Source organism: Paludibacterium paludis (assembly GCF_018802605.1).
Taxonomy (GTDB): Bacteria; Pseudomonadota; Gammaproteobacteria; order Burkholderiales; family Chromobacteriaceae; genus Paludibacterium; species Paludibacterium paludis.
The window spans coordinates 510,743-741,428 of record NZ_CP069161.1; the positions used below are offsets into that span (position 1 = coordinate 510,743).

174 protein-coding genes, 2 tRNA genes and 1 pseudogene (2 of these 177 cut by a window edge) are annotated in these 230,686 nt (G+C 62.4%); 110 read left to right on the top strand and 67 right to left on the bottom strand.

The window, feature by feature from the left end:
• Positions 1-1,447 carry the 3' portion of a penicillin-binding protein 1A gene (locus JNO50_RS02400; RefSeq protein WP_189533821.1) on the top strand. The gene continues 917 nt to the left of window position 1, outside the view, so the window shows 1,447 of its 2,364 coding nt (coding positions 918-2,364); the start codon falls outside the window, past its left edge; the stop codon is at positions 1,445-1,447.
• 156 nt (positions 1,448-1,603) lie between these two features.
• Entirely contained in the window at positions 1,604-2,221 is a 618-nt protein-coding gene (locus tag JNO50_RS02405) for a response regulator transcription factor (RefSeq protein ID WP_189533819.1), read from the top strand.
• Between the two features lie 12 nt (positions 2,222-2,233).
• Here the strand turns inward: JNO50_RS02405 and JNO50_RS02410 are convergent, their stop codons facing one another.
• The 4 genes from JNO50_RS02410 to JNO50_RS02425 form a co-directional block, all read right to left on the bottom strand.
• Entirely contained in the window at positions 2,234-3,850 is a 1,617-nt protein-coding gene (locus JNO50_RS02410) for a phosphoethanolamine transferase (RefSeq protein ID WP_229804667.1), read from the bottom strand.
• 208 nt (positions 3,851-4,058) lie between these two features.
• Positions 4,059-5,450 (bottom strand): MFS transporter, encoded by a 1,392-nt coding sequence (locus tag JNO50_RS02415; protein ID WP_229804666.1) that lies wholly within the window; start codon positions 5,448-5,450, stop codon positions 4,059-4,061.
• 288 nt (positions 5,451-5,738) lie between these two features.
• Positions 5,739-6,488: a PEP-CTERM sorting domain-containing protein gene (locus JNO50_RS02420; protein WP_189533817.1), complete on the bottom strand. Its 750-nt coding sequence runs from the start codon at positions 6,486-6,488 to the stop codon at positions 5,739-5,741.
• A gap of 223 nt (positions 6,489-6,711) precedes the next feature.
• Positions 6,712-7,308 (bottom strand): PEP-CTERM sorting domain-containing protein, encoded by a 597-nt coding sequence (locus JNO50_RS02425; RefSeq protein ID WP_189533815.1) that lies wholly within the window; start codon positions 7,306-7,308, stop codon positions 6,712-6,714.
• Between the two features lie 290 nt (positions 7,309-7,598).
• Between JNO50_RS02425 and JNO50_RS02430 the strand changes: the two genes are divergently transcribed.
• From JNO50_RS02430 to JNO50_RS02455, 7 genes are all read left to right on the top strand, one after another.
• On the top strand, positions 7,599-7,913 hold the full coding sequence (locus JNO50_RS02430; protein ID WP_189533813.1) for a hypothetical protein: 315 nt from the start codon (positions 7,599-7,601) through the stop codon (positions 7,911-7,913).
• A gap of 79 nt (positions 7,914-7,992) precedes the next feature.
• Positions 7,993-9,153 (top strand): enolase C-terminal domain-like protein, encoded by a 1,161-nt coding sequence (locus tag JNO50_RS02435; RefSeq protein WP_189533811.1) that lies wholly within the window; start codon positions 7,993-7,995, stop codon positions 9,151-9,153.
• A gap of 157 nt (positions 9,154-9,310) precedes the next feature.
• Positions 9,311-10,057 (top strand): substrate-binding periplasmic protein, encoded by a 747-nt coding sequence (locus JNO50_RS02440; protein ID WP_189533808.1) that lies wholly within the window; start codon positions 9,311-9,313, stop codon positions 10,055-10,057.
• Between the two features lie 579 nt (positions 10,058-10,636).
• Positions 10,637-10,684: a hypothetical protein gene (locus tag JNO50_RS19335; protein ID WP_483406969.1), complete on the top strand. Its 48-nt coding sequence runs from the start codon at positions 10,637-10,639 to the stop codon at positions 10,682-10,684.
• 301 nt (positions 10,685-10,985) lie between these two features.
• Positions 10,986-11,834 carry a multinuclear nonheme iron-dependent oxidase gene (locus JNO50_RS02445; protein WP_425325365.1) on the top strand — a complete coding sequence of 283 codons (849 nt, stop codon included), beginning with the start codon at positions 10,986-10,988 and terminating at the stop codon, positions 11,832-11,834.
• The gene (locus JNO50_RS02450) at positions 11,818-12,609 is read left to right on the top strand and encodes a multinuclear nonheme iron-dependent oxidase (RefSeq protein WP_189533804.1); all 792 of its coding nucleotides are present in this window, start codon (positions 11,818-11,820) and stop codon (positions 12,607-12,609) included. Before JNO50_RS02445 ends, JNO50_RS02450 begins: the two co-directional genes overlap by 17 nt.
• A complete protein-coding gene (locus tag JNO50_RS02455) occupies positions 12,572-13,138 on the top strand; it encodes a hypothetical protein (protein ID WP_189533802.1) in 567 nt (188 codons plus the stop codon). The genes JNO50_RS02450 and JNO50_RS02455 overlap by 38 nt, the downstream gene beginning before the upstream one ends.
• A 965-nt stretch (positions 13,139-14,103) precedes the next feature.
• On the opposite strand, the gene JNO50_RS02460 is transcribed toward JNO50_RS02455, so the two are convergent.
• Positions 14,104-15,480: an MFS transporter gene (locus JNO50_RS02460; RefSeq protein WP_189533800.1), complete on the bottom strand. Its 1,377-nt coding sequence runs from the start codon at positions 15,478-15,480 to the stop codon at positions 14,104-14,106.
• A gap of 155 nt (positions 15,481-15,635) precedes the next feature.
• Here JNO50_RS02460 and JNO50_RS02465 point away from each other — a divergent pair, with 155 nt between their 5' ends.
• Positions 15,636-16,520: a LysR family transcriptional regulator gene (locus tag JNO50_RS02465; RefSeq protein WP_189533798.1), complete on the top strand. Its 885-nt coding sequence runs from the start codon at positions 15,636-15,638 to the stop codon at positions 16,518-16,520.
• 412 nt (positions 16,521-16,932) lie between these two features.
• Here the strand turns inward: JNO50_RS02465 and JNO50_RS02470 are convergent.
• A tRNA-Arg gene (locus JNO50_RS02470) sits at positions 16,933-17,007 on the bottom strand.
• A gap of 6 nt (positions 17,008-17,013) precedes the next feature.
• Positions 17,014-17,943, bottom strand: coding sequence for a polyprenyl synthetase family protein (locus tag JNO50_RS02475; RefSeq protein ID WP_189533979.1), 930 nt, complete (start codon positions 17,941-17,943; stop codon positions 17,014-17,016).
• A 233-nt stretch (positions 17,944-18,176) separates the two neighbouring features.
• Between JNO50_RS02475 and rplU the strand changes: the two genes are divergently transcribed.
• The 6 genes from rplU (at position 18,177) to JNO50_RS02505 (ending at position 24,880) form a co-directional block, all read left to right on the top strand.
• Positions 18,177-18,488, top strand: coding sequence for a 50S ribosomal protein L21 (gene rplU, locus JNO50_RS02480; protein ID WP_189533796.1), 312 nt, complete (start codon positions 18,177-18,179; stop codon positions 18,486-18,488).
• A gap of 12 nt (positions 18,489-18,500) precedes the next feature.
• On the top strand, positions 18,501-18,776 hold the full coding sequence (rpmA, locus tag JNO50_RS02485; protein ID WP_189533794.1) for a 50S ribosomal protein L27: 276 nt from the start codon (positions 18,501-18,503) through the stop codon (positions 18,774-18,776).
• Between the two features lie 128 nt (positions 18,777-18,904).
• Positions 18,905-20,080: a GTPase ObgE gene (gene obgE / locus JNO50_RS02490; RefSeq protein WP_189533792.1), complete on the top strand. Its 1,176-nt coding sequence runs from the start codon at positions 18,905-18,907 to the stop codon at positions 20,078-20,080.
• 45 nt (positions 20,081-20,125) lie between these two features.
• A complete protein-coding gene (locus JNO50_RS02495) occupies positions 20,126-21,385 on the top strand; it encodes a hypothetical protein (RefSeq protein ID WP_229804661.1) in 1,260 nt (419 codons plus the stop codon).
• 7 nt (positions 21,386-21,392) lie between these two features.
• On the top strand, positions 21,393-22,073 hold the full coding sequence (locus JNO50_RS02500; protein ID WP_189533790.1) for a hypothetical protein: 681 nt from the start codon (positions 21,393-21,395) through the stop codon (positions 22,071-22,073).
• Positions 22,073-24,880, top strand: a complete 2,808-nt coding sequence (locus JNO50_RS02505) for an ATP-binding protein (protein ID WP_189533788.1) — start codon at positions 22,073-22,075, stop codon at positions 24,878-24,880. Before JNO50_RS02500 ends, JNO50_RS02505 begins: the two co-directional genes overlap by 1 nt.
• Positions 24,881-24,929: 49 nt before the next feature.
• On the opposite strand, the gene JNO50_RS02510 is transcribed toward JNO50_RS02505, so the two are convergent.
• The gene (locus JNO50_RS02510) at positions 24,930-26,531 is read right to left on the bottom strand and encodes an APC family permease (RefSeq protein WP_215796464.1); all 1,602 of its coding nucleotides are present in this window, start codon (positions 26,529-26,531) and stop codon (positions 24,930-24,932) included.
• A gap of 227 nt (positions 26,532-26,758) precedes the next feature.
• On the opposite strand from JNO50_RS02510, the gene JNO50_RS02515 reads away from it, so the two are divergent.
• The 3 genes from JNO50_RS02515 (at position 26,759) to JNO50_RS02525 (ending at position 28,901) form a co-directional block, all read left to right on the top strand.
• Positions 26,759-28,060, top strand: a complete 1,302-nt coding sequence (locus tag JNO50_RS02515) for a chloride channel protein (RefSeq protein WP_244976380.1) — start codon at positions 26,759-26,761, stop codon at positions 28,058-28,060.
• A gap of 83 nt (positions 28,061-28,143) precedes the next feature.
• The gene (gene tpx / locus JNO50_RS02520; RefSeq protein ID WP_189533784.1) at positions 28,144-28,644 is read left to right on the top strand and encodes a thiol peroxidase; all 501 of its coding nucleotides are present in this window, start codon (positions 28,144-28,146) and stop codon (positions 28,642-28,644) included.
• 80 nt (positions 28,645-28,724) lie between these two features.
• Positions 28,725-28,901, top strand: coding sequence for a hypothetical protein (locus tag JNO50_RS02525; protein ID WP_189533782.1), 177 nt, complete (start codon positions 28,725-28,727; stop codon positions 28,899-28,901).
• Here JNO50_RS02525 and JNO50_RS19340 read toward each other — a convergent pair.
• The 4 genes and pseudogenes from JNO50_RS19340 to JNO50_RS02540 all read right to left on the bottom strand — a co-directional run bounded on the left by JNO50_RS19340 (position 28,898) and on the right by JNO50_RS02540 (position 31,458).
• Positions 28,898-29,512: a methyl-accepting chemotaxis protein gene (locus JNO50_RS19340; RefSeq protein WP_483406970.1), complete on the bottom strand. Its 615-nt coding sequence runs from the start codon at positions 29,510-29,512 to the stop codon at positions 28,898-28,900. The two genes, JNO50_RS02525 and JNO50_RS19340, sit on opposite strands and share 4 nt — an antisense overlap.
• A pseudogene (locus tag JNO50_RS19345) lies at positions 29,504-30,226 on the bottom strand (PAS domain-containing protein); the annotation flags it as partial. The pseudogene JNO50_RS19345 and the gene JNO50_RS19340, both read right to left, overlap by 9 nt.
• A gap of 99 nt (positions 30,227-30,325) precedes the next feature.
• Positions 30,326-30,829, bottom strand: a complete 504-nt coding sequence (locus JNO50_RS02535) for an RDD family protein (RefSeq protein WP_189533778.1) — start codon at positions 30,827-30,829, stop codon at positions 30,326-30,328.
• A 74-nt stretch (positions 30,830-30,903) separates the two neighbouring features.
• Positions 30,904-31,458, bottom strand: a complete 555-nt coding sequence (locus JNO50_RS02540) for a gamma carbonic anhydrase family protein (RefSeq protein WP_189533776.1) — start codon at positions 31,456-31,458, stop codon at positions 30,904-30,906.
• Between the two features lie 88 nt (positions 31,459-31,546).
• Between JNO50_RS02540 and JNO50_RS02545 the strand changes: the two genes are divergently transcribed.
• The 7 genes from JNO50_RS02545 to JNO50_RS02575 all read left to right on the top strand — a co-directional run bounded on the left by JNO50_RS02545 (position 31,547) and on the right by JNO50_RS02575 (position 39,494).
• On the top strand, positions 31,547-33,586 hold the full coding sequence (locus JNO50_RS02545; RefSeq protein WP_189533774.1) for a M3 family metallopeptidase: 2,040 nt from the start codon (positions 31,547-31,549) through the stop codon (positions 33,584-33,586).
• A 579-nt stretch (positions 33,587-34,165) separates the two neighbouring features.
• Entirely contained in the window at positions 34,166-34,942 is a 777-nt protein-coding gene (gene xth / locus JNO50_RS02550; protein WP_189533773.1) for an exodeoxyribonuclease III, read from the top strand.
• 92 nt (positions 34,943-35,034) lie between these two features.
• The gene (gene rquA / locus JNO50_RS02555) at positions 35,035-35,745 is read left to right on the top strand and encodes a rhodoquinone biosynthesis methyltransferase RquA (protein WP_189533771.1); all 711 of its coding nucleotides are present in this window, start codon (positions 35,035-35,037) and stop codon (positions 35,743-35,745) included.
• A 146-nt stretch (positions 35,746-35,891) separates the two neighbouring features.
• Positions 35,892-36,299: a hypothetical protein gene (locus JNO50_RS02560; RefSeq protein ID WP_189533769.1), complete on the top strand. Its 408-nt coding sequence runs from the start codon at positions 35,892-35,894 to the stop codon at positions 36,297-36,299.
• Positions 36,300-36,575: 276 nt separating this feature from the next.
• Positions 36,576-37,277 (top strand): winged helix-turn-helix domain-containing protein, encoded by a 702-nt coding sequence (locus JNO50_RS02565; protein WP_189533767.1) that lies wholly within the window; start codon positions 36,576-36,578, stop codon positions 37,275-37,277.
• Positions 37,271-38,581, top strand: coding sequence for an ATP-binding protein (locus tag JNO50_RS02570; RefSeq protein WP_189533765.1), 1,311 nt, complete (start codon positions 37,271-37,273; stop codon positions 38,579-38,581). Before JNO50_RS02565 ends, JNO50_RS02570 begins: the two co-directional genes overlap by 7 nt.
• A 94-nt stretch (positions 38,582-38,675) precedes the next feature.
• Complete coding sequence (locus JNO50_RS02575; RefSeq protein WP_189533763.1) at positions 38,676-39,494, top strand: MipA/OmpV family protein; 819 nt, start codon at positions 38,676-38,678, stop codon at positions 39,492-39,494.
• 58 nt (positions 39,495-39,552) lie between these two features.
• On the opposite strand, the gene JNO50_RS02580 is transcribed toward JNO50_RS02575, so the two are convergent.
• From JNO50_RS02580 to JNO50_RS02600, 5 genes are all read right to left on the bottom strand, one after another.
• Positions 39,553-40,329 carry a ferredoxin--NADP reductase gene (locus JNO50_RS02580; protein WP_189533761.1) on the bottom strand — a complete coding sequence of 259 codons (777 nt, stop codon included), beginning with the start codon at positions 40,327-40,329 and terminating at the stop codon, positions 39,553-39,555.
• Positions 40,330-40,938: 609 nt separating this feature from the next.
• The gene (locus JNO50_RS02585) at positions 40,939-41,994 is read right to left on the bottom strand and encodes a glycosyltransferase family 4 protein (RefSeq protein ID WP_189533759.1); all 1,056 of its coding nucleotides are present in this window, start codon (positions 41,992-41,994) and stop codon (positions 40,939-40,941) included.
• A complete protein-coding gene (locus JNO50_RS02590; RefSeq protein ID WP_189533757.1) occupies positions 41,982-42,830 on the bottom strand; it encodes a UDP-2,3-diacylglucosamine diphosphatase in 849 nt (282 codons plus the stop codon). Before JNO50_RS02590 ends, JNO50_RS02585 begins: the two co-directional genes overlap by 13 nt.
• A gap of 106 nt (positions 42,831-42,936) precedes the next feature.
• On the bottom strand, positions 42,937-44,211 hold the full coding sequence (locus JNO50_RS02595; RefSeq protein WP_189533755.1) for an Hsp70 family protein: 1,275 nt from the start codon (positions 44,209-44,211) through the stop codon (positions 42,937-42,939).
• 64 nt (positions 44,212-44,275) lie between these two features.
• A complete protein-coding gene (locus JNO50_RS02600) occupies positions 44,276-46,195 on the bottom strand; it encodes a TonB-dependent copper receptor (protein WP_189533753.1) in 1,920 nt (639 codons plus the stop codon).
• A gap of 125 nt (positions 46,196-46,320) precedes the next feature.
• Here JNO50_RS02600 and JNO50_RS02605 point away from each other — a divergent pair, with 125 nt between their 5' ends.
• From JNO50_RS02605 to JNO50_RS02630, 6 genes are all read left to right on the top strand, one after another.
• Positions 46,321-47,562: a HAMP domain-containing histidine kinase gene (locus tag JNO50_RS02605; protein WP_189533974.1), complete on the top strand. Its 1,242-nt coding sequence runs from the start codon at positions 46,321-46,323 to the stop codon at positions 47,560-47,562.
• On the top strand, positions 47,559-48,086 hold the full coding sequence (locus tag JNO50_RS02610) for a response regulator transcription factor (RefSeq protein WP_189533751.1): 528 nt from the start codon (positions 47,559-47,561) through the stop codon (positions 48,084-48,086). The genes JNO50_RS02605 and JNO50_RS02610 overlap by 4 nt, the downstream gene beginning before the upstream one ends.
• 121 nt (positions 48,087-48,207) lie before the next feature.
• A complete protein-coding gene (locus JNO50_RS02615) occupies positions 48,208-49,836 on the top strand; it encodes a 3-(methylthio)propionyl-CoA ligase (RefSeq protein WP_229804657.1) in 1,629 nt (542 codons plus the stop codon).
• A gap of 315 nt (positions 49,837-50,151) precedes the next feature.
• A complete protein-coding gene (locus JNO50_RS02620; RefSeq protein WP_189533749.1) occupies positions 50,152-50,610 on the top strand; it encodes a hypothetical protein in 459 nt (152 codons plus the stop codon).
• 331 nt (positions 50,611-50,941) lie between these two features.
• A complete protein-coding gene (locus JNO50_RS02625; RefSeq protein WP_189533747.1) occupies positions 50,942-52,819 on the top strand; it encodes a methyl-accepting chemotaxis protein in 1,878 nt (625 codons plus the stop codon).
• A gap of 134 nt (positions 52,820-52,953) precedes the next feature.
• Positions 52,954-53,955 (top strand): IS110 family RNA-guided transposase, encoded by a 1,002-nt coding sequence (locus tag JNO50_RS02630; protein WP_215796465.1) that lies wholly within the window; start codon positions 52,954-52,956, stop codon positions 53,953-53,955.
• Positions 53,956-54,201: 246 nt separating this feature from the next.
• On the opposite strand, the gene JNO50_RS02635 is transcribed toward JNO50_RS02630, so the two are convergent.
• The 6 genes from JNO50_RS02635 to JNO50_RS02660 form a co-directional block, all read right to left on the bottom strand.
• Positions 54,202-54,957, bottom strand: coding sequence for a hypothetical protein (locus tag JNO50_RS02635; protein WP_189536521.1), 756 nt, complete (start codon positions 54,955-54,957; stop codon positions 54,202-54,204).
• Positions 54,958-55,252: 295 nt separating this feature from the next.
• Positions 55,253-56,650, bottom strand: a complete 1,398-nt coding sequence (locus tag JNO50_RS02640) for an FAD-binding oxidoreductase (protein WP_189536523.1) — start codon at positions 56,648-56,650, stop codon at positions 55,253-55,255.
• Positions 56,647-58,134 (bottom strand): solute symporter family protein, encoded by a 1,488-nt coding sequence (locus JNO50_RS02645; RefSeq protein WP_189536525.1) that lies wholly within the window; start codon positions 58,132-58,134, stop codon positions 56,647-56,649. The genes JNO50_RS02640 and JNO50_RS02645 overlap by 4 nt, the downstream gene beginning before the upstream one ends.
• Positions 58,131-58,346 (bottom strand): DUF485 domain-containing protein, encoded by a 216-nt coding sequence (locus JNO50_RS02650; RefSeq protein WP_189536526.1) that lies wholly within the window; start codon positions 58,344-58,346, stop codon positions 58,131-58,133. Before JNO50_RS02650 ends, JNO50_RS02645 begins: the two co-directional genes overlap by 4 nt.
• Complete coding sequence (locus tag JNO50_RS02655) at positions 58,343-59,698, bottom strand: aldehyde dehydrogenase family protein (RefSeq protein ID WP_189536528.1); 1,356 nt, start codon at positions 59,696-59,698, stop codon at positions 58,343-58,345. The genes JNO50_RS02650 and JNO50_RS02655 overlap by 4 nt, the downstream gene beginning before the upstream one ends.
• Positions 59,699-59,836: 138 nt before the next feature.
• On the bottom strand, positions 59,837-61,012 hold the full coding sequence (locus tag JNO50_RS02660; RefSeq protein ID WP_189536530.1) for an NAD(P)H-dependent flavin oxidoreductase: 1,176 nt from the start codon (positions 61,010-61,012) through the stop codon (positions 59,837-59,839).
• A 356-nt stretch (positions 61,013-61,368) separates the two neighbouring features.
• On the opposite strand from JNO50_RS02660, the gene JNO50_RS02665 reads away from it, so the two are divergent.
• The gene (locus JNO50_RS02665) at positions 61,369-62,019 is read left to right on the top strand and encodes an acyl-homoserine-lactone synthase (protein WP_189536532.1); all 651 of its coding nucleotides are present in this window, start codon (positions 61,369-61,371) and stop codon (positions 62,017-62,019) included.
• On the opposite strand, the gene JNO50_RS02670 is transcribed toward JNO50_RS02665, so the two are convergent.
• On the bottom strand, positions 61,940-62,737 hold the full coding sequence (locus JNO50_RS02670; protein ID WP_189536534.1) for a helix-turn-helix transcriptional regulator: 798 nt from the start codon (positions 62,735-62,737) through the stop codon (positions 61,940-61,942). The two genes, JNO50_RS02665 and JNO50_RS02670, sit on opposite strands and share 80 nt — an antisense overlap.
• Before the next feature lie 891 nt (positions 62,738-63,628).
• Between JNO50_RS02670 and JNO50_RS02675 the strand changes: the two genes are divergently transcribed.
• Complete coding sequence (locus tag JNO50_RS02675) at positions 63,629-64,606, top strand: LysR family transcriptional regulator (protein ID WP_189536536.1); 978 nt, start codon at positions 63,629-63,631, stop codon at positions 64,604-64,606.
• A 52-nt stretch (positions 64,607-64,658) separates the two neighbouring features.
• Here the strand turns inward: JNO50_RS02675 and ubiT are convergent, their stop codons facing one another.
• The 4 genes from ubiT to JNO50_RS02695 all read right to left on the bottom strand — a co-directional run bounded on the left by ubiT (position 64,659) and on the right by JNO50_RS02695 (position 67,480).
• Positions 64,659-65,093, bottom strand: a complete 435-nt coding sequence (ubiT, locus tag JNO50_RS02680; protein ID WP_189536538.1) for a ubiquinone anaerobic biosynthesis accessory factor UbiT — start codon at positions 65,091-65,093, stop codon at positions 64,659-64,661.
• Positions 65,080-65,982, bottom strand: coding sequence for a U32 family peptidase (locus JNO50_RS02685; RefSeq protein WP_189536540.1), 903 nt, complete (start codon positions 65,980-65,982; stop codon positions 65,080-65,082). The genes ubiT and JNO50_RS02685 overlap by 14 nt, the downstream gene beginning before the upstream one ends.
• A gap of 2 nt (positions 65,983-65,984) precedes the next feature.
• The gene (gene ubiU, locus JNO50_RS02690; protein ID WP_189536542.1) at positions 65,985-67,001 is read right to left on the bottom strand and encodes a ubiquinone anaerobic biosynthesis protein UbiU; all 1,017 of its coding nucleotides are present in this window, start codon (positions 66,999-67,001) and stop codon (positions 65,985-65,987) included.
• Positions 67,002-67,099: 98 nt separating this feature from the next.
• Complete coding sequence (locus JNO50_RS02695; RefSeq protein ID WP_189536544.1) at positions 67,100-67,480, bottom strand: SirB2 family protein; 381 nt, start codon at positions 67,478-67,480, stop codon at positions 67,100-67,102.
• A gap of 70 nt (positions 67,481-67,550) precedes the next feature.
• Here JNO50_RS02695 and recC point away from each other — a divergent pair, with 70 nt between their 5' ends.
• From recC to JNO50_RS02725, 6 genes are all read left to right on the top strand, one after another.
• Positions 67,551-70,772 carry an exodeoxyribonuclease V subunit gamma gene (gene recC / locus JNO50_RS02700; RefSeq protein WP_189536546.1) on the top strand — a complete coding sequence of 1,074 codons (3,222 nt, stop codon included), beginning with the start codon at positions 67,551-67,553 and terminating at the stop codon, positions 70,770-70,772.
• Positions 70,769-74,344, top strand: a complete 3,576-nt coding sequence (gene recB, locus JNO50_RS02705) for an exodeoxyribonuclease V subunit beta (protein WP_189536548.1) — start codon at positions 70,769-70,771, stop codon at positions 74,342-74,344. Before recC ends, recB begins: the two co-directional genes overlap by 4 nt.
• A gap of 9 nt (positions 74,345-74,353) precedes the next feature.
• The gene (gene pap, locus JNO50_RS02710) at positions 74,354-75,838 is read left to right on the top strand and encodes a polyphosphate:AMP phosphotransferase (protein WP_189536550.1); all 1,485 of its coding nucleotides are present in this window, start codon (positions 74,354-74,356) and stop codon (positions 75,836-75,838) included.
• A gap of 3 nt (positions 75,839-75,841) precedes the next feature.
• Positions 75,842-77,545, top strand: a complete 1,704-nt coding sequence (gene recD / locus JNO50_RS02715; protein WP_189536552.1) for an exodeoxyribonuclease V subunit alpha — start codon at positions 75,842-75,844, stop codon at positions 77,543-77,545.
• A 111-nt stretch (positions 77,546-77,656) separates the two neighbouring features.
• Positions 77,657-78,535, top strand: coding sequence for an NUDIX hydrolase (locus JNO50_RS02720; RefSeq protein WP_189536554.1), 879 nt, complete (start codon positions 77,657-77,659; stop codon positions 78,533-78,535).
• 280 nt (positions 78,536-78,815) lie between these two features.
• Positions 78,816-79,013 (top strand): hypothetical protein, encoded by a 198-nt coding sequence (locus tag JNO50_RS02725; protein ID WP_189536556.1) that lies wholly within the window; start codon positions 78,816-78,818, stop codon positions 79,011-79,013.
• Between the two features lie 3 nt (positions 79,014-79,016).
• Here the strand turns inward: JNO50_RS02725 and JNO50_RS02730 are convergent, their stop codons facing one another.
• The gene (locus JNO50_RS02730; RefSeq protein ID WP_189536558.1) at positions 79,017-79,952 is read right to left on the bottom strand and encodes a 3'-5' exonuclease; all 936 of its coding nucleotides are present in this window, start codon (positions 79,950-79,952) and stop codon (positions 79,017-79,019) included.
• Positions 79,953-80,019: 67 nt separating this feature from the next.
• Positions 80,020-80,880: a helix-turn-helix domain-containing protein gene (locus JNO50_RS02735; protein ID WP_189536560.1), complete on the bottom strand. Its 861-nt coding sequence runs from the start codon at positions 80,878-80,880 to the stop codon at positions 80,020-80,022.
• Between the two features lie 460 nt (positions 80,881-81,340).
• On the opposite strand from JNO50_RS02735, the gene JNO50_RS02740 reads away from it, so the two are divergent.
• Together JNO50_RS02740 and JNO50_RS02745 are read left to right on the top strand one after the other, a co-directional pair.
• A complete protein-coding gene (locus tag JNO50_RS02740) occupies positions 81,341-81,661 on the top strand; it encodes a hypothetical protein (RefSeq protein ID WP_189536562.1) in 321 nt (106 codons plus the stop codon).
• Between the two features lie 2 nt (positions 81,662-81,663).
• Positions 81,664-82,521, top strand: a complete 858-nt coding sequence (locus tag JNO50_RS02745) for an HDOD domain-containing protein (protein WP_189536564.1) — start codon at positions 81,664-81,666, stop codon at positions 82,519-82,521.
• Positions 82,522-83,046: 525 nt separating this feature from the next.
• Here JNO50_RS02745 and JNO50_RS02750 read toward each other — a convergent pair.
• A tRNA-Arg gene (locus JNO50_RS02750) sits at positions 83,047-83,123 on the bottom strand.
• Between JNO50_RS02750 and JNO50_RS02755 the strand changes: the two genes are divergently transcribed.
• Positions 83,120-83,992: a c-type cytochrome gene (locus JNO50_RS02755; protein ID WP_189536567.1), complete on the top strand. Its 873-nt coding sequence runs from the start codon at positions 83,120-83,122 to the stop codon at positions 83,990-83,992. The genes JNO50_RS02750 and JNO50_RS02755 overlap by 4 nt on opposite strands.
• A 132-nt stretch (positions 83,993-84,124) precedes the next feature.
• Here JNO50_RS02755 and JNO50_RS02760 read toward each other — a convergent pair whose 3' ends face one another.
• From JNO50_RS02760 to JNO50_RS02775, 4 genes are read right to left on the bottom strand one after another with little or no spacing between them, the layout of a single operon-like run.
• Positions 84,125-84,697, bottom strand: a complete 573-nt coding sequence (locus tag JNO50_RS02760) for a YceI family protein (RefSeq protein WP_189536569.1) — start codon at positions 84,695-84,697, stop codon at positions 84,125-84,127.
• 33 nt (positions 84,698-84,730) lie between these two features.
• On the bottom strand, positions 84,731-85,273 hold the full coding sequence (locus JNO50_RS02765) for a YceI family protein (protein ID WP_189536571.1): 543 nt from the start codon (positions 85,271-85,273) through the stop codon (positions 84,731-84,733).
• A 28-nt stretch (positions 85,274-85,301) separates the two neighbouring features.
• Positions 85,302-85,847 carry a cytochrome b gene (locus tag JNO50_RS02770; protein ID WP_229804920.1) on the bottom strand — a complete coding sequence of 182 codons (546 nt, stop codon included), beginning with the start codon at positions 85,845-85,847 and terminating at the stop codon, positions 85,302-85,304.
• Positions 85,834-86,289, bottom strand: a complete 456-nt coding sequence (locus JNO50_RS02775; RefSeq protein WP_189536573.1) for a MarR family winged helix-turn-helix transcriptional regulator — start codon at positions 86,287-86,289, stop codon at positions 85,834-85,836. The genes JNO50_RS02770 and JNO50_RS02775 overlap by 14 nt, the downstream gene beginning before the upstream one ends.
• A gap of 205 nt (positions 86,290-86,494) precedes the next feature.
• Between JNO50_RS02775 and JNO50_RS02780 the strand changes: the two genes are divergently transcribed.
• From JNO50_RS02780 to JNO50_RS02830, 11 genes are all read left to right on the top strand, one after another.
• Positions 86,495-87,652 (top strand): cell division protein ZipA C-terminal FtsZ-binding domain-containing protein, encoded by a 1,158-nt coding sequence (locus JNO50_RS02780; protein WP_189536575.1) that lies wholly within the window; start codon positions 86,495-86,497, stop codon positions 87,650-87,652.
• 73 nt (positions 87,653-87,725) lie between these two features.
• Entirely contained in the window at positions 87,726-89,867 is a 2,142-nt protein-coding gene (ligA, locus tag JNO50_RS02785; RefSeq protein WP_189536577.1) for an NAD-dependent DNA ligase LigA, read from the top strand.
• Between the two features lie 153 nt (positions 89,868-90,020).
• Entirely contained in the window at positions 90,021-90,899 is an 879-nt protein-coding gene (gene galU, locus JNO50_RS02790) for a UTP--glucose-1-phosphate uridylyltransferase GalU (RefSeq protein ID WP_189536578.1), read from the top strand.
• 84 nt (positions 90,900-90,983) lie between these two features.
• Complete coding sequence (locus tag JNO50_RS02795; protein ID WP_189536580.1) at positions 90,984-91,526, top strand: hypoxanthine-guanine phosphoribosyltransferase; 543 nt, start codon at positions 90,984-90,986, stop codon at positions 91,524-91,526.
• 71 nt (positions 91,527-91,597) lie between these two features.
• Positions 91,598-92,311, top strand: a complete 714-nt coding sequence (locus tag JNO50_RS02800; RefSeq protein ID WP_189536582.1) for a GntR family transcriptional regulator — start codon at positions 91,598-91,600, stop codon at positions 92,309-92,311.
• A complete protein-coding gene (locus tag JNO50_RS02805) occupies positions 92,308-93,228 on the top strand; it encodes a bestrophin family protein (protein ID WP_189536583.1) in 921 nt (306 codons plus the stop codon). Before JNO50_RS02800 ends, JNO50_RS02805 begins: the two co-directional genes overlap by 4 nt.
• 257 nt (positions 93,229-93,485) lie before the next feature.
• The gene (locus tag JNO50_RS02810; protein ID WP_189536585.1) at positions 93,486-93,932 is read left to right on the top strand and encodes a sugar 3,4-ketoisomerase; all 447 of its coding nucleotides are present in this window, start codon (positions 93,486-93,488) and stop codon (positions 93,930-93,932) included.
• A 9-nt stretch (positions 93,933-93,941) separates the two neighbouring features.
• Positions 93,942-94,892 (top strand): GNAT family N-acetyltransferase, encoded by a 951-nt coding sequence (locus JNO50_RS02815; protein ID WP_189536586.1) that lies wholly within the window; start codon positions 93,942-93,944, stop codon positions 94,890-94,892.
• Positions 94,889-95,995: a DegT/DnrJ/EryC1/StrS family aminotransferase gene (locus tag JNO50_RS02820; protein WP_229804922.1), complete on the top strand. Its 1,107-nt coding sequence runs from the start codon at positions 94,889-94,891 to the stop codon at positions 95,993-95,995. Before JNO50_RS02815 ends, JNO50_RS02820 begins: the two co-directional genes overlap by 4 nt.
• A gap of 40 nt (positions 95,996-96,035) precedes the next feature.
• Complete coding sequence (locus JNO50_RS02825) at positions 96,036-97,175, top strand: glycosyltransferase family protein (protein WP_189536591.1); 1,140 nt, start codon at positions 96,036-96,038, stop codon at positions 97,173-97,175.
• Positions 97,176-97,194: 19 nt separating this feature from the next.
• Positions 97,195-97,884, top strand: a complete 690-nt coding sequence (locus JNO50_RS02830) for a class I SAM-dependent methyltransferase (protein WP_189536594.1) — start codon at positions 97,195-97,197, stop codon at positions 97,882-97,884.
• A gap of 4 nt (positions 97,885-97,888) precedes the next feature.
• Here the strand turns inward: JNO50_RS02830 and JNO50_RS02835 are convergent, their stop codons facing one another.
• On the bottom strand, positions 97,889-98,812 hold the full coding sequence (locus JNO50_RS02835) for a glycoside hydrolase family protein (RefSeq protein ID WP_189536595.1): 924 nt from the start codon (positions 98,810-98,812) through the stop codon (positions 97,889-97,891).
• 84 nt (positions 98,813-98,896) lie between these two features.
• Positions 98,897-99,577, bottom strand: a complete 681-nt coding sequence (locus JNO50_RS02840) for an acetyltransferase (RefSeq protein ID WP_189536597.1) — start codon at positions 99,575-99,577, stop codon at positions 98,897-98,899.
• A 278-nt stretch (positions 99,578-99,855) separates the two neighbouring features.
• On the opposite strand from JNO50_RS02840, the gene JNO50_RS02845 reads away from it, so the two are divergent.
• The 24 genes from JNO50_RS02845 (at position 99,856) to JNO50_RS02960 (ending at position 126,392) form a co-directional block, all read left to right on the top strand.
• Positions 99,856-100,599 carry an S-methyl-5'-thioinosine phosphorylase gene (locus JNO50_RS02845; protein WP_189536598.1) on the top strand — a complete coding sequence of 248 codons (744 nt, stop codon included), beginning with the start codon at positions 99,856-99,858 and terminating at the stop codon, positions 100,597-100,599.
• An 80-nt stretch (positions 100,600-100,679) separates the two neighbouring features.
• Positions 100,680-101,672, top strand: a complete 993-nt coding sequence (locus JNO50_RS02850) for an SDR family oxidoreductase (RefSeq protein ID WP_189536601.1) — start codon at positions 100,680-100,682, stop codon at positions 101,670-101,672.
• Positions 101,669-102,241 (top strand): SIS domain-containing protein, encoded by a 573-nt coding sequence (locus JNO50_RS02855; RefSeq protein ID WP_189536603.1) that lies wholly within the window; start codon positions 101,669-101,671, stop codon positions 102,239-102,241. Before JNO50_RS02850 ends, JNO50_RS02855 begins: the two co-directional genes overlap by 4 nt.
• On the top strand, positions 102,238-103,755 hold the full coding sequence (locus JNO50_RS02860; RefSeq protein ID WP_189536605.1) for a PfkB family carbohydrate kinase: 1,518 nt from the start codon (positions 102,238-102,240) through the stop codon (positions 103,753-103,755). Before JNO50_RS02855 ends, JNO50_RS02860 begins: the two co-directional genes overlap by 4 nt.
• 22 nt (positions 103,756-103,777) lie before the next feature.
• Positions 103,778-104,878: a radical SAM protein gene (locus tag JNO50_RS02865; protein WP_189536607.1), complete on the top strand. Its 1,101-nt coding sequence runs from the start codon at positions 103,778-103,780 to the stop codon at positions 104,876-104,878.
• A 12-nt stretch (positions 104,879-104,890) separates the two neighbouring features.
• Entirely contained in the window at positions 104,891-105,850 is a 960-nt protein-coding gene (locus JNO50_RS02870; RefSeq protein ID WP_189536609.1) for a thiamine pyrophosphate-dependent dehydrogenase E1 component subunit alpha, read from the top strand.
• The gene (locus JNO50_RS02875; RefSeq protein WP_189536611.1) at positions 105,847-106,902 is read left to right on the top strand and encodes an alpha-ketoacid dehydrogenase subunit beta; all 1,056 of its coding nucleotides are present in this window, start codon (positions 105,847-105,849) and stop codon (positions 106,900-106,902) included. The genes JNO50_RS02870 and JNO50_RS02875 overlap by 4 nt, the downstream gene beginning before the upstream one ends.
• Positions 106,903-106,930: 28 nt before the next feature.
• A complete protein-coding gene (locus tag JNO50_RS02880) occupies positions 106,931-108,331 on the top strand; it encodes a radical SAM/SPASM domain-containing protein (protein WP_189536614.1) in 1,401 nt (466 codons plus the stop codon).
• Between the two features lie 66 nt (positions 108,332-108,397).
• On the top strand, positions 108,398-112,897 hold the full coding sequence (locus JNO50_RS02885) for a glycosyltransferase (protein WP_189536615.1): 4,500 nt from the start codon (positions 108,398-108,400) through the stop codon (positions 112,895-112,897).
• 235 nt (positions 112,898-113,132) lie between these two features.
• The gene (locus tag JNO50_RS02890) at positions 113,133-113,975 is read left to right on the top strand and encodes a flagellin N-terminal helical domain-containing protein (RefSeq protein WP_189536617.1); all 843 of its coding nucleotides are present in this window, start codon (positions 113,133-113,135) and stop codon (positions 113,973-113,975) included.
• Positions 113,976-114,324: 349 nt separating this feature from the next.
• On the top strand, positions 114,325-115,167 hold the full coding sequence (locus tag JNO50_RS02895) for a flagellin N-terminal helical domain-containing protein (RefSeq protein ID WP_189536619.1): 843 nt from the start codon (positions 114,325-114,327) through the stop codon (positions 115,165-115,167).
• Between the two features lie 183 nt (positions 115,168-115,350).
• Positions 115,351-116,193 carry a flagellin N-terminal helical domain-containing protein gene (locus JNO50_RS02900; protein WP_215796466.1) on the top strand — a complete coding sequence of 281 codons (843 nt, stop codon included), beginning with the start codon at positions 115,351-115,353 and terminating at the stop codon, positions 116,191-116,193.
• Between the two features lie 183 nt (positions 116,194-116,376).
• Positions 116,377-117,219 (top strand): flagellin N-terminal helical domain-containing protein, encoded by an 843-nt coding sequence (locus JNO50_RS02905; RefSeq protein ID WP_215796467.1) that lies wholly within the window; start codon positions 116,377-116,379, stop codon positions 117,217-117,219.
• Between the two features lie 185 nt (positions 117,220-117,404).
• Positions 117,405-118,247, top strand: coding sequence for a flagellin N-terminal helical domain-containing protein (locus JNO50_RS02910; RefSeq protein WP_189536875.1), 843 nt, complete (start codon positions 117,405-117,407; stop codon positions 118,245-118,247).
• Between the two features lie 68 nt (positions 118,248-118,315).
• Entirely contained in the window at positions 118,316-118,813 is a 498-nt protein-coding gene (locus JNO50_RS02915; RefSeq protein ID WP_189536877.1) for a flagellar protein FlaG, read from the top strand.
• A gap of 158 nt (positions 118,814-118,971) precedes the next feature.
• On the top strand, positions 118,972-119,415 hold the full coding sequence (fliS, locus tag JNO50_RS02920; RefSeq protein WP_189536879.1) for a flagellar export chaperone FliS: 444 nt from the start codon (positions 118,972-118,974) through the stop codon (positions 119,413-119,415).
• Complete coding sequence (locus tag JNO50_RS02925; RefSeq protein ID WP_189536881.1) at positions 119,412-119,729, top strand: flagellar protein FliT; 318 nt, start codon at positions 119,412-119,414, stop codon at positions 119,727-119,729. The genes fliS and JNO50_RS02925 overlap by 4 nt, the downstream gene beginning before the upstream one ends.
• Positions 119,730-119,803: 74 nt before the next feature.
• Positions 119,804-120,175 (top strand): DUF2802 domain-containing protein, encoded by a 372-nt coding sequence (locus JNO50_RS02930; RefSeq protein ID WP_189536883.1) that lies wholly within the window; start codon positions 119,804-119,806, stop codon positions 120,173-120,175.
• Positions 120,172-121,179: a flagellar hook-length control protein FliK gene (fliK, locus tag JNO50_RS02935; RefSeq protein WP_189536885.1), complete on the top strand. Its 1,008-nt coding sequence runs from the start codon at positions 120,172-120,174 to the stop codon at positions 121,177-121,179. Before JNO50_RS02930 ends, fliK begins: the two co-directional genes overlap by 4 nt.
• A complete protein-coding gene (locus tag JNO50_RS02940) occupies positions 121,160-121,504 on the top strand; it encodes an EscU/YscU/HrcU family type III secretion system export apparatus switch protein (protein WP_189536887.1) in 345 nt (114 codons plus the stop codon). The genes fliK and JNO50_RS02940 overlap by 20 nt, the downstream gene beginning before the upstream one ends.
• Positions 121,505-121,716: 212 nt before the next feature.
• Positions 121,717-122,964, top strand: a complete 1,248-nt coding sequence (locus tag JNO50_RS02945) for a glycosyltransferase family protein (protein ID WP_189536889.1) — start codon at positions 121,717-121,719, stop codon at positions 122,962-122,964.
• Positions 122,965-122,977: 13 nt separating this feature from the next.
• The gene (locus JNO50_RS02950) at positions 122,978-124,177 is read left to right on the top strand and encodes a hypothetical protein (RefSeq protein WP_189536891.1); all 1,200 of its coding nucleotides are present in this window, start codon (positions 122,978-122,980) and stop codon (positions 124,175-124,177) included.
• 186 nt (positions 124,178-124,363) lie between these two features.
• On the top strand, positions 124,364-125,245 hold the full coding sequence (locus JNO50_RS02955; RefSeq protein WP_189536893.1) for an NAD(P)-dependent oxidoreductase: 882 nt from the start codon (positions 124,364-124,366) through the stop codon (positions 125,243-125,245).
• Positions 125,238-126,392, top strand: a complete 1,155-nt coding sequence (locus JNO50_RS02960; RefSeq protein WP_189536895.1) for a glycosyltransferase family 2 protein — start codon at positions 125,238-125,240, stop codon at positions 126,390-126,392. The genes JNO50_RS02955 and JNO50_RS02960 overlap by 8 nt, the downstream gene beginning before the upstream one ends.
• A 59-nt stretch (positions 126,393-126,451) precedes the next feature.
• On the opposite strand, the gene JNO50_RS02965 is transcribed toward JNO50_RS02960, so the two are convergent.
• The gene (locus JNO50_RS02965) at positions 126,452-127,543 is read right to left on the bottom strand and encodes a hypothetical protein (protein WP_189536897.1); all 1,092 of its coding nucleotides are present in this window, start codon (positions 127,541-127,543) and stop codon (positions 126,452-126,454) included.
• A 496-nt stretch (positions 127,544-128,039) separates the two neighbouring features.
• Between JNO50_RS02965 and JNO50_RS02970 the strand changes: the two genes are divergently transcribed.
• Positions 128,040-128,330 (top strand): hypothetical protein, encoded by a 291-nt coding sequence (locus JNO50_RS02970; protein ID WP_189536899.1) that lies wholly within the window; start codon positions 128,040-128,042, stop codon positions 128,328-128,330.
• A gap of 213 nt (positions 128,331-128,543) precedes the next feature.
• Here the strand turns inward: JNO50_RS02970 and JNO50_RS02975 are convergent, their stop codons facing one another.
• The gene (locus JNO50_RS02975; protein ID WP_189536901.1) at positions 128,544-129,410 is read right to left on the bottom strand and encodes a YicC/YloC family endoribonuclease; all 867 of its coding nucleotides are present in this window, start codon (positions 129,408-129,410) and stop codon (positions 128,544-128,546) included.
• Positions 129,411-129,578: 168 nt separating this feature from the next.
• Between JNO50_RS02975 and rph the strand changes: the two genes are divergently transcribed.
• Entirely contained in the window at positions 129,579-130,292 is a 714-nt protein-coding gene (rph, locus tag JNO50_RS02980; protein WP_189536903.1) for a ribonuclease PH, read from the top strand.
• Positions 130,293-130,313: 21 nt separating this feature from the next.
• On the opposite strand, the gene JNO50_RS02985 is transcribed toward rph, so the two are convergent.
• From JNO50_RS02985 to rstA, 4 genes are all read right to left on the bottom strand, one after another.
• Positions 130,314-131,126, bottom strand: coding sequence for a trypsin-like serine peptidase (locus JNO50_RS02985; protein ID WP_189536905.1), 813 nt, complete (start codon positions 131,124-131,126; stop codon positions 130,314-130,316).
• A 74-nt stretch (positions 131,127-131,200) separates the two neighbouring features.
• Positions 131,201-132,169 carry a hypothetical protein gene (locus JNO50_RS02990; RefSeq protein ID WP_215796468.1) on the bottom strand — a complete coding sequence of 323 codons (969 nt, stop codon included), beginning with the start codon at positions 132,167-132,169 and terminating at the stop codon, positions 131,201-131,203.
• 79 nt (positions 132,170-132,248) lie between these two features.
• Positions 132,249-133,580, bottom strand: coding sequence for a two-component system sensor histidine kinase RstB (gene rstB, locus JNO50_RS02995; protein WP_189533452.1), 1,332 nt, complete (start codon positions 133,578-133,580; stop codon positions 132,249-132,251).
• A gap of 3 nt (positions 133,581-133,583) precedes the next feature.
• Positions 133,584-134,312 (bottom strand): two-component system response regulator RstA, encoded by a 729-nt coding sequence (rstA, locus tag JNO50_RS03000; protein ID WP_194588384.1) that lies wholly within the window; start codon positions 134,310-134,312, stop codon positions 133,584-133,586.
• Positions 134,313-134,682: 370 nt separating this feature from the next.
• Here rstA and JNO50_RS03005 point away from each other — a divergent pair, with 370 nt between their 5' ends.
• Complete coding sequence (locus JNO50_RS03005; RefSeq protein WP_189533449.1) at positions 134,683-137,505, top strand: collagenase; 2,823 nt, start codon at positions 134,683-134,685, stop codon at positions 137,503-137,505.
• A 188-nt stretch (positions 137,506-137,693) separates the two neighbouring features.
• Here the strand turns inward: JNO50_RS03005 and JNO50_RS03010 are convergent, their stop codons facing one another.
• Entirely contained in the window at positions 137,694-138,632 is a 939-nt protein-coding gene (locus JNO50_RS03010) for a LysR substrate-binding domain-containing protein (protein WP_189533447.1), read from the bottom strand.
• A 315-nt stretch (positions 138,633-138,947) separates the two neighbouring features.
• On the opposite strand from JNO50_RS03010, the gene aepX reads away from it, so the two are divergent.
• The 23 genes from aepX to JNO50_RS03125 all read left to right on the top strand — a co-directional run bounded on the left by aepX (position 138,948) and on the right by JNO50_RS03125 (position 195,902).
• Complete coding sequence (aepX, locus tag JNO50_RS03015; protein ID WP_215796469.1) at positions 138,948-139,916, top strand: phosphoenolpyruvate mutase; 969 nt, start codon at positions 138,948-138,950, stop codon at positions 139,914-139,916.
• A 31-nt stretch (positions 139,917-139,947) separates the two neighbouring features.
• A complete protein-coding gene (locus tag JNO50_RS03020) occupies positions 139,948-141,144 on the top strand; it encodes a pyridoxal phosphate-dependent aminotransferase (RefSeq protein ID WP_215796470.1) in 1,197 nt (398 codons plus the stop codon).
• 19 nt (positions 141,145-141,163) lie between these two features.
• Entirely contained in the window at positions 141,164-141,964 is an 801-nt protein-coding gene (locus tag JNO50_RS03025) for a phosphocholine cytidylyltransferase family protein (protein ID WP_189533445.1), read from the top strand.
• 1 nt (position 141,965) lies between these two features.
• A complete protein-coding gene (locus JNO50_RS03030; protein ID WP_189533443.1) occupies positions 141,966-142,658 on the top strand; it encodes a YidC/Oxa1 family membrane protein insertase in 693 nt (230 codons plus the stop codon).
• Complete coding sequence (locus JNO50_RS03035; RefSeq protein WP_189533441.1) at positions 142,649-144,493, top strand: alkaline phosphatase family protein; 1,845 nt, start codon at positions 142,649-142,651, stop codon at positions 144,491-144,493. The genes JNO50_RS03030 and JNO50_RS03035 overlap by 10 nt, the downstream gene beginning before the upstream one ends.
• A 46-nt stretch (positions 144,494-144,539) precedes the next feature.
• Positions 144,540-145,838 carry a CDP-glycerol glycerophosphotransferase family protein gene (locus tag JNO50_RS03040; protein WP_189533439.1) on the top strand — a complete coding sequence of 433 codons (1,299 nt, stop codon included), beginning with the start codon at positions 144,540-144,542 and terminating at the stop codon, positions 145,836-145,838.
• Between the two features lie 27 nt (positions 145,839-145,865).
• Positions 145,866-146,486, top strand: coding sequence for a LysE family translocator (locus JNO50_RS03045; protein ID WP_189533438.1), 621 nt, complete (start codon positions 145,866-145,868; stop codon positions 146,484-146,486).
• A 25-nt stretch (positions 146,487-146,511) separates the two neighbouring features.
• Positions 146,512-147,705, top strand: a complete 1,194-nt coding sequence (locus JNO50_RS03050) for an MFS transporter (RefSeq protein WP_189533436.1) — start codon at positions 146,512-146,514, stop codon at positions 147,703-147,705.
• Positions 147,706-148,566: 861 nt separating this feature from the next.
• Complete coding sequence (locus tag JNO50_RS03055; protein WP_189533434.1) at positions 148,567-155,298, top strand: type I polyketide synthase; 6,732 nt, start codon at positions 148,567-148,569, stop codon at positions 155,296-155,298.
• 147 nt (positions 155,299-155,445) lie between these two features.
• A complete protein-coding gene (locus tag JNO50_RS03060) occupies positions 155,446-159,684 on the top strand; it encodes a hotdog fold thioesterase (protein WP_189533432.1) in 4,239 nt (1,412 codons plus the stop codon).
• A 2-nt stretch (positions 159,685-159,686) separates the two neighbouring features.
• The gene (locus JNO50_RS03065) at positions 159,687-162,716 is read left to right on the top strand and encodes a PfaD family polyunsaturated fatty acid/polyketide biosynthesis protein (protein ID WP_215796471.1); all 3,030 of its coding nucleotides are present in this window, start codon (positions 159,687-159,689) and stop codon (positions 162,714-162,716) included.
• A complete protein-coding gene (locus tag JNO50_RS03070) occupies positions 162,713-163,480 on the top strand; it encodes an SDR family NAD(P)-dependent oxidoreductase (RefSeq protein WP_189533430.1) in 768 nt (255 codons plus the stop codon). The genes JNO50_RS03065 and JNO50_RS03070 overlap by 4 nt, the downstream gene beginning before the upstream one ends.
• A gap of 84 nt (positions 163,481-163,564) precedes the next feature.
• Entirely contained in the window at positions 163,565-164,824 is a 1,260-nt protein-coding gene (locus tag JNO50_RS03075) for an SDR family oxidoreductase (protein ID WP_189533428.1), read from the top strand.
• Between the two features lie 13 nt (positions 164,825-164,837).
• On the top strand, positions 164,838-165,509 hold the full coding sequence (locus JNO50_RS03080) for a hypothetical protein (protein WP_189533426.1): 672 nt from the start codon (positions 164,838-164,840) through the stop codon (positions 165,507-165,509).
• On the top strand, positions 165,506-166,291 hold the full coding sequence (locus JNO50_RS03085) for an amidohydrolase (protein ID WP_189533424.1): 786 nt from the start codon (positions 165,506-165,508) through the stop codon (positions 166,289-166,291). Before JNO50_RS03080 ends, JNO50_RS03085 begins: the two co-directional genes overlap by 4 nt.
• A 53-nt stretch (positions 166,292-166,344) precedes the next feature.
• Positions 166,345-178,935 (top strand): non-ribosomal peptide synthetase, encoded by a 12,591-nt coding sequence (locus JNO50_RS03090; protein WP_189533422.1) that lies wholly within the window; start codon positions 166,345-166,347, stop codon positions 178,933-178,935.
• Between the two features lie 71 nt (positions 178,936-179,006).
• Positions 179,007-185,498: a non-ribosomal peptide synthetase gene (locus JNO50_RS03095; protein ID WP_189533420.1), complete on the top strand. Its 6,492-nt coding sequence runs from the start codon at positions 179,007-179,009 to the stop codon at positions 185,496-185,498.
• 36 nt (positions 185,499-185,534) lie between these two features.
• Positions 185,535-190,070 (top strand): type I polyketide synthase, encoded by a 4,536-nt coding sequence (locus JNO50_RS03100; protein ID WP_215796472.1) that lies wholly within the window; start codon positions 185,535-185,537, stop codon positions 190,068-190,070.
• A complete protein-coding gene (locus JNO50_RS03105; protein WP_189533416.1) occupies positions 190,067-191,623 on the top strand; it encodes a condensation domain-containing protein in 1,557 nt (518 codons plus the stop codon). Before JNO50_RS03100 ends, JNO50_RS03105 begins: the two co-directional genes overlap by 4 nt.
• An 11-nt stretch (positions 191,624-191,634) precedes the next feature.
• Positions 191,635-192,573, top strand: coding sequence for an ABC transporter ATP-binding protein (locus JNO50_RS03110; protein WP_215796473.1), 939 nt, complete (start codon positions 191,635-191,637; stop codon positions 192,571-192,573).
• A complete protein-coding gene (locus tag JNO50_RS03115; protein WP_189533413.1) occupies positions 192,566-193,678 on the top strand; it encodes an ABC transporter permease in 1,113 nt (370 codons plus the stop codon). Before JNO50_RS03110 ends, JNO50_RS03115 begins: the two co-directional genes overlap by 8 nt.
• Before the next feature lie 155 nt (positions 193,679-193,833).
• Positions 193,834-194,481, top strand: a complete 648-nt coding sequence (locus JNO50_RS03120; protein WP_189533411.1) for a response regulator — start codon at positions 193,834-193,836, stop codon at positions 194,479-194,481.
• A gap of 8 nt (positions 194,482-194,489) precedes the next feature.
• Entirely contained in the window at positions 194,490-195,902 is a 1,413-nt protein-coding gene (locus JNO50_RS03125) for an ATP-binding protein (RefSeq protein ID WP_189533409.1), read from the top strand.
• Here JNO50_RS03125 and JNO50_RS03130 read toward each other — a convergent pair.
• The 6 genes from JNO50_RS03130 to JNO50_RS03155 all read right to left on the bottom strand — a co-directional run bounded on the left by JNO50_RS03130 (position 195,862) and on the right by JNO50_RS03155 (position 201,319).
• Positions 195,862-196,596, bottom strand: coding sequence for a 4'-phosphopantetheinyl transferase family protein (locus tag JNO50_RS03130; protein ID WP_189533407.1), 735 nt, complete (start codon positions 196,594-196,596; stop codon positions 195,862-195,864). The genes JNO50_RS03125 and JNO50_RS03130 overlap by 41 nt on opposite strands.
• The gene (locus JNO50_RS03135) at positions 196,593-197,999 is read right to left on the bottom strand and encodes an efflux transporter outer membrane subunit (RefSeq protein WP_189533405.1); all 1,407 of its coding nucleotides are present in this window, start codon (positions 197,997-197,999) and stop codon (positions 196,593-196,595) included. Before JNO50_RS03135 ends, JNO50_RS03130 begins: the two co-directional genes overlap by 4 nt.
• On the bottom strand, positions 197,996-198,907 hold the full coding sequence (locus JNO50_RS03140; protein ID WP_189533403.1) for an HlyD family secretion protein: 912 nt from the start codon (positions 198,905-198,907) through the stop codon (positions 197,996-197,998). The genes JNO50_RS03135 and JNO50_RS03140 overlap by 4 nt, the downstream gene beginning before the upstream one ends.
• Complete coding sequence (locus JNO50_RS03145; protein ID WP_189533401.1) at positions 198,904-199,623, bottom strand: ABC transporter ATP-binding protein; 720 nt, start codon at positions 199,621-199,623, stop codon at positions 198,904-198,906. Before JNO50_RS03145 ends, JNO50_RS03140 begins: the two co-directional genes overlap by 4 nt.
• Before the next feature lie 11 nt (positions 199,624-199,634).
• Positions 199,635-200,762 (bottom strand): ABC transporter permease, encoded by a 1,128-nt coding sequence (locus tag JNO50_RS03150; RefSeq protein ID WP_189533398.1) that lies wholly within the window; start codon positions 200,760-200,762, stop codon positions 199,635-199,637.
• A gap of 332 nt (positions 200,763-201,094) precedes the next feature.
• The gene (locus JNO50_RS03155; RefSeq protein ID WP_189533396.1) at positions 201,095-201,319 is read right to left on the bottom strand and encodes a hypothetical protein; all 225 of its coding nucleotides are present in this window, start codon (positions 201,317-201,319) and stop codon (positions 201,095-201,097) included.
• A 50-nt stretch (positions 201,320-201,369) separates the two neighbouring features.
• Between JNO50_RS03155 and JNO50_RS03160 the strand changes: the two genes are divergently transcribed.
• From JNO50_RS03160 to JNO50_RS03175, 4 genes are all read left to right on the top strand, one after another.
• A complete protein-coding gene (locus tag JNO50_RS03160) occupies positions 201,370-203,040 on the top strand; it encodes an AMP-binding protein (RefSeq protein ID WP_189533394.1) in 1,671 nt (556 codons plus the stop codon).
• A gap of 11 nt (positions 203,041-203,051) precedes the next feature.
• A complete protein-coding gene (locus tag JNO50_RS03165) occupies positions 203,052-203,510 on the top strand; it encodes an HIT family protein (protein WP_189533393.1) in 459 nt (152 codons plus the stop codon).
• A gap of 608 nt (positions 203,511-204,118) precedes the next feature.
• Complete coding sequence (locus tag JNO50_RS03170) at positions 204,119-210,379, top strand: DUF4347 domain-containing protein (RefSeq protein WP_189533391.1); 6,261 nt, start codon at positions 204,119-204,121, stop codon at positions 210,377-210,379.
• A gap of 61 nt (positions 210,380-210,440) precedes the next feature.
• Positions 210,441-211,958 (top strand): TolC family protein, encoded by a 1,518-nt coding sequence (locus JNO50_RS03175; RefSeq protein WP_189533389.1) that lies wholly within the window; start codon positions 210,441-210,443, stop codon positions 211,956-211,958.
• Between the two features lie 71 nt (positions 211,959-212,029).
• On the opposite strand, the gene JNO50_RS03180 is transcribed toward JNO50_RS03175, so the two are convergent.
• Both JNO50_RS03180 and JNO50_RS03185 read right to left on the bottom strand, forming a co-directional pair.
• Positions 212,030-213,451, bottom strand: a complete 1,422-nt coding sequence (locus JNO50_RS03180) for an anthranilate synthase component I family protein (protein ID WP_215796474.1) — start codon at positions 213,449-213,451, stop codon at positions 212,030-212,032.
• Positions 213,451-214,020 (bottom strand): anthranilate synthase component II, encoded by a 570-nt coding sequence (locus tag JNO50_RS03185; protein ID WP_215796475.1) that lies wholly within the window; start codon positions 214,018-214,020, stop codon positions 213,451-213,453. The genes JNO50_RS03180 and JNO50_RS03185 overlap by 1 nt, the downstream gene beginning before the upstream one ends.
• A 383-nt stretch (positions 214,021-214,403) precedes the next feature.
• On the opposite strand from JNO50_RS03185, the gene JNO50_RS03190 reads away from it, so the two are divergent.
• Positions 214,404-217,424: an ankyrin repeat domain-containing protein gene (locus JNO50_RS03190; protein WP_189533387.1), complete on the top strand. Its 3,021-nt coding sequence runs from the start codon at positions 214,404-214,406 to the stop codon at positions 217,422-217,424.
• A 264-nt stretch (positions 217,425-217,688) separates the two neighbouring features.
• Here JNO50_RS03190 and groL read toward each other — a convergent pair whose 3' ends face one another.
• The 15 genes from groL to JNO50_RS03265 all read right to left on the bottom strand — a co-directional run bounded on the left by groL (position 217,689) and on the right by JNO50_RS03265 (position 230,454).
• Positions 217,689-219,305 (bottom strand): chaperonin GroEL, encoded by a 1,617-nt coding sequence (gene groL / locus JNO50_RS03195; RefSeq protein WP_189533384.1) that lies wholly within the window; start codon positions 219,303-219,305, stop codon positions 217,689-217,691.
• A gap of 29 nt (positions 219,306-219,334) precedes the next feature.
• A complete protein-coding gene (locus JNO50_RS03200) occupies positions 219,335-219,652 on the bottom strand; it encodes a co-chaperone GroES (protein WP_189533383.1) in 318 nt (105 codons plus the stop codon).
• Between the two features lie 166 nt (positions 219,653-219,818).
• On the bottom strand, positions 219,819-220,445 hold the full coding sequence (locus tag JNO50_RS03205) for a diguanylate cyclase (protein WP_189533381.1): 627 nt from the start codon (positions 220,443-220,445) through the stop codon (positions 219,819-219,821).
• Positions 220,446-220,516: 71 nt separating this feature from the next.
• Positions 220,517-222,049, bottom strand: coding sequence for a cryptochrome/deoxyribodipyrimidine photo-lyase family protein (locus JNO50_RS03210; protein WP_189533379.1), 1,533 nt, complete (start codon positions 222,047-222,049; stop codon positions 220,517-220,519).
• On the bottom strand, positions 222,046-222,273 hold the full coding sequence (locus tag JNO50_RS03215; RefSeq protein WP_189533377.1) for a TIGR02450 family Trp-rich protein: 228 nt from the start codon (positions 222,271-222,273) through the stop codon (positions 222,046-222,048). The genes JNO50_RS03210 and JNO50_RS03215 overlap by 4 nt, the downstream gene beginning before the upstream one ends.
• A complete protein-coding gene (locus JNO50_RS03220) occupies positions 222,260-222,796 on the bottom strand; it encodes a lipocalin family protein (protein ID WP_189533375.1) in 537 nt (178 codons plus the stop codon). The genes JNO50_RS03215 and JNO50_RS03220 overlap by 14 nt, the downstream gene beginning before the upstream one ends.
• Positions 222,797-222,803: 7 nt before the next feature.
• Positions 222,804-224,333 carry a cryptochrome/photolyase family protein gene (locus JNO50_RS03225; protein WP_189533373.1) on the bottom strand — a complete coding sequence of 510 codons (1,530 nt, stop codon included), beginning with the start codon at positions 224,331-224,333 and terminating at the stop codon, positions 222,804-222,806.
• On the bottom strand, positions 224,330-225,601 hold the full coding sequence (locus JNO50_RS03230; RefSeq protein ID WP_189533371.1) for a DASH family cryptochrome: 1,272 nt from the start codon (positions 225,599-225,601) through the stop codon (positions 224,330-224,332). Before JNO50_RS03230 ends, JNO50_RS03225 begins: the two co-directional genes overlap by 4 nt.
• Entirely contained in the window at positions 225,598-225,759 is a 162-nt protein-coding gene (locus JNO50_RS19105; RefSeq protein WP_189533369.1) for a DUF2256 domain-containing protein, read from the bottom strand. The genes JNO50_RS03230 and JNO50_RS19105 overlap by 4 nt, the downstream gene beginning before the upstream one ends.
• On the bottom strand, positions 225,759-226,193 hold the full coding sequence (locus JNO50_RS03240; protein ID WP_189533367.1) for a nuclear transport factor 2 family protein: 435 nt from the start codon (positions 226,191-226,193) through the stop codon (positions 225,759-225,761). Before JNO50_RS03240 ends, JNO50_RS19105 begins: the two co-directional genes overlap by 1 nt.
• Positions 226,190-226,969: an SDR family NAD(P)-dependent oxidoreductase gene (locus JNO50_RS03245; RefSeq protein WP_189533364.1), complete on the bottom strand. Its 780-nt coding sequence runs from the start codon at positions 226,967-226,969 to the stop codon at positions 226,190-226,192. The genes JNO50_RS03240 and JNO50_RS03245 overlap by 4 nt, the downstream gene beginning before the upstream one ends.
• A complete protein-coding gene (locus tag JNO50_RS03250; protein ID WP_189533362.1) occupies positions 226,966-227,193 on the bottom strand; it encodes a DUF3833 family protein in 228 nt (75 codons plus the stop codon). The genes JNO50_RS03245 and JNO50_RS03250 overlap by 4 nt, the downstream gene beginning before the upstream one ends.
• Positions 227,163-228,398, bottom strand: a complete 1,236-nt coding sequence (locus JNO50_RS03255) for an SAM-dependent methyltransferase (RefSeq protein ID WP_189533360.1) — start codon at positions 228,396-228,398, stop codon at positions 227,163-227,165. Before JNO50_RS03255 ends, JNO50_RS03250 begins: the two co-directional genes overlap by 31 nt.
• Positions 228,395-229,189: a DUF1365 domain-containing protein gene (locus tag JNO50_RS03260; RefSeq protein ID WP_229804616.1), complete on the bottom strand. Its 795-nt coding sequence runs from the start codon at positions 229,187-229,189 to the stop codon at positions 228,395-228,397. Before JNO50_RS03260 ends, JNO50_RS03255 begins: the two co-directional genes overlap by 4 nt.
• Positions 229,174-230,454 (bottom strand): NAD(P)/FAD-dependent oxidoreductase, encoded by a 1,281-nt coding sequence (locus JNO50_RS03265; RefSeq protein WP_189533358.1) that lies wholly within the window; start codon positions 230,452-230,454, stop codon positions 229,174-229,176. Before JNO50_RS03265 ends, JNO50_RS03260 begins: the two co-directional genes overlap by 16 nt.
• Before the next feature lie 122 nt (positions 230,455-230,576).
• On the opposite strand from JNO50_RS03265, the gene JNO50_RS03270 reads away from it, so the two are divergent.
• Positions 230,577-230,686, top strand: partial view of a TetR/AcrR family transcriptional regulator gene (locus JNO50_RS03270; protein WP_189533356.1) — the beginning only. The gene runs 514 nt beyond the window's last position; only the first 110 of its 624 coding nucleotides appear in the window; the start codon lies at positions 230,577-230,579; its stop codon lies off the right edge, out of view.

Genomic DNA, 230,686 nt, shown 5'->3' on the forward strand with positions numbered 1-230,686 from the left:
CGCGGGGCTCATCGATTTCGACCGCAAGCACGGCTACCGGGGCCCGGAGAGTTTCATCGACACCCGGGAGTCACAGGGCGAGGATCCGTCCGAAGTGCTGGATGACGCGCTCTCCGAGATCCGCGACAGCGGCGACATGCTCGCCGCGATCGTGCAAAGCGCGTCGCCGGTCGAAGTGCGGGCCTATCTGCGCGGCGGCAAGATCGCCTCGGTCAAGGGGCCTGGTCTCGATTTCGCCCGACGCGCGCTCAATCCACGCCTTCCTGCCGCCCAGCAGATCCGTCCCGGAGCGGTGATCCGCGTCAGGGCCAACGAGAAGGGGTACTGGGAAATCGTGCAGATGCCGGAGGTCGAGGGCGGCTTCGTCTCGCTCGACACCCGTACCGGGGCGATCCGTTCCCTGGTCGGCGGGTTCGATTTCAACCGCCGCAGCTTCAATCACGTGACGCAGGCATGGCGCCAGCCCGGTTCCACGTTCAAGCCGTTCATCTATTCGGCCGCGATCGACAAGGGGCTGCCTCCTTCAACCATCATCAACGACGCGCCATTGACCGTCGACCTTCAGGATGGAACCGGCCAGCGCTGGATTCCGAAAAACGATGACGGCAAATTCCTTGGCATGATGTCCATGCGTCGCGCCCTGACCCTGTCGCGCAACCTGGTCTCGGTGCGTCTGATCAAGGCCATCAGTCCTGACTACGCCCAACAGTACATCCAGCGCTTCGGGTTTTCCGCGAAGCAGCACCCGGCTTATTTGACCATGGCGCTGGGCGCAGGATCGGTCACCGCGCTGCAGATGGCCGAAGGCTATTCGGTGTTCGCCAATGGTGGTTATCGCACCAAGGCCTATTTCATTGACCGCATCGAGGACGCGACAGGCAAGGTGCTGGCCAAGACCGTGCCTGCCGTGGCCGGGCAGGGCGCGCAGCAGGCGATCGATCCGCGCAACGCCTTTATCATGACGAGCATGATGGGCGATGTGGTGCGGTACGGTACCGCTGCACGGGCGATGGCGATCGGACGTCAGGATCTGGCCGGCAAGACCGGCACCACGAGCGATTTCAAGGATGCGTGGTTCGTCGGCTTCAATCCCGGTCTGGTCGCCGCCACCTGGGTAGGCTACGACCAGCCGCGCAGCCTGGGACGCTATGGATATGGTGGAACCGCGGCTTTGCCGATCTGGATCAATTACATGACCAATGCGCTCAAGGGCGTGCCAGAGGTCGACATGCCGGTGCCCGCCGGCATCACGGTGAAGCCGGGGGCCGGCCTGAGGGGGGGCGACGAATATTACTACGACGAATTCCCGAAACCGAATCCGGAAATCCATCTGGATAACCAGGGGACCGTGCCGAGCGACGGGCCGTCCGATGAGGATGCGTCAGCCGCTCAAAGCGATGCTCCGGTGCGGGATGCCGTTGAGAACGTGAAGGAGCAGCTGTTCTGATCTGCTGATCATCCCATCCGCAGGAAACGAACCCGTCACGCGTGCGAGCCGTGACGGGTTTTTGCATTTCGGAGTTGTCCTAATCCACTCTGATGAGGTTTCCGCCAGAATCCGGCTGTCAGATGCAATGCCATAGAGGCAAGGAGCCGGAGTGTTATGAAATCCATCATCGTCGTCGACGACCACCCTGTGGTAAGGCTGGCCGTCAGGAACACCTTCGGGGGGCAGGATGATTGCCTCTTTGTGGGAGAAGCATCCGGACCGGAAGAAATGATGGCGCTGATCCGGCAATTGCCGCCCGATCTGGTGATACTGGACATGATGCTCGGCCGGAACGATGGGTTGACGCTGATTCGCAAGATACGGACGATCGACCCGGAGATCCGCGTGCTGGTGTTCAGCACGCGGGACGATGCCGTGCACGTTGCGCGGGCGCGGCGCGAAGGCGCCAGTGGCTACGTGTCCAAGAATGCGGAGCCCGGCGTCCTGTTGCAGGCCGCCCGTTCAGTGCTGGCCGGTTTTCTGGTTTTTCCCGAAACCGACGGAGCCCGGGGTCATGAACAGATCGCCGTCGCGCCCGATATCTGCCTGAGCCGGCGTGAACTGTCGGTGCTGACCCTGATGGCCGGAGGAATGCGCAACAAGGCGATCGCCGAGCGCTTGTATCTGAGTCCTAAAACGATCAGTACCTACAAGGCGCGCATGCAGGAAAAACTCGGCCTCGCATCAACGCTCGAACTGATCGACTACGCGCGCTTTCACGGTCTGGGCTGACGCCCGCGGGGCTTATCCGGTGCGGCAAGGCGCGAACAGATCAAGGGCCGGCCGGTAAACCGAGGTCTGGATATCCAGCAAACCCAATACGGAATGGAACAGATAGTCGTGCGTATACCGCCGGTCGCTGCGCGCTTTGAGGCAGCGCCCGTCAACCTTGAAATCGTTCTGGAAGTTGGCCGACAGCCACAGCGCCGCGGCGATGTGCTTTTGCTGGTCCGGCGCGACGAAATACGGGGCGCCGTGCAGGTACATGCCGTGTTCGCCAAGCGATTCGCCATGGTCGGACAGATAGATCATCGCCGTGTCGAGATCGGCATTTTTCTTGAGCAACTCGATGGTGCGCGACAGTACGTAATCTGTATATAAGATTGTATTATCGTAAGCGTTTACAATTCCCTGACGATCGCAGCGGTCGAGCTGGCTGGTTTTGCAGACCGGCTTGAAGGTTTCGAAGCGGGCCGGATAGCGCTGAAAGTAGGCAGGTCCGTGACTGCCCATCATGTGCAGAACCACGACCATGTCCTTGCCGGCTTTGTTCGAGGCCTCCCTCAGTCCTTGCAGCATGATTTCGTCATGGCACTCGGTGTCGCAGAACTCCGGTATGGCAAGATCCGTCGTGCTGATCGTCGGAACCCTGTCGCAGACGCCCTTGCATCCTGACTGATTGTCACGCCACTGCACCGCGAAACCGGCTCGCTGAATCACGTCCAGCAGCCCTTCCTGTCCCTTGGCCTTGCTGTCGCTGTACCCTTCGCGGGTCAAATTAGAAAACATGCAGGGCAGCGAGACGGCCGTTTCGGTCCCGCATGACCAGACATTCGGCAGATTGATCACGCCGGGTTCGCGGGCCAGTTGCGGAGTCGTATTGCGGGCATAGCCATTCAGACCGAAGTTTTCCGCGCGGGCGGTTTCCCCCACTACGATCACTGTCAGGCTGCGCCGCTTGCGCTGCGCCCATTGCGGGCCTTTTTTGGCATCCGTGCCCAGGGGCGCGACGACGGTCGGGCGGGTCAGGTAAGTGTCGTTCACGTACCCCCAGGTCGCTTGCAAGGCGTTGGACGGAATCAGCAGCAGGCGGATTTCGCGATGGTTTCGGAACAGCGAGGCGAACTCCTGATAAAACAGCATGGCGATGGCCAGTATCACCGCGAAGCTGGCTATCGCGGACAGTACGCGCACGCCAAGCTCGCGCCAGAAAGGTCTCCACGCGACGGGAAGGCGCCATACGGCTATGGAAGGAATGACTCCGAGGACGATAAAGTACCCCGCCATTTTGAAGGTCAGCAGGTCGAGCGACTCGGCGCGGTTGGTCTCCATGACGTTCTGTATCATGCGCGCATCAATCATCACGCCGTACTGGTTCATGAAATACGTGACGAACGAGGAAAGTACGAGAAGCCCGATCGCCAGCGGTTTGAAGACATAGGGCGATGCGACAAGACTGAGCACCAGATTGTAGTAAGCCAGGACCAGCAGGCCAGCCACGCCGATAAATCCCCAATCCTTCGGACTCACCGGATCGACAAAGGCGATCAGCCGGGTCCAGAAGGGATAGTTGTAGCAGAGCAGCAAAAGGGCCGATACGGCCAGGGTAACGACTTCACTGCGCAGCGGGCGTTTTACCACAATACTCGACTCCGGATTCTTCGACCAGGCGGCCACGAAGGCAAGAGTATGCCTACATGACGGAGGGGCTTCAACCTTGACCCCGATGGCGCGGGGGAGTGTGGCCGCATGGGGACGCCGGATACCGGTCTGTCCTGACTCAGGAATTCGGCCCGTTGCGGATGGAACCCGAAACACCGGTCATGGCCGCGGTCCGTGCGCGCGGCCGTCAGCGGCCCTGTGCCAGTTGCGCGCCGGCATGCCGGTCAAGGCGCCGGAACAGTTGGCACGAGAGGGCGGTCAGCCCGCCCATGGCAACGAACGCGAGGCCATAATCCGCCGTGTGCGGTATGGCGTGACCGTTGGCGAATGCTATGCCTTGCAAGGCGAAGGCGCCAGCCGTGACGCCGAAGCCCGCCGCCAGTTGCTGCGCCACGCTGGAGAGACTTGTGGCGTGGCTCATCCGCTCCGGGGTGACATCGGCAAAGGCGATAGCGTTCAGACTGGTGAACTGCAAGGAGCGCAGGCAGCCTCCGAGCAGAAACACCGCGAGCATCAGCGCATGAGGGGTGCGCGGGTCGAAAAGACCGAAAATCGCGATGGAGAATCCCGCCAGAATGCTGTTGGCGACCAGCACCCGCTTGAAACCGTAGCGTCCCAGGATACGTGAGACGATGGTTTTCATGAACAATGCCCCGATGGCGGTAGAGCAGGTGAGCAGTCCCGATTCGAACGGACTGAAGCCGAAGCCGAGCTGCAGCATCAGGGGCAGCAGGAAAGGCGTGGCGCCGATGCCCACTCGGAACAGAAATCCTCCCACCACACTGGCGTGAAAGGTTGGCGTGCCCAGCAAAGACAGATCCAGCAGCGGATGGCTGCTGCGTCTGAAATGCCGGACATAGAGCAACAGCAATCCCGCGCCGCCCATCGTCAACGCGCCCGACATCGCCGATGAGAGCATGTGCTTGCCTTCGGTTGCCAGCCCCATCATCAGAGCCGACAACCCGACTCCCGACAGCAGAAAGCCCTTCAGATCCAGTGGAGGAACGTTGTCCTCCCGGTGATTCTCGATGAAACGCGCGGCCAGCGCGAAACCGAGCACGCCGATGGGCACGTTGATGAAAAAAATCCATCGCCAGTGAAAATAGGTGCTGATGAAGCCGCCAAGCGGAGGGCCGATCACCGGGCCGAGCAGCGCGGGTACCGTCAGATAACTGAGCGCTTTGACCAGTTCGGATTTGCGGGTTGTGCGGACGATGACGAGCCTCCCGACCGGTACCATCATCGCGCCGCCCATGCCCTGAACGAAACGGGCCAGGACGAAGCCTTCCAGCGTACTGGAAAAGGCGCACATCAGTGAACCGAAGATGAAAACGGCGATCGCCCACCGGAAAATCCGTCTTGCCCCGTGCCGGTCGGCCATCCAGCCGCTGACCGGAATGAACACGGCAAGGCTGACAAGATAGGACGTCAGTGCCAGTTTCAGGGAAATGGGGTCCACCGACAGGTCGCGCGCTATCGCGGGCAAGGAGGTGGAAATCACCGTCGCATCCATGTTTTCCATGAACAGCGCGGTAGCCACGATCAGGGGGGTGAGCATGGCTCGGTCGAACTTCAGCATGGCAGTCGCTAACGGGGTCAGTGGCACTCAGTCTAGCACCGTGTCGGACAGGATATCAGAGGTGTATTGCAAATAAATACTATGCCCTGGACGCGTTGCTTCGCGCGGCGACGGAACCCGCCGGGTGTGCTTCCGGCATTGATCCCGGACGTGGGGCCGGAATGATGGCATGACAGTCTGGGCCGGAGGGAGAAGAGGAGCGCGAGGATGGTCCATGGCGGGACAACCGGCTCCTCTTCTTTGTCGTCAAGGCGGCTCTGTCGCCTCAAGCGATCGCGTAGGCGATGTTCAGCGCGGCGTGGTTTTGCGGCGCCGCATGCGCAAGGTCAGCGCAACCAGCCCGAAGCCCATCAGCGCATAGGTTTCCGGCTCGGGAATCGTGTTGACCTGGGCGACATACCTCAATTCGTTCACGCGCAGCTGGAAAGGATCCGAGTCATTGAGCGAATAATGGAAATCGGTGTTGGTTTGGGTGCCGATCAGCACATAGCCTTTGCCCTTGCGCGCACCACTGAGGATCGCATTTCCGCTCTGGCCGGTGATGAATGTGGTGAAGCCCGCGGCCTGCACCTCGCTATGGGAGAAATTGTCGCCACCCCAACTCGCGCCCGCGCCATTGAAAATCGGGTTGGTGATGTCCTCCGCGTAGCCCCGGCTGGAGTAAGGTTCGCCTTCATTGCCGATCGATGCGCCGAAAACCAGCGAAGTTCCATCGCCCCATACCGCCGCGTTCAGGAACAGGCGTCCTCCCGCGAGCACGTAATTCTCCAGTGCCGAGCGGTTGGCCCTGACGAAGGCGCCGAAATCTGTGCTGGTGTTGCCGCCTCCATCGATATAGAGCGTTGAATACTTGCTGAAGGAGTCGCTGAACGAAATGCGGTTCCACTTGCCGCTGCCAAATGCAATGTTCATGGCGGAGATGTTGCTGTTACTGCCCCACGGCTCACTGCTTCCCGACATATAGGCGATGGTGCTGGACCATGCCGTCCCCGACAACAAAAACATTGCCAGGACCAGACTGCTCACTGATTTTTTCATGAACGCATCCTTAACAATTCTTTTTATCGAAACGGAACTCCCGGCTTCGCATGATGGGGCGGGGCAGGGATAAGGCTTACTTTATGGATCTTGTTAAGTCTGAATGCAATATTTACTGTCAATGCGTTTGGCATTTTCCGGATGGGGTATGGGGGAGGACTGGGTGTGCCATCACACAGGAAAACCCGTTAAATCGGGCCTTCCCGCGCAGGTGATGATCAGGTCAGCGGTGTGTTTTTCTGTTGCGAAGCCGCAACGTCAAGGCAACCAGCCCCATGCCCACCAAGGCATAGGTTTCCGGTTCGGGCACGGCCGAGGTGATGCCCCAGGCCTGGAATTCGGAGACGGAGAAATGGTTGTCGCCTCCCGCCGCCAAGATGGAGAAAGCCGTGGCGTGAATGGCTCGGTTCAATGTGTACGAGCGGGTGTTCAGTCCCCACCTTGTCGGTAAGTCTAACGTGGTCAGATTATGCCAAGTGTTCGATGTGTCCCGGTAGCGAATAGTGTAAAGGTCATTGCTGTCGGCCTGCAGCAGGATCGATTGCACCAGCGATGAACCACGCAACGCGATGGTGATGCTGTCCTGACGTGGTGGGCCGGCCCAGAATACCGTGCCGGTATTCCATTGCCGCCCGTTAGGCAGCAGGATGCCGTCAGTGATGCTCGCTGCCGGAGCGAGGACGGAGCCGCCCCATCCGCCGGCGTTGCCGAAATGGTTGCCCTGCAGCGTGACGCTGCTATTGAGCGCGACATTGGTCAGCGCCGCTTGTGCCGTGCCGATACTCAGGGCGGTCATGCCCAGAAACAGAAGTGTTTTCATGGTGTCGGATCTCGGTAATGATGATGGATGAATCGTCGGACTCTCCTGCTGCCTCGAGCGGCTTTCTGTGAAAACAGATATGCGAGTTCATTTAAAGATGGTAGAACAAAAATATATTTTTCCAGCTGGCATTATGGACGGGGCGGATGAAGACAAACCGTATGTCAAGTCTTTTTGGATTGTTTATCATTTTTTTATGAAAATTATTGCCAGGGGATTGATGGGTAAAGTGATGGTAGATTGCACGGGTATCCATTATGAATCTGTGCCGATTGCGCAGCTGAAGGCCCATGCTTTTCTTGCTCCGACTCTTTTGCCGCATGTCCGCGGTGCTGGCGCTGGCCGCCGCCGGAGCGTCCGCGCACGCGGACCTGATCTCCGTGCCGGACCGCATCGTGGCCAAACCGCGCTGTGCGCAGGCTGGAGCATTGCTCTCCAGGGACTTTGTCGCGTGCCCCTCATTTGACGAGCAGAGCAAACCCCCCCTGCGCGTTCCCGGCGCAATGCCGGCGCTGGCGCTGCTGGCCGGGCAGGACATTCTGATTCTGGCTGGGCTGGGGATGCTGGTTCTTGTCGCGCGTCGGGCCAAACGCAAGGGGATGTGAACGCCACTAGCGCGATTGGCCGCAGGCACGGGGTGCGGCATCCCCGTCTTTTCCTGATCCTGTCGGGAGTGGGTAACCGATGCGTATCACCGATATCCGCGAGCTGACCATTCCTCTTTCCCGCTATGCTGATCCGGCCCTGCCCGGGAGCGGACTGACAACGAGCATGGTGGCTGTCGCTACCGATCTGAGGCATGGCGACCGACCTGTTGTCGGCTATGGATTTGCGTCGATCGGCCGTTATGGCCAGGGCGGTCTCATTCGCGAGCGCTTCGCTCCGCGTCTTATCGGTGCGGCTCCCGATACCTTGCTTGACGCGGCAGGGCAACGCCTCGATCCTGCCCGAGCCTGGGCGGTGATGATGGCAGGAGAAAAACCCGGTGGCCACGGTGAGCGGTGCGTGGCGGTCGGGGCGCTCGACATGGCTCTTTGGGACGCGGCGGCAAAAGCCGCCGATTTGCCGTTGAGCGTGTTGTTGGCCGACTACCTGGAGCGAGATCCCGAACCGGAAGTGAGGGTGTACGCGGGAGGCGGCTATCCGTATCCCCTGAACGATCTTGAACGGCTGGCAGATGAAATGCGCATCTTCGCCGATCAGGGGTTCACCCATGCCAAAATCAAGACGGGAGCCGGCCTGGAAACGGACTTGCGGCGGATCGAAACCGCCGCCGCGCAGCTTGGCGGTTCGGAGCGGTTGGCCGTGGATGCGATGAACCGCTATACCCCGCAGCAGGCCCTGGCCGCAGCCGGGGCGCTGGCCGGTCATGGCCTGTGGTGGTTCGAAGATGTGTGCGATCCACTGGATTTCGATACCCAGTCGCTGATCGCGGCAACTTATCCAGGGCCGATCGCCGCCGGCGAGGCGCTGTTTTCCGTTGCGGAGGCGAAATTGCTGGATCGCCATGGCGGATTGCGGCGCGAGCACGACATCCTGGTGTTCGATCCCGTTCATTGTTATGGCCTGACCGGATATCTTGATATTGTCGGGTATCTGCTCGACCACGGTTGGCCGCGTCGGGCATTCTGGCCCCATGGCGGACATTTGTTTTCCCTGCACCTTGTCGCCGCCCTGGGGCTCGGTGGCGCCGAGATCAACCCGCTGGCTTTTGACCCATTCCGGGGCGTGTTCCCCGGTATTCCCGTCGAGAACGGCATTACCAGACTTCCTGACGCACCCGGCATCGGTTTTGAGCTGCACGGGCCTGTCTGGTCGGTGTTCCGCGCGTTGGGCCTTGATTGATCGGGCGGGCGTGTCGGTCTGACACGATAGTTCTCCGGTCAAAACGCTATTGTTGTTCCTTACTCTTAGCATAAACTTCAAGCATGAAACATTCGCAAGTGCAGGTGGGCGCTTCCGCTGCTCTCGTGCCATTGCCCGATCACTTAGGAGGGGAAACATGGCTAAGCGATGCGCTGGATCAATTGTCGCCATCTGCCTTGCTCACGCATGTTTTGCCGAGGAAGTGGTTATTTCCATTCAGTATCGTGATAAGCCGCCCTATAGCTACAGTAAGGAAGGACGGCCTGCCGGTTTTCTGCTTGAGCGCACCGTGGAGATTTTACGCCGCGCAGCCGTGCCAGCCAAATATGAGCAAATCCCGGTAAAACGCATTGTTCAGGATATTAAAGACAACAAGAAAACAGTTTGTTCTCCGGGATGGTATAAAATTCCCGATCGCGAGGTCTTCGCCCAATTTACGCTGGCAATTCATCAGGATAAACCACAGATTGTATTGGCCAATGTGCAAGTGGCGAAACAGATTCAATCTATGAGTACGTTTAAATCTTTATTAAACAATAAAGATTACCGTCTTGGTATTGTGTCCGGCGTATCCTATGGTCCTGATCTGGATGGCATGATTAATAATGCGACAACCACTGCGATGGATTCCAATGTGACGCCGGATGGGCTTGCGCGCATGATTGCCATGCATCGTGCCGATTATATGATTATCGATGTGGAAGATTACAATTTTTTGCTGCAAAAAAAGGAGATAGATACCGATAGATTGGTCGTATTGAAATTCAAGGATATTCCTGAAGGGCTTAGGCGTTACATTATGTGTAGCAAAAATGTCAGTGCAGATATCATGCAGCGGATCAATCGATCCATACAAACGGTAGTTCCCGGTTTGTCTCCGTAGCTGAATTTAAAAAAACACGATTTTTCCATCCGTTAGCCAGCGAGATGGAAATGAGTTAGGCTTGAATCACACGATTTCCTGTTGTTTTTCAATATTCTTCCTGTTTTTTTCCTCTCTATTCAATCCCCATGGTCGGCAGTTTCATACGTTTCCGTTGTTCCGAGCGATATTTCCTTTGTCGTTACCGTTGAGTTGCTGCAGTACGCGTTTTGCTTGTGCTCTCCATGGATACATCATTCCCGTAATGGGGGGTATGTCAACATGGCGTGGGTAGCCATGGGTTTTTAGGTTAAATAACTTGCGTTTGATAAAAATATAGCTCAAATGTTTTAATTATATAAATGGTATAAAAGTCGCGATATTGATCTGTCCACAATGACAGTTTTGATAGATAAGTCGTGTTTTTATATTGACGGTGATTTTTTCTGTTGATTAGTATCAACCGGCAGCCTGGGTTTGCAGTCATTTTTCTGAGTGATACTGTTTGCCGTATATCGGTTATATTTTCTGCTGCCACGTTGCTATTTTTCGTTTTTAATCAGTTAAAGGAGGTGTTTTGTGAAAGTCAGGAAGATTGTCGTGAAAATCAACGATAAAGAATTCACCTGCGGAAACTATAACAAGTAATCGAGGTGCATGACGGGCAGCCAAGGCCTGGCGGACCATCGCACAATACATGAACATGAAAATAGCGTGCAGCTACCATGCCGGATTTATGGATAACAGGACGATCCGCGTTCCCGATGTCAGTCTCATGGAAGTGGGCCTGGCTGCCTATAAACATGTATTTTCAGAAGCTAAACATCTTGATATCGAGTATCGCGGCGATATCTCCTTGCATGTCGCTCGTTCACCGATCACAGAGGCGGCCGTTTTTCAGAATGCCTTCATTCAGGAGAAGCTTGCCGGTATCGGGAAGGACGCCCGAGTGGTCAGCATCGGATTTCATCTGTGCGGCGACCGGCGCGACAATATCGGGGCTTACGGGTTTTCCTCGCATTACCGCTGCTCGGCCGGCGCGGAAAATCGCGCGACCGCCTTTATCGCCAGGGTGACCGCCGCCACGGGAAAACCCGTCTGGATCGAGAACGCCAATTTCTATTCGGCATCGCCGGCCGAAATCGTCGCCAACTGGAAAAGCATTGTCCGTATCGCGGAGCATTCCGGCGCGAGCCTGATCATCGACCTCTCCCATTTGATCATCGACTGTCTGAACAATGGTGTATCGCCCGATATTTGCCTCGGGATGATCCCGTGGGACAGCGTGGCCGAGTTGCACCTGTCGGGCATCGTCGAAGGCCGGGATGGCGCCTTGCACGATGGGCACGGTAGTCCGGTCGATCACCGAGTGTGGGCGATGCTCGACACGCTGATGCGCTACGGACTGGTCGGCGGCGACATCTACCTCAACATCGAGCACAGCGACTCGGCGTGGCTTGCCGATCCCGTGGCTTATCGCGCCGATTTTGCCCGGCTCGCTTCACGGCTTGCCGCTCCCTCACGCACGAACGGTGGCAAGAATGCGCTTGGTTATGCGCGCGCCTACCTGAAAACCCTGCTGAAAAACGCCATCGTCAACTTCGACGAGGTCGTGGAGTTGTCCGGTATTTCGGAGCGGGAGTTGCTCGATGGTTGGCTGAGCCACGTCGACGCCACGAAAAAACGTCTCGCGCTGTCGACCGAGGAGATGGATTCGCTGATCCGCCGCGAATCGATCGTGTTCACTGATACTTTCATCGACTATATCGAGAGCCGCTTCAATGAAAACAGGGATTAATTGGTCCGGCCAGCGTGACCTGCCCACCGTCGCATCCTTGCTTGGCAGCGGCGAAGTGGATTTCGTCGAGATCGTGATCGACAACTTCCTGCCATGCGACCCAGGCTCGCTCCTGTCCATCCTCGATGGCACGCCCTGCGCTTTTCACATCATGAACTCCCGCTTTCTGCATGCCCGTCCGGGGGCGTTGCGCGATATGGCCAAGCGTGTGCGCGAGCTCGACGCCGCGCTGTCGCCCTTGTATGTCTCGGATCATCTGGGCAAGTTTTATTTCCGGGGACAGGCTTTGCCACAGATGCTCGAGGTCGACTACGTCCGGGACGGGGCATGGTGCCGGGACAAGCTGGCGCTCTGGCAGGATTTGCTTGGCCGGCAGATCTTCATCGAGAATTATCCGTCGATCATTCGGCAGCCGGCCGCCCAAGCGGCGTTTTTTGCGCGATTGATCGAGGCGACGCAATGCGGATTACTGTTCGACATATCCAATGCCGTGATCGCCGAGATCAACACGGGAGAATCCGCCGGCGACTGGTCGGCTCTGTGGCGAAATACCCGGCATTTTCATATCGGCGGATTTGCTCCGGCGGCATTTTCCGTGCGATGCGCGGTCGATACCCATGATCGGGGCATCGATGAGCGCGCCTTGCTTCTGGCGGAAGTGGTGCTTGGCCGCGTGAAGAACGTGACGGTCAGCGTTGAACGGGATGACCGCTTCGATGCGGAGGAATGGCTTGCCGATGTGCGCAGAATCGGAGCACTCCGCGGTGATCTCTGAGGTGTGCCGCGCGCTTGCCGATCCCGCCGCTCCCGTGCCGGTGTGTGGCCGGGCGAGGGGGTATCTGGCCCTTCTTGCCTGCGCCTGGCGCGATCCTGTTGTCGCCGCTGTACCCGGTATCTCGGACCTGATGGATCTTGCCGACGAGAAGGCATGGGCCGGATTTCTCGGCTGGTGCCGCCTGCGCCGCGCAATGCTCGACTGGCGCTTTGGCGTATCGTTGCTCGCGTATCTTCTCTCGGAATACCGGGCGGTGCCCGCTTCGCTCGCCGAGCATCTGTTGCTGTTTGCCTGTTCGCAGTGGACCTACTCCGACAAGGGGCCGCATCACGGCATTCTGATCGCGTCCTCGCTGGATTCGCGCCGGCTGTGCGCCGCGGAAAAGAGTACCGATGCCAGGTTGGAGCGCGAGGTTTTCGTGTTGAGCCTCGACTCGGATGTGGAGGTGACGGGCGGATTCGCTTACGCCACTTACCGGCGGGATGACGATCTGCCGAGCGTATTGCAGCGAGACTGGACTGCATTATGAATCACCCGGCCATACTCCGTCAGGCATTGACGATCTCTGCCTCAAGGCTGATCTCGCTGAGCATGGCCAGCACGGATCTGATGGTGCTTGGCCGGATGGCCTGGCGCGATGCCTCCGATTTTGCCCTGGCCAGTCAATGGGCGCAGGTGTTCGTTGTTCTGGCTGTGACCCTCAACGTCGGAGTGGTGTTGGTCTACCGCGCCGGGCGGGTCGTGGATTCGCGGCTTGCCGGCCGGATCGCGGCCTATGCGCTGGCGGTTGGCGGGGCGCTGTGCCTGGCGAGCCTTGCGCTGCCCTCCATGGCGGGTTTTTCCAGTTCGGCGCGCGCCATCTATCTTGTGCTGGCGGCGGGCCTTGTTCCCATGACCCTGCACATCGCCTGCTGCCATCTGCTGGAGGCGGAGGGCTTCGCTCCGCTGGTACTTTGCGCGACAGCCGCCCTGGCGTGCCTGAATGGGGTGCTGGATGTTGTGTTCGTGGCATGCGACGCCGTTCCGTCCGGTATCGCTGTCGCGTTGTCCACGACCGTGGTTCGGGTTGCCGGTATGGTGCTCGGCTGCGCCCTGGTCGCGTCCAGGCTGGGAATCCGGTGCAAGCCTGACTGGTCGGCCGACACCTCGAAAGCCCTGTTCGGCTACGGCCGAAGCGAGGCCGCCACCGGACTGGCATTCACCGGTGGCCTGGCGCTGTTGTGCACCGCGCTGGCCGCGCAATCCGGCCAGGCATCGTTCGCCCGTTTTGGCATCGCGCTCAACTTCATGAATACCGTGTCCATCCTATTCACGGGATTTTCGTTGTCGCTGACCCAGTACTTCGCCAAGCGGATGCCGCCCTGGCAAGACCGCGTTGCCGGTGTGCTGGCTCTGTCGCTGGTCTACATCGTTGCCTGGATCGCGGTTCTGCTGCCGTCGTGCGGGCTCGTCGCTCGCTGGTATCTGGGCCGTGCCGACGGCGCGCTGGCCGGTTTATTCGCGGCAGGACTGGTGGTCGTTATGCTCGACGGTATGGCGCAGATCCTGATCGGCCTGCTGCGTCTTGCCGGTCAGGTCGCCGTGCCGCCGATGTTCCGGTTGTCGATGGTGGTGTTTGGTATCCCGCTGTCTTTGCTCGGTTTCGATGGTGAGAATTTCGGCTGGGTCATGGCCGGGCTGGCGTTCGGCAATGCTGTCGCCACGTGTCTGGCTTTCTCCGCCTTGTATGTCACCTGTCGGCGTACCGGCGCAGACGAGCAGGGCCAGTGATGCGATGGCGGCGCCAAGCAGGCTCAGATGGTCCAGACCGAACCCCCAGTCCAGCGCCAGCCCGCCGGCCCAGGCTCCCAGGGCATTGCCAAGATTGAACGCCCCGATATTCAGGGAGGAGGCCAAAGGCGCGGCCGCGCCGGCCTGACGGATCACCCGGCCTTGCAGCAGCATGCACACCGAGAAGGCGGCGGCGCCCCAAAGCGCGACCAGCGCCAGGGCGGACGGCAAGTGATGGCTCTGTACATGAAAGCCCAGCAGGCAGAGGGCCGCCGCGCCGAGACTGCCCAGAAGGCTGGCGGTGAGCCGCCAGTCGCACAGGCTGCCGCCGATCCAGCCGCCCGCGGCGATGCCGAGGCCGCACAGCAGCAACGCCGCGCCGCCAGAGCGGACTGGTAGGGCGCTGACCTGCAGCAGGATCGGCAGCAGATAGGTGAAGAAGCTGAACATGCTGGCCGACGCCAGGACACTGCACACGAGAACCGGCCATACCTTGCCCGGTAAGCGGGGAAAATCTGGGGAGGCGCCGGAACGGGGCGGCTGTGCGGGTACTCTGGCGCGCATCAGCAGCAAGGCGGCGACTCCCAGGAGCGCGACGGCGGCGAAGGTGGCTCGCCAGCCTGCCCATTGGCCGAGCAGGGTACCTCCCGGCACGCCGAGGATGTTGGCGAGCGTCATGCCGGAGAAGGTTAGCGCCATCGCCCGGCCTGCCATGCCCGGTGGCGCCAGCCGCGCGGCCAGGACTGCCGATGCGCCCATGAAACTGGCATGGCTGAGTGCGGTCAGGAGGCGCGCCGCCAGCAGGCTGTAAAAACCGGGAGCCAGCAGTGCGGCGAGGTTGCCGGCGATGAATATCACCATCAACCCTGTCAATGCCCGCTTTTCTTCGCAGCGCGCGATGGCGCGGGCCAAAAGCGGACCACCCGCCACGACACCAAGAGCATAGGCGGAAACCAGATAACCGGCGCGCGGCAAGTCGATGGCAAGGTCGGCGGCGATGTCCGGCAGAAGGCCCATGATCACAAATTCGGCGGTGCCGATCGCGAAGGTGGCGACGGCCAGTGCGAGCAGGGCGGGTGAGACGAGACGTGGTGGAGTCATGTCGGTGATTTCAGGAATGGCGGGACTGACAGATTAGCGGCCCTCCCCCGCGGCAAACAGCGGCCTGGCGCTCCGCATTGTGCGGAGCAGGACATCGGGAATGCGCTGCCGGCCGCGGAAAATGACGTTAAACTGGCGGACGGGAGGTTGTGACCGTGTTTGAATCGCTAAGCGAGTTGTCGGTGTTCGTCACCGTGGCGGAGCAGGGAAGCTTTGTCGGTGCCGGTCGGGTCTTGGGCGTATCGGCCTCCGCGGTAGGCAAGCGCGTCAGCCGGCTGGAGGCGGAACTGGGGGTGCGGCTCATGCAGCGCAGCACGCGTTCTCTTGCGCTGACGGAGGAGGGCGAGCGGGTATTGCAGGGCAGCCGCGAGATTCTGGCGCGGGCCGCGGCGCTAAGAGGCGACGTGCGCCAAGCCAGGGAGGCGCCTTCCGGCACTTTGCGATTGAGCCTGCCGCCGATCGGCGGCGTGCTTATCGCGCCTCTTGTCGAGTTTCAGCGTCGTTATCCGCATGTGGCGCTGGAGCTGGATTATAGCGAACGCAATGTCGACATCATCGAAGAGGGGTTCGATGCGGCGATCCGGGTGGGGGACCGCTCGGACAGCAAACTGCGTGGCCTGGTCTTGCCCGGATTCCGTCGTCTTCTGGTGGCGGCGCCATCCTATCTTGCCGCTCATGGAGAACCGGAGACGGTGGATGATTTGGCGCGGCACCGACTGATTCATTACCGTTCGCCCAACAGCGGCAAGCTGGAAACCTGGCCTGTGGGCGGTGAGTTGCCGCAATCGCTGGTGTGCAATAGCGTGCATGCGCGGCTGGAATTCGCGCTGCAAGGTTTGGGCATCGCCTGCCTGCCTGACACGTCGGTTCGCCGCGAGCTGGACAATGGCAGTCTGACCGCGCTGCTGCAAAGTGAGCGCGGCGAACCGGTGCCCTTGCAATTGCTCTGGCCGTCGTCGCGCGGCGCGGCCGCTCGCCTGCGGGCGTTGATTGCCTTTCTGGGCGACTGGTCGGCGCATGCCCAGGCGCTCTGTGGATAGTTTTCCATGCGCGGCCAGCCTGTGGGTAACCATGGAACATGGATAATCAGCGTGCTGACTCTTCGCTCTGGGCGGGTTTTTCGCCGGGAAGTTAACGTCTCCGTTCGCCGGATGGCCGGGGCTCCGATTTGTGCGTGAGTCCTATGGCGCTTCTTCCAACGTGACCGTATTTCTTCACTGAGTTTGTCACTTTCAGGGGCGTTTCTAAACCGCCGCCGCGCCAGGGGGTGATCGGCTCCGCTAGCTCTGATAACTGCCGAACTCCGCGAAGAGCCTGAATCTCCCCCTGCTACTCCCCGAGTTCCTCAAAATCCAATTGGCACTCTTCGGAGCGTACTGACAACAAAAAACCCGCAGCGCCTTGGCGGGTGCGGGTTTTGTGGTACTTCCCGGATTGTGTCGGCGCTTGTTTTGGCGCCCCCGACAGGAATCGAACCTGTAATTGCCCCTTAGGAGGGGGCCGTTATATCCATTTAACTACGGAGACTCTTGATCAGGCGCTGCGACCAACCGACAGGGCGGCCAGTTCGATCATCGCTTTCTTGGCGTCGCTGTCGGGCAGACCGGCGATCGCGGCGATGGCCGCGTCGGCCGCCTTGACCGCTTCGCTGCGCGCGTAATCCAGCGCGCCGCAGGATTGTACCGCACAGAGCACCTCCTGGAAAAGATCGCGAGAGGCTTCTTCGATGGCGCGCCGCACCAGCGCGGCGGCGGCGGGTGCGCCATTGCGCATCGTGTAGATCAGCGGCAGGGTTGGCTTGCCTTCCGCCAAGTCGTCCCCCAGGCTCTTGCCGATGGTTTCCGCGTCGCCGCTGTAGTCCAGAACGTCGTCGATGATCTGGAAAGCGGTGCCAAGGTGCGTGCCGTACTCGGACATGGCGCGCACGCCAGCTTCATCCGCTCCGGCAATCAGGGCGCCGACGCGACAGGCCGCTTCGAAGAGCTTGGCGGTTTTGTAGCGGATCACCTGAAGGTAGCCTTCCTCGGTCACCTCGGTATTGCCGATGTTGAGAAGCTGCAGCACCTCGCCCTCGGCGATGATGTTGGTGGCTTCCGACATGACTTCCAGAATCGCCATATTGTGCGTGGTGACCATCATCTGGAAGGCGCGCGTATAGAGGAAGTCGCCGACCAGCACGCTCGCGGCGTTGCCGAACAGGGCGTTGGCCGTTTCGCGCCCGCGCCGCATGTCCGATTCGTCGACCACGTCGTCGTGCAGCAAGGTGGCGGTGTGGATGCACTCGATCATCGCCGCCAGTTCGAAGAGGTGGGCGTCGCCGTATCCGAACGCCCGGCCCGACAGCAGGGTCAGGATGGGACGCAGGCGTTTGCCGCCGGCCGAGATGATGTACTCGGCGACCTGGCGAATGAGAATGACATCGGAGTGAAGTCGTGCCCGGATCACCCGGTCGACGGTTTGCATGTCTTCGGCAACGAAGGTTCGGAAAAACGGGGTTGTGGACACGTTGTTAGCCAGTTGGAAAGAGACGCCTCAAACCCTCGGATAGTACCAGAAAATGCTCTCGAGATTGAACCTGTGACCGCCATTTCCGCTAAGTTCATGAAAAAATTGACATGTTTTGTTCTTCGGGCGTAGAATGCTCGGCTTCCTGCTCAATTGGGCGGGATTATCCAGATTCCATTAGGAGCTTCCGAATGTATGCGGTCGTAAAAACTGGCGGCAAGCAGTACAAAATTGCCGTTGGCCAAAAACTTAAAGTAGAACAGATACCTGCAGACATCGACAGCCAGATCGTACTTGAAGAAGTGCTGATGATTGCTGACGGTGAACAGGTTCACGTGGGTACCCCGCGCGTTGCTGGTGCAACCGTTACCGCCACCGTCGTGGCGCACGGTCGCGGCGAGAAGGTCCGCATCTTCAAGATGCGTCGTCGCAAGCACTACCAGAAGCACCAGGGTCACCGTCAGAACTACACCGAAATCCGCATCGACGCGATTTCCAAGTAAGGATAGCAAGACATGGCACACAAGAAAGCAGGCGGTAGCTCCCGCAACGGCCGCGATTCCGAATCCAAACGCCTGGGCGTCAAGGTTTACGGCAGCGAACTGATTCCGGCCGGTTCGATCATCGTGCGTCAGCGCGGCACCCGCTTCCACGCTGGTGAAAACGTCGGCATGGGCAAGGATCACACCCTGTTCGCCAAGGTTGACGGCTACGTTCAGTTCACCGTGAAGGGCGCGCTGAACCGCAAGACCGTGACCGTGGTTCCGTACACGGGCGTTGACGGCGAGTAATCGTCACCCCTTGTCAAAAAGCCCTATCCTTGGTGGTAGGGCTTTTTTGTTGTCATGAGGCGCCAGGCGTGAGGGCTGTGCGGCACAACCCTCACGCCTGACTCCTCGTCAGCGTCCCGGAGGATGAGATGAAATTTATTGATGAAGCCCGGATCGAAGTGATCGCGGGCAAGGGCGGAAATGGCGCGGCCAGCTTCCGCCGGGAAAAGTTCGTGCCGTTCGGCGGGCCTGACGGCGGAGATGGCGGCAAGGGCGGCAGCGTGTATGCCGTGGCCGACGAGAATATCAATACCCTGGTCGAATACCGTTTCGTGAAGAAATATCAAGCGGAAAACGGTGAAAAGGGGCACGGTTCGGACCGTTATGGCAAAGGATCCGACGATATCGATCTGCGCATGCCGGTCGGTACGGTGATTTACGACATGGATACCGAGGAAGTGATCGCCGATTTGACCCACCACGGCCAGCGTCTGCTTCTGGCCCGCGGGGGCAAGGGCGGTCTTGGCAACCTGCACTTCAAGTCGTCGGTCAACCGCGCGCCGCGCCAGTTCACCAACGGCGAAGAGGGAGAGCGCCGTTCGCTGCGCCTGGAATTGCGCGTGCTCGCCGACGTCGGCCTGCTGGGCATGCCCAATGCCGGCAAATCCACCTTCATCCGCTCGGTCTCCGCGGCCAAACCCAAGGTCGCCGACTATCCCTTCACCACGCTGCATCCCAATCTGGGCGTGGTGCGCATGCAGGATACCCGCAGCTTCGTGATCGCCGACATTCCCGGACTGATCGAGGGCGCGGCCGAGGGCGCGGGTCTGGGGCACCGCTTCCTCAAGCACCTTGGCCGTACCGGTCTGCTGCTGCATCTGGTGGACATCGCGCCGTTCGATCCGGATGTCGACCCGGTGCGCGAAGCCCGCGCCATCGTCAACGAGCTGAAAAAGTACGACGAAGAGTTGTACAACAAGCCGCGCTGGCTGGTGCTCAACAAGGTGGACATGCTGCCGGAAGAGGAGCGCGAAGGCGCCGTGCGTGCCTTCCTCGACGCTTTTGGCTGGGACTATCCGCAACCGGACGACGCCTACGGTTTTGATGTGGATACCCCCCGGGTGTTCACCATCTCCGCGCTGACCGGCGAGGGCACGCGCGATGTGACGCAGGCCATCATGGCGTATCTCGAGGTGATGCGCGAGCGTCTGCGCGCCGCCGAAGAAGCCGCCGCGGCGGCCGCCGAAGCCGAGAAGGCCGCGCGCAAGACGGCCCGCCAGCAACAAACCCTGATCATCAAATCCCAGCCGGAGATTGACGAATAAGGGGTGTCTGGGGACAATCCGGTTTTAACCCGAGCCGGATTGTCCTTGGAATCGCTATCCTCCTTCTTTCAGCCCGACATCGATCCCGCTTCGCTCCATTCCGTGCAGCGGCTGAACGATGCCTGGCCTTACCTGTCGGCTTTCATCACCCTGTTCCGCGGCGGCGACGAGGAAGTCCTGATGCGACTTCTGGTGCTGCGTGAGCTGGGCGCGCGCGCCGAGGCGCCGTTCTGGACCCCTCAGGAGCTGGCCCAGCGTTTCGCCTATCTCAATCCGGTCAAGCTCGACACCATCCTCAAGCGACTGCGCGAGGGCGGATTGCTGGTCTGGGAAACCGACACCGGCCTCTATCAGCTCTCCGAAGGCGCGCGCATCGCCATGGCGGCACTTGCCACGTTGATGGATGTGACCGGCGATGATGCCGAGCTCGGCTATCTGACCAGCCAGGTGGCGGCGGGGCAGGCGGTCGGCCAGGTCTCCGAAGAGGCGCTGCGCCACCTGCTGGGACGACTGAACGAACTTTACGCCGAATTCGAGGACGCCCTCGAGTCGCAATCGGAGTTCCGCATCCGCGCCGCCCAGCCCCGGCTGGAGGCCGTATGGCGCTGGGTCGCCAAGTCCACCGACGTGGTGCGGCAGCTGACGGCCGACGACACCCTGACGCTGACGACCCTGTCGCGCGCCCAGGCCATCGCCCTGGCGCAAAGCCGCATGCTGGCGCTGGCTGGCACGTTCGAACGGCGCCTCGCGCAATTGGCCGCGCAACGCGTGCACCTTGGCGCATCGGGCCTCACGTCGACCGATATCGCCGCCTGGCTGCGCAATGCCGGCGCCGCCGACCTTGCCCGCCTCGTCGCTCCGGCCATCGCCGCGTGCCCGGAACCGGCCTTCCTGTCGACGCCGGAGCTGGCCGACGTGGCCGAGTACGAACTTCTGGCGCGAGAGCGGGCCAGGGCCGACGACACGGTCTTGCCAGGCGCCGAAGCGGCCCCAGAGGCCGATGCGCCGGAAGTCGAGCGCCTGATTCACGCCGAAACACTCTACGATGCCCTGGCGTCGCTCGAAGCGGAAAGCCACATCGGCGACGCGGTGCTGGCCGACAGCTACAACGAAACCGCCTACCGCCTGTCCCTGTTGTCGTTATTGGGCGACCCCGAGACCCGCGACGAGGCGAGCGTTGTCGCCGCGCTGGCGCGCCTGCCGCTGAGACTTGAAGGCGGTGGCGGCATCATCGAACCCGATCACCCCGAAGTGGCCAGCCTGTCCGATGCCCGGCTGGTTCCGCCGGCACAACCGTTATCTTGAATCGCTTATGGATACTGAACTCACCACCCTGACGGCCAGGCTGCTGGCGCACCGCGTGATCGAACGCGGCGACCCGCTGGCGCGCCGCGCGCTGATGGACGATGGCTTTCGCGCCGAACTGGACCAGCGGCTGGCCGATGTCGGACTGCGACTTGTGGAAAACCCTTACGCCGAGCACCTGGCGGTGGCGATGCTGCCGGAGCTGACCGAATCCGTGTTCGGTTCCGGCGACGCCTGGATGAACAACAACATGGGTCTGCCGCGCGACGGTGTGGCGCTGCTGGTGATCCTGTGGGCGCTTATCGTTTTGCCCAAGCGCGAGCGCCAGATCGCCCGCGTGGAGGCCGGCAAGGAAAACCAGTCGGACATGTTCGGCGCGCAAAAACCCCTGGAGACCGGCGAGGCGGTGTCCACCGGGGTGTCCGAGGATGCCGTGTACGCCGATTTCGGCAAGGCGCTGGGCGGGCGCACGCGCTTTAACGCCAACCTCGGCCGTCTGGCCAACCTCGGTTTTGTTGTGCGCCGCAACCGCATGATCGCGGAAGGGCCGATGCTCGATCTGTTGATCGACTATGGCCACTTGGCGCCCCGCATCATCGAGGGCGCGCTGTCGGAAGTGCTCGGAGCGCGCCGCGAGGCGGCGCAGGAAGCCGCGCAGCGGAATGGCGAAGAAGGGGAGGGCGCCTGATGTTTCAGATCAAATCGTTGGAAATGGTTCACTGGGATTTCTGGCAGCGTCTGAGCGTGCCGCTCGACGCTCAGATCGTCACCATCATCGGACCCAACGGCTCAGGCAAGACCACCTTGCTGGACGCCATGCGCACCCTTCTGGCCATCAAGTGCTCGGGCAAGCGCGACTACAAGCGCTACGTGCGCAACAACCGCGAACCGTTCGCCTATCTGCGCGGTGTGGTGGACAACCCTCGCCGTGCGTCGGACGGCCTGTACCCGACACCGTTTTTTCCGATCGTCACGCCGGATGTGACCTTGCTGTGCCGGGTGCGCAAGCAGGGCGGCGACTGGGTGCGTCATTACGCCATTCTCGACGGCGATGTGCCGCTCGAGCTTGCCGAAGGCCAGGCGCAATGGCTCGGTGTGCAGGAATACCGCCGACGGCTGGAGGCCGCGGGCCTGACGGCCGCGGTGGCCGAAGTGCTGGCGCTCGAGCAGGGCGACACGGACAAGCTGACCGAATACAGTCCGCGCCAGCTGCTCGATCTGGTGTTCCAGGTTTTCGGCGACAAGGACGTGCTCGACAACTACCAGCACGCCCGCGAAGAGCAGAAGGCCACCGAACAGGAGCTCGAGTCGCTGTCGCGCCAGAAGGAAATGCTGGAAGGCCGGGTCGAAATCATGAAAACCCGCGCCAACCGCTATCTTGAATGGCGCCAGTTGAACGCCGCCATCGCCCGGCTCAACGACACCGCGCTTCCGGTGCTGGGCTGGCTCGACAACAAGTCGTCAATCGGCTCGTCCTGGAACGAATACCGCCAGCGCCTGTCGCAGCGACGCGATGCGCGGCGCGACCACGGCGACACCCTGACCCTGGTGGCGCGGCTGCGCGATGCTGAGCACGGCGCGCAGGCCGCGCGGGATGCCGCCGAGACGGTGCGCCGCTCCGCTCAGGATGCGTTCATGGCCGCCAAGGCGGATCATGCCGAGGTGGCGGGCCAGCTCAAGGAGCGCGATCGGCTGCTTGCCCTGACCGGTAAGAACTACGGCAGCGACAGCACCGCCCTGACCGGCAAGCTCGCCGCGCTGCGCCAGGAAACCGACGCGCTGCGCGATACGCTGCGCGAGGCCAAGCGCCGCCGCCAGGATCTGATGCAGCATGTGGCCTCCCTGGAGGCCGGGCGCACCCGGCTTCCCGAGGATGTGCGCCACCTGCGCGCGGCCTTCGACGAGGCCGGTATTCCTCATACCTTGCTGTCGGATATCGTGGAAGTGACCGATTCTGATTGGCAGGGCGCCGTCGAGGCCGTGTTGCGGCCCTATCGTCACGTGGTGTTGCTGGACAATGGCCAGGATCGCTCGCGTGCCTGGGAAATCGCCGAGCGCCTGCGTTACCGTCATTTCATCGTCCCTGACCGGACTACGCCGCCGGCGGCGCGCAAGGGTTCTCTCCTGGATGTGGTGCGTCTGTCCGCCGACATCCCGGACTGGCTGTCGCGCCAGTTGAACGCCATCACCCGTGTCGAAAACGCCCGTGAAGGGGCCGGCGTCGACGGGGACTGGATCACCCGCGAGGGCTACTTCCGCGAGCGGCGCGGGGCGCGCCATATCGGTGTGGCGGCGCACGAGTATGCCTTCGGCGAGGCCGCTCGGGTGTCTCGCCTTGCCGGCTTGCGGCGCGAGTTGACGAAGCTTAACGAAACCCTGCTTGCCGACGATGAGAAACTGCTGGCGCTGACGCGCGAGGCGAGCGGTTTGGCCGAGTATCTGGGGGGAATGGACGCATTCCTGCAACTGGAGTCGCGCGCCGACGAGTTCGCCGCCCTGGAGGCGCGCAAGATCGAGCTTGAAGAGCGGATCGCGCGGCTTGGCGAGGCGCTTGCCGCCGCACAGGGAGAACGCGAGGCGGCCGAAGCGCGCTATTCGGATGCGCGCCTCGCGCATGATCGCGTTTGCCTGCGGGAAAAAGAGGGTCTGGAGAAGCTTGCCGCGCTCGACGCGGGGGTCGAGGCCTCTCGCCGCCAGTTGCGCAGGCTGATCGGCGAAGTGCGCGAAGCGGCGCGTCGTCTGCCGCCCGATGCGCTGGCGCCCGAGGCGGTCAAGGCCCTCGAGGACGAGTTCGAAAGCGCCGCGGACGCGCGTCATCAATTGGGTTATCTCGAAGAGCGGCTGGGGTCGGGCGAGTGGGAAACCGACGAAAACGTGCTGGAACTCAAGGGCAAGCTCAACGACGACCTGGAGCAGCTGGAGCGCGAGCGCGCGAGGCGCCAGAGCGAAGTCGACCGGGCCGGTTCGCTGACCGGCGAGGCGCGCGCCGCCTACATCAACAAGCTGCGCGCCACGGTGCGGGCCTATGCGCGCAACGTCAAGCGTCTTGGCGAGTTGGCCGGCATCGGCGTCGAGGTGGATCTGCCGCAGCTGGAGAACGACGACGCGGTGCTGGCTCAGGCCGGATTGACCCTGCGTTTCAACTTCGACCAGAAGGGCATGATGGGATTGAACGACGGTGAGGCATCGGGCGGCCAGCAGGTGATGAAATCGCTGATCCTGCTGATCGGCCTGATGATGGACGAAGCCAATCCGTCGGGTTTCGTGTTCATCGACGAGCCATTCGCTCACCTGGACATTTTCAATATCGACCGGGTGGCGGGTTTCCTCAAGGCCACCGAGGCTCAATACCTGATCACGTCGCCCAACACGCACAACATCAACATCTTCGCGCCGTCGGAATTGACCCTGGCCACGCGCAAGAAGCGCCCCGGCGAAACCTGGGCGCCGCCGATCCTGCAGACGCGCCGCCGCGTCGAGGAGAAACCGGCTTGAAAAAAACGCCGCTCCGGCTCCGGGCGGCGTTTTGTTTGTCCCGGCGCGGTCAGCCCGCGTCGTGCAGGGCGGCGACCGCCGCCGCGTCGTGCTCCTCGTCAAGGTATCGGGTGTGCCAGCCGCTGCGCGTGCCCCACAGGAAAAACGCGTAGCCGAGCACCCCTACGAGTACCATGTCCGGTCCGTAGGGAATCAGGCCGATTCCGCCGAACTCTTCGCTGCCAAGCCAGGAGACAAGGGCCATGGCGGGCAGGTAGGCGATCATCCACAGCGCTCCTCTGAATTCCCGGGCGAAATCGCGCCAGCCGCTTTTGGCTTGATAGTAGAGATAGACAGGCAGGGCCACGACCATCAGCACGATGATCTGGCCGGTCAGCGGCCAGCGGGCCCAGTACAGCACCAGCGAGGCGCATACGAAGGCCAGGGGCGCGATCAGCCCGAGGCCGGCCACTTTCAGCGGGCGCGGCAGGTCAGGCGCGACGCGGCGCAGCGCGGCGACGCTGACAGGACCGGTCAGGTAGGAAATCACCGTGGCGACGGAAATCACAGCGGCCAGCGTGCCCCAGCCGCGGAAGAAGAACAGGAACACGAAGGATACCGCCAGATTGAACCACATGGCGGGGCGCGGAATGCCGTAAAGCGGATGCACGCGGCCGAGCATCTCCGGCAGGGTGCCGTTGCGCTGCATGCCGTAGATCATCCGCGCCGTGGTCGCCGTATAAGTGGCGCCGGTGCCGCTGGGGCTGATGAACGCGTCGAAATAGAGCAGCATGGTCAGCCAGTTGAGCCCCAGCGCCATGGACAGCTGGGCGAACGGCGAACTAAAGTCGATGCCGGACCAGCCGCGGGCGAGGTGGCCGGGAGTGAGCGCCCCGATAAAGGCGATTTGCAGCATCACGTAGATCACGGCGGCGATCAGGATCGATCCGACCACGCCGAATGGCACGCTCCGTCCCGGGCGCCTGGCCTCGCCGGCGAGGTTGATCGGACTTTGAAAACCGTTGAAACTGAACACGATGCCGCTGGTGGCGACGGCGGTCATGACCGCCGACCAGCCATGCGGCGCGAAGCCTCCCGGCGTGGAGGCTCCGAAATTGCCGCTGTGAAAGCCGGTGGAGACGAGCGCTCCGATGGTCAGTCCGGGAACCAGGACCTTGAAGACGGTGATGGCGCTGTTGGCCTTGGCGAAAAGCCGTACTCCCCAGTAGTTGAGGAGGAAATAGACGATCACCAGCATCGCGGCGATAGCCAGACCGATCGGGCTCAACTCGCCCTGGTGGTACAGTTCTCCGGCCCATGACCAGGGCCAGGTGCTCATGTACTGGACGGAAGCTTCCGCTTCGATGGGGATCACGGATACGATGGCGATCCAGTTGGCCCACGCGGCGATGAAGCCGACCAGCGAACCGTGAGAGTAACGCGCGTAGCGGACCATGCCGCCGGATTCGGGAAACATGGCGCCCAGTTCAGCGTAACTGATCGCGATGGTCAGGATGATCAGCATGCCGATCACCCAGGCCACCGTGGCGGCCGGTCCGGCGATGGCCGCGGCATGCGAGGCGCCGAACAGCCACCCGGAGCCAATGATGGAACCCAGGCCGGTCAGCATCAGCGCGATCGGCCCGATATGTCGGTGGTGAGGATGGTTCAAGAAATGATCTCCTGTTTGATGAGCCGGTTTCGGATCCGGTCTTCTTGCCCGCAGGGATGTATCGCAGTATGAAAAGTCTGTCGACTGACAGGAAGGACAATGCGCGGGCAATGGGAATTTCCCATACGCGAATTGTAAGCAATCATTGCTTTACTGTCAATTTATTGATTAACAATCAGAGAGTTATGATTTAATGATGGGTGCGTGGACAGAGCGGGAGGATGAGAGTGGCACGTAGGCACTGGCGCGAGCGCGATCATGCAAGGTTGCTTCCGGTTCTCGGCGTCTGGCTGATCCTGTCGGTGTGCGTGGCGCTGCTTGCCGCGGCCGCATCGGCGGCCTTCATGGCGATGCTGACGTGGGCGACCGATCTGCGCGAACACTCCCCCTGGTGGTTGCTGGGCTTGCCGCCGGCGGGGTTCGCGATGGTCTGGATTTACCAACGCTATGGACTGGGCGCGGAGAAAGGCAACAATCTGCTGCTCGACGAAATCCACGATCCGCGTCATCCCGTTCCCCTGCGCATGGTTCCTCTCGTTCTCGTGTCGACCCTATTGACACATCTGGTCGGCGGCTCGGCGGGGCGGGAGGGCACGGCGGTGCAGATGGGCGGTGCGCTGGCCGACTGGCTGGCGCGGACTGGGCGTGTGTCGCGCGAAACCCGTCGTCAGCTTCTCGTGGCCGGCATGGCGGCGGGCTTCGCCGCGCTGTTCGGCACGCCGCTCGCCGCGGCGGTGTTCGCGCTGGAGGTGCTCGCCATCGGGCGCATCCAGTACGACACCCTGTTGCCGGTGTTTCTGTCGGCGGTGCTGGCCGCCCGGTTCGCCACGCTGATGGGAATCGCGCACAGTCACTACAGCGTGGGTATCGTGCCCGATCCCGAGCTGGCCGGACTCCTTACCGCCCTCGCGCTGGGCGCGGCGGCGGGAATCGCCGCATGGGGGTTTTCCCGGGCGATGCACGGTACGGCGCGGGCCGCCCGGCGCTGGATTCCCCATGCCCCGTCGCGCGCGGCGGCCGGCGGGCTGCTGATCGCCGTCCTGATTCCCCTGACCGGAGCCTGGCGTTATGCGGGACTGGGCCTGCCGGTCATCGCGGATGCCTTCCGTGTGCCGTTGCCCTGGTACGACCCACTGGCCAAACTCGGTCTGACGGCGCTGACGCTCGGCAGCGGCTTCAAGGGGGGGGAGGTCACTCCGCTATTTTTCATCGGAGCGTCGCTGGGCAATGTGCTGGCGCCGCTGGGCGCATTGCCGATGCCGCTGATGGCGGGAGTCGGCATGGTCGCGGTGTTCGCGGGCGCCGCCAATACGCCGCTCGCCGGCGCGCTGATGGCCATGGAGCTGTTCGGAGCACCTGCCGGGGGGTACGCGGCGGTGGCCTGTGTGATGAGTTACTGCTTTGCCGGGCACAGTGGCATCTATCTTGCCCAGCGCATCGCCCAGGGCAAGTTCATGGCGGTCTTGCCAGGAACGCGGCTGGGCGATGAGCGCGCCCTGTGGCGCGCGCGGTTGCGGAGCCGGAAGTGAGACCCTGGTGCGACCGGGGTTGAATTTGCCGGGCGTTGCGTCACACTAATGAGATTTTCCACAGACACACAAGGACGACAGACATGGCAACCGTAACCCTGCGCGGCAATCCTGTTGATGTGGCGGGCAACTTGCCGGCCAAGGGCCAGAAAGCCCCGGACTTTCTTTTAACCGGCGCGGATCTGGCCGACGTTTCGCTCGCCGCCTTCGCCGGCAAGCGCAAGATCCTCAACATTTTCCCGAGCGTGGACACGCCCACCTGCGCGACCTCGGTGCGCAAGTTCAACGTCAAGGCCGCGGGTCTTGCCGGTACCGTGGTGCTATGCGTGTCGGCCGACCTGCCTTTCGCCCAGAAGCGCTTTTGCGGGGCGGAGGGCATCGAAAACGTGGTGAGCCTGTCCACATTCCGTCATCCGGAGTTTGCCGAGCGCTTCGGCGTGCGTCTGGCTTCGGGACCGCTGGCCGGACTGACCGCGCGCGCCGTGCTGGTGCTTGATGAGAACGACGCCGTGCTTCATGCCCAGCTGGTTGGCGAAATCGGCGATGAGCCCGATTACGAGGCGGCGCTCGCCGCGTTAGGCTGAGCGTTTCGCGCGTTGTCCCGTCGCCGGGCGGGGCAGCGCGATGGCCGCGAAGAACGTCTGCTCGAACGATTGCCGGGCCAGTGCGGCAAGCCGCTCCGCCGCGTCGTCGGCGCGCAAGGCTGGCCTTTTTCACCGCCGAGGGTCTGTTCATGCTGCGTTACTTCAAGCTGATGACGTTTTCGGGGGAGGAATGGGAGGCGATCCAGGAAGATCTGGCGGACCTGTTCCAGTCCGCCGATCCGTTGCCCGGCGATTAGTCGCGGTCGCTCAGGAGCTCCGTGATGCCCTTGACGACCTCCACGACCTCTTTCGCTCCGCCGCGGATATCTGCGATGGCGTCGCGGGCGTGGTCGGAAAGCTCCATGCCGCGCCCGGCGAGGTTGCGAACGTCCTGCATCGCGGCGACGGCCGACTGCGATCCTTGCTGAATGCGTTCGACGATGCCGGCGATCTCCCCGGTGGACTGGCTGGTACGCTCCGCGAGCTTGCGTACTTCATCGGCGACAACCGCGAAGCCCCGGCCGGTTTCGCCGGCGCGCGCCGCCTCGATGGCGGCATTGAGCGCCAACAGGTTGGTCTGGTCCGCGATGTCGCGGATCGTGCCGACGATGGCGCCGATCTGGCCGGAGCTCTCGCCGAGTTGCTCGATGATGGCCGAGGAGTGCGTCACGCTGTCCGAGACCTTGCGCATCTCGGCGGCGGCCTGATCCAGCACGCCGCTGCCGCGTAGCGACAGCGCCTCGGTGTTTTCCGAGACGGAGAGCGCCGATTGCGCCCGTTCGGCCTGGGCGTGCAGTAGTTCGATACGCTGGGTAATGTCGCTGGCGAATTTCACGACTTTTATCACCCGGCCCGACGGATCCACCACCGGGTTGTAAGTGGCTTGCAGCCAGACCGCTTGGCCATTTTTCGCCAGCCGCTTGTAGCGCCCCTGGAAAAACTCCCCTTTGACCAGTTTGCGCCAGAATTCCGCATACTCAGGAGACGAGGCGTATGACGACTCGCACAAGATGCGGTGGTGCCGGCCTTCGATATCGGCAAGCCGGTAGCCGAAGGTGGCGAGGAAGTTTTGGTTCGCCGTCAGAATGGCGCCATCCGGGGCGAATTCAATGATGGCCATGGAGCGGTCGATGGCTTCCCGCTGGGCCTGGAATTCGCGTTCCGAACGCACCCGCTCCGTGATGTCGGTGGCGACCTTGACGATGGCCGCGACTCGCCCGCCGGCATCGAGAACCGGGCTGTAGCTCGCCGAAAGCCAGACCTCCCTGCCATCCTTGGCGCGTCGTGTGCAGCGACCCGAGTAGGGCTCTCCGTTCGCAAGCTTGCGCCAGAAATCGCTGTACTCCGCGCTGGAGGCATAGGCTGCATCGCACAGGATGCGATGGGGCTTGCCGATCAGCTCTTCGGCCCGGTAGCCCATCAGCTCCAGAAAATGGTGGTTGGCCGACACGATGGTGCCGTCCGCCGAGAATTCGATCATGGCCATGGATCGTTCGATGGCATCCAGACGGGCACGGGCGCGGGCCAGTTGCGCCTGGCTATCGGCCAGAAGGGCTTTGAGACCCGAAGCAAACAGAGGCATGAGCTTCTCTCTTGTTTAAATCAAACCTGGTAGTGCAGTGAAGTGTACCCCTAATTAGAGATAGCCTGAAAAAAAGCCCTCCGCCCGCCAATCTCGCTTTCAGGGTTGCGACGCGCGCACCGGGGACTTGATGCCGCGGCAGCGAAAGCGGCGCGGAGCGGTAAGGATCACCACGGTGCCGGCAAAGCGGTCGTGCCACGACCGGCGTTTGGGGTCCAGGAAGATCCAGGCGTAGCCCAGACCGAAGCAGGAAAGGGAAACCATGCTTGCGCAAAAGCGGCGCAGCGCCTGGCGCAGTGTCACGGTGGCGAGTGTCGACTCGTCGACGATGGCCAGTCCGATCAGCATCTTGCCCGGCGTGGCGCGTTTTTTCAGCCAGAAGGTCACGATCAGGGTGGAGGGAATCAGGAAGTTGGCGAGGGACTTGAGCCAGGCCAGCCATTCGCCGTTTGCCGGGGCGATCGGCAGGGTGTGGCCGGTGGCAAGGTGGTAGAGCAGCATGGCCAGACCGAAGACCACGGCCATGACCGCCAGAAAGAACACCTTGTCCAGGCTCCAGGCCGCGAGCCGCGGCCAGAAACCCGCATAGTCGGAGCGTTGCATCGGTACCCCCGGTGGCCCGCCGGATGGATACCCGGCGGAGAAGTCATGGTACGCTCTGGCTCGTTACCGCTTTATTAACGAGCGTCCGACGCCAGGCTTGCGAGGTGCTTGGCCGAGAGGCGGCGGTAGTGCTCGGCCGAGTAGCGAAAATGCGCCAACTCGTCTTCCGTCAGGGGCCGGACCTGCCTGACCGGGTTGCCGAGGTAAAGATAGCCGGACTTCAGCGTTTTTCCGGGCGGCACCAGCGAGCCCGCGCCGACCAGCACGCGCGGTTCGATGACGGCCCGGTCAAGAACGATGGTCCCGATGCCGATGAGCACCTCATCGCCGATGGTGCAGCCGTGCAGGGTCACATGATGGCCGATCGTGACATCGCGGCCGATGATCAGCGGCGCCCCTTCGGGATCGGCGGCGTTCTTGTGGCTGACGTGCAGCATGGCGAAATCCTGGATGTTGCTGCCCGCGCCGATTTCGATGCGGTTGACATCGCCGCGTACGACGGCGCAGGGCCAGACGGACGCGCCTTCCGCCAGCGTCACCTCGCCGATGACCACGGCGGCCGGATCGATAAAGCAGCTCGCATCGATGTCCGGTGTCATGCCGTCGAAGGTGCGGATATTGTGATTCATCGGTTTGTCCTCATTTTCCTGGGATAGCAGCGTACGCAATACTATACCGGAGCGGAGCACAGGCCGCCCGCCAACAAGGAACACGTCCATGAGTGATAACCCGCTTCTCGATTTTTCCGATCTGCCGCGCTTTGCCGACATTCGCGCGGAGCATGTCACACCGGCCATCGACGCCTTGCTCGACGGGGCGCGCGGTGTCGTCGAAGAACTGACAGGGCACCCGCAAACACCCGATTGGGAGCACTTTGTCGAGCCGATGACCGACGCCGTCGAGAAACTGACGCGCGCCTGGGGGGCGGTAGGGCACTTGAACGCCGTTGTGAACACCCCGGAATTGCGCGATGCCTACAATGCCAATGTGCCAAAGATCGCCGCATTTTTCACGGAAATGGGCCAGAATCTCGCGCTTTACGATCGTTTCAAGGCGCTGGCGAGCGCCCCGGCCTACAGCGACTATTCCGCCACGCGAAAAAAAATTGTCGAAAACAATCTGCGGGATTTCCGCTTGTCCGGCGCGGAACTGCCGGAGGCCGACAAGGCCCGCTTCGCGCAAATCCAGGAACGGCTGGCCGAGCTGTCCGCCCGCTTCGAACAGAATGTACTGGATGCCACGGACGCGTTCAGTCTCTACATCGAGGATCCTCAACGTCTGTCCGGAGTGCCCGACGACGTGACGCACATGCTCGCCGAAGCGGCCGCCGCCGATGGCAAGCCCGGTTTCAAGCTCAGCCTGCAGTTCCCTTGCTATCTGCCGGTCATGCAGTACGCCGATAACCGCGAGCTGCGCAAGACACTGTACGACGCCTATGTCACGCGTGCTTCGGAATTCGGCAAGACGGAGTGGGATAATGCGCCCCTGATTCGCGAACGGCTGACCCTGGCACGGGAAGAAGCGCGACTGCTCGGTTTTGCCGACTATGCCCAGCTGTCGCTCTTCACCAAAATGGCCGACAGCCCCTCCCAGGTGATCGCTTTCCTGCGTGATCTGGCGGCGCGCGCCATGCCCTTCGCGAAAAAGGATCGCGCCGAGCTGGAGGCCTTCGCGCGCGACACGCTGGGCATCGATACGCTCGAAGCCTGGGATCTGGCTTATGTATCGGAAAAGCTGCGCGTAGCGCGCTATGCGTTCTCCGATCAGGAGGTGAAGCAGTACTTCCCCGAACATCGTGTCATTGAGGGCCTGTTCGGCGTGGTGCGCACCCTGTTCGGCATCGACGTGCAAAAGGGGGAGGCCCCGGCCTGGCACAAGGATGTCAGCTTTTACACCATCAAGAAGGACGGACAGGTGCTCGGCGGTTTTTATTTCGACCTTTACGCACGCGAAGGCAAGCGTTCCGGTGCCTGGATGGACGATGCGCGGGGCCGTCGCGTGAAAGGGGGCAAGGTACAGACTCCGATCGCTTACCTCACTTGCAACTTCAGCCGGCCGGTGGGCGACAAGCCGGCCCTGTTCACCCACGATGAAGTCACGACGCTGTTCCATGAGTTCGGCCATGGTCTGCACCACATGCTGACCCGTGTCGACGAACTGGCGGTGGCCGGCATCAGCGGGGTGGAGTGGGATGCCGTGGAGCTGCCGTCCCAATTCATGGAAAACTTCTGCTGGGAGTGGGATGTGCTGCAGGGCATGAGCGCCCATGCGGACAGCGGTCAGCCCCTGCCGCGCGAGCTGTTCGACAAAATGACGGCCGCCCGTCATTTCCAGAGCGGCATGCAGATGCTCCGCCAGATCGAATTCGCGCTGTTCGACATGCGCGTTTATGGCGAAATGGATCCGGTCGGGGGTGATTGGCAAGCGCTGCTGGCGAGCATTCGCGAGGAAGTCGCCGTCAATCTGCCGCCGGCTTACAACCGTTTTCCCAATAGCTTCAGCCACATTTTTGCGGGCGGCTATGCGGCCGGCTACTACAGCTACAAATGGGCCGAAGTGCTGTCGGCCGATGCTTATGCCGCATTCGAGGAGACGGGGGGCGCCAATGCCGAGATGGGCGCCCGTTTCTGGAACGAGATTCTCGCCGTGGGCGGTTCGCGGCCGGCGATGGCGTCCTTTTGCGCGTTCCGCGGCCGGGAGCCGAATATCGATGCCTTGTTGCGGCATTCCGGCATGGTCGAAAGCGCGGCCGCCTGACAATTTGCACGGGCGCGGGAACCAAACCGCGATGGCTTTGCCTAACTTGTTCTGTTCACGTTTTCTCCAGAGCAGCAGCGAGCAAGACGATATCCGTGTCCATCGGCCATTGATTCCGTCTTTTTACCGCCCCCGTTTTCAGCGGGGGCGTTTTTTTATGTGCGCTCGTCATGCTTGCCGGATATGGCAAGCGGACGGGCGCGGCGTATCGGGAAATAAGGCGATCAGCGAGGCTTTTTGTCGAAGCCTTCAAGTGGAGTCGAACCCAGGGTGCGGCGTTGGGCGGGAGTCTGAAGCGAGTAACCGGGAAGCATGGGGGACAGCGAGGAGCGCTGCGGAGCGGGGGCCGTTTTTTTCGGGGGAGAAGAGGGCTTGATCGGACTGGCCATGATGGTATACCGGTTATGAAGACATTTTCATCATAGGTTGTTGATGGATCGTCTGACAATGTCTGATGTGTCAGTCTTCTCTGCGCTGTTCCGGATGTAATGAAAAAATCGAAAACAATTCAATGTGTTGACGATATGTTTTTGCGAAATTTTCCAGCTGTTATGTTGCTGAATGAGGAATGATAAAAATATGAAAATCGCTACTTGGAATGTCAATTCACTTAACGTGCGTTTGCCGCATGTCGTTCAATGGCTGGCAAGCTCGGCGGTCGATGTTCTGTGCCTGCAGGAACTGAAAATGGATCAGGAGGCGTTTCCGCTATCCACGATCGAGCAAAGCGGTTATCGGGCGTTCTGGTTCGGACAAAAGACCTACAACGGCGTTGCCATCCTTGTGAAGGACGGTCTTCGTGTGGAAGACGTGATCAATGGCATACCGGATTACGACGATCCGCAGCGCCGTGTCATCGCCGCGACGGTGGAGGACGTGCGCGTGATTTGCGGCTATTTCGTCAACGGAGAAGCCGTCGGCTCGGACAAGTATGCATACAAGCTCGACTGGCTCGCCAGGCTCGAGGCGTATGTCGCCCAAAGCCTCGAGCGGTGGCCAAGCCTTGCCCTGCTGGGCGATTACAACATCGCGCCGGACGATCGCGATGTCTATGATGCCGAGGCCTGGAAAGACAAGGTTCTGTGCTCCGAGCCCGAGCGGGCGGCGTTCCGGCGGCTGATCGGTATGGGGCTGACCGACAGCTTCCGTCTGTTCAATGCGGAAGACAAGCAGTACAGCTGGTGGGATTACCGCGCCGCGATGTTCCGGCGCAATCTGGGGCTGCGTATCGATCACATTCTGGTGAGCGATCCGCTCAAGGAGCGGGCGGCCCATTGCGAGATCGACAAGGCGCCACGCAAATGGGAACGCCCTTCCGACCATACTCCGGTCGTGCTGACACTCAAGCCGGCATGATCCGATCGGTCGGGGATTTGGCCAAGCTCAAACCGGAAGGCGGGAAGGGATGCTAGTCTGAAACGGAATCCATAACGACGACTAGATGACTTATGACACACAACCCGCCAAAGGCCTCGCGTCAGTTGTATTACGAAGATGTGCCGGCTTATATGACCGAGGTCTACGACTGGGCCTATGTCAATCCCGACCATGCCCGGCTGCTTGATCGCAATGTCGTCGTCAAGACCTTGCTGTTCGGCAATGACCAGCGCCTGATGCGCGCTTTCCTCGCCCGCGTCCGGCCCGGCCTGCGCGTTTGGCAAGTCGCCCACGTCTACGGCGATCTGGTTGCCCGGGTCGCCGCCAAGACCGGCGCGGCGGGACGCTTCCTGCTCACCGACATCACGCCTGTGCAGGTGGAACATGCGGTAGCCAAGCTGGCGGCCTATCCGCATGCCGAAGTTGTCCGGGCCGATGCGGCGACCTACCGTCCGGCCGAGCCGTTCGATCTTATCGTCAGCTTTTTCCTGCTGCATGAAGTGCCGGACGACCTGAAATGCCGGATCGTGGACAACATGCTTTCCCAATTGCCCGAAGGGGGCGAAGCGCTGTTCGTCGATTATCACAAACCCGCCGCCTGGCAGCCGATCGGCTGGTTGCTGCGCGGGGTCAATGCCTGGCTCGAACCATTCGCCTGCGCGCTGTGGCGCAAGGAAATCCGCGAGTATGCCAGCGAGCCGGAGCGTTTCGTCTGGGAAAAGCGCACCATTTTCGGCGGCGTCTACCAAATTGTCTCCGTGCGGCATCGCGCCCGGGAGTAACGACGGTTTGTAAAGGGGTCAGGGTTTTCATGGCCAGCAACCGGTTCGCGATGCCGGCTCACCGTCGCGACACGATTTCGGCCGATACTGGACTTGAACGTGCGCTGGCGGCATCGCGGCGCAATAACGATCGGGAAAGGCATGACATGGCAGCGACCCTGACTCTGGCGACCGTCATGGCTCTCGGTCTGTTGACCCCCGCCGCGGCCGAAACTCATGATTCCCGGCATCCGCGCCATGGCCCGGATCGGCAAGTCTGGCGCTCCGGGCACTGGTTGCACGGCGACTACCGGGGCCGCTTCGGCTGGTGGTGGGTCAGCGGGGGCGTTTGGTTTTTTTATAACGCGCCGGTGTATCCCTACCCCGACCCCTACGCTCCTTCCGCTCCGATGCCGGCGCCGACTCCCCCCGTGCCGCCGTCGCCCCCCGAGCCCGAGTCCCCCGCGACGGCTGTCCGGGTCTGGTACTTCTGCCCGGCCCGCAAGCAGTATTACCCGTATGTCAGCGAATGCCCTGGCGGTTGGCGGCCCGCTCCCGCTGCGACGGGCCGGTGAGGATGCGCCATGTGGAACAAAAACGACGGGCGCACTACACGTCGTTTTGTTGCGGCAGACCCGGGAATTCCCCCGGAAACCCCCGAAATTGCGGTGTGACGCTCTGTGACGTGTATTGTCATTGTATTGAAATAATGTAACAAATATCCTTTATGGATTGACTGGCCGGTCGACAATCAGTAGCGTGAGACGTCTTTCGATGTGGAGCTTTGCCTGAATCGATGGCGGTCAACGAGATCTCGCCGCCATCCTGGATAGCGTCCGGAGATCCCTGACATGAGCAAAATCCTTCTGGTGGAAGACGACCAGAAACTTTCCCGCCTGATGACCCAGTTCCTTGCCCAGCACGGTTTCGACGTGAGTCCGTGCTTTCGGGGGGACGAGGCGGTGGCGGCGTACAAATCCTTTCAGCCCGATCTGGTGGTGCTCGATCTGATGCTGCCAGGACGCGACGGCCTGCAGGTCTGCCGCGATATCCGCGGATTTTCCAGCGTACCCATCCTGATGTTGAGCGCGCGCGAAGAGGACGTGGACCAGATCATCGGTCTTGAATCCGGGGCCGACGATTATGTCATCAAGCCTGTCGAACCTCCTGTCCTGCTTGCGCGGATACGGGCCAGGTTGCGTCGCCCGCAGGCGGGTGACGAGGAGCGGGACGTGCTCTCGTTCGGCTCATTGCTGATCGACCGCGGCAACCGCCGGGTTGTCCGTGACGGTCTGCCTGTCGACGTGACCACCATGGAATTCGAAACCCTGTGGGTGCTGGCCAGCCACGCCGGCCGCGTACTCAGTCGCGATGACATCATGAATCTTGTCCGCGGCATTGATTTTAACGGTCTGGATCGTACTGTGGATGTCTGCATCAGCCGTTTGCGCCGCAAGCTGGAAGACGACCCGAGAGAACCAAGACATATCAAAACGGTTTGGGGAAGGGGCTACTTATTCAGTACGCTGGAATGGACTTCGCAGGGATGCTGAGATTTTTTCTGCGCCTTTACTGCATGCTGGTGTTGGGTTTCATCGCGGCGGTCCCCGTTATCAATTGGGTGGTGCTGACGTTTTTCCCGGCCACGATCGAAAGCTACAACCATGAGGCGGTGCGCGGACAGCTGTATACCCTGGTCGAGCAGCTCTCTCCCTTGCCGCGCGCCGAGCGCGCCCGCAAGCTGGAGGAGTGGCGGCCGCATTATGGCCTGAAGCTGGCCCTGGTCGATGCCGCGACATTCCCGGTGAGCGACAAGGAACGGGACTTGTTGACCAAAGGCCGTTTCATCAGCCGGGACGACTTCATCGAGTACGTGACGCCGATGCGCAATCCCGCGGACGGGCAATGGCTGCGGGTCAGCCTTCCACCCGAGCCCACCCTGCTCACATCCCCGATGCTGTGGTTCGCCTACTCGTTTCTGGCGATGACGGTAGGAGCCCTGCTGTGGCTGTGGGTATTTCCGTTATGGCGCGATCTGCAGCTGCTCAAGGAGGTGACGCAAAAACTTGGCGAAGGAGTCCTGCGCGCGCGGGTGGGGGTGTCCAAGCGCTCGACCATTCGGGATTTGGCCGAGCATTTCAACAGGATGAGCGACAAGATCGCCGAGCTTATCAATAACCAGCGCGATCTGACCAATGCGCTGTCGCATGAACTGCGCACCCCCCTGGCGCGTCTGACTTTCGAACTGGATATGTTGCGCAGCGCGGACAAGCCGGCCGAGCGCAATGAATTGATCGACGACATGGCGGCCGATGTCCGCGAGCTGGACGATATGGTTTCGGAGCTGCTGGCTTATGCCCGTCTTGAACATCGGGGCAGCATGAGCACCTGTTCGCGCGTGGTGATCGCTTCCTGGCTGGAAGAGGTGGTCGGACACGTTGAGCTGGAGGCCCGGGCGCGCGATATCGAATGCGTGGCGTCCGGCGATACCTCCGCGACAGGAGTATTCGAAGTACGCGCGATGACGCGGGCGGCGGTCAACCTGTTGCGCAATGCGATTCGCTACGCGGAACGGCGTGTCGAAATCCGCTTCGCCGAAACGCCGGCGGGACAGATCCTGACGATTGCCGATGACGGCCCCGGCATTCCGCCCGCGGACCGGCTGCGGGTCTTCGAGCCCTTTACCCGGCTTGACGAAAGCCGCGATAGAACCACGGGCGGTTTCGGCCTGGGACTCGCCATTGTCCGGCGGATTGTCCGCTGGCACGGCGGGAGCATCGAAATCGGCGAAGCCGAACTGGGAGGGGCCCTGTTCACCATTATTTTGCCGGCCCGTCCGGGGTCGCCGGTCAAATAGATACATTTTTTCACAAATTCATTACATGTGAATGGAGAACCTCTGGAGCCGAGTCTCTACCATGTCGATTATCTATTAGTCATGGGTAAATGTCATGGTAACAAGGCTTGCAAATCGTGCCTGGCTGGCCGCTGCGCGCATCATCCTTCTTACGACGGGAGCGGGCGCTCTGGTCTCCCAGGCTTGGGCGGGCGATGACTGGCAGGTTGGGGTTATGGTCGGGGGAGGCGTGGCGCCGCGCTACAGCGGAAGCAAGGATACCGCCACCTCGCCGGCATACGGGCTGTCCATCCGTTCCCCCTATGGTGTCTTCCTCGACAGCGATTCCGGATTGGGATGGGGCACGACGCTGCCAAACGGTGTCTCGACACAGGTGTATGTTGGTTTATCGGGCTCCCGCAAGGATCATCGCAAGCATGGCGAAGGCTCCGATTATTTGCGCGGCATGGGAGATATCAAGTCACGTGCCTCGATCGGCTGGGACATCAGCGCGCCGATCGGGCCGGTCGTGTTGAGCGGTTCCATCCGCCGTGCCCTGAAGCAGGGCAGCGACAAGGATACCGGCAAGGCCTATACCCAAGTGCATGTCGGTATCGGCACCGATCTTGTCAAAGGTACTGGCGGGACGGTGTCGGTGCTGCTCGGGGCGAGTTTTGGCGATTCCAATTACATGCAGACCTGGTATGGCGTGAGCGCCGCGCAGGCGGGGAGAACCCGGTTCGCCGCATACCGTCCGAAAGCCGGGATGGAGAGCGTGTCGCTTGGCGGCAGCTGGAGCTATCCTATCGATAAGCATTTCTCGGCGACATTGAGTGTCGAAGCGGCGCAGCTTGTCGGCGATGCGGGAAAAAGTCCGTTGACCCAGAAGAAGCACCAGTATTCCGGCGGATTGATGCTGGGCTATCAATTCTGACGGACAGCGCGAAAAAAAGGAGGCCTGGCCTCCTTTTTTCATGGAAACGGCAGAGTGCTCACTTCTCGACGAAAGCCCGCTCGATGGCGTAGTCGCCCGGCTCGCCCATGCGCGGCGACTCCTTGAAGCCCAGGTTGTCGAGGATGCGGCAGGTATCCTCGAGCATCGCCGGACTGCCGCACAGCAAGGCGCGGTCGTGTTCGGGGTTCAGTTGCGGCAGGCCGATGTCGCTGCACAATTTGCCGCTGACGATGAGGTCGGTCAGGCGACCCTGATTGCGGTACGGCTCGCGGGTCACGGTCGGGTAGTAGATCAGCTTTTCGCGCACCACCTCGCCGAAGAACTCGTTGTCCGGCAGTTCGCGCGTGATGTAATCCTCGTACGCCAGTTCGCTGACCCAGCGCACGCCGTGCACCAGCACGATCTTCTCGTAGAGGTCGTAGACCTCCGGATCCTTGATGATGCTCATGAACGGAGCGAGGCCGGTACCGGTGGAGAACAGGTACAGGTTCTTGCCCGGCAGCAGGTTGTCCTGGACCAGGGTGCCGGTCGGTTTGCCGCTGACGACGATTTCGTCGCCGACCTTGAGGTGCTGCAGGCGCGAGGTCAGAGGGCCGTCCTGCACCTTGATGCTGAAGAACTCGAGGTTTTCTTCCCAGTTAGCGCTGACGATGCTGTAGGCGCGGATCAGCGGCTTGCCATTGACCATCAGGCCGATCATGACAAATTGTCCGTTGATGAAGCGCAGGCCCGCGTCGCGGGTCGTGGTGAAACTGAAAAGTGTGTCGTTCCAGTGGTGAACGCTGAGCACGCGTTCAGTGGTCAGGGTTGCCATAAGCGAGAATAACTGTCTGAGGAGAAAAGAATGAGGAGCATTCTACAGTGTTACGGGCGGCTTGGCTCGCCTGATGCGAGACGACCCGGCGAAAAGCGACACAACCCTGATGCCGGTCAAACTGTCTGACAATCGTGGCGGTGGACGGGGTTAAAGATAAAGCAGAGGAGGGTGGCAGCGCCACCCTCCGGGGAACAACAACAGATGGAAGTACCTTTGGCGCGCGCCATAAGGAGGGTCGGTACTGCCGCGCGCCTGTCGAGTCAACGTTTCATCGTGTCTTGCGTAAAGATCATGGCCTGTCCGTCGCGGGACGGCCCGTGCACTGCGTTTCGTTCCGGCCGCGCCGTGTCATGCCGGCGGGCGGTCGCGCCATGGATGGGCGACATGAGGGGAAACCCCGTTCTCTTCGTTAACAGCGCAATACATCGAAATCATTGAGCATTCTTCGGTCGGTGCCGGAGCGGCGGATTCCGTGCATCTTCAGTGATGCTTGACACTCTGGGCTTGACTTGGCCCGAATCAGGGGATGCCGTCCGAACGATGGCCGTTTCTGTCATCCATAATCTCCCTGCTGTTCAGACACTTTCACTATAGTCCGGTACGAGGCTATTGCAAGGCGTCATCCGTCAGGGCTGCGGAGTCGGCCGCTCCCGGCTCGGGCTGGGTGTTAGGGTGCAAATGCCGCTCGAATTGCCGTGCCGCCGACGTCCAGGAGAACCGTTCCGCGATCTGGCGCACATGCTCCCGATCGATCGCCAGCGCCGCGAGGCAGGCGCGCCGCAGATCGTCGTCGAGTGCTCCGGCGCCGCTGTCTCCGACCACATCGCGGGGTCCCGCCACCGGGTAAGCCGCCACCGGCGTGCCGCACGCCATCGCCTCGAGCAGGACAAGACCGAAAGTGTCGGTCAGACTGGGGAACACGAAGACATCCGCCGCGCGGTAAAAGCGAGCGAGCTCCGCCTGCGGGAACACCCCGGCGAAATGCACATCGGGGTAGTGGGCTTTGAGACGGGCAAGCAACGGCCCGTCGCCCACCACCCATTTGCTGCCGGGCAGATCAAGCTTGAGAAAGGCCTCGATATTCTTTTCCACGGCCACGCGGCCGATGTAGACAAAGCGTGGCGGACGCGACTCGTCGAGCCTGTCCCGTTCTCCCGGAGTGAAAAGCTCCGTGTCCACGCCCCGCCCCCATAGCACCACGTTGGTGAAACCACGGGCGATCAGATCGTCGGCCACAGAGCGGGTCGGCACCATGACCGCGGCGGACGCCCCGTGAAAACGGCGCATCCAGGCGTAACTCAGCGACAGGGGCAAACGGATCCTCGCATGGATGTATTCCGGGAAGCGGGTGTGGTAGGCGGTGGTGAATTGCAGTCCCTGGCGCAGGCAATACCGGCGCGCGGCGAGCCCGAGCGGCCCTTCCGTGGCGATATGGATGGCGTCAGGCGCGAGGTCGCGGATGGTTTTGGCGACCCGGCCGTAGGGGAACAGGGCTAGACGGATATCCGGATAGGTCGGGCAGGGCAGGGTACGGAAATCCTGCGGGGTGATCATGTCGACCCGGTGGCCGAAGTGCACCAGTTCGCGGCGGGTTTCGGTCAGGGTTCGTACCACTCCATTGACCTGAGGGTGCCAGGCGTCGGTGACGATCAGGATGCGCATGTTGTCTCCAGGGGAGGTTGCGACGGGGGGGCGGGCGCGTCGTCCGGGATATCGGAGAGCGGCGACCGGCCGGGCAGGAAGCGGGTCCAGTACAGGACATCGAGCGTGCCGTCCGGGTGCTCGACCAGCGCCGACAGGCTCTCTACCCAGTCGCCGCTATTGCCGTACAGAATACCGCCGATGTCCTTGATTTCGGCTTTGTGGATATGGCCGCAGATCACACCGTCGAAACCACGGCGACGAGCCTCGTTGGCCAGGATGTTTTCGAAGTCGTTGATGAAGTTGACGGCGTTCTTCACCTTGAGTTTGAGGTATTGCGACAACGACCAGTAAGGCATTCCGAGCTTGTGCCGGATCCAGTTGAAGCCGCGGTTCAGCTGAAGAATGAAGGTGTACAGGGAGTCGCCCAGATAGGCCAGCCATTTGGCGTACTGGATTACGCCGTCGAATTCGTCGCCATGCAATATCAGCATGCGCCTTCCATCCGCAAGACGGTGTTCGGCTTCGCGGCGGATGGCGATACCGCCGAAGTCCAGATCCACGTACTGGCGCGCCGCCTCATCGTGGTTGCCCGGGATGTATACAACCCGCGTGCCCTTGCGGGCCTTGCGGAGGATTTTCTGCACCACGTCGTTGTGGCTTTGCTTCCAGTACCAGGACTTGCGCAATTGCCAGCCGTCGACAATGTCGCCGACCAGATAGAGGTAGTCCGACTCGTTGTGCCTCAGAAAGTCCAGCAAGTGATCCGCGCGGCATCCGGCGGTGCCCAGATGGACATCGGATATCCAGATGGCGCGGTAGTGGCGGTGTTCGGACGGTTGCGCATCAGACGGCATCGAGCGGGCTCCGCGTGCGTGGCGACAGCGGTATCGTGCATGGGCCCGGTGACAGCGATGTGTTCGATCGATGACAGCGTAGTGACGAAATGATGGCGTTCGGGTGTCAATCCTCGCTACCGTAACGCCGCGCTGCTTCGATGGCCAGGCCGCTGCCGATACTGCCGAACAGATTGCCCTCCACATGGCGGGCCTCCGGCAGGGCGCGGGCGATGCGTTCGCGCAACAGCGGCACGCCGCTCGATCCTCCGGTGAAGAACACCGTATCGATACGGCTGCCATTCAATCCCGCGTCCGCCAATAGTCGGCCGACCGTGCGGGCGACCTGATCGGTCTGCGCCTCGATGGCCTGGTCGAACCCTTCCCTGGTCAGCGCCGCGAACAGCCCTTTCTCGATATGCTCAAGATCGACCCGGGCCGTCGCGTTGCCAGACAGGGCGATCTTGGCGTCTTCGACCTGCATGGCCAGTCGATGGCCGGCGCGCTGGCGGATCAGTTCGAACAGCCGGTCAAGCAGCGCCGGTTCGCGCGCGTCGGCGAACACGTCCGACAGATCGCTCCAGGCCTTGCGGGTGTAGGCGAAATTGATGGTGTGCCAGGTGGCCAGATTGAAAAACTGGGCCGAAGGCATCTCGGCATTGTTTTTCAGCCGGGAGCGGAAGCCGAACAGCGGCATTAGTCCGGCAAGGCTCAGTTGCCGGTCGAAATCGGTGCCGCCGATGTGGATGCCGCCGGTGGCCAGCAGGTCGTCGCGCCGGTCGTCCAGGCGGCTTCGTTCGGGAGAGAGACGCACCAGCGAGAAATCGGATGTGCCTCCGCCAATGTCCACGATCAGCACCCGTTCTTCGCGGTCCAGCCGCGATTCGTAATCGAAGGCCGCGGCGATGGGTTCGAACTGGAAGGAGACATCACGAAACCCCACTTCGCGGGCGATGGCGCCCAGCGTATCCTCGGCGAGCCGGTCGGCGGCGGGGTCGTCATCGACGAAAAACACCGGCCGTCCCAGCACCACCTGGTCGAAGGCCCGGTCCGAGTGGGCTTCGGCGCGCTGCCTGATTTCACGGATGAATAGCGACAGCAGGTGGCGGAAAGGAAGCGGACGTCCCTGCACCTCGGTCTGGCCTTCCATCAACGATGAGCCGAGCAGACTCTTGAGGGAACGCATCAGGCGTCCTTCGTAACCTTCCATGTAGTCGGCCAGGGCGCGCCGGCCGAAACGGCAGACTTCCTCTTCGTAGTTGAAAAACACCACGGACGGCAGCGTGATGCTGCCGTCCTCGAGAGGAATCAGCGTGTCCTGGCCTGGCCGCAGCCAGCCTGCGGTGGAGTTGGACGTGCCAAAGTCGATGCCCAGCGCGCGGGCCCGGGAGTGCCGTCCCATGTGTCGGCTCCAGAAGAAAACGGGACGGCGATGATACGCGACAGGTCTCTGATTGGAAAGGGCTTTACCAGGTGCCTTGCCATTTCACCCAGAGCGTCCGTCCGGGCTCGTTCACTTTGCCGGTGCTTTCGTACCCCGGAATGGGCACCCCGCCTTTGCTCACGGCTTCGGCGTAGACGCGGTTGAACACATTGTCCACTCCCGCCGTGAGTTTGTTATGACGATCGATCTGCCAGCCGGCGTTGAGCGAGAGAATCCCGAAACCGGCGGTTTCTCCGTTGTCGAGACCGACGATACCGCCCTGGCCGCTGGCGATCCGGTCTTGACGGGCGGCGAGGCGCCAGAGCGCTCCGGCCGACCAGGCGCCGTTGTCGTAGCCGACACCGAGTGTGCCCTGCAACGGCGTTGTCTGCGCCAGCGGACGGCGGTCGCTGAGGTTGTCGGCATGTACCCAGGCGAGGGTGCCGGTCGCCGTCCAGGACGGTAGGAATTCCCAGCTGATGTCGGCCTCAAGCCCGTGGTGCCAGGCATTCACATTGCGATAGCCGACGCCGGTTTGCCTCAGGATGTAATTGTCGATCCTGCCGGCGAATGCCGACAGCGAGGCTTTGACATCCTTCGCTTGGTAGAGGGCGCCGATATCCAGCTGGCGCAGTTTTTCCGGGTGCTGCCGGGCGGCGATGCCGTCCTCCCAGTAATCCGGCGCGCGCATCGCCTGGCCGAATCCGGCGTAGCCTGTCCAGGCACCCGAGCGGTGTTCGTAACGCGCGAAACCGGATTCCAGTTCGTAATCGCGCACGCGGCCTGCTGCGGACTGCGGTGTGCTGTCATAGGTGGTGCGGGTCAGGTCGCGCCGGAGGCCGGAAACCAGAGTGCCGCTGTCGCCAAGCGGCAGGCGGCCTTCCGCGAAGACGCCGGTGTTGTCGCTCGCCTGATCGGACTGGCTCACGCGATTCCGTATCCATTCATGCCGGTCGCGCAGGGTATCGACACCGACCGTCAGCGACAGATCGCCCAATTGCAGCTCGGCGGCGGCCTTGCCGGTATCGACTTCGCGGACCGGATTCATGGCGGCGCGCTTGGCGGCGGGTGTCCAGGGTCTGAGCGTGTAATTGTCCATCACGTGGTCGACATTGCTGTGGCCGATGTTCAGGCGCACGGCCGTCAGCCAGTCGGCAAGGTTGCGGCGTTCGGCTTTCAGCGACCAGGCCTCGCGGTCGAAGCGGCTGCCGTCCATACCCCGGTCGGCGTAGGCGGCCTGGCCGCGGCTTTTGTCGACGGTCAGTTCGATCAGCGTTGCGCTGTCCGGTGTGAACCCGGCGATCAGCGTCTGGCTTTCGCGCCGGTAGGACGAATGCACCTTGCGTCCTGCGCCGTCACGGTAGTCGCCGCCATGGTTACGCGTGCCGAGCACGCGCAGATAACCGTACCGGGCGCCGAATGCGGCGTCGGCATAGACTTCGTTGCGGTCGCCGCTGCCGGCCATCAGTCCGCCGCTCAAGCGCGCGCCCGCTTCGTCGAAAGGCGCGGTGCGGCGTTCGAAGTCCACGGCGCCGGCGATCAGCGGCGCGCCCATCGTCACGCTTTGCGGTCCCTTGACCACGGTCACCTTGTCCCAGGCATCGGGAAAGAGATAGGCGGTTGGAGGATCCATGCGGCCTCCGCAGCCGCCATAAAGGAAGGCGCCGTCGGCCTGAATGGCCAGACGCGAGCCGCCCAGACCGCGCAGCACCGGGTCGCCCGATTCGCCGCCCTTGCGCGCGACGCTGAAGCCGGGGATGCTTTTGAGCAGTCCGGCGCCGTCGGCGGCGGGCACCGGCTGGCGCGGCGCGCGCGGGTCGGTTTCCACTCTGAGTGGCTGGCGGCTGCGCACCGCGGTGACCACCACTTCGTCGCCGATGTACACCGGACGAAGATCGGCGGCGAAGGCCTGCGTGACGGCGAGCACCGCCGGAAGGGGAATGAAGCGGAGAAGATCTCTCATTGTTATGTCATATAGGTGTTTTGGACCGGCTGAATGCTAGAAGAATCATCCGACGACGGGAATGTGACAAAGTGTCGCAGCGCGAACTCGCCATGGAATCTGTTACAGTGGCGGACATGGCTGTGATGTCACCGTTTTCCCATGACCTGCCGCGCGCGGCGGCGGGGCTTGCGCAACTGCGTTGGCTGACGCTGTGCTCGGGCGCGCTGCTGTGCGTTGCGGGCGGCGCGGCGGGCGTGGCGCTGCCGTATCCCCTGCTGGCCCAGGCGCTCCTGACCCTGACGGCCGCCAACCTCGTTCTCGCCCGCTGCGGCGCGCGTTCGCGCACGCCGGCCCTGTGGCTCGGAGCGGGGCTGGCCGCCGACGTGATCTGCCTGACCGAAGTCCTCGCGTTCACCGGCGGGGCGGCCAACCCCCTGGCGTCCCTTTATCTTCCGCCCGTACTGTTCGCGGCGCTGCTGTTGCCCGCCGCCTTTGCCTGGACGCTGGCGTTCGCCACCTTGCTGGCCTATGCCGCCCTGTTCCGCTGGCACCTGCCCTGGCCGGCCGCCGCAGGGGATGCCGCGTACGCCGTGTCATTACACCTGACCGGCATGTGGGTCACCTTCTCCTTGTCCGCGCTGCTGATGACCGGTTTCGTGTCATGGCTGGCGCGCCGACTCGCGTCCCGCGAAGCGATGCTGACGGCCGCGCGGGAGGCCCTGTCGCGGGACGAGCAGCTGCTCGCGGTGGGGATGCAGGCGGCCGGCGCGGCGCATGCCCTGTCCACCCCCCTCAATACCCTGACCCTTCTGGTCGATGAAATGGCGGAGTTCCGGGCCGGGGACGCGGAGCTCGCCGCCGATTTGCAGACGATGAAAGAACAGCTCGCCGGTTGCCGCCAGGCCTTGTTCGCCCTGAAGGACGGGGCGGAGTCCGGCGTGCGCGAGGCGCCGCTGTTCGCCATGTTGGCCGACCGGCTCGAAGGCTGGCGCGCATTGCGGCCGGATGTGGTTCTGATCTGGACGCCCCCGGATGTCCCGGATCCGGTCGTCGGTCTGGACAGCGCGTTCTGGCCGGCGTTCTTCAATCTGGTCAACAATGCGGCGGAAGCCGGCGGCGGGGAGGTCGAGGTCCGCGCATCGCTCGCTGCCGGGGGATTGACGCTCGATGTGATTAACAGGAAGGGCAGTCTGAGCGATGAGCAACTGGCGCGTGCCGGCCTGACACCGCTGGTGTCGGGCAAACCCGCCGGCATGGGGCTTGGCGTGCTGCTCAGTCATGCCACGCTCGCGCGCCTTGGCGGCCGCCTTGAGCTCGTGAATCGTCTGGGCGGAGGCGTCCACGCCAGGATCGTCCTGCCGCTGAACCGCCGGAGAGTGCCATGAGCCTGGATTTTCTGCTGATCGACGATGACGTCGCCTTCGCGTCGATTCTTTCCCGATCCCTCGGGCGGCGCGGATACAGCGTCGATATCGCCTGCGATGAGGATTCCGCGCTGGCCGCCATGATGCGCGCGCCACGGCATGTGCTGCTGGATCTCCATCTCGGCGGCCAGAGCGGCTTGCGCCTGCTGCCTCGCCTTAAAGCCGCGGGACCGGACAGCCGGATCGTCGTGTTGACCGGTTACGCCAGCATCGCCACGGCGGTGGAGGCGACCAAGCTGGGCGCGGTGCAGTACCTTGCCAAGCCCGCGACCCTCGATGACATCCTCGCCGCGTTCGAGCAGGACGCGGCCAATCCGGACCTTGCGGTCGCGCCTCAGCCGATGTCGCTCAAGCGCGTCACCTGGGAGCACCTGCAGCGCGTGCTGGCCGAGCACGGAGGCAATATCTCGGCGACCGCGAGGGCGCTGAACATGCATCGACGCACGCTCCAGCGCATGTTGGCCAAGCGCCCGGTGCGCGAGTGAATCAGCCTGGCTTTACCCCCTTCATCAGAAAATTTGATTTGAGTTAATGCTCGAAGATGCCCTAGTCTGATCCAATTGGCATTAAATGACGCCTTCACGACGACAAAGGGGAGAAAGACAGATGATGCGTGGACAGATGATGGACCAGCCCTTGCTCATTTCCAGTCTGCTGGACCATGCCGAGCGCTACCATTCCGATACCGAAATCGTTTCCCGCAGTATCGAAGGGCCGATTCACCGCTATACCTGGGGTGACGCGGCGCGGCGCGCGCGCCAGTTGGCGAACGCGCTGACGGATTTGGGCGTGGTGGAAGGGGAGACGGTCGGCACGCTGGCCTGGAACGGCTACCGCCACCTGGAGGCCTACTACGCGGTATCCGGCATGGGGGCAATCTGTCATACCGTCAATCCGCGGCTGTTCGCCGAGCAAATCGCCTACATCGTCAACCATGGCGAGGATGTCGTGCTGATGTTCGATTTGACCTTTCTCGCGATGGTCGAACAGCTCGCTCCGACTCTCAACACGGTTCGGCATTTCGTACTGATGACGGATCGAGACCACATGCCGCGCGAGACCTCGATCGACAATCTGTTGTGCTACGAGGATCTGGTGCGCCGTTCCAGTGACCGCTACGAATGGCCGGTGCTTAACGAAAACGCCGCTTCCAGCCTGTGCTACACCTCGGGCACCACCGGCAATCCGAAGGGCGTGCTGTATTCGCATCGTTCGACCGTGCTGCACGCTTTCGCCAGCTCCTTGCCCGACAGCCTGCATATTTCCGCGGAGGGTTGCGTCCTGCCCGTGGTGCCGATGTTCCATGTGAATGCCTGGGGTCTGCCGTACAGTTGCGCGATGAACGGCGCCAAACTGGTGTTGCCGGGCGCCAAGATGGATGGCATCAGCCTTTACGAATTGATCGAGAATGAACACGTCACCCTGGCCGCCGGCGTGCCCACGGTGTGGCTCATGTTGCTGCAGCATTGCGAGCGCAACCATCTGAAAATGCATAGTCTCAAGCGGGTGATCGTGGGCGGATCCGCCGCGCCGGAGTCGATGATCGACCAACTGGCTGAGCATGGCGCCGAGTTGCGCCAGTTGTGGGGGATGACCGAACTGTCGCCGTGCGGCACGACCAGCACGCCGAAATTCAAGCATCGCGCCAGCGATGCGCAAACCTTGCGCCAACTTCATACCCGCCAGGGCCGGGCGATTTTCGGGGTGGATCTGCGCATTGTCGACGACATGGGCCGCCCCTTGCCGCATGACGGCGTCGCGTTCGGCAACCTGCAAGTGCGCGGCCCCTGGGTGCTGTCGCAGTATTTCCGCCGCGAGCGCGACAGCGCCCATACCGAGGACGGCTGGTTCAACACCGGAGATGTGGTGACGGTGGACAAGGACGGCTACATGAAGATCACCGACCGGACCAAGGACGTCATCAAGTCGGGCGGCGAATGGATCAGTTCGATCGAGCTGGAGAACATTCTGGTCGGACACCCCGCCGTTGCCGAAGCGGCCGCGATCGGCGTGCCGCATCCGAAATGGGACGAGCGGCCATTGATGGTGGTGGTGCTCAAGCCCGGCCAGACCGCCACGCGCGATGAGTTGCTGGACTTTTACAAGGGCAAGATCGCCAGCTGGTGGACACCCAACGACATCGTCTTCGTGGCGGAGCTGCCGCATACCGCGACAGGGAAATTGCAGAAAATGAAACTGCGCGAGTTGTTTGCCGACTACAAATGGTCGGATTGATTCGTTTTTGCCCGTTAACGAAAAAAAACACAAAAGACCATGGACAGGATAGAGCAATTACGCTAAATTCACTGACTCACACAAGGCCGTCAGGTCTTTGTGTGGTGTTAGCCCCTCGAAGCATCAATCCGGCGTTAGCCGGTGAGGTGTTTCTTCCTCGTGTTGGCCCCTGCGGACAAGCTGCAGGGGATTTTTTTTGCCTGCGCGGATCGGGGGTGTTTACCTTTATGTTTTTGTCATTTATTGTCTCCCGATATCCATCTCCGGCGCCGATTTTGACCGGCCTGCCATTTTGTCCCAGAGGGAGTCATTATCATGCATGCACGCGTTACTCTCGCTTCACTTTGCCTTGCCGTTTCGCTGTCGTTGAGCGGTTGCATCAGTGTCGTCAATCAGGACACGCCTTCGCACCGCTCGGTAACCGTCACGGCGGGCGCTTTCGGCGCGAGCCCCGTTTCGCTGGGCTATGGCGCTGGCGGGCGCGATACCGAAGTTCGCATCAGCTCCGCGTCGTTCACCGGAAGTCCCATGTCGCTGACGCTTCACGCCATCAACCGGGGCTGGCGCATCGGCACGGAAACGCTTGTCGAGAGCGACAGCCGCTGGCTGATCCTCGATCCGGCCACGAAACGCGCCTGGTTGAGACCGGGCGAGGCGCTGCGGGCCCAACCCAGGACAAGCCTGACCAACGGCCGGGCCGTGGTCAAGGTGGTGGTCATGACGGATCTGGGCGAAAGCGAGCGGGAAAATCTGCGGCAGCAGGCGCCTCTGTGACATGAGATCTGGGTAATCTCTATTGCATATACAAATTATAAATGTGTTGATTTCGTCATTATTCCCGTTGCCTGAATGCGACACTTTCTCACACAATAAAGAAGTAAATCGGATAATTCTAATGTATGTGCGCCATATCAAAGAGTGCGGCTGGCGTTTGTCATTAACTGTTCGCCAAGTTCCGCGCATGCGCTATGGTTAACGGGATAGTCCGTGACATCGCGTTGCTGGACGACTCTTTCTGCAATACTGCCACTCGCGCGGGCGCGTGGCCGATCGGACAGCAACGGGCCGCAGGGCTCCTGCAAAAGCAACTCGGGAAAGGTAAACGATGAAATCGCTCAAGAACAGGCTGATAGCCCTGAACGCGGCGTTAATGGCCATTTTCGGTCTGGTGCTGGTGACTATGGCGTTCTTCCAGATGCGCTCGGAAATCCTGCACGGTCTCGATCAGGAGTTCAATGCCGTACTTTACGGCCAGCAGTCGGTGATCTCCACATGGCTCGACGACAAGTTGCGGGTAGTGGAAGGTCAGTCGCACATTCTTGGCAAACCCGATGCGAATCCCCACCTGAAGCAAGCGGTCGTGACCGGTGGTTTTCTCGATATTTATGCAGGATATGAAGACGGACACGGCTTGTTCGCCAGCGATTGGGTAATGCCGCAAGGCTACGATATCCGTACCCGCGACTGGTATACCCAAGCGAAAAATGCCGGAAAAACCGTCATCAACGGTCCCTATGTCGATGCCGATTCCAAAAAGCTTACGCTGACCATCGCTTCCCCGTACAAGGTCAACGGCAGTCTTGCCGGTGTGGTGGCCGGTGACATCACCGTGGAAAACGTGGTCAAGGCCGTGTTGTCGACCAAGCTGCGCGCCGGCGGCTACACTTTCCTCGTCAATCGGGCCGGTACCGTGATCGCCCATCCGCAGGCCGACCTGACCCTCAAGCCCCTGAGTACCCTCAACCCGCAACTGACCGGAGAATACCTGCAGCGCATTGAAAAGGAAGATGTGCTTCAGGAAGTCGATATGAACGGCGACACCATGATGTTCCAGGTGCTGAGCGTACCCGGAACCGACTGGATGATCGGCATGGCGGTGAGCAAGTCGGCCGTGATGGAGCCGCTGACGAAACTCGTTTATACGATCGCCGGACTGTTCGCCCTGGTCTTCCTGGTGATGACGCCGGTGGCAAGCTTCATTCTGAGCAGCATGCTGGCCGGCCTGATCCGTTTGCGCAACGCCATGGTCGACATCTCGCATGGCGAAGGCGATCTGACCATGCGCCTGGATGAAACCGGCAGCATTGAGCTTGCGGAGACCGCCCAGTCCTTCAACCTGTTCGTCAGCCAGCTGCAAACCATGTTCGTGCGCTTGCGCGACGAGGCGAGCAGCCTGATCGGCGGCGTGCAGGAAGTCAGCCATCTGGTGGGCGGTGTCGCGGAAAGCTCGCGCCAGATGTCGGATGTGTCGTCGTCGAACGCGGCGACGCTGGAAGAAATCACCGTCAGCATTTCGCACATCGCCGATAGCGCGCATCAAGCCGACAGCATGGTCAACGAAACCGAAGTGCGTCTGCAGGACAACGCGGAAAGCATCACCCGCCTGTCGCAGGGCATGGAATCGACGGTCGGTTCGGTGCGCGGCCTGGAAGGCATGCTGGCATCGCTCGACAAGCGCTCCCAGGAAATCAGCGGCATCACCAACGTGATCCGCGATATCGCCGATCAGACCAACCTGTTGGCGCTCAATGCCGCGATCGAAGCGGCACGGGCCGGCGAGCAGGGCCGCGGTTTTGCCGTGGTGGCGGACGAAGTGCGCAAACTGGCCGAGCGCACCGCTCAGGCCACGCTGGAAATCAGCAGCATGGTGACCGCCATCCGTCAGGAAACCAACCGAGCTGTCGAGGACATGAATAGCACCGTCGCGTCGGTCGACGAGGGCGTGAACCTGACGCGCGATGCCGTTGAAGGCATCCGCAGCATCCGCGAGACCATGGAGGAAGTGGTCAACAAGATGCACGAAATCGCGCATTCGACCAATGAGCAACACAATGCCAGCACCCTGATCGCCCAGAGCACCGAAACCATCAACGGCCGGATTCTGGAGAACGACGATATGCTGCAGAATGTCAGCACCGAACTTGGCCAGCTGGCCAGCGCGGCAGGCCAGATGCAGGCTGCGTTCGAGCGCTTCAAGCTGTAAACCTTGTTCCCGGAACACGAAGCCCCGCGGCGAGTCCCTTCTCCGCGGGGTTTAATGTGATGGTCAGCCTGACCTAAATGCCTCAGCAGGCGTCAAACCTGCTGAGGCATTTTTTCTTCTTCGGGGAGAGCATCATGGCAACCGTCACACGGATCGGCCTGGATATCGGCAAGCACAGTTTTCCTCTGATCGGGCACGACCCGCGCGGCAATCCGGTCCTCAAGAAACAGTTCAATCGCTGCAGCCTCATCGCATTCCTCGCCAAGCATCCTCCCTGCCGCATCGCCATGGAAGCCTGCTGTGGCGCCCATTGGCTGGCACGCAAGCTGGCGGGCTTCGGCCATACCGTGCAACTGATTGCGCCGCAGTACATCCGTCCGTTCGTCTCCGGCAACCAGAACGATTTCATCGATGCCCAGGCCATTTGCGAGGCGGCGGCACGTCCGACCATGCGTTACGTGGCCGCCAAGAGCGCCGAACAGCAAGCCTTGTCCGCACTGCATCGCTTGCGTGAGGCCCGCATTGCCGAACGGGTACAGACCAACAACCAGATCCATGCGCTGCTGCTGGAATTCGGTATCGCGCTTCCCGTCGGGGTGCGGGGGATCACGCAGTTGCCGATGCAGCTGATGGACGAGACCAACGGTTTGCCCGTCAAGGCCCGGCAGATCTTGCAACGACAGCTGGAGCACTACCGCTTGCTCAAGGCGGAGGTCGAAGAACTGGAGCGCGAGATCGCGGCAGAGGCCCGGCAGGACGATGTCGCCCTGCGGTTGATGACGATACCCGGCATCGGCCCGATCACCGCCAGCCAGTTGTCGGCAGACGCCGGCAATGCCAAGGACTACGGCAACGCGCGTGACTTTGCGGCATCACTGGGTCTGGTGCCGCGACAGTACTCGACGGGTGGAAAGTCCAAGCTGCTGGGCATCAGCAAACGGGGAGACAAAAGCCTGCGCCGTCTGCTGGTGCAATGTGCCCGGGTGATCATGCAGAACGCGCCGCGCGGGAAGAGTGCGATGGCAGCGTGGACGATGGCGCTGATGCAGCGTCGCCACTCGAACATCGTGGCCTGCGCACTGGCCAACAAACTGGCACGGGTCGTGTGGGCGGTACTCGCGAAAGGCGGCGAGTAGAAGCCTGCTTTTGCCAAGACAGACACTGATGACGACAACCGGCCCACGGCCTGCAGAACCCCCCGACAATGAAAACAGTCATGAGAGACTGAGGGTTTTTTAGGGACCTGCAGGAGCGGCTCACATCATGGATCGGGCATAGCTGCCCACCAAGAATCCGGATAGATTAGAGCAAGCCTACCCCGTCATTATTCATCAGCACTCTGTTCTTGCAAAGGTCAGGCTGACCATAGGTTTATTGGATTTTCAGCGTAAGCGCTTGAGTTTTTCCCGGGCGATGCGAACCATCGCGTGACCGAAGTTGGACAGGGACACCGCCGCGATGGCCAGCAGTCCATGCCCCTGAGTGTAGTGCGGATTGGCTTCCAGGAAATAGCGGACGGCGGGCTTATCGCTCGTTCTCCAATAGGCCGCATCGGTCGGAGTGTCGCGGGTCACGGCGCCGGTATCCACGATAAAGGGGATTCCCGGCGATGCCAGCTGGTAGCCCAGGCATGCTTTCAGATCGGCGACCCGGGATGCCAGTGGATGCGATGTCGAGCTTCCGGGGCCGGGCCACATGTTGCGGATGTACTTGTGCATCAGCACGTAGCTTGACGGGTGGATCATCGCTTCGAGCAGATACATCGGCTGCAGGGGGTTGGTCAGCCAGTACCGCAGGATCCGCGAAAACAGGAACAGCGTATTGCGGTTGCGGCCGCGGTAGTGCTTGAGCAGGCCGAACTGGATGCGCAGAACCTTGTAGCGCCGTCCGGACGAATGGTGCCGGAACAGGTGAAGGGCGCAATAACCGACGATGCGGCTGTCCTCGCCGTAATGCAGCAGGATACTGGTATGCGAGGCGTCGGGGGGAATCAGGCAGTGCGCGAACACCTGCCGGTCTTCGCCGGCGAAGATGGTGTTATGCACGTCGTACAGCTGGTCGACCAGATCGTGTTGTTCTTGGCTGGTCATCTTGCTCGGGATGACAACCCGAGTGGAGTGTTTTTTGTTGCCGCTCATGGACTTCCTCGTTGAAGTTGACTGAGTGGCAGCAGCTTACAAACCTCTTATCGCCTAAAATACTGTCATTTATATCCGGATTAATTAATATAAACGGAATGTTTTTTTGTTAGATCAGGCGCTGTCAGGGATGTGCCGGGTGGCTAACTCACTGACATGAAAGCCTTTTATGCTGCACCGCAGCAGATGACGGTGTGGCGGCCAAGCGATCCCGACGGGAAAAAACACTCCGCGCGCGGCCGGCTACTGTCCGTTTTGCCAGTGCCGCGATGTGCGTTGGCGCCACATCAGCGGCTCAGTCCGAGAGCCATTTGCCCGGATTCATCAGATTGTCCGGGTCCAGCTGCCGCTTGAGCGACCGCATCAGCGACAATTGCAGCGGATCTTTGTAGCGCTCGAGCCAATGGGTCTTGAGTTGACCAATGCCGTGTTCCGCGGCGAGCGTTCCGGACAGTGCGTATACGATATCGTAGACGATCTCGTTGACGCGCGGCTCGTCCTCGAAAAGACGCGCGGCGTCGGCGCGCGTGGCGGAAATGTTGTAGTGCAGATTGCCGTCGCCGGCATGGCCGAACGCCATGATTCGGCAACCGGGAAATTCGGCGCGCAAGGCGTCGCCCGCCCGTTCGAGAAACTCCGGAATGGCGCTGCTGGGCACGGCGATATCGTGCTTGATGCTCGCCCCTTGCAGACGCTGGGTTTCCGACATCGTCTCCCGCAGATTCCACAGGGCGGCGCGCTGGCTCTCGTTCATGGCAATCACGCCATCGACCATGTCATCCCTGTTGCCAAGCCAGGCGACAAGCCGCTCGTTCAGTGTGCTGTCATCGCCACTGTCGGACAGTTCGAGCAGTACGGAAACCGGCGCCATGAACGGCACATCGGCGGTCTTGAAGCGTTCCACCAGTTCCAGGCAATCCCGCGTCATCAATTCGAACGTGGTCAACCGGTCCCCGAAGGCGTCCTTTAGTCCGCCCAGCCAGTCGATCGCCGCCTGGCTGGAGGGCAGGCCGACCAGCGCCGTGGCATGGGCGGTGGGCAGCGCGAACAGCTTGAGCGTGGCGGCCGTGATCAGTCCCAGTTGTCCTTCCGCGCCGATGAACCAGTGTTTGAGGTCCAGACCGGTGGTGTTTTTGCGCAATCCTTCCAGCGCTGTCATCCGGCGGCCGTCCGGCAGAACGACCTCAAGACCCAGGGTCAGCTCGCGCATCGTGCCATAGCGCAGAACCGCGAGTCCGCCGGCATTGGTCGACAGGTTGCCGCCGATCTGGCAGCTTCCTTCGCTGGCCAGCGACAGGGGAAACAGCCGGCGCTGTTGCCGCGCGATCTCCTGAGCCTGGGCGAGCGTCATGCCCGCTTCCAGCGTCATGGTGTTGTTGGCGGTATCGACTCCGATGACCCGGTCAAGGCGCTTGAGTCCCACCACGAGCTGCCGGCCGCTGACATCCGGCGTGGCCGCGCCGCACGTCGAGGTATTGCCGCCTTGCGGCACGATCGGCACCCGGTGTCTGGCGCAAAGCGTCACCAGTTCCGCGGTCTCGTCCCGGGTGCCCGGGTAGGCGACCGCCATCGGAACCCCCTGGTAACGTCCACGCCAATCGAGGCACAAGGGACGCACGTCGCGCTCTTCGGTCAAGAGGTGGGACGGGCCGATCAGCCGGGAGACGGCGGCAAGGAATGAGCTGTCGATCATGGGGCGGTTCCGGGATGGTGCGACTGCCGCTCCAGCCGGGAGGCCAGAAGGCCGGCGGCCAGCGCCAGGGACAGGGAAAACAGAGTGGGGTTGGCCAGTGGAAAGTGCCAGCTTCGTCCGCCTCCGGCGAACGCCGGACCGCTGAAGACGGCGAAGGCCGAGGCGGCCATGCCCGTCCATCCTGTCCATAGCGCGCCTCGGCGGGTGAAGCCCGGCCAGTAAAGCGTCAGGATCAGAACGGGAGCCTGGGCGCTGGCCGATACCGCAAACGCGAGCCCCATCAGAAACGCGATGTTCTGCTGTTCGCACGCAAGGGCCAGCAGAGCGGCGCCAACCACCAGCCCGACCGATGCGAGGCGCGCCGCCGCGAGCTCTTCGTTGTCGGCGATCCGGCCGCGGATCAGTCGGGCATAAATGTCGTGGCCGATCGTCGCGCTGCCCGCGAGGGTCAGCCCGGCGACGACGGCGAGAAGCGTCGCGAAAGCGACCGCGGAGACCACCGCCCTGAACAGCTCTCCGCCGAGGTAGTCGGCAAGATGCAGCACGACCATATTGCCGCCGCCGGTCAGGTGTCCCTGGGCGTCATGGAATGCGGGGTTGGCGTTGACGTAGACGATGGCTCCGGCGCCGATGAGGGCATTGAGCGTGAACATCAGAGCGATGAGTCCGGTTGCCCAGGCCACCGAGCGGCGGGCCGTGGCCGCATCCGGCACCGTGAAAAAACGCATCAGCACATGTGGCAGGCCGAGTAATCCGAAGACGAGTCCGATACCCAGCGACAACACCTCCCAGGGCGAACTCATGGCGGGGCTGGGCTGCAGTATCCCCGCGCCGGCCGGGTGGCGGGCGATGACATCCGCGATCAGCCCGCCAAGACCTCCGTCATGGCGCAGCCAGACACCCGCGGCGAGCGCGGACGCGGTGGCAAGGAGCAGGGCGGCTTTGGCCATTTGGGCCCAGGTGGTGGCGCGCATGCCGCCTGCCGTGGCGTAGAGCAGGATCAGCGCCGAGAGCCCGGCGAGCGCGGCGGGATACGGGATGCCGAACAGCAGCGCCATCAGTTTGCCGCCCGCCACCATCTGGACAGTCAGGTAGAAACCGGTAATCAGCAATGACGCGGCCGACGACATCAGGCGCACCGGACGGCCGGGAAACCTGTGCTCCAGGACATCGGCCACCGTATAGCGGCCCAGTTCGCGCAAGCGGTCGGCAAGAAGAATCATCAACAGCGGCCAGCCGGCCAGTGTGCCAACGGCATAGATCAGCGAGTCGTAGCCCTGGCCGACCCACATGCCCGCCGCTCCCAAAAACGCGGCGGCCGACAGATAGTCTCCGGACAGGGCCAGACCGTTCTGCCAGGCACGCAGGCGCGATCCGCCCGTGTACAGCTCGTCGGCTCCGGCAATGCGCCGGCGGGCGGCGACGCCGACGATGGCCAGGCTGCCGACGGTCAGCAAAATGAAGCACAGTTGGGCGATATTCATGGCGAGCGGGCGATCCATACGGTCAGCAGAAAGCCTGTCCAGATCAGCGCGAGCGCCAGCACGATGGAGACCGGTACGGCCGACCCCGGCCGGACGGGCAAGGCCAGCAGTCCGGGAAAAAAGGCGACGATCAGGTAATAGCCGCCGAACAGCAGGGTGAGCAGGGCGAGCTGCTTGCGGCGAACCCGCCCGGATGCGGTGTTGGTGGTCACTTTTGCCAGTAGGTCTTGACGTTGACGAATTCGTACAGGCCGAACTCGGACAACTCGCGACCATAGCCCGATGCCTTCACGCCGCCGAAAGGCAGGCGAAGGTCGGAACTGGTGTGGCGATTGACAAAGACGCTCCCGGCTTCGATTTGCCGGGCGAGGTGCCAGCCGTGTTCGGTATCCGCAGTATACAACGAGGCGCCAAGACCGAATGGAGTATCGTTGGCGATGCGGATCGCGTCTTCTTCATCGCGGGCGCGGATCAGACTGGCGACCGGTCCGAAGACTTCTTCGTGGTAGACACGGCAGGCGGCATTGACGTTGTCCAGCACGGTGGCCGGATAAAAGAAGCCCGGTCCGGCAGGCAACGTCCCGCCAAGCAACAGCGATGCTCCGTTATGCAGGGCATCGGTCACCTGGTGGTGCAGGTGGGCGCGCAAGTCGGCCCGCGTCATCGGGGCGAGCGTGGTCGATTCCTGGGTCGGATCGCCCGGGCTCAACCGCGAGGCTTCTTCGACGAAGCAGCGGATGAAGTCCTCGGCGATCTGCGGAACCAGAATCATGCGTTTGGCCGCGTTGCAGGACTGACCCGCATCGCGAAAGCGCGAATGGACGGCTTCGCGAGCGGCGGCCTCCACGTCGGCATCGGCCAGGACGATGAACGGATTGCTGCCGCCCAGTTCGAGCACGGTTTTTTTCAGGTGCCGGCCCGCCAGGCTGGCGATGATCCGGCCGGTCGAAGTGGAGCCGGTGAAGGCCACGGCATCGGAGGCGCGTACGGCCGTTTCCACGTGCTCGTGCATGATCCAGGCCACATCCAGAACATCCAGCCCGGCTTCTCGCACGCAGTCGAGCAGTTTCGCCGTGCTTTGCGGCACGACCGGGGCCGGCTTGACCAGACAGGTATTGCCGGCCATCAGGGCGGGAACGGCAAAGCGCAGCACCTGCCACACCGGATAGTTCCAGGGCATGATGGCCAGAACCTGCCCCAAGGGTTCGAACGCAACCCCGCTTTTGCTGGCATGGGTCTGGATGGGGATCGCTTCGAGCAGTTTGGGGGCGAGCTCCGCGTAATAGCGGATCAGTTGCACGGATTTGTCGATTTCAGCGAGGCATTCGACAGTGCGCTTGCCGACTTCAAGAGTGATCAGCTGTGCCAGTTCGAGACGCACCCGTGTGAGTTCGTCGGCAAGACCGAGCAATTTTTGCGCGCGTTGTCCGACGCTGAGCCTTGACCAGGGGTGGCGGGCGCCGGCGAGTCGTTGCAAGGCGCCGTCCAGCTGTTCCGCCGTCCAGGCCTGGCGAGTGAAAACAAGCTCTCCGGTAGCCGGATTGCAGGAGGTGAAATCAGTCATGACACAGCTCGGTGGGATGGAATTGCCAGTGAAGCAATGTAACAAAATAGCAGCAGAAATGGCAGAGCGGTATGCTCAAGGTTTGATCTGGATCCAGCGAAAAGGCGGAGAGAAGCGTGTCTCTCCGCCATTGGCGGTTTAACCCGGGATCCGCAGGTCGGACGGTGTTTCACCCGTCATGAAATAATGGATGGTTTCGCGCACGCTGCGAATGGAGTCGCCGAAAGGCAACGGCTCGGCTCCCCGGAAAAACAGTCCCTTGGTCACTTCCCCGCGGAAGGCGGCGGAGAGTTTCAGATCGATGCAGAACTGGCCGATTTTGCCGAGTCCGTCACGCAGTCCGCACACGCTCAGGCAATTGAGGCCCTGGGTGCACCGGCGCGGGTCGGCCTTGGCGTTGGCCTGCAGCTTGTCTTCGCGCTTCAGGTAGGACTTGAGCCATGGCGTCATGACTCCGCGCGCGGGCAGGCCGGCCACGCTCATGAACTCCACGATGTCTTCAGGACGGGCGCCGGCCAGGGTGCGCTTGAAATTGTCGTGGGCGTCGCCTTCGCGAGTCACGGCGAAGGCCGTGCCGATCTGCACCGCCGAGGCGCCGAATTCCTGCAGGCAGGTGCGGACTTTCTGGAAAGTATTGATGCCGCCGGCAACGACCAGCGGAATACGCTCGCTTTCCAGGCCCAATTGCTTGAATACCTCGAAGGTTTCGTTCAGTACCCGGCGGAAATTGAAGCGCTCGTCCCCGATCTCGCCGATGCTCGCCGCGCCCAGATGGCCGCCGGCATGTCGCGGGTGTTCGATCACGATCGCATCGGGCAGACGCTGTTTTTTCATCCAGCGTTTCAAAACGATGTGGATACCGCGCGACTCGGACAGGATCGGAATGAGCGCCACCTCAGGAAAATCTCTGGCCATTTCCGGCAGATCCAGGGGCAGTCCCGCTCCCATCACGATTCCCTGCGCGCCCGATTCGCAGGCTTGGCGTACCAGCGCCGGGTGCGCATCCACGGCTTTCATTACATTCACGGCGACCATGCCACGGCCCTGCGCATTGCGCAAAGCGCCCTTGATTTCGCGATCCAGCGCGATGAGGTTGAGCCGGTCCAGATCTTCCTGTCCGCCGGCTTTCGCCGATTCGGCGACCAGATCCTCGTGCAGATGCCGCAGGTCGACGCTGGCGATCGTACCGACCCCTCCTTCGAGAGCCACGCTGCCGGCCAGACTCTTGGCCGAAATGCCGACGCCCATGCCGCCCTGGACGATGGGCAGGAGTTCATGACCCTTGATAACCAGCGGGTTGAAGTGGTGAAGCATGGCGTGATCCGGTCGAGTAAAAACACTAACTATGCGCGCTTGACAGCGGCTGGCATTTGATCTGGATCAAACGGCCGGGCGAAATGCCGGCAAGATACCGGTCTGAAATGGCGCGGGAATAGGGGTGACCTGTATGTAATTACAGTTGTTTTACAAATATTGCCGTGACATTATGAAATCATCGGGTTTTTATAAGTATTTTTTATATGTAATAGATATACATTTCTACATATTAGAGTATTGACCAGCGTTTTATTCCCCGCAGAGGGAACTTACTGTCAGAAAGGTCAGATTCGGGTTAGCCAATGAACCCATAGAGTATCGGGTGTTGATCAACTAACCGATAGGGGCATGGTATGGCTTTTCTGTCCTTGAGCAGTCAGGAAGGATTGCGTCTGGAGACCATCAGGGGAGGGCGGCGTCAAACCGAGTTACTGCGCTTTCGCCACGAAATTTTCCGGGAAAAACTCAAATGGGTTGAGCTGTCCGCCGACGGTCTCGACAAGGACGAGTACGATGCGTTTTCGCATAATCTGGCGGTCATCGATGGCAATGAGGTGGTGGGTTCTGTCAGATATACGGAAGGCCATTATCCGTTCATGATCGAAAAGGAATTCGCACGGCTGCTACCGGGTGGGTTCGCCTTGCGCAAGGGCCGGCATGCCGGCGAGGTGACGCGCTTCGCCGTGGCGAGCCGATGTCTGAACGGGGGTATGGGGAGCGCTAGCCGCCTGCTCTACCTGTCGCTCTACGAATGGTCGAGACTTCATGATGTGAAGTGGCTGTATTTCGTCGTCGAGCCCCCGTTCTTCCGACATTTGACCCGGCTCGGTTTTCCGACGGTGGCGATCGGCGAAGCAAAGAAACTGGATGGCGGCGTGCTCTCCCAGGCGGGGTACATGGACTGGCCGTCGGCCAGTCCGGATTTCATTCATTGGCTGCGAGAGGCGGCTGTATTCCCAGCTGCAACCCAAGAACGATCGCGTGCGTACGATTATTCGCATTGAGCTTGCGAATAATGTTGGCTACATGAAATTTCACTGTCCTTTCGCTGATGTCTAGGATGGTGGCAATTTCCCAGTTGGTTTTTCCGTGGCTCATCCAGTGGAAGATATCGTGTTCGCGGTGCGACAGCACGATGCCCGGCTGGTTGACCGTGGCGGGAATGGTGGTACGAATCACCGCCTGGTGGAGATGGGGGACGAGCGTGTTGACCATCTCCACCAATTGCCGGTCCATGCTCACGTCCTTGCCGGCGAGAGAAATCAGGCAGGCAAGATTGTGCTTCTGGGAAAAGGCGCTGCAGGTGATGCCATCTCCCAGACCGACCGAAGTGGCTTCGGCAATAAACCGTTTTTCCTGATTGGTATTTACCTGGGAAAAACGCTCCTGCCACAACAGCGGATTCGGGCTTAATGGCGTTAGCAGAACCGGATCGCAGCTAGCGTAATTTTCGTGGATATAATGCTCTATCCAATTATGTGGATAAGTAATCTCCACGACTTTATCCAGTCTTTGCATCATCCTTTGTTGATTGATACGTCCGACAACCAGACACATATGCTCGACCGGGATTTGCTGCTGCAGGTAATCCAGGTAGTGCTTGAGCGTCTTTTCGCATTCGACTTGCCCCACTCGGTGGACCCATTCGAGCAGGGTGTAAAGCCGTTCTGGCGCCAGTCCTTTTGGCATTTGCCGGTTCATGATGGCTTTCTCTGTTGGCATGGTCGTTCCCTTGTTATTGTTGTGTTCCGAAAATGATAGCAGACACTATCCCGATTCAGCCCCACTTTTTACTGTAATAAAGGTCAGCCTATTTTATACAAGAGAATTAATGCATTATTTTCCGTGTGTACGATATTATATTTGTAAATTATATTGCATTGTTATTATTTTGACTGGTTTTGAAGCGATCCGATTATTCAGTGCCGGCGTTAAGGCCGACATTCTGTTTGCGCGGTGTGGCGGAAGTGTATTTTTCTGATGGTGATGCCCACTGCCGTCGAACAGGCCGTATCGACGACTCGACCGGATCGACTGTGATCGGCCGACGAGGGGATTCCGGGTTGGCCGGTAGGGCGGTTTGCCCGGCATGGTCCCATCGACGTGCGCAGCGCAGACAGTTCCGGTGGTATCTGTATAGCCTGTTACTGTGAAGATTGCATGTCTTTTCAGCCAGTTAAGGAAATTCCCCCTCCAACATGTCGCATATTCCCGTCAGCGCGCGTCCGGATTTATCCGCCGCCGGGGGAGGCACCTCCGGTGGCGGGATGGCATTTAAATGACATGTTGTATAAATGATGCTGCGAAGAGGGTTGTTGATCAATTCATGTGGCATTTTAAATAACAATGACGCATACTATTCAGTGATTGCTAACAAGAGATGGTTGAAGTTGTTGGCAATAGCGCGAGGAGAGCTGCAGGCCTGTTGCCGGGTCCGGGTCGTGTCGCGTCGGCAGATGATGGAAAAGACAGAAAAGGTTGACAGAAAATCTTCAAAATTCGCGAGATATGGTGTAACCTTTTTTAACAATATCTTTAATAAATGCCATCGGTTGCGTTCGGCTGGCTGCCTTGCGAACCGTACCCGGACGGCAGATTAGGAATTTCACTGCGATGGATACCCTGAAAGCGCTCATGGTCTTTATGACCACTGCAGAAAATGGAAGCTTCTCCGATGCGGCTCGCAAGCTGGGTGTGTCGCCAGCGGCCATCAGCCAGAGCATCGCGCGTCTGGAGCAGGAACTGGAGGTCCGGCTGTTCAACCGTACCACGCGCCAACTGACCCTGACCGAGGACGGACGGCGTTTCTATGCGCAATGCCGCGGACCGGTGAACAACCTGGACACCGCGATCAGCCAGCTCAAGGCAAGCCGGGACGAGCCGGCCGGGCATCTGCGCGTGAGCATGCCCAACTCCTTCGGGCGGCGTTTCATCCTGCCCCTGATGGGAGAGTTTTGCGAGCGCTATCCGAAAATCAAGGTGTTCTTCGGCCTGGACGACCATTTCAGCGATCTGATCGAAGACGGTTATGATGTCGGGGTTCGGATAGGCATGATGCCGGACTCGCGAATGGTGGCAAGACACCTGGCCTACATTCCGCTGTATGTGGTCGCGTCCCCTGCCTATCTGGCCGCCCATGGCCGCCCGACCAAGGTCGAAGACCTGTCCGAGCAGGATTGCATCAACTTCCAGTTCCCCACCTCGGGCCGGCTCTACAAATGGGAATTCGACCGGAACGGCGAACGCGTGCCGGTCGAAGTGCAGGGCACCTATACCCTCAACGAGATGGAAGCCGTGTGCGAAATCGCCCGGCTTGGGCTGGGCATCGCGCAGTTGCCGGGGCATGAGGTGATGCCCTATATCCGTGCGGGTGAGCTCGAGGCGGTGATGACCGACATGGTCTCGCTCGAGCGTTCCATCTATATCTGTTTCCCTCACCGCGACCACATCGCGCCGCGTACCCGGGTGTTTGTGGATTTCCTGGTGGAAAAGCTGGCGGATCACCCCGACATCGTCGCCGAACTGCCGGGGCTCGATTTCTCGGCCAAGCGCAAGGCACATCAGGAAAGGCTCGACGAGACCGGAGCCTGACCTTTTCCTCCGCCGCTCCTGCTTGCCGGGAAGAGGTGTCTTCCCGGCAGGTTCACACCGCCATGAAACGCGACAGCGGGGTCTGGCTCCAGTCGACGCTGTCGAGCAGGTTCTTGACCACCAGTCCGAGCTCCGTATCGCCCTCGATGCCTAGGCGGCGGTTGAAAAACAGGGTGTCGGGGTCCTCTTCCCGCAGCATCATCCGCATGAAGTCCGCAAGGTTGGCCGACAGCGTCAGGTCGGCCTCCCGCTGTGCCCGTTCCGTCCGGAATACGCCATTTTCCACACAGAAAAAAAGATGCAGCCCGGCGTCGCGAACGTGCACGTCGAAGGTTCGCCCCTCCAGCAGAGCCATGTCGGCCGGCAACACCCCCCGCTTGTAGAGAAGGTTGAGGCTTTGCGCCAAGAGCCAGGACGGCGGGGTCGGCGGCAGGATGCCGACCAGTTTTGACAGGGACGACGGCAGTGTGAATTCAGGAATGGGCATGCAACGCCTCCTTTTGACCGGCAATGCCGGGTTGACCGTGCCAGTAACCGTTGACCAGCGGGCCGGGGGCAGCGGGTGTCACGGGTGTTTCGCCATCGAGTGCCGCCCGGAACGCCCGTACCACGTCGCCGGTGCCTTCCGACTGGGGGCTGATGCGCAATCTGTCGACCCGGGGAACCTGCCCTTTGACGATGTCGTCGAGCACCGAATGGCATCCGGCCGACAAGGTCTGGATACCATTGATGGCAAGAAACGACTCGCTTTCGCGTGTTTCGAGCAACATGCCGTCCGGGTGGTCTATGCAGCGGAACTCGCAGCTGTCTTTGTCGAGATTGTAGTGCCGTGCGGTGAAGCAGCGCGCCGAGAAGGCCAGCGGCAAGCGGCCCCAGGCGAACAGTTCGGTTTCGATCTGGACGCCGGCCGCGAGCACGGCTTCGAGCATGGCGCGGGACATTTCGACCGGAGGAATCCAGCGGAAAGCGCCCAGGCGTTTCATCAGCGCCAGGGTGTCGCCGTTATAAATGTTCAAGTGCGGGCCGGCGACGAACGGCAGGCCCCTCTCGCGCATCAGATCGACCGCGCCCAGGTCGTTGGCTTCAAGCCGGATATCGCCATTATCTGCCAGCTGGTTCAGGCGCTTCATGTCCGAGTCGCTCTCCATCAGCGTTTGGCTAGACAACAGAATCTCCTTCCCGGTACCGGCCAGATCGCGCGCCAGATCGATCCAGTCTCGGGTGCGCAGTTGCTGGCGGCGAGAGCAGACACTTTCGCCTAGGTAGAGGGTGTCCACCGGCAGCTCGGCCGCTTCGGCGTAAAAATGCATCACGGTATCGCGGGGCCACAGGAACAGCAAAGGCCCGAGCGACAGTTTGGTTTGAGTCGGTGTCATCATCACTTCCAGGGTCGGTGGTAAGCGCCAAGGGTATCCTGGCGACCTTCCGAGACATTGTTCAAGGCCTGCTGCCAGCCGGCGCGCACGGTGAACCGGTGTTTTTCCCGGCCGGCGGCGTCGATCGCCTCGCGCAGCGCGCGGGTCACCTGCGCGACATAGGCGGGGCTGCGCTGGCGGCCTTCCACCTTGATGGCCGCCACGCCGATGTCGATCAAATCGGGCAGCATGGTCATGACGTTCAGGCTGGTGGGTTCTTCCAGTGCGTAATACGTTTCATCCGCGACTTTGAAGCGCCCCTTGCACAGAGTCGGGTAACCGGCCGCTTCATCCTTGACGAACTGGTCGATCAGAATGCCGTTCAAGCGAGCCTTGAGCGCGTCGGAGCCCTGCTCCCAGCGCACAAAGCGCGCGGGTGAGCAGGCGCCATGGGTATTGGGCGATTCACCGGTGGCATAGGAGGACAGCAGGCAACGTCCTTCCACCATGACGCACAGGCTGCCAAATCCGAACACCTCGATTTCCACGTCGGTTTTCTCGATCACGCTGCGCACTTGATCGAGTGTCAGCACGCGCGGCAGCACGGCGCGGCGGATGCCGAACAGGTCGCGGGCAAGGTTGATGGCATGGTGATTGGTGGCCGATCCTTGCACCGACATGTGCAGGCGCAGTTGGGGGTGCCGACTGGCGGCGTATTCCATCAGACCCAGATCGGCGACGATCACGGCGTCCACGCCCAGATCGGCCGCCTCGTCCACCGCGCTGCGCCAGTGCCCGATGCCTTCGCCCTGGGCAAAGGTATTGATGGCCAGCAGGATTTTGCGGCCTTTCTGGTGAGCGTAGCGGATACCTTCTCGGGCCGCTTTGTCATCGAAATTCAGACCGGCGAAATTGCGCGCGTTGGTATTGTTGCGCAGACCCAGATACACCGTGTCGGCGCCATGGTCGATCGCGGCCTTGAGCGCCGGCAGGCTGCCGGCCGGGCAGACCAGCTCGGGCAGGTGGGAGGTATCTGTCATGACGTTTCACTAAGGTGGAGAGAAACGCCTCACGTTAGCAGAGAGGTCCTGCCTTGCCTTTGTCCGCGATCAAAGGCAGGGGCGGAACTGTACTGTTGTCAGAAAGGCAGGGGGGAGCGCGTGACGGCGATACGCACGATGAACAGCACGGTAAGCAGCGCGGCGGCGAACGCCAGGCGACGCTGCAGGAGCGGCAGACGCGGTTTGATGGCCAGCGTGCCAAGCCCGATGTACAGGATGAGCAGTCCGATTTTCGCGGCGATCCAGGAAACGTCGAGCGGATTCACGCCGAGAATGACGAGCATGGCGACCGCGCAGCCGAGCAGCACAGTATCGTTGATGTGGGGGGCGATGCGCAGCCAGCGCGGCAGTACGACCCCGTCGTGTCTTAGCAGCAGGACGCCGCGCAGGGTGAACAGCAGAATGGACAGGGCCGCCGCGCTCATGTGGGCGTGCTTGATGAGAATATAAGATGTCATGCGCGGATCTCGGGAGAAATAAGGGTCAATGATACACTGTGATCCTGTCGGGAACGGGGGCACGGAAACCATGCTGCATTTGTATCAATCCAATCGTCTGGAGCAACTGGGCGATCTGTTTTGCGCGATGACCCGCGCCGTGCCGCTGTCCAACCCCTTTCAATCCGAAACCGTGCTCGTGCAAAGCCGTGGCATGGGGCGTTGGTTGTCGATGACATTGGCGACAAAAAATGGTGTCGCCGCCAATCTCGAATATATTTTGCCTGCGGCCTATTCCTGGCGACTTGTGCAACTGACTCTGCCCGATCAGCCCCGGCTGTCGCCGTTCTCTCCGGACGTGCTCACCTGGCGTCTGATGGCGCTGTTGCCGACGCTTGACGACCCGGTTTTCGCGCCGCTGGTCCGCTACGCCGGTCTTGGCCGGACCGCCTGTTTCGAGCTGGCCGGAAAGATTGCCGACGTGTTCGATCAATACCTGGTGTTCCGGCCCGACTGGATCCGCGCCTGGGAGCGTGGGAAACGGCTGGATCTTGGGGAGGACGAACCCTGGCAGGCCGAATTGTGGCGGAGACTGGCAGAGGCCGCGCCAGACCGACACCGGGTGCGCATGCTCGATGAGTTCCTGCCTGCGCTGGGTGGCGTCGCGCTGCCCGAGCGCATCACGCTGTTCGGCATCTCCAGCCTGGCGCCGATGTATCTGGCCCTGATCAAGCGTCTCGCGGAAGTGACCGACGTGTGCGTTTTTCTTCTGAATCCCTGCGAAGCCTATTGGGGCGATCTTGCGGATCCGCGCAGCGCGATGCGCAAGGGCCGCGTGCTGTCGGAGGAGGACGAGGGCCACCCACTGCTGGCCTCGCTTGGCAAGCAAGGCAGGGATTTTTTCGATCAGATCGTCGAAGAGTTGCCCGAGTTCCATTGGCTCGATGCCGTCGGGGAGCCCGACACACTGCTTGGCCGGCTGCAGCGAGGCATCCGCACTCTGACGGCGCCGGAAGCGGATGTCCGGCCTTTGGCGGAAGGCGACCGTTCCATCGAAATCCACGTGGCCCACGGCGCGATGCGCGAAATGGAAATCCTCAAGGATGCGCTCTTGGGATTTCTCGCCGACGATCCGACCCTGACACCGGCCGATATCGCCGTGCTCACCCCGGATATCAATGCCGCCGCGCCCTACATCGACGCTGTTTTCGGGGCGCGCGAGGATGCCCCCAATCTGTCCTACAGCATCGCCGACCGCCGGGTCGAGCGCGAGGAGCCGCTGCTGGCGGCGTTCCTTGCGTTGCTCGAACTGGCGGACTCGCGCTTTGGCGCGCCGGATGTGCTCGCTCTGCTCGAGTGTCCCGCGGTGCTGCGCCGTTTCGGCCTTGGCGCCGACGATGTGCCCTTCATCCACGATTGGGTCAGGGAAAGCGGCATCCGCTGGGGACGGGACGCCGGACACAAGCGCGAGCTTGGCCTGCCGGCCGACCCCATTCATACCTGGCGCTGGGGGCTTGACCGTCTGCTCCTTGGCGGCGTGCTCCCCGAGTCGCTGGCAGGCGACCGCTCGCCCCTGTTCGGCGGCCTGCTGCCCGATGGCGCGGCGGCGGGCTCGCTCCATGCTCTGCTGGCGCGCTTCGCCGATTGTCTTGACGTTCTGTTTTCGATGGCCGAGCGCTTTGGGGAGCCGTGCTGCGCCGAGGACTGGCAGGCGCGCCTCAATCACCTGGCCGACGCGGTGCTGGCACCATCCGGCGAGGAGGAAGCGGCGCTCGACACCTTGCGCGAGGCCCTTGCCGGCCTGGTGGAAGAAACCCGGCTGGCGGGATTTACCGAATCCCTGCCGCTCGCGGTGGTGCGCGACGCGCTGGCGCGGCGGCTGTCGGTGGCGTCGCAAAGCGGGTTTCTGTCGGGGGGGGTAACCTTCTGCGCGATGGTGCCAATGCGCTCCATTCCCTTCCGGGTGATCTGCCTGATCGGCATGAACGATGGCGCGTATCCGCGCGACGAGCGCCCCGTCAGTTTCGATCTGGTGGCGCGCCACCCCGCGCGTGGCGATCGCTCACGCCGTTTCGACGACCGCTATCTGTTTCTCGAGGCGCTGATGTCCGCGCGCGACATTTTGTATCTGTCCTATGTCGGACTGTCTTCCCGCAGCGGCGAGACACTGCCCCCTTCGCCGCTGATCGCCGAGTTGAGCGACGTGGCCGCGCGCATGTGCGGCGCGGTGTCGCCGGATGGGCGCCGCGCCTTCGAGTCGCGCATTGTCGTGCGCCACCCGCTGCAACCGTTTTCCGGATTGGCCTATGACGGCCGCGACCCGCGTCTGGCGAGCTTCGATGTCCGCTATGCCAGAGCCCTGGCCTTGCCACCCCGTGACGAAGCGCCCTTTTCCGCGCCCTTGCCCGAACCCGCGGATGCCGACAGTGTCCGGCTCAACGATTTGCTGCGTTTCTGGCGCATGCCCTGCCGGGCATGGCTGGCGGACCGGCTGGGAATACGGCTGTCGGCCCAGGCGGTTGCCCCGCCCGCCAGCGAGCCGTTCGCGCTGGATCGCGATGGTCGGCTGCGCATTCGCGAAACGTTGCTCGACGCCATGGTGGAGGGGCGGCCTGTCAGGCCGGCACGCGACAAGATCCGCGGCGCGGGCTGGCTGCCGCCGGCGGCCCTTGGCAACGCATGGCTCGACCGGGAAAACGATGCCGGCCGCACGCTCGCCGCGCGCTTGCCGAAGACATTGGCCGAAGCGGTGCTGCCCCCTGTCATGGTGCACCGGGCCGCCCGTCATGGCGTACCGGCCCTGGTCGGGGAATTGTACGGCTTGCGTCCTTCCGGACTCCTGTCGGTGGTGCCGCGCAAGGCTTTCGCCGGTGAAATCATCGAGGCCTGGCTGCGTCACCTGATTGTGTGCGACGCCGCGCCGGCCGGTGTCGCGCTGTTTTCCGCGCTCTACGACGAGACGACGGCGTATCGCTGGGGACCGGTGTCCAATGCCGCCGAACACTTGGATGAATGGCTGCGCTTGTGGCGCGAAGGGCAGGTGCTTCCCTTGCCGCTGTTCCCGCGCACCAGTCTTGCGCATGCGCGCGATCTTGCCGAAGGTGGCGATGATGCGACGGCGCTGATCGCCGCGCGCGGAGAATGGGAGCCGATGTTCGACGCCAAGCGCGCGCAGAAGGACGACGCGGCGGTCGCCCTGGTTTTCCGGGGGCGGGAGCCACTTGAGGATCCCCTGTTCGCCGGGTTGTCGCGGTGCTTGCTGGTGCCAATGTGGAAGGCGCGTCTCGATGATGGCGAAGGAGAGGCATCATGAGTCACGAACCGGTCGAGTTCGTGCCGCTGGACGTTCTGGATTGTCCGTTGCGCGGCGTCAATCTGATCGAAGCGTCCGCCGGGACCGGTAAAACCTGGACGATCGCATCGCTGTATTGCCGGCTGCTGCTGGAGGAGACGGACGGCTGCGCGCCGCCGCTGGTGGACGCCATTCTGGTCGTGACCTATACGCGCGCCGCGACGGCCGAATTGCGGGATCGTCTGCGCCGGCGGCTGGAAGAGTTGCTTCTGGTGTTTCAGGGGCACCCCGGGACGGATCCCTTCCTGAACGCGTTGGCCGATCGTTTTGCCGAGCCGGAGGCCCGGGAACGGGCGGTCATGCGTCTGACCCATGCGTTGCGCGGATTCGACGCGGCCGCCATCTACACGATTCACGGATTCTGCCAGCGGGTCTTGACGGATGCGGCATTCGAATCGGGACAGCCATTCCATTGCGAATCCCTGGAAGATGATTCCGACGAGTTGCTCGCCATTGTCGAGGATTACTGGCGCGAACGTGTGGTGACCGATCCGGTGCTGGCCGGCGTTGTGGCCGAACGGGGAGAAACCCCCGAGCTGTGGTTGAACGATATCCGCCCCTGGCTCGCCCGCCCCTATCTGCACAAACCCCATGTCGCGGAAAACGATCTTGCCCCGCTGGCCGAGTCTGTCGCCTCCTCCTGGAACGAGCTTGTCGGCGATGCAGGATGCGTTGGGGACGGGTTCGCGCTGCTGGCGCGCACCGAAGGGTTCAAGGCCAACATTCTGGGCGCCGCGCAGATCGAACGCTACCGCCGGCAATTGTGCGCGATGGTCGATACCGGGGTGCGTCCGGTGGTCGACGAGGCGGTGCTGCGGTTTTCCCGGCTCGCCCCGGACGGTCTCGCCGCGGCGATGAAAAAAGGATTCACCGCACCGGAGCACCCGCTGTTCGGCAAGATCGGCGCGTGGATGGCGGCGTGCCTCGCCTACCGCGATGCGGTTCAGTTGCGGTTGACCGCGTTGCGTCTCGCCCTGATCGATTGGGTTGACGCCGCGTTGCTCGAACGGCGCAGGGAAGAGCGCAGCCGCAGTTTCGACGATTTGTTGACGGGGCTTTCCCGGGCGCTGGATGACCCGGAGGCGGGCGAGGCGCTCGCCCGCCGGGTCGGCGATACCTTCCGCGTCGCGCTGATCGACGAATTCCAGGATACCGATCCCGTTCAGTACGGGATTTTCCGGAAATGTTTCATCGCGCCGCGGCGCGGTCCGGTGTTCCTGGTCGGCGATCCCAAGCAGGCGATTTACAGTTTCCGAGGTGCGGATATCTTCGCCTATCTGAACGCGCGCGAGGATGTGACGGCGCCGCCGTATTCTCTGGACACCAACCGCCGTTCGCTGTCCCCCCTGGTCGACGCGGTCAACGATCTGTTCGCCCGTCCGCAGCCGTTTTTGCTTGATCGTATTCATTACCAGCGGGTCAAGGCCGATCCCTCGGGCGGGGTGCGTCTGGCGGTCGAGGATGACCGGCCGGCATTCGTGGCGCAGTGGCTGGGCGTCCCGGAAAACGGTAAGCCGATGAGCAAGGAAGAGGCATCGCGGCGGGCGGCCGAAAGTTGCGCCAACGAAATCGCCCGGTTGCTCGGACTCGCCGCCCAGGGGCGGGCGCGCCTTGAAGGGGAGACATCCAGGGCGCTCGGCGGCGGCGATATCGCGGTCTTGGTGGCGACGCACCGTCAGGGCGAGCGCATCCGCGAAGCGCTGCGCGAGCGAGGGGTTCACAGTGTCGCGCTGACCCAGGAGAGCGTGTTCTCCACCGCCGAGGCGACGGAAATGCTGGCTCTGCTGCGTGCCTGGGCCGAACCGGCGAGCGACCGCCTGCTGCGCGTGGCCCTTGTTACCCGACTGATGGGGCTGGATGCCGGCGAACTGCTGGCTCAGGTCGATGACGAGACCGCCTGGGATACACGCCTCAGGCTCAATCAGGAAGATCACCAGCGCTGGCTGGAAAAAGGATTCATGACAGCCTGGCACGCTTTTCTCGCGCGGGAAAAGACCGCCGAACGGCTGTTGCCAACGCCCGGCGGCGAGCGGAGCCTGACCAACTTCTCGCACCTGGCCGAACTGCTGCAAAAAGAAAGCGGGACGCGGCGCGGGCTGGTGCCGCTGATGACCTGGTTCGAGTCGCGCGTGGCCGAACCGCCGGGCGGCGAGGAGGCCATCCTTCGGCTGGAGAGCGACGCATCGCTCGTCAAGATCGTGACGATCCATACCTCCAAGGGCTTGCAGTATCCCGTGGTGTTCTGCCCCTTCCTGTGGGACGGCGCGCTGGAACGGCGCGATACCGCCTTCTGGCGTTTTCAGGAGGAGGGCGGAACATGGCTGATGCCCGACACCCTGGCCGACGACACGCAGCGGCTGATGGCGCGCAGCGAGATGCTCGCGGAAAAATTGCGCCTGCTGTATGTGGCGCTGACGCGTGCGCAGTTTCGCCAGTATGTCGGCTGGGGCTGGGTCCAGAAAATGCAGACCGCCGCGCTGACCTGGCTTTGGCATGGCAAGGACGCGGCGTCGCTGGCGGATCTGGAGGCGCTCAAGCCGGATCCTGGCGCCATGCTTGCCGATCTGGACGCGTTCATCGCGGCGAGGCCCCTGGAGCGGCGGCGGATTGATGCCGGAGAAGGGCGGATCGACGGCCCGTCCCTGGCGCGGGAGACCGGCACGTTCGCCGCCCGGGCTTTGGCGCGCGATCTGCGTACGCCATGGTGGGTCGCCAGCTTCACGTCGCTGACTCACGCCGCCCACGGTGCGGTCGCGACGCATGTGGCGGAGCGGCCCGACCATGACCGTGGCGAGTGGGCCTCCGACGAGGCGCTGGCGCCCGACCGGTTCGGTTTTCCGCGCGGGGCGCGACCCGGAACCTGCTTGCACGCCATTTTCGAGTCGATCGACTTTACCTGGCCCGATGAGCCGTTGCGTGATGCCACGCACGAGGTTCTGGCGCGTTTCGGGATCGGCGACATGTGGCGCGATGCGGCGTTCGATATGGTCAAACGGACACTGGAGGTGCCGCTTGACGACGGAGTGACGCTGTCGCGCGTGCAGAACGCCCGGCGTCTGGTGGAAATGGAGTTTCTTCTGCCGGTCGGCCGTCTCGATATCCGCATGCTGCGTGGTGTGCTGACCGACCCCGCCATGGGGCTCGCGCCCCCCCTGCGCGCGGCGGCGGCCACACTCGAGACGCCGACGGTACGGGGTTTTCTCAAAGGCTTCATGGATCTGGTCTTCGAGCTTGACGGCCGGATTTACCTCGTCGACTACAAGTCCAACCATCTGGGATACGAGGAGGCCGATTATGGTGAGGCGGGGCTCGCCGAATCGATTGCCCGGGAGCATTATTATTTGCAATACCTGATTTATTGCGTGGCGCTCAAGCGGTATTTCGCCGCGCGGGGCATCGTCTTCGCCGAACGGTTCGGCGGTGTCCGTTATCTGTATTTGCGCGGTTTGAATCCGGAAGGCAACGGCGTCTGGCGCGACAGGCCTTCGTCCCGCCTTCTTGACGCGCTCGACTCTCTGTTCACTGTTTCCTGAGGACGCATCATGTTTGAATCGGCTGAAATCGGTCACCGCATCGACAAGGACTCGTTCCGCGAGCAAGTGCCGAAATTGCGCGAGGCGCTGCTGGACCTGCAATACGACCTGAAAGAGAAAGCGGATTTTCCCGTGCTGATCCTGATCCACGGTTTTGATGGCGCCGGACGCGGCGAAACCATGAACCTGATCAATGAATGGCTTGATCCGCGACTGATCCGCACCGAAGCGTTCTCCACCCCCAACGACGAGGCGCGGGCGCGGCCATGGATGTGGCGTTACTGGAACGCGCTCCCGGAAAATGGCCGGATCGGCATGTTTTTCGGATCGTACTATTCGGACCCGCTGTTCGCGCGGGTCTACGACGAGATCGATACCGATGCGCTTGACCGCAAGTTGTTCGATATTCTGCGTTTCGAGCGCATGCTGACCCAGGATGGCGCGCTGGTGATCAAGTTCTGGTTCCACTTGTCGCGCGAGAAACAGAAAAAGCGCCTGAAAACCCTGGAGAAGGATCCCGCCACCAGTTGGCGCGTGACCGAAACCGACTGGCGTCACTACGATCTTTACAATCCCATCCGCAAATATGCCGAACACGCGATGCGTCTGACGAACACGGCGGACGCGCCATGGGTGGTGGTGGACGGGGAGGACGCGAATTACCGCAATCTCACGGTGGCCAACACCATTCTCAATGCCGTGCGCAACCGCCTCTCCGGCGCGAAGCCTCAGGCGGGAAACATCGATGCGCCGCCGCTGCTGGCCCCGATCGACGACAAGCTGGTGCTGGATGCCCTGACGCTCGATCAATCGATGGACAAGGTCAGCTACCAGCACGAGCTCGATCATTTGCAGGGCCGGCTTTACCGGCTGACGCGCGACGAGCGCTTCCGGGACCATTCGCTGGTTCTGGTGTTCGAGGGCAACGACGCGGCCGGCAAGGGCGGCAGCATTCGCCGCATCACCCAGGCGCTGGATGCGCGCAGTTACCGGGTGGTGCCTGTCGCCGCGCCGACCGAGGAGGAGCGCGCCAAACCCTGGCTGTGGCGCTTCTGGCGCAATGTGCCGGGCAAGGGTGGTATTACCGTGTTCGACCGCTCCTGGTACGGCCGGGTGCTGGTCGAGCGTGTCGAGGGTTTCGCCCAGGAGCCGGACTGGATGCGCGCCTATTACGAAATCAATGATTTCGAGCACCAGCTGATCGACAACGGAGCCATCGTGGTGAAGTTCTGGCTGGCCATCAGCAAGGAAGAACAGCTGGCGCGTTTCAAGCTGCGCGAGGAGACCGGCTTCAAGCGCTTCAAGATCACCGATGAGGACTGGCGCAACCGCGACAAATGGGATCAGTACCGCCTTGCGGTCAGCGACATGGTCGACCGTACCAGCACCAGCAAGGCGCCCTGGACCCTGGTCGAGGCGAACAACAAGTATTTTGCCCGCATCAAGGTGTTGCGCACCGTGTGCGAGGCGATCGAAAAGCGCCTGGAGGATTGACGCGTGGACAGGGCCGACGGCAATGATAGCCTGGCGGCGCAGCTTAACGCGCTGTTCGCCCGGCTGGATCCCTTCTGGGACGAGGAGGCGGCGGGGGTTGTCGGGCGCCTTCTCGATGCGAATTCGGCCGGACATGTCTGCTTGCCGCTGACCGGTCCGCGCGATCGGGCCCGCCTGGCCTGCTCGCCGCTGACCGGCCGTCCCGGGCAGTACGCTCCGTTGGTGCTGGACGAGGCGGGGCGGCTGTACTTCGCCCGGCACTGGCACGACGAGACCTTGCTTGCCGAGCGCCTTGGCGCCATGGCGCGCGTCACGGTCGGGGTCGATGACGAGGCGCTGGCAACGGCGCTGGCCGGGTTGTTTCCCGGCGAAGAGCGTGTGCCCGATCGCCAGAAACTGGCGGCGGCGCTGGCGGCCAGACGGCGGCTGATGGTGATCAGCGGAGGGCCGGGAACCGGCAAGACGACAACGGTGGTCCGGCTGCTGGCCTTGCTGGCGGGCCTGCCTGGCCGCCCGTTGTCGATGGCGATGGCCGCGCCGACCGGGAAGGCGGCGGCGCGGCTGGCCGAATCGGTGAATGCCTCGATCGCCAAGATGCCGCTGGATGAGGATACGCGCCGGCAACTGCCGCGCACGGCATCCACGCTGCACCGGCTGCTCGGCGTGAGGCCGGGGGAGGCCAGGGCCCGTCATCACGCCGGCAACCCTTTGCCCCTGGATGTCCTGGTGGTGGACGAGGCATCGATGATCGATCAGAGCCTGATGGCGCGCACGGTCGAGGCGCTGCCATCGGGGTGCCGGCTGATTCTGCTCGGCGATCGCGATCAATTGTCATCGGTGGACGCCGGGGCGGTGCTGGGCGATCTTTGCGGCAGGATCGAATTTCGCGAGGAAACCCTCGCCTGGCTCGCCGAGGTGGCCGGCCCCTTGCCCGACGATCTGGCGGTCGGCGATGGTCCTCTCGCCGATTGCGTGATGCTGCTGACTCACAGTCACCGCTTTGCCGCTGGCGGAGGCATCGGCGAATTGGCCCGGCGGGTGAATGCCGGCGATGCGCAAGGCGCGCTCGCGGCGCTCGATGATCCCGCCTCCGGGGACATCGGTTGGTGCGGCTCCGATCTGATCTTCGCCGCGTACGACAAGCGCCGGGATTATCTGGCCGAAGCCCGGCGCGGCTCCGATCCCGCGGCGATTCAGCGCGCTTTCCAGTCCTTCATGCTGCTGGCGGCCGAGCGTCGTCAGATCGAGGCGGTCAACCAGGGTATCGAGCGACTCCTCGAGCAGGAGGGTGTCAAGCCGGCCGGGCGCGACGGCTATGCCGGCCGGCCGGTCATGGTGACCGAGAACGACTACGGTATTCAGCTTTTCAATGGCGATATCGGCTTTACCGTGGAGCGGAGCGATGGTTTGAGGGTGTTGTTTCCCGACGCTTCCGGCGGTTGGCGTGAAATCGCGCCGGGACGTTTGCCGGCGCATCAGACGGTGTATGCGATGACGGTGCACAAGAGCCAGGGGTCGGAGTACGGGGACGTCTGGCTGGCGTTGCCCGACACCCCCACCCCCTCTTTGGATCGCGCCCTGATTTATACCGCGATTACCCGGGCCAGAGAGTCGTTCCGGGTGCATGGCGGCGCGCCGGTATGGCTTGCCGGCGTGTCGGTACGGACGTGGCGCGACTCGGCCCTCGCCGAACGCCTGCGCGGGTAAGTGTGGCCGGATTGCCGATGGATGCGCGCGTTTCGGAACTGTCCGGTGGCGTTTCCCCCGGCAAACCCCGTAATATGCGTCTTTTCCAGGACTGTATGTCGGAGGAATGCAATGCTGGTGGAAGACGTGCTGGGCTACCTGGGCAAGGTGGCCCGCTATGACCCCGATTCTTTCATTCCGCTTTTTATCGGCGGCGAACGCATGGGGTGCGTCAACGCTCAGTGGCGTGAACGGTTGCTGGCAACGGGAGCCGGGTTGTTCGTCGAAACGCGCGATGGTCTTGCCTGCCGGGCGGGCGTTTCGTACGAGCAGATCAGCGGCCGTTTGCAGGCGGAAGCGGAGGGGTGGCGCGACGAAGGCTGGCTCAATGGCTGGCGCAACGAACGGTTCACGGCGATGCGTCAGAATGGCGAGCCGGTATTCGAGCTGGAACGCGCCGCGTTCCGGCCTCTTGGCCTGACCAGTCAGGCCGTGCACGTGAACGGCCTGTGCCGCCTGCCCGGCGGCGAAGTGCGAATGTGGGTGGGCCGCCGCAGTCCGCACAAGGCGGTGGATCCTAACCGCATGGACAATATGGTAGGCGGAGGCGTGGCGTCGGGCGAAAGCATTGGCCTCGCGCTTGAGCGCGAATCCTGGGAAGAGGCGGGTATCCCCGCCGGAAGGCTGGAAGGATTGACCCGCCAGTCGTTGCTGCTCGCCGAACGTCCGGTGGCGCGCGGCTTGCACCGGGAATGGCTGCATGTGTTCGACGTATGGCTGCCCGAAGGCGATATTCCCTGTAATCAGGACGGCGAAGTGGCCGAGCATCAGCTCCTCTCTCTGGAGGAGGTCGAATGTTTGCTGATCGGCGAGCGTTTCATGATCGATGCCGCGCTGGTCGCCTGCGACTGCCTTGCCCGGCTCGGGTTCTGGGGAGAGGAGAGCGGGCGGATCCTGGCGTTTCTCCGCTCGGAGGCGGCGCGTGGCGCCCGGGCGCGGGCGGGGGTTTGACCCTGGTCAAGGCGGGCGCGTTGCGCTTGATTAGAATGTGGGCTCATGCCGTGCGCCGGGGGTGGCTTCCTCCCGGTCGCGGCAGCAGCTTCCCAGCTCTTCACCCCGACAGACCGGTCCCCCAGCCGGTCTGTTTCCTGCCGTCCGTTTTTTTTCCTTTCGCATTGCCGTGCGCTGGCGTGGCGCCGGGTATAATGAACCCACACATCCAGAATTCTATTCGCGCGCGGTGCGTCGTTCGAAGGGCACGGTCAGGCCGTGCGCTGGCGAGGAAGAGGGAATGTACAGGTTGAAGCTGTTTTCCAATATTTTTGGTGTCGACGACCGGGGGCCGATGCACCCCACCCGCGAGGAAGCCCGCAAGGCGGCCCAGAAAATGCTGCTTTTCCACCACGGCAAGGTGCGCATCGAGATTCACCGCATCATCGATTTGCGCACCCGTAAAACCGAAAAGATCGAGGAAATCGGCCAGCAGTGAGCGTCACTCTCCGCCGCAGCGCAAGGGGGTGAGCGACAGGCCGCTCTGGTCGAGTGAATAGCGCCGCATTGCCGTCACCCGTCCGACCTGGCAGTCGAATGCGTCTCCACGGAACACCTCGTTCCGGATCCGTTCCAGCACTTCGTCCCTTTCCGCCCCGTCGCGGCAACGCCGCAGCCAGCTCTTCGCGGGGAACGGGGGCGTGCCGCCGTCCATCCACTGAAACCCGCCGATGGCCTTGAGCCTGTCCTTGTCGTCGAAGCGCACCTGAATGGAAATGAGCCAGGACGGTTGGCGCGCCTGTTCCAAGAGTTGGCGGAAGGCGCTGTTTCCCGGCCCGCCGATGTCCAGTGCGAGAATGTACAGCAGGGCCCAGCAGTCGTTCAGCGCGCGGTGGCTGTCATAGAATACGCCGGATTTGAGAGCCAGCATTTCCAGCTTGGCGCTTGCGTAACCGGCGGCCATCCAGTCGATTTCATTGATCGAGCAGGCGAAGGCCTTGTCCTTGAACACGGGCCAGCGCCGTTCCATGAATGGCCGGTCGAAGGAGGCGTTGTGGGCGATGACCAGATCGGCTTTTTCGGCGATTTTCATGACTCGTGCGTCATCGATATGCTGGCCAGCCAGGTGTTCGTCGCTCAGACCGGTGACGGTTTTCACGATATCGTTGAGCGGTTCGCCCGGATCCTCGAGCGCGCTGTAGGAGTCGACCGCCTCCAGCAGCAGGCCGCTGGCCTTGTGATAGCGCACCAGCAAGAGACCGATTTCGATGACTTTGTCCCGCTGGCGGTCCATGCCGGTCGTTTCGGTATCGGCGATCAGCGCGAAGCCGGTCGGACCGTCGTCGGGCGCCGGGCGCGCGAGCGTTTCGGGTATGCGTGTTAGGAGGCGGAAGTCCGGACTGGCGCGGACCACATCGAGGGCGTCGGAAAGAGTCATGACTGTCTGAAGAAAAAACTCACGAATCGCCACGTTACCACGACTCCCTTCGCCTGTCCGGCGGCAATCATGCCGCAGGCTGTCCGGACGGCTTGACCGGATAGGCTATTTTTAGCCTGCAGACGCGGGACTCCCAGTTTTCCGGAGGCGCATCGAAACATTCGATGGTGAAGCCCGTGCGCTCAGGATCCATGCTGGCCGGAGATTTCGCGCCGAGCAGCCAAGCGTAGAGTCCCGGCATCTGGGGCAGGGAAACCGACAGCGATTGAGTCGCCATGGCGCCGCCAGGAATGGAGATGACCAGCCACTGCGGTGGTGGCAGCTCCCTCGACGGCGCCTGGATGGCGCACAGATAGCGGAGCCGGTTCTGGGCGGTGAAGCCCGGATCGTCGTACATGACGCCGAAGCACGGCGAACAGGGCAGGCCGGCTTGCCGGCAGGATGCTGCGAAGTCACGCCAGAAAGTCGCCCGCTCGTCCCAATCGCCCTGGTACTGTCTGGCCCACAGGGTCTGTTCGGGCCAACAGGCGTCTTCGTGCTGTCCGACCGGCGGGCGTGTCAGCCAAATGGGCCAAGCCAGGGTGTTGGAATGTTTTTGCCGGAAACGATGGGGCGACAGGCCGTAGTGACGGGTGAATGCGCGCGTGAAGGATTGCTGGCTGGCAAAACCCAGGCGCCGGGAGAGGCCTTCCAGCGAAACCCGGGTGCGTGACAAATGCACGGCGGCGGCTTCGATGACCGTTTTCCGGATATACGCCTTGATCGAGTGGCCCGACTCCGAGCGGAACAGTGTTTCGAATTGCCCGGGAGGAAGCTTCAGGCGGCTGGCGAGCTTGCCCTGCAATCTGACAGAGGAGAACGCCTCCTGAGGGAGGCGGTAGATCTCGTGCTCGATGATCCGGATGCTTTCACTGACCCTGCTGTCCACGCAAAATCCTGATGATTTTTGATCGGTATGGGAGAGTTAATCGATAAAAAGGTAAAATGTTAATGCGTAATTAATCAAGATTAAATATGTTGAAAGTATATATTTTATCTCTGACGGTCTCATTTTTACGACATTATTTATCAAAATTAAACCGCATATGTATGCATTGCGGCGAACGCGTCCGGTTCTCCGGACGATTGCCACGCTTGGTCAACCGCGGCACCGCGGTGGAGCGCTTTGCGTGGGCTTCGGATCAGCCTGTTATACCGTAAGCATTTCATACGTTTGAATGCTACTCATCCGTTTCCGCCCACCTGTCTTCAAGGACAGGTGCCTGTCATTTTGGTGCTGGCTACTCTTGACATCGTGTATCCCGAATCGCGCCGACCCAGGACCCGGGAGGGGCCTGTGCCGCCGCATTTCGTCGTCGAATGCCGGTTTTCATGATGGAGGGGCTGTGATGTCCGGGATCAGGGAGGTGCCGATTGGCGAAGTAGCCCCCGGGGCCTGGCTTGAGGCAGATGTCACCGGCCCGGAGGGGCGAGTGCTGCTGCCTTCGGGCTGTGTGCTGCACGAAGCGGCTCTCGCCTGCCTGAAGCGGGTCGGGGTGAGTTCGCTGCGCATTCGTGCGGAACCGGTTCTGATCTGCCGCGAGCGTGCGCTGCGCTGGCACGTCATGGAGCGGCGCATGCAGCATCTGTTCCGCTGTGCCGGCGAGGGGCCTTCCGCCCGCAAGCTTCTCCGGTTGCTGTGCGATTACCGGCTCAGGCAGGAGAGGTGAACATGGGGCTCGCCGAAGAGTTCACGCTGTCCCCCGAGAGAGTGGCGGAAGGGATCGGCAGGTTGCCATCCCTGCCGGCGCTTGCCATGGAGCTGCTTCAGCACATCGACGGTGAACCCGATACGGGCGAGGTGGCCGAGATGATCGGCCAGGATCCTGTCCTGACAGGAAGTCTTCTGCGCATTGCCAACTCCTCCTTCTATGGTTTGCAAGGCAGGATCGGCACCATTCCCGATGCAATCACCGTGCTGGGGCTGGGCAATGTGAGGACATTGGCGATGAGTATGGCGTTGGCCAACGTTTTCAACCGGGCAGGGGGCGCGCCTGTGGCCATGAGGCGCTTCTGGCAGCACAGCGGAGCCGTGGCGATTTGCACCAAATCGTTGGCCAGACGGCTTCGCGTCAATGAGTCGGCCGCTTTTGCCGCCGGGCTGCTGCATGATATCGGCCGCTTGGTCCTGCAAAGCGCGTTTCCCGGACATTTCTCCGCGGTTTGCACCTATCAGCAGCACGTGGATTGCGAAGCGTTCCAGGCCGAGAACACAGTGCTGGGAACGGATCACGCCCAGATCGGCGCGTGGCTCGCCCGGAGCTGGAATTTTCCGGATACCCTGCAACGGGCGATCGCCTACCATCATACGCCCGATTGTCTGGAAGCCAACAGGCTGGCCGGCTTGGTCCACGTGGCCGATTGCGTGGTGCACGCGCTCGACATCTGCGAGGACGAGCAGGAACGGGTGCCGAGGATCGATGATGCGGTGTGGCGTTGCTACGAGTTGCCCCGCGATCAGATGGTGGCGGTATTGGGCGAAGTGGAAACCCATTTCGGTACCGCCTGCGATATTCTTCTGGCGGCGTGATCCCGCGAGGTTTCCAATTCCATTCGTCCGTGTGGCCCCGCCCGCCAGGGCATCGCCTCACCCGGGGTAGCGCGGCGCCGCCAGGCCGTGCCGAGCTCAAGACCGCCGCATCCGTCATCGTTGTATAGCGAACCACGCCATCAACCCCGGTACGCAAAACAAGACGGTGATTCCGATGTGCGTACCTGCGAACCTCCCAAGCCTTTCCATCGTCGCCTTATGTTAAGACGTTCCCTGGCTTCTCTGCTTGTCGGGCCTTGGCGAGTCGAACGCGGCCTCAATCTTGCCGAGTGACCAGAGTGTTATGACCTGAACCCCGGAAGGAGCTCGCGGTTCGGCGGCCTTGCCGTGTCCTTGGGTGGGAGGGGCAGGGACTGAATATTTCCGCCTGTGTGGCGTATAGTGCTATGAGGCGGGCGGGAATCTGTCCATCCGGGTGACGGGAGTTGCGAGTCTGAATCCGGTCCTATGAACCGGTGACGGAATGCAAGCGATTGATTTACAGAAAAACACGAGAGAGGGAAGTGGCGCACCCGACAGGGATCGAACCTGTGACCTTCAGCTTCGGAAACTGACACTCTATCCAACTGAGCTACGGGTGCAAATCGATGCAGACACGGATAATAGCGTAAGCTTCGCGGAGCGTCTAGTACATGCTTTTGCCTTGGCGTTACGCTTCTCGTATAATCACCCCTATTTTAATTGTCATTATTTTTCAGGCGAGGCTCGAATGAGTAATGAGAACGTAATGACTCCCTCCCAGATCATCAAGATCCTGGTCGGCGTCGTTGTCTTTCTTGTCGTGGCGATCTACCTCCTGGCCAAGTTGGCCACCAGCGGTTTCAATGTAGACGCCGAGGTTATGACCAAGGAAGCCGTCGCGGCTCGCCTGAAGCCGGTCGGTCAATCCGTTGCCAGCGATGCGCCTCCGGGAATGCGTTCCGGAGAACAGGTCTACACCGCCGTATGTATTTCCTGTCACGGCACGGGCTTGGCCGGTTCCCCGAAATTCGGCGATGCCGCGGCGTGGGGCGCGCGTATTTCCAAGGGCTTCGATACCCTTGTGACCCATGCGCTCGGCGGTTTCAACGCCATGCCTGCCAAGGGCGGCGCAACCGACCTGACCGACGATGAAATCAAGCGTGCCGTGGCTTACATGGGCAATGCGGCGGGTGGCAAGTTTACCGAACCGGCGGTTGGCGGCGCGGCGGCCGGCGCGAAGATCGATCCGGAAGTGAACGGCAAGAAGATTTACGAAAGCCTGTGCGTGAGCTGCCATGGAGCCGGTGTCGCCGGCGCGCCGAAGTTCGGCGACAAGGCCGCGTGGGCCGCGCGGACCAAGGCCGGTATGGAGGAAGTCCAGAAGATCGCGACCAAGGGTCTGAACGCGATGCCGCCCAAAGGCGGGTTTACCGGTAGCGACGAGGAATTCCGTTCCGCCATCGACTACATGGTGAATCATTCCAAATAAGTGATTTGATTCAATGAAAAAACGCACCGTCCGCTGGATGGTGCGTTTTTTTTTGCCTTCAGGTCGTTGACGCGTGCATGAAAAATCCGCCGGAACAGCGAAACCGGCGGATTTTCAGAAAAACGGTGCGACTTACTTGGTTCGCTGGGCTTCGATGACGATGTTCAGCTTGACCTCGTCGGCGATGGCCGGAACGTAGGTCTTCATGCCGAACTCGCTACGTCGGATCACCGTCTCGGCATTGGCGCCGTAGGTTTCGATGCCGCTCATCGGGTTCTTGCCGCCTTTGAAATGGGTGACCTTGAGCGTCACCGGACGGGTCACGCCAAGCAAGGTCAGCTTGCCTTGCACCTCGCTGAGTGTTTCACCGGCGAACACCAGTTTGTCGGACGTGAATGTCAGGGAAGGATACTTTTCGACATTGAAAAAGTCCGGCCCCTTCAAGTGCTTGTCCCGTGCCGCCCAGAAGGTTTGCAAGGAGGCCGCGTCGATCTTGATGTCGACGGCGCCGTCGCGGGCTTCGGTGTCCAGCGTCACGGTGCCGCCGACTTTGGCGAACAGCCCGATCTGCTCGGAAAACCCGAGGTGATTGACGGTGTATTGAGCGTAGGTATGGCTCGGGTCGACGGCATAAGTGGCCGGTGCGGCCTGGACCGCGGCCGCCAGAGAGAGGGTCGACAACGAAACGGCAATCAGCTTGATCATGGTGGTTTCCTTATGGTTTGAGCGATGTGCGACTTACGTACCTGCGAAGGCGATATGGAATTTGATGACGACTTCATCGGCCACCGTGCCGGTGTCCGCCCATTCGCCTTCGCCGATCTTGAACTGGGTGCGCTTGACCGGCAGCGAACCCTCGACATGCGTCAACTTGCCGTCCTGACGGATCGTGAACGGCGCAGACAGATCGCGGGTGACGCCCTTCAGGGTCAATTTGCCGCTGACCTGAAACCGGTTGCCCCCCAGTGGCTTGATGGTTGTGCTGACAAAGCGGGCGGTCGGGTACTGGGCCACATTGAACCAGTCTTTCTTGCGGGCTTCCGTTTCCGCGTCGCGGGTGGGCAAGGCGATGCTGGTGGTGTCGATTGTCAGGTCGGCCTTGCCCGCCTGGGGTGCTTTGGGGTCGAAGGCGACCGTGCCGCCGAATTTGCGGAAACTGCCGTCCAGCGGCACGTTCAATTGCTTGAGCGTGAAGCCGATGCGGCTTTGCGCCGGGTCGGGCTGCGCGGCGGAAAGAGGCGCGCCGGCGAGCAAAAACAGGGCGGGGATGAGACGCTTCATCGTGGATCTCCGTGTCGTTGTGGGAGTATCAGGAACGGGGCGCGCGCAGGCTCATGCGCCACAAGGTGCCATCCTTGTCGATCAGATGGTGCTTGAGCGCGAAGACGACGTGACCCGCCACACAGGCCGCGAGCAGCCAATTGAGCGCGACGTGCACCGCCGCCAACCGGTCGGCCAGTGTTTCATTGGCCGCGACAAGATCGGGAAGTGGCAAAACGGACAGGTACACTACCGGGAACCCCTTTGCCGAACTCATTGTCCACCCGGTGAGCGGAATGGCGAACATCAGCACATAGAGCAGCGCATGGCCGGCGCCCGCCGCGAAGCGTTCCACCGGCCCCATGTGGCCAGGCAGGGGCGGGGCGGGTTTGACCAGTCGCACGACAAGGCGCAACGCGGCAAAGCCCAGTACCGTGATGCCGATCCATTTGTGCCAGCCGATCAGCTTGAATTTCGCGGGGGACAGGGGGAGTCCGTCCATGTAGAGCGCCAGCGAGAACGCCGCCACGATCAGGACGGCCATCAGCCAGTGCAGGGCGATGGCGGGGGCGGAATAACGGTTAACGGTTTGCAAGCCGGTTCTCCTCGCAAGTTTTCGTGAAGGCCATGCGCAGCCGGGCCAGTCCTTCGCGCAGCGCGTTCATGTCCTCTGCGCAAAACGGTTCGAAGGCTTTCTCCATATAGTCCAGATGACTGGGGAAGACACTGTCGAACACGGCCTCGCCCTGCCCGGTGAGGGCGATGAAGATGCTGCGGCGATCCTGCTCGGCGACACTGCGCCGGATGAGGCCTTTCTCCTCCAGCCTGTCCAGTACCCCGGTCAGGGTTCCCTTGGTGATGAGGGTTTTCTCCGAAAGCTCCTTGCAGCTCATGCCGGGCGTGTTTCCCAGGGTGGCGACCACATCGAACTGGGGCGGAGTCAGTCCCAGTTGGCGGATATGGTAGGCGGAGAGCTGTTCGAACGCCTGGTAGGTGCGGGCCAGTTCTCTGACCAGCGGCAAAAACGATGTCTGCATGGGTACTAGGTGTAAAAAGTATATTTTAGAAGCATAATATTAGTTCTAGTTAGAACGAAATGCAAGCTTGCGGTTGCCATTCGCCCCTTTCCTGCCCGATACTCCCGGAAGAAAAACGGTCCGGCGTCTTTCTGCCTATTCCCTATGCGAAGCAAGTTGCAGATATAATTGCTGGACCATTATTCGCCTTAACGCGGACGGGCTAATGAGCGAATTGCAAATCGGTATTGTGTTACTGGGTGTTTCCGTGGTCGGTTTGGTCTACGGATTCAATGTCTTTCAGGAGTGGCGCTTCAAGAAGCGGACCAGTCAGGCGTTCGCGCGTCCACAGGATGACGTGCTCCTCGAGGTACCCAAGAACCATGTCCGCGACGGCACGCGCAATGAGCGGCTTGAACCCGTGCTGATCGACACGGGCGATCCGGCGATCGACGACGAGGTCCCGTTCGCCGATCCTGTCTCCGACGATTTCCAGCCCGAGCCGCGGCACGAACCGCCGGCGCCGGTCGAAGAGACGACGCAGGACGACGCGCAGATGGACGCTCTCGATCACCAGGCCCTGGTGGTCTCGATGCTCGATCCATCGCTGGATTTCATCGCCGAAATGGCCTTCCACGAGCCCGTGGAACTCGCGGCGCTGCCCCGTTTCAACGTGGCCAAGCGGGTTCAGATCATTGGCCGGACCGAAAAGGGATTGTGGCGGTCGGTGGAAACCCTGCCGAATATCCGGTACAAGCAATTGAATATCGGCCTGCAGCTGGTCGACCGCAGCGGCGCGGTGACCGAACAGGAACTGGCGAGCTTTTGCCAGCAGGTTACCCGCTACGCGGAAGAATACAATGCCGCGGTGAGTTTTCCGCAACGCCAGCAAAAACTGGTGGCTGCGCGCGAACTCGACCGCTTTTGCGCCGATGTCGATGTGCTGATCGGCATCAACGTGGTGGCGGGGTCGCCGATCGAGGGTACCCGGCTGCGCCGCTACGTGGAAGCGGCGGGCTTGCAGCTCGAACCCGATGGCGCATTCCATTATCTGGCCGATTCCGGCAATACCCTTTATTCGCTGTTGGCCGCCGACCAGATGCCGTTCACGCTCCATACGCTGCTGGACAAGAGTTTTCCGGCGCTCACGCTGCTTTTCGATGTGCCGCGCGTGGCCGGCGGGGTCGAAGTGTTTGACCGGGTTATCCAGTTCGCGCGCCAAATGGCCCAGGAATTCGACGCTCAACTGGTGGATGATAACCGCAAGGTGCTCAGCGAGGCCGGACTCAACCGCATCCGCGAGCAGCTTCGCCACATCTACGGCAGCATGGATGACAGAGGTATCGCGCCTGGCAGTGTGGCCGCCCTCAGGTTGTTCGCCTGACAGGGGCGAGCATTCCGAAACAAACCGCTCCGCCGGCATTTGCCGGCGTTTTCTTTAAGAGACACGCGCTGTTATGAGTACCGACAACGACAAGGACCGGATGGAAAGTCTGGTCGAGCGGCTCAATCGCTACAACTATGAATATCATGTCGAAGACAGCCCGACGGTCAGCGACGCCGAGTACGACAGGCTGTTTCGTGAACTGCAGTCGCTCGAGGCCGCCCGGCCGGATCTGCGGTTAGCCGATTCGCCGACGCACAAGGTCGGCGCCGCGCCGTTGCCGGCGTTTGAAAGTGTCACCCATGCCGTGCCGATGCTGTCCCTGAACAATGCGTTCTCGGACATGGAGGCCGAGCCCGCCGAACAGCGCCATGCCGAACTGTTCCAGTTCGACGAACGGGTTCGCAAGGGGCTGGGGGCCGAAGGCGGTGCCGTGCGCTATGCCGCCGAACCCAAATTCGATGGGCTGGCCGTCAGCCTGCTTTACCGTAATGGGGTGTTCGAACGCGCGGCCACCCGTGGAGACGGGGTCACCGGTGAGAATGTGACGGAAAATGTGCGCACGATCCGTTCCCTTCCATTGCGGCTTCATGGCGACACCGTCCCTTCGCTGCTCGAGGTCCGTGGCGAAGTGCTGATGTTGCGGGAGGATTTCGAACGGCTCAACCGCCATCAGGCCGAGCTTGGCGAAAAGGTGTTCGCCAATCCGCGCAATGCCGCGGCCGGCAGCCTGCGCCAACTCGATTCGCGGATTACCGCGACCCGGCGCCTGTCATTCTTTGCCTATGGCGTCTCCCGGGTGGAGGGCGCCGTACGTCCGGACACCCATTCGCAAGAAATGGCGTGGCTTGGCCGCCTGGGCTTTCCCGTTGTCCCGGAATCGTTGCGTCCGGTGCTTGACGGCATCGAGGCGGTGGCCGCGTTTTACGAGTCGATCATGGCGCGGCGGGCCGAGCTGCCGTATGACATCGATGGCGTGGTTTATAAAGTGAACGACCGCGCGCAGCAGGAGCGGCTGGGATTCGTGTCGCGCGCGCCGCGCTTCGCCATCGCGCACAAATTTCCGGCCGAAGAAGCCTGGACCGAAGTGGAGTCGATCGAGACCCAGGTCGGACGGACCGGTGCCATTACGCCCGTGGCGCGGCTCAAGCCCGTTTTTGTCGGCGGCGTGACGGTCACCAATGCCACCTTGCACAATGAAGACGAAGTGGCGCGCAAGGATGTGCGAGTGGGGGATACCGTGGTGGTGCGACGCGCGGGAGATGTCATCCCTGAAGTCGTGTCGGTGGTGCTCGCCAAGCGTCCGATGGTCAGCGAAGCGGGAGCCGATCTTGTCGAGCCGGTCCTGCGTCCCCGCGAGATGCCATGGCGCATGCCCGATCGCTGCCCGGTGTGTGGTTCCCACGTGGTCAGACCCGAAGGCGAAGCGATCGCCCGTTGTACCGGGGGACTGTTCTGTTCGGCACAGCGCAAGCAAGCCGTGATTCATTTCGCTTCGCGGCGCGCCATGGATATCGAAGGGTTGGGCGAGAAGCTGGTGGAGCAGTTGGTGGATCTGGGCTGGGTGAAAACGCCGGGCGACTTGTACCGACTGCGCGCCGAAGACCTTGCCGGGCTTGAGCGCATGGGCGAGAAAAGCGCCGCCAATCTGCTCGCCTCGATCGAGGCGAGCAAAACCACCACTTTGCCGCGTTTCCTTTTCGCCTTGGGTATCCGCAATGTCGGCGAGAGCACGGCTCGCGATCTGGCGCGGCATTTTCCGGATGTCGAGGATCTGTTTCCCGCTTGCCGGGAGGACGAATCCGATGATGCCATGGCCCGGGCCCGGCTCACCGACCGGCTGCTTGCCGTGCCGGATGTCGGCCCGATTGTCGCGGCGTCGGTTGTCGAGTTCTTCGCCGAGCCGATGAATGTGGCCGTGGTGCGCGACCTGCTCGCGAGCGGTATCCACTGGCCCATGGAGACCGCGCCGTCGGCGCCGGCCGACAGCCCGGTGGCGGGCAAAACCTTCGTCCTCACCGGCACGCTGCCGACGCTGACCCGCGACGAAGCCAAGGCGCGCATCGAGGCCGCCGGAGGCAAAGTCAGCGGCAGTGTCTCCGCCCGGACGCACTTCGTCGTGGCGGGAGAGGCGGCGGGCAGCAAGCTGGAAAAGGCGCTGGCCTTGGGGGTTACGATACTCGATGAGCCCGGGCTGCTTGCCTTGCTGGCGTGAATAGGGAAAAACTGCCCGTTTTTGCGCTGGTCGGGTGGCGAAATGTCTTATTGCTGTTTTAAAATCCTTTTTTAATGACCATGTGCTGGATTCGATTGACGGATTCGGGCGGCATAATGTCACTGTTGATTGCGCACTGCTATTAGGATCGCGATGAAAAAAATCACCAAAGCCGTTTTCCCGGTCGCCGGGATGGGAACCCGATTTTTGCCGGCCACCAAGGCCAGCCCCAAGGAAATGCTGCCGGTCGTCGATAAACCCCTGATCCAGTACGCGGTCGAGGAAGCCATCGCCGCCGGAATCACCGAACTGATCTTCATTACCGGCCGCAACAAGCGTTCCATCGAGGATCATTTCGACAAGGCCTACGAGCTCGAAACCGAGCTGGAGAACAAGAACAAGCAAAAGCTGCTGGACATCGTACAGGGCATCATCCCCCGCTCGGTGACCTGCATCTACATTCGCCAGCCGGTCGCGCTGGGGCTTGGCCATGCGGTTCTGTGCGCCCAGCCGGTGGTCGGCGATGAGCCGTTTGCCGTGATTCTCGCCGACGATCTGATCGATGCCGAGCCGGGCGCGATGGAGCAGATGGTCGAAGTGTTCGACGAAACCCACGCTTCGGTGCTGGGGGTGGAAACCGTCGCGCCGGAGGATACCGGTTCCTATGGCATCGTCAAGGTCGAGGGCGACGCGAGTGGCACCGGCGCCCAGCGCGTGGTGCAGATCGTCGAAAAACCCCGCCCGGAAAATGCTCCTTCCAACCTCGCCGTGGTAGGCAGGTATATTCTTACCCCGCGTATTTTTGATAAACTCCTGAACACAACGGCAGGGGCAGGGGGAGAAATCCAGCTGACCGACGGTATCGCCGCGCTGCTCCGGGAAGAACCGGTGCTGGCCCTGCCGTTCAGTGGCACCCGTTTTGATTGCGGATCGAAGCTTGGTTACCTCAAGGCAACCGTCAGTTACGGACTCAAGCATCACGAAGTGGGTGGCGAATTCGCCGACTATCTGGCGAAGCTTGGATCGCAGTAATCGCTCATTGGTGAGATTGCGCCGTATCCGTCCTGACGGGATACGGCGTTTTTTGTTTCAGGAAGCAGGAAGGAGTTCATCCTCATGGCCAACGTTGCCGAAGCCCTTGGCATTCTCAATAGCTCTGACATTCTTTTCACGGAACAGGAAGTCAGCGCCGCCGTCGACCGCATGGCCGAAGAAATCACGGCGAAACTGGGCGGCGAATACCCGCTGGTACTGTCCGTGATGGGGGGCGCGGTGGTGTTCACCGGCCAATTGCTGCCCCGTCTGAAATTCCCCCTGGATTTCGACTACGTGCATGTTTCCCGCTACGGCGACAAGACCCAGGGCGGCGAACTGGTCTGGAAGCAGGCACCGAAGGAGGATGTCCAGGATCGCGTGGTGCTGGTGCTCGATGACATCCTCGATGAAGGCCATACCATGGCCGCCATCCGCGACAAGGTTCTGGAAATGGGCGCCAAGGCGTTCTACAGCGGCGTGTTCGCCAACAAGCTGATCAACAAGGCCAAGCCGATGGCCGCGGACTTTGTCGGTCTTGACGTGCCCGACCGCTATGTCTTCGGTTACGGCATGGACGTGCGCGGCGCCTGGCGCAACCTCGCCGCCATCCACGCCCTGAAATAAGCGCGTGAAATACCCGGGAGGAGGACGGCCTCCTTCCGGATAAACAACCGGCGACACCACCGGAAAACATCATGTCGGACTCCGCTCGCGGTCACAGTGCGCAAACCCTTACGGCATCAACGACAGAAACCCTGCGGCAACGCCTGTTGAGCGGGGAGTGGCCCGGCGGTACCCAGCTGCGTCAGGAGGCCTTGTCCCGCGAGCTTGGCGTCAGCCGCGTTCCGGTCCGCGAAGCGCTCAGGCAGCTGGAGGCCGAGGGACTCGTGGAGATTGTCGAGCATCGCGGCGCGGTGGTCGCCGAGTTGTCGCTGGATGAGATTCTCGAGCTGCTGCGGGTTCGGGCCTTGCTCGAGTGCGACATCCTGCTCGAAGCGGTTCCGCGGCAGACCCGGGGCGATCTGGAAACGGCGGAGTCGCTGCTGGGGCAATTCAAGGCGGCCCTGGATGCGCGCGACGTGTCCCGCTGGGGGTTGCTGAACGCGGAATTCCATCTGACGCTTTATCGCGCCGCGGGACGTCCTCATACCCTGGCCATGATCGGGCAGTTGCTCAATCGCACCGATCGCTATACCCGCATACAGATCATGTTGACCGATTGCTGCGAGCAGTCGTACCGCGAGCATGCCGAGCTGCTGGCGCTATGCCGCGGCAAGGACGCCGTGAGCGCCGCGGCCAGTTTGCGCAAGCACATTCTGGATGCCGGCCCCGCGCTCGCCGCCCACTATCCCCAACAACGCAGCGGGATCGCGACTCGCCGGTCGCGCACAAGGAATCTGCCGGAATGATCATCCGCCCCAAGGCGCCCTCCACGTTGTCCATGCTGTTTTCCCGCCATGGATCCATCATTCCCTTCATCTGGGGCAAAGTGCTGTTCACGGTGCTGATCGCCCTGGCGGTTTCCGTGACCCACGGTACCCTCTACCATTTCAAGGTGACGCTCACCGCGACACCGTTTTCCCTGATCGGTCTCACACTGGCCATCTTCCTGGGGTTTCGCAACAGTGTCTGCTACGATCGCTTTTGGGAAGGCCGAAAATTGTGGGGGGAGTTGCTCATCGTATCGCGCAATCTCGCGCGCCAGACCCTGACATTGACACCGGACATCGGTGAAGAGGGCGCCCGAAACCGGCTGTATCGTATCTGCGCGTTCGGCCACGCGTTGCGTCACCACCTGCGCGACAGCGATCCGCGCGAAGATCTGCAGAGGTTGCTGCCGGCCGGGGAGCTCGAGGTGGTGATGGCGGCCGCCAACCGGCCAAATCTCATTCTTGAAAGATTGGGCCGCCATCAGGCCTCCCTCGCCCGGAGTCATGACCTGCCTCCCGTGCTGCTCGCCTCGATGGACGAACAGATCACCAGAATGTCCTATGTTCTTGGCGGCTGTGAGCGTATCCGTCAGACACCAATGCCTTACGCATATCTTTTGCTGTTGCACCGTACCGTGCACATGTACTGCTTCATGTTGCCGTTCGGCTTGATCGATACCGTCGGGTATCTTACGCCGCTGGTGGTGGCCATCGTTTCCTACACGTTCTTCGCCCTGGACGCGCTGGGCGAGCAGATTGAAAACCCGTTCGATACGCACCCGAACGATCTGCCGCTGAAGGCGATCAGCCATGCCATCGAAGGCAATCTCAAGGAACTGCTGGGCGAGGCGGTGCCGCCGGCCCCTCCGCCCGACGAGGACGGTATTCTGCTTTGACGCTTCCTGACTCTGGAGATGTGTCCTGAAGTATGACGGGATTCGTGCCTAAAATGCAGGATGGCCTTGCTCGGCGGGGTGTCATGCCAGATGAGGCGCCGTGATTTTGGTAATACGCCATATTGTTGATAATTGTCTATCCATTACCGGGAAATTCATGAATACTGGCGTTTTCGCGGTAGCGCTGCCGATTGGTGATCCGACCGGCCCGCTGCGCCGCCAAGGCATACTAAACCGACACAGTCCGGGTGTTCTCAATGAACATTGAATTGATTCTTCTGCAGCGGCATGGCGATGAGCGGGGGGGGCTGATCGCCCTGGAAGAGAACGCGAATGTTCCCTTCAACGTCAAGCGCGTGTACTACCTGTTCGACACCAAGCCGGGTGTCCGGCGCGGGCTGCATGCCCACAAGACCTTGACGCAACTGGTCATCGCCGTGCGCGGGACCTGCCACTTTGTGCTGGATAACGGCCGGGAGCGCATCGAACTGAGTCTGGACAATCCCGCGCAAGGATTGCTCGTTCCTCCGATGATGTGGCGAGAAATGTATGATTTTTCCGAAGACTGCGTGCTGATGGTGCTGGCTGATCAGGTGTATGACGAACAGGATTACATACGGGATTACGACCAGTTTCTGCAGTACGCCAATGTTGCACTGAGCGCACCGAGTTCCTTGCCCGGTCGCACGAATATCGACGGTTAGAAATAGCGCATGAGCTCCTGTGGGGTATGGCGGCTTGCCGATTACCGTGAGAACGAGGAGGCGGTCTGGAACCGGGTCGTGGGTGACGCGCGCAACGGAACTTTCCTGCACGCGCGTTCCTACATGGACTACCATGCCCATCGGTTCGACGACGCCTCGTTGCTGATTTACCGGAAGGAGCGTCCGGTCGCCGCGTTTGCCGCTAATCGCGAGGGTAACCGCCTCGTATGTCATGGCGGTCTGACGTTCGGCGGGCTGCTGTTCGGTCGTGATGTGCGGGCCGAGGAGGTCCTCGAGATTTTCGACGCGCTCGCCGGGCATTGGCGGCAAAAGGGGATCGATTCGATCGTCTACAAGAGTATCCCCGCCCTGTTTCATCGCTACCCCGCCGAAGACGATCTGTACGCGCTGTTCCGTCAGGGCGCGCAGCTTGTCCGCCGCGATCTGTCATGCGTGATCGATCTTGCCAACCCCTGCGAGCCGAATCAATTGCGGCGGCGCTCGTTGCGCAAGGCCGCCGCGAACGGGCTTGTGATTCGCGAAGGTGTGTTCTTCGAGGCGTTCCACACCCTGTTGAGCGAGGCTCTGGCCCGACATGGCGTGTCCCCGGTGCATAGCGTGGAGGAACTGGCCCTGCTGCAATCCCGTTTCCCCGAGCAGATCCGGCTTTTTGGCGCCTGGACCGGTGAGAACCTTCTGGCGGCGAGCTGGGTTTTCGATTACGGACATGCCGTGCATACCCAGTACCTGGCCAGCTCTGCCGAAGGCATGGAGTCGGGCGCCCTGGATTTTCTGCTCGATCACCTGATTCAACACGAGTTCGCCGGCAAACGTTGGTTCAGTTTCGGAATCAGCACGGAACAGGACGGCCGTTTTCTCAACTCCGGGCTCATGCGCTACAAGGAAAGTTTCGGTGGCCGGGCCATAACGCATGACAGCTATCAATGGAACCTGACGTGACCATTCCGTTTCTGGATCTGAAAACCATCAATCTGCGGCACCGCGACGCATTGCGCGAAGCCTTCGAGCGCGTGCTGGAAGGCGGTTGGTATATCCAGGGCGGCGAGCTGGCCGCCTTCGAGAGCGAATTCGCCGCCCTGTGCGGAACGGACTGCGCGATCGGTACCAGCAATGGCCTTGATGCGTTGCACATGATCTTGCGCGGTTACGGTATCGGTCCGGGTGACGAGGTGATCGTGCCGTCCAACACGTTCATTGCCACCTGGCTGGCTGTCAGTCAGTCGGGCGCCACGCCCGTTCCTGTCGAGCCTGTCGAGTCGACCTGCAACCTCGATCCGGAGCGTCTCGCCGCCGCCGTGACACCGAGAACACGCGCCATCGTGCCCGTTCATCTTTACGGTCAAACGGCCGACATGGATCCCATTCTGGCTCTTGCCCGGCGGCATGGACTCAAGGTCATCGAGGATGCGGCCCAGGCGCATGGTGCTCTCTATCGGGGCCGTCCCGCCGGCTCGCTGGGCGACGCCGCGGCGTTCAGCTTTTATCCCGGGAAGAATCTGGGCGCGTTGGGCGACGCCGGCGCCATCACCACCAACGATCCGGAGCTGACGGAGCGGGTGCGAAAGCTGATCAACTACGGCTCCAGCATCAAGTACCAGCACGATCTGGCCGGGTACAATTGCCGGCTGGACGAACTGCAGGCGGCCTTCCTGCGCGTCAAACTGCGCCATCTTGAAGAGGAAAACCGCACTCGCCGCGATATCGCATCCAGATACCTTGCGGGGCTGGCCGGAACACCGCTCGTGCTTCCTGTCGTGTCCGAAGGCTGCCTGCCGGTCTGGCATTTGTTCGTGGTCCGCACCGAGGCGCGCGACGACTTGCGGCACTATCTGGGCGAGCAAGGTATCGCGAGCCAGATCCACTACCCGGTTCCACCGCACCGGCAGGGAGCCTATGCCGGTTCGGTTCTGGCCGCGAAGTCCTTCCCGATCAGTGAACGCATGCATCGGCAGGTACTGAGCCTGCCGATGGGGCCGACCATGACGCCCGACGATGTCGAACGCTGTATCCGCGTGATACTGGACTGGTCCGGTAAACGCTAAAGCCATGGTGTCCGGCCTGGCCGGCCAGAAAAGGAAAACGATGCACCTTCGCCGTATTCTGTTACAGATTCCCGTCCTCTCGTTTTTTTACCTCAATCAGGTGTTTGCACTGAGGCGGGCGTTCCTGCGCAAAGGGGTCGACTGCCTGATCCAGACCCCGGGTATGCCGAACGATGCCGAAAACCTGTTTCTGAAGAATTTTCAGCCCGACGTGATTTTCACGATCAACGGTGCCTGCTCCGATGTCACCCGCGGTTACCGTGCGGCACGACATATTCACTGGTTGCAGGATAATCAGTTCAACGGAGTAGATCTGCGCCGTTATTTCGAGAGCGATACTTCGGACGATATTTTTTATTTCGTGTCGGAGCGCCTCGCCGGGGTGATGAGGCTGGGACCGAATCACTTGGTCGGACAATTGCGTTTCGCCGCGGAGCCGGTCGATGAAGCCGCCCGGGAGCGCGAGGTGCGCTCTTCGTTTTCGCTGGTCGGCTACATTCCCAACGTGTCGATGCGCGACACCTCGTTCACGCTGGGCAATGGCCGGACGTTCTCCGGCAAGGATTATTTCGACTTCCTGGCGCAGGTTCAGGGTAACTCGCTGGATTTTCCGCTGGAGTTGATGGATCAACTGGTGGAAACCTTTTTCCTGACACTGGGTGTGGAGGCGCGAGGTCTTCCCGCGGAAAACCTCTCCTGGTTCCGCGAGGAAATGATTCGCGGTGCCAACCGTTCCCGCGTGGTGCGAGCCCTCTTCGAAAGGGGGTATGATTGTCGCCTGTTCGGTCCGGAAGACTGGGCGTCCTGGCCGGAGTTCGCATCGTCCTATTGCGGAGAGGCGCGGGAAGCGGACCAGACACAGTCGATTTATCAAACATCCGCGCTTAATATCCATAATGGGGGGACGGTCCATCACCCGCGGGTACTCGATTGCATGGCATCTTTCGGTGGCCCGGTGCTCGCCAACCGCTGTGAAGTCCGAGATCAGAATGCCTGCTTCGAGCCGGGTGTTCATTATCTGGAGTTCGATCTTGCGGATTTGTCGGATGTGGCGGAGTTTTATCTGGCCAATCCTCAGGCCAGGGAGGCGATCAGTCGCAGCGCCTACGACGAGATCCGCGCACGGCATACCTGGGACAATCGGGTCGACGACATCCTCGCCGATCTGGCCTCCCTGTAACCGCACGCAGGGGGGGGGCATGGGCATGATGGATTACTGGCGCATGTTGCGGGCCAAAGGTCCGCGCACGCCGGTCATGTATTTTTTCCAGTCGCACCTGTTCGATCTGCTCAATGGCACGGATACGCATACCTGGTTGCCCAAGGAGCGCTTTGTGGATCACCCCGAGCATTTCGAACACGGGGTGCTCTACATGTGCTCATGGACCTCGGAGATCAAACGCGTTTTTCGTACGTTGCGGGGGGGGCTGGGCGAGGATTTCTCCACATATGCTTTCCTCGATGTCGGGTGCGGCAAGGGCAAGGCGGTACTGGTCTGGACGCGGGAATTGCGCCGCAATGGCCTGAAACAAAACGTGGCGGGGATCGATTACTACCGGCCGTTCATCGAAACGGCGCGGCGCAATCACCGCCAACTGTTCGGCTCCGACGGAGGTTTTTTTGTCGGGGACGCGACGCAAATCGATTTCGCCGTGTATGGCGAGAGAGTGATCGTCTATCTGTATAACCCGTTCGATGCGGTCATTCTGAACGCCATGCTGGATCGGCTGGCGGGGCGTGACTGCGTGATCGTCTACAACAATCCGGTTCATCACCGGGTGATCGCGGAGCGTGGTTTCTCGCTCGTCGATGCGCGCACGGGGTTTCACCCGAATGCACAAACGATGATCTTCGCCAGCGCCCCTGTGGCAACCCGCTGGCGACCCTGATGCCTCAGGGGACAACCCGTCTGGCGATGCCGAAGCCGGTGCCGCCGAAGTCATTGCCGTTATAGAGCAGCCAAGTGTGTCCGCCCGCTTCGATTTCAAAACCGAATTCGACGGACTGCGCATCCCAGCCATCGGGCGAGACATCGATCCCGGCCAGGTGATCCTTGCGTTCCCACGCGAGACCATTTTGCGAGATGGCGTAACCGATGCCATAGCGTGCCGGGTTGCGTCGGCGTATCGAGTAATACATGCGGTAGCCATCGGGATCATGGTAAACGACCGGTCGACCGAGTCCATGCTCGTTATCGTTGTGAAAGCTGAAGACCAGGCGCCCCGAGTCGGGCCAATCGATTCCATTTTCCGACTCGATGTAGCGTAGCTCATACACCGGCATGGATTTGCCATCGATCTCTTCCCACGTGCTGCCGGCGACGTACCACATTCGGAACCGACCATTTTCCCGGAGAACATGGGGACCGCCCCGAAAATACAGTTCGGTGGGACTGCGCTCGAGTATGGGAGTGGGGCGGACTCTTCGGAATGTGTCCCCTCCATCCTCGCTGACAGCGAGTCCTGTCAGCAGCCGGTAGCGGATGGAGTGGCACAATTCGAAACCGACGTAGTACAGAAAGAGTCGACCGTCCGGCATCGGGACGACGGACGTTTGCAGCATGCCGCTATGGTCGAAGGTTCCCGGTTCTCCTACATCAAGAACGGGAGTCCTGGAGACATTCAGCACGCGCCGTGGGTTGTCCGGGTCCAGATCGACGTATCCGACTCTTCCTACATTATTCGCATCGCGGCTTTGCACAAATACCCGTAATGTGCCATCCCGCAGCCTGACCGGCGTCGGGCAACTGGCATGACTGCGTGCCCAGGGCAGACTCCCGTCGGGTTTCCAGACAACACCGAGTTTTTCCCATTGCATAATCTTTACCATTTCATGAAGCTCGCCCGTCCAGCGCGAAGGGCCGGGCATGGGCGCCAAGTCCGTCGGAGAGGATGGTGATGGTCACTCCGCCGAGACTTTGAAGTAGCGGCTGGCCGGCACCGGAGAAGGCGGTGGCTGCACACCCTTGAACAGCGTATCGGGCGGCGTGTCGCGGGTGATCGTCACGCCAAGTCCGATCCAGTTGTCCTCGCCGATGGTCAGATTGTTGGCGAGTGTGGCGTTGACCCCGAGAAAACAGTTCCGTCCGATGGTGCAGAAACCGGAGATCACCACATGCGAGGCGATAAAATTATTGTCGCCGATCACGCTGTGGTGGCCGATGTGGTTGCCGCTCCACATCACCACATTGTTGCCGACACGGACGAAGGGCTGCAGGGTGTTGTCCTCGAAAATGAAGCAATGTTCACCGATCTCGACGTTGTGCCAGACGAACGCCCGGCTGCTGACATAGCTCGCGGGACGGTATCCCTTGGCTTTGGCGGCCTCATACAACCGCGTTCTCACGCGATTGAGTTTTGTATAGACCAGCGCGGCATAAAACTCGGTGTCCTCGGGGAGGAAATGCTCGGTGAGCCGTTCGAAGGGAACCACAGGCAAGCCGAAAAGGCTGTCCTTCGTCATGAAGGCTTCTTCGACGGCGAATCCCGTCACTTCGTATTCGGAGTCATGGGTGAAGCATTCGTATGCCACTTCGGCGAACGCGCTGTCGCCGATGATGACCAACTTTTTCTTTTTTTCCATTGCCCTGTCCTTGTCGTCGGAGACCGGGAAATCCCGTCAAGCCAGCATGTGATGCAAGTATAGCCTTGAGTGTACCTGTGCAGGGTAGTGTTCCGCTGTATTCCGGATAGCCGGACGGAATGCCCATCGTATGGTACTGATAAGCATCGACTGATGCTCCCGCGCGCCGGGCCGGGTGGCAAGGGAATAATTTACAAGTTATGAATACTTAGATTTGTTGTTCACCGGCAGCCAAAGCATTTAAACTCGCAAGATAACAAACACACGGGGGCAGCGGTATGCTCGCAATCATTGGAGGCAGTGGCCTGGCCCGATTGCCGATACTGGAAATCACCCACCGCCAGGTGGTCCGGACACCGTTCGGCGATCCTTCCTGCGCGCTGACGTTCGGGCGCATCGCCGGCATCAATCTGGTCTTCATCGCCCGGCACGGTTACGGTCACTCCCTGGCCCCCCACGAAATCAACTACCGTGCCAATATCTGGGCACTGCAGCAGCAGAATGTATCCGGCATCATTGCCGTCGGCTCCGTCGGCGGCATTCGCCAGGACATGTCGCCAGGTTCGGTGGTCATTCCCCATGATCTGATCGACTACACCTACGGCCGCAAGCACACCTTTTTCGAAGGGCTCGACAAGCCCGTGGTGCACAGCGATTTCACCCACCCGTACTCGCGCGAGCTGCGCCTGCGCTTGAAAGCGGCGGCGGACAGGGCGGGGATTCCCGTCATCGATGGCGGCGTGTACGCCTGCACACAGGGGCCGCGCCTGGAAACCATCGCGGAGATCAACCGCTTCGAGCGCGACGGCGCGGACATGGTCGGCATGACCGCCATGCCCGAAGCGGCGCTGGCGCGGGAGCTGGGTTTGCCCTACGCGCTGCTCGCCGTGGTCGGCAATCATTCGGCGGGGAGGGCGGAGAGCCATCACCGCGTGGACTTCTCATCATCGGGCGCGGTGCTCGCCCAGGCCATGAAATCCGTCGAGCGCATTCTTGGCGCCCTGTGCGAAGCCCGGACCTGAGCGGGGCCGCGCGGACTCAAGTTACCCCCTGGCGGGACGATACGATAATTAACAGCTCTTAGGATGGCGTGCGGATCAGAATGAAAGCACTTGTGACAGGGGCCGCCGGCTTCATCGGAAGCCATTTGGCCGAAATGTTGTTGGACGCGGGCAATGAGGTCGTGCTGGTCGACGATTTGTCCTCCGGCAAACGCGCGAATATCGATGCGCTGCTGGCCCGCGGCAAGGCCAGCTTCCACCAGGTGGATATCCGCGACCGGGATGCTCTGATGCCGTGCTTTGCCGGTGTGGATCGGGTCTTCCACCTTGCCGGGCGCGCGGACATCGTGCCCTCCATCGAGGATCCGGATACGTATTTTTCGGTCAATGTGACCGGCACGCTGAATGTTTTGCAGGCCGCCCGCGCCCACCATGTCGAACGGCTGGTGTATGCCGCGTCGTCGTCGTGCTATGGTATTCCCGACGTGTTTCCTACTCCGGAAAACACGCCGGTCCAACCCGAATACCCTTACGCCCTGACCAAGGCCATGGGCGAGGAACTGGTTTTGCACTGGGGCAAGGTGTATCGCCTGCCGGTGGTGTCCTTGCGCCTCTTCAATGTGTATGGGCCGCGGTCGCGTACCGCCGGGACCTACGGCGCGGTGTTCGGGGTATTCCTCGCCCAGAAGCTCAAGGGACAGCCCTTCACCGTGGTGGGAGACGGTACGCAAAGCCGTGATTTTACCTATGTGACCGATGTCGCCCGCGCTTTCGCGATGGCGGCGGACTCCAACCTGTGCGGCGAAGTGATGAATGTCGGCAGCGGCGGCCATTATCCGGTCAACCGGCTGGTCGAGCTGTTGGGTGGCGATGTGGTGTATATCCCCAAGCGCCCGGGCGAGCCCGACTGCACCTTCGCCGATACGACGAAAATCCGGGAAAAGCTTGGCTGGCAGCCCCGCGTTTCACTGGAGGCCGGCGTCGCGGCCATGCTCGAGCGGCTCGGGGACTGGCAGGATGCGCCGTTGTGGACTCCGTCGTCGATCGAAACGGCGACGCGCAGCTGGTTCGCCAATCTGGGAGAGCAGGCATGAACGCGGGAACCCTTGCCCTTGCCGCCGGCCAGTTCGGACGGGTCATGGCGGCCATCGAGTGCGCGAAAGACGGTGAGGCGCTGGGCGCCGACGAGGCGATCGCCGAAACGCTGGCCGCGCTGCGCGCGGTGCGCGGCGATGGCGGATCGGTCTGGATCATCGGCAACGGCGGCAGTGCCGCGGTCGCCTCCCATATCCAGAACGATCTGATGAACAAGGACGGTATTCGTTCCCAAGTGCTGCATGAACCCGCGCTGCTGACGTGCATGAGCAACGATTTCGGTTACGATAAAGCCTATGCCCGCCTGGTCGGGCACTATGCGCGCCCCGGCGACATGCTGATCGCCATCAGCAGCTCCGGCCGCTCACCGAACATCCTGGCCGCCGTCGCGGCCGCCAGGGACCATGATGTCCGTATCGTGACGGCCAGCGGGTTCGACGCCGCCAATCCGCTCAGAGCCGCCGGCGGAATCAGCTTCTGGAGTCCTTCGCACGACTACGGCGAAGTCGAACTTTCCCATTTGTTCCTTCTGCATTACATCGCGGACCGTTTGGCGGATCCATCATGACCGAACACAAGATTCATTCCCTGGAGAGCCTCGCGCGCATCACTGACGAGCTGCGCGGCTCAGGCCGCCGTGTCGTGCTGTGCCATGGCACGTTCGACCTGATGCACACGGGACACATCCGTCACCTGCAACGGGCGCGCCAGTTGGGCGACGTGCTGGTGGTGACCCTGACGGGCGACCAGTTCGTGCGCAAGGGGCCGGGAAGACCGGTGTTCGGCGAGGATTTGCGCGCCGAGAATCTGGCCGCGCTGGCGTGCGTCGATTTTGTCGCGATCAACCAGGCCGAGACGGCGATAGAGGTGATCCGCCAGCTCAAGCCGTCCCTGTATGTGAAGGGCAGCGATTACGTCGACGCGGCGAGCGACCTGACCGGCAACATCGCCCGGGAAGTGGCCGCTGTGCGCGATTGCGGCGGCGATGTGCACTTCACCGACGAAATCACTTTCAGTTCGACCCGCCTGCTCAATACCCATTTCGACGTGTTTTCCAGCGAGGCGCGCGCGTTTCTCGCCGAATTCAAGAGCCGCTATCCGCTGGACACCTTCATCGGACGCATCAAGGAACTCAAGTCGCGGCGCGTGCTGGTGGTCGGCGACGCGATTCTCGATGAATACCATTATGTGTCCACTCTCGGGCAGACCGGCAAAGGCAATACCCTGGCGGTACGCTATCGCAGCGAAGAGCGCTTCGCGGGCGGCGCCATCGCGGTGGCCAATCACATCGCCGGTTTCTGCGGCGAGGTGACGCTGCTGACCGCGCTGGGCAAGGAGCCCGGAACACTCGAGTATGTGAAGGGCAAACTGCTGGCGAATGTCGATCTGCAGCACGCCGAATTCCCCAGCGCGCAGACGCTGATCAAGCGCCGCTTCGTCGATCAGGACCTGCAGCGCCTGTTCGAGGTGTACTTCGGCGGGGAGGAGCAGGAGCGCAGTTCGCTGGATCGGCATGTCTGTGACTGGCTGGCGGCGCATGCCGGCGAGTACGATACGGTGATCGTGCCGGATTTCGGCAATGGCCTGATCTCCAACGATATGGCGCGCTCCATTTCCGCGCATGCCCGTTTTTTGGCGGTCAACACGCAAATCAACAGCGGTAACCGCGGTTACCACGTGATCACCCGTTACCCGCGCGCGGACTTTGTCTGCCTTAACGAGCCGGAGGCCCGCCTTGCGGCGCTCGACCGCCACTCGCCGCTGGACGCCATCGCCGACGAGATCAACCGGCGGGTCGGCTCGCGCGCGACCGCGATCACGCGCGGCGGCCAGGGCGCCCTGCTGGTGTCGGCCGACGGGCACATCGCCATTCCGGCCCTGTCGTCCAAAGTGGTCGACCGCATCGGCGCGGGCGACGCTTTCCTGTCGCTGGCCGGCGTCTGCATGGGCGCGGGATTGCCGGAGGAGTTGTCGGTGTTCGCGGGCAGCCTCGCCGCGGCGCTCGATGTGCAGATCGTCTGCAACCGCGAGCCGGTCGATCCGGTGTTGTTCTTCAAGTACGCCACGACCTTGCTCAAGTAAGGGAGCGGGGAGGATCGCTGACATGGATAAGTTTCTGATCGACAGCCACAAGCTGGTGTACCACCCGCGCCGCGTGGCCGATCTGATCGAGGCGGGCGACGACTGGAACAAAGCGCGTGCCGTTTACCCGATCTATCTGGAGTTGTCCCCGGTGGGGGCCTGCAATCACCGCTGCACATTCTGCGCGGTGGACTACATCGGCTACAAGGCGGTGATGCTCGACGCGGACATGCTGGCCGTGCGTATCCCGGAGATGGCCCGGCTGGGTGTCAAAAGCATCATGTTCGCCGGCGAGGGCGAGCCCCTGCTGCACAAGAAAATCAATGAAATCGTTGGCATGACCCATGCCAGCGGAATCGACGTGGCGTTTACCACCAACGGTGTTCTGCTTAACGAGCGTTTCGTCGAAGAGTCGCTGGGCAAGACTTCCTGGATCAAGGTATCGCTCAATGCCGGCAGCGCCGCGAGCTACGCGGCGATCCACCAGACCCGCGAGCGGGATTTCGACCGTGTGGTCGGCAACCTGCGCGCGGCCTCGGCGTACCGCCGCGAGCATGGTCTTGCCACCACCATCGGTGTCCAGTCGGTGCTGCTGCCGGAAAACGCCCACGAAATGGTTGAACTGGCACGGATTTGCCGGGACGAGATCGGCGCCGATTACCTGGTGGTCAAACCGTACTCGCAGCACCTGTTCAGTCATACCCACCAGTACGAATCGGTCGACTATCAAGGGTACATGAAGCTCGCCGATGAGCTGGAGGCGTACAACACCGACAATTTCCAGGTGGTGTTCCGCTCGCACACCATGCGCAAGTACGGCGAGGAGGCTGATGCCCGCTACCAGAAATGCCATGCCACCCCGTTCGTGTGGGGGTACGTGATGGCCGACGGGCGTGTCTACGGATGCAGCGCCTATCTGCTGGACGACCGCTTCGATTACGGCAATCTCAACGAGCAAGGTTTTCAGGAGATCTGGGAGGGTGACAAGCGTCGGGAAAACTTCCGCTATGTCCGCCACGAACTGAATATCAAGGATTGCCGCAGAAATTGCCGCATGGACGAGATCAACCGCTATCTGGATCGTCTGGTCAATCAGACCGTTCCCCATATCAACTTCATCTGAGGGGCACCGGTCATGTCCGTTGAATTGTTTCGCGCGATGCTCCGCATACGCATGGTTGAGGAAGAGATCGCCAGGCGCTATCCGGAAGGCCGCATGCGCTGCCCGACACATCTGTCGATCGGACAGGAAGCGACGGCCGCGGCGGTCGGCCTCGCACTGGCTCCGCGCGATCTGGCCTTCAGCTCCCACCGTTCCCATGCGCACTATCTGGCCAAGGGCGGAGATCTGGACGCGATGATTCTCGAGCTGCACGGCAAGGTTGGCGGCTGCACCCGTGGGCGCGGCGGCTCGATGCACCTGAGCGACGAGCGGGCCGGCTTCGTGGCGAGCACCGCCATTGTCGGGAACAGCATTCCGCTGGGCGTCGGCACCGCGCTGGCGCAGCGATTGAAAGGCGAGGACGCCATCAGCTGCGTGTTTCTCGGGGATGGCGCGACCGAAGAGGGCGCTTTTTACGAATCGGCCAATTTCGCCGCGCTCAAATCGTTGCCGGTGCTGTTTGTCTGCGAGAACAATCTGTATTCGGTGTATTCCCCGCTGTCCAAACGGCAGCCCGCCGCGCGCGATCTGTGCGCCGTGGCGTCCTCGCTCGGCCTTGCGGCAAGGCGGCTGGACGGCAACGATGCCGTCGCCGTGTTCGATGCCGCCTCGAGCGCCATCGCCGCTTTGCGGCAAGGCGCGGGTCCGGTGTTTCTCGAATGCATGACGTACCGCTGGCGCGAGCATTGCGGCCCCTATTTCGACGATGACCTGGGCTACCGTCCGGACGGCGAACTCGCCGACTGGCAGCGCCGCGATCCGCTGGTCAGCCTGCGCGCCGCGCTTGGCCTGTCCGAAACCGAGGCCGAGCGTTTGACCCGCGCCATCGCCGACGAGATCGCCATGGCCTTCACCCGCGCCGAAGCCGCGCCGTTTCCCGACGAGGCCACCGTGTTCGACGGGATTTACCGCACGGAGCTTGACGCATCATGAGCCATACCACGATGAACGCCGCGACGGCCATCAATCGGGCGCTGCACCTGGCGATGGAGCAGGACGAGCGTACACTCTGCCTGGGGCTGGGCGTTGACGACCCCAAAGCGATTTTCGGGACGACGACCGGGCTGCAGGAGCGTTTCGGCGCCGAGCGGGTATTCGATACCCCGACCTCCGAGAACGCCATGACCGGTATCGCCATCGGCGCCGCCCTGGCCGGCATGCGGCCGGTGATGTGCCATCAGCGCCTGGATTTTTTCCTGCTGGCGCTCGACCAGCTCGTCAACAATGCCGCCAAATGGCACTACACCTTCGACCGGCCGGTACCGCTGACCATTCGCCTGATCATGGGGCGCGGCTGGGGGCAGGGCCCCACGCATGCCCAGAATCTGCAGTCGTGGTTCGCCCACGTGCCCGGCCTGAAGGTGGTCATGCCTTCTTCGGCCGCCGATGCCAAAGGCCTGCTGCTGTCCTCGATTTTCGATGATGACCCGGTGGTGTTTCTCGAACACCGCTGGCTGCACTTCGCCCAGGGGGAGGTGCCGGACGGGGACGTCCGCGTGCCGCTGGGCCGGGCCGCGGTGCTGCGCGAAGGCGATGCGGTCACCATCGTGGCGATGTCGTACATGACCGTCGAGGCCCTGCATGCCTGCCGGGCGCTCGAATCGGCGGGCATCGCCTGCGAACTGATCGATCTGCGCACCGTCCGGCCGATCGACTGGCCGGCGATTTTCGCGTCGGTGCGCCACACCGGCCGGCTGCTCGCGCTGGATACCGGCGCGCAAACCGGCTCGGTGGCCGGAGAAATCGTCGCGCGCGTTGCCATGGAATGCTGGGGCGATCTGAAAGCGCCGCCGGCGCGGCTCGCGCTGCCCGATTGCCCCGAACCGACCAGTTATGGACTGACCCGCCATTTTTATCCCGGCGCCGAGGCGATCATGCTGCGCATCGGCCAGATGCTCGGCATCGAACGTCTCCCGCTGGAACACCTGCCGGAACGCCACGCTCATCACGATGTGCCCGGATCATGGTTCAGCGGCCCCTTTTGAATAGCCTCCATCGCAAAGGAGTACGATGATGAGCGATCATTCCCAGGACAAGAACAAGGACGTCAACCGCTTCGGTTACGAAACCACCACCTCGATTCCGGAGGATGCCCCCCTCAAGCGCAATCCGGGACACAAGCTGCGCACCTCCAATGTGATCGTGAACCGCGCGGCGCTGACCGACGAGAAGCAGCTGCTGGATAGTTACAAGCTTGACCGGATGACCGGCCAGAAAATCCAGTTCGTCAGCGAGGGCAACCAGATCGGTGTGATCCGCCTTTCCGAAGGCGAGGAGCCTGCCCCGGCGCCCAACCAGTTCACCGGACCGAGCTACCGCAATCCGCCGCAACGCTTCCGCTTCGACGGGCACAAGATGATGCATCACCTCGACCGGGTGATGGCCTGGCAGAAAGGCGAGCGTTTCGCCCCGATCCACATCGACATGGGCCTGACCAAGTTCTGCAACACGGCATGCATTTATTGCTATGCGGTGGTGCAGAACATGACCCAGGGCACCATGATCCAGCGCGATGCCCTGTTGCGCTACATCGACGATTGCGGCCGGCTGGGCGTGCGCTCGATCGGCTTTATCGGCGATGGCGAGCCGACCCTCAACCCGGCTCTTTACGACGCGGTGGTGCGCGCCAAGGAAGTCGGCATCGATACCTCGATGGCGACCAACGGTCTGCTGCTCGACATGAGCCGCGCCCACGACCTTCTGAAGAACATGAGCTGGATCCGCTTCAACCTGTCCGCGGGCGACAGCGAAGGATTCCGCCGCGTGCACCAGTCGAAGGAAAAGAACTTCGAACTGCTGGTGAACAATATCCGCGAGCTGGTGCGCATCAAGAAGGAAAACAACTATCCCTGTACCCTTGGCCTGCAGATGGTGCTGATTCCCGAATGCTTCGACCAAGTGCTCAAGGAAGCGAAGCTTGGCGCCGAACTCGGGGTGGACTACTTCGTCATCAAACATTGCTCGGACTCCGAGTATAAGGAAATCGGCATCCAGTACGAAGACTATCTGGGTATCGAAGACGTGCTCAAGGAAGCGGAAAGCTATTCGACCGCCGATTACGTGGTGCAGGCCAAGTGGAACAAGATCAATGCCGCGTCCGAATCGGCCTTGTACAAGAATGGTTTCCGCAAGTACGACGTTTGCCACGGCACGCCGTTCCTGCTGCAGATTTCCGGCAACGGCAAAATCTATCCGTGCGGCCCGTTCTTCAACAAGGAGCGGTTCTATATCGGTGATCTGCATGAAGAATCGTTCTACGATATCGTTATGGGCGAGCGCTATTGGGCCGTGCACAAGGACGTGGCCGAGTCGGTCGATGTGCACAAGGACTGCGCGGTGGGATGCCGGCAGGACTATGTGAACAAATTCCTGTGGGATCTGAAGAATCCCCCGGAACATATCAATTTCATCTGATTCACTCGTGCCGGGCCCGGAGTTTTCCGGGCTTGGCCGTTTTTACACGACAGGGGGAAGGGGACCATGATCTCCATCGTCATTCCGGCCTATAACTACGCGGACTATCTGCCCGATGCCATCGATAGCGTGTTGTCACAGGGCATCGAAGATATTGAAATCATCGTCTGCGACGACGCCTCGACTGACGCTACCCCGCAAATCATGGCGCGCTATGCCGCCAGCCATCCGTCGATCAAGAGCCACCGCAATGCGCGCAACCTGGGCGCGCTGGGCAATATCAACCATGCGATGAGCCTCGCGGCCGGCGACTATGTCTTGCTGCTTGGCGCCGACGACTATCTTGAGCCGGGCGCGCTGATCGCGCTGTCGACGACGCTGGATTTCCATCCCGAGCTGGGTTTTGCCTACGGACGCTACGATATCCTGCTTGCGGACGGCTCGATGCATCACTTGACGCACGAAGGCTGGAAGGGGGAAACCTATTTCGGCACGCGCGACGAGCTGCCGGATCTCTTGTGCCACGACTGCTACATCAACCTCGGCACCACGCTGTTCCGCCGATCGGTGCTCGACGGACGCCCGTTTTTCGACGGCGCCTTGCAGGCCTTGCCCACCGAAGCGTTTTTCCGGGCGACGGACTGGGAGCTCATGCTCCGCCTGGCGCGCGACGGGGTGCGCGGCGCTTTCCTCGACCGGACGATTTCGGTGTTCCGCCAGCACGGCAACCAGGCCTCGGGCATCGACAAATACGCCGTATCGGGGCTGGCGGTGCTCGAGCACATGGAACTGATCAAACGGTATGTCAACGAAGCCAACCTGCCGCGACTGAAAGGACGGCTGGGAGGGGTGTTCCGGCTGGTGTACGGCAAGTACCGCTTTTACCGGGAGCACACCGATCTTGCCAATACCGATACCGACCGCACTGTGCGCGGCCGCTATCATGAAACCTGCAAAACGATCGCGGCCCTGATCGAGAAGGACGCCGATTCCGTTCTGCCCGATCCGCTGAAGGCGGCGCTTGTCGAGGAGACGGGACGGGACGTCGGAACGGAAGGGCCGCTCTTCTCGGTGATCGTGACGACCTATAACCGGCCACGGCTCTTGGTGGACGCGCTGACCAGCATCCTCGCGCAGACGCTTCAGGACTGGGAAATCATTCTGGTCAATGATGGCGGGGACCTGGTGGAGCCGGCGCTGGACTGGATCCGCCGTGATAGTCGCATCACCTACCTGCGCCAACCCAACCGCGGGGTCTCTGCGGCGCGCAACAATGCGTTGAGGCTCGCGCGCGGCCGTTATATCGCCTATCTCGACGACGATGACATCATGTTGCCCAACCATCTGACGCTGCTGGCCAGAGGGCTGGAACGCTACCCGGATCGCGTCGTCTATACCGACTCCGAAATGGTACTGGAGGAGATCGGCAGCGGCATCCGCAAGGAGTTGGGCCGACTCAAACCCTATGCGCACGGAAACTACGATTTCGCGCGCCTGCAGATCGCCAATTACATTCCGATCAATACCTTCGCGCACGACAGGCGCTGGCTCGACAAGGTCGGCGTGTTCGACGAGAGCCTGTCCGCTGTGGAAGACTGGGATCTCCTGATCCGGCTGTCCAGGGCGACGGATTTTCATCATATCCAGGAAGTCACCTGCGAAGTGCGGCAGCGCAAGGGCGCGGAAAACCATCTCACCGGCCGCGAAGGCGCGCGCATGAAGGCGCTGTATGAGCGCCTCTATGCCCGCTACGATGACCAGCAGAACGCGGCGATCCGCGCGGGCCGCGCGGCGGTGCTGTCCGTCGACCACCCCGCCAAGGCCTCCCTGTTCGCCGTCGAGTACCAGCGCTGGCTTGACGTGCGCGGCATGCGCCATGTCGACGTCGATATCCTCGGCGAGCGGATGGTGACCGGTTGGGCGGAAAAACCGATGATGACGCTGCTGATGAAAGCGCGGCGCGACGACATGGAAAAGCTCGGGAATTCGATCTTTTCCTTGCAGAACCAGCTTTACCAGAACTGGCGGCTGATCGTGGTGGCGGATTTCCCCGCGCCCGATCCGGTGTTTTCCACCACCGATATCCTCGGGTGGCTGGAAGTGGATTCGCTAGACGATCCCGCGCGCTTCGCCGAAGCCTGCAATATTGTCGTCAACGAGGTCGCCGGCGACTGGATCGGCCTGTTCCCCGCCGGCAGCGAATTCCGCGCGGACTGGCTGCTGCGTTGCGCGGATCATACCCAGATGGCCGGCAAGGGGCAGGTGGCCTTCTATGGCGATCACGACTTCGTGGTGCTGCCGGGCTCCTACGTCGATCCCCAGTTGAAACCCGATTTCAACCTGGAATACCTGATTTCCTGGGACTATGTCGGCAAGAGTTGCTGGTTCAATCAGCGGGCGGTGGCCGAGGCCGGGAGTATCGAGCCCTATCCGGGCGCGGAAGGCTTCGAGCTGCTGTTGCGCCTCGCCGATCTGCACGGCGCCGGGGCCATCGGACATCTTCCCGATCCGCTTTTGCACCTTCCGAGGCAGAACGCCGATGCGCTCGAATTGGCTGCGCGCCGAGTCGCCATCGAAAACCATCTGGCGCGCCTCGGCCGGGTGGGCGAAGTGATGGATGGCGCGATGGAGGGGACGTTCAAGGTGGTGTACCCGATTGCCGGGGAACCGCTCGTTTCCGTCATCATTCCCAACCGCGACAAACTCGAGTTCCTGCAGCCGTGCATCGAAACACTGTTCGCCAAGACCCGTTACCCGCGTTTCGAGGTGATCATTGTCGACAACCAGAGCCGGGATCCGGACACCCTGGAATACTATGACCGCGTTCAGGGCGAATATCCGGGCCGTCTGAAGGTTGTCGAGTACGACGAGGAGTTCAACTTCTCGGCACAGTGCAACCTTGGCGTGCGCGAGGCGTCGGGCGAATACATCGTGCTGCTCAACAACGATGTGGAAATTATTCAGTCCGAATGGATGGAGCGCCTGCTGATGCAGGCCCAACATGCCGAAGTGGGAATTGCCGGCGCCAAGCTGGTGTATCCGGAGACCGGCAAGGTGCAGCATGCCGGCATCCTGCTGGGCGGCGGTCCGGAGCTGCAGTCGGTCGCGAGCCACTATGGCGAGGGCGAGCCGCTGGAAGAAGGCGGTTACATGAATCGTCTGCGCTGCGAAATGTACCTGTCCGCCGTCACGGCCGCCTGCATGATGATCCGACGCGATGCGTATGAATCGGTCGGCGGTTTCGACGAAGCGCTGGGTGTGCTCTACAACGATGTCGATTTCTGCCTGCGTGTCGGGCAGGCCGGTTACCGCGTGCTGTGGAGCGCGTACGCCTTGCTGGTTCACCACCACGGCAAGAGTGTCAATGCGCAGCTGAAAAACCCGGCGGGCTTCGCGAAAATGGCCGAACGCAATCAGGCCGAGGCCGCGCTCATGCTGGATCGCTGGTTGTCGGTGATGGGGGATGATCCTTGTTACAACCGCAATCTGAGCTTGCAACAAAAACCGTTGTCGCTGGAGATGCGCGTACCGTTGATCAATGAACCGGCATTTGACGAGAGACCGCGCATCATCGCTTCATCCGTGAGTGGCGGCAGTGGTGAATACCGCGTCGCGCAACCCCTTGCCGCGCTCGAAAAATACGGCATGGCGCAGGCCACGACCATGACTCAGGGCGACAACATGACGCGGCTGCTGAAGCTGTCCGAGATTCAGAGGCAAAAGCCGGACGTCATCGTGCTGCAAAACGCGATCAACGATATCGAGCTCGATATGCTGCGCCTTTACCGGACCCATTTCCCCGGGATCATGAAGGTGATGACGCTGGATGACCTGGTCACCCACGTACCGGAACAAAGCTCGTTGTACCGGCATTTCATGGCCAATTACCGGGATGCGCGGCGCCGTGTCCGCGAGGCCTTGTCGTTCATCGACCGGGTGGTCGTATCCACCGAACCTCTGGAGGAGTTCGCGCGCCAGTTCTGCGATGATGTGGTGCGCGTGCCAAACCGTTTGAAGAAGGATGTCTGGGGTGGTCTGCAAAGCCGGCGCAATGCCGGTCCCAAGCCGCGAGTGGGCTGGGTTGGCGCGATGCAACACAAGGGCGATCTGGAGATCATCCGCGAGGTGATCACCAAGACGGCCTCGGAAGTCGACTGGGTGTTCATGGGGATGTGGCCGGAAGGGTTGGAGGATGTCATCCGTGAAATGCACATTCCGGTATCCTTCCAGGCTTACCCGGAAAAGATGGCTTCGCTGAATCTGGACCTGGCCGTCGCCCCGCTGGAGGACAATCCCTTCAATGAATCCAAGAGCAACCTTCGCCTGCTCGAGTACGGTGCGCTAGGTTGGCCGGTGGTATGTTCCGATGTGTTCCCGTACCGGACCAACCATGCGCCGGTCGCCCGTGTCGCCAATACCGTGGACGCCTGGCTCGAGGCGATCCGCGAGCGGGTTCACGACCGTGATGCCCTGGCTCGTGAAGGCGATACACTCAAGGCCTGGGTTGCACGCGACTATTTCCTGGAGGACCATCTGGCCGAGTGGGCCAACGCCTACAAGCGTTGAGTGGACCGATCGTGGTGAAACACCGCCCTGCTGCATGGCTTGGCGGTGTTTTTTATTGCAGAAAAACCCGTGCAGTACTTTGATTAGTAATGAAAAATGTCAAATGACTGGTTGTTTTAGCGGAAAATATTTAAGTTTTCTCGGAGGGTGCCGATAAAAGGTTATGCGAAAGCACCGCGACCGCTTCGCAGAGTCTCATGGAACAGGTCGGCACACGTACTAAGGTTTTGAAATCATGGCTATCGTCGTCAATACCAATATCGCGTCGCTGAACGCACAGCGCAACCTGTCGACGTCCTCCTCCTCCCTGTCCACCTCGCTGCAACGCCTGTCGTCGGGCCTGCGGGTGAACAGCGCCAAGGACGATGCGGCGGGTCTTGCGATTTCCCAGACCCTGACCTCCGCGGTGCGCGGTAACAACCAGGGTATCCGCAACGCCAACGACGGTATCTCCGTCGCCCAGACGGCCGAAGGCGCGATGGGCCAGGTCGGCAACAACCTGCAGCGTATCCGCGAAATCGCGGTACAGGCGGCCAACGGTTCGGTGAGCGACACCAACCGCTCGCAGCTGCAAAAGGAAGTGGACCAGCTGACGCAGGAAATCTCGCGGATCGTGCAGACCACCAACTTCAACGGCACCAAGCTGTTGACCAGCGGCCAGTCGATCACCTTCCAGGTGGGTGCCTCGGGCACGGCGGACAACCAGGTGGTCGCCAGCGGCGTGGAACTGTCCGGTCTGAAAGCCTATAACCAGGGTCTGTCGGCGGTGGCGACGGTCAATGTGATGACCTCCGGTTCGGCGTCGGCGGCGCTGAGCGACATGGACTCGGATATCAGCAAGGTGTCGGACAACCGCGCTCAGCTGGGTGCGCTGCAAAACCGCTTCGAGGCGGTGGTGGCGAACATGCAGAACTACGTGGAAAACCTGACGGCGTCGAACAGCCGGATCATGGACACGGACTTCGCGTCGGAAACGGCGAACCTGACGCGTAACCAGATTCTGCAACAGGCCGGCACGTCGATTCTGGGTCAGGCCAACCAGTTGCCGCAAGCGGCGCTGAACCTGTTGCGCGGCTGATCGGGCAGACAACCGCTGATTCACACCGCCCCGGAGCATATGCTCCGGGGCGGTGTTGTTTTATGGATGGCTGTTTTTACGGATTGTGATCTCGGTGTGAATACCGCAAAGCCCGATGCGCCAGCCGCGGTACTGGCGATTTTCATGTTGAATATTTCGTTATTTATCAACAAATTGTGCGTAGTGTCGAGCATTTATTCGAAATATTTATCTATAAAGGTTTTATTTCTCATAAAAATATTAAAGAAAATTTACATACTGACGATATAAGTACTACGGAAGGCAATGGACCAGTACTCAAGGGGTGTCCTGGCGGGTCGGCCGGAAATCAGCACTAAGGTTTGAAATCATGGCAATCGTCGTCAATACCAATATCGCGTCGCTGAACGCACAGCGCAACCTGTCGACGTCCTCCTCCTCTCTGTCCACCTCGCTGCAACGCCTGTCGTCGGGCCTGCGGGTGAACAGCGCCAAGGATGATGCGGCGGGTCTTGCGATTTCCCAGACCCTGACCTCCGCGGTGCGCGGTAACAACCAGGGTATCCGCAACGCCAACGACGGTATCTCCGTCGCCCAGACGGCCGAAGGCGCGCTGGGTCAGGTCGGCAACAACCTGCAGCGTATCCGCGAAATCGCGGTGCAGGCGGCCAACGGCTCGGTGAGCAACACCAACCGTTCGCAGCTGCAAAAGGAAGTGGACCAGCTGACGCAGGAAATCTCGCGGATCGTGCAGACCACCAACTTCAACGGCACCAAGCTGTTGACCAGTGGCCAGTCGATCACCTTCCAGGTGGGCGCATCCGGCACGGCGGACAACCAGGTGGTCGCCAGCGGTGTGGAAATGTCCGGTCTGAAAGCCTTCAAGACGAACCTCACGGCTGTGGTGACTGTCGACGTGACCACGTCGGCGGCCGCGTCGGCGGCGCTGAGCGATATGGATACGGACATCAGTTCGGTGTCTGACACTCGCGCGAAGCTGGGTGCGCTGCAAAACCGCTTCGAAGCGGTGGTGGCGAACATGCAGAACTACGTGGAAAACCTGACGGCGTCGAACAGCCGGATCATGGACACGGACTTCGCGTCGGAAACGGCGAACCTGACGCGGAACCAGATTCTGCAACAGGCCGGTACGTCGATCCTGGGCCAGGCCAACCAGCTGCCGCAAGCGGCATTGAATCTGCTGCGCGGTTAAGTCACTTTTCACTCTTTTTTGCAAAACGCTTCGGGTTGCGGCCCGAAGCGTTTTTTTTTTGTGAAAAATACCCTCCAGGGCCTAAAGCCTGGCCAAAACATGTCGATGACAAGTTATGAGCCGCACCGTTTTTGATCAGTAAGTCATTGTTGTAAAAAAAGTATTTCGATTTGGAGAGTCATCATGGCCATCGTCGTCAACACCAATATCGCGTCGCTGAACGCACAGCGCAACCTGTCGACGTCGTCGTCTTCGCTGTCCACCTCGCTGCAGCGCCTGTCGTCGGGCCTGCGGGTGAACAGCGCCAAGGACGATGCGGCCGGGCTCGCGATTTCCCAGACCCTGACGTCCGCGATCCGCGGTAACAACCAGGGTATCCGCAACGCCAACGACGGCATTTCCGTCGCCCAGACGGCCGAAGGCGCGCTGGGTCAGGTGGGCAACAACCTGCAGCGTATCCGCGAAATCGCGGTGCAGGCGTCGAACGGCTCGGTGAGCGACACCAACCGTTCGCAGCTGCAGAAGGAAGTGGACCAGCTGACGCAGGAAATCTCGCGGATCGTGCAGACCACGAACTTCAACGGCACCAAGCTGTTGACCAGCGGTCAGTCGATCACCTTCCAGGTGGGCGCGTCCGGCGCCACGGACAACCAGGTTGTGGCGAGCGGTGTGGAGATGTCGGGTCTGAACGCGTACGCGGCGAGCCTCTCCGGTGTGACGACGATCGACGTGACCACGTCGAGCTCGGCATCGGCGGCGCTAAGCAAGATGGATACGGATATCGGCACGGTATCGAACACCCGGGCTCAGCTGGGTGCGCTGCAGAACCGCTTCGAGGCGGTGGTGGCGAACATGCAGAACTATGTGGAAAACCTGACCTCGTCGAACAGCCGGATCATGGACACGGACTTCGCGTCGGAAACGGCGAACCTGACGCGGAACCAGATTCTGCAACAGGCCGGTACGTCGATCCTGGGCCAGGCCAACCAGCTGCCGCAAGCGGCGCTGAATCTGCTCAAGGGTTGATTCGCGCCCTGAAAGTGGGTGATTTGTTTTGTTAAGTAATTGATTTAAAATAGATTTTTTTAGAAAAATCGCTAAAGTAAGTCCGGCTTTGTGCCGATAAACGCAGTACGCGACGGCTGATGCCGCCCCACCTTTGTGGCGGGGCGGCATGCGGGGGACGCGAAGAACCGATGGAGAGTAATCATGGCAATCGTCGTTAATACCAACATTGCGTCATTGAACGCACAGCGCAACCTGTCGACGTCGTCGTCTTCGCTGTCCACCTCGCTGCAGCGCCTGTCGTCGGGCCTGCGGGTGAACAGCGCCAAGGACGATGCGGCCGGGCTCGCGATTTCCCAGACCCTGACGTCCGCTATCCGCGGTAACAACCAGGGTATCCGCAACGCCAACGACGGCATTTCCGTCGCCCAGACGGCCGAAGGCGCGCTGGGTCAGGTGGGCAACAACCTGCAGCGTATCCGCGAAATCGCGGTGCAGGCGTCGAACGGCTCGGTGAGCGACACCAACCGTTCACAGCTGCAGAAGGAAGTGGACCAGCTGACGCAGGAAATCTCGCGGATCGTGCAGACCACGAACTTCAACGGCACCAAGCTGTTGACCAGCGGTCAGTCGATCACCTTCCAGGTGGGCGCGTCCGGCGCCACGGACAACCAGGTTGTGGCGAGCGGTGTGGAGATGTCGGGTCTGAACGCGTACGCGGCGAGCCTCTCCGGTGTGACGACGATCGACGTGACCACGTCGAGCTCGGCATCGGCGGCGCTAAGCAAGATGGATACGGATATCGGCACGGTATCGAACACCCGGGCTCAGCTGGGTGCGCTGCAGAACCGCTTCGAGGCGGTGGTGGCGAACATGCAGAACTATGTGGAAAACCTGACCTCGTCGAACAGCCGGATCATGGACACGGACTTCGCGTCGGAAACGGCGAACCTGACGCGGAACCAGATTCTGCAACAGGCCGGTACGTCGATCCTGGGCCAGGCCAACCAGCTGCCGCAAGCGGCGCTGAATCTGCTCAGAGGTTAAGCGAACAGGCTTATGAGGGAGTGAAAGAGGGTGGCGGGTTCTCTCTCTTTCCTCCTTCACGTTGCAAGTTTGCGAATTGTCAGGCCATGACGCACGGTTGAAGGCTCTGATAGTTTCTACACTGAGTAGGGTTAATATAGAATAGGTATATTGACCAGAACTACAGGCTCGGTGGAGATTAGAATATGGCTATCGTTGTCAATACCAATATCGCCTCGCTGAATGCCCAGAGAAACCTGTCGACATCGACGAGTTCTCTTGGCCTGTCACTGCAGCGTTTGTCGTCGGGATTGCGGGTGAACAGCGCCAAGGACGATGCGGCGGGGCTTGCGATTTCCCAGACCCTGCAGTCGGCGATCAGGGGAAATACGCAGGGCATTCGCAACGCGAACGATGGCATCTCCGTCGCGCAAACGGCGGAAGGCGCGCTGGGCCAGATCGGCAACAACCTGCAGCGTATCCGCGAAATCGCGGTGCAGGCGGCCAACGGCTCGGTGAGCGACACCAACCGTTCGCAGTTGCAGAAGGAAGTGGATCAGCTGACGCAGGAAATCTCGCGGATTGTGCAGACCACGAACTTCAACGGCACCAAGCTGTTGACGAGCGCCCAGTCGATCACCTTCCAGATCGGCGCGTCCGGTTCCTCGGACAACCAGGTGATCGCCAGCGGCGTGGAAATGTCGGGCCTGAATGCTTATGCTGCAAGTCTGTCGGCAGTGGTAACCATCGACGTGACGACATCCAGTTCGGCGTCGGCGGTGATGGCCAAGATGGACACCGATATCGGTTCGGTCGCCAACCAGCGCGCGCAGTTGGGCGCTCTGCAGAACCGCTTCGAGGCGGTGGTGGCGAACATGCAGAACTACGTGGAGAACCTGACCGCGTCGAACAGCCGGATCATGGATACGGACTTCGCCTCGGAAACGGCGAACCTGACGCGGAACCAGATTTTGCAACAGGCCGGTACCTCGATACTTGGCCAGGCAAACCAGTTGCCCCAAGCGGCGCTCAACTTGCTGAAGGGGTGACGAATTAGTGTGATGCGACTCCGGATGGCATAGCGCCATCAAGAGGAGCGCTATAGGTGGAGGTTATCATGCAAGTGTCAACTCTCGTCAATCCTGTGCTGCCCCAGGCGGCCCAGCGCTTGTCCGTGGATTCCGATCCCGCGGCGGCCCAGACCGACGCCAAGCCGGTGGTGACACAGTCCCCTGTCGCCGTCACGGCCCCGTCTTCCTCGCCCAGGAGCGAGAACGAAGCGAATGCGCAGAAGCAGCAGAATGATGCCTCCCGATCACCTGTGGATGAAAAGAGCCTGAACAAGTCGATTGAGAAACTGAACAATTCGGCGAAAATGTTCAACGCCGAACTCGAATTCAGTGTCGACAGCACGAGCGGGCGCCAGGTCGTCAAGGTCATCGACAAATCCACCCAGACGGTTATCCGACAGATTCCTTCGGAAGAAGCGATCAACATGTCCGAAGCGCTCGACAAGCTTTCCCGTCCTTCGGCCGGTCAGTCCTCGCCGGACGAGAGCAAGTCCGCGGCGGCGCTCGAAACCTTCAAGGGGCTTCTGGTCTCGGACAAGGCATGACGGCGGCGGGATTCTTCCCGCCTTTTCGTCGTCCTTCCCTCGCGGTTTGATGGTATGCTGGCGGAACCGGCCGTTCCTCTGATCGGAGGACGGCGAAAGGTCAATCATGACGCGTGACCGGGGATCCGCTCCGGTGCGCGGGAAGCAAGAGTAGACACATGAACAATCGCCTGGCCCTGCAGCAGTTCAGCAAAGCTTATGAGAACGATGCCCTGGAGGTCGCCGTATACGGCGCAAGCCCGGTCGGTCTGATCGTTCTGTTGTACGAGGGTGCGATCAAGGCCTTGAATCAGGCCAAGGTGTTCATCGGGCAAAACCGCTTTCAGGAAAAGGCGGCGATGATCAGCCGAGCCCAGGATATTCTCGAAGGGCTGCGCGTCGCCCTTGATCACGAAAAAGGCAAGCAGGTCACCCGTAATCTCGAAGATCTCTACCAGTACTCCAAGTATCGTCTCGGCATTGCCAACCTCAATAACGACGTCAATATCCTCGACGAGATCGCGAATCTGCTGGGTATTCTTCTTCCCGCCTGGCAAGAGCTGGATCGCCGTCCGAAAACCCCGGACGCGGCGGCGAGTCCCGCCGCCAAGGCAGGCTTATGACCGACCTTGAGCTCCGCGAGCTGGCGACCCGGTTCGCCGCGCTGACGGACGCGCTTCTTGCACAGGCCGAGGCAGGGGGCTGGGACGCCCTGTCCCCACTTGTCGACGAGCGGGATGAGGCGCTGGATCGCCTGATTGCCGAAGCCGGCGATCGTCTGCTCGACCGCTTGCCGGATCTTCGCCCGGTTTTCATGGCGCTGCTGGACAAGAACCAGCGTATCGACGCTCTGGTTGGCCGCCGCCAGGAAACGCTGGCTGTTGAACTGGCTCCCGCCAGGCAGCAGCGGCGCCTGAACGACATGTATCGCTCCTGAGCCGCTTTTTCCTTGGGTTCCGTTTGCCGGGCTCTTAAAATCAGAAATGAAGCGTTGTTTGTGGAGAGCCCGCCATGTCCGCCTTTACCCTGTTGGCCAGCAATCTGATCTTGTTGGGCATTATCGCCGGGGTTGTTCTGTATTTCCGCCGCCGCCTGAAGTCGCTTGAAGAAGACAATGATCCGGTCGTGACCCTGTATATCGAGCAGTTACAGCAGCAGATCAGTCATCTGCAACGGGATATGCAGGTTCTTGGCGAAAAAATCGAACAGCGTTCCCCCGGTACGCCGGCGGTCGCGATGCCGCCTGCCGCCACGCCGTATAACCAGGCGATCGAATTGATACGACAAGGTTGCAGTGCCAGCGAAGTCGCCAGCCGGTGCGGCATTTCGCGAGGAGAAGCCGAGTTGATCATTTCACTGTACAGGAACAGTTCGACATCATGATCGGCCCGATTAATCTTCCCTCGACGCTGGATACCCAGCCGATTTCTCCCATTCGTCTTTTGACGGAGGGCGGAAAACTCCTCATTGAAGTCGCCTCCTCGCCCGAGAAGCTGCCTTCCCTGATTCTTGGGGAGCAGGTCACGGGAAGGATCGCCGAGCGTCTTGGCAATGACCAATTGGCGGTCCTGATCAAGAACGGTCTTTTTACGCTGAACCTGCCCAAAGGAACGCCCGTTTCGGGTGACACGCTCAGTTTGCGTGTGGCCAGCCTGAAACCCGAGCTGACGTTTGTGCTCAATGACACCGCGCAAGAGGGTGCGTCCAAGGACAGTTCGGTCGAAGTTTCCCTCAGCAGGACTTCCCGCTATCTGACGGATCTGCTGCGCGTGGGCGACAAGGCGGAGCGTCCGGCCAAAGCGCTCAATCTGGATGCGTCGCAGGATTCACCTCCGCATCTGGCCCAGGCGATGCGCAAGGATGTGCAAAAAAGCGGTCTGTTTTACGAGTCGCACCTGAAAGCCTGGAACGAGGGTCGCATGCCCCTCGAGGATTTGCGTCAGGAGCCGCAGGCCACGCTGACGAAAGCATTGGCCGATCCCCGGCATCCGGCGGGAGCCGAAGCGCGCGCCGAATTGGGCAAGCTGGTTCAGCAGCAGCTGATGACTCAGGAAACCCAGCAATTGCCGCTTCAGGGGCTGGCCTGGCCTGGGCAGCCCGTGTCCGTGTTGATCGAGCAGGACAAGACCGATGACCGCGAAGGTGGGCACGGCAATCCCGAAGACCAGGCATGGACCACCAGCCTGTCGTTATCCTTGCCGGCCATGGGCGGGCTTGACGCGCGGTTGCGCCTGGTGGGCGGCTCGGTGCAGGTGACTTTCCTGACCGACTCGGAACGGGCCGGCGAGTTGATCCGGGAACACGGCCGTCGCCTGGAAGAAGGCCTGGAGCTTGCCGGTATCCAGCTGGCGACCTTGGTGGTGAAGCATGAAGCGCCGCAATCCTGACGATGCCCGGCGATCTGCGGTCGCCGTATCGTATCGCGATGGCGCGCGAGCGCCGAGCGTGGTGGCGAAGGGGTATGGCGAGATGGCCGAGCGGATTATCGAGCGCGCCCGCGAAGCCGGTGTCTTTGTTCATGACTCCCCGGAACTGGTTTCCTTGCTGATGCAGGTCGACCTTGACCAGCAAATCCCCCCCGAACTTTACCGGGCGGTCGCCGAAGTGCTGGCTTTTGTCTATTTTCTGGAGTCGCGCGCCAGCGCTGGTTCCGCGAGCTCACCATCCTTGCCGAAGCAAATTGTCGATGCGGTCCTGCCCGATGGCGCCTGACGCCGTATCGACAAGATCTTTTCCAAAAGTGATTACTTTTTGGATATTTATATAAGAAAAAGCTACCCAAAATAGTTGATGTGTGGTCAGGCCGTTCGGGAGGCGCCGCATTTGGCTGAGAGATCAGGTGTTTGCCTTGTCGCCGCCGCGTTATTCTGTGATTATGCAAAAGACATTGTCCAGGCAGCGCAACCTGTAGAGGGAAAAACGGCATGAGACTCTGGAAAATCCTGATTCTGGCGAATCAAGGTAACGACTATCTGTGCACCATGGCCAGTTCATTGCAAAGCGGATTTGTCCGGAACGGCACCGATTGCAAGACTTTTTTCGATCCTTCGGCCTCCGCGATCGAGAAGAAAATCGCCGATCTTTCCCCTGACGTGGTGATGGAGTTCAATGGTTCGCGTGGGCAGTCCTCCGCAAACATTCCCTCGGAAATCGTGCATATCGCCTGGATCCAGGATGCCAGGACGGAGAAGACGCTGCACTATCTGGATCCGGCATTCGGTGGAAGCGATATCGTTTATACCTTGCTGGATCCGGAATACTTCGGCCTGGAGCCGGCCCGGCATCCCGACGCGGTATGGCGTGTGCTGCATTCCGGTGTGGATACCGACATGTTTTGCTTCAAGGCGGTCGAGCCCGCGGCAGATACGGCAAGCATTTGCGGCTATATTCCCAAACCATTTCATCGTGGAGGCGGTCCTTGGGATGAACCCCTGTTCACCGTGAATCAACGGCAAGTTGCCTTCAGCGACCTTTTGAGGCGGCTGTACGAGGTGGAGAAGGTCTCGTCATCGGAGCATGGCTATGTTCCGATTCATACGTTCATTACCGATCAGATCAATACGGCGCTCAATATCCGCATCGATAACAAAACGATGGTCGACATTTTCCAGGACCACCCATATCTGGTGTTTCTGGATACCGAAATTCCGCGCATCCGGGATCGTATCCTGATGGCAGACGCCGCCGTGCAAGCTGGACTTTCCTTGGGTATTTACGGACCCAATACATGGAAATCATGGCCCGAGTTTGCCCAATATTACAAAGGCTATGCGCACTGGCGTACCGATCTTGCTGCGATTTACCGTGAGACGCGGTTCAATCTGCACAATGGAGCCTTCGGCATGCACTCGCGGGTGCTTGAATGCATGGGGGCCGGTGGAGCGATTCTGGTCAATCGCAACAAGATCGAAGATCCGCGTAACCGGATCGGCCATTTTTTCAAAGATGGTGAGCATTACATTGAATATGAGACCGAGTCGCTGGCGGAGACCCTGCGCGAATGGATAGCCAAACCCGGGGAGCTCGCCCAGTTGCGCGAAAATGCCGCTCTGGCCATCAGGGCTGGCCACCAGTGGCATCATCGCTCCGCCCAGATCCTCTCCGATCTCGAGCAGCTTGCCGCGCGCCGCGCGCAGAAGCCGGAGACGGTTCCCACGTCACAGGCGCATTGAATCGGTAAATGGATTGTCCCTCTACCCGGCTGCGCCGGGCCTAACCCTGGATGTGATCATGACCGAGAGCATACTGCCCGCCGACCCGTTTCAACTTGATCTTCTTCGCGTTACCCATGCCTATTTTGACCGTGTGGTCAATGATCCGGAGGGGGCAAACGAGTCGGTGCGCGAGGTTCTGGGATTGGATCACTCGCCATCCAGCGATCTGGTTCTTATCGCCTTCCAGAAAATCCTCTGTTCCCAGTTTCGCGAAGCCGGGCAAATCCTCCTGGATCTGGGCATTTCCCAACCCGCGATGATAGGAGCGATTTACAAGCTGCTGGCTCTGGTGTTCAAGTATCTGATCGCGGGGGCGCCGATTTCCGATCTGGCGGCTTTTGGCATGAATCATGCAGTTTCGTTTTACTATATGCATCCAAAATCGCTCGAGGCTCAGTTCGCCATTCTGGACATGCTTTTGTATTTCGGGCGGGCGGAAAGCCTGGGGAAAATGATCGGCCAGGTCGATCAGGAGCGGTTTATCGAAGAAATCGCCGAATATCAGGCCTATCTGCAGCGGCAGAATTCCTATGAAGATCGTCATGAAGTCAGTTTCGTGATGCTGGCCGGCACCGATCCCGCCTTGTTGCGCCATACCTTGAGCGTATTGAGCCACTCGGCATGGAGCCAGTCGAGCGAAGTGGTGCTGGGACTCTCCGAGGAGTCTCTGGAAATGAGGCTTGTGGCTTCCGAGTTCGGAGTCCGCAAAATTCATTCTGGAACACCGGGCTGGGGATTGAACCAGTACGCGGATATATACGGGATGGCGGACGGTAAGTATGTCATTCAAATTAGCAACGCTATTGAGTCGCTCCCCCTTCACTTCGACCGCACCCTGATGGACGCCCTTGATAACGACGAGGCGCTGGGGCTTGTCGGCCACTGGCCGGAACGTGTCCACTTGCTCAAGAGCGGCACCATGAAACCGGCGCTTGAGCGGATGCATAATGAGCAACCGCGATCGGACAAGCCCTTTGGACTGGGGCCGGTCTCTGGCGCCTGTTCCGCCATACGGCGCAAGGATTTTCTGGCCATCAACGGTTTTGCGCGAGCGACGCTGTCGCCCATGTCGCGTGAAGAGATCCAGCTGATTCGCAAACTCAGCGTGTATGGCAAGGTCAGCGGTGTGTTTTTCGATCAGGGGCTGGTATTGCGGAGTGCGGACGAATGACCCGAATGGACCGGTGAGTGCAGAAAGCCGAGATATCTCCCACGCCCGTCCGGGCGTGTTTTTTTTGCCGCTTGTATCGACCCGGGGATTCCACGGAATACCAGGGGGTATACTAGGCATGAAAGTGAAACGAAACGTTGGGGAGCATCGCCTGTGCGGCCTTTTCCCCGGGATGAGGAGTGTTCGATGAAAGTCGGTTATATCGGCCTGGGCATCATGGGGCGTCCTTGCGCGCTCAATCTGATCAAGGCGGGTTTTGCTGTCGGGGTGTGGGCGCGTAACGAGGCATCGCTTGTTCCATTGCGCGAGGCGGGGGCCAGTGTCTATGATTCGCCGGCGGCGCTGGCCGCCGGGGTTGATGTTCTGATTACCAACCTGTCCGATACCCCCGATGTGAAAGAGGTGCTGCTTGGGGATCAGGGCGCGGTTCATGGCGCGCACCCCGGGCTGGTTTGCGTTGACATGAGCACCATCAGTCCGATCGGCGCCCGCGACATCGCGGCGGAGCTAGCCGGACATGCCGTCGCCTTTCTCGATTGTCCGGTGTCCGGCGGAGAGGTTGGCGCCATCAATGGCACGCTGACCATCATGGTCGGGGGGAACGCCGAGGCCCTGGAGCGTGTCCGCCCGGCTCTTGACGCCATGGGCTCGACCATTACCCGCATAGGCGATTCCGGCGCCGGACAAGTGGCCAAGGCGTGCAACCAGATCGCGGTCGGTGTCGGGGTCGCTATGGTCGCCGAGATCATGCAACTGGCGCGTGCAGCCGGTGTGGATCCGGTGCCGGTGCGCGAGGCGTTGCTGGGTGGCTTTGCCGCCAGCCGGGTGCTGGAAGTGCACGGCCAGCGGATGATTGATGACAATTACGCTCCTGGGTTCAAGGCCGCTTTGCATCTCAAGGATATGGGCATCGTGATGGATACGGCACGGCAGCTGGGCATCCACCTGCCCCAGTCCGAACGTGTCGCGGAGCTGATTGCGGCGCTGGTGGCGCGCGGCGAGGGGGGGCTTGACTCATCGGCGATTGCCCGGCTGATCTGGGCCGAAAATGGAGCGGCCGATGATTGACCCCCTGTTGCCCGAAGAGGGGTTTCATCTTGATATGCTCCTGATCCTGAACACGTATCTTGATCAGGTCGGTTCTCATCCAGCCGAAGCCAACTCACAACTGTCGCGCGCTCTCGGCGTGGACGACTCCCCAATTCGGGAGCGAATACTGCTGGCGTTTCAACTCGTGGCGAGTTTGCGTCTGCCGGAAGCCGCCCGTGTACTGAAAGAGGTGGGTCTGGAGAATCCTGACTGGATCCCCCATGTTTATCCGGTGCTGGCCATGGTGTTCAAATACATCACCAGCGGACCTTCCGTGCAGGAACTGGCAACGTTCGGTATCGAGCCTGTGATGGCCTTTTATCGCCAATATCCGGATCATCCGGAAGCCCAGCGCGCCCTGATTGACATGCTGTTGTATTTTGGCCGGCTGGAGAGTCTTTCCACGGTGCTGGCCCAGGCGGATCTCAACCGGTTTGTGGCGGAGGTCGGCGATTATCAGCAGTTGCGTTACCGTCTGGACAATTACCGTGATCGCTGCCGCTTGAGCATTGTGCTGGTGACCTGGCAACGACCGGAACATTTGCGCCATACCCTGGAACGCCTGAAAGCGGCGCTATGGTGCGACGATGTGGAAATCGTCATCGGCGTGAACGATGACTGGCAGGCCACGCTCGACGTCATCACGCAATTCGGCATCGACAAGGTGCGGGTCAATGACCGCAATGGCGGCATCAACTTCTACAAGGAGATTTTTCCGCTCGCGGAAGGAGAGTATCTCATTGAGATCGATGACGATATTGAAGCGTTTCCCCATCACTTCGACAAAGACATCATCGAAGCGCTGCAAAGCGATGCGTCATTGGGGTATGTCGGGCACTGGCCGCAACGTTATCTCCTGCAGGTAAGCGGACGGCAACTGCCGGGCCTGGAGCCGATGCATCTCATGACGCCGCGGCTTGGCAAGCCATTCGGCATTGGCCCCGTATCGGGGGCGTGTGCCGGCATGCGACGCAAGGATTTTGTGAGAATGAACGGGTTTGGCCGGGCGACATTGTCCAGCCAGTCGGGAGAGGAAATGCAGATCATCCGTAAACTGTCGCTGTACGGGATGGTGAGCGGAGTGTTTTTCGATCAGGGACTCGAGGTGCGTGTCGTCGGCGAATAATACTGACGTAGGGGCAGGATATATCGCCCCCGAAGGACTCTCCGGCGGGACGATGCGTTTCAACGGAATTTTTCGGGAACATAGAGCGTTGCCGCCGGGCACTTTGGAAAGAGCGTCACCGGCAGTGCGCTCGCTGGCGACAGATTGATAACGTCGACTCCCGACCGTCGCAGCGCTTTGGCGGCCAACGAGAAGGAGGGAAGGATGACGTCTTCGAACTCGTCGGTCAGATGGCTGCGCAATCGATTCGCAGGGGTTTCGTAAAAGCGGGGTTTTTCCCGGGCATTGCCGATATCGACCCCATGCAGATAGATGCGCCGGTAACCCAGCCAGCAAGCAATCTGCAGCGCGACAAAGGCCACGGTTCCTCCGCGGTATACGCCTTTGCGGATATTGCCGCTGAACCCCCGGGACGGGTCGTTTTCATCGACATGCATCTGCGGGTCCGCAGAGGCTCGCGCCAGTGAGTCCCGCGTGGGTTCATTGTACTTCTCCGCCGTGTCCTCAATGGCAACGACCTTGCATGCAAAAGATCGGCTTTGCATGCACTCTCGCAGGTAAAAAAGGCATTTTGGCGTGGTGAACAGGGTCATGCCACTCGTCATGGCAATCTTGCGCGCAATGTCGGGCCTTCCGGTGATAAAGGTGTAGTCGATCAGGCAATACAGATTGAATACCAGCTCCGGATACGAGCGTGTCAGTTCGATTGCTCCGTTTACCCCGAAAAGCAGCGCGCCAGGCAGGCGGCGATAATTGATTTCAGAGACGGACGGGCCGGTGGCGATGATATGGATCGCCCGGTTTTCTCCTTTGGGTACGTCATCAAGACGGGTCAGCTCGATGCGCTTGCCGAAAAATCCAAGCTGCTGAATCTCTCCGTCCTGTCCACGCCGCAAGGATGTGTAGGGCCACAACTCGATGCTATGACGGCAGGCTTTTCCATAAAACACACGATGCAGCAACTTGAAGGTCTTGATGCGTAGTTTGCGTAGTCGCGCAGGACGCCAGGGAAAACTGATGCGAGGGGCATCCCCTTGATCCTGGCGTGTTCCGGCCAGATGGGCGGTTTTTAGTCGCATGGCCTGCTCCGCTCCAAGAGTATTTCGATACGGACTATTCTCGCCGCAGGAAAGCCAGGAAAAACGGTGCATACATACTTATTAAAGAATGAGTTGTAATTTTGTAATGTGTAAATTTATGAAAAAATAATTGATGAGATAAAAGATTGCGGCACTTGGGAAAATGATGACGAAGCTGGGGAACAAGAGGAGAAGAGCTTAACGTATCTTCACATTCAGGTGTCAGTAAAATACCACAGAAAATGAAGTCAATGTGAAAGCTGATTAATTGGCATAAAGTTGACTTTCTAGAGAACTTCACACTAACGATACCGCCCGCATGGCCAGTTGGTTTGTTGCGTGTGGCATTTCAACCCACCATAGCATACAGGTGTCCGGTCGAGTTCCGATTGCAACGTGCGGATGCAAGGTTTACAAGTGGCTCTTGGAAAGGCAATCAAGCATTTGTCGACAGAATGGCGTATTTCCTCCGTTATGGAGGGGGACGCGATGACCTGACAATCGGGCGCCGTCAACACAGGATACAATCAGATCCAGTCTGGACTTCTACCATTAATGCGAGGGTTGAATGTGGATTATTTTGGCAATATTGTCACTTTCAGTGATTGTGCCTATTATCATGGTTTTTTGGGTTTTTGGCATGGCTTCAATAGAAAAATTCCATGAAGAAACCGTGCTGTCAAGAAGATTGAAATGGGCTGGCCGTCTTTCCATATTGCTGGGTTTGCTGTTGGTCGGCACGTTTTATTTGGCGAGTGGAGGCATTGTCCTGACCATTTTGGGATTGGTTCTTTGCATTCAGTCCTATTGCATTGCCAATCGGACTATGTTTGCGCGCATATTCAAAGTACGGGGCTGAATTCATTGTGATAGATGATTTTATCTGGCTGAACAGGCATGAGCGTCCTACCGTTTCTTATTGCCCCGAGCCTGTTTTTTCGACTATTGCCGCCCTAAGGATATTCCCGGATTTTTTTCCTATGAGCTTGATTGATATGGCTTGGCGGGAAAAGAAACGCCCCTGGTCGGGGCGTTTGTGGTTCGGTCTTGCGAGGCGGGACGCTGCGAAGGCTTATTCGATATTCTGGATTTGCTCGCGCATCTGCTCGATCAGCACCTTCAGCTCTACCGAGGCCTGGGTGGTTTCGGTGGAAACCGATTTCGACCCCAGGGTGTTGGCTTCCCGGTTCAGCTCTTGCATGAGGAAATCAAGTCGCTTGCCCGCTTGGCCTCCATGCTTGAGGATGCGCTTGACCTCGGTCAGGTGAGTGGTCAGACGGGAGAGTTCTTCGTCAACATCGATTTTCTGGGCAAAGAGGGCGAACTCCTGCTTGATGCGGTCATCGTCGACATTTCCCAGCGCGTCGACAAGCCGTGTTGACAGCTTTTGCATGTAAGCTTCGAGAATCTGGGGCAAACGGGGGCGTATGCCCGCCACAATGGTTTCCATGCCCGCGATGCGCTCAAGCAGCAGTTCGCGCAGTTTTTCACCTTCACGCTGTCGGGTTGCATTGAAATCGGTCAGTACCTTTGCCAGTGTCTCCAGGCAGAGCTGATGGAGGATCTCCGGTGCAAGCTCGTTGCTTTTGAGGACCCCTGGCCAACGCATCAGTTCGCCGACCGACAGCTCCTTGATGCCGGGGGCGAGCTTGGCGATGTCGCTGGCCACTCCAAGAAGCCGGCTCAAGGTTTCCCGATTCAATTCCAGCGTTGGGGCGTCGCCTTCGGCCTGGTTCAGGCCGGCACGGCATTCGATCTTGCCTCGTGTCACCTTGCTTGAAATGAGTTCCCGAAGTTGCGGTTCGATAACGCGCAATTCTTCGGGAAGGCGCATCTGGATATCCAGATAACGGTGGTTGACAGCGCGCAATTCGAGGCTGAGCAGCCCCCCCGGGAATTCGCGGCTTGCCGAGGCAAAGCCAGTCATGCTGGAAATCATGTGGGACTCCGGTTGATTTTTCAGGGAAACATACTTGGTGCCCGGATTTGTTATTCCCGAAATCCAGGCTATGCCACTATAACAACGGAAATCCCTTCACTCAATCGCCGCAGAGATCCTGTCGGGCTGTACGATATAATGGCGGCACACTTTTCTGGAACTACACCAATGCGTCCTTCTTCCCGTTCTTCCGATGCTTTGCGCCCCGTGCGCTTGACTCGCCATTATTTAAAACATGCCGAAGGCTCCGTGCTCGTTGAATTTGGGGATACCAAGGTCATCTGCACGGCGTCGGTCGAAGAAACCGTCCCGTCATTCCTGAAAGGAAAAGGGCAGGGCTGGGTGACGGCGGAATATGGCATGCTGCCCCGTTCCACCGGGACCCGGATGCGTCGTGAGGCGGCGGCGGGCAAGCAAAGCGGTCGAACACAGGAGATCCAGCGCCTGATCGGGCGATCATTGCGCGCGGTTGTGGACTTGGTAAAGCTCGGTGAGCGTCAGATTACCATCGACTGCGATGTGATTCAGGCGGATGGGGGGACTCGGACCGCCAGCATCACCGGCGCATGGGTAGCGCTTGCCGATGCGGTGGATAGTCTGATCGCGCAGGGTAAGCTTGCGGAGAATCCCATTCGCGAGGCTGTGGCCGCGGTGTCGGTCGGGATCGTCGGAGAGGAGCCTGTGCTGGATCTCGACTATATCGAGGACTCCGGGTGCGAAACCGACATGAACGTGGTCATGACCGCATCGGGACGATTCATTGAGGTACAGGGCACGGCCGAAGGTGTGCCCTTTACCCGCGAGGAAATGGACATGCTGTTGGACCTGGCCGGTAAAGGCATCGCTCAACTGGTGGAGCTGCAGTCCGCCGCACGCCGGTGAGCGAGAGGCTTGTCTCCGGTTTCACCTGGGTTTGCGCAGGATGAACGCATCCAGCGCCCGGCTGAAAACCGGAGTGCTCAATCCCATATTGTCGGCCAGTTTGCGCTTGCGCGCATCCGGCGCCGAGCTCTGGATCGCCACGATCACGGGTTTGCCGTTGATAAAGGCGAAAATGGGCGATCCGCTGTCGCCCGACAGCGTGTCGCAATGATGCCCCAGCCGCCCATCAGGCAACAGTCCGGTGGCTCGGCAGTCCTTGTGAGCCATCATGATGTTGTCCGTGTCCTCCGGGTAACCGGCTTGCGTGATGCGCATGCCGTTACGTTCCAGCAAGTCCGACAGGTCATCCCGGGAGCCGCTGAAATACGGAATGACGCCGAAACGGTCTCCTACCCGGTTTTTCAGTCGCACAAATGCGTAATCCCATGCCCCCAGGGAGGCTGGAATGTAAATTCCGTCCTTGCGATGTATCAGTCCCTTGAGTAAACGGGCGCTGACGTATACCTCGGAGGCAGCGACACGCTCTTTATAGCGATCTCCGACCAACCCAAGAGTGAAGCTTTCCGCCGGATCCATGCGCCCCTGCGGCCCGAGGAAGCAGTGGCCCGCCGTCAAGGCGACGTCCGGTGCGACAAGCGTCGCCGTGCACTCCAGCCCGCCTTTTGTCGTGATTTGGCCGATACTTTGCCACGGTGAGCTATCCGGTCTGACAACAACCCTGTCATCTTTGCCGAAAAACAGAGTCAATTGTTCTTTGGTCAGTTTCTCTGCGTGGACGAGCGACAGAGGCAACAGCAAGAGCGGGAGCAGAAGTGAAAGTCGGCGTAGTGGCATGGAGGGAACCAATCCGGTAATCCAAATGAAAACGGGGCGCCATGGCGCCCCGATTATCGCACAAGAATCAGCGATTACTTGGCAGCGGAAGCCGCAGCCTTGCTGGCTTCTTTCTTGGCCTTCTTGGCTTGGGCTTTCTGAGCGGAGGCGTCAGCCTTTACAGCGGAAGCGGCTTTCTTGGCCTTCTTGGCTTGGGCTTTCTGAGCGGAAGCGTCAGTCTTTACAGCGGAAGCGGCTTTCTTGGCCTTCTTGGCTTGGGCTTTCTGAGCGGAAGCGTCAGCCTTTACAGCGGAAGCGGCTTTCTTGGCCTTCTTGGCTTGGGCTTTCTGAGCGGAAGCGTCAGCCTTTACAGCGGAAGCGGCTTTCTTGGCCTTCTTGGCTTGGGCTTTCTGAGCGGAAGCGTCAGCCTTTACAGCGGAAGCGGCTTTCTTAGCCTTCTTGGCTTGGGCTTTCTGAGCGGAAGCGTCAGCCTTTACAGCGGAAGCGGCTTTCTTGGCCTTCTTGGCTTGGGCTTTCTGAGCGGAGGCGTCAGCCTTTACAGCGGAAGCGGCTTTCTTGGCCTTCTTGGCTTGGGCTTTCTGAGCGGAGGCGTCAGCCTTTACAGCGGAAGCGGCTTTCTTGGCCTTCTTGGCTTGGGCTTTCTGAGCGGAAGCGTCAGCCTTTACAGCGGAAGCGGCTTTCTTGGCCTTCTTGGCTTGGGCTTTCTGAGCGGAGGCGTCAGCCTTTACAGCGGAAGCGGCTTTCTTGGCCTTCTTGGCTTGGGCTTTCTGAGCGGAAGCGTCAGCCTTTACAGCGGAAGCGGCCTTCTTGGCCTTCTTGGCTTGGGCTTTCTGAGCGGAAGCGTCAGCCTTTACAGCGGAAGCGGCTTTCTTGGCCTTCTTGGCTTGGGCTTTCTGAGCGGAGGCGTCAGCCTTTACCGCAGCCGAAGCTTTTTTCTTGGCGTGAGTCTTGTGAATAGCGGCCGGAGCGGAAGCATCGGCAGCGTAAGCAGCGGAAGACAGACCGAAAACTGCGGTCATGGCGAGCGCGATCAGCTTTTTCATTTGGCTTGATTTCCTAAGTATCAATTGATTGGATCAAGTGTTCACTTTGGTCCAGGTGTGGATATTATATTGAGACGGTTTATTTTCCGTCTATTTTCCCTTTGTTTCCCCGTGTAACCGAATGTACGGGTGGCTCCTTCGGCCAGCTCAGTACAAAACGGGCACCGCCCAAGGGGGAAGAGTCCAGAGCCACGCGACCTTGATGCGCCAGTGCGATACGGTTGACGATAGCCAACCCGAGTCCGTGTCCGCCTGTCGCACGGCCACGGCTTTTATCGAGCCGCACGAATGGCGCGAATACTTTCTCCCGATCCTCTTCAGGTATTCCGGGGCCATCGTCTTCGACAATCAATTGCAGAATGCCATCGGTTTCGCGCAGGCTGACGGCAATGCGAGTATGAGTATAACGGCGCGCATTGGACAGCAAATTGTCCAGGGCGCGGGTAATCAAGTGGTGGTCCGCGGTGAGGGACCGCGGGCAATCGCTGCCCGTATCGGCATGCCAGTCCAGGTGAGGCGCCAGGGCCTTCTGATCGGCAACCCGTTCCTGCAGCCAACTGGCGGCTTCGAATGTCGTCACGGTCAGCGGTACTTCCGGCCTGTCAAGACGGGCATGAAACAACAATTCCTCGATCATTCTGTCGATGGCGTCAAGATCGCGTTCCATGGCGTCAAGCTCTGGCGAGCCCGCCGCCGTGTCCAGCATCGCCAGACGATAGCGTAACCGCGCCAATGGGGTTCGCAACTCGTGGGCGACAGCGTCGGTCAGCGCCTTTTTACTGGCCAGAAGATCGGCAATGCTGTTGGCCATTCTGTTGAAGGCTTGCCCGACGCGCCTTACCCCGGAGTTGCGAGGAAGCCGCGCCCGAGCGGTGAAGTTTCCCTGGGCGAGGCGAACCGCCATTTCCTCCAGCGTCATCAAGTCTTTCCAGTGCGGCCTCATCCACAGTAGCACCGGTACCGCGAGCGACAGTCCGATGAAGAGCAGCAGCGCGTAGTCGAACCATTTGAGCTGATGAAGGAAGAACAGATAGCGCAGGGGGCCGGCGACCAGGATGTAATCGCTGTTATCGATTTGCTGCAGGTACAGATAATTGTCCTCCAGCATGACGATTTCTCCCCGTGCGAGCGCCTGGCGGGAGTTTTCGTCGAGGTCGTAGGCGCTTTGCCGCTCTACCCGCACATGGAAGGTGAAGCGGTGGTCGTCCTGCTCAAGCTTCTCCGTCCACAACTCCTGCGGCACGCCTTTCAGCTCGGTTTCGATCAGTGTCAGAGTGGTGCGCAGCAGATCGGAGAGATAGCGTTCTCCGACATTGTCGACAGCCTGCTTGTAAACGACGCCGACCAGGACCACGGCCACCATGAAACAACTGACAAGCAGAACGTAGAACTGAATGAAAAGCTTGCGCATCGATCAGTCCCAGCCCGACAGCGAGAACAGGTAGCCCTTGTTGCGCACGGTTTTGATTCGGAAAGGTTCGTTGGGGTTATCGCCAAGTTTTTTGCGCAGGCGGGACACCGCGACGTCGATGCTGCGATCCAGTCCGTCATAACTGACACCCCGCAAATGTTTCAGCAGCGTCTCGCGTTTCATGATCTCGCCCGCGTGGCTGGCCAGCAGCCACAACAGATCGAAGTCTGAGGTGGAGAGCGTGATCTGTTCTCCATCCAGCACCACGTCGCGATTGATCGGATCAACCGACAACTGGCCAAAGCTCAACTTGCGCTGGGAAGCCGGATTCGGGCGCGCGGTGTCCTGCTGGGGCTTGTGGTTGCGCAACTGCGCTCTGAGCCGGGCCACCAGTACCGAGGGCGGGGTCGTTTTCAGGATATAGTCGTTGGCGCCAAGCTCCAGGCCGAGGATCTGATTCATATCGCTGTCCAGCGAGGTCAGCATGACGATGGGCCCTGGGAACACTGGCCGCAGTTCGCGGCAGATGGTGAGGCCATCCTTGCCCGGCAACATGATGTCAAGCAGCACCAGATCGGGATTCTCCCGAAGAATCCGCTCTTGTGCCGTATCTCCGCGCGGCTCGACGACGACGCTCATTTCGTGCCGTCCCAAAAATTCGCTGATCAGTCCTGCCAGTTCGGGGTCGTCTTCAACAAATACGATGCGGTAAGCCATCTTCGGGGGGAACATCCGTCAAGGACGCCTGTAAAGTCATGGTGAGTAGTATCCCCTGTCCGGCGGGGCGGCTCAAGTACCCGCTTTCAGCCGTCCGATCCGGAGAGCCACGGTCCTCATGGCCAGCTGACGGGCGCCGCTTCATTTTCTAAACTGCGTCTCCCCCCTGGCGATACCCAAGGATTCTGCAATGAAATTGGCTTGCGTTTTATTGACCAGTATTTTCTGATGAATTTACCAAAAATGGCCTTGCCCGAATCGTCCCCCGCTGATGCCCGCATTTTCGTTGATCCAGTGAAATCCTGTCTTCGGCAAGCCGTGCGTCACTTTCTCGTTACGCCGGTATGTCTCGATCCCTTCTTACTGACAGGAATGTATCATCGTAATGAAAGAGCAATCGCTTCGCGAACCTTTATTCGGTCTTCGCTCACTTCCCCTCGTGGCCAGCGCGCTGCTTTCCGGCTGCATCATGGCCGATCGCGGTCAGGAGCCTGTTTCTTCCCCATCGGTTCCCCCCGTTGCTATTCATGACCCTGCCCGCGGGCTGGAGCAGGACGGGCAGCGCGGACTGGCTCATAGCCCCATTTTGGCGGAGCGTCCTGTCTGGACCCATGGCGCTCCGCCAGAAGCGGGCGACACTGACGGTCAATTTCCCATGGGCAGTGAAGGCAATAACCCGGATAAGGAATGGACGAGCCGCGGATTTTTGAGTTGTGACGAAGACAAACTGTTGAGTCTGGATGGTAAAGCACTGGCGGATTACCTTGTTCGGGTGCCAAGCTCCTGCGCCGAGCTGCTGTTCCGCAAGCATGCCAGCTCCGCCAAATTGTATTCCGGCGCCAATATGCGTCTGATTGCGGATGAAGCGGCGAAACGGATCGAAGAATGGGATGGCTCCGGCAGCGGAGGCTTTGCTCCCCTGGCGGTCTTCCTGCGCTCTGCGTACTTTGTGCAGAACAACCATTCCAGCGAGATTGCGCCCTTCGGCGCCGATATCGATGCCCGAGTGCTGAGGCTGGTCGACGGCCTGATGCGCAACCGCGCCATGTGGGATACCGAAGTTGCCGAGACCGTTCAACGCGATTTTTATCGGCGAACCGAGCTGACCTCCGCCGTTTCCGAAGTGATGCTGCTGCTCGATTCCGTTCGCGACTACGATGCGATGTTCCGCCATACGACGCATTATTTTTCCGAATATGTGAAGAACCCCGGCAAATTCAAGAAAAACCTGGTTGCCCTGGGGATGCACGGCATGCAGGTCGCAGCTTACCGCACGCATAAAAACGAAGGTTATATGCGCAGTAAGGTCGAGCGTGGCGAGGCCAAGCCGTTGCTCGACAGCATGGTGAAACTGGTGAATGACGGAGAGACCGCGTTCTCCGATCCGCAACTGTATCGCAACATGATCCGTGAATCGGGACGCTACGCCCGTTATGGCGGAGCCTTGGGCAAGCTGGCGGAAAATACCGTGGCCGGTGTATTGAAAACCTCCAAGCGTTTCTCGCCGGAGTGGGCGGAAGCGGTCTATACCCTCACGACGATCGCGCGAGTCGATTGCGAGCGTTACAGTGCGCAAACGTTGTGCACGGCCCGGGACGAGCTGCGCCGCAAGCTGCTCCCCCATCGCTGGGTGCTCGATGGAGGCAAGCTTGTTGTCGAAACGCCCCTTCCTTTCAACGAGATTGTGCCGCTGTATCACGCGCTCAAGCAGGTAAAAGCCAAATTCACCACCCTGACCGGGCACCTCGCTCCGGTCGATGGCGATGCCAACGACGTATTGACCATGGTGGTTTTCGGCTCTCCCGATGAGTACCGTCATTATCAGCGGGCGTTGCATAATCTGAACAGTGACAACGGAGGACTGTATATCGAGAAGGATGCTACGTTCTATACGTTCCAGCGGAAGCCTCACGAGAGCTCCCTGACGCTGGAGGATCTGATGCGTCATGAGTATGTGCATTACCTTGCGGGGCGCTATCTGATCAAGGGCGATTTCGGTCGTGGCGCGCTGTATGGCAAGTCGACTCGCATGGCCTGGTTCGACGAAGGTGTGGCCGAGTTTTTTGCTGGCGCCACATCGCGTGACGGCGTCAAGATTCGCCCCCATACCGTGGAGTCGACACGCCACGACTATCCACGCGTGAACTGGTCACCGGAAATTATCATGAGTTCTTCATACGGAGCCGACAGCTTCTCCTTCTACCATCATGCGGCGCTGTGGTTCAATTACTTGCACCAGCACGATTCGGGCAAACTGAAAACCCTGTTCGAGCATACCCGCAGGGATGACGCGGCCGGCTTCGACAGATGGGTCGAGCAGACAGGCAAAGACGCGCGCACTGTGGTGGCGTATCAAAGCTGGGTCGATGGACTCAAGCAGGATTACCGGTCCTCGCCATGGAAATTCGATCCGGTGCCGGTGGGCGGATGGCTCGCTCCTGATCAGTGGAGGCTCGCGGATGTGCGAGTGATCGAAGCGAAACTGAGAGGGCAGGCGGTCGATGTCCGTTGTCAGAGGTTGGGTGAGGGGCCGCAGAGTCTCATTAACCGCTTCTATTGCCATGGAGTGGTGAACAAGGGCGGGCATGCAAGCTATGAAGGCCGCGTCGATGCGCTGAACGGCGTGCATCGCGCTCTCGCGGCACTGGAGGGCGAAGACAACTTCCGCGCGGTGGAATGCTCGGTCGCCAATGCGGGCAGCAGCGGCCTGCGTGGTTTGCTTGAGTGCGAAGGCCCGTTGACGACACGGCAGCGGCCGGTCTCCCTGCAAAAAGACCAGAGGCTGACCGCCGCCGCCCACCCCGTCTCGCCTTTCTCTTCCCGTGCCGTTGGCGCACCGGGGCAAGCATCGCGTCATGCGGGAGAAAGGTCCGTAGCCGGAGGCAAGAGCGGTAGCCCTGACCTGTCCTCCCCCGGCAGCCGGGCGAACACGCACTTCACGAGTCGTTCCCGTTGCGTGATCAGCCGTTTGCCGCTGCATCAGGATGAGCAGGTCACGCTCGAACGCGCCCCGGCAAAGGGGCGGGTGAACATGAGCCGCGATGGACGTTTCAGCTATCTGCTGGATCCCGAGCACAAACAGGGTGGCGATCTCTTTGTGGTCCGCGGGAGTCGGCCAGGCGGCGAGAGCCGTCGCTTGACCGCGTATCTGAATACCTTGCCGGTTGATCTGCCTCCCGCGGAGTGCGCCCGATTGGGAGGCGGCTGAGCATGTGATCGAATCATGATCCGGTGCTGAGTTGTCCGGCCCCTGCGAGGCGTCGCCTTTCAGGGGCCTTGCGCTTCGTGAAGGGTATTGGCGTCATGCTGGGGATGGCGGCGCAGCATCAATGCGGCCGGGGGGAGGCAGTGGGTGTCCGGCGGGCTCGACCGACGCTCTGACGCACTGGACTATCGTCAGGATGACCTTTTCGGTTTGCCTTTAGCGCCGTTTCCTGTGGGACAGGGGGCCGCATCCGCCACCCGTTGTGCCTCACGCGCCGAGTCGGTGAGCCAATTGACGAAGGTTCCCGCTGCCCGCGATAGCGGAAATTGCTGGCTGAGCCAGGAGTAGGTGCCTGTCTGAAGGGGAGGAAAACCCGGAACCGGCATCAGAATGCCCGCTGCCAGCGCGTCGGCCAAAAAGAGTTGGGGGATAAAGGCGATGCCCAGGCCCCGGGTCGCGGCCTGGATGGCAAGGATGGTGTTGTCCAGCCCCATCCTCCCATCTTCCGGATTGTCGGCGATGCCATGATGAGCAAACCATTTGGGCCACAGGTCCTGCCGCGAGCGCATGGCGACCAGTCGCGAGCGGGCCACATCGGCCGGACACCTCACCCGGTGTTTATGCCAGTAGTCCGGACTGCACACCAGGATCGAGTACTCTTTCATGAAAGGGGTACCGGTCAATCCCGCGAATTGTTCCGGACAGCGGCGAATATAAATGTGCGATGTATGGCTTTTATCGATAACGCCTTGTGTCGTGCGCAGCTCGACCTGAACGTCGGGATGCTCGGCATGGAACAGGGAAAGTCGCGGGATAAGCCAGTGCATGGCGAAGGTGGGCGTCGATTCCAGGCACACGACCGACTGGCGCCCTGATGTGGCGATCTGCCGGCATGCTTCCTCGATGGCCCCCAGCGCCGGTCCGACCGCTTCGAGCAATGCCACGCCGGCTGGCGTCAGTTCGACCTTGCGCGGCATCCGGACGAACAGTGGCACGGCCAGCAGGCTTTCCAGCGACTGGATTTGACGGCTGACGGCACCGGGTGTCACACACAGCTCACGGGCCGCTTCCTGGAAGCTCCCTTGCCGCGCCGCTATCACGAAAACCCGGATTCCGTTCAGTGAAGCCATTCTACTCATCGCTGGTCCAGTGCTCCATGCTGTGCTTAGTGTCAGTAGTTTTTCGTATAGTTGAAATTTTATCAACTATAAATGAATAAAAATCGTTTGTTTATTCTCATCCAATTCCGCACCATAACGACTCAGCTAAGCGGGGATCGGGCCTGAAACGAGCTGCGCCGGTCTGGCGGATCGCCTGCATGTGAATGCCCGTGTTTCTGTACGAAGTCCGTTTTCCATTAATCACGATCACTTGCCCTTTTGCATGCGGAGGGTTCTATTGCTTCTTTATTATGACAATAGGATTTCTTGTCATGTTTTCGAGGGATGGACACAAAAGAAGGGGTGGCGTGCGCCGCCATTGCCCTGCTGGAGATGAGTATGGGTGAGAGGTTCAAGTCGAACGGTGTGACGACGGAGCACCGGAGGGGCGCCCTCAAGCGGGTGCTGGGGCAGCGCAAGTGCCTGCGGGTAATGGAGGCGCACAGCCCCATTTCGGCATTGCTGGCGGAGAACACGCAACTTCTGGATGAGAACGGCGAGTCCCTTGCCTACGATGCCTTCTGGTCCAGTTCGCTGACCGACTCCACCGAACGAGGCAAGCCCGATACCGAGGCTCTCGATATTCAAAGCCGCCTCTTGAACATCAACGAGATTTTCGACGTGACGACACGGCCTCTGATCATGGACGGGGATACCGGCGGACAGCCAGAGCATTTCGCCATGAATGTCCGTTCCCTTGAGCGTATCGGCGTGTCCGCCGTGATTGTCGAGGACAAGACCGGCCTTAAGAAAAACTCGCTGTTCGGCAACGAAGTGCCGCAGAGTCAGGAAAGCATCGACAACTTCTGCCACAAGATCCGGCTCGGGAAGGATGCCCAGATCACCGATGAATTCATGATCATTGCCCGCGTGGAGAGCCTGATTCTCGAAGCCGGCATGGACGATGCCCTGACCCGGGCATGCGCTTATGTCGACGCCGGCGCCGATGGCATCATGATTCACAGCCGCCGCAAAACCCCGGAAGAAGTGCTCGAATTCGCCGGCGAGTTCAAGATGCGCTATCCGCATGTGCCGCTGGTCTGCGTGCCGACCAGCTATGCCCAGATCCGCTTCGACGAGCTCGAGCGCGCCGGGTTCAATATCGTGATATATGCCAACCACATGCTGCGATCTTCTTATCTTGCCATGCAACAGGTAGCGGCGGACATCCTGAAACACGGGCGAAGCTTCGAGTCCGAAGCGAAATGCCTGAGCATCAGCGAAATCCTCGAACTCATCCCCGGGACGCATTAGGCCCTCGCCATCATTATTTAGGGAAACGACCATGACGACTCTTGCAGAGCGGACCCGCCTGATTACCCCGCCCGGTACCTCGAAAATGCGGGTGCTGGCCAATGAACTCAAAGCGGCGGGCATTCACGTCGTCAACTTCGCCGCCGGCGAACTGGATTTCGATACCAGTCCGGTCGTCAAGACCGCGGCCAAGGCCGCGATCGACGCCGGGCGCAATACATATACACCGACGCTGGGGCTGGCGAGCTTGCGCAAGGCCGTGGCAAAGCGCATCAGCGCGAGGCTCGGCGTCGACTATGCGCCAGGCGAAGTGGGCCTGACCGCCGGCGCCAAACAGGCGCTGTACAACGCCGCGATGGTGCTGCTCAATCCGGGTGACGAGGTCATCGTACCCCAGCCGTACTGGGTAACGTTCCCGACCCAGGTGGAAATCTGCGGAGCAATACCGGTGTTTGTCGATACGCGGGACAATGGGTACCGGCTCCTCGCCAGCTCTGTCGAGCGGTCACTGACTCCCCGGACCCGGGCGATCATCATCAATAGTCCCAACAACCCGACCGGTACGCTGTATGAAGAGAGGGAACTGAAAAAAATCGCCCGGCTCGCCATCGCCCACAATCTGTGGATCATCTTCGATGAGTGCTACGCGGAACTGATCCGGGACGGCCACCAGCACGGCAACATCGTACAGCTTTGCCCCGAGGTGAAAGAGCGTACCATCCTGGTCAACTCGTTCTCCAAGAGCCTGGCGCTCACCGGATGGCGCCTGGGGTATGTCGCCGCGCCCGAGGCGGTGATCAAGGCCATGGAGAACCTGCAGGGCCATACGACTTCCAATCCGAACAGTATCAGTCAGTACGCGGTCGAAGCGGCACTCGCCGACGACGACACCGCGTTCATCGATGAGGTGAACCGCCGTCTGCAGGCACGTCTGCTTCTGGCGCATGAGCTCGTGACGCACATGGAAGGAATCGTGGCCGCGCCCGCCGAAGGGGCGTTTTACCTGTTCCTGAACATCCAGAGCAAGATCGGCCGCCGTTTTGGCGATGTCGTCGTGCGCGATGTCGATCATTTGTGCGAACTGCTGCTCTCGCAGGCCCGGGTCGCCGTGGTATCGGGCAGTGCGTTCGGCGATGCAAGCGGGATTCGGGTTTCCTACGCGATCAGCGATGACGATATCCGGGAAGGGCTGACGCGCATGACCGAGTTTTTCAATTCGATACACTGATTTTCCTGGACATCCGACCATGAGCACGACTTTTCCGATGACCTCCGCAGAACCCCGTACCGGCGCCCTGATACTGGCGGCCGGCCTTGGCAGCCGGTTAGGATCGAACACCGTTCACTCGCCAAAATGCCTGGTGCCAGTGGCCGGAGCGGCGATCTTGCAGCGCATGCTCGATAATCTGATTGCCCGGGGCGTGAACCGAGTGACGATTGCCGTCGGTTATCTGGCCAACGAAATCCGCCGCTTCATCCGTACCCGCTATCCGTATCTTTCTGTCCACTATGTCGAGAACCCGGAGTTCATGGACAGCGGCTCGGTGTACTCCCTGCACCTTGCCCTCCAGGGATTTTCCCCGACGGATGACTTGGTGCTGATCGAAGGCGATGTGGTCCTGGAACCGGCGCTGATGACGCGCCTGCTTGACGCGGGCAGATCGGCGGTTCAGGCGGCGACCTTGCTGGCGCCCTATGAGCCTTGTCTGTCCGGTACGTTCGCCCAGATCGACGATGGCCGTGTAACGGCCTGGCTGCACGAATCCGTGCGACGTTCGGACTTTCCCGTCCAGGACGCCTTCAAAACGGTCAATGTCACCTACGTCAGGCAAGGCGAGCCGTTGCGTCAATTGAAGGAGGCGGTGGAGCGCGTGATTGCCATCAACGGCAAGAAAGCCCCGCTGGAGTTCGCGATGCAGGAACTGGTGGCCGCCGGCATGAGGATCGAGGCGGTGGAAACGGCGCAATTGCCCTGGTTCGAAGTCGATACTCCCGAGGATCTGGCGATCGCCAACGCCATGTTCGCCCCGCAGACAGCGGGAGTGTGAGATGTGGCACATCCTTGACCTGATCCTGATCGAACCGATCCGCATTGCGCTGCTGTTCGTTCTTGAGGCCGCCCATCGCATGACGGGCAGCTACGGTCTGGCCCTGGTGATTCTGAGCATTGTGTTCAATCTCGTGCTATTGCCGGCCTATCATGCCGCCGAGCGTGTCCAGGCCCGGGAGCGGGAAATTCAGCGCAGGATGGCCCCGAAAATCGAGGAATTCGACTTTGCCTTCAAGGGGCAGGAGCGCTACTGGATGCTGCGCACCCTGTATCGGCAGCATGGCTACCACCCGGTATACGCGCTGCGCTCGCTGCTTCCCCTGGCGATCCAGATTCCCTTTTTCATCGCCACGTTCGGCTTGCTGTCGCACTATGCGCCCCTGACAGGGTCGGGCTTCCTGATGTTAGCGGATCTGGGGATGCCCGACCGGCTGCTGGGCGGCGTGAATGTCCTGCCGATTCTCATGACGGGGTTGAATATCGCCGCCGCCTACCTGTACACCCGTGGCCAGCCGGTGCGCGAATGGGTTCAGAGCCTCGTCATCGCCATGATTTTTCTGTACTTCCTGTACGACTCGGCGGCTGGGCTGGTGCTGTACTGGACGATCAACAATCTGATTTCCGTGTTCAAGAGCCTCGCTTATTCGAGCGCGAGGCCTTCATTTCATTCCGAGGTTGAAAAGTGTTCCTGATTCAGCGCTTGTATCACCTTCATGACGTGCTGGAGGCGCATCGCGGGCGCCTTTACATGCTGTTGGCCGCGACCCTGTTCCTTTTTCTTTTCGTTGCGCTGCCCGCCAATCTGACGGGTCTGGAAGACAATGTGGACGGGATGAAGGGCTATCCCTGGTTCTATCTTGCCTTTGTCGGGGCGGCGGCGCTGGTCTACGGTGTGCTGTCTTATCTGGTGTACCGGGTGTTGCCTGGCGTGGGCCGATCCCTGGCTGTGCTGCTCGGTCTGGCTTTTCTGCTGGCGGCGCTGGTGTTCGCCTTTCTGTACCAGACCGACGCGGGGGTGCTCGACAACTTCGTGTTCTCCCGGCCGGCCGCCATGGCGCCGGGGTTGGCGAGCCTCGCCGCCGACACGGGGATTCTGGCCGCTTCGCTGATCGTGGCATTCGCGCTGCTGGTGGCGTCTCCCGGCGCCGTCAGCAATTTGGCCGCTATCCTGGTGATCGGCAGTCTGCTGCTGAGCGGTTTCAGCCTGGCGTCGGTGAGCGAGCGCGCCAACCGCAAGTCGGAAACGGCCGGAGCCCGGGATACCAAGCTTTTTCATTACAGCAAGACGGGCAAAAACGTGTTGCTGGTGTTTCTTGACGGTTCCATGACCGGTTACATGCCCGACATCGTGGCGGCGGAGCCCGGCTTGCCCAAGCGCTTTGCCGGCTTTACCTGGTACTCGAACGTTGTCTCGACGGGTAACCGCACCATCAATGGTTTGCCGGCTGTTTTCGGGGGATTCGACTATACGGTGTCGGCGGTCAATGCCCGGCCAGGAACCCTCAAGGACAAGGTCAGCAATGCCTACAGGATCTACGTCGAGAATTTCAGCCAGCATGGTTACCAGGTCCTGTATTCCGATCCCTTCTGGTTCGGTTTGCAGCGCAAGGGCGATTGCGAGTTGTTCAACGACCAATACGAAAAAACCGGACAGGCGACCTGCATCCACAGCATCGGCAAGTATCTGGGCGATTTGAAAGAGCGTGCTCCGGGCGAGCCGTCGAGCTTTCTTGGCCTGGCCGGACAGTATCTCGCTGTGGCGTTGTACAAAATCGCGCCCAGCTCCTTGAGGCAGACGATTTATGGTGACGGCCGCTGGCTGGGATTGTCCTATTCCTGGAAAAAGAAACGGGACAAATACCTTGGCAACTACTTCAGTCTCGTTACGCTGGGTGAGCATTCCGATGCGGCCGCACCGCGCAATTCCTTCATTTTTCTCACCAACGAGATGACGCGAGCGACCCAGCATCTCGGACCCGAGTGTCTGCCCGACCGGGCGCTGACGCCAGAGCATCCGGCGATCCGGCCGGTGGTGGAGAAATACGGCGCCGAGGATACGGCGGCCATTTACCAGACGACGCGTTGTGCCGTGTCATCGCTCGGCCGTTACATGGACTGGATGCGCGCGAACGGCGTTTACGACAATACCATGATCGTCATCGTCTCCGATCACGGTTGGGCATCGAACAACCCGCTGCTCAAGAACGTCAAGGATCAGCAACGCTACTCCATGTTCCAGAGCTTCCTCATGGTCAAGCCTTTCCAGGCGGGTGGCGAGGCGATGAAGGAATCAAAAACCTTCATTTCCAATGCCAATGTGCCAGGAATGATTTGCGAGGTGCTGGGTGGATGCCGGGATCGCGCAACAGGCAAGATCATTCGCGATGAGCCGCTCAAGGGCAGCGTGCGGTTGCACGAAACGCCGTGGCAGCCGACGGGGCAAACCCGCGACGCCTACGTCATCGATGCCCTGTATGAAGTCAGCGGCGACGTGACCCGCAACGACAGCTGGAAGCGTCTCCGATAATTCATGGCCAGGGGGCGTCCCCCGGGCCTGTCATCTGGAATGAACCATGACCGCCGCCGTACCGTTCGACATCGCGCCAGAGGCGTTTCCGCTGATGCTGCTCTACCTGGATCCGGGGACCGGCAGCCTGCTGTTTTCCATTGTGATGGGGTTTGCGACAGCTTCGTTTTTTGTTGCCAAAGGCCTGTTCTACAAGCTGCGCGCCAGGCTTGGCATGGGCTCGGGAGCCGCCGGGGAGGATACGCCGGCCGGTCTGGCGATCTACAGCGAGGGCCGGCAGTACGCGGCGCTGTTCCGGCCGATTCTCGCCGGGCTTGAACGACGCGGGATCCCCTGCCTGTACCTGAGCAGTGACAAGGACGATCCGCTGCTCGACGGCGGATTTTCGAATGTCAGCGCGCGATGCATCGGCCGTGGCCATGCCGCCTGGGGATATCTGAACACATTGCGCGCGGATGTGTGCCTGATGACGACGCCCGGTCTGGATGTCATGCAAATCAGGCGTTCGCGGCACGTGCGCCATTACAGCCATGTGATCCATTCCCCGACAGACAAGGCGTTCAACCGGCCTTATTCCTTCGACTATTTCGATTCGGTATTCATTTGCGGACCCCACCAGCGACAGACGCTCGAGTATCTGGAGGCATTGCGCCGCACCCCGCGCAAAAGCCTGTTTTTGGCGGGGTGTGTCTATTACGACGAAATGTTGCCGGCGATCGGACGGCTCGCGCCACGATCCGATGGCGCGCCGGGCACGCGCGTGCTTGTCGCGCCGACCTGGGGAAAAAACGGACTCCTGTCCCGGTATGGCGCGCGGCTCGTCAGGCCGCTGCTGGAGGCCGGTTATCAGGTCGTGCTGCGTCCCCATCCGCAAAGCGCGCTGTCCGAGCCGGATCTGCTCAAGGCGCTGAAACGGGAGCTCGGGGATTCTCCCTTGCTGGAATGGGATGAACACCCCGATCCACTGGCGGCCATGGCGGGCGCCGATCTGCTGATATCGGATATCTCCGGCATCGTATTTGATTTCGCTTTTCTGACCGAGAAGCCGGTGTTGACCGTTGCGTTCACCCCGGAAAAGCGCGGCTTCGAGGCCAACGATCTGCCTTACGAACCTTGGGAACTGCGTGTGCTGGACGAGATCGGCGGCAAGATCGGAGAAGAGGATCTGGAGTGCCTGTCCGCTCTTGTCGAACGCGCGCTGTCGGATTCCGGCCGGAGAGCCTCGATCCGGGCGCTACGGGACGAGTACGTGGCGCATTTTGGTTCGAGCGCGGAGCATGTCGTGGACGGTCTGGCACGCCTGCTGACCAATGCTCCGCCCGAATCCGGTGTTCGGCCGGCCTGACGGTTTTTCCCGGCGAAGGAGCGACTAATGAATCACTACCCGCTGTTTTTGGCGATGGCAACCGTCACCGTGCTGAGCCCGGGGCCGGGGGTGCTGTTTACCCTGACCAATTCACTGCGCTACGGTATGCGCGGCGCGCTGGGGGGCATTGCCGGCATCGCGCTTGGCGCGCTGGTGGTCGCCGCGATTTCCGCGACCAGCATTGGCGTTGTGCTGTCCACCTCGCTGCTGGCGTTCACCATCATGAAATTCGTGGGCGCCGCGTACCTGGTGTATCTTGGCGTACGGATGTGGCTTCGGCCCGCGGTGCATCTGGAAGCGCTCGCCGTGGAGCGGGATCATCGCGGTGGTTTCTTCCGGCGCTGTGCCGAAGGATTGTCATTGCAACTGACCAACCCGAAGGCGATTTTCTTTTTCATTTCGATCTTTCCCCAGTTCATCGATGCCTCGTCACCCTATGTGCCGCAGTTTTCCCTGCTGGTGCTGACCTATAGCGGTCTGGTGATGCTGATCCATTATCTCTACGCCTGCACGGCGGAGCGCATGAAACGCTGGCTTCATTCTCCCCGCGGAGGCCGCGCGTTAAGCCGGCTGGGCGGAGCAACGTTCGTTGTATTCGGAGCGATGCTCGCTTCGGCTGGGCGCTGAAGGATTACGGTCGCAGAGAAATTCAATGGCTTTGGATCACACCGAAGGGCGCGCGCCTTCTGGACGCCGCGCATTACTGGGCGCATGCTGGGCCCATGCGATTCATGACGGTCTGACGGATCTGATTTATGTGCTCTTGCCTGTCTGGCAGACTCAATTCGCCATCAGTTACGCATTTGTCGGGGTCATGCGCGCCCTGTATTCGGGAACGATGGCCGGCTTGCAGCTGTCCGCGAGCCGACTGTCGCGACGCTTCGGACGCAAGCCTTTGCTGGTAGGCGGAATGGCGCTTGCCGGTCTGGCCTATGTGATCGCCGGATTATCGGGCGGGTTGGCCGGACTGTGCGTTGCCCTGATTCTTGGTGGAATGGGCGCGAGCACACAGCATCCCCTGGCATCCGCTCTGGTGGCCAATACTCATGAAGGAGCGGACGCGAAACGCGCGCTGGCGACGTACAATTTCGCCGGCGATATCGGCAAGATGGTCTTTCCTGCCGGGGTGGGGCTGGCGCTCGCCTGGCTGAGCTGGGGCCAGAGCGCCCTGCTTGTGGGCGCGCTGGCGCTGTTCGCCTCCCTCGCCCTGGCGCGCTGGCTGCCCGCGGAGGCTTCCGGGCCGGATGGCGTTGGCCGCCAGGCCGCGCCTTCGGCCGCGCCCGGGCGGTTTTCTCCGGGTTTTTGGGCTCTGCTGGCGGCCGGTTTCATCGACAGCGCGACGCGCATGGGCTTTTTGACGCTGTTGCCTTTTTTGTGTCGCGAGAATGGCGCAAAAACCGCGACGATCGGCCTTGCCATGGCGCTGGTCTTTCTGGGCGGAGGATTCGGCAAACTGGTTTGCGGTCATCTGGGAATTCGCTGGGGAACGGTAAAGACCGTTTGGTTCACCGAAACTTTCACGGCAGTCGGCATTCTTTGCGTGCTGTCGCTTCCTCTCGCGCCAGGGCTGGCGGTTTTGCCGCTGGTCGGCCTCATGCTTAACGGGACCTCCTCGGTGCTGTATGGTTCCGTGCCCGATCTGATCGACGCGCCGGGACGCGAGAAGGCGTTCGCGTTGTTTTACAGCGGCACGATAGGCGGCGGAGCCCTGTCTCCACTGCTGTTCGGCTGGCTGAGCGACCATGCCGGTTTGCATCTGGCCCTGGCCGCCGTGTCGGCGACCGTACTGCTGACCTTGCCGCTGATTTGGGCTTCGCGGCGCTACGGCGGTTTTTCCGCTGCGTAAATCCATTTTTTCACGATATCGCGGTCCGGCGGAGCCATTTCGCCGGTCAGGCTTCTTTTTGCATTCATCCCCCGGCGTTTTCCCGACTGAATGTTGCGCTGCGCTCTATTCGTACAGCGACAGTCACTGCCTTTATTTCGGCTGTGCGAAGGGTATGTAGTGGGAGGTTCTTTCTGCGAAGACTCGATTGCCACTGACGGTTCAAGCCGTATCCCACTGTGGCGCGCATGGCACAATTCTTTTCTCCACTACGGCTCCCCGACCTAAGGGTCAGGTATCGAGAACGGCTTCCGGCGCGGCTTTGACGTATATCAAGACAGTCAGGTCAATCGGGTATCTGTCACTTTGTACAGTATGAAAATTCACGGTACGTTTAATAATCAATCCCTGAGTTTTTTGCACTGTAACAGCGTGTGTTTATTTGTTATTTATTTCAAATATTGTGTGTGAAATAAATACATTTTTGCGAGTGAAGTAGGGCGATCGCAATGAGCCGTGCTGTGGTGATGGCGCGACTCCGGTTTCACTCCCTTCTCCGTGCCTGTTTTGCATTGCACAAAATAATCATTTGACATTAATTTTCTGTCCGTGTCATGATTTTTGTAAAAATTAGTGCAAATACTCTTCCAGGCTCAAAGGCGGCTGTCATGGCCGCCCGCTGCACAATCTGAATGCGGACGACAAAGCAAAATTAGCCGCCGCATACCAGGTTCGCGTCATGACGTTGTTTTGAATTGTTCTACTTGTATCGTTTTTTACACTTTTGTTTAAAACGGGGCTGGACACGGTAAGGATCGCTTTCTTCGGCGAGGCCGGGAAGTGGTTCGGGCAGAACAGACAGTCGCATGAATGGAGGTGCCTATGAGCAAGGCGCAGCAGCGCGAGGCGGAGAAGCGGACATCGGATATCGCGATCGTGGGAATGGCGAGCCATTTTCCCGACGCGCCCACGCTGTACGATTTCTGGACCAACGTCGTCAACAAGAAAGATTCGATCGTCGATATCGATACCGTTAACGGCGACGAATACTGGCGGAAAAACGATTTTTATGACCCGGACACCTCGGCCCGGGACAAAACCTACGGTTTCAAGGCGGGGTTCGTGCCGCCCATCGGATTCGACCCTGTCGAATTCAAGCTGCCGCCCCTGATGCTCGAATCGATCAGCACGGCGCAGCTGTTCGCCCTCTACGTGGCCAAGCAGGCAATGCGCGACGCCCGCCTGATCGGCGACGATCCCTTGCCGCATGACCGCGACCGGGTCGGCGTGATTCTTGGCGGCGCCGGCAACGGCAACACGTCGTTCTCCCTGGCTTCGCGCCAGCAGGCGCCTTACCTGAAAAAAGTCATGATCCGCGCAGGCTTGTCCGAAGAGGTCGCCGATGAGGTGATCGACCGGGTCAATCACCTGTACCTGGAGTGGAACGAGGATGCCTTTCCCGGCTTTCTGGGCAACGTTGCCTGCGGACGCATCGCCAGTTATTTCGATCTTGGCGGTACCTCTTACATGGTCGATGCGGCCTGCGCGAGCAGCCTTGCGGCCATCAAGGCTGCCATCGGCGAATTGACCGACGGCAGTTGCGACATCGTGCTCACCGGCGGCGTGAACCTGGAAAACTCGGTGTTCTCCTTCCTGTGCTTCAGCAAGACACCCGCGCTCTCCAAAAGCAACCTGTCACGCCCGTTCGACAAAGCATCCGACGGAATGATGCTGGGCGACGGCGTCGGATTCCTGGTGCTCAAGCGTCTGGAGGACGCCGAGCGCGACGGCGACCGTGTCTATGCGGTCATCAAGTCCTTGCAGGCGGCCAGCGACGGACGCGCCAAGAGCGTGTTCGCTCCGCGGCTGGAGGGGCAGGTCAAGGCCATGAAACGGGCCTACGAGCGGGCCGGCGTGACGCCGGTCGACATCCAGTTGGTGGAGGCGCACGGCACCGGAACCCAGTCCGGCGACGATACCGAAATCCGCAGCCTGCGCACCGTTTACGAGGCCCATGGCGTGCCCGAGGGTTCGGTGGCGGTGGGCAGCATCAAGTCCCAGATCGGCCACACCCGCTGCGCGGCGGGTGCCGCATCCATGATGAAAGTGGCGCTTGGCCTGTACCACAAGGTTTTGCCGCCAACCCTCAATATCCGGCAACCCAGCGAAGAACTGGTTTACGCCGGCAGCCCCTTTTACGTCAATGTGGACAGCAGGCCGTGGCTGCGCAAAGTGACCGGCCAGCCTCGCCGGGCCGCCGTGAGCGCGTTTGGTTTTGGCGGCACCAACTATCACGCCATTCTCGAAGAGCATCAACCGGAGCCGCAGGGCGATTTTCGTCTTAACCGCCGGCCGGAAGTCGTGGTGTTCCACGCGCCGAGCCCCGATGCGCTTCTGGACGCCTGCGAAACCAAACTTTTCGCTTTCGGTGCCGAGGACGGACCCGCGGCGTTCCGGCGCTACCAGAGCGACACCGCCTCGGCGGTCATCCCCGCGACCGATGCGCGCCTCGCCTTTGTGGCCGGCTCGGCGGACGATGCCGTGCGCCTGCTCGGGGAGGCGGCGCGCCAATTGCACGCGCGGAGGGACAGCGACTGGGAGCATCCGCAGGGGATCTACTACAAGGTTCGGGCCGCGGAGACCGACGGACGGATCGTGGCGTTGTTCCCGGGGCAAGGATCGCAATACGTCAACATGGGTCGCGACCTCGCCAACGATTATCCGGTGATGCGCCAGGCGTTCGAAGCGCTGGACGCCGTGGCGCATGAAACCGGAGCGCCGTTGATTTCGGACGCCGTGTTTCCCGCGCCGGCGTTCACCGACGAGGCGTCGCAGGCTCAAATGCAGGCGCTGACGCAAACGCGTGTCGCGCAGCCGGCGATCGGCGCGGTTAGCGCCGGTTATTTCCGGCTGCTCGGACAGATGGGGCTCAAGCCGGACTTCATGGCGGGACACAGCTACGGTGAAGTGACCGCGCTGTGGGCGGCCGGTGTGATGAGCGATCGCGATTACTGCGCGGTGTCCCTGGCGCGCGGAGCCGCGGCGGACTCCCCGGCCGCCGGCGCCGGCGAGGATCCGGGCGCCATGCTGGCCGTATCGTTGAACGAGACGGACGCTGGCGACCTGCTGTCCCGTTTCAAGGATGTGATCATCGCCAACTACAACTCGCCCGAGCAGCTGGTGTTGGGCGGCGCGACCGCATCTATCCGCGAGGTGCGGGAACATCTCGAATCCCGCAAGGTGCGTTGCCAGATCCTGCCGGTCGCGGCCGCCTTCCACACGCCGTCGGTGCGCCACGCCTGCGCGCCGTTCAAGGCCGCCCTGGCCGGGATAGCGTTTCATTCGCCGGCGAGTGCGGTGTATTCCACCGCGACGGGGGAGCGGCACAGCCAGAACCCGGATGCCATCAAGGATGCGCTGGTTTCTCAACTGATCAGCCCGGTGTATTTCAAGCAGACCATCGAGCGCATCCATGACGATGGGGGGCGGATTTTTATCGAAATCGGTCCCAAGGGCACCCTTGGCAAGCTCGTGGCGAACATCCTGCAGGGCAAACCCCATTCCGTGATTTCGCTCAACCCGGGCGCCAATGGCGAAGAGGCGTTGCAGTTCAAACGGGCCGTCGCCAAGTTGCTGGTCGAGGGTGTGCACCTGACACCCCGCGATCCGCGCGCCGCCCCCCTGCCTGCCGTTGAGCAGGGCAAAAAAGCGATGACCTATACGATGAGCGGCGGCTTCTTCCTTTCCGACAGAGCGCGCCAGAGGCGCGAGCATGCTTTCCGGGAGGATTTTCGGGTGGTCGAGGCCTTCATCGAGAGCCGGAGCGCCACCACTCAGCCGACGGCCGATCCGGCCTCAGTGACGGTGCCGCCGCAACAGGCTGATGAAATGGCAGTGCAAGTGCAAGACAGCGAGAACAACGTCGGCATGGGTTGGGACTCCCCGGTTCATGCTCCACATGGAGATGAAATGATGCAACGAGGCAACCAGGAAAACGAAGTGCTGAGCCTGCTCGATAGCCAGATTCATGCCCAGAATGTGCTAAGCCAGGTGCACCAGCAGTTCCAGCTCAACCAGAAGGATTACATCCAGCTGCTCGACTCCCTGATCACCAAGCAGTTCACGCTGCTGGACAAGTTCGGCAACAGCAACCAGTTGCCCCAGGTCGTCGACAGCCTGAACCGCAGCCTGCAGTTGCTGGACAAGAACCAGGAGCTGTACCACGTCAATCACGAGCACTATTTCGACAACCAGCAGGCCATGATGGGCCGGGACAACCTGGGCGCGGGGTCGGTCGCGAACCGCCTCGCGCAGCGTGCGCCGGTGCAGATCGCCCATGCGCAGCCGGCGCCGGCGGTATCCCTGCCCAATCTCAATCTTGCGGCGCCGCAGCCGGCTCCCGCTTCCACGCCTTCGTTCGCGGCGGTTCAGCCGCCCAAGCCGTCCTTGCCGTCGATCGAGGCCGCCGCGCCGGCGGCTCCCGTGATCGCCGCTCCCGCCGCCGAATCCGGACCCGTGCTCAGTGCCGAGGATCTCGCGCTGGTGAAGCGTTTCGAAGCCGTGACCGAAGCCTCTCTGGTCAAACAACTGATCGATATCGTCAGCGATCGAACCGGCTATCCGGCCGACATGATCACCGAGGAGATGGATCTCGAGGCCGATCTGGGGATCGACTCCATCAAGCGCCTGGAGATCTTCGGTGCGATGTTCGATGCGTTGTCCGCCGATGTGCCGTATTTCCATGATTCTGAAAAGCACAAGGACATGGAAACGTTCGATATCGACGCATTCAGCAATATCCGCAAGATGGCGGCGTTCTTTATGAGCACCATCGCCGAATTGCTTGCCGCCCTCAAAGGGGGCGTCGAACACGACGCGGCACCGGCCCTGGCCGACGCCGCGATCGAAGCCGCCACTCCGGTTCCGCCGGCTCCCACTGCGAGCACCGCCGCGCCGATTCACGAAACACCGGATACCGAGGCGCCGCCAATACGTAATCTGGGGTTTGTCGCGACCACCCGTGCCCTTGGACACGATGACGTTCGCACGGAGGAACGCGAAGCAAAAAAATCCCAGGCTGAATCGCGGGAAGACGCATCTGCCCCGGTTCGGCGCTTGATCGCAAGTGATGCATACACTCCGTCCGCCGAAATTCACCGCTATCGCGCGATTGTTCAGGTTCTGCCCGCGCCGGATCAGCGCGAGATCGCGCTGCCGCAAGGCCGGATCTGGTTATTGACCGACGATGGAAAAGGCTTGAGCGACGAATTGGCGAAACGGCTCGGGCAGCGCGGGCAGTCCGCCGTCCGGCTGGTTTTGGGCTGGACACAGGGCAAGGGCAAGCGCAAACCGGTCGACGGCGTCGCCGATTACGTGCTGGAGAGGGCCGACGAGGCCGCCATCGCGGCGGTACTGGAAAACATCGCCAAGAAGGAGGGCGAAATCGGCGGCTTCCTGCACCTTGGCGCGCCCCATGGCCAGGTCAAGGGACACGAGGGAGTGTTCGCGGCCGCCGACTACGACACGGCCGAAGCGCTGTTCCTGTTGGCCAAAGCCTTGCAACCGACACTCGCCGGCGGTTATTTCTTCACGGTCAGCCAGATCGACGGCGCGCTGGGCACGGCGCAACGCTCACCCTTCCCGGTGGTGGCTTCGGGCATGACGGGGCTCGCCAAGTCGCTGAACATCGAGTGGGAGGACGTATTCTGCCGCAGCCTGGACATCGATCCGAAAGCATCCAGAACGGCCGCCGCCGAGATGATTCTCGAAGAGCTGGGCGATCCGCAAACGGATCTGGCGGAAGTGGGGCGCGGCGCGCAGGGCGAACGCATCGGACTGGATATCGCGCTGGCGCCTGTGGAAGGCCGGAGCGCTCTTGAGGATATCGATGCCTCATCGGTGTTCCTGGCCACGGGGGGCGCGCGCGGCATCACCGCCCAGTGCCTGATCGAACTGGCCAAGCGCTACCCGGCGCGCTTCGCCCTCTTGGGACGCACGCCGATCGATGGACCGCTGCCCGACTGGGCCTCCCAGCCCGACGATCCGGCCGCGCTCAAAGCCGGCGCCATCAAGGCGCTGCAGGCCGCGGGCGAGCAGCCCACGCCGGTCAAGGTCGACCGCATGCTCAAGGAAGTGTTGCACATCAGTGAGGTGCGGCAAACCTTGCGCCGGATCGAGGAGGCCGGCGGGCAGGCGATCTACCTGAACGTCGACATCACCGATGCGGCCGATGTGAAACGTGCCGTCGCCGAGACCGAAAAGCGTCTGGGCAAGATCACCGGACTTATCCACGGTGCGGGAAATCTCGCGGACAAACGCATCGAGAAGAAAACCCCGGCGGACTTCCGTTCGGTATTCCACACCAAGGTGAAAGGCCTGGAAAACCTGCTGGCGGCGGTTCGGCCCGGCGCCGTGAAACATCTGGTGCTGTTCTCGTCGGTTTCCGGTTTCTTCGGCAATGCCGGACAGACCGATTACGCGATGGCCAACGATACCCTCAACAAGTTCGCCTACCTGTTTGCGGCCCAGCATCCGGGCAGTTTCGTGCGCAGCATCAACTGGGGACCGTGGGATACCGGCATGGTCAACGATGTGCTCAAGAAAGCCTATGCCGAACGCAATCTGGCGATCATTCCCAGCCGCACCGGGGTCGAGGCGTTTGTCCGGGAATTCACGACCGGAAGCGATACCCAGATCCTCATCGGCGGCGGGCGCTACAAGGTAGGCCGCAAAGTGAAGGCGCTGCCGGCGCTCACCCGCATCGTGCGCGAACTTCTGCCGGAACGTAATCCGTTCCTGCAGGATCATGTGGTTCACGGCCATGCGGTGCTGCCGGCGACGCTGGCGGCCGGGTGGATGGTGCGACTGGGCGAGGATCTGTTGCCGGGTTATCACCTCGAGTGCGTGTCGGATCTGCGGGTGCTCAAAGGCATCGTGTTCGACGAGCATGAGGCCAGCACCTTCTTCGCCGATCTGACACCGGTGTCCGCGCCGGACAAGAGCGGGGACCGCCATGTGCTCGATGTGACGATTTTCAGCGAGGCGCACGGCGAACGGGTCAACCGCTATCACGGACGCGTGACGATGAGCCGTGAAAAGAGGGAAAGACCGGTGCTCGACAACGTGGATCTTGTGCCGGACGCCGGCGCCGCGCAGATATACGGCGACATGGCGCGTGGCGCGCTGCTGTTTCACGGCCCGGCCTTTCGGGGAATCGACACGCTGATCCGCGCCGGTGAGGAAACGCTGGTCGCGGGCGCCGTTCTCGCTCCCGTCACGCCAGCGGCGCAGGGGCAGTTCCCGGTGGGCAGCTTCAATCCCTACCTGGCCGATGTGTTTGTCCAGCCGCCGCTGGCCTGGTTGATGCTCAAGAGCGACAAGGCCGGATTGCCATCGAAGATCGACAGGATCGAGCTGTTCGCGCCGCTGGGGTTCGCCGAGCGGTTTTATCTGTCGATGCAGGTGGTGGCGCACCATTCCACGATGCTGGTGGCCGATATTGCCGTCCATGACGAAGACGGTCGGTTGTTTGCCCGGCTGACCGGTCTTGAGTTCACCGCCTCCACGAAAATCCGGCAAAAACTATGCGATCCGGAGTCGGCGGTCATGCACTGAGCACGGGCATGGCCCCGCGTTGATTCGCCGGTATCCGGTGGTGCTTGCGCCATGCGGCCGGAGGGAGCTTCTCCCTCCGTGCCGCACGGCATGGCCCCGTCTTGCCTGGCGATCCCGGAATGTTCGACATCAAGGTTGGGATGAAGAATGGACGATATCGCAATCATCGGATTGAGCTGCCTGTTCCCCGGCGCCGAAACTCCGGATGAATACTGGCGCAATCTCATGGCGCGCAAGGATGCCACGACCCCTCTGTCGCAGGAGGAGCTGGGAGTGGATCCGGCGCTCTATTACGATCCTGTGCCCGGCACGCCGGACAAGATCTGCTACAACCGGAACGGCCATGTCAGGGGGTTCCGCTTCGACGCCTCCGGATACCGGCTGCCCGAGGCCGAACTGGACAGGCTCGATCCACTTTTTCTGTGGACGATCTACGTGGCCGACCAGGCACTGGCCGATGCCGGTTATGGCCGGGGCGCCGGACATCAGCGCACCGGTCTGGTGATCGGCAATATCGGCATGCCGACCCACTCGGCCAAGAAACTGATGTCCGGTTTTTATCACCGGATGCTCGAACCGTATCTGCAGACCTTGCTGGGAGAGCCCCGCTTTCGCTTCCTGGCGTCCGGCGAGGCGGACGGCCTGTCGGATCTGAACCTGATGACCGGCAGCCACAACGCCACGATCGCCGCCCAGGCGCTCGGATTGGGCGGGCCGTGCTTCGCGCTTGACGCCGCCTGCTCGTCGGCGCTCTACGCCATTCAGGTGGCCAGCGATTATCTGCAAAGCGGCAAGGCCGACCTGATGCTGGCCGGCGCGGTCTGCCATGCCGACCACATCTATATCGACCATGGCTTCAATGTGCTGCAGGCCTTTCCCGAAAACGGCCAGTCGGTGCCGTTCGACCGGCATTCCGAGGGGCTGAAGGCGGGGGAGGGCGCCAGCGTCATCGCGCTCAAGCGCCTGTCCGATGCGGTGCGGGACAAGGACACCATCTATGGTGTGATCGAATCGATCGGTTTGTCCAACGATGGCGGCACCAAGCATATTCTGGTTCCCGACCTCAAGGGCCAATTGCTGTCCCTGGAGCGGGCCTATGATGGTGTCGATAAGGGTATCGATTATCTGGAATGCCACGCCACCGGAACACCGGTCGGCGATCAGGTGGAACTGGGTTCGGTCGAGGCCTTTTTCGGCGAGGCGCCGTCGTTGCCCAGAGTGGGAGCGAACAAGGGCAATATCGGGCACATGCTGACGGCCTCGGGCATGGCCAGTATCCTCAAGGTACTGCTGTCCATGCGTCATGGCGTTATCCCGCCGACGTTGTATGTCGAGGAGATGGTCAGCACGCCTCATGGCAAACTTGGCATCGATCATGTGGTGCGCGAGACCACGCCATGGCCGCAGCGCGGCGCGGTCAAACGGGCGGGTATCAATGCCTTCGGTTTTGGCGGTGTCAACGGCCACATGGTGCTGCGCGAATCGGGCCGGCCCGAGCGGGCCGCGCCCGCATTCACTCCGCCCGCGGCGCTGGCGATTGTGGGAATCGGAGTGCTGCTGGCCGGAACCGGATCGGCCGAGGCGTTCGACGCGACGATCCGGCAGGGCGGCGACCACCTCGGCGCGGTGCCGCCGACGCGCTGGCAAGGGCTGGAGGCACGTCAGGACCTGCTGAGCGAACGGGGATTCGGCACGGCGCCGGCCGGTGCCTACATCGAATACCTGGATTTCGACTGCAAGCATTACCGGTTGCCGCCCAAGGTCATCGGCAACCATCTGCTGTCGCATATTTTCTTGATGCCCGTCGCGGAACGGGCCTTCCTTGACGCCGGGTACGCGGTCGACGGCCACAAACGCAATATCGCCGTGATCGTGGCCGGCGATGTCGATTACAGTTGCTGCCGTTACCAGGCGCGCAATGAAGTGTCCTGGCAACTGCGCGCCAGTTTGCAACACGGCGGCATCACGCTGTCCGACGAGGATCTTGCCGCGCTCGAGGTTCTCGCCAAGGACAGCCTGTTTCCCGAGCCGTATCCGGAGGGCATCACCGGCGGCATCGGCAATGTGGTGGCCAGCCGCATCGCGGCGCACCTGAAGCTGGACGGCCCGGCGTTTTCCCTGAGTTCGCATGAAAATGCGGCGTTCAAGGCGATCGAACTGGCGCGCTTCATGCTGACGCGCCGCAAGGTCGAGGCGGTGATCGTCGCCAGCGGCAGTTTCGCCGGCGGACTGGAAAACGTCCTGTGGGCGCCCCGGCATGCCGACACACCGGTCGGCGAGGGCTGCGGCGTTCTGGTGCTCAAGCGCGAAGACGAGGCCCGGCGCGATCGCGACCGCCTGTATGCCGTGATGCGCGGTCTCGATATCGGTCACGCTTGCGGCGACAGTACGACGTACGCCCCGGTCGCCGACGCCGTCGCGCGCTCGGCTGCCGCGGCGCTCGCCGAAGCGGGGGCCGTGCCCGCCGACATCGGCTATGTGGAATTGGCCGGCGGAAGGCTCGCCGGCGACAACTTCGTCGAACTGGAGGGGCTGGCGCGGGTCTACGGCGGCGACACGCCGCGGCCCGTGGCGGGCTCCGTCAGTGCCAACTATGGCCACATGGCGTCGGCGCAGGGCGTGTTCAGCGTCATCAAGACCGCCTTGTGCCTGTATCACCGTTATCTGCCGGTGAGAGGTCCGCTCGCCGCCTACCCGGATATCCCGGCGGACGGACCGTTCGATTTTGCCGCGGCGAGCCGGGACTGGATGGCGCCGGCTGCCGGCCCGCGGCGCGCGGCGGTCAACAGCCTCGGCATCGACAGGGCCTACGCGCATCTGGTGCTTGACGAGCCCGGCGAGGCTTGCCGCGCCATGGCGCGGCCCATCGCGGCACATGACGCTCCCCGCGACAAGGCGCTGGTGACCCGGGTCTATACCGGCCGCGAACGATCGATGGCCGATGCGATACTGCGTGGCAAAGGCAGCGAGCGCTTCGGCCGCCTGCGCCGTCCGGCGCCGGCGCTCCTGACGCCCATCGGCGCCACCGGCTCCGATCCGTATGCGCGCCAGCTGCTGCGCGGCGCCGCGACCCAGTTGCGCTACCTGCAGGCCGAGCAGCAATTTTACCGGCGGCTGCGCGCGCTGATCGGCGACATCCCCGCGGCCGAACTGCCGCAACCGGCGCGCGTTTCTCCGCCGCCGCTCTTTGACGAGGCACAGCTTGTCGAACTGACCGACGGGTCGGTCGCCCGTGTGCTGGGGCCGGATTATGCGGAGGCCGATACCTACCCGATCCGCACCCGCATGCCGTCGCCGCCCTATATGTTCGTGTCGCGCATCACGGCGATGACCGCGGAACAGGGCAAGCTCGAGCCCTGCGTCGTCGAATGGGAATACGACCTGCACGAGGACGCCTGGTACGTTTGCGACGGACGCGTGCCGGCCTTTGTCTCGCTCGAATCCTCACACGCCATGATCGTCGCCTTCACCTATATCGGTTGCGATCAGCTGTTCCGCGGGCAATTGCGCTATCGCGCGGTGGACAGCCAGACCACGGTGTACGGCGAGATGCCGCGCGCCGGCGAGGTGCTGCGCGGCCGGGTCGAGATCAAGTCTTTCCTCAAGGTCGGCAAGAACATTCTTATCGCCTACGACTATTACTGCCATGTCGGCGACCGGCTTGCGTTCAAGCTGACCGCCAATTCCGGGTTTTTCCAGCCCAGGGACATCGAGAAATCGAAGGGCGTGAATCCGGCGCCCTATCTGCAGAAAACCGGCAGGGAAACGCCTTTCACCCCACCCCTGCGCTGCGCGAAGTCGTCGTTCGGCAACGCGGAGATCGACGCCCTGCTGCGCGGGGATTTCGCGGCCTGCTTCGGCGAGGCCTACCGCACCGCGCTCGGTTCGCGCCTGTGCGCCCCCGCGGCGAAGATGCTGCACCGCGTGGTATCGGTGTCGGCGACCGGTGGCGCGTTCGGCCTTGGCGAAGCGATCGGCGAATGCGATATCGATCCGTCGCACTGGGCGTTCAAGGCGCACTTCAAGAACGATCCGGTGATGCCCGGCACCTTGCTGGTGGAGGGGTGCGAACAACTGGTCAAGTTCTATCTGGGTTATCTGGGGCTGTATTCGCAACCGGACCTGACCGCTCATGCGCTCAGCCCGCACCACTACAGCGCCAAGTTCCGCGGCGAGGTCAAGTGCGAGGCGGAGACGCTGCGCTACCGCCTGACCTGCAAGTCCGCCGAAGCCGACGGAGAGGGAATCGCCATGGTGTTCGTGGCGGAGATCCTCTACCGGGGCAACGTCATCGGCATTTGCGACAACCTGGGGGCGGGCTTTGTCCGCCATGTCCAACCCGCGCGCCTGGCATCGGGCGCGGCATCCGCGGCGATCGAGGTGTGAACGTGAACAATGATTTTCTTTGTGAGGCGCCGCCCGCCCTGGCGCCGTCTTCGTCCCGGACGGGGCGGTCGGGCGTGGCGGACGCCACCGCCGAGGCGCTCCGTACGCGGCTATTGTCCCTCGGCCGCCCGGCCGGCTTGCGCGTCGCGGAAAACGGCGTGCGGCTTGACGAGTCGGCTCAGGATGGCGCCGTACCGGCCTTGTTGCCCGAAGCGTTCGGCGACCCGTCCTTCCTCCGGGATTACGGGGTGCGCTTCGCCTACTACGCCGGCGCGATGGCGGGAGGCATCAATTCCGAGGAAATGGTCATCGCGCTCGGCGCGCAGGGCATCCTCAGCTCGTTCGGCGCCGGCGGACTGGGCGTCGAGCGGGTCCGCTCCGCCGTCGCACGCATCAAGGCGGCGCTGCCGGACGGTCCGTACGCCATCAACCTCCTGCACAACCCCGGCCAGCCCGACTGGGAAATGGCCTGCGTGAAGCTGTTCGTCGACGAGGGCGTGCGGGTGGTCGAGGCATCGGCTTACGTCAAGCTGACCCCGGCCATCGTGTATTACCGCGTGGCGGGTCTGGAGGCGGACGGGCGGGGCGGGGTGGTGCGGCGCAACAAAGTGATCGCCAAGGTATCGCGGCGCGAAGTCGCCACGCATTTTCTGATGCCGCCCCCGCAAAAGATCCTCGCGTCGCTGCTCGCCCAGGGGCTGATCAGCCCGGCCCAGGCGGAACTCGCCGCCCGTGTGCCGATGGCCGACGACATCACCGTGGAAGGCGATTCGGGCGGACACACCGACAACGGCGTGCTCGCGTGCATTTTCCCGTCGATCGCCGACCTGCGCGACGAAATCGCCGCGGAGCAGCGCTACGGCTTTGGCATCCGCATCGGCGCGGCCGGCGGGCTCGGATCGCCGCAGTCCGTGCTGGCGGCCTTCGCGCTGGGCGCGGCCTATGTCGTCACCGGCTCGATCAACCAGGCCTGCCGCGAGGCGGGCACCTCGGAGGCGGTCAAGACGCGACTTGGACAAGCCACCATCCAGGATGTCGCGATGGCGCCTTCGGCCGACATGTTCGAACTGGGCGCCAAAGTGCAGGTGCTCAAGGCCGGCAGCATGTACGCGGTGCGCGCCCAGAAGCTTTACACCCTGTACAAGCAGTACGAACGCCTCGAGGACATCCCCGAGGCGGAAATCCGCAACCTGGAGAACGCGCTGTTCAAGCGGCCGATCGACACCGTATGGGCCGAGACCGAGGCGTTTTTCACGTCGCGGGGCAACCTCGCGCCGCTGGAGGCGGCCCGCTCCAATCCCCGCAAGAAAATGGCGCTGCTGTTTCAGTGGTATCTCGGGCAGTCGTCGCGCTGGGCGATCGCCGGCGACACCGAACGGGCGGTCGATTTTCAGGTGTGGTGCGGGCCGGCGATGGGCGCGGCCAACGAGTGGTTGCGCGGCAGCGCGCTGGAGGCGGTGTCGGAACGCCGCGCCGGCGTTATCGCCGTCGAATTGATGCGCGGCGCGGCCTACCTCGCGCGTGTCCAGTTTCTGCGTCATCTGGGCGTCGCGGTGCCGGAGAGTTGGTTGCGCTACCGGCCCGGCACGGCGCGTATCGACAACACCGAAGGAGCCGGCGGGACGTTCAGCGCCGCGGCATCGAACCCACGTCATAAAGAGGAGTTCAAGAGTATGGAAGCCGAAACCAAACTGCCGTTGAACAAATCGAAGGATTTCTACAAGCAGTGCTGGGAGCTGTTGCCCGGCGGCACGCACTACAACTTCGGTGATCCGGAGCGCCCGCTGGTCATCCCGTTCAACCGCGGACGCAATTCGCGGGTCTGGGATCTGGACGGTAACGAGCACCTGGACCTGTTCTGCAAATTCGGCGCCCTGTTCGTCGGTCACCACAACGAGGCCTACAACGAAGCGCTGATCCAGTACATGCAGAAGGTCACCTCGGTGGATACCTGCGACCTGGAAGTGGATGTGTGCACGCAGATGATCCGCCACATTCCGAGCGCCGAAATGGTCCGTTTCTGCCTGAGCGGCACCGAGGCCGTGCAGAACGCGCTGCGCCTGGCGCGCGGCTTCACCGGCAAGAACCGCTTCATCCGTTTCCACGGCCATTACCATGGCAACGCCGACAACATCATGGGATGGCGCAAGAAGCAGGATCTGACCTTCCCGGTTCCCGAGTCCTTCAAGGGCGACCTGCTGGATACCCTGGGGCGCGCCGAGGGCGTGCTTGAAGAGCAGTCCTTCCTGCTGCCGTGGAACGATATCCAGATTCTGGAGGCCACCATCGAACGCTACCACGGAGATATCGCCGCGGTGCTGATGGAACCGATCTGCATCAATGGCGGCGGGATTTTCCCGCGCGAGGGCTATCTCGAACGCGCCAAGGAGATCTGCGAAAAGCACAACATTGTGCTGATCTTCGACGAGATCATCACCGGCATCCGGCTCGGCCTGTCCGGCGCGCAAGGCATCCTCGGCGTCACGCCGCACCTGACCACCCTGGGCAAGGCGCTGGGCGGCGGGTCGATGCCGATTTCGGCCATCGTCGGCCGCCGCGACATCATGGATCTTTATACCCGCGGCAAGGTCATCCATGCCGGCACGTTCAACGGCTACCCGCTCGGTCTTGCCGCCATCAAGGCGACCTTCGACCTGATCGAGAAGGATCCGGGCTGCTACGAGCGCATGGCCGGTTTCACCGCGCAGATTTCCGACGCGTTCATCCGCGCGGCGCACGCCAACGGCCTGCCTCTGGTCGTGCAGGGCATGCCCACCGCGCTGGTCTATCACTCCCAGGACGCCATGGTCGACCGCTCGGAAGGCTACAGCGACAAGGTCAAATTCTGCGACATCATCATCCGCGAGATTTCCAAGCGCTACGGTATCCAGTTCTCGCCGCTATCGCGCATCTACTCGAACCTGCTGATGAGCCAGGATGACGTCCGCTTCTTCGAAGAGCGCATTTTCGATGCCATGGCCAACGCCAGGAAGGTGATCGACATCACGTTCAAGGAAGGGGAACTCGCTTGAGCCGGCAAATCGCCGTGGTCACCGGAGCCGCCGGCGGTTTTGGGGCGGCCATCTCCTCCGCGCTTCTGGAGGTGGGCTACGCCGTGGCGGCCACCGACGCGGACGCCGGGGCTCTGGAACGGCTCGGCGGCCACCTGGGTTATCCCGAGCACCTCAAGACCTTCGTCATGGACGTGACCGACGCGGCCGCGGTCGAGCAGGCGGCCGAACTGATCGCCGAGCGCATGGGGCCGGGCATCACAGTACTGGTCAACAACGCGGGCATCATCGGCCGCTCGTATTGCCTGGCGCAAAAGAGCATCGAGCTCTCGGCCAGGGTGATCGACGTGAACCTCACCGGCGCGTTCAATTGCACGGCGGTGTTTTCCCGGCGCATGGCGGCGCTCAAATACGGCCGGATCATCAATATCGCTTCCGTGGCGGGCATCTGGGGCGCGGCCGGCGGCGCGGCCTACGCCGCGTCCAAGGCCGGTCTGATCAGCGCGTCGGAGTCCTGGGCGCGCGAGCTCGGACCGCTGAACATTTCGGTGACGGCCATCGCACCGGGCATCTGCAAGACCCAGATGCTCGGCCAGTTCATCGATCAGGAGACGGCGCAGTCCGCCGATGAGGCCCGCATCATCAAGTCCATCGTGCCGGTCGGACGCTGGGGCACGCCGGAGGATGTGGCCGAGGTGGTGACATTCCTCGCCACCTGCAAGACCAATTATCTCAATGCCACCGTGATACCGATGGATGGCGGCATGCGGGTGGGATCGTTGTGAGGGGCGCGGAGCGGCGGGCGAGGGAAAGGGCGGCGAGTCGTTTTCCCGCTTGGCGGGAGTCATTTTGTAGCGGAGGCAGGAACCATGGATTACCGGAATAGAACTCTGGTCGGAAATATCGTGCTGACCGGCGCCACGGGCGTGCTGGGAGGCCGTCTGCTGCAGGAAGTGCTCGAAACCACCGATGCGATGGTGTATTGCGTGGTGAGGGCCGAGTCGCCCGACGCGGCCCTCGAGCGCATCAAGGAGGTGCTGTTCGCCTATGATGAGGCGCGTACCCTGGACAGCCAGTGCTGGCGGATCATTCCGGTGCTGGGCGACGTCAGCCGGGAGCGCCTGGGGCTGGACGAGGCCAGCTACCTCGAGCTTGCGGGTTCGGTCGACCTCGTGCTGCATTCGGCCGCCAATGTGAGCCTGGTCGCCTCGTACGCCAAGATCGCGCCGGTCAATGTCGGCGGCGTGGCGACGATGATCGAGTTCTGCCTGGCCGGTTCCGTGCCGCTCATGATGGTCTCCAGCTTCAGCGTGACCGGCAGTAAGCTCTACGAGCCCGGCTTCGTGCTCGGGGAGCACGATCTCGATGTCGGCCAATGCTTCGAGGAGATGGACTACGAGCGTTCCAAGTTCGAGGCGGAGCAGCTTGTGCACGCCGCGAGCGAACGCGGGCTCGACTGGGTGATTGTCCGGCCCGGCAATATCTGGGGCGACAGCCGCACCGGTTGCTATCCGCTCAGGCAGACCCGCGTCAAGGGGCTGTATTACGAGATGCTCAAGTCGCTGGTGGAAACCGGCCTGACGTTTTCTTCCGACGAGGACTTCGACATCTCTCCGGTCGATTATGTGGCCCGGGCGGCGCTCTATGCGGTGATGAACCTGCATGTCACCAACCGGCGCACCTTCAACCTGACACATCCTCATCCGATCAACTACGACGATATCGTCGCGGCCTTGCGGCACTACGGCTACACGATCGGCCTGGTCGACAGCACCACGTACTTCGAGGCCTTGCAAAGCGGCCGGCTTTGCCGCGACGGCAAGCCGTACCGCTCGACCTTTACCGACCTGTTGTCGATTTTCTATGACGGTAGCGATATCAAGGAGCATGCCAGATACGACACGAGCGGGATCGACGCGCTGTTGGCCGACACCGACATCCGTTGCCATCCGTGCGATGCGGCGCTGATCGGCCGTTATCTGGATTATGCCGTCCGAACCGGCTTCATCGTTGCGCCGGCGCAGCAGGGGCCGCTGGCCACCCTCAGCGAATCGGCGGTCAGGGGCGGCGGTCTGATGGAGCAGCTGTACGACGCCGACCTGAGCGATATGCCGGCGCAGCCGGCCTGACGGAGCGCGATCCATGAGCGAGACCGTCCTGATGACCGACGCCGAAATCCGGCCCGCGACACGGCTGCGCTACCGGATCGTCAGCAATGGCGAGACGGTTGGCGAGCTGACGGCGGAGCGTGGCTGGGAGAGTTGCGATGGCGGCCGGATGCTGAGCCTGTCCAACGCGATGCATATCCAGAGCAGCGGGCTGTGGTCCGACTACACCCTCGATTCGCGCGAGGCCATTCTGATCGATGAAGGCGGTGTGCGCCGCTACCTGGGCGAGGAGGTGGAGGACGGCGTGGCAAGCTCGGCGACCGGTTCCCGCGAACGTGGTGTTCTGACCCTGTCCATCGTGGAAAACACCCCGCGCACGCAAGTGTTCAGCGTCGACGACTATGACGCGACCAGCGAGGACGCTCCGGCGTTTTTTCTGGCCAGCGGCAGCGCCGACAGTGTCCTGCGCGTGCTGGACCTGGACCGTTTCGAGGTGGAGGCGGTGCGTTACCGGCTTCATCCGGCCGAATCCTTTCTGTTCGAAGGGCGGGCCTTGCCGGTCCGCGTTGTCGAATTCGCGTCGCGCCACGCAAGCGGCATGCAATGGTGGGCGGAGGATGCGACAGGCGACATCCTGGTCAGGCAGATCAGCCGCGAACAGGGCGACCAAAACGAAGTGCTGTTGATCCATTGGGAGCGAACATGAACCAAGCGCGTGATTTGACCCTGACCCTCGTGCAGACCGATATCGCCTGGGAGGCGCCGCAACGCAATCTGGACCGTCTGGACGCCACGCTGTCGACCCTTGGCGACACGGATCTGATCGTGCTGCCGGAGATGTTTTCCACGGGGTTCACCATGAATCCCGTGGCCGTCGCGGAAACCATGGACGGACGCACCGTGAACTGGCTGCGCGATACCGCGCGGGCGCGCCGGGCCGACATCATGGGCAGCGTGGTCATCGGCGAGGAGGGGCGGTATTTCAACCGGCTGGTGTGGGCCGGTCAGGACGGCTCCCTCGCCTGCTACGACAAGCGGCACCTGTTCACCTTCGCCGGCGAGCACCGGCACTACTGCGCGGGCACCGAGCCGCGGATCGTGCCGTTCAATGGCTGGTCGGTGGCGACCTTCATTTGCTACGACCTGCGTTTTCCCGAATGGTCGCGCAATCTGGACGGCAAATACGATCTGGCCGTCTACATCGCCAGCTGGCCGGAGCGCCGTTCGCGTCACTGGCAGGCCCTGCTGACCGCGCGCGCCATCGAGAACCAGTGCTATGTGGTGGGAGTGAACCGTATCGGCACCGACGGCAACGGTCTGAGCTACAGCGGCGATTCGATGCTCATCGATCCACTGGGCGAGGTGCTGTTCCATGAAAAGCACGCCGAATGCCTGCATACCGCCGTGCTGTCGCACGCGAAGCTGAACGATGTGCGCGAGACCTTTCCGTTCCTCAAGGATGCGGACCGCTTCGAACTGAGCAAGTGACCCCCGAGGGTGGCGCGCGTCCGCCCGCGACAACGTGAGAGATCGGAATGAGCATGCTGTCTGAACTGAGCCGGATCGCCGAACGTTTCACCGACCGCATCGCCATCGAAAGCGATGATGTCAGGATCAGCTATCGCACCTTGCTGCAGCACGTGGAGGACCTGGCGCGCGCGGTGAGCGCCGTGTGCGGCCCCGGCGAGCGGGTCGCGACCTTGCTGCCCCAGCATATCGCCTTGGCGGCGAGCGCGCTGGGCATCATGGGAGCGGGAAAAGTGTTCGCTCCGCTGGATCCGCAACTGCCCCCCGAACGGCTCAAGGCACTGCTCGGCAGAATCGACGCCGGTCTCGTGGTCACGGAGCGGCGCTGGCTTGGTGCGCTGTCGGAGGCGCTTGGCGAACGCTTGGCGGATGCGCGGGTGCTGCTGCTCGACGGTGATGACGGTATGCCCCGGGAGGCCCCGCCGTTCGCGGCCTGGTCGCTGGACGAGGCGCTGGCGATGCCGGACGCCGGTGGCGAACGGACTTCGCCTCATGCGTATCTGTATTTCACCTCCGGCTCCACCGGCATGCCCAAGGCCGTCCTCGGACGCACCGACAGCCTGCTGCATTTCATCCGCTGGGAAAGCCGGGCGCTGCGGGTCGGTCCCGAGGACCGCGTCAGCCTCCTGACCGCGCAAATGTTCGATCCGTTCTTGCGCGATTTGTTGCTGCCGCTGTTGAACGGCGCCACCTTGTGCGTGCCGCCCGGGCGCGAACTGGTGTATTCGCCAGCGGATCTGCTCGCCTGGTTCGAAGCGCGCCGCATCACCCTGACGCACATGATTCCGTCGCTTTTCCAGGTACTGATCGAAGAGCGCGGCGCCGCCGACAGCCTGCGCCACTTGCGGGTGGCGGCGCTGGCAGGAGAAATGCTCAAAGGGTCGCTGGTTGACGACTTCTATGCCCTGGGGCTCGAGCATGCCCGTCTTTTCAATCTCTACGGTCCGACGGAAACCACGCTGGCGAAATTTTGCCATCCGGTCTGCGAGGCGGACCGGAACCGGCCGATTGTGGCGGTGGGGCATCCCATCGACGACACGGCGGCGCATCTGGTCGATGAGCGGGACGAAGCCGTCGGCGCGGGAGAGACCGGAGAGATCCTGATCGCCACACCGTACATGTCGGCGGGCTATCTCGACGCGGATCAGGACGCGCAGGCGCGTTTCATCGTCCGCGGCGGCGTGCCCATGTACCGTACCGGCGATCTTGGCCGGCGTTTGCCGGATGGCGCGATCGAGGTGATCGGGCGCAAGGACTTCCAGTTCAAGGTCGATGGCCAGCGCATCGAACCCGGAGAGATCGAAAACGCCCTCGAGCGTCATCCGGATGTGCTGCAGGCGATTGTCCACCCCACAGCGACCGGTACGGGCCGGACCGTGCTCGTGGCCTACCTGCGTCTGCGCCCAGGCTCGACCTTGGCCTGCGCGGAGGTCTGGCGGGCATTTCTCGCCCCGTATCTCGTTGTCGGCGCGATACCGGCGCGTTTCGAGGCGGTGGAGGCCTTTCCGTTGCTGCCCAACGGAAAAATCGACCGCAAGGCCCTGAAGCCCGAACCGGACGAACGGGAGCGCGCTCGCGCCGAACCGTCCACCGACACGGAACGGCAATTGGCCGTCATCTGGCAGAGCTTGCTGCCGGTGGCGCGGATAGGACTTGGCGAGTCGTTTTTCGATCTTGGCGGCACCTCGTTGATGGCGATCCGCATGCTGGCGCGGGTAAGGGAAACGACCGGCGCGAAGGTGCCGTTCGCCGGATTTCTCGCCGAGCCGACGCTCGACGGGCTGGCTCGGGCGGCCGACCGCTCGCCGCGCGCGGACAGCCGGCTTGTCGCGACCGGTTTGCGCAAGGGGCCGCCGACGCTCGATCAGCAGCGCATCGCGTTTCATCAGCGGCTGCATCCTGACAGTCCGGTGTACACCATGGCCTATACCGCGTCGTGGCGCGGGCCGGTCGATCCTGTCGCGCTGCAGGCGGCGCTGGATGCGCTGCTGGCCCGTCATAGCGCGCTCGGCGCACGGTTTGTGTTCGAAGATGGCGAGGCGGTGGCCGAGTTGTCCGGAGATGCGAGACTGCGCGTGCAATGGCGCATGGTGGAGTCCGCGAGCGAGGCGGAAGCGTTCATCGCGGCCGATGCCGGACGGCCGTTCGATCTGTCCCGCCCTCCGCTGATGCGCGTGACGATGCTCAGCCTCGGCGCCGAGGAGCAGATCCTGTACCTGGCGATGCACCATATCATCGGCGACGCCTGGTCGGTGTCGATGCTGTGGAACGAGCTGCTGGATCTTTATGCCAGCGCGCAGCGTGGCGCCGTTTGCGCCATGGCGCCCGAGGCCCTGACCCTGCTGGATGTGGCCGACTGGCAACGCCGCCGTCCCGCCGCGCCGCTCGAGTACTGGCTGCGCCAGCTGGCCGGTCCCTTGCCGGTCGCGCAGTTGCCCTACGACCGGCCGCCGTCCTCCGCTCCAGCGCAGCGTGGCGCGAGATTGCCGTTGCGCCTGCCCTCCGGTCTGTCGGAGCGCCTGCGCCACCTGGCCCGCGAGCGGGGCGCCACGCTTTACATGACCTTGCTCGCCGCGTACGCGGCGTTCCTGTATCGCTACACCCGCCAGGACGATGTACTGATCGGTACCCCGGTGGCCAACCGCGCCGAACCGGAACTGATAGCGCTGGCGGGGTTTTTCGTGAACATTCTGGTGATGCGCGTGCGGGTGGACCCCGCCGCGGGATTCGCCGCGCTGCTGGAGGCGGTGCGCGGCATCGCGCTCGAGGCGTTCGGGCATCAGGACGTGCCCTTTCACCGTCTGGTGGAAGCGCTCAATCCCGAACGCGCCGCCGGGGTGTCGGCCCTGTTCCAGACCATGTTCGCCTATCAGGAGACCATGCCCGCCGCGCGCCGGGCCGGCGATGCCGACGTGTCGGCGCTGTCCCAGCTCGATACGGGCACGGCCAAGTACGACTTGACACTGGAAATGTGGGAGGAGGACGACAGCCTCGCCGGCCAGATGGAATATTCGACCGAGCGCTTCGATGCAGGAACGATCGAACGGATGCTGGCCAATTTCACGGTGTTCCTCGGCGCGCTCGCCCGTGAGCCTCTGGCCCCCCTGGGCCGGCTTGCGCTGCTCTCCGACGCTGAACGCGCGCTGATCGATACGTGGAACGCGACCCAGGCGCCGTTCAGCGACGATGTGGCCGTGCACCGGCTGATCGAATGGCAGGCCGATGCGACGCCGCACGGCGATGCCGTGCTGTTCGAAGACCGCGCGCTGACCTACTCCGAACTTGATGCGATGGCCAACCGCTGGGCGCACCGGCTGATGGCGGCCGGGGTGGGGCCGGGGGTCCCCGTGGCCTTGAGCATCCGCCGTTCCGATCGGCTCGTCATCGGATTTCTGGCGATTCTCAAGGCCGGCGGCGTCTATGTGCCGCTCGATCCGGATTATCCGCTCGAACGGCGGCGCTTCATGCTGGAGGATTCCGGCGCCGGTCTGATGCTGACCGAAACCGCGCTCGCGCCGATGCTCGCCGACTTGCCCGCCGATGCCCTGTTCATCGACGGCGACGACGCCCTGAATTGCCCCGGGTCCCGGCCCGAACACGCGGTGTCCGCGGAGGATCCGGCCTACATCATCTACACCTCGGGTTCCACCGGGGTGCCCAAGGGCGTGGTCATCCGTCATCGCGGCGTGTGCAATCTGGCGCAGGCGGAGATCGAGCTTTTGCGGATGCGAAATGCCAGCCGGGTGCTGCAGTTCGCCTCGTTCAGCTTCGATTCGTCGATCTGGGAAATCGTCATGACGCTTTGCGCCGGGGGCGCGCTGGTCATGGCGCCAGCCAAAGACCTGATGCCGGGTCCGGCCCTATTGCATACGCTCAGGCATTACCGGGTCACGCACGTCACCCTGCCGCCGTCCGCGCTGGCCGCCCTGCCGGACGATCCCTTGCCGGATCTGGAGGTGCTGATCGTCGCGGGCGAGGCCTGCGGCACGGACTTGCTGCGCAAATGGGGCAAGGGCCGGCGCTTCATCAATTCCTACGGGCCGACCGAAGCGACGGTCAGCGCCGCCAACGCCGAGCTTGAGCATGACGCGGAGCGCGTCCATATCGGCCGGCCGCTGAACAATACCCGGATACGCTTGCTTGATGACCAGGGCCAGTCCGTGCCCGTCGGCGTGGCGGGCGAGCTGTACATCGGCGGGGTGGGACTGGCGATCGGCTACCACCGCCGCGAAGCCTTGACCGCCGAACGCTTCGTGCCGGATCCATGCGACGCTTCCGGGCAGGCGCGCCTGTACCGGACCGGCGATCTGGCGCGCTGGCTACCCGACGGCAATATCGAATACCTTGGCCGGATCGACCAGCAGGTGAAAGTGCGCGGTTACCGTATCGAACTGGGCGAGGTCGAAACCGTGCTGCGCGAGGCGCCCGGCATCACCGACGCGGTGGTCATGGCGCGGGCGGATTTTTTGCAAGGCAGCGCGCTGGTGGCGTATGTGCTGCAGGACGACGGGGTGAGCGCCGATATTCCCGCGATACGCGAACTGGCGCGGCAACGGCTGCCGGAATTCATGCTGCCCGCCGTGATCGTGCCGATGACGGCGTTTCCGCGGCTGCCCAACAACAAAGTCAACCGCAATGGTTTTCCGCTTCCCGATACCGGCGCGTCCTCCGGCGCGTCGCTCGAGGCTCCCGAGGGCGAGATCGAGGAGGCCATCGCGCGCGAGTGGTCCGAACTGCTGGGTTGCGGCGCCATTGACCGGAACACCTCCTTTTTCGATCTGGGCGGGCATTCGCTGCTCGCCGCCCGGGTCGAGGCGCGGCTGGCTGCCCGCCACGGCATCGAACTGGCGGTGCACGAGATTTTCGAGCACAAGACCATCGCGCGTCTGGCCCGCGTGGCGCGAAGCAAGACGGCGGATGCGCTGCCGTCGGTAGCGGATGGCGCGGACGCGCCGCTGACCCATGCCCAGCGGCGCATGTGGTTCCTCGAACAGATGAATCCGGGATCCTCGGCGTACCACATCGGGGTCGTCAAGCATGCGCTCGGGACAGTCGATCCCGACCTGCTGCGCCGCAGCCTGGCGGTGCTGTTCGAACGCCACGAGGCTCTGCGCATCCGTTTGCTGACGGACGGCGCCGAAGTGCGTCAGCGCGTCTCGGACGAACCCGTGCAGTGCGATATCCAGCCTGTGCCGGCGCTGGACGACTGGGCATGGCACAGCACCGTCGACGCGATCGCCCGGGCGCAGTTGCACACGCCGTTCCAGCTGGACGGCGGCCCGCTGTACCGCTTGCGGATCGCCGTTTCGGACAACGGCCGCTGCGCGCTGGTGTGGATCGTTCACCACCTGGTGATGGATGAGGCATCCTTCTCCGTGCTGGATGACGAATTGCCTCGCATCTACGAGGCGCTGGCCGCCGGCCTCGAACCGGCGCTGCCGCCGCCCGCGGCCCGGTTCCTCGGTTACGCGCAGTGGGAGCGCGCCACCGGGCGCGAACCGGAGTGGCGGCGCCAGCTGGATGACTGGAAAACCGTGTTCGCCACGCCTCCGGTCATCGCGACCCTGCCGTCCGATATGGTTCGGGATGCGGTCACGGCACGCGATGCGCGGGCCGGCATCGAATCTTTCGAACTGGACGCGAGTGTGACGGCACGCGTGCGCGATCTGGCCCGGCGGATGGGCACCACGCCGTTCACGGTGGTGCTGGCCGGTTACATGGCGCTGCTGCAACGCTATACCTCGGAACGCGACATCACCGTCGGCGTTCCCGTGTCGGTCAGACCTTTCCCCGAACTGGAAGGCACGGTCGGACTGTTTCTCAATACGCTGGCGCTGCGCGCCGGGGTGGATCCGGATTCGTCGTTCCAGTCGCTCCTCGAGACCCTGGGAGGAACGGTATCCCGGGCCTGGGCGAACCAGGCGGTGCCGTTCGAGCGCGTCGTGGACGCGGTGGATGCCGGACGCGACCACGATGGCCAGCCGCTGTTCCGGACGATGCTCGCGTACAGCCGCAAGTCCGTGGCGCCGGGCGGGCGGGCGCTCGAACTGGTCAGTTCGCCGGTGGCCGCGTCGTGCGCCAAGTTCGACGTGACGGTGTTTGTCGAAGAATACGACGAGGTGTTCCGGGGGACCTTAGAATACCGAGCGTCGCTGTTCCGCCCTGAATCAATACGCCGTCTGGCCGGACATTTTTGCCGGTTGATCGACGGTGCCGTGGCCGATCCGGCCTGCCCGGTCGGCGCATTGCCGATTCTCTCCGACGAGGAGCGGGGCTTCCTGCTGGACGGTTTCAATGCGACCGACGCCCCCTTGCCCGGGCAGTGCGCGCACCGCTTGTTCGAAGCGCAGGTCCGCCGCCGACCCGAGGCCATCGCCTGCGTGTGCGAAGGGCGCGAGCTCGGTTACGGCGAGCTTAACGCGCGCGCCAATCGTCTTGCCCGGTACCTGCGCGCGGCGGGCATCGGCACCGGCCAGCGGGTGGGGATCTTTCTGGAGCGCGGCGAGTCGCTGGTCGTGGCGATTCTCGCCGTCATGAAGACCGGCGCCGCCTACCTGCCGATGGACAGTGGCTTGCCCGGGCAGCGCCTGGCGTATCTGCTCGAAGACAGCGCGGCGTCCTTGCTGATCACCGGGGAGGCCCTGGCTTCACGCGTGCCCGGGCAAGGTCCGGCGCGGTTATTGATCGATGCGCAGGCCGAACGCTTCGCGTCCTTCGCCGCCGGGGATCCCGAATGGCCGGTGGCCTTGGGCGATCCGGCCTACGTGATTTACACCTCGGGCTCGACCGGGTTGCCCAAAGGCGTGGTGGTGCCGCACCTCGGACTCGCCAATTATCTCGCGCACGCGGTGGCGCACTACGACCATCCGGACGGCGCCGGCAACCCGATGCACTCCTCGATCGCGTTCGACGCCACCATCACCAGCCTTTTCGTGCCGCTGTTGACGGGCAAGACGCTCTTCATCGTGCCCGAAGACGATGAAATCGAACGTCTGTGCGACCTGTGGCGCGAGAAACCGGCGTTGACGCTCGCCAAGATCACGCCGGCGCACCTTGAAGTGCTGTCCAAGATCCTGCCCGCCAGCGCGGCCGGCCACACCGCCGCGCTGGTGGTGGGCGGCGAGGCCCTGCTGGCCACCACGCTGGCTTTCTGGCGCGAACACGCGCCCAGCGTGCGGGTGATCAATGAATACGGGCCGACCGAAACGACCGTGGGCTGCTGCGTGTACGAACTTGCCGCCGGCGACGCCGCGGACGCGGGCCCCGTGCCGATCGGCAAACCGATCCGCAACACCCGTCTGTACGTGCTGGACGAGACGGGTCGAGTGTTGCCGCCCGGCGCGGTCGGCGAGCTGTATATCGGCGGCGCGGGCGTGGCGCTGGGCTACCTGAACCGCCCGGAATTGACCGCGGAGCGTTTCGTGCCCGATCCGTTCAGCGCCGACGAAGGCGCCCGGCTTTACAAGACCGGGGACCTGGTCAGGTTCGATGCGTCGGGCCAGCTCGTCTATCTTGGGCGCAAGGATCATCAGGTCAAGCTGCGCGGCTACCGCATCGAGCTTGGCGAAGTCGAAGCGGCCCTGGCGGCGCATCCCGCGGTGCGCGAGGCGGCGGCGCAGATCGACGAGCGCGGCGGACGCCGACAGCTGGTGGCGTATGCCGTGCTCGATAGCGAAGACACGGAAGGCATTCTCGACGACCTCGCACAAAACCTGCCGGCCTATATGGTGCCGTCCATTCTGGTGCCGGTGCCGGCCATGCCCCTGACGACCAACGGCAAGGTCGACCGCGAAGCGCTGGCGCGCCTGCGGCCCGAACCGTTGCGCGAAGCGCCGGCGGTGGCGCGTTCCGATATGGAAAAACAACTCGCGGCGATCTGGCGCGAGGTGCTCAATCGCGACGACATTGGCATCCACGACAATTTCTTCGAATTGGGCGGCGACTCCATCCTCAGCTTGCAGATCGTGTTCCGCGCGCGTCAGGCCGGGCTGGACATGACGCCCCGCACGGTGTTCGATCATCCGAGCATCGCGCGGATGGCGAGCGCGGCGGGCCGGCGCCTGCCGGAACGCGGCGACGAGCCGCCGGCGCGCGGCGACGTGGTGCTCACGCCGATCCAGCGCTGGTTTTTCCGGCACAACGCGGCCAATCCGCACCATTACAACCAGTCTTATCTGTTTGACCTGGAGCCGGGCGCCCGGGCCGATGCGCTCGAAACGGCATTTGCGCGGGTACTGGACCATCACGAGGGACTCCGTACCCGTTTCGAGCGAACCGGATCGGTGTGGCGGGCCCGGGTGGCGGAGGCGGAGACGCCGTTCCGCCTGGAGCGTTTCGAGGTTCCCCGCGGCGACGATGCGGCCCTGCGCGAGGTGCTGGACAGTCTTGAGCGCGGCCTCGACATCGGGCGCGGGCGGGTTTTCCGGGGGGCGTACCTTGAGGATGGCGCGACCGCGCGTCTGGCGGTCGTGGCGCACCACCTGGTGGTCGATGGTGTGTCCTGGCGCATTCTGCTCGAGGATCTGATCCGAGCCTATGACGCCATCGCGGCGGGACGCGAGCCCGCCCTGCCGGCGCGCACGGCGTCCTTCCAGCGCTGGGCCTCTTATCTGGCGGGCCTTGACGCGCAACGCGAAGCCTCGTTCTGGCTCGCCTGCCTGGCGCGCCCCGTGGCCCGCCTGCCGCGCGGCACCGGGCACCCGGACGCGCGCAATGACGTGGCGTCGGCGCAAAAGATCCGGATGGCCTTCGATCCCGACTTCACCGAGGCGTTCCTTGTGCGCGCGCCGCAGGCGTACCGCGCCAATCCCGCCGACCTTGCGCTGGCCGCGCTGGCGCTCGCCTTGCGCGAGTGGATGCCGGAAGGGGCGCTGCGTGTCGATCTGGAGGGCCACGGCCGCGACGGTTTCGATGAGGCTCCCGATGTCAGCCGCACGGTCGGATGGTTCACGACCCTGTACCCGCTGCTACTTCAGATCGGCACGGACGGCGATGCGGACGAGGCGATCCGTGCCGTGAAGGAGGGCGTGCGCTCCCTGCCGTCCCGTGGCGCGGGTTTCGGCTGGCTGGCCGAGAGCGATTCCGCTCCCAACGGCATCTGCTGGGGAGAGGTGTGCTTCAATTATCTGGGGCGTTTCGATGCCGACTTCCATCGCTCGCCGCTGGCCGGCGTATCGACGCCGGTTTCCGTCCAGCGTCAGGATCCGCGCAATCTGCGCGCCTACCTGCTGGAGGTGGACGCCTACGTTTACGGCGATGCGCTCGAGGTTGTCTGGACCTATGGCGGCAATGTTCTCGCGGCCGATCGCATTCACGCGCTGACGGAACGTTTCGCGCATCATCTGCGCGCGGTCGTCGCGCATTGCCTCACGCTGCCCGCGCCGCGCCTGACTCCGTCGGATTTTCCGATGGCTGGCCTCGCGCAGGACGCGCTCGACCGCCTGGCCAGGCGCTATCCGGATCTGACCGATGTCTATCCGTTGACGGCCACCCAGGAAGGCATGGTATTCCATACCCTCAATGAGCCGGAGTCCGGGCTTTACCTCGAACAGTTGTGCTTCGAGCTGGAAACCGGGACGGATCCTGCCAGGCTAGAGCGGGCCTGGCGCGCCGTGGCCGGGCGTCATCCGGTTTTGCGCACCCGTTTTGATATGGCCGCGGCGGGGCACCCGCTGCAGATCGTCACCGGGAGCGTCGATCTCTCCTGGCGCGAGCGAGTCTTGCCCTCAGGCGGCATGGCCAGTGTGCTTCAGGAGGACAAGGCGAGGGGCTTCGATCTGGCCGAACCGCTGTACCGGATCACGCTCGTGCATTTGCCCGACGGGGAATGCATTCAGCTATTCAGTCACCATCACGCCATCCTCGATGGCTGGTCGGTCGCGCTGCTGATGGATGAAGTGACCCATGCCTACCGTGGCGGCGAGTTTACCGGCGAACCGCGCCCGTACCGGGATTTCCTGCGTTGGCAGCAAGGCCGGCACGAGGCCGACCGCCGTTACTGGCAAAGCCGGCTGGCGGGACTTGACGAAGCCACGCCCTTGCCGGCGGGGCGCCGTGATCCGGATGGCGAAGACGCGATCGGCCGCGCCGAGTTCGCGGTGCCGGCGGCGGCGCGGGACTCGATCGATGCGTTTGTCCGTCTCCACCAACTGACTCTGAGCACGCTGGTGCAAGGCGCCTGGGCGCTGCTGCTGAGCCGCTACACCCAGGTGTCCGATTGCCTGTTCGGTGTGACGGTATCCGGTCGGGCCCATGCCCTGCACGGTCTTGATGCGATGCTGGGGCTGTTCATCGCCACGATTCCCGCGCGTATCGCGGTGGATGAGGAGGCATGCGTCGCCGAATGGCTGCGCTGGGTGCAGGATGCCCACCTTGACGCCGAACTGCATACCTCTCTGTCGCTGGCGGATATCAAGCCGCATACCCGGGGAGGCGGGCACGGCGCGTTGTTCGAAACGGTCGTGGTCTTCGAAAACTATCCGGCCAGCCGCACGGACGAGGCGCCGCTGTTCCGCTTCGCCGGGGCGTCCGAGCGCACGAATTTTCCGTTGACGGTGGTGGTGTCCGACCGGGGCGGTCTGCACGGCCATCTCCATTTCGACCGGCGGCACTACGACGAAGACACGGCCCGTCGTCTGGCCGGGCATCTGGCCCGTCTGATCGTCGCGCTGGCCGGATGCGCCGATGCGCGCCTGGCCGACGTGCCGATGCTTTCCCCCGAGGAAACGCGCGTCTTGCTGACTCAGTGGACAGGACCGGCCGAACCCTACCCTTCCGGCGGTGCCCATGCCTTGTTCGAGGCCCGGGCGCGCGCGACGCCGGAGGCGCCGGCGCTCGTGCACGACGGCGGGATCGTCCGCTACCGCGAACTGGACGAGCGCGCCGGACGGCTCGCCGCCGCGCTTGACGCGCGGGGTGTCGGCAAGGGCAGCATCGTTGCCGTGTACTTGCCCCGTTCCGTCGAACTGGTGACATCGATGCTGGCGGTGATGAAGGCCGGCGCCGCCTACCTGCCGATCGATGCGGCCTATCCGGCCGAACGTGTGGCCTATATGGCCGCCGACAGCGGCGCCGCGCTGGTGATCACCGGGGAGCAGATGGCCGGGCGGCTGCCGGTTCCGGCCGACCGGTGCTTCCTGATCGATCGCGAAGCCTACGGTCCGGACCGGTTCGCTCCGCTTTCCGCCGAAACCGCTTCGGGCGATCCGGTTTACGTGATCTATACCTCCGGCTCCACCGGCCAGCCCAAAGGCGTGCTTATCGAGCACGGCGGCCTGGTCAATTATCTGAACTACGCGCGCCGAGCCTATGGCGCCGGGCCCGATACGCGGGCTTTCCTGCACTCGTCGGTCAGTTTCGACGCGACCATCACCAGCCTGTGGGTGCCGCTGGTGGCGGGTGGCCGCGTGCTGATCGTACCGGACGGGGAAGACGCCACGATCCTGTCGGAGAGACTGGCGGCCGAACCGGCCGGGCATCTCCTGAAAATCACCCCCGTGCATCTTGAGGTGCTCGGGCAGCGGCTCGAGCCCGGCGCGGCCGGGCACGTGACGTCGATGGTCGTCGGCGGAGAAGCGCTGAAAGGAGCCGCGCTGGCGCCCTGGCAGGACGCGGCGCCGGGGATGCGGATTTTCAATGAGTACGGTCCGACCGAAACGGTGGTCGGCTGCTGCGTGCACGAGTTCGGCGCCGACGAGCGTTACCCGGGGAACGTCCCCATCGGGCGGCCCATCGACAACACCCGGCTCTACCTGCTCGATGCCCGCGGCCGGCCCGTGCCGCTCGGGGCGGCGGGCGAACTGTATATCGGCGGCGCGGGCGTGGCCCGGGGCTATCTGAACCGTCCGGAACTCACCGCCGAGCGGTTCGTTCCCGATCCTTTCGCGGATGCCGGCGCGCGGTTGTACCGCACCGGCGATCTGGTCCGGGCGCTGCCGGATGGTTCGCTCGACTACGTGGGGCGCCGCGACCAGCAGATCAAGCTGCGCGGCTACCGCATCGAGCCGGGCGAAATCGAAGCGCAACTGGCGGCTCATCCGGCCGTGCGCCAGGCCGCCGTGGTCCTGCGCCGCGATGACGGCGCCGGTGACGGCTACCTTGCCGCCTATGTGGTGCCGGCCGGCGAAACGCCGGAGCCTCGCGCCTTGCGCGATTACCTGCGTGCGCGTCTGCCGGCCCATATGGTGCCTTCATTTTTCACCGTGTTGCCGGGCCTGCCCGAAACCGCCAACGGCAAAGTCGATTACAAGGCGCTGCCCGTGCCGGCGGCGATGAGCGCGACCGCGGCCGGCCGTGAGCCGGAGGGCGACGTGGAGATCGCGCTGTGCGCTATCTGGCGCGAGGTGCTCGGCGTGGAGCACGCCGGGGTCGAGGACAACTTCTTCGAGCTGGGCGGGCATTCGCTCAAGGCGCTGCGGCTGATGGCCCGCATCGAGCAGCAATGGGGCGTGCGCGTCACGGTACGGGATGTGTTCGATGCGCCAAGCATCGCCGCGTTGGCGGTGATCGTCGAGGCGCGGATGAGCGGCGCGAAAACCGCCGCCACCGCGGCGATTACCCGGCTCGCGCGGAAAGCGCGCCAGGCCGAGTCCTCGCAAACGGAGTGAAACCCAGGTTGCCGGAGGCGGCAGGAGCGTCTGCGGCTGCAGTGAACCACGATTACAGCAGGAGATATCGCATGCAGGCTACTTCCTATCTGTTCCGGCCGTCGTTCTCCCAGCAGCGTTTGTGGCTGCTGGATCAGCTCGAGCCTGCGTCGGCGCATTACAACATCACCACGGCGTTGCGCCTGATGGGCGATCTTGATATTCCCGCCCTCGAGGACGCCTTCAACGCGCTTCTCGCGCGTCACGAGTCGTTGCGCACCGAGTTCGTCTACGAAAACGAAGACGTGCGCCAGCGCTGCCTGGAAACCCTGACGTTGCCGCTTAACCGGATGACGGCCGGCGCGGACGACAAGGCCCTGATCGATGCCTTTCTCCTCGCGGAGTACCACACCGTCTTCGATCTTGCCAAAGCGCCGCTGATCCGCTGCAGCCTGCTGACGCTCGCCCCGCGGCTGCACATTCTGGCCGTGACCCAGCACCACATCATCTCCGACGCGGTTTCGGCGCAGATCCTCGCGCGCGAGCTGGCCGAACTGTACCGGGCGCGCCGCGCCGGAACCCCGGCAAGGCTGCCCGAGCTCGAGATCCAGTATGCCGACTACGCCGAATGGCAGAGGGAGCAGGCGACCGGCGAACTGTTCGAATCGCAGCTGGCCTACTGGAAGCGCCAGCTGGCCGGTGTGGCGCCGCTCGAATTGCCTGTCGACCGGATCCGGCCCGCGCGGCAGTCGTTCAAGGGGGCAACCCTGCATTTCACCGTCCCGTCCTCGGTGACCGAACAACTGGGACAAACCGCGCGGGCGGGCGGAGCCAGCCTGTTCATGGGATTCCTGTCGGTGTTCTACCTCCTGCTTTACCGGTATACCGGCCAACAGGACCTGGTGGTCGGCACACCGGTGTCCGGACGTACCCGGTTGGAGCTGGAAAACCTGGTCGGGTTTTTCGTCAACACCCTGGCATTGCGCGTAGAGCTGGATCCGGAGGCGGATTTCGGCGAACTGCTCAACGCGGTGCGGACCGCCGTGCTGGATGGCCAGTCCAACCAGGATCTGCCGTTCGACCGCGTGGTCGACGTCCTGAGGCCGCGCCGCGATTTGAGCCACGCGCCGATTTTCCAGGCGATGTTCGCCTATCAGGAGTCGGTGTCGGGGCAGTGGCAGTTCGAGGGGTTGGACGTGACACCGCTGGATATTCCCGGCGACACCGCGAAGTTCGATCTGACGCTGTCGCTCGACGTGACCGGTGTCAGGGCGCGCGGCGCGCTGGAGTACAGCACGGATCTTTTCGACACGGCCACGATGGAGCGCTTTGTCGGCAACTACCTTGCTCTGCTAGGCGCGGTGTGCGGCAAAGAGCGGCCCCCGGTCGCCGATTACCCCTTGCCGGAAAACGAGGCCGCCGCAGGAGAGTGCGCGCCGCTGCCGGTGTTTGCGGTGACGCAGTGCCTGCACGAATCCTTCGAACGTCAGGTTCGAGAAACACCGGATGCCGACGCCCTGTCGTTCGCCGGCAAGCGGCTCAGCTATCTGGCTCTTAACGCGCGCGCCAACCGGCTGGCGCATTACATTCGCCGCTCGATGAGCGGCAAGTTCGCCGGACCGGATGCGCTGATCGGTATTTGCCTGCCGCGCCAGGAGGAACTGGTGGTGGCGATTCTGGCCGTGCAAAAAGCGGGGTTCGCCTATGTGCCGATCGATCCGACCTTGTCCGCGGAGCGCATCGGATTTTATGTGACGGATTCCAGCGTGCGTCTGGTGGTGACCCTGGCCGAGTTCAGCGGCGTGTTCGACGGATTGACGTGCGATGCGGTCTGCGTCGACAGTGAACAACCCTTCATCCAGTCCATGCCCTCGGACAATCTTGCCGGCGTGGGCGATCCGGACCGGACGGCCTATGTGATCTATACCTCGGGTTCGACCGGCACCCCCAAGGGAGTGCGGGTGACCCACCGCAACGTGATGCGGCTTTTTCTGTCCACCGAACGCTGGTTCGGGTTCGACCGGCGCGATGTCTGGACCCTGTTTCATTCGACTTCCTTCGATTTCTCGGTATGGGAAATCTGGGGCGCGTTGCTCTATGGCGGCAGGCTGGTCGTGGTGCCCTACCGGGTATCGCGCTCGCCCGAGGCGTTCTACCAATTGCTTTGCGACGAACGGGTCACCGTGCTCAATCAGACGCCATCGGCATTCAAGCTGTTGATGGCGGCGGATCAGTCCCTCGCGCCGCAAGGGGGGCAGTTGGCCCTGCGCTACGTGATCTTCGGCGGCGAAGCGCTGGAGCCCGCCTCGCTCGCCGGCTGGGTCGACAAGTACGGAGACCTCGCGCCGCGTCTCATCAATATGTACGGCATCACCGAAACCACCGTGCACGCGAGCTACCGCCCGATCACCCGGGCCGATGTGTCGCGCACCGGCATGAGTCCCATTGGCGGCGCCCTTCCGGACTTGCGTTTTCATCTGTTCGATTCGCGGCGCCGGCCGGTGCCGCAAGGCGTGATCGGCGAGATTTACGTGGAAGGGGCCGGTGTGGCGGGCGGCTATCTGAACCGTCCCGAACTGACCGCCGAACGTTTCGTGCGCTGGGGCGACGGCGGGGTGCTCTACCGGACCGGCGACCTTGCCCGCGCTTTGCCCGACGGCAGTCTGGAGTACAAGGGGCGTGCCGATCATCAGGTGAAGGTGCGGGGATTCCGCATCGAACTTGGGGAAATCGAGTCGGCGCTGAGGGCGTCGGGAATGGCGGCCGAAGCGGTGGTGACCACTTGGCGCGACGGTTCGCACAATGATGTGCGGCTGGTGGCCTATGTGGTGCCGACCGGCTCCGGCGTGAAAATCGATGCGCTGCGCGAGGCGCTCAAGACCCGGTTGCCCGAATACATGCAGCCGGCCAGCTTCGTATTTCTCGAGGCGTTGCCGCTGACGGCGAATGGCAAAATCGACCGTCGCGCCCTGCCGGCGCCGGATCACGAGCGCCCGGATCTGGCCAGCGACTATGCGCCGCCGGTCTCGCCGGCCGAGCAGCGCTGGGCGGAAATCTGGAGCGCGGTGCTCGGGTTCGAGCGGATCGGGGTGAACGACAATTTCTTCGCGCTGGGCGGGGATTCGCTGCGCGGCGTGCAAGTGATCGCCCGGGGACGGGCGCAGGGACTGAACGCTTCGCTGGTCGATCTGTTCGAGCGTCAGACCATCGCCGAACTGGCCGCGCTTCCCGAGCTCGCGCCGGAAGAGGGCGAGCGACGCCGTGTTCGCGAGCCGTTCGATCTGATTTCGCCCGAAGACCGCGCGCGCCTGCCTGCCACCGCCATCGACGCCTATCCCTTGAGCCGCATGCAGGGCGGCATGTTCTATCACATGAACATGGCGCCGGAGTCGAATGTTTACCATTGCACCGGCACCACCCATATCCGTCTTGTCGCCCCGTTCGATGAAGAGGCCTTCCGCGAAGCGGTGCGCCGCACCGTGGCGCGCCACGATGTGCTGCGCATGTCGTTCGACCTGGCCGGGGCGAGCCAGCCCTTGCAGATCATCCACAGCGAGGCGGAATTGCCGGTGGTGGTGGAAGACCTGCGCGAACTCGGCCATGACGAGCAGGAAGCGCGCATCCGCGCGCTGCTGGAGTCGGAGCGCGTGACGCCGTTCGATCTGTCCCGTCCGACCCTGCTGCGGTTTTTCGTGCAGCTGCGCACCGACCTCTCGTTGCAGTTCACCATGACCGAGTGCCACCCGATTTTCGACGGGTGGAGCTACCACACCATGATCGTCGAGGTATTCAACCGTTACGCGGGCCTCACCGGTCTGGGGCACTTCGAGGAACCCGCGCCGCTGTCGGTCAGTTACCGCGACTTCATCGAACGGGAACTCGCGGCGGTGGCCGATCCGGCCCAGCAGGATTTCTGGTCGGACAAGCTCGAGGGCTGCACGGTGCTGCGCTTGCCGCGCCTTGCCGGCATGCGGGAACAGGGGGCGGTACCGAGCCTGAAGGCATGGCGTCTGACCTTGCCGGACGATGTGTACGCCGGCCTGCTGCGGCTGATGCACGCGGCGTCCGTGCCGATGAAGAGCGTGCTTCTCGCCGGTCACCTCAAGGTGATGAGTCTGGTGACCGGCGAAGTGGACATCCTCACCGGCATTCCCGTCAACGGGCGTCCGGAAGAGGCCGGTGGCGATCAGTTGTACGGTCTTTTCCTCAACACACTGCCGTTCCGCTTCGAGCTCTCGCGCGGCAACTGGCTCGACATGGTCAAGGCGGTATTCGCCGGTGAGTGCGAGTGCATGCCCTACCGATGCTTCCCGTTGGCGGAGATACAGCGCCGTTTCGGCAAGGAGCCCTTGCTGCCCGATGTCCTGTTCAACTACATGGATTTCCATGTGTACGACAGGCTCGACAGCCATCTCGGATTCGAGGTGGTGGAGTCGCCGGACAGCGGCGATGTCAATGAAGGCACCAACTTCGCGCTGAATGTGCATTTCCAGCATCTGACCCTGTCGTCGCGCCTGCGGCGCAACCAGGTGTCGATCCAGCTCGACTACGACGAAACCCAATTGACACGCGCGCAGATCGAGCAGTTGTCGGGGTATTACCAGGATGTGTTCGCCGCGATGGCGCACACGCCCGGACAGCGGCATTGGGCGGAGGATTTTCTGCCGCCCTTGATGCGCCGGCAGGTGCTCGATGCGTTCGCCCGCGGTCGCGAGGTCGAGCATGATCCTCTGCCGCTCGCCGCCCTGTTCGCACAGGCCGTGAGCCTGTACGGCGACAGGGAGGCGCTGTCCGACGGCACCGACACGCTCAGCTACCGACAGCTGGAGGAGCGCGCCAACCGGCTATCGCATTGCCTGAAGAGCCGGGGTGTGCGCAAGGGCGAATGCGTGGCGCTGGCGCTGGGGCGCTCTATCGATCTGGTTGTCGCGGTGCTGGCCACGATCAAAGCGGAAGCGGTGTACATGCCGGTCGATGCCGATGATCCGCGCGAACGCGTGGAGGATCTGGTGCGCGATGCCGGTGTGCGCTGCCTGGTCACATCGGCCTCCCGTTTCGGGAAACTGGAGGGCATGGCCGCGGCGGTTCTGGCGCTGGGCAGCCGCGAACTGGACGACGAGCTGGACGAGATGCCCGCCACCGCGCTGCCGGTCACCATCGATGCGTCGGCGCCGGTCTACGTGATGTACACCTCGGGGTCCACCGGCAAACCCAAGGGGGTGCTGGTGCGCCACAAGGGGGTGGTGCGGCTCGTGAAGGATGTCGGATATGCCGACTTCACCCGCCATGGCCGGATACTCATGGTGTCCAATGTGTGCTTTGACGCTTCCACCATGGAAATCTGGGGCGCCTTGCTCAACGGCGGCTTCCTGGCGATCTATCCGGATGCCCTGCCAAGCCTGCCGGTCCTGGAAACGGTGATCGCGCGCCATGGTGTTCAGACGGCGTTCCTGACCGCCTCCCTGTTCAATATGGTGGTGGATGAGCGGCCGCAGTTGCTGGCGCCGTTGCGCCAGCTGATTACGGGAGGGGAGGCGATGTCTCCCGCGCATGCGGCGAAGGTGCTGGCGCTGTTGCCCGGCCTGCGGCTCATCAACGGATACGGCCCGACGGAAAACACCACGTTCACCACCACGTACGAGGTGGCCGGGGAGGGGCTGGAAGGCGCCGGCTCGGTGCCGATCGGACGGCCCATCGAAAATACCCGGGTTTACGTGCTTGACCGGTTCATGAATCCCGTCCCGGTCGGCACGCCCGGCGAACTTTTCACCGGAGGCGACGGACTCGCGATCGGTTATCTGGGCAGCGAGACGCTGACGGCCGAGCGGTTTGTCTCCGATCCGTTCAGGCCCGGCGATGGCGAAGCGCGTCTTTACCGTACCGGCGACCGTGTCCGCTATTTGCCGGACGGATCGCTTCACTTTTTGGGTCGCATGGATCGTCAGGTGAAAATCCGCGGCTTCCGCATCGAGACCGGCGAGATCGAAAGCGTGCTGGGCGCGCACCCGGAGGTACGGCAGGCGGTGGTGCGGGTGGTCGAGGACGCGGCTGGCAAGAGCCTGGCCGCCTATGTGGTACCGGCCGCCTCGCTCGGCGGCGATCCGACTCCGCTGAAGCATTACCTCGCGAGGCGCTTGCCGGCGTACATGCAGCCTTCCCACCTGGTGTTCCTCGACAGTCTGCCGCTCACGCAGAGCGGCAAGCTCGATACGGGGCGCCTGCCGGCCCCGGTGCGCGAGGTGCGCGAGGCTTCCAGGACGCTCGCGCTGTCCAGCCGCGAAGAGCGCGATATCCAGGAAATCTGGTCCGATGTGCTGGGTATCGCGCAACCGGGACTCGACGAGAATTTCTTCGATCTGGCGGGGCACTCGCTGCTGCTGATGCGGGTGCACCAGTCGCTGCTCGCCCGCGGTTATTCCGGCGTCTCGATCATCGATCTGCTCAACTACCCGACCATTCACACGCTGGCCCGCCGCTTGCAAGGCGGCGATACGGAGGGGGCCGAGGTCGGTGCCGTCGGCAAGATCGTCGAGGAGGGCCGGCATCGCCTCGCCCGGCTGCTGAACCGCAAACAGGGACATTGAACCGCCGCACGCGGCGGGATGAACGGGAGTTTGGCAATGCAAGCACTGAATGGAGCAGAAATCGCGGTGATCGGCATGGCCGGCCGCTTCCCGGGCGCGGAGGATATCGACGCGTACTGGCGCCTTGTCGAGGAGGGCATCGAAACCATCCGCCCGTTGAACCGGGAGGAACTGACCGAGGCCGGTATTGGCGAGGAGCGTCTGAAGGATCCGGATTACGTGAATGCCGGCGCTTTTCTCGAGGACATCGAATATTTCGACGCGGGACTGTTCGGCTATTCGGCGAGAGAGGCCGAGCTGATGGATCCGCAGCACCGGCTGTTTCTGGAAACCGCCTGGCAGGCGCTGGAGCACGCGGGATGCGCTCCGGACCAGTACGAGGGCGCGATCGGCGTGTTTGCCGGCTCATCGGTCAGCAGCTACCTGGTCGAGACGGTGCGCAACCCCGATGCGTTGCGTCGCGTGGTGCTCGCGGATCTGATGTATGAAAACAACCACGATCTGCTCGCGACGCGCCTGTCGTACAAATTGAACCTGACCGGGCCCAGCGTGGTGCTCGGCACGGCGTGTTCCACATCGCTGGTGTTGATTCATTATGCCTGCCAGTCGCTGCTGGCCGGAGACTGCGATACCGCGCTCGCCGGAGGGGTGCGCGTCAGCGTGCCGCACAAGACCGGTTATGTTCACGCCGAGGGCGGCATCCTGTCGGGCGACGGCCATTGCGCGACGTTCGACGCTTCCGCGTCCGGCACCATTTCCAGCAACGGTGTCGGCGTGGTGGTGCTCAAGCGCCTGGCCGACGCGATTCGGGATGGCGACACCATCCACGCCATCGTCAAGGGCACGGCCGTCAATAACGATGGCGCGCAGAAGGTCGGCTTCACCTCGCCGTCGGTCGCAGGACAGGTCGACGTGATCAAGAAAGCGCTGGTGGCCGCCGATGTGCAGGCCGATTCGATCGGCTATGTCGAAGCGCACGGCACGGCCACGCGTCTTGGCGATCCGATGGAGGTGGCGGCCCTGACCCGGGCGTATCGCGCGTTTACCGGCCGCCGCGGGTTTTGCGCCATCGGGTCGGTCAAGGCCAATATCGGCCATACCGATTGCGCGGCCGGGGTGGCCGGTTTCATCAAGGTCGTGCAGATGCTCCGGCATGCGGTTCTGCCTCCGAGCGTGCGTTTCCGGGCGCCGAATCCGGAAATCGATTTCGCCGATTCGCCATTTTTCGTGTCGACCCGGCATCGCGCCTGGGAGGGCGAGGTGCGGCGCGCGGCGGTCAGCGCCTTCGGCATCGGCGGGACCAATGCCCACGCCATTCTCGAATCGGTCGAACCCCAGCTTGGCAAAACCGCGTCGCGGTCCTGGCAGGTGCTGTGCTTTTCCGGGAAAACCCGCGCGGCGTTGACGGCGAACCTTGCCCGGTTCCGAGACTGGCTGTCGGCGAACGACACGGTATCGCTCGCCGATGCCGCCTACACGCTGCAGACCGGTCGGATCGGCCTCGACTACCGTTGCAGCGTGGTCAGCCGCGACCGCGAGGACATGCTGGCGGCGCTGGCGCAGGAGCCGGTTGTCCAGCATTGCCGGAAAAATGACCGAGGCGTGGTGTTCCTGTTCAGCGGCCAGGGCGCCCAGTATCCGGACATGATGCGCGGTCTTTACGAGTCCGAGCCGGCCTATGCCGCTGTTGTCGACGAGTGCGCGGCGCTGCTGGCCCCGGAGCTGGGTGTCGATATCCGGGACATCGTGTTTCCGTCGGAGGACGCGGTGGCGGCAGGGGATTTGCCCCTGTACCGCACGCGCTTTACCCAGCCCGCGCTGTTCGTTGTCGAATACGCGCTGGCCAGGCTTCTGATGTCCTGGGGCGTGCGGCCCCGCGCCGCGATCGGCCACAGCATCGGCGAATATGTCGCGGCCTGCCTCGCGGGGGTGTTCGATCTGCCTTCCGCCCTCGCCCTGGTCAGCGCGCGGGCGGCGGCCATGGAGGCGATGCCGTCCGGCCGGATGATCGCCGTCGGATTGAGCGAAGCGGCGGTAAAACCGTGGTTGCGCGACGGCGTGTGCCTCGCCGCCGTCAACGCCCCGGAGCGCGTCACCTTGTCGGGCGAGAGTGGCGCGATCGGCACGCTGGAGGCCGAGCTCGAGCGCGCGGACATTGTCGTGACGCCTTTGCACACCTCACATGCATTCCACAGTTCCATGATGGACGGCTGCCTGGAGACGTTCTCCCGCGCTTTTGACGGCATTGAATTGCACGCGCCGATGTTGCCGTTTCTGTCCTGCGTGTCCGGCGACTGGATCCGGCCCGAAGAGGCCGTATCGGTCGATTACTGGCTGCGCCAGTTGCGCATGCCGGTTCGCTTTGCCGACGGAGTCGCCCGTGTGACCGGCGATGAAAGCCATGTTCTGCTCGAAGTCGGTCCCGGGCGTTCCCTGGCGACGCTCGCCGAAGAGTCGGCGGGAGAGGAAAAAACCGCCGATGTGCTGTTCTGCGTGCGGGAAATGAAACGTCACACCGCCGATGACGCTTTCCTTTACGGCACAATCGGCAAACTCTGGAGCCTTGGAGTAAAAATCGATTGGCGGGCGTTCCATCGCAATGAGCCGCGCCGCAAGATTCCCTTGCCGACGTATTCGTTCCAGCGTCAGCGTTATTGGCTTGACCGCCCCGCCGCGCCGGATCGGCATTCCGCCCCTCTGCCATCCGGTGCGCGTCTGCCGATGGCCGACTGGTTCTACCGACCCGTCTGGCGGCAGGCGACCCGTCCGGCGCCGGCCTCGCTTCAGGCGAAGCACACCTGGCTGGTGTTGTGCGACGGGCTGGGCGTGGGGCGCCAACTGTCGCAGGCGCTGCGTGCCGCCGGGCACTCGGTCTGGCAAGTCTGGCCGGGGCGGACGTTCCGGGTCGTGGGGGATCGGAGGGTCCAGATTCCGTATGGCAACGCCACCGCGATCGGGCAATTGTTCGCGTTTCTTCACGCCCAGGGCGCGTTGCCCGACCGCATCGCGGATTGTCTCGGGGTGACGCCGTTCCCCAGAAAAAACGCCCGTGCCCGCGGCACGCATTTCGAAGTCCTGCTGGCCATTGCCCGCGCGTTCACGCAAACGGCTCCGGACGCCTCGGCGGATCTTTTTTTGGTATGCACGCATCGTTACGACGTGACCGGCAGCGACCGGATCGATCCGGCCAAGGCGCTGCCCGGCGGCGCATGCCGCGTGATTCCCCGCGAGTTCGCCCAGATACGCTGCAAGGAAATCGACATCGCCCTGCCGGCCCGCAGCCGTTTCGTGCCGGCGAGGTTTTTCGATATCTCGCCGCTGGTCGCCGAGTTGCTGTGCGGCGACGGCGACAGCAGCGTCGCGCTGCGGGGCCGTGGCCGGTATGTGCAGAGCATGGAGGCCGTCTCTCTGGATGAGCCGGCGCCTGTGCCCCTCTTCCGTGAGCAGGGGGTGTATGTGATCACCGGCGGTTTTGGCGGTATCGGCGCAACGGTGGCGCGGCATCTGGCCCGGAACTATCAGGCCCGGCTGATCCTGATCGCACGGGGCGACGTTCCGCCCGAGGCGGAGTGGGATGCCTGGCTTGCCGAGCATGACGCGTCCAACGAAAAATCCCGGCGCATCCGCTTGCTGCGGGAATTGCACGCCATGGGCGGCCGTGCGCTGGCCATCGCCTCGGACCTGTCCGATATTCACGCCCTCAAACGCGCGCTGGTCCGGGCCGAGAGGGTTTTCGGGACCGTCAACGGCGTGTTTCATTCCGCGGGCGTGGCCGACGGCGCACTGATCCAGCGGCGCACCGCCGCCGATTCGGCTGCCGTGTTCACGCCCAAGGTCGGCGGCAGCGAAGCGCTGGCGCATGCCTTGCGCCGCCACACGCTCGACTGCTTCGTGCTGTGCTCGTCGCTGGCCTCGCACATCGCGCCGCTTGGCCAGGCCGCCTATTGCGCGGCCAACGCCTTCCAGGATGCGTTCGCGCATCGCGGCGCCGCGGCCGGCAAAACGCGCTACCTCTCCATCGGCTGGGACTCCTGGCGGGAAGTGGGTATGGCGGTCGACAGTCTCGGCGCCGACCGGCTGGACGCCATCCGTCACGGCTTGCTTCCCGAAGAGGGCATCGCTGTGCTGGAACGGACCCTGGCCAGTGGTCTTGCGCATTGCGTCGTTTCCACGCGCGGTTTGCCGTTGCCGTCGGAGGAGGAACGACCGGAGCCATCCACGGAAACCGCGGACACGGAAGCGCCCTCCGGCCGTTTCTACCATCCCCGTCCGGACCTTCCGTCGGGGTTCCTGGCGCCGCGCGACGAGATCGAGTCGTGCATACAGAGGATCTGGCAAGACAAGATGGGGGTGGCGCCGCTGGGCATCGACGATGATTTCTTCGAACTGAACGGGCATTCGCTAATGGCCGTGCAGATCGTTGCCGAGATCAAGCGGCAACTCGATGTGCGCTTGCCCACCGGCCTCATATTCGATAACCCGACCATCGCCAAACTGGCCGACTGCGCCCGGTCGCGGCTCGGGAAAACCGGTGTCGGCGATGCGCGCGCCACAAGCGAGGTGAAACTGTGAATACACTGCTGACGCCGTTCCCCGTGGCGACGGACCGGGCCGACGGAGCCCCGCCCGACACGGTATTGCCGCTGGGCTACGCGCAATTGTGCTTCTGGTTCGTGTATGCGGCGCTGGGCGAGACCGCCAACAATCTGTCGCGCACCCTCCTTGATGGAGAGCTCGACATCCAGAGGCTGGAGCGCGCCTTCAACCTGTTGATCGAGCGGCATGACTCGCTTCGGGCGAGCATCCCGGACTGGAATCCGGTGCAGCGGATCCGGGAGCACACACCGTTCGATCTGCCTGTTCAGGACGTGTCGACGCTGGATGAAGCGCCGCGCGCCGCGGTGATCGGCAAGGTTTCGCATGCGCTGATCGCCTCCCCGTTCCGGCTCGACGAACCTCCCCTGTTGCGCGCGCGCCTGTTCCGTCTCGCCCCCCGGCAGCATCTGTTGCTGCTGTGTTTCCCGCACATCGTCGCCGACGGCGGCGCGGTGCACCTGTTCGAGCGGCAATTGATCGAGTGCTACGAGGCGCTGTTCCGTGGCGAGCGGCGCTTGCCCGGTCGCGCCGATACCCTGCAGATCGGCCGGTTCGCCGTTGCCGAGCGTGATCGCAACCGACTTTGCGGCGCGGCGGCGGAGACGTTCTGGCGCAAGCGGCTGGCCGGCCATCCGTATGCGCGTTTTCCCGAAAGGATGCTGGCACGCGGCGAGCGGATCCTCCACAGCCGCTACATGGCGTTTCCGGAAGGCGCGCTGGCCGCCCTGACCGGGCTCGCCCACCGTCACAAAGCCACATTGCAGATGGGATTGATTGCGGTCGTTGGGAGCGCGATTCACCGGGTGACCGGCCAGGCCCGCTTCACGGTCAACTCCGTCCTGGAAAACCGCGAGGAACCGGGAACCGATGCCCTGATGGCGCCGTTGCTGGGGGTGATGCCGGTGCCGATGGCGATGGAGGGCGGCATGACATTCGACGCGCTGCTCGGCCGGGTGCGCGAGTTCGTGCTCGAGGCCTATGAGCATCGCGACTGCCCGTGGAGCATCCCGGTCGGCTTGCTCGCCGAACAGCGCTGGCGGTCGAGTCCGCGTTTGCGCGTCGCGGGCGTGCGCGCGGCCGGCTGGCTGATGGCCAGGGTGTTTCGCAAGGCCCGGCTCTATCCGCGATTTCTCGCCGATTATCTGTTCATGGAGCCGTTTCCTCCCAAAGGATGGCGGCGTGGCGACCGTACCGCCTTTCACGGTGTTCCGGATCCGGTCATCAACGTGAACATGCTGCAAAGCGCCTTCAAGCGGGACACCGAGTCGGAACAGAATGCGTCCGGGCTGAAGGCTCGTCCGTTGAATAGCCCGACCCAATACACGCTGGACGAAGAATGTCCGGGCCAGTGGGAGGATGACACCATCAATATTTATATCGTCGACACGGGCAACGGCACGCCTTCCTTGCGCGTAACGTGCGCGAACCTCAATGCCGAAGGCGTTGCGGCGCTGCTTGCCGCGCTTTCTGATGTGCTCGGGTATCTCTCGCGCAATCCGCATCTTCCCATCAATCTCATGGATCGCTAGCACCTATGGACATGGCACCACACGACCCGGTCATCGAATTCAACGGCGTGACCAAGCGTTTCAAGGATCTGACCGCCGTCAACAATGTGTCGCTGGAAATCGGCCGTGGCGAGTTTGTCGCCTTGCTCGGGCCGAACGGGGCGGGCAAAACCACGCTCGTGGAAATGATCGAGGGGTTGAGCCGGCCGGACGAGGGCACTATCCGCCTGCTTGGCAAGAGTTGGGACAAGGACGAACGGTATTTGCGCCCCCGCCTGGCCGGGGTGCTGCAAGAGCCCCTGTTCATCGGCAAGCTCAGGGTCGAGGAGACCGTCAATCTGTTCGGCAGTTTTTACCGGCGGCCGCGCAGCCGCACCGGCGAAGTGCTGGAGCTGGTCGAGTTGACCGCTAAACGCCGCGCGTTGGTGGAAGGGTTGTCGGGCGGCCAGCGGCAGCGGCTGGCGCTGGCCATCGCCATGTTGAATGAACCGCAGATCATGATCCTCGACGAACCGACCACGGGGCTGGATCCCCAGGTGCGGCGCGGCACATGGGAAATCCTGCGCAGACTGAACAAGGAAAGCCGCTCGACGATGATTCTCACCACCCATTACATGGAGGAGGCGGAATTCCTGTGTGACCGGATCTGCATCATGCACCAGGGAAAAATTCTCACCCAGGGCACGTTGTCGCAACTGCTGCAGACGCATGAGCCGGGCGAGATCGTCGAATACCGGGTTCGCAATGAAAGCGCCTGCGATGAACTGAAAAACAGCGACAACGTGATCAGTTACAGTTACGACCGCGAGTCCGCCAAGGCCCGCATCCTGGTGCACAACGGGTCGGATTTTCTGTTCCGTCTGTCGGCCTTCGTTCGCGAGCGCAAGGTCGACATCGACGAAATCATCGTACGCAAAAAAACACTGGACGATTTGTTCCTGTCTCTGGCCGGTCGAGGTTTCCATGAATAACGCTCTGATCAATCTTGTCGCGGTGCAATTCCGCCAATATTTCCGCGAGCCGCAAATCCTGTTCTGGTCGTTCGGTTTCCCGTTGCTGCTGGTATGGCTGCTCGGCGTCTCGTTCTCCGATGACAGCGTGAAGGAACGGGTGGTGGGGATCGTGCTGCCCGCCAATCAGGTGGCCGCGCAGGCGGATATCAGGGCCTGGGCCGCGCGCATCGAGGGCAAGGAGCATACCCTGCCATCGGTGGTCAATGCCGGCGATGTCAAGCGCAGCCACCTGATCACAGTGAAATTCCGCTTTACGTACTACAACAGCCGCGAGGAAGTGGTGCGCGGGTTAAAGCGCGGGGATGTCCAGGTTTTCGTCGAGCCGGATGCCGCCTCGGGCAAACGGGTGTATTACCTGGATCCGCAAAACAGCGAGGCGATGCTGACGTATTTCTTCCTGGGCGACGATCCGGGCGGTTTGTCCCGGGCGATCGCCAAGGACATGTCGGTGCTGGAGGGCCCGGGTCTGCGCTATATCGACTTTCTGGTGCCGGGACTGATCGCCATGGCCATCATGGAAACCTGCCTGATCTCGGTCGGCTGGGCGCTGGTCGATAAGCGCGTGACCAAGGTCACCCGGCAGATGCGCATCACGCCGATGCGCAAGCACGATTTCCTCGCGGCGCACGTGCTGGCCTGCTTCGTGTTCAGTTTCATGGAGATTCTGGCCATTTACCTGTTTGCGCAGAACTACTTCGACGTTCATGCGCAAGGGGGCATACTTCCCTTCATCGTGCTGATCGTCGCGGGCAATCTGTGCTTTGCCGGCATTTCGATCCTGGCCGCCTCGCGCGCGCTCAAGGCCCAGACCGCCAGCGGGTTGCTCGAAGTGACCATCCTGCTGCTGGTGGTGTTCTCGGGGATTTTCTTCAGTTACAAGCATTTCCCCGACTGGATGGTGTCTGTCATCGAAGTGCTGCCACTGACCATTCTGGCCGATGCGATGCGCAAGGTCTTTGTCGAAGGCGCCGGTGTTGTCGATGTCGCGCAGGCGGCGGTCGTCCTGACGCTGATGGGACTGGGGTCGTTCCTGGCGGGGTTGCGGGTGTTCCGCTGGTACTGAGTGCAAGGAGAGCCATCGCGCTTGATGATTGAATAATCAGCGTTTCTGTCGATGTTGTACGAATAGCAGGTGTGGTACAGTCGGACAATTCTCAAACAGGGCCGGAATGCGCATCGCATCGCGATACACAGCCTGCCCGGGACTTGACGCCGATAATGAACGTACTGCTGGTGGAGGACGATCTGGCCCTCGGGGAGGCGCTCGGTCAGGGCTTGCGCCTGGCCGGCCTGCGCGCCGTGTGGGTGCGCAGGCTGAAAGACGCGCGCGCGTTCCTGTCGTCCGAGACCCACGATGCCTTGCTGCTGGACCTTGGGCTCCCCGACGGAGAAGGACTCGATCTGTTGCGCGAACTGCGCGCGAAAGGCAATGCCCTGCCCATCATCGTCCTCACTGCTCGCGATGACCTGCCAAGCCGTCTTGCCGGGTTACGCGAGGGGGCCGACGATTATCTGGTCAAGCCGTTCGCGATTCCGGAACTGCTCGCGCGCCTGCAGGCGGTGACGCGGCGCAGCTGCGGCTTCGTGTCATCGGTGTGGCAGATCGGCTCCCTGGTGGTCGATACCGACACACGCAACGTGACGATCGATGGCGAGCCGGTGGTGTTGTCGCCCTCCGAGTTCGCTCTGTTGCTCGAGCTGGTGCGCAAGGCCGGCAAGGTGGTGAACCGCGAGCATCTGGTCGGACACCTGAACTGCGAATCGGACAATGCCCTTGAAGTGCATGTCCATAACCTGCGGCGCAAACTCGGCAGCGACCGGGTGCGCACGGTTCGCGGTGTCGGTTACCTGTTGCCCAAACCCTGAGGGCGACGATGGCATTCTCCCGCGGTCGTTCATTATATCGACGTCTGGTCTGGACAAGCCTTGCGTCCATTGTCGCCATCTGGTCCTTGCTGCTGATCTGGTTTTACTGGGAAGTGACGCGTGTCGGCACCGGATTTTTCGACCGGGACCTGAGCAATCTTGCCGGTACCGTGGCGGCGGTCTACAGCACGGATGTCGGCGAGCCTGGCCGCTCGCATGTCATCGAACGGCAGATTTTCCAGTTCAGCCGTTCCTATTCGAATTCTCCGTTGCTCGAGCACGAGTTCGCCTATCGCATCGTCGCGCCGACGGGGCCTGCGCTTGCCCAGTCCGGTGTCTGGCCGGTGCCGGGCAATCCCGAACCCGGCGCTCCGCCGGTCAACCGCGGACGCTGGCGGGTGGTTTCCGCCCAGAGCGAGAACCGCGCGATCACCGTGCAGATCGCCATCGAGCGCGGTTTCGTGCAGCGTGCCCAGGCGGAGATTCTGGTGTTTTTCCTGTTGCCCCTGCTGGTGACATTACCGGTCATGATTGTGTTGCTGCAGTTGGGCTTCGGACGCGCGCTATTGCCGCTGAACAATCTTGCCCGGGCCATTTCCGAGCGCAACCCCTCCTCGACTCAGCCGTTGGCGAGTCCCGATTCGGCCTACCGCGAACTCGCGCCGGTATTTACCTCGGTCAACGTGCTGCTCTCCCGGCTGGCCTCCTATCGCGAGGGCGAGCAGCGTTTTTTTGCGGATGCGGCGCACGAGATGCGCACGCCGCTGGCGGCGCTGGGGGCTCAGATCCATCTGCTGGAGCAGGCCGCCTCCGAGCAGGAGCGTTCCGACATCGCCGCCCGGTTGCAAGAGAGTCTGTCGCGTTGCGCCGAACTGGTGGGCAAGCTGCTGGCGCTGTCGCGGCTCGAATCCGAGTCGACCCGCTCGCACGTGCAGATCTTTGATCTTGCCGTTCTTGCCCGCGAAGCGCTGGCCCGGCACGCCCCGCATGCCATCGCATGCGGGATGGACATCGCTTATGAGGGGGCGGATACCGTGCCGTACGCGGGGGACGCCATCGCGCTGGACAGTCTGCTGGACAATCTGCTCGACAATGCCATCCGGTATTGTCCGCAAGGCTCGGCAATCCGGCTGGAGGCGGAGGAGGGATTTCACTGTGTGCGTCTGGCGGTATACGACGACGGGCCGGGCATTCCGCCCGAATGGCGCGAGGAGGCGCTAAAACGGTTCGTCCGCTTGCCGGATACGTCCGCCACCGGCAGCGGACTGGGACTGGCGATCGTTAAGCGGGTGGTCGAGTTGCATGGAGGTTCGCTGCTCCTTGGCGACGGCTTGCATGGCCGCGGTCTGGGCGTGGAAATCCGCCTGCCGGCCGCCGGAGTCAACGCGCCGCCGGTGCTTCCCGGGCCAGGCAGCGGGTAACCAGACCCTTGTCCGCCAGGGCAAAGGCAACCCGGTGCACATCGCCCTGCCGATGGCGGTCCGACAGCGTGGTGGCCAACCGCAGGCTGATTTCTCCCCGATCGGGATCCAGATCCTCCGCGACGGCGTCCAGGAACTCGAAGTAGCGACCCACGGTGGGGTAGAGCGCCTTGAACAGACTCTCTTTCGCAGAAAACACCAGCGTGGTCCAGATCTCGCTGCCTAGCGCGGCCCCCAGTTCCCGCTCCCGGGCGGTGGCGATGTGCGGCGCGATCGACCGGGCGGTGTCGGCCGGCATGGTCAGTTCGAGGTCGATGCCGACGCCGGTCAGCGAACCGGCCGGCGCGGCAATCGCCACGGCCAATCCGTGGCAATGGCTGATCGATCCGAGGTAGCCACCGGGCCAGCATGGCGCCCGATGACGGCCGACGGCCAGATCGGCCGTCCCTGTGTACCCGCAACGGCGCAAGGCTTCGCGGGCGCACCATCGCCCGGCGGCGAACTCCACCCGGCGCTTGAGCACGGCGCCGGACAATGCCTCCGGCAAGGGAGCGTGGGGCGGTGTCAGCGCCGTCAGCATGGTTTCGTCGATCGTGTAGCGCAGCGAAGCCTGCCGCAGCGCGGCGCAGGCTGGCGGCAAGCGGCTCAGGGCGGCTTCGAGGCCATCAAGTTCGCAGGCAGTGTCAAGGCTCATTTTTTCGGGTCGGGTTGTTGTGGATCCCAGCCGCCGCCCAGGGCGGCGATCAGTCTGACGGCGGCCTGCAAGTGCTCCTTGCGGCTGAGCAAGGCATCCTGTTCGGCTTGCAACTGGGTCAATTGTACCGTCCATTCGCCGCTGCCCTGAAGCAATCCCGCCTGCCGCGAATTCTGCGCGGCCGCAAGCTGCCGTCGCGCGAGGTCGCTCTGGCGCTGCCGCGTATCGTACTGGGTCTGGGTCTGCATGATCGCCGCCAGACCGTCCTCCACTTCATATACCGCCTGAGTGATGGCGCCATGCCAGGCCGCGTATTGTTCGCGGGTCGCCGAGCGGCTGCGCTCGGCTTCCTGACGCAGCCTTCCCCCATCAAACAGCGAGACGGCGATTTGTGGCATCAGCGACCAGGCCAGGACATGGCTCTTGCGCAATCCCGCCCAACTGCCGGCATTGATGCCCACGTTGCCGATCAGGTTCAGGGCCGGCCAGCGGGCCGCTTCGGCCTCGTCGGCCCGTGCCCTGGCGGCGTTATAGCGGGCTTCGGCCGCCGCCAGGTCAGGGCGCCGCTGCAACAGTTGCGCTGGCAATTCGCTGCCGATTTCCGGCAGCGTCAACTGGTCGACCGGCAGGGCGGGAGGCAAGCGGCACTCATCCGGCATCTGGGCGGCGAGCAAGCACAGGCTGCGCTCGACTTTCTTGAGCGAGTCGGTGTGCTGGGTGACCTGCAGCGCGCTCTCGGCGGCTTCGCGTTCCTGATCCCGGATCTTGTTGCCGCTCGTCAGCCCGGCTTTTTGTCTTGCCTGGGCACTTTGCCAGACGCGCTGGCGCAGGTCGGCCGCATGGCGTAGCCGTGATTCGCTGGCGATGAGTTCCGCGCGCGTCATCCACAATTCCGCCGTTTGCCGGGCGAGGCTCAGCCGCAAGGCCGATTCGTCAAAGCGGGTCGCCTGATAGTTCGCTTTGCCGGCCCGCACGACCGCGCTGACCTTGCCGCGCAGATCGAGTTCATAGGAGAGATTGAACTGGCTGGCGTAGCGCCGGCTCGGATTGGGCGTGTCTTCGCTCAGTTCTCCCAGATCGTACCGCGACAGCTTGCGCCGTTCCATGGACTGCTGGAATCCCACCGTGGGGTAGCGTTCCGCTTCGGAGACGCCCAGTTCCGCCGCCGCCGCATCCTGGCGGGCGAGGCTGACGGCCAGATCGGTATTACCGGCCCAGACCCGGGCGATCCATTCATTCAGCCCCCGGTCGCCGAACATGGCCCAGGCTTGCGAACCCATCGGAGCGTTGCCGGGCAGTGGCGCGCTGAATTGGGCGGGCAGCGCCGGCGCAGGCCGGGGGGGCGTGTTCTGGGCGCAAGCCGCCAACCCCAGACACAGCGCGAGGGTGACAGGTCGATTCATGATTTTCCCGCTCCGTCTTGACGAACGATCCGGACGATCACGCGTTGGCCGATGCGCAGCTGGGGCGCTTCGACGGACAGGACGCATTCGATGATGCGCATGTCCTGCTTTTCGTTGGGATCATCGGTTTCCGGCCGATTGCCGAACACTTGCCCCAGGCGCAGCACGCGAGCCTTGTAGGTTTTCTTGTCATCGGCCTCGAGCGTGACCTCCGCGGCCTGCCCAGGTTGCACCGAGTTGACAAAACGTTCCTCGAGGTCGGCGCGGATGATGCGCGGACCGTTCGGCGCGAACTGAAACAGCGGGGTCACGTTGAGCGTCGAGGTACCGTCGCCCGGCTTGGCCTGGCGGCGGATGATGCGGCCGTCCTGCGGCGCCCTGACCACATGGCGTTCCACTTCCAGCTGGCTGGCCGCCATCTGGGCGTCGGCCACGGTCAGCGCGGCTTTTTGCTTGTCGAGTTCCGAGATGGCGAGGTTCACCTGGTCGCGCGCGTTGTCCTTGTCCTGGCGCGATACTTCGTCATCGCCCGGCAGGCTTTCGACACGCCGCAGCTCCCGCTGGGCGATGGCCAGTTTGGTTTGCGCGAGCTTCAATTCCTCGCGCGCCGCCTGCTGCTCCCGTTCGCGGACCTTGTGCGCGAGCATGGCCTCCCGGTCATCGATGCGGGCGAGCACCTGGCCGGTTTTGACCTCGGCGCCTTCCTCCACTTCGACCTGACGGACAATGCCGGGACGCGGCGCGGCAATGTTGATGATACCGCCTTCGATGCTGACGCTGCCCTTGGCCACCGCGGCCCAGGGCGACACGATCGGCGCTTTGGTTTTTTCCGGTTCCGAGCAGCCCGTCAGCAGTACGGCGACGAGTACGGCGGCCGATAAAGGATGAATGAAAGTCTGAGTGTTCATGCGGTAGTCTCCGGGATATGGCTGGCGCGCTGGTCTTTGACGACGCGTCCGTCTTCCAGGGTGATCACGCGGTCGGCGTGCTTGATCAATCGGTTGTCATGGGAAACGCCCAGCACCGTGGTGCCCCGGGTTCTGGCGATTTCATGCAGCAGGCTGACAACGATCTGGCCGTTCTGGCCGTCCAGCGCGCTGGTGGGCTCATCGGCAAAGAGAAGGCGCGGGCGTTTGACCAGCGCGCGGGCAATGGCGACCCGCTGCTTTTCTCCGCCGGACAATTCCAGCGGGCGAAGCTGCATGCGCGAGCCGAGCCCGACCATCTCCAGGGCTTCTTTGGAGCGTTGCCGGGCCTCGTCGGCATGAATCTTTGGCCCGTAGTTCAAAGGCAACATGACGTTTTCCTGGGCGGTCAGCGCGGCGAACAGATTGAAGCCCTGAAAAATGAAACCGCAGTTTTCCAGGCGGAAGGTATCGAGCTGGGAAGCGGTCAGTTTGCTCAACTCGATGCCCAGCGCGTGCACGGTCCCGTTATCCGGCGCGAGCAGGCCGGAGAGCGCCGACAAGAGGGTACTCTTGCCGGAACCGGACGGTCCGATGATCATGGTCAGCTCGCCGGGCAGAATCGACAGCGAAATGTCGAACAGCACCTGCTGGCGGGTTTTGCCGCTGGAAAAGGAGCGGTCGATGTGTTCGGCGACGATCGAGGGTGTCGTGGACATGGTGGCTCCTGTCAGCGCAACAAAGTGAAAGGCTCGGCCTGGTTGAGCGCGCGCAATGCGGCCAGACCCGACAGCATGGCGATGCCAAGCACCAGGATGCCGGTGGCGATGCAGCCTGCCAGAGGCGTTTCCAGCGGGATGTAGGCCGCTTTGGCCACCATGATGAGGATGGAGCCGACCACGGCGGTGATCAACAGGCCGACCACGCCCACCCAGAAGGACTGTTCGAGAACCACTCCGCGCAAGGAGGAGGTGGAGACTCCGAGTGCCCTGAGCGTGGCGTATTCGCGCAGTGCCGCGACAATCGCTCCCATCAGGGTCTGACTGGTGATAACGATGCCGACCAGCAGGCCGAGCGTCGACGAAAACAGAAACCCCGATCCCGCCCCCGATTCGAACAGCCAGTAGCCTTGCGACTGGGTCGAGAACTCCTCGGACGTCCAGACCTGGAACGGTTTGAAGCTGCCTTTGGGCTGCAGCAGGTCGCGCACGGCTTCCGCGTTCTCGGGGTTCTTGAGTTTGATCAGGAAGTATTCGGTATTGTCCTTGCGCAGGCTCGGATCCAGCTTGCGCGCGGTGGCCAGCGAGGCCAGCACGTTGGCGCTGCCCATGGAGCGCATGCCGTTGACCGTGCCGACAACCTTGACACGCTTGCCCATCAGTTCGGTCGTGTCTCCTACCCGCACACCGAGTTTGTCCAGATCGGCGATATCCACGAGGATGCTGTTAGGCTCGTCCAGAAGCTGGCGCAGGCGCGGCGTCAGCAGATTGGAGAACGTCATCGAGTCAGGCGACGGGCTGATGCCGATCAGCACGGCGATCAGTTTGCCGCCGGTCGGGCGAAGCCAGTCTCCGCCGGTCCAGGTCAGACGTTCGACCCGGGTGACTTCGGGGTGCATGCGCAGGCTGTTTTCCACTTTGGTGCTGATGGGACGGGCGAGGTCGACACTTTGCGTGCCGGGGTAGCCGGCCCAAAGATCGGCGCCCGAGCGATCGATATACACGGCCACCGAACTGAACATGCCAAGCAGCAGGCTCATCTGGATTTGCACCAGCAAACCGGCAAAGGCGACCGCGAGCGTCGCCGGCAGGAAGCGGCGCCATTCGTAAATCAGCGAAGATCGGGCGATGGAAACCATGGCTCAGTCTCCATGCGCGAAGGCGTGGTCGGCAGGGGCTGAAGCGCGATGCCGTAAAAAGCGGTTCATATCGGACTCCGGGTTATGGGTTGTGCCCAGTTTGCCGGAGTTAGCTTAGTGTTTCCTGAGTTGTTTATGCAATTGTATTATCCGTCGGTGAGATGCCGTCATGATGGCCGGACACTGTCCAACCGGGGCGTGACGAAAAAATGGCGGGACGATCCGGGCTTAACGGTACCGCCGGTATCTCTCGTTTCCTTCCCTTTATTCCCTCGGAATCTGCGCCTTGTTGCAACAAAACCCGACCTGTCATCATATTGAATTGACATGACTTAGTCATGGCTGTTTCCATGTCCGATCAGAATCGTCAAGGACAAGACGACCGGGATTTCATTCGGCAATGAGGAAATCTTCATTATGCCGATGTCGCCGGGCGTACCGGTCTTGCCTGCTGTGCCACGGTTTTTACCCTCGCGGGTTTGCGCCGATTGCCGCGGCGACCGGGTGCTTGAACGGCGTATGCCGATGATCGTGACGCCAATCAGGCCGCCGGTCATGCGAGGCGATGCCGGTTTGGCTAACAATCAGCCCTGATGGAGGAGTTCGTATGCATGTCGTGCCGCCTCAGCCGGATAGTGCCGCCGGCATTGATTTTTCCCGCTTCTCGTCGCTGGGGCACATGGTGGCCGACAGTGCCGCCCGCTTCCCGCAGCGCAGCGCTTTTCACAATATGGGGCGGGATCTGAGCTACCGCGAACTGGACAGGTTGTCGGCGGCCATGGCCGCCTACCTGACCGGCTCGCTGGGGCTGCAAAAAGGCGACCGAATCGCCCTGATGATGCCCAATCTGCTGCAATACCCGATCGCCTTGTACGGAGCGCTGCGCGCCGGCCTGGTGGTGGTCAACGTCAATCCCCTGTATACCGCCCGGGAACTGGAACACCAGCTCAAGGATTCGGGCGCCCGCGTCATCGTCATCCTGGAAAACTTTGTCCATGTGCTGGAGGAGGTCAGAGCGCGCACCCCGCTCGAGCAGGTGCTGGTGACGGCGATGGGCGATATGTTGCCGGCGCCCCGGCGCTGGCTGGTCAATGCGGTCGTGCGCCATGTCAAACAAATGGTGCCGGCCTGGTCGCGTTCCGGAACCGTGCCGTTCCTGCGAGCCTTGGCCCGGGGCGGACGGCTGCGCGGACGGGATGCGGATGTCGCGCCGCACGACATGGCCTTTTTGCAGTACACGGGAGGGACGACCGGCGTTTCCAAAGGCGCGGTGCTGACGCACGGCAATCTGCTGGCCAATGTCGAGCAGGCCCACTCGGTGCTCGGCGAGCCGTTGGGCGAGGAGGGAGCGGTATTCGGCACGCCGCTGCCGCTCTACCACGTGTTTGCGCTTACGGTGAATTGTCTGCTGGTGACCCGTATGGGAGGCACGAGCGTCCTGATCACCAATCCGCGCGATATCCCGGCTCTGGTCAAGGAGCTTGGCAAACATCGGATCGGTTGCCTGACCGGCGTGAACACCCTGTTCAATGCGCTGGTCAACGATGCGGGTTTTGCCCGTCTCGATTTTTCTCACTGGAAAGTGGCGGTGGGGGGCGGGACGGCGATCCAGCAAGCGGTGGCGGAGAAATGGCAGGCCATTACCGGCCTGCCGCTGGTCGAAGGCTACGGCCTGACCGAAACCTCTCCGCTGATTTCGGTCAATCCGGTCCGCCTTGGCCGCTATACCGGCACGGTGGGCGTGCCGGTGCCGGGCACGATCGTGACTTTGCGTGACGATCAGGGAAAGGATGTCGCGCATGGCAGTCCTGGCGAGCTGTGCGTCAAAGGGCCGCAGGTCATGCAAGGCTACTGGGGACGGCCGGAGGAGACCGCCAAGGTCTTTCATGCGGACGGTTTTTTCACGACGGGCGACATCGCGGTCTGGACCGCCGAGGGTTATCTCAAACTCGTCGACCGCAAGAAGGACATGGTGCTGGTCTCCGGCTTCAATGTGTATCCGAACGAGGTGGAGGATATCGTGGCGCGGCATCCGGGGGTGCAGGAGGTGGCCTGCATCGGCGTGCCGGACGACCGCACCGGCGAAGCCGTGAAAATCTTCGTGGTCAAGCGCGACGCCGCATTGAATGAAGCGGATCTGATCGAGCATTGCCGACAGTTTTTGACCGCCTACAAGGTGCCGCGCCAGGTCGAGTTCCGCGATGAACTGCCCAAATCCAATGTCGGCAAGATTCTGCGCCGCAGTCTGCGGGATCCCGCGCCGTCCGCGGCGAGCTGAGGGGAAGAGTCATGAGTCGCACATGCCTCTTTTGCGAGATCGTGGCCGGGCGTTTGCCGGCCAGTGTGGTGCTTCAGGACGAGGCGTGCCTGTGCCTGATGGACATTCATCCGGTCGGGCGCGGTCATGCGCTGGTGATCCCGCGGCGTCACGCCGCCCGGTTGCATGATCTGCCGGCCGGTGAGCGCGAACACCTCTTCGGCGTTGCCGAGCGGATCCTCGCCGCCGAGCAACGGGTCGGGCTGGCGCGGGACGGCGCCAACCTCCTGCTCAATGATGGCAGCGCCGCCAATCAGCATATTCCGCACATGCATATTCACCTGATCCCGCGTTCTCGCGGCGATGGATTGCGCGTGATGGGCCGGTTCGCCGCCCGTATGCTGAACATGTTCGGCCTCCGCCAGCGTCGTGATGTCCTGGACGCTCTGGCGAGACAGCTGGCGGCGGACATGGCGGATCGGAAGGGATAACGCCGGGCCGGTTTTCTTCCCTGCCTTTCGCTTGTCCGTATCGTGAACCGGTCTTGGAGCTTAGCCGGCCTGTCGGGGCCGAACGTCAACCGCGCGTGCCAGTCGCGCGCGTCTTTGCCATGCCCGCGAAAAACGATCGGGTATCGGCGCCAACATTTTCCTGTGTATAACCCGATGACAGCGGTTTTTCTCTTTCTTTTCCCAGGAGGCGGTGATGCGGCGGAGTGGGCGAGTCTGGCAATCGGAATGTTACCGGTCTGTTTGTCGATAGCATTTGTGTTTTTCAATGTTGATGCCATAACAAAAATAGATGTATAAACCGAATATTTTGTTACTATAGCTACAAATTCGTCATTTGTTCGATTGTGAGATTGTTTCTTGTGTGGTCTTTCATGGGGTGACGCGTTTGTGGCTTCGGTTTGCGGGAGCTGTCGGTTTGGATAGGCATTGCCTATGGTTGCCGGTCACGGCATTCGATGGGTGATGTGTTGCTGGACTGGTATTCGTTGGGTCGGTGTCATGCTGCACCAGTAAGGATTGTCATGAGTATGAAAACATCTTCGCCGCACGCTCACGGAAAGCCCGTCCGGACTGTCCGCCGTCCCCTCATGCAAGCCCTCGAACCGCGGCTGATGTTCGACGGGGCGGTGGCCGCCACGGTCGCCGATGCGCACACCGACGCCCCGCATGCCGCCGAGCGCGCGCTTTCTCCGGGATTTCTGGCGCCCGAGCGCCATGCCGAGAAAGTGGCGGACAAGGTCGCGGCCTTGCTCGCGCCGGCCGAACCGCCCAGGCAGGTGGTGTTCATCGAATCCAACGTCGCCAACTACCAGACGCTTGTCGCGCAGGTGCTGGCCGGCATGGAAGTGGTGGTGCTCGATGCCGGCAAGGACGGATTGAGCCAGATCGCCGAGTGGGCCCGGAACCATCATGGCTATGCCGCGATTCATATCATTTCCCATGGCGGCGCGGCGGATCTGATGCTGGGCAGCAATGAACTGACCACGGCCCGGCTGGACAGCCGCCAGGGCGATCTGGCCACGATCGGCCAGTCCTTGCGGGCGGGTGGCGACATTCTTCTTTATGGCTGCGATATCGGCGCCGGCGGCAGCGGAGCGGCTTTTGTCAGCGCGCTGTCCCGCTACACCCGCGCCGATGTGGCGGCCTCCACCGATGCGACGGGAGCGGCCCGGTTGGGCGGCGACTGGACGCTGGAGCGCAGCAGCGGAGCCATCGAGGCGGATGCTCTGCATTTCAGTTACGAAGCCCTGTTGGCCAGGCCATCGACGGGGGTCACGGATTTTGTTGACTATAGCTCGCCAGTCAACAGCAATGTCAGTGGCTCAGTCATCAGTGCCACCAGTATTTTGGGGTGGGACGGTTCGATGCAGATAGGCGGCAGCTATGATGGCAACGAGCTCATCGAGATCTCGCAGCTCGGCGTTGATCAGATTCAAACGCTGAACTTTGATAGTAACGGGTCGATACCTATTGACTATGTCAGTATGAAGCCGAATGACGGCAGTCGATTCACCCTGAACTCCATTAAAGTGGTGGTTAACCAATACGATAGTGGAAATATTGGCGGCAATCTGCAACTGGTCGGTTATCTAAACGGAGCGGCGGTAAGCGGAGCGGTACTGATATTGAATGTGGGAGAGGTGACGCAAAATGCACACGCAGTCCTCTTCGACGTTTCGGGTAATGCCTTCTTTCGGGGCATCGATTCGTTCCGGGTCATGGCGGTCAGCGGCCACTCGGTCACGGGGGCTATCGGCATCGGCCCCATCAATGCGATCAATTTCGGTTTCGCGCCAACGCTGACCGCCAGCGGCGGTTCCAGCGCCTACAGCAGCGGAACGGGGGCCGCGGTGGGGGTGGACAACGGCATCACGCTGTCCGATTCGGACAGTTCCACCCAGGTCAGCGCCACGGTGTCGATCACCGGCAACTTCCGCAGCGGCGAGGATATGCTGGCCTTCTCCAATGATGGCAGCACCATGGGCAACATCGCGGCCAGCTACAACAGTGGCACCGGCGTGCTGACGCTGACCTCGAGCGGCGGGACGGCGACGCTCGCGCAATGGCAGGCGGCGTTGCGCGCCGTGACCTATCAGAACTCGTCGCTGTCTCCCAATACCGGCAGCCGTACCGTCAGTTTTTCGATCAATGACGGTTTTAGCTCCAGCATCGATGTGACCAGGACGGTCACCGTGGCGGCGGACGCCGCGCCGGTGATCGGCAACCTCAATGGCGACAGCGCCACCTTCACGGAAAAGGGCAGCGCGGTCAAACTCGATAGCGGCACGGCCTCCACGGTCACCGATAGCGATACCCCTAACTTCAACAGCGGCAATCTGACCGCGCACATTTCCGCCAATGGCCAGAGCGGCCAGGATGTGCTGGGCATCGATACCAGCGGCACCGTGTCGCTCAGCAGCGGCACCAGCGTCGGCAGCGTGGTGTCGGTGGGCGGTGTGGCCATTGGCGTGATCGCCTCCAATGGCGATGGCGTCAATGGGCACGATCTCATCATTACCTTTAACGGCAACGCCATACCGTCGCGGGTCGCCACGCTGGTGGCGGCGCTGACTTACAACAACACCAGCAATGATCCGAACACGGCGACCCGAACCATCAACATCAGCGTCAACGACGGACGGGGCGGGACGGGGTCCGGCAATGTGACCGTTTCCGTGGTCGGGGTGAACGATGCGCCCACGGCGTCGGCGACGGGCACCAACCCGACCTTTTCGATGGGCGGGTCGGCCGTCGCGGTGTTCAGCGGCGCCAGCGTCAGCACCGTCGAGACCAGCCAGAGTGTCATCCTGCTGACCTTGACGGTCTCCGGCCTGCAGGACGGCAGCAGCGAAATCCTGTCGATCGACGGCAGCAACGTGGCCTTGACCAACGGCAATTCGGTGACGACCTCCGGCGATGGCCTGAGCGTCTCGGTCTCGGTGTCCGGCGGCACGGCCACGCTGTCGATCAGCAGCGGAGGCGGGATGTCGGCCTCCACGGTCAACGCCGTGATCAACGGCATCACTTACCGGGACAGCAGCGGCAACCCTTCCCTCGGCAACCGGGTGGTGACGCTGACAGGCATCAAGGACAATGGCGGCACCGCGAACGGCGGGGTAGATACCACCACGCTGTCGCTGGTTTCGACGGTCGGTATCGCCGTGGTGCCGGTGGTGACCCCCAGTGGCGGCAGCGCCGCTTTCACCGCCGGGGACAACACCGCGTCGACGCCGGTGGCGGTGGACAGCGGCCTGACTGTGACCGATGCGGCCAGCAGCACGCTGGTCAGCGGCACGGTGTCGATCACCGGCAACTTCCACAGCGGCGAGGATGTGCTGGCCTTCACCAACAACAACTCGTCGCTCTACGGCAACATCTCGGCCAGCTACAACAGCGGCACGGGCGTGCTGACGCTGACCTCCAGCGGCGGGACGGCCACGCTGGCCCAATGGCAGGCCGCCTTGCGCGCGGTGACCTACACCGATACCGCGGTCACGCCCAACACGGCCACCCGCACCATCAGCTTCCAGGTCAACGATGGCAGCGCCAGCAGCAATGCGGTCACACGCACGGTGACCGTGGCGGCCACCGACCAGACACCGATCGCCTCCGCCAGCGGCGGCAGCGCCGCCTTCACCGCTGGGGACAACACCACGTCCACCCCGGTGGCGGTCGATCCGGGCATCACGGTGAGCGATCTGGACAACAGCACACTGGCCAGCGCCACGGTGTCGATCACCGGCAATTTCCACAGCGGCGAGGACGTGCTGGCGTTCACCAACACCAGCAGTGTTACGTTCGGGAACATCGTGGCCAGTTACAACAGCGGCACGGGCGTCTTGACGTTGACCTCCAGCGGCGGGACGGCCACGGTGGCGCAATGGCAGGCCGCCTTGCGCGCGGTGACCTACACCGACAGCGCGGTCACGCCGAATACGGCGACCCGCACCATCAGCTTCCAGGTCAACGACGGAACCAAGAACAGCGCGGTGGTGACCCGCTCCGTGACCGTGGCGGCCACCGACCAGACGCCGATCGCCACGACCAGCGGCGGCAGCGCGGCCTTCACCGCCGGGGACAACACCACGTCCACCCCGGTGGCGGTGGATTCCGGCATCACGGTGAGCGATCTGGACAACAGCACGCTGGCCAGCGCCACGGTGTCGATCACCGGCAACTTCCATAGCGGCGAGGATGTGCTGGCCTTCACCAACAACAACTCGTCGCTCTACGGCAACATCTCGGCCAGCTACAACAGCGGCACGGGCGTGCTGACGCTGACCTCCAGCGGCGGGACGGCCACGGTGGCGCAATGGCAGGCCGCCTTGCGCGCGGTGACCTACACCGACAGCGCGGTCACGCCGAATACGGCGACCCGCACCATCAGCTTCCAGGTCAACGACGGAACCAAGAACAGCGTCGCGGTAACACGCGCGGTGACCGTGGCGGCCACCGACCAGACACCCATCGCCACGCCGACGGGGGGAGACGCGAACTATGTGCTCGATGGATCCTCCACCCCTGTGGCGGTGGATCCGGGCATCACGGTGACGGACCGGGACAACAGCACGCTGGCCAGCGCCACGGTGTCGATCACCGGCAATTTCCACAGCGGCGAGGACGTGCTGGCCTTCACCAATAACAACAGCTCGCTATATGGCAATATCGCCGCGAGCTACAACAGCGGCACGGGTGTGCTGACGCTGACCTCGAGCGGGGCCACGGCGACCCTCGCGCAATGGCAGGCCGCCTTGCGCGCGGTGACCTACACCGATAGCGCGGGTACGCCGAATACGGCTACCCGGGTCGTCAGCTTCCAGGTCAATGACGGTACGGTGAACAGTGCCGCCGTCACGCGCAACGTGGCTCTGCACCTGCCCACCCCATCCGTCGGCGGCCTGACCGCCGGCTCCGATACCGGCGGCAGTGCCTCGGATGGCGTGACCAGCCAGAACCAGCCTGTCGTGACCGGTACGGCCGTCGCCAACAGTCTCGTTACCATTTATGTGGACGGAGTGTCGGCGGGAACCACGACCGCCAACGGTAGCGGCGCCTGGAGTTTCGACTTCGCGTCGGCGGGCCCGCTGAGCGACGGAGCCCATGCGATCACCGCCATGGCCAGCCTTGGCGGAACCAATAGTTCACTGTCGGGCGTCTGCAATGTCTCGATCGATACCCGTTCCCCGACGGCGCCGGGCGGTCTGTCATTGACGACCGCGACGGACACCGGCAGCAACCACAGTGACGGCGTGACCGGCAACAATCGGCCGACGCTCGCCGGCACGGCGGAGGCGGGCAGCACGGTGACGGTGTACGTGGATGGCGTGGCGGTGGGCACGACGACGGCGGATGGATCCGGCGCCTGGAGTTACAGTCTGGCTACGCCGCTTCCCGACGGCGACCACAGCCTGCGCGCGGTGGCGACGGATCTGGCCGGCAATGTCGGCGGACAGTCGGTGGCGTACGCGATCACGGTGGATACCGCGGCGCCGACGGCGCCGGGCGGTCTGGCATTGACGACCGCGACGGACACCGGCAGCAACCACGGCGACGGCGTGACCGGCAACAATCGGCCGACGCTCGCCGGCACGGCGGAGGCGGGCAGCACGGTGACGGTGTACGTGGATGGCGTGGCGGTTGGCACGACGACGGTGGATGGATCCGGCGCCTGGAGTTACAGTCTGGCCACGCCGCTTCCCGACGGCGACCACAGCCTGCGCGCGGTGACGACGGATCTGGCCGGCAATGTCGGCGGACAGTCGGCGGCGTACGCGATCACGGTGGATACCGCCGCGCCCGTTGTTCGGTCGATGACGCCGCTGGATCCGGTGGCCGGCAGCACCGGAACCCTGCGCTACGATATCGTGTTTTCCAAACCGGTCACGGAGCTGTCGCCGGACGCTTTGACCTTGCTGACAGGCGGCAGTGCTCGCGGGACGATCGCCTCGGTGGTGGCCGTGGGAGCCGGGCATTTCGTGGTGACGATCAACGCGGTGAGCGGGGAAGGGTCGCTGGCGCTTGCCGTGAAATCCGGAGGAGTCGTCGATCTGGCCGGCAACGCCAATACCGGCCAGATGGTCGGCCCGGCTTACCAGTTGGCGGCGGCGGTCGAACCGCCTCCCCCTCCTGCGCCTCCCTCCCCGGTGACGGTTCCGTCCGGTCCGACGGCTCCCGTGACCTTGCCGCCCATTACCCCGAACATTGTGCTGACCGCCGTATCGCGTCCGGCTGGCGGATCCTTGCTGGCTCCTCCCCTTTCGCTTCAAGCCGGCGACTTGCCCGTTGCAGGCGTGTCCGGTGCCGTGTTCGGCCAGGACCGGTTTGCGCCGGTGGCCGTCGAGCCGTTCGGGCGCACGGGAACGGGCACGGCATTCGTGTCCCTCCTTGGCGGCGCTGGCGGGGCGCCCATGCAGGTCGTCCCGGATTTGGGCATACACCCGCTGGTGGCCGGCCAGTCATTCAGTTTCAACCTGCCGCCAGGCACCGTGCTCGTGCGCGGCACCGATGCGGTGATCACGATTCAGGTGCGGCAGAGCAACGGCCAACCGCTGCCGGCCTGGTTGAAGTTCGATGCGCAAACGGGGCGCTTCAGCGGAATCCCGCCCGCGGGATGGAACCGCTCCTTGTCGCTGGAACTGACGATCAGTGACCAGAAGGGGCACCGTGGCGTGACCCATATGCAGCTGAAGGCGGGAAGCGCTAACCGCGCGGAAACAGAATCCGCGAAAAGCAAGGCTGCGGCCGCCAAGCCGGCCTTGCAGGAGCAATTGAGTCTGCACGGCAAGCCCGCTTTCGATGAGCTGGTCGCGCAATGGCTGCAGCCGGAATCGGAAAAGGAAACGGCATGATACGCGGCACGCCTGCCGGGTATTGCGCCCGCATTGACAACAAGCCATATTGGGGATGGGTATGACCCGACAGAAGCCAGGAGATGTTCCGGGGCGTTATCGCGCGTTGAGCGCGCTTTTGCTGGTGGCGCTAAGCGGTTGTGCCGTGACGCCGGCGCCGTTCAGCCTGGAGGAGCGACGCGCCACGCTCGCCGTTGACCGGCAGGCGATGTTCGGCAGCCAGGAGCCGCTGGGCGGCCCGGTGACCTTGCAGGAGGCCATGGCGCGGGCCCTGAAGTACAACCTTGACTATCGGGTCAAGCTGATGGAAGAGGCGATGGCCCAGCGGCAGCTCGATCTGTCGAGTCTCGATATGTTGCCCAAACTCGCCGCGGCGGCCGGTTACACATCGCGCAGCAAGGAAAATGCCTCTTCGTCCCAGAATGTGGCGACCGGCGCGCAGTCGCTGGTACCGTCGGTGTCATCGGAAAAAACCAGCCATACCGCGGATCTTAATCTCAGCTGGAATGTGCTGGACTTCGGCGTCGGCTATTTTTCCGCCAAACAACAGTCGGACCGCGTGCTGATTCTCCAGCAGCGCAAGCGCAAGGTGGCGATGCAGCTGGTTCAGCAGGTGCGCGAGGCCTGGTGGCAGGCGGTGGGCGCCCAGCAGTTGGAGGAGCGCATCGATGCCCTGCTGGCCGAGGCCAACAGGGCGCTGGAGGACGCGCGCCAGGTGGAAAAGCAAAAGCTGCGCGCGCCGCTGGATGCGCTGAACTATCGCCGTCAGTTGCTGGACGTGATCCGCCAGATGGGGATGATCCGCAACGCCCTGTCCCAGGCCAAGCCGCGTCTTGCGGCCATCATGAATGTGCCCCCGGGGATGCCGTTCAAGGTGGCTGTGCCGTCCGACATGCCGACTCCCGCTCTGACGCTGACGCTTGACGAGATGGAGGAGATGGCCCTCGTCAACCGGCCCGAGGTGAACGAGGCGCGCTACAGCGAGCGCATCGGCGCCGTCGAGACCCGCAAGGCGCTGGCCAAGCTGCTGCCCGGTCTGGAGATCAGCGTCGGCCAGCACTACGACAGCAACAAGTTCCTGGTCAATCATTCCTGGAGCGACGCCGGATTGCGCGTCAGCTGGAACCTGCTCAACCTGTTCAGCGCGGGCCCGATCACCAAGGTGGCGGGCGCTCAGCTCGAGGTGGCCCGGGCGCAGCGCATGGCGTTGAACATGGCGGTGTTGACCCAGGTGAATGTGGCGTATCTGGACTTGCAGGGACGCACGCGCCAGTTCGCCATGGAGAAAGAGCTGAACGACGTCGAGCAGCAGATTTACGCTCAAAACCGCAATGCCACCAGCAGCGGCGCGCAGGGTCGTCTTCCGGCGATTCTGGCGGATGCCAACGCCGTGCTGTCGTCACTGCGCCTCTATCAGAGTTACGGTGAGTTGCAGAATGCCTACGGGCAAATGGGGGCCAGCCTGGGGCTGGACCCGCTGCCCGAGAGCACGGCGGGCTATGACCTGCCGGCCCTGGCCGAAGCCTTCAAGGGCGCGGAAGGGCGCTGGCAGGGGCAGGTATCGGGCGGCAAGCCGTAACGGCGTTCCTCCTTTTTCGGGCGGGCATGATAACGGCTTGTTCGGTGTTGACCGGGCAAGCCGTTGTTGTTTTACCCGCTGGAACTCAGACCGGGCGCGATCACGCTGAAGGGGGCGCGCGCTTTTAGCAGAACCTCTTCGTATTCCGCCTCCGGATCCGACAGTTGGGTGATGGCGCCACCGACGCCGAGTTCGGCCTGGCCCGAATGGCAAACGAGCGTGCGGATCACGATATTCAGGTCTGCGGTGCGGTTCAGTGACAGATAGCCGATCGCCCCCGAGTAAATGCCCCGTGGCGTCGTTTCCAGTTGCGCGAGAATTTCGAGGGTGCGCTTCTTGGGCGCGCCTGTCATCGATCCGCCGGGAAAACAGTGCCGAACGCACTCGATGGGTGTGCCGGCGAGCTTTCCGCGGATGGTGGAGACCAATTGGTGCACGGTGGCGTAGCTTTCCACCTCCATCAGTCCGGGCACTTCGATGGAACCCGGTTCGCAGCTTCGTGCCAAATCGTTGCGCAAGAGATCCACGATCATCAGGTTTTCGCTGAAAAAGCGCGGGTCGGTCTTGAGCGCATCGATATGCGCCCGGTCGGTCTGCGGATCGTCGCTGCGCGGCAGCGTGCCCTTGATCGGACGGGCCCGGACGTAGCCATTTTGATCGATACGCAGGAAACATTCGGGCGAACTGCACAGTACGGCATAGTCGGGCGTGCGCAGAAAGCAGGCGTAAGGAGCGGGATTGACCCGGCGCAGGCGCAAATAGGCGTCCAGCGGAGCGAATGTCTCGGATAGCGGCATCGTCAGCTTGGTGGTCAGGCAGATCTCGTACGATTCGCCATCGGCGATGGCGCGCTTGCAGCGGCGGATTTTATCGAGATACGCCGCTTTGCTGTCATTGAGCCAGGTCTCCATCCGGACCTCCTCTGCGCTCGGCGGAAGAGGGGCGAGTGTCACTGGCGGCAGGTGGCGCAAGCGGTTAGCGGTATCGCGCAACCATTGGTGCGCAGGCTCCGCGTCGCCGGTGTGCAGGCAGACGAGGTGGATGCGCCCGAGGTGATGGTCGTAGGCGAGAAACCGGTCGGCAAACAGAAAATGGGCATCCGGCAAGGGCGTGTCGTGTGCCGGAACGTTTTGGGTTTCTGCCATCAGTTCGTAACCGAAATACCCGACATAGCCGCCGCAAAAATCAAAGGGAAGGGCGGGGTCTCCGACCAGTTCGCTTTGCTGAAGCCGCGTGTCCAGGATCTGAAAAACATCGCCTTCGATGGCGCGCGGGGGGGCGCCTGTCCACTCGCTCCGGCCACCGCGCCGGTAGCGCAGGGCATGGCTGAGGGGGCCCCGATCGTCTCCCATGAACGAAAAACGGGCCGTGCGCGGATCCGGGCGGCTGGAGTCGAGCCAGAAAGCGTGGGGCGCGCCGGCGAACAGTCCGTGAAAAATCTGCTCCGGGGGCATGGCGGTGTCCAGCCATTCGGTCAGCACGTGGTAGCGCATCACAGCATCCTTGCGAAGTTTTGAATCAGTGCCGGGCCGTGCTCCGAACAAATGGATTCGGGATGGAACTGCACCCCGACAAGCGGACGGCTGCGGTGCCGCAAAGCCATGATGAGACCTTGCGCGTTCCAGGCCGTGGCCTCAAGGCAATCGGGAAGGGGGGAGGCGACCATCAACGAGTGATAGCGCACCGCTGAAAACCCGTCCGGAATTCCGTGAAACAGCCCCTGCCCGGTATGGTGAATGCGGTCCGTCAATCCGTGCACCGGTTCGGGCGCATGGCGGATAACGCCTCCGAAATGGTGCGCGATGCCCTGATGCCCCAGGCACACCCCCAGCACCGGCACGGAGGATAAGGCGATGGCATCCCGGGAAAGTCCAAAATCCCTGTGATTGGCCGGATGGCCCGGTCCGGGCGAGATGACGATACCGTCATAGCGGCCGGCGATGGCCTCATAGCCGGCCGCATTATTGGCAAGCACATCGGCCTTGATGCCGACAGCCTGATAGATCAGGTTGAACAGGTTATAGGTGAACGAGTCGTAATTGTCGATGATCAGCAATTTCATGCCCTATCCTGTCAGGAAACGCCCGGCAAGCCAAGATCGAATCGAAACCATTTTCCATGTACTTGTCGTGAATGGCCGTTGAAGCTGCCGTCGCGCTCCTGTTCCATCGTGTCGGCGTGTTCCTTACCTGGCTGTTTGCGCTATGAAACCATGCTCGGCAACGGGAATCCTGTCGCTTGACCCCTGTATGGGAGCAAGGGAAGATCGTTGTTTTCGCCACTTTTCGATGGCGAATGCGAATCTTATGCCATTCAAATCAAGTCGGACTTTTCCATGAGCGCGGAGTGCCAAAGGCCGTCCATGCGGATGGCCGCACTGTGCCGAATGATGCGCGCAGTCCATACCCGGCGGGAACAGTCAGGAACACAATGAAAAGCAACAGAATGCAATCCCTTGTACAGCGCCCGATGCCGCGAGGCGGATATTTTTCCCCGGTCCCCCTCCGGTTGACCGTCCTGCTTGCCGCCACCCTTTCGTGGTTGGTTCCGGTGATGGCCGAACCCAAGGGCTCCGTACCGCCGACGGCGGCCGAATGCGATTGCGCCGATCCCTACCGGACATACACCCGGGAGCCGACCGAAGAGGTGAAGGCGCTGTTCCGGGCGGCGGAGGAGGGGGATGAGGCCCGCTTTACCGAACTGATCGCTGGCGTTCCGGATATCGCCGAGTACGCGGTCAAGGGACGGCCCTTGCTTGACGTGTTGCTGTCGCTTTCGCCCGGACTGCTTCCCGCCAAGGAGCACTGGACCGCCTGGTGGAACTGGCCGGAGAGCCGCAAGCGGAATATCGAGGCGGCTCACAAGGCGATGCTGCCGGCCAGGACGCGGATGCTCGCGCTCGCGCTCCGGCACGGCGCCAGCGCGCGGGATGTCGCCTACTATGCGCGACGGCCGCCCCTGCATTCCGCCCTGGTCTGGGGAACCCCGGAAATGGTCGGGCTGCTGCTCGCGCACGGAGCCGATGCCAACCAGATCGGCGAGAACGGGCAAACCGCGCTGGAGTTGTTGCTGGATCCGGAGTTTTCCCGGCACGCGGGATTCCGCCCCGCGTTTGTTTCTGCCGTGGACCGCAGCGCGATGATCGGCATGCTCATCAAGGCCGGAGCGCGGCGTCCTTTCTCATCGCTGGACGACAAGGGAACCTCAGGACGCCCCGCCGCGGATGCCCTGCTTTGGCCGGCGCTGGCGGCGATGACGCGCGGAGAGACGCCGATGGAGCAGTTGTCCGCGCTGGGCACGCGCCCGGCGGTGGAGGACGGCAAGGACAAAACGCTGGCGATGGCGGCCCGTACCGGAAACCTGGGCGGGCTGCGCTGGCTCAAGCCGCGCATGCCACGGATGACGACGCTTGCGCGCTGGCATTCCGGCGGCTGGAAAACAGAGCCTTTCGACTTGTGGATGAAGGCGGCCAGCTGGGCCGTGTATCCGCATACGCGATTCGGCGCGCCGGGCGCGAGCCGGGACGAGATCCTGAACGCGTTGATCGTCCGGGACATGCCATGGCTTCAGGTCAATGAATTGTCGAGCCGGGAATGGGACACGATGGAGCCTGACGCGTTGTCGTTCCCGAGCGCCGGTACCACCTTGCTGCACCATCTTGTGCACGCCGGCGCCGGAACATGGGTCGAGCGTGTGGTGAGTCTGGGCGCGCCGGTGGACGGAGCGCCGGGAAACAGCCAGACCCCGCTGGCGCAGGCCGTGCGCGATGACAACCTGCCGATGGTGCGCCGCCTGCTTGCGCTGGGGGCGAATCCGCTTGGCGGCAACCTGAAAAAGTCGCCGCTATTCGAAATCGTCGCACCAGAACCGAACTGGCGTGAGGAGACCGCCGAGGAGAAAGCGCGCAAGGGGAAGATTCGCCGGGAGATGCTGGAACAGATGGTGGCCAGATTGACTCCAGAGCAGAAAACGTCGCTCGCACAGCCGGAGAATTCACCGTTCAAAGAACTTCTTGGCGGCTATCGTGACCCGGACGGCTCTCTGGTTCGTGCCCTGCTGACGGCCGGCTTGCCTTTGCCGCCGCTGGACAGCAGCGTGATCAACAGCGCCTTGCATTCCTCCGATCCGGAGTTGATCACGCTTTTGCTCGATCATGGTCTGCGTGTGAAGGAACAGGAAAAGACCGACTATCCGGTGCTGATCGCGGCGCGTGGCCGTCCGGATCTGATGGCGCGGCTAATGGATGCCGGCGCGAATCCGAACGCGCCGGACAAGAACGGATGGAGTGCGGTTGCCTGGGTGGTTCGACGCGGCGATGTCGCGGGTCTGGATCTGCTGCTGTCCAGGGGCGGGCGTCTCGAGTCCGCTGTCGCCGGCAGGCGAATGGATGCGCTGCATGAACTGGCCGTCCGCTCCGGCAGCGAGGCGATGCTGGCCCGCCTGAAACTGCAGTCGGCCGATCTGTCCTCGCTGTGTTTCGCGGAAAAATGGGGGCTGGTTTCGATTGTGCTCGATAGCAGCGAGAGCTATTGGTCCCGGTTGTGGCGGCAGGGGTTCGGCAAGGCATCGGGGGCGGCCTGCCCGTCGGCGTCCAGCAGCGAGCGCTTGCTGGACGCGGTGCTGTCCGATGCCGAAGGATACGAAGCGGGGTGGAGCGGTGAGCGTCTGAGCCGCCGCCTGGCCCAGATGATCAAACGCGCGCCGATCCCGCCGTCGCGCGGCCGGGCGATGATGGCCTCGGCGGTCGCGGCCGGGAGGCTGGACGTGGTTCATGCCTTGAGGCGGGCGGGCTTCGCCTTGCCCCCTCCGGAACGAAAAACCTCGATTGTGGCCCCTCTCACCACGGCGCAGCGCCGTGCGATGGGCAAGCTCGCGGGAAACTACTATCTGCGTGGCATGCGCGAGGTGGGGTCGCAGATTCGTCTGAATCCGGACGGCCGCTTTGCGTTCATGCTGTCCTACGGTTCGTACGACCGGAATGCCCGCGGTCAATGGCGCCTGAAAGGCGATGATATCGAGTTTCACACCCCGGCGGTGGCCGAGGCGCCCGATTGGCGGCCTTTCCGGCGAATCGAAGGCTCCGGCGAGAGCGCCCCGGTACCTGCCGGCCGGTTCCGGGTGCGGGTTCAGTACCAGGAGCGGCCGATCGACGGGGTTACCGTGACGGCGCTGGGCTGCGCCGCGCCGCAGCGCGATACGGGTCGGACCAGCGATGGACTTTGGGACGGGCTGGTCGACGGTCCGCTGTGCCAGATCGTGTTGCGCCATGCGAGCCTTCAGGGAGGCAAGCCCTATGTGTACGAAGTTCCCCCGGCGGAACGTCCGGCGAACCCGCGCGATTTTGTTTTCGAGGTCGTGCCGGGCAAGCAGGATGCCGAGCAGTCGTTCAATGTCCGGATGAAACGGGAAGACGGCGCCCTGATCTGGCTGAATGAAACACAACGTTTCCATTACGTCCGGGAATGATCGAAAGGGCCAGCGACCGGGCCGTCGGGTATGGCTTTGCTGGTCGCTTCGGCATTGGAGCGGTTAAATTTATCGTTGCCGATATCGCTTTGTCAATTTGGCGGTGGCCACTTCCCGAATGGGCGGATGATCGGCGCATCGCGCGGCCACAGGGCGGACAACAGACGTAGCGGGATCGTCGCGCCTTGCCCGGGGCACGCGTAGAGGATAAAAAAACCCGCGCTCGCGCGCGGGCAATGGACGAAGAAGGCGCTGACCGGCGGGTCAGTAATCCAGCTCGGCCGGGGCCTTGGCTTTGCTGTCCTGCGCTGCCTCGGCCACGGTGGCGTCGGTGGTCAGGATCAGGCCGGCGATGGAAGCGGCGTTTTGCAGCGCGGTGCGCGTGACTTTGGTCGGGTCGATGACGCCCATTTCCACCAGGTCGCCGAACTGTCCGCTGGCGGCGTTATAGCCGTGGTTACCCTTGCCTTCCAGAACCTTGTTGACGATGACCGACGGCTCGTCGCCGGCATTGGCGGCGATGGCGCGCAGCGGCGCTTCCAACGCGCGCAGCACGATCTGGATACCGGCATTCTGATCGGCGTTGTCGCCCCTCAGTTCCCCGATATGAGCGCGGGCGCGCAGCAAGGCCACGCCGCCACCGGCGACGATGCCTTCTTCCACCGCGGCGCGGGTGGCGTGCAGCGCGTCGTCGACACGGTCTTTTTTCTCTTTCATTTCCACTTCGGTGACCGCGCCGATACGGATCACCGCCACGCCGCCGGACAGCTTGGCGACACGCTCCTGCAGTTTCTCGCGGTCATAGTCGCTGGTGGCCGCGTCGATCTGGGCGCGGATGGCGTGCACGCGCGCATCGATCCTCGCCTTGTCGCCGGCGCCGTCGATGATGGTGGTGTGTTCCTTGGCGATTTCCACGCGTTTGGCGCTGCCCAGTTCGGCCAGGCCGGCTTTTTCCAGCGTGTGCCCGGTTTCCTCGGCGATCACCGTGCCGCCGGTGAGGATGGCGATGTCTTCCAGCATCGCCTTGCGGCGGTCGCCGAAGCCCGGCGCCTTCACGGCGGCCACCTTCAGGATGCCGCGCATGCTGTTCACCACCAGGGTGGCCAGCGCTTCGCCTTCCACGTCTTCGGCGATGATCAGCAACGGCTTGCCGGCCTTGGCCACCAGCTCGAGCACCGGCAGCAGGTCGCGAATGGCGCTGATCTTCTTGTCGCAGAGCAGCACCAGCGGGTTGTCCAGCACGGCGATCTGTTTTTCCGGGTCGGAAATGAAATAGGGCGACAGATAGCCGCGGTCGAACTGCATGCCTTCCACCACGGCCAGTTCATTATCCAGCGACTTGCCATCCTCCACCGTGATCACGCCTTCCTTGCCCACTTTGTCCATGGCATCGGCGATGATCTTGCCAATGGCCTCGTCGGAGTTGGCCGACAGCGCCGCCACCTGGGCGGTTTCCTTGCGATTGGTTACCGGTTTGGACAACGTTTGCAGTTCTTTCACTACGGCATTGACGGCCTTGTCGATGCCTCGTTTCAGGTCCATCGGATTCATGCCGGAGGCCACGTACTTCATGCCTTCCTGCACGATGGCCTGGGCCAGCACGGTGGCGGTGGTGGTGCCATCGCCGGCCACGTCGGCGGTCTTGGACGCCACTTCCTTCACCATCTGCGCGCCCATGTTCTCGAACGGATCCTTCAGCTCGATTTCCCTGGCGACCGACACGCCGTCCTTGGTAATGTGCGGCGCGCCGAAGCTGCGGGCCAGCAGTACATTGCGGCCCTTCGGACCGAGAGTGACCTTGACGGCATCGGCCAGCACATTGACGCCATTGACGATGCGTTCACGGGCGTTGTCGTGGAAGCGGACTTCTTTCGCAGCCATGGTTTAACTCCTGTGATGTAGGGGGACAATCAAGCAGCCTTGCGGCCGGACTCGGATGCGCCTTCGATCACGCCGAAGACGTCTTCTTCGCGCAGCACCAGGTATTCCTGGTCGTCAAGCTTGACGGCCTGGCCGCCGTACTTGCCGAACAGCACCAGATCGCCCACTTTCACCTGCATGGGCAACAAGCTGCCGTCCTGCAGGCGCTTGCCCTGACCGACCGCCAGCACTTCTCCTTGCTCGGGCTTTTCGGTGGCGCTATCGGGGATGACGATGCCGGAGGCTGTCTGGCGGACCTTTTCGAGCCGCTTGACGATAATCCGGTCGTGCAGAGGACGGATTTGCATATCAATCTCCTGTGCGATTCAGATCATGGGAAACGGTATGTGGGACCGGCCAGGCGCAGGGGGAAAAGGCCCGCGCTTGCCGGTCAAAGGCAGCCTGAGTGGCTGACGAATGACCAAATAAGGGCGGGGAAAAATCTTTTCAAGAGGTTTTTTTCGGAAAAATGCGCTACACAATAATGCGTTCGATGCGGCCGAAACGGTATTCGGTGCGGGACGCCTTGCCGCCGCGGCAAGCGCGCGGCGCGAGCGGGCATGGGGGCGAGCGCCGACCTTCTTCGCTCAGCGTGTCATCCTCGGTGAGTTCGCGCCACAGACCGCCATGCACCGGACGGAACTGCCAGGAAACATAGCCACGGCGAGCCGCCAGCTGCATGAGTTCGGGGCCGTTGGGCGCTTCGGCCACCACGCTTTCCTGGCCGTCGACAGGCGGCAAGTCGCCGAACGCCTGGCGGCAGGCCAGCTCTTCGCTCGCGGCGGCGCCGAGGGTGTTGCAGCCGCGCCGTTCATCGCGCAGCAGGTTCCACGCACCCAGTTGCCAGGCCGTATCCAGAATCTCTTCTTCCACACTCGCCAAAACGAACCATCTGCGGGGCAGTTGCAATACCGACACCGGCACCTGCCGCCAAGGCGCGATGTCCGGCCGGTCGCGGCCGGGGTCGGATTTGCGCAAGCCATGCCAATGCAGCATCAATAGCAGCGGCGTGTCGGGCAAGGGAACGGCACTGAGGCTGACCGCGAATAACGGCAGGCGCATATGGCGGATCTGGGCGGACACGGTATCGAACAACTCCATGGCGACACTCCATGACAATGGACGCGAAGACATGCCTTAACAATAAAAACAATGCCCGACAGAGGCAAGCGCTACCAGTCCAGTCGCAGTTGGGTCAGGTTCCGCTCGGCGCCGGCGCGTGATTTGCCCGGGGTGCCTTTGCGGGAGCCGTGTTTTTCGATAATCGCCGCCTTGCCCGCGCGCACGTCCGCCTCGCGCCGGAGCGCATGCACCCGGGCCTTGGCCTGACGGGTGGCGAGTTGCAGATCCACGATCGGACGCGGAATATCCACTCCGACGATCACGCCGCAGCGTCGCTGCACGTCATCCGGCATTCGCCAGGGTTCGAACAGCCATGTGTCCGGCACCCGACGCAACGGGGGTAGCCAACGCCGCACGAAGCGTCCCTCCGGATCTTGATCGCGCCCCTGTTTGAGAGGGTTGTAGACGCGGGTGACGTTGATACCGGTGGTGCCGGATTGCATTTGCAACTGGCTCCAGTGTATTCCCGGCTCGTAATCGAGAAACTCCCTCGCCAGCCATATTCCGACCGGACGCCAATGCAGCCACAGCGGATAGGCCGCCACCGAGACCAGCATCGCCCTCATGCGGAAGTTGAGCCAACCACTGGCGTGCAGCATGGCCACACAGGCGTCGACCAATGGCCAGCCGGTGCGCCCCTCGCGCAGGGCGGTGAAGCGCGCTTCGTCCCATTCGTGTTCGCGTAGTCCGTCGTAGCCTCGATGCAGGTTGCGCCACTCCAGTTCCGGCTCGGTTTCCAGTTTCTGGATGAAGTGGCAATGCCAGTGCAGGCGCGACAGGAAGGCGCGCAATCCCTGTTTTTGCCACTGCGCCTCCGGTCCCAGCAATACCAGCCTGCGGCAGGTGGCCTGATAGACTTCGCGCAGGCTAAGGCAGCCATGGCTCAGGTAGGGCGACAGGCGCGAGCAGGCTTCTTCCGCCAGCAGTGGCGAAGAAATGCCGCCGCGGTAATGGCGGCTGCGTTCATGCAGAAAACTGTCCAGCGCGGCGATCCCCGCCCGTCTGCCGCCAGTTTGCCGCAACGGCGGGTTCCAATCGTCCAGTCCCAGACTTGACGGCGTCGGCCACGGATCACTGGTGACAGGCACGGTGGCGAAGCGGCATGCCGGTGCCGGCAGGACGGGTTCTTCCATCAACGCCCGCCATTGCCGTTCCCAGCCGTCACGGCAGGGCAGCGCCCGCACGACACCGAATTGCCGCGGTTGATGCCAGGGAATGCCTTTGGCGCGGCACCAGGCGGCGACCGCCCTGTCCCGGGCAAAGCTTGCCGCGTTGCCGGTTTCCTGGTGCGACCACAGTGCGGCGAACGGCGCGACCCGGTGCAGGCGCTCCAGCATCGTCACCGCCTCGCCGCACAGGAGCAGCACGCCGCCGCCTCGCGCCGCCAGCGAGCGTTGCAGATCGTCGAGGCATTCGCGGGCGAAAAGATAATGCTGGCAGGCGGCGTCAGGTTCGGACCACAGGGAGGGCTCGATCAGATACAGGCAGAGCACCGGTCCCGCCGCTGCGGCATGACAGAGCGCAGCATGGTCATGGAGCCGCAGGTCGCGCTTGAACCAAACCACTTGCAAGCCGGCGCTCATGCCCATCCCTGAAGCCATTGACTTGCGTCGCACAGCGCCCGCCACGGCAATTCTTGCTGGCGGCCGGTGTAAACGGCCTCCAGTGTGACCGTTTCCACCGGTCCGTCCGGTGTGGCGCGGCCCAGCGCCACCACCAGGAAATGCTTCTCCTTGTTTCTCGGCGCGGCGGCGGTCCATTTGCTCAGCCGCAATTTTTCCGGATTGAGCCGCCTAGTTGTCGTCACGGTCCTGCCTCACCCAGATCAGTTGCTCGGCGGGTACGCCCAGCCTCGCCGCAACCGCCAGCAAGGCGGGCCTGGCGGCGGGGGCGGGCTGTTTGTCGCGCGACAGCAGCCACAGATAGTCCTTGTCCGGCCCGACCACCACCGCCCAGCGGTAGCCGGGGTCCAGCGCCGCCACGTGGTAGCCGCCGTAGAACGGTCCGAAGAACGACACCCGCAACGAGGCTACATCGGCGGGGCCGTTGAACCAGGCTTTGCCCACGGCTTCGCGCCAACGGGCGGCGGACGCGTCAAAACCGCGGTTGAGCACGCGGATGCTGCCGTCGGCGTTGCGGCTGTAGTCGGCGCTCACCGCCTGCAGGCCGCGTTCGAAACGGTGATCGAGCCGGGCGATTTCATACCAGCGGCCCTGGTAGCGCTGCAGCTGGAATCCCTGCACCGGCGCGATGCCGGAAGGTGGCGCGGTGACGCAGCCGGCGAGCGGCAGCAGGGTAAGGATGAGCAGGGTTAGAGGTTTTTTCGACATATCAGACTCACAGTGCGTCAAGAGAGGCTTGCAGCGCTCCGGCGCGGGCGGCGATGGCGGCGCGTTCGGTATCGGGCAGTCTGTCCAACTGGCGGTAAACCAGGGCCAACCGGGGATTGGCGGACAGTCGCGCGCGGTGGCGCTGAAAAAAATCCCAATACAGGGCATTGAACGGGCAGGCGTCGGGGCCGACGCGCTCTTTGGGCCGATAGCGGCAGCCCGCGCAGTAATCGCTCATGCGGCCGATATAGGCGGCGCTGCCGGCATAAGGCTTGCTGCCGAGCAATCCGCCATCGGCGAACTGGCTCATGCCCAGCGTGTTGGGCAGCTCCACCCATTCGAAGGCGTCGATATAGACGCCCAGATACCACTCGTGCAACGCCTGCGGCGATAGCCCGGCGATCAGCCCGAAATTGCCAATCACCATCAACCGCTGGATATGGTGAGCGTAGGCATCTTCCAGTGATTGGCCGATGGCATGGGCCAGACAGCGCATGCCGGTATCGCCGTTCCAGAACCAGCGCGGCAGTGGCAAGTGGTGCGACAGCGCGTTGCTGTCGCGGTAGCCGGGCATCCTCGCCCAGTAGACCCCGCGCACATATTCGCGCCAGCCCAGTATCTGCCGCACAAAGCCTTCCACCGCGGTCAGGGGCGCGCGGCCCTGGCGCCATGCGGCAACAGCGGCGTCCACCACCTCGCGGGGATTGAGCATTTTCACATTGAGCGCGAAGGACAGCAGCGAATGGAACAGTCGCCGTGAGTGCTGACTCATCGCGTCCTGATAGGCGCCGAAATGCGGCAGCGCGTGTTCGATAAAGGCTTGCAGCTGGGCGAGCGCCTCGGCGCGGTTGAGCGGCCATTGCAACGCGTCCGCGCGGGGGTGACCGAAGCTGCCCACTTGGGCGCCGGTGATGGTTTGCCACAGCCCGCTGTGGTCGTGCGCCGGCCGTGTGTCCTTCGGCTCTGGCGGAGTACCGGGCCAGCGCTGGCGGTTGTCGGCGTCGAAATTCCAGCGCCCGCCAACGGGCTCGCCGCTTTCGTCCAGCAGGATGTCCTGTTTGCGCCGCAGCCGGCGGTACAGCGCTTCCTGGCGCCATTGGCGGCTCGTCCCGAAAAACGCCGCGGCTTCATCGCGCGCGGTATAGAAGTGCTCGCTGTCCGTCATGCGGCAGGGAATGGACAAGCCGGCGGCCCATTCCGCCACTTGGCGGTCGAGCCGCCATTCGTCCGGCGCCAGGTATTCCACCTCCACCGCGTCGTAATGACGAATCAGCGCATCCAGATTGCCGGTCAGCGATTGTCGGTTGCTTGGGTCGTCGATGGCGATGTAGCGCACGCGATGGCCCCGGGATTTCAACCCGGCGGCGAAATCGCGCATCGCGGCGAAGATGGCCAGGATCTTCTGCGCGTGGTGGCGCACATAATCGGTTTCCTGGCGTATTTCCATCATCACATGCACCACATGCGGATCGGGTTCGCCAAACCAGCTATGGCAGGGATTGAGCTGGTCGCCCAGGATCAGTCGCAACCGGGTCATGCCGAGCTCCACAGCGCGCGGTAGTCTCCTTGCGCATCATGTTCGTCGGCTTGCCGCTGAGGGTTGAAGCGCCGCCCGCCGCGCGGGTCGGTGCCGCGCCCGGCGATGTACAGCCAGTTGCCCTGGTTGCTGTACACGTCATAATCGATCAGTTGCGCCTCGAACCAGGCCGCTCCGGCGCGCCAGTCGCCGCCGCACTCGTATACCAGATAGCTGGCCGCCACCTGGCGCAAACGGTTGGACAGATAACCGCTGGCGGCCAGCTCGCGCATCGCCGCGTCCACCAGTGGCTGACCGGTTTCGCCGTGGCGCCAGTCCCTGAACGCCGCTTCGTTGTGCGCCGATACCGGTTGACAGGACAGACCGGTCGCGCGGAACAGCCTTGTACCGTGACGCAGCAGCAAAAAGCGGAAATAATCGCGCCACAGCAGCTCGAAACCTATCCAGTCGCTGCTTTCGCTGGCGCCGCGCTCGGCCTCGAAATCCTTCAGCGCCTGCCAGACGCGGCGCGGCGACAGCGCGCCGCAGGCCAGCCAGGGGGAGAGCTTCGTCGAGTAGTCGGTGCCGTGCAAGCTGTCGCGCGTGGCCTTGTAGCGGTGCGGAAGGGCGCTCGCCAGATAGCGCCCCAGATGCGCGCGCGCCGCGTCTTCGCCGCCGTGGAACGCCGGAAGATGATAGGGAAACGATGAGCGTGGCTCCACGGCGGGCGGCACGCGCGCGGGCGACTCGGCGCGTTGCCAGTCCTCCGGCAAGGGGGGCAGCGTGTCCGGGGTGGCCAGGGGCGCCTCTGGAACCCGCGCGGCCCGTTCGATCGCTTGACGGAACGGGGTGAATGTCATCGGCAAGCGATCCGGCGCGAACGGCAGTTGTTGCGGCGCGTAGAGGCTGGATTGCCAGATGGTGTCCACGCGCAGGCCGGCACGGCGCAGCGCGGCCACTTCGGCTTCCTCTTCTGGCGCGGCGATATGCTCGCAGACCACGCGGTCGGCACTGATTTGCCGGGCCAGCCGCGGCAGCACATCCGCCGGTGCGCCGGCGATTTCGCACAGCTCGCTGCCTCGCGCGCGCAACGCCCGTCGCAACGCATCCAGGGCCTGCCCGGTAAAGGCCAGGCGGTGGGGGCCGGCGCGGAGAAAACCCCAGCCGCTATCCGTCTGCAGGGCATGGCAATACACCGGCAGCAGCTTCGCCCCGGCGCAGGCGGCCAGCAGCGCGGCATTGTCGTCCAGCCGCAGGTCCTGGCGCAACCAATAGATGATCGTGCTCATGGGGTCTGGCCTTTATGGCGGCGGCAGCGTTCCGAGCAGTATTGGACGGACTCCCAGGTGGCGCGCCACTGTTTGCGCCAGCTCATCATCCGGGCGCAGGCCGCGCAGGGTTTGGATGGCAGGGCGGCCTTGTTGCCCCTGAACTCCCGCGTCGCCATCACACCACCTTGAGTTTCTTGCGCAGCCAAGCCAGCGGCAGACCGAACAACGGGATTTTCTCGAACAGCTCTTCGCTCGTGTCCCAGTAGTCGCGGTGCAGCGTGATCTTGCCGTCGTCGTTGAACTGCAAATGGCTGCTCCCGTGGATGTTGACCTCGCGTCCGGCGCAGGCAAAGTCGAAATCCCAGGTGAGGAAGGCCTGGTCGCCATCGCGCAATGCGTCCCGGACCGTGAAGCGTGGCCGTTTCACGGTCTTGAACATGTGACGGAATATCTTCTCGATGTTGGCGATGCCGCGCGCGTCGTTGAACGGGTCTTTGAAGCGGGCGTCTTCGGCATAGTAGCGGCCAATATCCGGCAGAGTGTCCGGTGTCAGCGTCTGGTACCAGTCGAGCAAAGCCCGCCATTCGGTTTGGGAAGGAATGCGTGTCATGATCGTGACAACCTCGCGAGCAAGGGTAGCCGCAGCCGGTAGGGCAGCAGCCGCAATAGTTTGAGCCAGAACGTGAAGCGGAACGGAAAATGGATTTCGAATGCGCCACGCGCCAGTCCGCGCATGATATCGCGCGCCGCCTCGCGCGGCGTGAGCAGCGCCGGCATGGGAAAATCGTTCTTGGCGGTGAGCGGCGTGGCGACAAAGCCGGGGTTGATCAGGTAAACCGCCACACCGCGGGGCTTCAGTTCGGCATAGAGGATTTCCGCCAGGTTGATCAGCGCCGCCTTGCCGGGACCGTACACCACCGCTCCGGGCAGCCCGGCGTACCCCGCCACACTGGCGATCAGCGCCACGCCGCCATGGCCTTGCCGCGCCAGAGTCGGCAGTATCACTTCCAGCCCGTGATAGACGCCCAGCAGATTGGTGTCGAGCAGACGGCGGGTTTCATCGGCGTGCAGATCCAGACAGGTTTGCGGGCGATAGTCCGCCGCGCAGAACACCACCAGATCAGGCCGCGAGCCGGGGTGATCCAGCTGCGCCCATACGCGTTGCCATGCTCCCGGATCGGTGACGTCCAGTGTTTCCACCCGAGCGGCGGGGTGGTCGGCGGCGAGTGCCCGCATCGGTTCGGCGCGCCGCGCCGACAGAATGACGCCGGCTCCCGCGTCCAGCAGTTCGGCCGCCAGGGCCGCGCCGATGCCGCTGGACGCGCCTATTATCCATACCCGACGCGCGCGCCAGTCGGCGATGGCGGGGTTGAGGCGCGGCGTCATGGCGCGGGCTCCGGCTTGCGGAAGAACAGTGTGACGCCGCCCCGGTGCTCGCCGTTCATGTTCACGGTAAAGCGTTTGACCAGGCGGCCTTGCCGATCCAGGGACATTCCCCGGGCTTCGGTCTTGCCCAGGAAAAAAAGGTCGGGATCCAGCTGCGGGCGGTTGGCGGCATAATCACCGCCGGCCGGCGAGGTCACCGCGGCGAGCGAGGCGGTGGGGCGCATGATGACTGCCTATGCAGCAAGAATTGCGACACGCCGATGCGGCGGGCGTCGAAACCCGCTTCGCAGTAGCACAAATAAAGCCGCCATAACCGGATGAAGGTTTCGTCGAAGCCTTGACTGCGAACGGCGTCCAGGCTGGTTTCAAAAGCGCTGCGCCAGCGACGCAGCGTCTCCGCGTAGTCCTCACCGAAATCGAGGCGATTGCGGCAGGTCAGTCCGCGTTGTTGCGCCGCGCGCTGGAAACGCTCGCGGCTGGGCAGCATGCCGCCAGGAAAAATAAATGTCTGGATAAAGTCGGCGCGGGCGCGGTATGCCTCGAAACGCGTTTCGTCGATGGTGATGCTCTGCACCAGCGCTTGGCCATCCGGTTTCAAACAGCGGCGCAGCGTGTCGAAATAACCTTGCCAATAGCGTTCGCCCACCGCTTCGAACATCTCGATCGACACGATGGCGTCGTACTGCCCGGTCAGGTCGCGGTAGTCGCGGTGTTCCAGCCTGACGCGCGGCTCGTCGGCCAGGCGGTGGCGCGCGAAGTCCAGCTGTGCATCCGAGATGGTGATGCCATGAACCTCAACGCCAAGCCGGGCGGCATGCTCGGCGAAACCGCCCCAGCCGCAACCGATCTCCAGCACGCGCATGCCTGGGCGCAGCCGCAACTGATCACAAATCCGCTGGTACTTGCGCGCTTGGGCGTCGACCAAAGGCAGGCTGTCGTCGCCGTCGAACCAGGCGCTGGAATAGGTCCACCCGGGGTCGAGCCACAGCTTGTAAAAATCGTTGCCGATATCGTAATGGGCATGAATGTTGCGCCGACTGCCGCGCCGACTGTTGAGGCGCAAGAGATGGCGCAGCCTGTGCCACAGATTCGTCGCCCAGCGGCCCAGCTTGCCCAGTTGCAATGCTTCTTCGTTCTGCAGTGCCAGCCGCAACAGCGCGGTGAGGTCCGGGCTGTCCAGCCAGCCGTCGCGGTAGGCCTCGGCGAAACCTATGTCGTTGCCCGAAAGAATGCGACGGCAGGCGCGCCAGTCGTGGAGCGTCAGCTCGGCGTCGGGCAGGCGAGACGCGGCGCCGAACCACAGGGTTTCCCCATCCGGTGTGATGAGTTTCAGGCAGCCCTGGCGCAACTGCGCCAACAAGGCCAGCAGCGCCCGTCCGGCGGGGGGCGTGGCGGGGCGGGACAAGGCGGCAGGTTGGCTCGCGCTCATGGTTTCAGCTCCTGGCCGCGGCTGAGCGCCGTGGCGGGGGGATACGGTTTGCGGAAGAAGGGCACGCGTTGTAGCCAAAGTTTGAGTGCCTGCCAGTGGATGCGGGCGACAACACCCATCGTCAGCAGGGGCTGGCGCAGCAAGGCCGTGGCCGCGGTCTTCGACGTCAGGGCACGCAATCGGCCCGATATCGAGGTGCGCAGCAAGACGCCGGCCGCGTCGTGATAATCGATGCGGGTCAGCGAGCGGTTGACCTGTTCGGTAAAACGGAATCGATAGTGTCCTTCCACTTTGCAAAAAGGAGAAACGTGCAGCCGTTTGCGGCAGATGAGCTGGCAGGAGGCCATGATCGGTCCGCCGTCCGTCCGGCTGAGGAGATAGCAATGCCTTTCGCCAAATGTGTTGTTCACTTCTGCCAGTACGGCGATCAACCGCCCCGCCGCGTCGTGGCAATGCCAGAAGCTGACCGGATTGAACACATAGCCGAACACGCGCGGAAAGGTTTGCAGCCAGATGTCACCATCTGCGCACAGGCCGGCTTCGGTCAGTTGCGCGTGTATCCATGGCAACAGCGGTGAGCCGTCGCGCGGGCCGTAGTCGCGCGTGCGCAGCGACAACGGCCGCCAGCAGTCCACGCCAAACCACAGGCCGCGCATGTCCGCCAGCGCGGAGACGTTCAGACGCAAGCAGAACACCGGGTAGACGAAACGGTTGGCGATTGGCCGCAAACGATGGTGCATGACGTGGCCCGTCAAGAGATATGCCGAGATCATTGTCATAACCTCGCCCATGCGGGCGCGAGTCCGAATGCCCGGACCACATGCAAGGCCGACTTCAGCCCGTCTTCATGGAAGCCATAGCCGGTCCAGGCGCCGGCGAACCAACACGCCCGGCGCCCCTGGATACGGGGCAACGCGTGTTGCGCGGCGATGGCCTCGGCGTCGAGCAGGGGATGCTCATAATGGAAACGGCCCAGTACTTTGGCCGGATCGGGCGGGCGCGGCGGATTCAGGGTTACGGCTACCGGGGTGGCGACGGGTAACGGCTGCAACTGGTTGAGCAAATAACTGACACCCACCGCGCGGCTGTCATCACCATCGTCCGAGAGGAAATTCCAGGCCGCCCAGGCGGCTTCGCGTCGGGGAAGCAAAGAGGCGTCGGTGTGCAGCACCGCCTCGTTGGCTTGATAACGCACCGCGGACAGTGTCTCGCGCTCCAGCTCATCGGCATCGTCGAGCAGGGCCAGCGCCTGAGGCGCGTGAGTGGCGAAAATGACGCCATCGAAAATCTCTTCACCATCGGGAGTCCGCAGGTGCGCGCCATCGTCCGTGCGGCGGACGCCGAGCACGGGGGTGGAGAGCCGGACATCGGCGAGGCCGGACGCGATTGTTTCGACATAGCGCCGCGCGCCGCCCGGCACGGTGAGCCATTGCGGCCGGTGGCGCAGTTGCAGCAGGCCGTGGTTCAGGCAGAACCGCAAAAAGGTCTCCGCCGGAAAAGACAGAATGTCGCGGCAGGGGCTGGACCAGATCGCCGCCGCCATGGGCAGCAGGTAGTGGTCGCGAAAGGCCGCCCCGTATCGTCCGGCGTCAAGCAAGCTCCCCAGGTTCTGCGGCACAGCAATGACATGCCGCAGATTGCGTTCCGCCTCGCGGTTAAAGCGCAGAATGTCGGCCAGCATGCCCCAGAACCGTGGCGACAGCAGATTGCCGCGCTGAACGAAAACGCTGTTCAGGTTCCGTCCCGACCACTCCAGCCGGCCCCGGCCGAGCGAGACGCTGAATGACATCGCGCTCGGATGACTGGGGATCCCCAGTTCGTTGAACAGTCCGATCAGGTTGGGGTAGGTACGTTCGTTGAACACCAGAAAACCGGTGTCCACGGCGAAAGGGATGCCATCGACCTCGACATCGACGGTATGGGTGTGACCACCCAGGTAGTCCGCGGCTTCAAACAGCGTGACCGCATGCCGCCTGGAAAGAAAATAGGCCGTGGCGAGGCCGGCGATGCCGCTGCCTATGACCGCGATGCGTTGTGGCGATGAGGTGTTCACCATGTCGTTGTGTCCGCAAAGTAAAAATGCCCCGGCCCCGGCCTTGGCAGTGTGCCGGTGCTGCTTTATAGTCAGGATAAAACCAAACTGAAAAAAATGCTACTGATCAGTAAAAGGTGTTACCAATGGGTATTTTTGGCCGGCTGAGCTTCAAGGATCAGACATTCAAGCTGCGCGAACAGGCTGTCCTGGAAGCCACCACACGGATGCTGGCGAGCAAGGGCTTCGATTTGAT

What these genes read in the sequence shown, in the direction of transcription:
- JNO50_RS02405 (WP_189533819.1), top strand. Translation starts at nt 1,604, where the DNA reads ATGAAATCCATCATCGTCGTCGACGACCACCCTGTGGTAAGGCTGGCC.
- JNO50_RS02415 (WP_229804666.1), bottom strand. Translation starts at nt 5,450, where the DNA reads ATGCTGAAGTTCGACCGAGCCATGCTCACCCCCCTGATCGTGGCTACC.
- JNO50_RS02420 (WP_189533817.1), bottom strand. Translation starts at nt 6,488, where the DNA reads ATGAAAAAATCAGTGAGCAGTCTGGTCCTGGCAATGTTTTTGTTGTCG.
- JNO50_RS02425 (WP_189533815.1), bottom strand. Translation starts at nt 7,308, where the DNA reads ATGAAAACACTTCTGTTTCTGGGCATGACCGCCCTGAGTATCGGCACG.
- JNO50_RS02430 (WP_189533813.1), top strand. Translation starts at nt 7,599, where the DNA reads ATGCTTTTCTTGCTCCGACTCTTTTGCCGCATGTCCGCGGTGCTGGCG.
- JNO50_RS02435 (WP_189533811.1), top strand. Translation starts at nt 7,993, where the DNA reads ATGCGTATCACCGATATCCGCGAGCTGACCATTCCTCTTTCCCGCTAT.
- JNO50_RS02440 (WP_189533808.1), top strand. Translation starts at nt 9,311, where the DNA reads ATGGCTAAGCGATGCGCTGGATCAATTGTCGCCATCTGCCTTGCTCAC.
- JNO50_RS02450 (WP_189533804.1), top strand. Translation starts at nt 11,818, where the DNA reads ATGAAAACAGGGATTAATTGGTCCGGCCAGCGTGACCTGCCCACCGTC.
- JNO50_RS02455 (WP_189533802.1), top strand. Translation starts at nt 12,572, where the DNA reads ATGTGCGCAGAATCGGAGCACTCCGCGGTGATCTCTGAGGTGTGCCGC.
- JNO50_RS02460 (WP_189533800.1), bottom strand. Translation starts at nt 15,480, where the DNA reads ATGACTCCACCACGTCTCGTCTCACCCGCCCTGCTCGCACTGGCCGTC.
- JNO50_RS02475 (WP_189533979.1), bottom strand. Translation starts at nt 17,943, where the DNA reads ATGCAAACCGTCGACCGGGTGATCCGGGCACGACTTCACTCCGATGTC.
- rplU (WP_189533796.1), top strand. Translation starts at nt 18,177, where the DNA reads ATGTATGCGGTCGTAAAAACTGGCGGCAAGCAGTACAAAATTGCCGTT.
- rpmA (WP_189533794.1), top strand. Translation starts at nt 18,501, where the DNA reads ATGGCACACAAGAAAGCAGGCGGTAGCTCCCGCAACGGCCGCGATTCC.
- obgE (WP_189533792.1), top strand. Translation starts at nt 18,905, where the DNA reads ATGAAATTTATTGATGAAGCCCGGATCGAAGTGATCGCGGGCAAGGGC.
- JNO50_RS02500 (WP_189533790.1), top strand. Translation starts at nt 21,393, where the DNA reads ATGGATACTGAACTCACCACCCTGACGGCCAGGCTGCTGGCGCACCGC.
- JNO50_RS02505 (WP_189533788.1), top strand. Translation starts at nt 22,073, where the DNA reads ATGTTTCAGATCAAATCGTTGGAAATGGTTCACTGGGATTTCTGGCAG.
- tpx (WP_189533784.1), top strand. Translation starts at nt 28,144, where the DNA reads ATGGCAACCGTAACCCTGCGCGGCAATCCTGTTGATGTGGCGGGCAAC.
- JNO50_RS02535 (WP_189533778.1), bottom strand. Translation starts at nt 30,829, where the DNA reads ATGCAACGCTCCGACTATGCGGGTTTCTGGCCGCGGCTCGCGGCCTGG.
- JNO50_RS02540 (WP_189533776.1), bottom strand. Translation starts at nt 31,458, where the DNA reads ATGAATCACAATATCCGCACCTTCGACGGCATGACACCGGACATCGAT.
- JNO50_RS02545 (WP_189533774.1), top strand. Translation starts at nt 31,547, where the DNA reads ATGAGTGATAACCCGCTTCTCGATTTTTCCGATCTGCCGCGCTTTGCC.
- xth (WP_189533773.1), top strand. Translation starts at nt 34,166, where the DNA reads ATGAAAATCGCTACTTGGAATGTCAATTCACTTAACGTGCGTTTGCCG.
- rquA (WP_189533771.1), top strand. Translation starts at nt 35,035, where the DNA reads ATGACACACAACCCGCCAAAGGCCTCGCGTCAGTTGTATTACGAAGAT.
- JNO50_RS02560 (WP_189533769.1), top strand. Translation starts at nt 35,892, where the DNA reads ATGGCAGCGACCCTGACTCTGGCGACCGTCATGGCTCTCGGTCTGTTG.
- JNO50_RS02565 (WP_189533767.1), top strand. Translation starts at nt 36,576, where the DNA reads ATGAGCAAAATCCTTCTGGTGGAAGACGACCAGAAACTTTCCCGCCTG.
- JNO50_RS02570 (WP_189533765.1), top strand. Translation starts at nt 37,271, where the DNA reads ATGCTGAGATTTTTTCTGCGCCTTTACTGCATGCTGGTGTTGGGTTTC.
- JNO50_RS02575 (WP_189533763.1), top strand. Translation starts at nt 38,676, where the DNA reads ATGGTAACAAGGCTTGCAAATCGTGCCTGGCTGGCCGCTGCGCGCATC.
- JNO50_RS02580 (WP_189533761.1), bottom strand. Translation starts at nt 40,329, where the DNA reads ATGGCAACCCTGACCACTGAACGCGTGCTCAGCGTTCACCACTGGAAC.
- JNO50_RS02585 (WP_189533759.1), bottom strand. Translation starts at nt 41,994, where the DNA reads ATGCGCATCCTGATCGTCACCGACGCCTGGCACCCTCAGGTCAATGGA.
- JNO50_RS02590 (WP_189533757.1), bottom strand. Translation starts at nt 42,830, where the DNA reads ATGCCGTCTGATGCGCAACCGTCCGAACACCGCCACTACCGCGCCATC.
- JNO50_RS02595 (WP_189533755.1), bottom strand. Translation starts at nt 44,211, where the DNA reads ATGGGACGGCACTCCCGGGCCCGCGCGCTGGGCATCGACTTTGGCACG.
- JNO50_RS02600 (WP_189533753.1), bottom strand. Translation starts at nt 46,195, where the DNA reads ATGAGAGATCTTCTCCGCTTCATTCCCCTTCCGGCGGTGCTCGCCGTC.
- JNO50_RS02605 (WP_189533974.1), top strand. Translation starts at nt 46,321, where the DNA reads ATGTCACCGTTTTCCCATGACCTGCCGCGCGCGGCGGCGGGGCTTGCG.
- JNO50_RS02610 (WP_189533751.1), top strand. Translation starts at nt 47,559, where the DNA reads ATGAGCCTGGATTTTCTGCTGATCGACGATGACGTCGCCTTCGCGTCG.
- JNO50_RS02615 (WP_229804657.1), top strand. Translation starts at nt 48,208, where the DNA reads ATGATGCGTGGACAGATGATGGACCAGCCCTTGCTCATTTCCAGTCTG.
- JNO50_RS02620 (WP_189533749.1), top strand. Translation starts at nt 50,152, where the DNA reads ATGCATGCACGCGTTACTCTCGCTTCACTTTGCCTTGCCGTTTCGCTG.
- JNO50_RS02625 (WP_189533747.1), top strand. Translation starts at nt 50,942, where the DNA reads ATGAAATCGCTCAAGAACAGGCTGATAGCCCTGAACGCGGCGTTAATG.
- JNO50_RS02630 (WP_215796465.1), top strand. Translation starts at nt 52,954, where the DNA reads ATGGCAACCGTCACACGGATCGGCCTGGATATCGGCAAGCACAGTTTT.
- JNO50_RS02635 (WP_189536521.1), bottom strand. Translation starts at nt 54,957, where the DNA reads ATGAGCGGCAACAAAAAACACTCCACTCGGGTTGTCATCCCGAGCAAG.
- JNO50_RS02640 (WP_189536523.1), bottom strand. Translation starts at nt 56,650, where the DNA reads ATGATCGACAGCTCATTCCTTGCCGCCGTCTCCCGGCTGATCGGCCCG.
- JNO50_RS02645 (WP_189536525.1), bottom strand. Translation starts at nt 58,134, where the DNA reads ATGAATATCGCCCAACTGTGCTTCATTTTGCTGACCGTCGGCAGCCTG.
- JNO50_RS02655 (WP_189536528.1), bottom strand. Translation starts at nt 59,698, where the DNA reads ATGACTGATTTCACCTCCTGCAATCCGGCTACCGGAGAGCTTGTTTTC.
- JNO50_RS02660 (WP_189536530.1), bottom strand. Translation starts at nt 61,012, where the DNA reads ATGCTTCACCACTTCAACCCGCTGGTTATCAAGGGTCATGAACTCCTG.
- JNO50_RS02665 (WP_189536532.1), top strand. Translation starts at nt 61,369, where the DNA reads ATGGCTTTTCTGTCCTTGAGCAGTCAGGAAGGATTGCGTCTGGAGACC.
- JNO50_RS02670 (WP_189536534.1), bottom strand. Translation starts at nt 62,737, where the DNA reads ATGCCAACAGAGAAAGCCATCATGAACCGGCAAATGCCAAAAGGACTG.
- JNO50_RS02675 (WP_189536536.1), top strand. Translation starts at nt 63,629, where the DNA reads ATGGATACCCTGAAAGCGCTCATGGTCTTTATGACCACTGCAGAAAAT.
- ubiT (WP_189536538.1), bottom strand. Translation starts at nt 65,093, where the DNA reads ATGCCCATTCCTGAATTCACACTGCCGTCGTCCCTGTCAAAACTGGTC.
- JNO50_RS02685 (WP_189536540.1), bottom strand. Translation starts at nt 65,982, where the DNA reads ATGACACCGACTCAAACCAAACTGTCGCTCGGGCCTTTGCTGTTCCTG.
- ubiU (WP_189536542.1), bottom strand. Translation starts at nt 67,001, where the DNA reads ATGACAGATACCTCCCACCTGCCCGAGCTGGTCTGCCCGGCCGGCAGC.
- JNO50_RS02695 (WP_189536544.1), bottom strand. Translation starts at nt 67,480, where the DNA reads ATGACATCTTATATTCTCATCAAGCACGCCCACATGAGCGCGGCGGCC.
- recC (WP_189536546.1), top strand. Translation starts at nt 67,551, where the DNA reads ATGCTGCATTTGTATCAATCCAATCGTCTGGAGCAACTGGGCGATCTG.
- recB (WP_189536548.1), top strand. Translation starts at nt 70,769, where the DNA reads ATGAGTCACGAACCGGTCGAGTTCGTGCCGCTGGACGTTCTGGATTGT.
- pap (WP_189536550.1), top strand. Translation starts at nt 74,354, where the DNA reads ATGTTTGAATCGGCTGAAATCGGTCACCGCATCGACAAGGACTCGTTC.
- JNO50_RS02720 (WP_189536554.1), top strand. Translation starts at nt 77,657, where the DNA reads ATGCTGGTGGAAGACGTGCTGGGCTACCTGGGCAAGGTGGCCCGCTAT.
- JNO50_RS02725 (WP_189536556.1), top strand. Translation starts at nt 78,816, where the DNA reads ATGTACAGGTTGAAGCTGTTTTCCAATATTTTTGGTGTCGACGACCGG.
- JNO50_RS02730 (WP_189536558.1), bottom strand. Translation starts at nt 79,952, where the DNA reads ATGACTCTTTCCGACGCCCTCGATGTGGTCCGCGCCAGTCCGGACTTC.
- JNO50_RS02740 (WP_189536562.1), top strand. Translation starts at nt 81,341, where the DNA reads ATGTCCGGGATCAGGGAGGTGCCGATTGGCGAAGTAGCCCCCGGGGCC.
- JNO50_RS02745 (WP_189536564.1), top strand. Translation starts at nt 81,664, where the DNA reads ATGGGGCTCGCCGAAGAGTTCACGCTGTCCCCCGAGAGAGTGGCGGAA.
- JNO50_RS02760 (WP_189536569.1), bottom strand. Translation starts at nt 84,697, where the DNA reads ATGATCAAGCTGATTGCCGTTTCGTTGTCGACCCTCTCTCTGGCGGCC.
- JNO50_RS02765 (WP_189536571.1), bottom strand. Translation starts at nt 85,273, where the DNA reads ATGAAGCGTCTCATCCCCGCCCTGTTTTTGCTCGCCGGCGCGCCTCTT.
- JNO50_RS02775 (WP_189536573.1), bottom strand. Translation starts at nt 86,289, where the DNA reads ATGCAGACATCGTTTTTGCCGCTGGTCAGAGAACTGGCCCGCACCTAC.
- JNO50_RS02780 (WP_189536575.1), top strand. Translation starts at nt 86,495, where the DNA reads ATGAGCGAATTGCAAATCGGTATTGTGTTACTGGGTGTTTCCGTGGTC.
- ligA (WP_189536577.1), top strand. Translation starts at nt 87,726, where the DNA reads ATGAGTACCGACAACGACAAGGACCGGATGGAAAGTCTGGTCGAGCGG.
- galU (WP_189536578.1), top strand. Translation starts at nt 90,021, where the DNA reads ATGAAAAAAATCACCAAAGCCGTTTTCCCGGTCGCCGGGATGGGAACC.
- JNO50_RS02795 (WP_189536580.1), top strand. Translation starts at nt 90,984, where the DNA reads ATGGCCAACGTTGCCGAAGCCCTTGGCATTCTCAATAGCTCTGACATT.
- JNO50_RS02800 (WP_189536582.1), top strand. Translation starts at nt 91,598, where the DNA reads ATGTCGGACTCCGCTCGCGGTCACAGTGCGCAAACCCTTACGGCATCA.
- JNO50_RS02805 (WP_189536583.1), top strand. Translation starts at nt 92,308, where the DNA reads ATGATCATCCGCCCCAAGGCGCCCTCCACGTTGTCCATGCTGTTTTCC.
- JNO50_RS02810 (WP_189536585.1), top strand. Translation starts at nt 93,486, where the DNA reads ATGAACATTGAATTGATTCTTCTGCAGCGGCATGGCGATGAGCGGGGG.
- JNO50_RS02815 (WP_189536586.1), top strand. Translation starts at nt 93,942, where the DNA reads ATGAGCTCCTGTGGGGTATGGCGGCTTGCCGATTACCGTGAGAACGAG.
- JNO50_RS02825 (WP_189536591.1), top strand. Translation starts at nt 96,036, where the DNA reads ATGCACCTTCGCCGTATTCTGTTACAGATTCCCGTCCTCTCGTTTTTT.
- JNO50_RS02830 (WP_189536594.1), top strand. Translation starts at nt 97,195, where the DNA reads ATGGGCATGATGGATTACTGGCGCATGTTGCGGGCCAAAGGTCCGCGC.
- JNO50_RS02835 (WP_189536595.1), bottom strand. Translation starts at nt 98,812, where the DNA reads ATGCAATGGGAAAAACTCGGTGTTGTCTGGAAACCCGACGGGAGTCTG.
- JNO50_RS02840 (WP_189536597.1), bottom strand. Translation starts at nt 99,577, where the DNA reads ATGGAAAAAAAGAAAAAGTTGGTCATCATCGGCGACAGCGCGTTCGCC.
- JNO50_RS02845 (WP_189536598.1), top strand. Translation starts at nt 99,856, where the DNA reads ATGCTCGCAATCATTGGAGGCAGTGGCCTGGCCCGATTGCCGATACTG.
- JNO50_RS02850 (WP_189536601.1), top strand. Translation starts at nt 100,680, where the DNA reads ATGAAAGCACTTGTGACAGGGGCCGCCGGCTTCATCGGAAGCCATTTG.
- JNO50_RS02855 (WP_189536603.1), top strand. Translation starts at nt 101,669, where the DNA reads ATGAACGCGGGAACCCTTGCCCTTGCCGCCGGCCAGTTCGGACGGGTC.
- JNO50_RS02860 (WP_189536605.1), top strand. Translation starts at nt 102,238, where the DNA reads ATGACCGAACACAAGATTCATTCCCTGGAGAGCCTCGCGCGCATCACT.
- JNO50_RS02865 (WP_189536607.1), top strand. Translation starts at nt 103,778, where the DNA reads ATGGATAAGTTTCTGATCGACAGCCACAAGCTGGTGTACCACCCGCGC.
- JNO50_RS02870 (WP_189536609.1), top strand. Translation starts at nt 104,891, where the DNA reads ATGTCCGTTGAATTGTTTCGCGCGATGCTCCGCATACGCATGGTTGAG.
- JNO50_RS02875 (WP_189536611.1), top strand. Translation starts at nt 105,847, where the DNA reads ATGAGCCATACCACGATGAACGCCGCGACGGCCATCAATCGGGCGCTG.
- JNO50_RS02880 (WP_189536614.1), top strand. Translation starts at nt 106,931, where the DNA reads ATGAGCGATCATTCCCAGGACAAGAACAAGGACGTCAACCGCTTCGGT.
- JNO50_RS02885 (WP_189536615.1), top strand. Translation starts at nt 108,398, where the DNA reads ATGATCTCCATCGTCATTCCGGCCTATAACTACGCGGACTATCTGCCC.
- JNO50_RS02890 (WP_189536617.1), top strand. Translation starts at nt 113,133, where the DNA reads ATGGCTATCGTCGTCAATACCAATATCGCGTCGCTGAACGCACAGCGC.
- JNO50_RS02895 (WP_189536619.1), top strand. Translation starts at nt 114,325, where the DNA reads ATGGCAATCGTCGTCAATACCAATATCGCGTCGCTGAACGCACAGCGC.
- JNO50_RS02900 (WP_215796466.1), top strand. Translation starts at nt 115,351, where the DNA reads ATGGCCATCGTCGTCAACACCAATATCGCGTCGCTGAACGCACAGCGC.
- JNO50_RS02905 (WP_215796467.1), top strand. Translation starts at nt 116,377, where the DNA reads ATGGCAATCGTCGTTAATACCAACATTGCGTCATTGAACGCACAGCGC.
- JNO50_RS02910 (WP_189536875.1), top strand. Translation starts at nt 117,405, where the DNA reads ATGGCTATCGTTGTCAATACCAATATCGCCTCGCTGAATGCCCAGAGA.
- JNO50_RS02915 (WP_189536877.1), top strand. Translation starts at nt 118,316, where the DNA reads ATGCAAGTGTCAACTCTCGTCAATCCTGTGCTGCCCCAGGCGGCCCAG.
- fliS (WP_189536879.1), top strand. Translation starts at nt 118,972, where the DNA reads ATGAACAATCGCCTGGCCCTGCAGCAGTTCAGCAAAGCTTATGAGAAC.
- JNO50_RS02925 (WP_189536881.1), top strand. Translation starts at nt 119,412, where the DNA reads ATGACCGACCTTGAGCTCCGCGAGCTGGCGACCCGGTTCGCCGCGCTG.
- JNO50_RS02930 (WP_189536883.1), top strand. Translation starts at nt 119,804, where the DNA reads ATGTCCGCCTTTACCCTGTTGGCCAGCAATCTGATCTTGTTGGGCATT.
- fliK (WP_189536885.1), top strand. Translation starts at nt 120,172, where the DNA reads ATGATCGGCCCGATTAATCTTCCCTCGACGCTGGATACCCAGCCGATT.
- JNO50_RS02940 (WP_189536887.1), top strand. Translation starts at nt 121,160, where the DNA reads ATGAAGCGCCGCAATCCTGACGATGCCCGGCGATCTGCGGTCGCCGTA.
- JNO50_RS02945 (WP_189536889.1), top strand. Translation starts at nt 121,717, where the DNA reads ATGAGACTCTGGAAAATCCTGATTCTGGCGAATCAAGGTAACGACTAT.
- JNO50_RS02955 (WP_189536893.1), top strand. Translation starts at nt 124,364, where the DNA reads ATGAAAGTCGGTTATATCGGCCTGGGCATCATGGGGCGTCCTTGCGCG.
- JNO50_RS02960 (WP_189536895.1), top strand. Translation starts at nt 125,238, where the DNA reads ATGATTGACCCCCTGTTGCCCGAAGAGGGGTTTCATCTTGATATGCTC.
- JNO50_RS02965 (WP_189536897.1), bottom strand. Translation starts at nt 127,543, where the DNA reads ATGCACCGTTTTTCCTGGCTTTCCTGCGGCGAGAATAGTCCGTATCGA.
- JNO50_RS02970 (WP_189536899.1), top strand. Translation starts at nt 128,040, where the DNA reads ATGTGGATTATTTTGGCAATATTGTCACTTTCAGTGATTGTGCCTATT.
- JNO50_RS02975 (WP_189536901.1), bottom strand. Translation starts at nt 129,410, where the DNA reads ATGATTTCCAGCATGACTGGCTTTGCCTCGGCAAGCCGCGAATTCCCG.
- rph (WP_189536903.1), top strand. Translation starts at nt 129,579, where the DNA reads ATGCGTCCTTCTTCCCGTTCTTCCGATGCTTTGCGCCCCGTGCGCTTG.
- JNO50_RS02985 (WP_189536905.1), bottom strand. Translation starts at nt 131,126, where the DNA reads ATGCCACTACGCCGACTTTCACTTCTGCTCCCGCTCTTGCTGTTGCCT.
- JNO50_RS02990 (WP_215796468.1), bottom strand. Translation starts at nt 132,169, where the DNA reads ATGAAAAAGCTGATCGCGCTCGCCATGACCGCAGTTTTCGGTCTGTCT.
- rstB (WP_189533452.1), bottom strand. Translation starts at nt 133,580, where the DNA reads ATGCGCAAGCTTTTCATTCAGTTCTACGTTCTGCTTGTCAGTTGTTTC.
- rstA (WP_194588384.1), bottom strand. Translation starts at nt 134,312, where the DNA reads ATGTTCCCCCCGAAGATGGCTTACCGCATCGTATTTGTTGAAGACGAC.
- JNO50_RS03005 (WP_189533449.1), top strand. Translation starts at nt 134,683, where the DNA reads ATGAAAGAGCAATCGCTTCGCGAACCTTTATTCGGTCTTCGCTCACTT.
- JNO50_RS03010 (WP_189533447.1), bottom strand. Translation starts at nt 138,632, where the DNA reads ATGGCTTCACTGAACGGAATCCGGGTTTTCGTGATAGCGGCGCGGCAA.
- aepX (WP_215796469.1), top strand. Translation starts at nt 138,948, where the DNA reads ATGGACACAAAAGAAGGGGTGGCGTGCGCCGCCATTGCCCTGCTGGAG.
- JNO50_RS03020 (WP_215796470.1), top strand. Translation starts at nt 139,948, where the DNA reads ATGACGACTCTTGCAGAGCGGACCCGCCTGATTACCCCGCCCGGTACC.
- JNO50_RS03025 (WP_189533445.1), top strand. Translation starts at nt 141,164, where the DNA reads ATGAGCACGACTTTTCCGATGACCTCCGCAGAACCCCGTACCGGCGCC.
- JNO50_RS03030 (WP_189533443.1), top strand. Translation starts at nt 141,966, where the DNA reads ATGTGGCACATCCTTGACCTGATCCTGATCGAACCGATCCGCATTGCG.
- JNO50_RS03040 (WP_189533439.1), top strand. Translation starts at nt 144,540, where the DNA reads ATGACCGCCGCCGTACCGTTCGACATCGCGCCAGAGGCGTTTCCGCTG.
- JNO50_RS03045 (WP_189533438.1), top strand. Translation starts at nt 145,866, where the DNA reads ATGAATCACTACCCGCTGTTTTTGGCGATGGCAACCGTCACCGTGCTG.
- JNO50_RS03050 (WP_189533436.1), top strand. Translation starts at nt 146,512, where the DNA reads ATGGCTTTGGATCACACCGAAGGGCGCGCGCCTTCTGGACGCCGCGCA.
- JNO50_RS03055 (WP_189533434.1), top strand. Translation starts at nt 148,567, where the DNA reads ATGAGCAAGGCGCAGCAGCGCGAGGCGGAGAAGCGGACATCGGATATC.
- JNO50_RS03060 (WP_189533432.1), top strand. Translation starts at nt 155,446, where the DNA reads ATGGACGATATCGCAATCATCGGATTGAGCTGCCTGTTCCCCGGCGCC.
- JNO50_RS03075 (WP_189533428.1), top strand. Translation starts at nt 163,565, where the DNA reads ATGGATTACCGGAATAGAACTCTGGTCGGAAATATCGTGCTGACCGGC.
- JNO50_RS03080 (WP_189533426.1), top strand. Translation starts at nt 164,838, where the DNA reads ATGAGCGAGACCGTCCTGATGACCGACGCCGAAATCCGGCCCGCGACA.
- JNO50_RS03085 (WP_189533424.1), top strand. Translation starts at nt 165,506, where the DNA reads ATGAACCAAGCGCGTGATTTGACCCTGACCCTCGTGCAGACCGATATC.
- JNO50_RS03090 (WP_189533422.1), top strand. Translation starts at nt 166,345, where the DNA reads ATGCTGTCTGAACTGAGCCGGATCGCCGAACGTTTCACCGACCGCATC.
- JNO50_RS03095 (WP_189533420.1), top strand. Translation starts at nt 179,007, where the DNA reads ATGCAGGCTACTTCCTATCTGTTCCGGCCGTCGTTCTCCCAGCAGCGT.
- JNO50_RS03100 (WP_215796472.1), top strand. Translation starts at nt 185,535, where the DNA reads ATGCAAGCACTGAATGGAGCAGAAATCGCGGTGATCGGCATGGCCGGC.
- JNO50_RS03110 (WP_215796473.1), top strand. Translation starts at nt 191,635, where the DNA reads ATGGCACCACACGACCCGGTCATCGAATTCAACGGCGTGACCAAGCGT.
- JNO50_RS03115 (WP_189533413.1), top strand. Translation starts at nt 192,566, where the DNA reads ATGAATAACGCTCTGATCAATCTTGTCGCGGTGCAATTCCGCCAATAT.
- JNO50_RS03120 (WP_189533411.1), top strand. Translation starts at nt 193,834, where the DNA reads ATGAACGTACTGCTGGTGGAGGACGATCTGGCCCTCGGGGAGGCGCTC.
- JNO50_RS03125 (WP_189533409.1), top strand. Translation starts at nt 194,490, where the DNA reads ATGGCATTCTCCCGCGGTCGTTCATTATATCGACGTCTGGTCTGGACA.
- JNO50_RS03130 (WP_189533407.1), bottom strand. Translation starts at nt 196,596, where the DNA reads ATGAGCCTTGACACTGCCTGCGAACTTGATGGCCTCGAAGCCGCCCTG.
- JNO50_RS03135 (WP_189533405.1), bottom strand. Translation starts at nt 197,999, where the DNA reads ATGAATCGACCTGTCACCCTCGCGCTGTGTCTGGGGTTGGCGGCTTGC.
- JNO50_RS03140 (WP_189533403.1), bottom strand. Translation starts at nt 198,907, where the DNA reads ATGAACACTCAGACTTTCATTCATCCTTTATCGGCCGCCGTACTCGTC.
- JNO50_RS03145 (WP_189533401.1), bottom strand. Translation starts at nt 199,623, where the DNA reads ATGTCCACGACACCCTCGATCGTCGCCGAACACATCGACCGCTCCTTT.
- JNO50_RS03150 (WP_189533398.1), bottom strand. Translation starts at nt 200,762, where the DNA reads ATGGTTTCCATCGCCCGATCTTCGCTGATTTACGAATGGCGCCGCTTC.
- JNO50_RS03155 (WP_189533396.1), bottom strand. Translation starts at nt 201,319, where the DNA reads ATGACCGGCGGCCTGATTGGCGTCACGATCATCGGCATACGCCGTTCA.
- JNO50_RS03160 (WP_189533394.1), top strand. Translation starts at nt 201,370, where the DNA reads ATGCATGTCGTGCCGCCTCAGCCGGATAGTGCCGCCGGCATTGATTTT.
- JNO50_RS03165 (WP_189533393.1), top strand. Translation starts at nt 203,052, where the DNA reads ATGAGTCGCACATGCCTCTTTTGCGAGATCGTGGCCGGGCGTTTGCCG.
- JNO50_RS03170 (WP_189533391.1), top strand. Translation starts at nt 204,119, where the DNA reads ATGCAAGCCCTCGAACCGCGGCTGATGTTCGACGGGGCGGTGGCCGCC.
- JNO50_RS03175 (WP_189533389.1), top strand. Translation starts at nt 210,441, where the DNA reads ATGACCCGACAGAAGCCAGGAGATGTTCCGGGGCGTTATCGCGCGTTG.
- JNO50_RS03180 (WP_215796474.1), bottom strand. Translation starts at nt 213,451, where the DNA reads ATGCGCTACCACGTGCTGACCGAATGGCTGGACACCGCCATGCCCCCG.
- JNO50_RS03185 (WP_215796475.1), bottom strand. Translation starts at nt 214,020, where the DNA reads ATGAAATTGCTGATCATCGACAATTACGACTCGTTCACCTATAACCTG.
- JNO50_RS03190 (WP_189533387.1), top strand. Translation starts at nt 214,404, where the DNA reads ATGCAATCCCTTGTACAGCGCCCGATGCCGCGAGGCGGATATTTTTCC.
- groL (WP_189533384.1), bottom strand. Translation starts at nt 219,305, where the DNA reads ATGGCTGCGAAAGAAGTCCGCTTCCACGACAACGCCCGTGAACGCATC.
- JNO50_RS03200 (WP_189533383.1), bottom strand. Translation starts at nt 219,652, where the DNA reads ATGCAAATCCGTCCTCTGCACGACCGGATTATCGTCAAGCGGCTCGAA.
- JNO50_RS03205 (WP_189533381.1), bottom strand. Translation starts at nt 220,445, where the DNA reads ATGGAGTTGTTCGATACCGTGTCCGCCCAGATCCGCCATATGCGCCTG.
- JNO50_RS03210 (WP_189533379.1), bottom strand. Translation starts at nt 222,049, where the DNA reads ATGAGCGCCGGCTTGCAAGTGGTTTGGTTCAAGCGCGACCTGCGGCTC.
- JNO50_RS03220 (WP_189533375.1), bottom strand. Translation starts at nt 222,796, where the DNA reads ATGTCGAAAAAACCTCTAACCCTGCTCATCCTTACCCTGCTGCCGCTC.
- JNO50_RS03225 (WP_189533373.1), bottom strand. Translation starts at nt 224,333, where the DNA reads ATGACCCGGTTGCGACTGATCCTGGGCGACCAGCTCAATCCCTGCCAT.
- JNO50_RS03230 (WP_189533371.1), bottom strand. Translation starts at nt 225,601, where the DNA reads ATGAGCACGATCATCTATTGGTTGCGCCAGGACCTGCGGCTGGACGAC.
- JNO50_RS19105 (WP_189533369.1), bottom strand. Translation starts at nt 225,759, where the DNA reads ATGGCGACGCGGGAGTTCAGGGGCAACAAGGCCGCCCTGCCATCCAAA.
- JNO50_RS03240 (WP_189533367.1), bottom strand. Translation starts at nt 226,193, where the DNA reads ATGACACGCATTCCTTCCCAAACCGAATGGCGGGCTTTGCTCGACTGG.
- JNO50_RS03245 (WP_189533364.1), bottom strand. Translation starts at nt 226,969, where the DNA reads ATGACGCCGCGCCTCAACCCCGCCATCGCCGACTGGCGCGCGCGTCGG.
- JNO50_RS03250 (WP_189533362.1), bottom strand. Translation starts at nt 227,193, where the DNA reads ATGCGCCCCACCGCCTCGCTCGCCGCGGTGACCTCGCCGGCCGGCGGT.
- JNO50_RS03255 (WP_189533360.1), bottom strand. Translation starts at nt 228,398, where the DNA reads ATGAGCGCGAGCCAACCTGCCGCCTTGTCCCGCCCCGCCACGCCCCCC.
- JNO50_RS03260 (WP_229804616.1), bottom strand. Translation starts at nt 229,189, where the DNA reads ATGGGCGAGGTTATGACAATGATCTCGGCATATCTCTTGACGGGCCAC.
- JNO50_RS03265 (WP_189533358.1), bottom strand. Translation starts at nt 230,454, where the DNA reads ATGGTGAACACCTCATCGCCACAACGCATCGCGGTCATAGGCAGCGGC.